Genomic DNA, 225,676 nt, shown 5'->3' with positions numbered 1-225,676 from the left:
CCGTCCTCCACGCGGCATGAGCGGATGTGTTTGACCGAGGTAGGGAGGTTGCTACCAGGCCACGGGCGCAAGGCGCAGTCCGAGTGGCCGACCGTGTGGAGCGCCACTCGGACCGCGCTGTCAGTCTTGCTGGAACCCTGCTTGGGTGTAGAGCGCGAGAGCCGCTGGGGAAGTGCCCTCGCCGATGCGCAGCGAGAGGGTGGCATCCCCGGCCCGCGCGCAGGCGTGCACCGCGGTGTCGAGCAGGGCTCGGCCGACGCCCATGCCTCGCACGTCGGGATGTACGAAAAGGTCGATGATGAAGGGTCCGTCCAGTTGGGGGTCCCAGATCGACTTATCTACCACCAGGATCGCACCAACGGGTCGGTTCTCGAAGGTGGCGACCCGGGTGAGGTCGTGGCGCAGGACGCCGAACTCGCCGGCGAAGGTGTCGTCCATCTCTTGCTGGGCGTCGCTCAGGCTGGTGGCCGCGACAGCGGGCGGGTATGCCGCGAGATAGGCGGTGGCTAGGGCGTCGCGATCAGACGTCTGGATGCCTCGGAGCTCGACGGCGTCGATGCCGCCGGGAGTGGTTGAGCAGGCGGTGAGTGAGAGGGTCATCAGGTCAGAGGGCATGGTTGTTCCGTTCGTGTCGATGGGCGTTGTTGATCTGTCATCAGGAACGGAACATGGGCCCATCGTAGGCAACGTTGACGGTGACGAGCTTCACGGAGAACTCATCGGTCGAAGACCTGGGTGTCGCATGGAGCATGTTGCCCGCCGACTTGGGAGGAACACTCGGAGCGGCAAAGTCGGATGGGTGGCCGACGTAGGGGTGGCTGCAACGATCGCGGCCGAGGTGTCACGGAGAAGGCTCGTCCTCAACGTGCTCTTCGGCCGTAGGCAAGAAGATGATCCCGCGCTCGAGATCTATCCCAGCAGCATGAGGGTCGTCCTCGGCCTCCGAACCGGGCAGCTGAGCCTCGATCCGCTTGCGATCCCGTTCTTCGGCCAGGTGCTTGTGGCCAGGGTTGAACAGCTCGATGAGGTCGTCCCAGCTCATGGCGCCACCCCTTCCTCGCCTGACCTTAGCGTCCGACGAACGAAAAGGAGGCCGCGCGCAGGAACATGCCACCGCGGCGGCCCGGGAGTGTTCGGCGGAACACCCCAGCGCAAGGCGGCAACCGACGGGCGGCATGACCGGATGCTTGTCGCTGGGCTACTCGCCGGTGATCTCGAAGCATGCGTCGTTGTGGGCCTGTAGACCCAGCCCTTGTCATAGTCGCGCCCCGCGGGGGTCAGTGGTCCCTGCTTGGGGATCACTTGTGGTGACTTCAAGCATCTCGCCTCACATCAGGCGGCGCGCCACCCGGACAGGCCGTTCAGCCGCGTACGCAGAACGTGACCTGGGCGTAACCCACGGGAGTGGCTCCGCGCAGCACACTGGACTCCACAGGGAGGTGCGGGGTGCGACGGACATGGTCAGCACGACGTGGGTGGCGAACACCTGGTCGGGTGGGGCCTGGGGCGCTTCTGTCGGGGATGCTGCTGGTGAGCGCCTGTGGGACGCAGACGGGGGCAGGGCCAGGGGCGTCAGAGGGAACCCCCGCCGTCACGACGGAGGGCATTGCCGGCTTCCCGGCGTGCGCCGACGTGCCCCAGTTTCGGGCCGACGAGTCGCTCTACCGGGACGAACCGGTCTACGGCAACGCAGACGAGCTGGTCCAGGACGTTCACGAGTGGGCGGCCGCGCAACCTGGATTCGTCGAGGTCGGGCTGGACCGGGAACGCAACGGGTGGGTCACGGTCTGGGTCAAGGACGCCGACGTCGAGGCCATGTCTGAGCAGATCGCCGAGCGCTGGCCCGGTGAGGGGATCGTGGTCGTGGAGGTGCCCTGGACCGTCGGCGAGCTGCAGTCGCTCGTCACCGAGGTCACTGCGGCCCTGGACCAGGCCGGCGTGCGCACCGGCGGGAGTGCGCTGATGCCGCATCATGGCGTGGCCGAGATCAGCCTGGGGGTGATCACGCCAGAAGCCGAGGAGGTCCTGGCCCGCTTCGTCGGGCGTCCCCTTTGCGTCGAAGGCATCCCCGCCGATGATGCACCTAAGGAAAAGGATCAGCCACTCGCTGGTGAGGGCTGGCGTCTGCTCGGGGAGGACGAGACGGGCGAGGCCTACCGCTCGGGGGTCGCGACGACGGATGCTCAACTGGACCAGTTGTGGGCGCTGGCCGGCCTCGAGGGCGAGCCCTCGACCGTTGACTGGGAAAGCGAGATCGCCGTGTGGTTCGGTGCGGTCTACGGAAGCGGGTGCCCGGTCCGGATGGAGGGCGTGATCGTCGAGGGCGACCTGCTGCACGCCGACCTGGTGGTCCCGAACGCGGTGTACGGCTGCAACGACGACGCCAACCCGCACGCGTTCGTCGTGGCGGTGGAGCGTCAGCTGCTGCCCGAAGGGCCCTTCCGGGTGCAGTTGGAGGCCCGCGATCCCTATCCCGGCACCGCGGAGGAGCGCACTGTCGTCGACGTCGACCTGTCCGCTCTCGGCAGCACCGCTACCGACGAGCAGCTGCACCTGGACCCGACGCTGCTCATACCTGCCGAGCCCCCGCTCGTCACGGACGGCGACGCGTTGCACGGTGACGAGGCGATGCGTTACCTCTACCGCGACGACCCGGGGTGCGAGGTCCCGACCCTCGGCCCGCTCGACGGCTCAGTCTGGCGGTTGGCCGACCGGGAGGCGCCCTGGGATGTGGAGAACGGCGAGGAGCTCACCCTTTACCCGCTCGGCGGAGAGGACGACCAGATCATCGCCTCCACGCAGCAGATGGACTGGATCTTCGCGCGGCTCCCCCAGGGCAGCACCTGCCCCTGAGTCCGTCGAGTGTCCACCTTCGGCCGGTGGCAGTTCCGGACCTCCCGGTCACCGCCGTAATAGCTGCAGCCATGCGTCAGTGCGGCAATAGCGGATGGGGGAGCTGCGGATTTGCTACACGTCGTCCGGACGCAGTCCCCAGTAGGGCGGTCGTCGGGTATCCCCGCGTAGGGCTATATTGCCTGCGATTCCGCATCGTCAAACCACGAGATCGTGAAGTTCGTCTCCTGCCCAGGTCTCCAGCCCAAGCCACTGACCAGGTGCGGCTGCTTGACATCCCAGCGCACTCGCCCGGAGCGCCTCATGCGAGAACTCGCACGGTGCGGTCTTCGCTCCTCAGTCGCACTCGCTGGTGCGCGCCCTCCGTCATAGCCACACGGGTCCAGCCCGGATCAGTCGCCAGAGGCGCGAGCAGGAGCATGGCCGCGGCTATGGAGGCCAACCGGTGCACCCGCGCTACTCTCTGTAGTGATTCAGTCTATGCCGCATTAGCACATTCGTCGTGCCAGACGGTCACGCCCGCCTTCGCTCCCCAGTTCTCCAGATCGCGATATAGGGCGAGCTCCCGAAAATTCCTACAGGCGTGCAGGGCCGCCTTGAGCAAAGTCTCCACAGTTCGCCCAGCCAAACTGGGGCCGCCCCTTTTGGCGACTGCGATGGCGACCAATTGGGCTATGTCATGGCCTCGGCATAGCCGACTGTCCCGGTCACCCAGGGGGGTCGAGAACGATTTCCTAAAATGACGATCGACGCACCGTTCACAGATGCTGTCCGGATGTGACCGCGCCGCAATGATTCCTGCCATCCAGTGCATGTCTACAAACGAATTCAGGGCATCTGGCGTGGGCGAGGCTCCGAAAGGCAGACCGGATAAAGAGAGTTTCCAATCACGGCGGACAGAATCGAGCCTGAGGCGCCCTACCGCAAAAGCGACCGCCGAAATGTCATCCACCATGCCGTCTACTTCTTCACGCGTGTACCTAGCGGGTGGAAAAAGAGGAGCCATGAACACAGCCCCGCCGGCAGGACCGAAGAAGGCGCACGCCTCGATGTCACCTTGGTCCGTCGAGAACACGTTATCGGGAAGCTTTGTCCCGAGGAACGCATCAACGTCTGCGTCCACCACAGCACAGATGCGCGTTAACGACTGGATGTTAGCCATAGTCGCTACGTTGATAGCCTTGATCCTATTGCCACATGCGATGCTCATCATCTCCTCAGGCTCGAGGTGTGCTTCGAAGACCTGAGAATCGTAGCCGCTCTCCGTCAGGAGAATCCCGCGCGCGTCTGCGCTACGATTTAGTAGGATCCAGGCAAAGATGTCATCAGAGGTTAGTTCTTCAAAAAGTTGCATGTATGCCTACGCAAAAAGTGAGGGGTCTGGCTCCAGCGCGATAGCCCGGTCCCACCACTTGTTTATAACCTGAGGCGAATGCGTGGCGATGATGAACTGCATGGGGACGACCTCAGCAATCGTTTCTAGGTCCGCTATAAATTGCTGTTGCCACACGACGTGAAGGGAGATTTCCGGTTCGTCGATGAGCACTAGACTCCCGGGCACTGTCTTGAACAAGAGGTTGTACGCAAGAACCAGTTCGTGCTGCTCACCACTGGAGAGTCCGTCCGGCGGGACTGCCCGGCCGGAAGCGGTCTTTATGGTGAAGCCTAGGTCTGGGTCGATCTGCATACCCTTGTAGAGAAACTTCGAATTGACGATATCGACGAACCGTTCCAGCCTTGCGAGCAGAGCGTCGAACGTTCGCAACTTCTTGTCCATATCCGCCAAGTAGGTCCAGAGCACCTTGCGCTCGAGAGGTTCTAGGACCCGATCAGGGAGCGGCAGTTCTTCAGCATTGTCAGCTAGGCCCACCCTAGACAGGGCGGCCCGCTTCTTCCTTTGGGTCTCGAATGCACTGCGTATTTCGGCATCCGTAACTGAGTCATCTAACGGTGTGTCAACCATAATGCGTCGCGGAAACGTTCGGTCGAGACGTGCTGCTGTTTTAGAGTTCTCGGCCAATGTGTCCTTGATGTTCTTGGCGAGATCCTCGCGATACTCTTGAACTGCGGGCCTATTCCTACGCTTGCCTCCTGGCTCCTCCGTTTCTGTTCCGACAACTAAGCGCTGCGTCTCAATCATGTGTGACGCAACGCCCTCGCAGTAGTTGCTGAGCCAGTCTGGAGGTGCCATCAGGTCCGGTCGTCGGTGCCGCAAGGCGGCGTACGCGTCTCGTTGACGATAGCGTGCCCTGTTGCGCTCGAGAGCATAAACATATTCTCGCTCGGCGGCTCGAGAGTATTCAAAAGCCAGTGTTTCCGCTTGAGCTGCGGACTCTCCCCTCAATCCGTATTCATTCTCGAATTCGCGCCTTGGGGACCACTCTTGCTTGATCTTATTGGGAGCGACGAGCGTAAAGTTTACATCAAGAGCGGCCAGCCATGCTTGCACGCGGTCTTCTTCGAAGGGAGGCCGCCCCTCTGGATCTCCAGCGTTCGCTACTATCAAGTGGTGATTGTCATCGAAAGTTAAGGTGGCTTCTTCGAAAGGAATGCGCGAAAGACTCCCCAACTCTAGCTGCAATGCCGAGTTGATAATATCTAGCACTTTCGTTTTTCCGATACCGTTTGGGCCATACAAGATTGTCACTGAAGAAGATCGAGAGAAATTGATGGTGTGGTCGAATTGACCTAGCAGACCGGTTACTCGGAACTTGGTCAGCTGGCGCATAAGGCTCCCTCTGTGGCGGTGATGGATGCACCCTACCTGCGGAGCCATGAGTTGTGGTCGAGCGGCACCGTCGACGAGCAAGGTACCTACTCTCCGTTGGTATCAGCCTCTTGTCGCGCAGAACCAAGGTCCGCTCATCGGCGGATGCGTGATGTCACGCGCGCCTGGGAAGGTCTGGCCGACCCTCCGTCTCCAAGCGCGGGGAGTGCTGTGACGCACCTCTGGGGTGCATCGTTTCGGTGGCCGCGAGGGAGGGGAAAGTGGCCAGCATGCTCGCGGCGATCGCAGCTTCCCGTAAGGGCACAAACGAACTCCCCGCTGACGGACGGCTGACCTCCCCGTACGGGGCCAGGGGACCGGCCGAACGGCCCTCAACGCGTGTCCCAGGGGTGATGACGGAACGCCAAAGTTGTGTTGTGAAGTGCGGACCGGGCTGGGCCGGTGCTGCTCAGCGGGTGTTGTTGAGGATGAGCCGGACGGCCTCCTCTGGTGCGTCCCATTGAGGGAAGTGCCCGCACCGCTCGAACCAGTGCAGCGCCGCGTCCGGGAAGGCCGCTAGGGCACGCGAGGCCTGCCGGGGCAGGGTCACCAGGTCGCGGCGACCCCAGCCGATGGTGGCCCGGCCCGGGAGGGTGCCTGCGGGGGCTCCTGCCTGCTTGGGGCCCTTGGTCAGGGCGTCCATGGCTGGGCCGGTCGCCGGCGCCTCTGCCAGCCCGCGCAGGTCCGGCAGCACCGTTTCGGCGGAGAGCGCCCAGGGTCTGGCGGAGAACTGCGCCAGCAACGCTGTTCGCGTGACCGGATTGCCCAGCAGGGTGGGCAGCACCTTGTACAGCGCGCCGACGAGCTTGATAGAGGGCCGTAGGGTGGCCCCGAAGACGGCGAGTTCGCGGTCGGTCCAGAAGCCGCCCGGATCCAGAGCGACGGTGTCTCCGCCAACCCCGCGACGCGCGAGCTCGAGCACTATCCGGCCACCCACGGACTGCCCGGCGGTGGAGACCTTCCCGAGCCCCTGCTCGTGGATGAACTCCGCGACCGCGTCGGTCAGGGTGGCGATCGAGACCTCGCCCGGCAGCGATGGGGTCTGGCCGAAGCCGGGCAGGTCGACGGCGATGACCTCGCGTCGCGCGGCCAACCCGTCCATGATCGGGGACCAGGAGCGTAGGCCCGCGCCGAGACCGTGTACGAGCAGCAATGGGCTGCCGCTGCCGCGCCGAACGTGATGCAACACCATGGGTTGAACTGTATGCGCGGTGATCCTCGGCGCACCCCGGTGCTTGGCTCTCGTCCAGGTGGGGTGCAACCGGTACGCGTCCGTCCCCACCAGAGTTTCAGGTCATCACCCGCGGATGGTTCGTCGGCAGCCGCGGTTGGGAGGACCGCAGGATGTCCATGAGGGGGCCTGTGAGACTTACCGAGTCCCGTCCGCGGGCTGGAGGGGTCACCGGACGTTGAGGTGACCGCCCTGGCCATGGTCAGACGCAGACGCGGGATGCCACCACTGATGCACGTATGTTGCACGACCCCGTCGACTGGCCCCTGTTACGTGCAATATCTGCAGGTCAGCGTGCTTCGCCTGGATGTCTTGTAAACAGGCACCCGTCGCAGGAACCGCCGCCAGCCCGGCCTGGGATGGCCAGGCTGCGGCGCTGTCTGGCTTTCCTAGCTCTCCTCCATGGGGCAGGAGCCGTCCGCCTCCAGGAAGTCGTCGGTGCACAGCGTGACCTCGGCGACCACCTCGAGCTCGTAGGGGCGCCCGGCGACCTCGTAGCTCACCCGGTAGCCCCCTCGAACCCACGTGCCGGGCTCTGTCGCCTCGAGCCCCATCACGAGGACGTAGCCGGTGAGAGGGACACCCCGCGCCTCCTGCGCCGCCTCGGGCTCCAGGACGGCACCTTCGGCAGGGACCAGTGGACCGACGGAACTGTGCGTGGGAGGGAACTGCGGCTCGAACTGGCGGTTCTCGGTGCGTTCGCCGCCGATCAGCGCATCGACCAGCTTTAGCTGGCGGGGGGTGTCGATGAGCTCGACCGAGGTGATGCGCGCCGGCTTGTCACCGTGGTTGGACAAGATCTGGAAGTAGTCGGTGACCGGCTCGCCGACGGTGACGGGAAAGCCGCCGTAGCCGTGGTCGTCGGGGGTGGGGATGGGCCCGTCGGTGGAGGCCATGCCGAGGCTGGTGCAACCCGTCAACGCGAGGACCATCAGGGCGGCGACAGCCCGAAGCCGCGTCATCAGGGTTCGGGCACCTTCTTGGGGTTGTGGTCTGCTCTTGCGTGGGCCCACGCCGCAAGTGTGGCGTGCTTTGACCGGAGGCGCTGTCACCGGCCCGGCGTGCCTCGGCCTGCTGGTCAGCGCCGAGGTCAGCTCACGTCCCGCAGAACGTCCGGTAGCGCCCGAAGTCCGCAGGCGCCGGCTCTGCATACCGCTCGAGGCCACGGCGTTCCTGGAACGGGTCGGTGACCGCGTCCACGAGCTGGGAGAACGGGCCGAGGTCCCCGTCGGTCCCGGCGGCGAGCGCCTCCTCGACCAGGTGGTTGCGGGGGATGTAGACGGGGTTGACCCGGTCCATCAGCTCGGCCTGCGGGTGCAGGTCGCGCCAGCGCCGGGCCCAGGCGTCGAAGCCGGCCAGGTTGACGAACATGCTGCGTGCCGGCTCGGGGTCCCCCTGGGCCGCCCGGCCGAGGGCGCGGAAGAAGGAGGTGTGGTCCACGCGGCTCTCCTGGAGCAGGGCGAGCAGCTCGGCGACCAGCGGGTCGAGGACCTCGTCGCCGACCGTGCCCGGCAGACCGAGCTTGGTCCTCATACCGGCCGACCAGGCTGCGCTGTATGACATGGCGAACCGCTCGAGCGAGCTCACCGCCAGCTCGACCGCCTGCTCCTCCTCGTGGTGCAGGAGGGGGAGCAGCGCCTCGGCGAGGCGGGCGAGGTTCCACTGCGCGACGGCCGGCTGGTTGCCGTAGGCATACCGCCCGCCCGTGTCGATCGAGCTGTAGACCGTCGCCGGGTCGTAGGCCTCCAGAAAAGCGCACGGGCCGTAGTCGATGGTCTCGCCGGAGATCGTCATGTTGTCCGTGTTCATCACCCCGTGGACGAACCCCACCAGCATCCACCGGGTGACGAGCTCGGCCTGGCTCGCGACCACGGCGTCGAGCAGCGCGAGGTAGGGGCTCCGCGCCTGGGCTGCGTCCGGGTGGTGGCGACCGATGGCGTGGTCGGCGAGGCGGCGCAGGAGGTCCACGTCGCCGGTGGCACGGGCGTACTGGAAGGTCCCCACGCGCAGGTGGCTCGACGCCACCCGCGTGAGGACCGCTCCGGGCAGGCGCGTCTCGCGCTGCACCGAGCGCCCGGTGGCCACCACGGCCAGCGAGCGCGTCGTCGGGATGCCCAGGGCGTGCATCGCCTCGCTGACGACATACTCCCGCAGCATCGGGGCGACGGCGGCCAGGCCGTCACCGCCGCGGGCGAAGGGTGTGCGACCCGAGCCCTTGAGGTGGACGTCCCGAGGACGCCCCGCCGCGTCGACGAGCTCGCCGAGCAGCAGCGCCCGCCCGTCGCCGAGCCTGGGGGAGTAGGCCCCGAACTGGTGCCCGGCGTAGGCCTGCGCCACCGGGGTGGCGCCGGCGGGGACCTGGTTCCCGACCAGCAGGCGCACGCCCTCGGGGGTGCGCAGCCACGAGGGGTCCAGGCCGAGCTCGACCGCCAGCGGCTCGTTGAGCGCCAGCAGCCGCGGGTCTGCGGCCTCGTCGGCCTGCCAGGGGACGGCCAGCTCCGCCAGCTCCTGGGCGAACTGGTCGTCGAAGGACACCACCGGACGAGACTCGACACTCACTCATTGAGCGTAGGTCAGGTCCCGTGAGCGGGCACAGCCGAGGCGACGGGTGACACGGCGTGCCCCGCGTCGGAGGAGAGGAACCTTCAGCTCGACGGGGTCGGCGCCGCTCAGAACTCGTAGCCCGCCCCGGCGCATGCCGTCCTGAACGCATGGTGGTCGCGGATGACCGGGACGCCGCGCAGCCCGCCGTCGGCGAGGAGCAGGGTCAGGGTGAGCAGGCCCATGACCGGCAGGGCGGTGCCGAGCCGCGCCGCCCTGGTGCGCATCCCCGTCACGCTGTCTCCCCGTCCCCGCTGCGTGCGGTGGTGAGCCCTCCCGCGGGCTCGTGGTCCGCACCCGCCGAGCCGCGGCTGGACGGCTCCTGCGCACCGGTGCGTTCTCGCGCGGTGAGGTAGAGCCGGTGCGCGGTGACGACGACGGCCAGCCAGGCCAGGCCCAACCCCCACGCCGCCACGACGTCGGTGAACCAGTGGTGGCCCAGGAACACCCGGCTCAGCCCCATCGCGAGCGCGAAGAGCGCCGCGACGACGACGGTCAGGACGCGGGCTCTGCCTGACCGCTGGCGCAGGAGGAGGAGGTAGGCCACGACCCCCGCGATGACCACCGCGTTGAGCGTGTGACCCGACGGGAACGAGGGCGAGTGCTCGAAGGGCGGGACGGCACTGCTCAGCGGAGGGCGGGCGCGTCCGACGAGGTCCTTGCCGGCGACGGTCATCAGCAACGAGCCGGTCCCCGCGGCGACGATGAGGATCACCGGAGTCCACGACCGCCGGCGCACGGCAAGCAGCGTCATGACCGACAGCGCCAGCACCGGCATGCCCACGACGCCGCCGACGTCGGTGAACGCGGTGACGGAGGAGTCCAGCCATCCCGACCGGAGGTCGACGCTGGCCTCGAGCAGCGGCTCGTCCAGCAGGGCCACGCCGTCGGCGTCGACGACGGCCTCGTAGGTCTCCGACGCCAGCCAGGTCATCAAGGCGGCGACGGACGCACCCAGGGCCAGGACGAGCACGAGCGTCTGCCGGGAGCCCAGCACCCGGCCGAGCTGCTCGGCGAGCCACGCCAGCCACCGACCCGGGCGGCTGGACCACCGGGTCAGGTCGCGGCCGCCGAGGTGGCGGTCCTCGGCCAGCTCGCCGCGCACCCCCTCGTCGACAGCGCGGCTCGCGCGACGTCCGTCCGTCGCTCCCATGGCTGCACCTTTCCCCTGCCGGCCTCACCGGGACGGGCCGCCCGGGCAGGGGCGACCCTGAAGGGGTGAGGGTCTGACAACCGTAGGGACCACACTGCCTCGTCGCGCGCCGGACGGTGCCCGGCACCGGCCGAGGGCTCCTCACGGAACCGCGACCCGAGGCTCCTCACGGAGAGGCGACCGGCACCCCGGGCTCGCGGTCGACCGTCGCCCTCCGGCTCCGGACCGCGAGCCAGGCCAGCACGAGCGCGCTCACCCCGCCGAGGGCCAGCATCACCAGGCCTGCGGTCCGCTGCGCGACGAGCGGGTTGTCGACCCAGGGGAGGGCGAGCCGGGAGTAGTAGCCGGGCTCCACCAGGACGGTGCTGGTCCGCAGCTGCAGCCCGAGCACGACGCAGGAGGCGACGAGGGGCAGCACCGCGAGCAGCCGGGCACCCAGGGGCTCCTCGGACTGCGCGCCCGGCCGCCCCAGCGCGACCGCGAGCAGCACACCGACCGCGGTCAGGTAGAGCAGCGCGATCACGCTCGCGACGTCGCTGGCCAGCAGCAGCCCCCGCACCGGCGGGAGGAGGGTGACCGTGAGGGCGGCCGCGGCGTGCGCACCGGCCACCAGGGGCCGGGTCAGCACGGCGACCACCGCGCTTTCGGCTGCCCGTTGCAGCCACTCGCGCGGCCCGACCGACCCGTCGTCGCGGACCGGCAGCGCCTGCAGCCCGAGGGTGACGGGCGCAGCGGCGACGTAGAGGACCGGCAGCACGGCGAGCACCAGGAGCAGCTGGGCACGGTGCGCGCCCAGCAGCACCGACCCGTAGACCGCCAGCCCTCCGCTGGTGACCCACGCGAGGCCCACGGCACCGACGACGGCAGCGAGGGTCCGGTGGCGCGGCCAGGCGACGCCGGCTGCCCGCACCCGGCGGACCCAGCGCAGGTAGACCACCAGCGACGAGCCGGCCAGCAGCAGGGTGACGGGCTCGAGTCGGAGCTCGGTCACGGCGCTGAGCACCGACGGCGCCGGGGGAGCGGCATACCCGGTGAGGGCCACCACCGAGTCGTCCACAGGTGCCTCGGAGTGCGGCGGCCGGGTGCGGGCGAGCGCCGAGGACATCCCCAGCACCGACGCCATCACCAGCACCTCGACAGCCGCCAGCCGGCGGAAGGCGCCGGGGCGCCCGCGCCGCAGCAGGGGCAGGGTATGGCGCCGGTGCAGGGCGCCGAACGACCCCAGCACCCCCAGCAGCACGACCTTGACGAGGAGCAGCCGCCCCCAGGCGGTGCCGAGGACCTCGGACGGTGCGTCGACGCGCACCGCGAGGCTGAAAACCCCGGAGAGGGCGAGGACCACGAAGGCCCAGGCCGCCACGGCGGAGTAACGACCGGCGAGCACGGACAGGTCGGGTGACTCTGCTGCGGCACCGTCGCGCAGCCGACGGCGCCGGGCGACCACGAGGACCAGCGCGGCCAGGCCCCCGACCCAGACGCACGCCGAGAGCGTGTGCAGCCACAGGCCCAGCACGGCGGCACCGTGGGCGGCCGTGCCGCCGGTGTGCCCCGTCCCGGCCAGCTGCAGGAGGGCGGCCGCGCAGAGCAGCTGCGCGACGAGGGTCTCGCCCGGCTGACGCGCCACGAGCGTCGCGACCGCGACCAGGGCGGTGAGGACCGTGGCGGCGACCAGCGTCCGGCCGGCGCCGAGGTCCAGGAACGCGCCGACCTGCTGCGCCGGCGCCGACAGGCGCGCCCCGCCCAGGACGTCCCGGAAGGTGAGGACCAGCTGGGCCGCCTGCAGCACGAACCACGTTCCCGCGGCCAGGCTCGCGACACGGCGCAGCGCCCCCCACAGCCCGGCCTGACCGGTGGGGGAGACCAGGGCCACGCACAGCACCAGCGCCCCGACGGTCAGCGCCGCCGCACCCCTGCCCAGCCCGGTGACGACGGGCAGGCCCCACCGCACGGCCGCGCCCGGGTCGCCCAGCGGAGGCGGTTCGGCGGCCCCGGTGGCCCACACGGCGACGGCGAGCGCGCTGACCAGGGCCAGCACGGCGGCTGGCGCACGTCCGTCCACGGCCCCTCCGCAGTGTCGAGCCGACCCGGGAGAGGCCGACCTGGACCTGAATCGTAGGGCGGTCCGCGCCGCCGGTCGAGAGCCTGGAGGACGGTCCTCCCGCGAGCGGGGCGCGGGCGAGGGCCGGACGCAAGGTTCGCGCAAGGCGCAGGCGCGAGAGTCGTGGGTGTCCTTCCAGTGACGAGCCCGTGACCTGCGAGTCACTGCCCAGGACGTTCATCCGCAGATGGTCTGAGCACGACAGGGGTAGATACATCATGGACATGACGCGACGGAGCGTCCTGACGGCCGCCGGCCTCAGCGCGCTGGGAGTCATGAGCTACACGGGGCTCACCCGCCCGCTCGGCAACGAGGTCCTGACCAAGTCCGCCAGCGGGCTGTCGGACCGCAACTTCCCCCGGGCCTTCCGCGCGGCCCTGCGGCCGCTGCCCACGCTGGCCCCCTACGAGGTCAGCTGGGACGAGGGCGTGCGCGTGGAGAGGTATGCCGTCTCGGCCAGGGTCGGCACGGCGCAGATCCTGCCGAACCTGCCGACGCCGGTCATCGGCTACAACGGCATGGTCCCCGGCCCCACCATCTCCGTCGAGCGCGGCACCCGCGTCCACCTGAGGGTGCGCAACAAGCTCTACGGCGTGCAGCACCCCGAGGGCCTGGAGCACTCGCACGAGAGCGGGCTGGTGCTCTCCACCCACCTGCACGGCCACGCCTCGCTGCCGGAGTTCGACGGTTACGCCGACGACCGCACCATCCCGGGTTTCTGCAAGGACTACGTCTACGAGAACGACCAGCCGGCGCGGACCATCTGGTACCACGACCACGCCACCCACCTGACGACCCGCAACGTCTACTCGGGCCTGGCGGCGCAGTACCACATCCGCGACGAGGTCGAGCGGGCGTTGCTGCCCCAGGGGGAGTACGACGTGCCCCTGACGCTCTCGGACATCATGTTCGAGGCCGACGGCCGCGCCCGCTTCGACGACAAGGACCACTCCGGCCTGTGGGGCGACGTCATCCTCGTCAACGGCCAGCCCTGGCCGGTGATGAACGTCAAGCGCCGCGTCTACCGCTTCCGGCTGCTCAACGGCTCGATCAGCCGCTCCTACCGGCCCTACCTCAGCACCGGCGACGCCGTGCACATGGTCGGCACCGACGGCGGCCTCATGCCCACCACGCAGGCGGTGACCACGTGGCGGCACGCGCCGGCCGAGCGCTACGAGTTCCTCGTCGACTTCAGCCGCTACGCCCCGGGCACCCAGGTGCGGCTGATGAACTCCTCCAACCCCAAGAACGTGGACTTCGACCACACCAACAAGATCATGGCCTTCCAGGTCACCGACGACCCGGTGGACACCTACGACCCGACCTGGCGGACCATCCCCACCACCCTCACCGGCAGCGACGTCATGAGCCTGACGCCGTCGCAGAGCGTGAAGACCCGCTACCTGCAGCTGAAGAAGAGCGACGTCACCAACGTCTGGAACATCAACGGGACGACCTGGCAGGACGTCATCGCCAGCGGCTACACCAAGGTCCTGGCCGACCCGGCCCTGCACGCGGTGGAGATGTGGGACCTGCACACCAGCTCCGGCGGGTGGTTCCACCCGCTGCACGTCCACCTGGTCGACTTCCAGATCGTCAGCCGCAACGGCCGGCCGCCGTTCGCCTACGAGCGCGGCCCCAAGGACGTCGCCTACGTGGGACCGGACGAGAAGGTGCGGGTGCTCATGCGCTTCGACCGGGCCGGCCGCTACATGGTCCACTGCCACAACCTTCCGCACGAGGACCACGACATGATGGGCCAGTTCCGGGTGGGTCTGGCCGCCGGCGCCCCCGACCCGCACGACCCGATCTCGGCGGCCAAGCCGTGGCTCGACACCTACCCGGAGGAGCTGTGAGCGCGGTCCTCGTGGCCGGGCGGGCGCGTCCGCCCGCCCGGGCCGGGGGGCACGCACGATCCACCGGTATGCGGTGGGCGCTGGGCTCGGTCCTCCTGCTGGCCGTCGTCCTCGCGGCGCGCACCTGGGTGGTGACGCCCTTCGAGGTGGTGTCCGACTCGATGGCGCCGACCCTCCCGGAGGGCTCCACGGTGCTGGTCGACCGCCTCACCCCGATCTGGGAGGACCCCGGCTACCAGGACCTCGTCCTCTTCGACAGCCCAGACGGCCCGGTCATCAAGCGGGTCGTGGGGCTCGAGGGCGACACCGTCCGCATCGAGGACGCGGTCCTGCACGTCGACGGCGAGCCGGTGCACGAGCCCTACGTCGACCTGCGGACCCTCGACGGGGTCTTCTTCGGACCCGTCGTCGTCGGCGAGGACGAGGTGTTCGTCCTCGGCGACAACCGGTTCGACTCGATCGACTCCAGGACCTACGGACCGGTCCCCCTGGAGGCGGTGCGAGGGCGGGTGATCGACCCCTGAGCACCGCCCGGTCCACCAGCACGCCATACCCAAGAACATCGCACGTCATCACTCGAAGGAGAGATCATGACCACCACCACGCTCCCGCAGGGCCGCCGGGGTCGGCACCTGCCCCCGCCGTCCCGGCACGCACGCCGCCGCCTCGTCTCCGTCGCGACCGCGACCGCGCTGCTGGCGACCGGCGCCGGCGTCGCCATCGCCGAGGTGACCAAGCCCAACCCCACCCAGCTCGCCGCGTTCGGCCCGATCAGCGGTGAGCACGGCTACCCGACCTGGTACGAGGACAGTACCGGCCTGCGGCTGCAGCAGTGCCTCGACATCGAGGACCCCTACTGCGACCCGGCGTTCCTGCGCGGGGAGATGCCCGACCCGGACGGGCCGGTCAGCTTCCCGGACAACTGGCCGCTGGAGTCCTTCTACTTCCTGGCCGGCGCGAGCCTGGACATGCCGGGCGGAGGCAGCGCCATCCTGACCAGCGGCCTGGAGGCGACGATGGCCAACGAGGGGACCGTGGACGGGGACCAGGTGGTCTTCGGCCGCCAGCGCTTCGACATCGACTTCCCCGGGCCGGGCACCTACGTGGTGACCCACCCCTACGGTGAGGACACCTTCACGGTGACGTCCACGGACTTCGAGGACTACCGCTACGTGGAGGACATCACCCCCGCGCCGGGCAACTTCGGCCTGGCTCTGCGGTCGCGGATCAACCCCTTCCTCGTCTCGACCGGAGGTCTGGTGACCACGGACAAGGGCACCTACGTCGGTGACCCGGGCACCCCGACCACCGTGACCGGCAGCCCCTACGACACCAACCTCTTCCAGGTCGAGCAGCTGCTCGACACCGGCGAGAGGGTCCTCGTGGCCTCGACCGACCAGTTCACCCTCATGGGCAAGGTGTCGACCAACTCCGGCATCGACCCGCAGGCGGCGACCCTCGTCGAGACCGCGGACGGCCGCTACCTCGACGTCTTCGCCACGACCGACGCCGGCAAGTCCATCAGCGTCTCCGGGTCGGGCCTGAGCAGGACCACCCTGGACGCCGACGGCGGCCGCTACTTCGGCCGGGTCCCGCTGGGGTCCACCACGCCCGGCACCGTCACCTTCACCAACGAGGGCGACGACCCGGTCGCCACCCGGTCGATGACGGTCACCGACGGTGTGACGATCACCGAGGCCACCTACGACACCGGCACCGACACGCTCACCGTCTCGGCGAGCTCGACCGACGAGGTCGACCCGCCGACGCTCACCCTCTCCGGGGCGGGCGACCCCGTCGCCCTCGTCGACGGGACCGTGACCATGCAGACGAGCGCTCCGCCGGCCACCGTCTCCGTCTCCTCCTCCGGCGGCGGCACGGACCAGGCCCCGGTGACCGTCGGCGGCGGCGCCGCCGGTGAGCGCGCGGCGACGATCGCAGCGATCTCCGGGCCCGTGCAGACCGTCGTGGGCGACGAGGTCACCCTGACCAGCGCCTCGCTCAACGCCGACAGCCTGCTGTGGGAGCAGACCGGCGGCACGGACGTCGGCGTCCACGGGGCGACGAACGAGGCTGTCACCTTCACGGCACCGGACGGGGGCGGGCTGCTGACGTTCCGGCTCACCGCGACCGGACCGGACGGCCAGACCAGCACGACCTCATCGTTCGGGATCGAGGTGCTGACCGAGCGCCCGCCGGCTCCCGAGCCGGTGGCCACCGCGACCGCGACGCCCACCTCCGCGGCCGTCGGGCAGACCGTGACGGTCTCCGGCACCGGGAGCCAGAACGCCGTGAGCCACTCCTGGACCCAGACCGCCGGCACCCCCGTCACCTTCGACGCGTCGGCACCGTCCTTCACCTTCGCGATGCCCTCCACCACCGAGGCCCTCGCCTTCGAGCTGACCGTGACCAACGCCGACGGCGTGACGGCCACCACCCGGGTGAGCGTCAGCCAGATCGCCGACGTGCTGACCGTCAGCTCGGCGCAGTACCGCGCCGACAAGGGCGAGTGGCGGGTCGCCGGGACGGCGTCGATCACCTCGGTCAACACCGTGCGGGTCTACCTGCGCAACGCCGACGGCAGCCGTGGCGCCCTCGTGGGCGAGAGCGTCGTCAGCGCCCCGGTGACCCCCGGCACCCCGGGTGACTGGACCGTGCGGGTCCGCGGCGGGGTCAGCCCGGGCACCGCCACCCAGGTGCTCGTCGAGTCCACCCGCGGAGGGTCGACGGTGGCAGCGATCCAGCGGCGCTAGCCGCTCGCAGCAGCCCGGGCCGGGAGGGACACCGCGCTCGCGAGCTGAAGGAGAGGGCCGTGGTCACACCCCTGGACCACGGCCCTCTCGGCTGCCCGCGCACCCCGGTCGCTCGCGCCGTGGCGTATCCCGCAGGGCAGAACTCGCTCTGCGACTTGAGGCCCAGATCTGTACGCGTGACGGCTGCGGGCTTTACGCTTTCTTTACCTCCGGTCGGGTAGCCCGGAGGAGGCAGAGGGGAGCCGCCATGACGGTGGTGCAGGTGCGGTTGTTCGGACCGACCAGGGTCGTCCCGGCAACGGGTGCGGAGGTCCGCCTGACGGGCAAGCACGGCCGCATCCTGGCCCTCCTGGCCCTGCAGCCGGGTCATCCGGTCGCCAAGGACCGGCTGGCCGAGACCCTGTGGGACAACGACCCTCCCCGCTCCTACCAGCAGACGCTCGACAGCGACGTGTGCGTGCTGCGACGCAGGGCGGGCCTGGGCCCGGGACGGTCCTCGGCGCTGGCGACGACACCGGCCGGCTACGTGCTCGACCCCGAGCGGGTCGGCGTGGACCTGGACACCGCCCGGACCCTCGCCGCCCGTGCCGAGGTCGAGCCCGCCACGACCGCGGTGCGCATCGCCTCCGCCGCGCTCGAGGTCGCCTCGGGCGCGCTGCTCGAGGACGAGCCCTACGCGCAGTGGGCGGAGGAGGCGCGGGCGGGCTGGAGCCGGACGGAGTACGGGCTGTGCCTGCGCACCTCTCGCGTCGCCCTCGTCGCCGGTGACCTGGCGCTGGGGGTCACCGCAGCCCGACGTGCCCTGGGCGTCCGTCCGGCGTCAGAGGAGGCCGCGGTCCAGCTGATGCGGGCCTACTGGTGGGCGGGCCGGCGCGCCGACGCGATCCGGGAGTTCCTGCAGCTGCAGGAGACCCTGCTGGAGGAGCTCGGCGAGCGGCCCGGGCCCGAGGCCCGCGAGCTCTACCTGACGATCCTGCGCGACGAGGGCCCCGAGGGTGAGGACGGCGTGGACGCCGAGCACCTGCGCCTGCTGCTGCAGCTGCTGCGCGGCGCCCTGGACCTCACGCCCGGCGTCCGCGCACCCGCCCTCGACACCGAGCTGGCGGCCGCCGCGTCCGCCGCGCTGTCCCGCTGGGGTCATGGCGGCAGGGCCGCAGCAGCGCGGGGCTAGCCGGCCGTGGACGGCGGGAGGCAGAGGGTGCTGCTGGTCGACGACCACCAGCTCGTCGTGCAGCTGCTCGCCACGGCGCTGTCTGCCGAGCCGGACCTGGAGTGCGTGGGCGTCGCCCACGACGCGGCGGCGGCCCTGGCGAAAGGGCGCGAGCTGGCCCCCGACGTGGTGGTGATGGACGTGCGCCTCGGTGACGGGGACGGCATCGCCGCAGCGCGGGAGCTGCTGGCTGAGCTGCCGCAGACCCGCGTCATCGTCCTCACCGCCTTCGCCGACCCGCGCCTCGTCCAACGTGCCGCTGCTGCCGGCGTCAGCGCGCTCGCCGCCAAGGACGGCCAGATCGACGGGCTGCTCCAGCTGATCCGGCAGTCCGTCCGCGGCTCGTTCGTCAGCGGGCACGGCATACCGCAGGTGCAGCAGCCCGAGCACCGCCTGGCGGCTGCCGGTCTCACCGCCGACGACGGCGCGGTGCTGCGGCTGCTGGCCGCCGGACTCGGGGAGGACGGTGTGGCCTCCGAGCTCGGCGTGGACCTGCGCCAGGCCCGCCGACAGGTGCAGGCCGTGCTCACGGCGCTGGGCGCCGCGACCGCCCAGGAGGCCGTGTCCACCGCGGTGGCGCGAGGTCTGCTGAGGGTCGGCCGATGGTGAGCGCCACCTCTCGCCCGGGCCCGCCGGAGCCGACGCGGTCCGAGAAGGAACGGTCCGTCGTCCGGCAGGCGATGACCCGCTTCCTGCTGCTGGGCGGCATCAGCCTGGTCGTGGTGGCGATGGTGACGGCCGTCATGGCCAACGCGGTGGCGCGTGCCGTGGCGACCCGGGAGGCCGAGGACCGCACGCTCACCTTCACGCGGGTGATCGCGGGCCCGGCCCTCGACGCCTCGACCATGGAGGACCTGGCGAGCAGCCCCCTGGTCCAGGCGCTGCGCAACCGCCTGCTGGACGACTCCATCAGCCACGCCGCGGTCTACGACCCCGACGGGACGGTCATCTGGTCGGCCGACCCCGCCGCGGTCGGCACGACCGAGCCTCTCTCGGCCGAGGTCCGAGCGCTCATCGGCACCACCGGCACGGTCTCCCACTTCTCCCGGGAGACCCACGCCGGCGGCGGGGAGGAGGACCTCGTCCTCGAGGTCTACGCCTCGGGGGTCGATGCCGACGGCCGGCCGTTCGTCATGGAGTGGTACTGGCCGACCTCCCACCTGCGGGAGAGCCAGGCACAGGTGATGAGGCTGCTGCTGCCGGCCACGCTCGGCTCGCTGCTGCTCTTCGCGCTGCTGATCCTGCCTCTGACGCTGTCCACGGCCCGACGGGTCGAGCGCGACCGGGCCCGGCTGACGCGGCACGCCCTCGACGCGTCGCGGCTCGAGCGCCGCAGGCTCAGCGAGGACCTGCACGACGGCGTGGTCCAGGACCTGTCCGGGATCGGCTACGTCCTGCCGATGCTGGGGCAGGCCCTGCCGGCGGAGTCGCAGGCGCAGCCGCTGCTGACCCAGATCCAGCAGACCATGCAGCGTGACATCGCGACCATCAGGGGCATGATCGCCGACATCCGGCCGGTCGACCTGCGCGGCGACGGCCTGCGCGAGGCGCTGGACGGCCTGGCCTCCCGGATGAGCGAGCGAGGCGTGGCGACGACCGCCCACCTGGACTGCGACGTCGAGTCGCTGAGCACGTCGGCGCGCGCGCTGGTCTACCGGGTCGCGCTCGAGGGCGCGCGCAACGTGCTGAAGCACAGCCACGCCGAGCACGCCCGGGTCGAGGTCGCGGGGCAGGACTCCCAGGTCCGGGTGCGGGTCTGGGACGACGGGGCCGGTTCCGGGCCGGACCGGAGCGTGCGCCAGCCCGACGAGGAGTCGGACCACCATTTCGGGCTGGCCCTCCTGGAGGAGGCCGTCTCCGACCTCGACGGCGGGCTGACGCTGGGGCGGGCCGCCGAGGGCGGCACCGAGCTCGTGGTGGTCTTCCGGCCCGACCGCGTCCTCGTCTGAAGGCACAAGGTCCACGCAAGGCCCCGCTGGCTAGGGTGAGGCATGGACGTCGACGTGGCTGCGCACCGCGACTGTGCTCCGCTGACGGGGCCCGCGGCCCGGGTCGTCGTCGTCGACGACCATCCGATGATCAGGATGGGGCTGAGCGCCGCGCTGGGGGCCGAGCCCGACGTGCAGGTGTGCGGGGAGGCCCCGGACGGCAGGGCAGGGGCCGTGGTGGTCCTGCGGGAGCGGCCCGACATCGTGCTCATGGACATCGCCATGCCCGTCATGAACGGCATCGAGGCGACCACGTGCATCGTCGCCGACTGGCCGCAGGCCAAGGTGGTGATGCTGACCGCCTTCGCCGACGAGCGCCTCGTGCGGGCCGCCCTGGCCGCCGGCGCCTTCGGGTTCGTGCTCAAGGACGCCGACCCCCGGTCGGTCGTGTGCGCGGTGCGCAGGGCCATGCGCGGCACCCCGCCCGTGTCGGTCGAGCTGACCGACCCGTCCTGAGCCTCCGGGCCCGACCGGCACCCAGCACGGGGGTCAGGGCCGAGCGAGCGCGCGCACGGCTCGCTCGATCACCGGGCGGGCGTCGAGGTCGGGGTCGACGGTGAGCCGGTGCAGCAGCAGGCCGTCGGCCAGCGCCATGAGGGCGCGGGCCGCCGGCACCGGGTCGGGCAGGCCGACGGTGACCACGATGTGGTCCATCCAGCGCTCGAACTCGTGACGCTGGAGGCGCAGGGGCGCGCCGAGCTCCGGGTCGTCGGCCAGCTCGAGGAAGAGGGCGTAGCGGGCCCGGGTGCGGGTGGCGAACGGCCCGGTCTGCAGCTCGACCACGGTGCTCAGGCCCTCGACCAGCTCCTCGACCGTCGAGATCTGCGGCATCGACGCCGGCTCCAGGTCCGCCCGCTCGCTCTCGGCGATCCAGTCGCAGACTCCCGCGAGCATGGCCCGGCGGGTGCGGAACCAGTTGGAGGTCGAGCCGGCCGGCAGCCCGGCCTGCTCGTCGACCCTGGCGTGGGTCAGGGCGCGGACGCCGCGGGCCCCGAGCAGTTGCACGGCAGCCGCGAGCGCACGCTCTTGCGTCGGTGCAGGCATGGACAACCCCCTCCGGCAGTTTTACTATGACCATAGTATCTGCACCTCCTGGAGGGGTCGCCATGACCACGCACGAGCCCCGGACCACCCCGCCCGTCGAGCCCACGACGTGGTCACCGCCGCTGCCGCCGGCCCCGGGCTTCGAGCACCACATCGTCGAGACGCCCGGTCTGCGGCAGCACGTCGCGACGATCGGCGAGGGGGAGCCGGTGCTGCTGCTGCACGGCTTCCCCGAGCACTGGTGGCAGTGGCACGCCGTGGCCCCGACGCTCGCCGCCCGGGGCTACCGCGCGATCTGCCCCGACCTGCGGGGCGCCGGGTGGACGGTGGCCGACGACCCTCGCGTCGAGCCTCATACCCGTCTGCACGACGTGATCGCCCTGCTGGACGCCCTCGGCGTCGAGCGCGCCCACGTGGTCTCCCACGACATGGGCACCATCACCGCCTTCCACCTGTCCTACGACCACCCCGAGCGGGTCCGCACCGCGGTCCAGCTGGCCGTGCCGCCGGCCTTCATGAGATACAGCCCGCGGATCACGTCCGGGTTCTTCCACCTGCCCCGGCTCGTCTGGCACCGCCCGCATGCCTCGCTGCGCCACGTCTTCTCCCCGCGCTACGTCGCCCGCCCGATGTCGCAGGCCACCGTCGAGGCGCACCTCGCTCCGATGGGCCGGCCCGAGGTCGACGCCGCGGTCCGCCCGCTGCTGCGCGGCCTCGTGGTGCCGGAGGCGCTGCAGATGGTGCGCGGCGCCTACCGGCGGCGCATGCTCACGGTGCCGACGCTCGTCGTCTACGGCAGGCAGGACCGGCCGTGGTCCCAGGACAACCTCGAGCGCATCTGCCGCCGCCCGGAGCGGTATGCCGACCGCCTCGAGTTCGCCTTCGTCGACGACGCGGCCCACTTCATCACCGACGACGCTCCGGCCGCCGTCAGCGAGCTGGCCCTGGACTGGTTCGAGCGCGCGGCCTGACCCGGGCCGGCGATGTATCAGCCGCGCCGCCCGGCCCTCTGAACAGGCACGTGATCTATGCCACACAGGGGGAGAAACCATGTCCAGCACCGCAGCACGTCCGACCACCACCGGCACCCTTCGCACGGCGGCCCACCACGTCCTCGACCAGGTCACCGCCGTGCTCGCGGCCCACAGCGTCACGGCGCTGCGGGTCAGCCTCGGCCTGGTCTTCCTGGCCTTCGCCTCGGCGAAGTTCGTCGCGGGGGCGAGCCCGGCCGAGGACCTCGCCGTCGCGACGGTCACCGAGCTGACCTTCGGGCTCGTCTCCGGCCCCGACGCCCTGCTGCTGACCGCGCTGACCGAGACCGTGATCGGGCTGACGCTGCTCACCGGGCGGTTCGTGCGCCTCGGGCTGCTGGTCCTGGCGGGCGCGATGGTGGGGATCATGTCGCCGCTGGTCCTCTTCCCCGAGCAGATGTGGTCCGACGGCGGGCCCACCCTGGCCGGGCAGTACGTCTTCAAGGACATCGTCCTGGTCGCCGGTGCGCTCGTCGTGACGGCGCACGCCCTCGGCGCACGGCTGCGGACCGACGACGACCGCTAGGGTCGGCCGTCCCCGTCGGCCCCGGTCTCGCCCCGGTTGCGCCTCGACAGTGCCAGGATCGAGGCATGGCCGGGGCCGTGCAGGACAGGGCTGGCGTGCCGGCGGGGATGCGGGCGCGGGTCGCCACGTTGGTCACCCGGCTCGCCGACCTGGGCGGGCGTGCGGACCAGTCCCGCGACGAGCGGCTGCGCGCCGGCACCCTGGTCCTGGCGTCCGTGCTCATCGCGCTGCTGGCGTTCGTCTGGGTCGGCACCTACCTGGCCTTCGGCCACCCCCGCTCCGCGGCCATCCCGGCGCTCTACCAGGTGGTGACCGCGGCGGGCCTGGTCGTGCTGGTGCGCACCCGTCGCTTCGAGCGCTTCCGTCGCTCCCAGCTGCTGACGATGCTCGTGCTGCCGGCCCTGCTCCAGGCCTCGCTGGGCGGGTTCGTCGCCTCCAGCGCCATGGTCCTGTGGGGGCTCTTCGTGCCGCTGGCGGCGCTCGCGCTCCTGGGGGTGCGGTCCTCGGTGGCCTGGCTCGTCGCCTACCTCGCCGAGGTCACGCTCCTGGCGGTGCTCGACCCCGTCCTCGTCGGGTATGCCGCGGGCCTGCCCCGCGGCGTGGTGACCGGGTTCTTCGTGCTCAACGTCTTCGGGGTCACGGTCAGCGCCTACGTGATGCTCGCCTACTTCGTGGAGCAGCGGGCACGCGCCCACCGCGCGCTGGAGACCGAGCGGGAGCGCTCCGAGCGGCTGCTGCTCAACGTGCTTCCGGCCCCGATCGCCGCCCGTCTCAAGACCACCACCGACATCATCGCCGACCGGCACGACAGCGTGAGCGTCCTCTTCGCCGACCTCGTGGGCTTCACCGAGCACGCCCGCGGCACGGCACCGGAGGACCTGGTGGCCCTCCTGGACCGGGTCTTCACCACCTTCGACCGACGCGTCGACGCCGAGGGGGCGGAGAAGATCAAGACCATCGGCGACGCCTACATGGTGGTCGCCGGCGCGCCGGAGGCGCGGGCGGGCCATGTGCAGGCCGTGGCCCGGCTGGCCCTGGCCATGCGCGAGGACATCGCGGCCGTCGCGGCGGCGACGGGGGAGGGCTGGCTGCGGGTCCGGATCGGGATCGACACCGGGCCTGTCGTGGCCGGGGTCATCGGGCGCCGCCGGTTCAGCTACGACCTGTGGGGCGACACGGTCAACACCGCGAGCCGGATGCAGTCCCTCGCAGAGCCGGGGCAGATCCAGGTCACCGCCCGCGCGGCGGAGCTCCTGCGCGGCGACTTCGAGGTGCGGCCCCGCGGCACGGTCGAGGTCAAGGGCAAGGGCCTGATGGAGACCTTCCTGCTCGAGGGGTGAGCCGACCTCAGACGCCGACCTGCTCCGCGGTCGCCCGGATCGAGGAGGCGCTGCGCCGCAGCTGCTCCTGCTCGGCGTCCGACATCGGCACCGAGAGCCGCTCGATCGCGCCACCGGCGCCGACCACGGTCGGGACCGACAGGCAGACCCCGTCCACGCCATACTCGCCCTCGAGCATCGTGGAGACCGGCAGGACCCGGCGCTCGTCGCGCAGGACCGACTCGACGATCTGGCAGCAGGCGAGGGCGACCGCGTAGTTGGTGGCGCCCTTGCCGGCGATGATGCGGTAGGCGGCGTTGACCACCTCGTCGGCGATCTGGGCCCGCGCCTGCTCGTCGAGCGCGCCGCCGTGCATGCGCGACCAGTCACGGATCGGCACACCGCCCAGGCTGGCCGAGCTCCACAGCGGGAACTCCGTGTCTCCGTGCTCGCCGACGACGTAGGCGTGCACGTTCTGCACCGCGACGCCGACCCGGGTGGCGATCGCGTGCCGCAGCCGGGAGGAGTCGAGCACCGTGCCCGAGCCGAAGAGCTGCTGCGGCGGCAGGCCGGTGAGGCGCAGCGCGGCGGTCGTCACGACGTCGACCGGGTTGGTCACCATGACGTAGACCGCGTCGGGGGCGACCTCGAGCAGGCGCGGCATGATGCTGCGGGTCAGCGCGACGGTGCTCGCGGCCAGGTCCATCCGGGTCTGGCCCGGCTTCTGCTTGGCGCCGGCGGTGACCACGACGACGCGTGCGCCACGGCATACCTCGACGTCGTCGCTGCCCTCGATCGAGCCCATCGGGGTGAAGGAGAGCCCGTGGCTGATGTCGAGCACCTCGGCCTCGAGCTTGCCCCGGTCGATGTCGTGCAGGGCGACCCGCCGGGCGCTGCCGCGGACCAGGGCGGTGTAGGCGATCGTGGCCCCGACGGCGCCCGCACCGACGACGGCGACGTCCGGGGGAGCGGGGACGGCAGGCTGGGTCATGGGGACAGTGTGGCCTACTCCCAGGTTCGCGGCCCTACAGTTGAGCGCGTGAACGAACGCTCGAGCACGCCCGAGGACCCACCCCGAGATAGGTCGCGCCGGCGCCGGAGGAAGGCATGACCGAAGCCGTCCTCCTGCTGCTGGCAGGTGTTGCGGTGATCCTGCTGATCATCGCGGCGAACGGCTACTTCGTGGCCCAGGAGTTCGCCTACATGTCGGTGGACCGCAACCGGCTCGCCTCCCGGGCCCGGGACGGCGACGCGGCGGCCGAGCGGGCGCTGAAGGTGACGAGGCGGACCTCGTTCATGCTCTCCGGCGCCCAGCTGGGCATCACCGTCACCGGTCTGCTCGTCGGGTATGTCGCCGAGCCGATGGTCGGCTCCGCCCTGGGCACCCTGCTGGGCGGGGCGGGGGTGCCCGAGTCGGTGAGCATCCTGGTCGGCACCGTGGGGGTGCTGGCCGTGGCCACCGTCGTGCAGATGCTCTTCGGCGAGCTCTACCCCAAGAACCTCGCGATCGCCAACGCCGAGCCGATGGCCCGGTGGATGGCCCGGTCCACCCTGGTCTACCTGGCGGTCTTCGGCTGGCTCATCGCCTTCTTCGACCGGTCGGCCAACCTGCTGCTGCGCCTGGTGCGCATCGAGCCGATCCACGACCTGGACACCAGCGCGACCGCGGAGGACCTAGAGCGCATCGTCGCCGACTCCCGCGACAGCGGCGACCTGCCGCTGGAGCTGTCGATGCTGCTGGACCGGATCCTGGACTTCCCCGACCAGGACGTCGAGCACGCCATGGTGCCCCGGGGTCGGGTCGACACGGTGCCGCCGGACATCACCGTGGCCGAGCTGCGTCAGCTTATGGCGCACGCGCACACGCGCTACCCCGTCATCGACGCCGAGGGCCAGCCCGTGGGGGTGGTGCAGCTGGGCGACATCCTGCGCCTGCCGGCGGACTCCGGCACGCCGATCGCCGAGATCATGCGGCGGCCGGTCATCGTCCCCACGCTGATGCCGCTGCCGACGGCCGTGGCCGAGCTGGACGAGGCCGGGGAGCAGCTGGCCTGCGTCGTGGACGAGTACGGCGGCTTCGCCGGGGTGCTGACGATGGAGGACCTGGCCGAGGAGCTCGTGGGGGAGATCACCGACGAGCACGACGACCAGATGCCCGAGCAGATCGTGGCCGGCGAGGACGACGAGTGGCGCATGGACGGCGACGTGCACGTCGACGAGGTCGAGCGCGCCCTGGGCCACCGGCTGCCCGAGGGTGACTACGAGACCGTCGCCGGGCTGCTCATCGCCGAGACCGGCGACCTGCCCGAGGTGGGCCAGGTGGTGACCGTGGAGCTGCCGCAGGACCCCTCCGAGCTGGTGTCGGACGAGCCGGTGCTGCGCAGCCTGGCCGTGGAGGTGCTCGAGGTCGAGCGGCACGTGCCGAGCGAGGTCCTGGTCAGGCTGGTCACCCGGCCGGCCGAGGAGGTCCGTGCCGATCTCGAGGAAGCGGACGGAACCCCCGGGGAGGAGCTGCGATGAGCGATCCCGTCGTCGTCACCCTGGTCACGGCCGTGCTGATCGTGGCCAGCGCCTTCTTCGTGATCATCGAGTTCGCGCTCCTGGGCGCACGCAGGCAGCGGCTGGAGCTGGAGGCGCCCTCGTCGCGCTCGGCCCGGTCGGCGCTGCGCGGCATGAACGAGCTGACGCTCATGCTCGCCGGGGCCCAGCTGGGCATCACCGCCGCCACCTTCGCCCTCGGGGCGGTCACCAAGCCGGCGCTGGACGCCTGGCTCGGGCCGGTGCTCTCCGACCTCGGCGCCCCCTCGTGGCTCGCGGGCGGCGCGTCCTTCGCGCTGTCGCTGCTCCTCGTGACCTTCCTGCACCTGGTCGTCGGCGAGATGGCGCCCAAGTCGTGGGCGATCGCCCACCCCGAGCGGGCGGCCAAGCTGGTCTCCCCGGCGGGCCGGGCGTTCGTCTGGGTGGTGCGGCCGCTGCTGCTGGGCATCAACACCCTCGCCAACCGGCTCGTCGCCGCCAGCGGCGTGACGCCCGTGGACCGCGCCGCGGTCGGCGGCCAGGACGCCGCCACCATCCGGGCGCTGGTGGAGCACTCTGCCGAGACCGGGGCGCTGGAGACCGACTTCCAGCGGCAGATCAACCGGGTCATCGACCTCGAGCGCCTCACCCTGGGCGACCTGGTGCCCGAGGACCAGCGGCCGGTGGCCGTGGGCGAGCGGGCTAGCGTCGCCGAGGTGCAGGAGGCCGCCTCGACCAGCGGCCACCTGCGCATCCTGCTGGCCGCCTCCGACGGCAGCGCCGCGGGCGTGGTGCACGTGCGCGACACGCTGGTGCACGACGGGCACCACCCGGTGCGCGAGCTGGCCAGGCCCGCGTTCGTGCTGCCCCCGGACACGCCCGTCTACGAGGCCCTGGCGCGCATGCGCGAGCACGGCGAGCAGCTCACCGTGGTGGCCGAGCCGGAGCGCACCCACGGAGTGGTCAGCGTCTCGGACATCATGCACCGCGTGCTGCCGAGCCAGGTGCTCGTCGACCCCGCCATCGACCCCGCCGACGCGGGCTGACGGCTGCGGCGCGGACCCCGTGTGCCGGGCCCGCGCCGCAGCGGTGCCTCAGCGGGCCCGCCGACCGGCCCTCAGGCGGTGCCGCGCCGCGCGACCGACACCGCCACGAACGCCGCCGCGGCCAGCGTGGTCAGGCAGCCGAAGGGCAGGGGCAGGCAGCACCCGCCGACCGTGACACGCGTGCTGCCGCGGGTCCAGGTGCGGGCCGGCAGGGGGCCCAGGCCGCCGCTGCTCGACCGCCACTGCCCGTCGCCCCGGCGCACCTCGTCGGCCCGCCGCTGGGCCTCCTCCTCGGCCCACGGGTCGGCCGGCTCGGCGCCCGGCGCCGCGTCCGGCCTGGGGACGTCGTCCGGTCCCGGCTGTCCTGGGTAGGTCATGAGCACCGATCCTGGCACCGCGGCGTGGCACCGGCACCGCGAACGGGCACGCGGAACATCGGCCCGCGCGTGCACGTCATACCCGGCATGAGGCTCGTCGCGCTGCTCTGTGCCCTCCCCGTCCTCGTCCTGGCCTCCTGCGGGGCGGTGGGCGGCGCCGGCGCCCCCGAGGTCGGCGGACGGACCTTCCTGAGCACCGCGGTGACCGAGGACGGCAACCCGCACCAGCTGGTCGACGGCAGCCGGGTCACGCTGGCCTTCGTCGACGGGCGTGTGCGGGCCGGCGCGGGCTGCAACACGATGAGCGGCGCCTACTCCCTCGACGGCGACGTGCTCGTCACCGAGGAGCTGGCCATGACCGAGATGGGCTGCCCGGGCCCGCTCATGGACCAGGACACCTGGCTCGCCGGCCTGCTCACCGGGCGGCCGGCGCTCGCGGTGCAGGGTGACGAGCTCACGCTGACCGCCGGCTCGACCGTGCTGACCCTCCTGGACCGGGAGGTCGCCGACCCGGACCGGCCGCTCGTGGGCACCACCTGGCGGGTGGACTCCCTCATCTCGGGCGACGCCGTCTCGAGCGTCCCGGCCGGGGCGGAGGCGACCCTGACCTTCGGCGAGGACGGCACCGTCTCCGTGTCGCCGGGGTGCAACCGGGGCAGCGGGAGCTACGAGCGGGGGGAGGGGACGGTCAGCGTCGGCCCGCTGGTCCTGACGCGGATGGCGTGCCAGGGCCCCCGCGGGGAGCTGGAGAGCGCCGTGCTCGAAGTCCTGGTCGCCGGTGAGCTGACCGCGCGGATCGAGGCGGCCAGCCTGACCCTGCAGGCGGGCGACGTCGGCCTCGGGCTGCGGGCCGACTGACCCCTGGCGACCCGACCTCACGGCCCCACGGGTGCGTCCGTCGGCCTACGCTGGCAGGCGTGACCCGACCGCCCACGCCCGCCCCGGTGCAGTGGCTGATGCAGCCGCCGTGGCTGCCCGCCCTGCGCGCGACCATCGGGGTCGCCGTCATCCTCAGCGCGGTGACCGTCCTCGCGCTCTCCTGGCCCTGGCGCAGCTGGGCGCTGCTCATCGCGCCCGTGTGGATGCTGTTCGGCGTCTTCCTCGTCTGGGCGAGCCGCTTCGAGCGCAGCGGCACCCGCCTCGAGGCCGACGCCCTCACGGTCGTCGAGGGGCGCCGGCCGCGGCGGCTGGAGCGCTCCGACATCCTCGACCTGCGCCCCGACGCGCCGCAGCGGGCCTGGCGGGTGCAGGCGGTGCTTCGCGACGGGGAGGTCGTCACCCTGCTGGGGGTGCCGCCCTCGGAGCTCGAGCGGCTCCGCCGCTGGCACACGGGGGTATGACGCGCGCGCGTCGGCGTGCTCGGTCCGTCTCACCCGCCATGTCCGTCACATCCGTCACGGCGTGCTCGCCCTCCGTCGGTCGACCTCGTCCAGCTGGGCGAGGTCGACCGACCCGACGCGAGCAGGACCCCGCCCTCGGCCCACCGAGGCGGGGCGCCTCGCCGTCGACGGGCGTCCGCCCTAGCGTTCGGGGATGGGGTCGAGCGGGCCGGTGCTGCGGGACGCGGAGCGGCGACGTGTCCGGGTGGTGCGGGCGGCCTGTGACGTGAGGGCCTCGTGACCGGCCAGGAGCGGCAGGTCCTGCACGTCATGCCCGCCTGGGTGCGTCGCCTCTACCTCGCCCTCGGTCTGGCCTACCTCGCGCTGGGCGCCGTCCGTGCGGTGCAGGAGCCCAGCGAGTGGCGCGGCTGGGTCAACCTCGCCCTCGCCGCGGTGTGGCTGCTCGGCGCCCGCGCGGTGAGCCTGGCGTGGGTCGTCACCCCGACCGGAGTCCTCCGCGAGCGGTTCACGGGAGGCCACGCCGAGGTGCCGTGGGCCGTGGTGGACCACGTGGGCCACGACGCGCAGGCGCCCGCCTTCCGCACGGGTGGGCAGCTGCGGCTCGCGGACGGCCGGGAGGTCACCTTCCGCAGGTGGTCCGACGACGGGGTGCGGCGTGCCCGGGCCTGGTGGGAGGCCGCCCGCGAGGGCGGTGCGGACGCGGACTAGCGGGGCGGCATCCGCAGCGCGCCGTCGAGGCGGATGACCTCGCCGTTGAGCAACGGGTTCTCGACGATGTGCGCGACCAGCGCGGCATACTCCTGCGGCCTGCCCAGCCGCGCAGGGTGCGGCACGAGCGCCTCGAGGGAGGACTTCACGTCCTCGCCCAGCCCGGCCATCATCGGCGTCTCGAAGATGCCGGGGGCGATCGTCATCACGCGGATCGCCTTGTCGGCCAGGTCGCGCGCGGCGGTGAGCGTCAGCCCGACCACACCGGCCTTGGACGAGGCGTACGCCGCCTGCCCGATCTGCCCGTCGAACGCCGCGACGCTCGCGGTCATGACGACGACGCCCCGGTCACCGTCCAGCGGCTCGTTGGCGGCCATCTGCTCGGCGGCCAGACGCAGCACGTTGAAGGTGCCGATGAGATTGATCTCCACCACGGTGCGGTAGGCGTCCAGGCCCAGCACGCCCCGGCGCGACAGGATGCGGCCCGGCGTCGCGACCCCGGCGCAGTTGACGACGACCCGCAGCTCACCCAGGCCCGCGGCCTGCTTGACGGCCGCCGCGACCTGCTCCTCGTCGCGCACGTCGCCACCGGCGAAGTGCGCGCGCTCGCCCAACGCGGCCGCGACCTCCTCGCCGCGGCCGCCCGGCAGGTCGACGAGCACGACCTGGGCCCCGGCCTCGAGGAGACGGCGGGCGGTCTGCTCGCCCAGGCCCGAGGCGCCGCCGGTGACGAGGGCGACGGTGGAGTCGGTGATCTGCATGCGTTCCTCCGGGTATGGGGTGGAGCTGGGGTGGATGGTGACGCGGCGGTGGGGGAGCGGCCGGGTCAGCGGTGGGCGGCCAGCACCTGGCGCGAGATGACCAGGCGCTGGATCTGGTTGGTGCCCTCGAAGATCTGGGTGACCTTCGCCTCGCGCATGAAGCGCTCGGCGGGGAAGTCGGTGGTGTAGCCGTAGCCGCCGAGCACCTGCACCGCGTCGGTGGTGACGCGCATCGCGGCGTCGGTGGCGACCAGCTTGGCGATGGAGGCCTCCTGCGTGTGCGGCTTGCCGGCGTCCTTGAGGCGGGCCGCGTGCAGGTAGGTCGCGCGGGAGCTGCCGACGGCGGCGGCCATGTCGGCGATCAGGAAGGCCAGGCCCTGGTTGTCGGCGATGGGCCGGCCGAACTGCTGCCGCTCCTGCGCGTAGGCGCTGGCCACCTCCAGCGCCCGCTGAGCCAGCCCGGTCGCGGCGGCGGCGATGCCCAGGCGGCCGGAGTCGAGGGCGGCGAGCGCGAGCTGCATACCCTGCCCCTCGGCACCGATCCTGTGCTCGGCGCCGAGGCGGGCGCCCTCGAAGAGGACCTCGCGCACGGTGGCGGCGCGCATACCCATCTTGCGCTCGGGCTCGCCGAAGCCGATGCCGGGCGTGTCAGCCGGGACGTGGAAGCAGGACAGGCCTCGTCCGCCGTCGTCGGAGGTGCGGGCGAAGAGGGTGTAGAAGTCGGCGTGGCCGGCGTGGCTGATCCAGGCCTTGGTGCCGGTGACGACGTAACCGTCACCGTCCCGTTCCGCGCGGGTGCGGATCGCGGCGACGTCGGAGCCGGCCTGGGGCTCGGAGAGGCAGTAGGCGCCGAGCTGGTCGCCCGAGAGCATGTCGCCCAGCCAGCGCTCCTGCTGCTCGGGGGTGCCGAAGCCGGCGAGCGGGAAGCAGGTCAGGGAGTGGACGGACACCCCGACCGCGACCGACATCCAGGCGCGGGCGATCTCCTCCACGACCTGCAGGTAGACCTCGTAGGGCTGGCCGCCGCCGCCCTGCTCCTCGGGGTAGGCCAGCGACAGCAGCCCCGCCTGGCCGAGCATCGTGAAGACCTCGCGGGGGAAGCGGGCCTGCGCCTCCGCCTCGTCGACCCGCGGCAGCAGCTGCTCGTCCGCGATCTCACGGACGAGCGCCAGCAGGTCCTCGGCCTCTTCGCTGGGGAGCACGCGTTGCACCATGCGGTGACGATATCCCCGGACGTGGCGTCACCTGCTAACCGTGCGCCGCCGCCACCGTCCTCGTCGCGTGGCTCCATGCCGCGCACGCGTGCGGTGCAGCCCGGCAGGCCCTACGTCGCGCGGGCCCGGTGCCGCAGCAGCAGGGCTCCCGACATCAGCACCAGCAGCCCGGTCATCACGTAGGCGCCCAGCGTCGGCGACGTGTCGCCGGCCAGGATGACCAGCCCCGCCAGCACCTGGACCACCCCGCCGACGAGGAACACCACCTCGCCGTAGAGATGCATGAACGTGAAGTAGTGCGCGCCCACGACCACCATGGCCAGGGGGAAGAACGCACCGGGCAGGACACCGGCGAGCAGCCACGCAGCCAGCAGCCCGGCCACCATCCCGAACGCCGACTGCATCGCCAGGCCCCGCATGGGGTGCCCGGCAGGCAGGTCCGCCCGGTCCCCCAGCACCCGGTTGCCGGCCATCGAGACCGCAGGGATGAGCACCCCGCCGAGGAAGAGCACGGCGGAGCCGACGCCCATGCCCATCCGGTCGGCCGACAGGCCGGCGGCCAGCCAGACCACGGCCGACACCACGGGCCCGATCCAGCCGCCGTGGTAGACCTCGCGCACGTCGGCCTGCGCGGCCGCGACGCCCGACCGCTGTCCCTCGGAACCGTTCACAGCCGCCTATTGTCCTCGGCCGCCGACCGGGGACGCCTCAGGCCGGGTAGACCTCGACCTCGGTCGCCTTGACGCCGGCCCAGAGCCGGGTCCCGACGGTCACGCCGAGCTGCGCCACGGCAGGCAGCGTCACCTCGGCGACCAGCTCCACGCCGGGCACCCCGTGCAGCCGCACCCGGGCCCGCTGCCCGGTGACCGTCACGGCGGCGACCTCCAGGTGCCACAGGTTGCGGGCCGAGGCCTCGGGCCGCTCGGTGAACAGCGTGACCGCGGCAGGGTTGACCGTCGCCAGCAGCTCGTCGCCGGGGCGGGCGTCCGCGGGCACCTCGGCGACCACGAGCTCCGCACCGCCCGCCAGGGCCAGCCGGGGCGGACCTCCGCCGGCGAGACGGCCGTGGACCAGGTTGAGCCCGACGACCCCCGCGACGTAGGGGGAGCGGGGCCGCGCGACGATCTCCGCCGGGGTGCCCGACTGCACGACCCGTCCGCCCTCGAGGAACAGCAGGTGGTCGGCCAGGGTGAGGGCGTCCAGCGGGTCGTGCGTCACCAGCACCGTCACCCCTGCGTAGTCACGGAGCCGGTGCGACAGGTCGGCCCGTGTCACCGACCGGGTCTGGGGGTCGAGCGCCGACAGTGGCTCGTCGAGCAGCAGCAGGGCGGGGTCGGTCGCCAGGGCGCGGGCCAGGGCCGCCCGCTGCGCCTGCCCCTGGGAGACCTGCGACGGCCTGCGCCCGGTCAGCTCGGCGAGCCCGACCCGGCCCAGCTCCTCGGCGGCGCGCGAGCGGGCGGCGGCACGCGGCATACCTCGTGACCGGGGACCGAAGGCCACGTTGTCGAGCAGCGTCAGGTGCGGGAACAGCAGCGGGTCGGCGAGCACCATCCCGACGCTGCGCGCCTCCGGCGGCAGGTGCGTGCGGGCGTCGGCCCAGGTCGTGCCCGCCACGCGCACGTGGCCGGACTCGAGGGTATGCAGTCCCGCCAGGGCCTTGAGCGCGGTCGTCTTGCCCGACCCGTTGGGGCCCAGGACCGCAGTGACGCCGTGCTCGCGGCGGAGCGCGACGTCCAGGTCGAAGCCGTCGAGGCGGACGGCGAGGGAGGCGTCCAGGGCGGTCATCGTAGCCACCGGCTCCGCAGCAGCCCGAGCACGAGCACGCTGACGGCCAGCATGACCAGCGACAGCGCGACCGCCGCGTCGGGGTCGCGCTCGAGCGCGGCGTAGACGCCGAGGGGAGCCGTCTGGGTGCGGCCCGGGAAGCTGCCCGCGAAGGTGATCGTCGCCCCGAACTCCCCGAGCGCCCGCGCCCACGCCAGGGCCGAGCCGGCCGCGATCCCCGGCAGGACCATGGGCACGACCACCGTGCGGAAGGTGCGCACGGGCCCGGCCCCCAGCGTCGCGGCGACCTCGTCGAAGCGGCGGTCCAGGCTGCGCATCGACCCCTCCACGGAGATGACGTAGAAGGGCATGGCCACGAAGATCTCGGCCATCACGACGGCAGCGGTGGTGAACGGCAGCGTGACGCCGAAGGCCTCCTCCAGCCAGCCGCCGAGCACCCCGCGCCGCCCCCAGGTCATCAGCAGCGCGACCCCGCCGACCACGGGCGGCAGGACCAGGGGGACGGTGACGAGGGCGCGGCCCCAGGCGGTCAGCGGGTGGTCGGAGCGGGCCAGCAGCCACGCGAGCGGGGTGCCGAGGGTCCAGACCACCACCATCGTGACCGCGGTCGTGACCGCCGACAGCCGCAGCGACTGGCCGACGACGGGCGCGGACAGGTGGGTGGCGAGGTCGGCCCAGTCCGCGCGCAGGAGCAGCGCCACGAGCGGCAGCACGATGAAGGCGACCCCGACCGCGGCGGGCGCGACGAGCGGGAGCCGCGTGCGGACCGCCCCCGGGGTGCGGGGACGGCGGCGGGCTCCCCGACCGGTCGTCGTCACGGCGCGACGAACCCGGCGTCGGCCAGGTGCTGCTGGCCGCGCGCGGACAGCACCTCGTCGATGAAGACGCGGGCCAGCGGGTTGTCCGAGACGGCCAGGATCGGGTAGCGGCTGACCACGTTGTCCTGAGGCGGGATCTCGACGGCCAGCACCCCGTCGGCGGCCGTCGCGACGTCGGTGTTGTAGACGACGCCGGCGTCCGCCTCGCCCAGCGAGACCTTGGCGAGGGTGGCGCGCACGTCCGGCTCGTAGGAGGAGATGGCCGGGCTGATGCCCAGCTGCGCGAAGAGGGTCTGCGCGGCGGCGCCGCACGGCGCCTCCGGCCGGCACACCACGAGGCGTATGCCGTCTCGCGCCAGGTCCTCCGGGCCCTCGATGCCGGCAGGGTTGTCGGCGGGCACGGCCAGGGCGAGGGTGTTGGTGGTGAAGACGACGGGTTCGCCGGCGCGGTTGCTCGCCTCCAGCAGCTCGAGCGGCTCCTGCCCGGCGAGCGCGACGACGTCGGCCGGCGCCCCCTCCTGCACCTGCTGGACGACGGTCGAGCTGGCCGCGAACGACAGCTCGACCCGCACCCCCTCGTGGTCCGACTCGAGGTCGGCGGCGACGAGCTCGAGGACGTCGGTGAGCGAGGCCGCCGCGAGGACGGTGACGGTCCGGGGCCCGGCCGGGTCGTCGTCGCCCGCCGCGCCGTCGTCCGCAGCGCCGCAGGCTGCCAGGAGCACGGCAGGCACCAGGGCGAGCGCCGCCGTCCGTGCGGTGGTGACCACGCGGCGGAGCGACCCCGACGTCATGCCCGTCTGCCGGTCACGACGGCGCACCGATCGTCACGTGCGTGGCCTTGACCGAGGCGACGACGACCGAGCCGGGCTCCAGCCCCAGCTCCTGCACCGCCTCGGTGGACAGCAGCGAGACCAGCCGGAACGGTCCGGCCTGCACGTCCACCTGCGACATCACGGTGTCGCTGACCACACACGTGACGATGCCGCGCATCTGGTTGCGCGCCGAGCTGGTGCCCAGGTCACCGACAGCAGCCGGGTGCGCCTGCTCCTGCGCCAGCGCCGCGACGTCCCGCCCCTGCACCACCGTGCGGCCGGCGTCGTCCCTGGTCGCCGGCAGGCGGCCGGCGTCGATCGCCCTGCGGACCGTGTCGGGGGAGACCCCCAGCAGTCCGGCCGCCTCGCTCACGCGCATCTGCGTCATAGATGCCAGCATAACCACGCAGATGCGTCGGGATGCCCGGGGCGGTCGTCGCAGGTGCGCAGACGCGGGCGAGCGCCCGGCGCCTGCGGCGCGGTTCAGCCGAACAGGTCGGCCACGCCCCGGCGCAGCGCGGTGACGTCCGTGTCGAGGGCGACCAGGTCGAGGTCGGGCAGCAGGCCGTCGAGGTCGCGGTTGCCCGAGAAGGCACCTCCCAGCACGCCGGCCTCCCGGGCGGTCGAGACCACCCGGTGCACGGCGGCCACCAGCTCGTCGTCGACCACCGAGGGACGCCCGAGGGACAGGGACAGGTCGTAGGGCCCCACGAACACCCCGTCGACCCCCGCGCACCCGGCGATGTCACGGACCGCGGCGAGCCCCTCGGCCGTCTCGACCATCGGGAGCAGCAGCGGCCGCTGCGGGCCGCCCACCATGACGCCGCGGGTCAGACCCGTGCTGCGACGGCCCTCCGGCGGCAGGCGGACGGCCGAGACCAGCGCCGCCGCTTCCTCGCCCGAGCCCACCCCGGGCACGATGACGCCGGCCACCCCGGTGTCGAGCACCCGGCCCAGGTGCGCCGGGTCCTGCGAGCCGGCCCGCGCCAGCACCGGGACCGGGCTGACGCGCAGCAGGCCGGGCAGGTCACGGACCTCCAGGACGCCGTGCTGCAGGTCGACGCCGAGCCACCCGACGCCGGTCAGCGGCAGCGCCTCCAGCGCGTCCGGCCCCAGCACGGTCAGCCACAGGCCGCGGGGCGAGGAGAAGGGAGTCATCGGTCCTCCGGTCGGGGGTGGTCGGGTGCCGGCCCGAGCTCGGGCCGCTTCGGTGCGCGGCCGTCGCCGGAGGACCGGCCCTGCAGCCGCCGCTGCACCCACGGGCCGGCGTACTCCCGCGCCCACTGCGCGTTGCCGCGGACGGACTCCAGGACCCCCGGGCCGGGCTGCGGCGGCAGCGGCAGGTGCCAGTCGGCCTCGTCGGGGTCGTGGCCCAGCGCGGTGTAGGCGGCCAGGGCCACCCGGCGGTGCCCCTCGGCCGTCATGTGGATCCGGTCCTCGGCCCACATCCGCCAGTCCTGCAGGAAGTCGCAGGCCCACTGGTTGAGCACGTAGCAGCCGTGCCGCTGGGCGATCGACCAGATGTGGGAGATGTAGACCCCGACCCGTCCCCGGGTGCGTCCGATGACCGGCGCGCCCACCGGGTCGGTCGGCGTGGCCATGAGGACGTCCGCCCCGGTGGCCCGGATCCGTGCGACGGCGCCGTCGAGGGTGGCCGCCAGCGCGTCCACGTCGGCCCGCGGCCGCAGGATGTCGTTGCCGCCGCCGACGATGCTGACCAGGTCGGGCTCCAGGGCGAGCGCGGCGTCCACCTGCGGGCCGGCGACGTCGGCCAGCTTGCGGCCGCGCACGGCCAGGTTGGCGTAGGAGAACTCCTCGGCGTGCGCCGCCAGCAGGGCGGCGAGCCGGTCGGCCCAGCCGACGTAGGCGTCGGGCTCGACGGGGTCGGGGTCGCTCATGCCCTCGGTGAAGGAGTCACCGATCGCGACGTAGCGGCCCCACGCCCGCGCCTGCGGGCGCACGCTGCCCGCGGCGCCGTGCACCAGGGCGCCGCGCACGCGCTCGCCGGCGCTCTCCATACCGGTCCCGTCCTGCGTCACGCCAGCCTCCAGTCGATCGGGTCCGCCCCCTGGCGGAGGAGCAGCTCGTTGGCGCGGCTGAAGGGCCGCGAGCCGAAGAAGCCGTTGCGCGCCGACAGCGGCGAGGGGTGCGCGCTCTCGATCCGCGGGACGTCGCCGAGCCGCGCGGCCAGGCTCCGCGCGTCGCGGCCCCACAGCACCGCCACCAGCGGACCGCCCCGGCGCACGAGCGTGTCGATGGCCAGCTCGGTCACCTCCTCCCAGCCGCGGCCGCGGTGGCTCGCCGGGGCGTTGGGGCGCACGGTGAGGACCCGGTTGAGCAGCATGACGCCGTGCTCGGCCCACGGGGTCAGGTCACCGGTGGTCGGCACCGGGTGCCCGAGGTCGTCGGCCAGCTCGGCGTAGATGTTCTGCAGGCTGCGCGGGACAGGGCGCACGTCGGGGGCGACCGAGAAGCTCAGGCCGACGGCGTGGCCAGGGGTGGGGTAGGGGTCCTGGCCGACGATGAGCACCCGCACCTCGTGCAGCGGCCGCTCGAAGACCCGGAGCACATGCTCGCCGGCGGGCAGGTAGCCTCGTCCGGCCCGGCTCTCCTCCCGCAGCCAGGCACCCAGCCGGGCGACCGTCTCCTCGGCGGGGGCGAGCGCCTCGGCCCAGGTCGGGTGCACGAGGTCCTTGAGCGGGGCGGGTCCGGGCACGCCACGAGGGTATGCGGTGCGCGTCCCGCGACGCGCACGGGGCAAATGACACGTCTGTAGTTCCGGTGCCCTAGACTGACGGCAGCCGATTGGACGAGTCGACGAGAGGGACGATTGATGGGTGCCGCCCCCCGGGTGCAGGTCGACGAGTCGACGTCCCTGTCCGAGCGCGACCGGCAGATCCTCGACTTCGAGCACCAGTGGTGGAAGTACGCCGGGTCCAAGGAGCAGGCCGTCAAGGACCTCTTCGACCTGAGCCCCACCCGCTACTACCAGCTGCTCAACCAGCTCATCGACAGCGAGGACGCGCTCGCCCACGACCCGATGCTCATCAAGCGTCTGCGTCGCCAGCGCGCCAGCCGCCAGCGCAGCCGCTCCGCGCGGCGGCTCGGGATCGAGCTGTAGAGGCCGGCGGGCCCCCACGAGTCACACCGACGCCCGGCGACCGCGAAGGCGCCGGGCGTTGCTGTGCGCGGCGGCACCGCATACCTCGCGCAGGTCGTCGTGCGGGTCGAGGGGTGCGTCGCTCCGGGCGTGAGTAACGTTCCTCCCGTGAAGACCGACGTCGAGATCGCCCAGGAAGCCACCCTCCGCCCGATCGGCGAGATCGCCGAGGGGCTCGGGCTGACCGCCGAGGACTACGAGCCCTACGGCCACACCAAGGCCAAGCTGTCGCTGGGCATCCTCGACCGGCTCGCCGACCGGCCCGACGGCAGGCTCATCCTGTGCACCGCGATCAACCCGACCGCGGCCGGCGAGGGCAAGACCACGACCAACGTGGGGCTGTCGATGGCGCTCAACGCGATCGGCAAGAAGGCGATGACCACCCTGCGCGAGCCGTCGCTGGGGCCGTCGTTCGGCATGAAGGGCGGGGCGGCCGGCGGCGGCTACGCCCAGGTGGTGCCGATGGAGGACATCAACCTGCACTTCACCGGCGACTTCCACGCCATCACCGCGGCGCACAACCTGCTTGCGGCGCTGCTCGACAACAGCATCCACCAGGGCAACCCGCTGAACATCAACCCCAAGCGGATCACCTGGCCGCGGGTGATGGACATGAACGACCGCGCCCTGCGCAACATCGTCATCGGCATGGGCAAGGTCGGCGACGGGGTCGTGCGCGAGTCCGGCTTCGAGATCACCGTGGCCAGCGAGATCATGGCCGCGCTGTGCCTGGCCACCAGCCTGGAGGACCTCAAGGAGCGCTTCGGGCGCATGATCGTGGGCTACACCTACGACAAGCAGCCGGTGACGGCCGCCGACCTGCAGGCCCCGGGCGCGATGGCGCTGCTGATGAAGGACGCGATCAAGCCCAACCTCGTGCAGACGCTGGAGAACACCCCGGCGATCATCCACGGCGGCCCGTTCGCCAACATCGCCCACGGCAACAACTCGATCATCGCGACCAGGACGGCCCTCAAGCTCGCCGACTACGTCGTGACCGAGGCCGGCTTCGGCGCCGACCTGGGCGCGGAGAAGTTCTTCGACATCGTCTGCCCCGCCGGCGGCCTGCGGCCCGACGCCGTCGTCGTCGTCGCCACCGTCCGGGCGCTCAAGCTCAACGGCGGCAAGGACAAGAAGGAGCTCGCCAACGAGGACCTGTTCGCCCTGGGCACCGGCATGGTCAACCTCGAGCAGCACCTGGAGAACCTCGCCAAGTTCGGCGTGCCCGCGCTCGTGGCGCTCAACCGCTTCCCCAGCGACACCGACGCCGAGCTGCGTCTGGTGCGGGAGCGGTGCGAGGCGCTCGGCGTGACGGTGGTGCTCTCGGAGGTCTTCACCAAGGGTGGCCAGGGTGGTGCCGACATGGCCCGGGCGGTCGTCGAGCTGGCCGAGCAGGAGAGCAGCTACAGCCCGCTCTACGACGTCGAGGAGCCCATGCACGCCAAGATCGAGACGATCGCGCGGGAGATCTACCGTGCGGACGGGGTCGACCTGTCGCCCGCGGCCGCCGCCCAGCTCGGCCAGATCAACGCCGACGGCTACGGCAACCTGCCGGTCTGCATGGCCAAGACGCAGTACTCCTTCTCCGACGACCCGACCCGCCTGGGGGCGCCCCGGGGCTTCCGGATCACCGTGCGCGAGCTCGTCGTCAACGCCGGCGCCGGGTTCGTGGTCGCCCTGACCGGGGACATCATGCGGATGCCCGGCCTGCCCAAGGTGCCGGCCGCCGTCGGGATGGACATCTCCGCCGACGGCACGATCACCGGCCTGTCCTGACCGCCCCCTCCCGCCCACCCACCCACCCGCCCCCTCCCGACCGACGACGTGGTGTGCACGCTCTCGGCGCGACCGACGACGTGGCGTGCACGCTTTCGGCGCGACCGACGACGTGATGTGGACGCTCTCGGCGCGACCGACGACGTGGTGTGCGCGCTCTCGGCGCGACCGACGACGTGGTGTGCACGCCGCCGGGCTCCGGCCCGGTCCCTTCCCGGGGCCGCTGACGGCATACCCGTCCACGGCACCTAGACTGGCGGACATGGTGGAGGTGACCTGGCGCCGCGTCGCGCCCGGGGTGTACGTCCGTCGCCACGAGGAGCTCAACCTCAACTGCGGCCTGGTCGTCGGTGACGACAGGGCGCTGGTGATCGACACCCGCAGCTACCACGAGCACGGTCTGGAGCTGCTCGCCGCGGTCCGCGAGGTGACCGACAAGGAGCTCGTGGTCGTCAACACCCATGCCCACTACGACCACTGCTTCGGCAACTCGGCCTTCCGCGACTCCCAGATCTACGCCCACGCCGGCGCGGTCGACGACCTGCTGCGCACGGGCGAGCACCAGCGCGAGCAGATCGTGGCCCACGTGCGGGCGACCGACCGCGAGCACATGGCCCGGATGATCGAGGCCACCGAGATCGTGCTGCCCTTCTACGTCATCGAGGACGACACGACCCTCGACCTGGGCGGCCGCACCGTCGAGCTCCTCTGGGCCGGACGCGCCCATACCGACCACGACCTGTCGGTCGCGGTGCCGGACGCGCACGTCGTCTTCGCCGGCGACCTCGTCGAGGAGGGGGCGGACCCGATGATGGAGGACGCCTTCCCCCAGGAGTGGGCGGCGACGCTCCGGGCGCTGACCGCCAAGCCGGCGGCCGAGCTGGCGGACGTCTGGGTGCCCGGCCACGGCGCCGTCGTGGACCGGGCCTTCGTGGAGGAGCAGACCGCCCAGCTGGCCCAGCTCGCCGAGCGCTTCACCGAGGTCATCGACGGTGGCCTGGCCGGCGTCGACGCCCTCCTCAGCGCCTGCCGGGGCCTGGGTTTTGAGGACCAGACGCTGCGCGACGCCGCCGTACGGGCGCTCGAGCTGCGCGCCTGACGGGGCACGCGCCGTCCTCGGTGCCGGGTATGGCGTGCACGCGACGTCGTCGGTGGGGCGTGGGGCGTGCATGCGACGTCGTCGGTGGGGAGCGGGTGTCGTCATTTGCACTCGGAGGGGTCGAGTGCTAATCATGGACCTAGCACTCTCGACTCGAGAGTGATAACACCTGACCGGCCCTGTCGAGGGTCGTGCGACGGGGCGACCTGAGCCCCCGAGCGCGGCTCGTCCGTCGCGGGCGACAGCCCGGTCGTCCGCCCATCACTGTGTGGAGGAAAAGACCACGATGGCCAAGACCATTGCTTTCGACGAGGAGGCCCGCCGCGGCCTCGAGCGGGGTATGAACACCCTCGCCGACGCCGTCAAGGTGACCCTCGGCCCCAAGGGCCGCAACGTCGTGCTCGAGAAGAAGTGGGGTGCGCCCACCATCACCAACGACGGTGTGAGCATCGCCAAGGAGATCGAGCTCGAGGACCCCTACGAGAAGATCGGCGCCGAGCTGGTCAAGGAGGTCGCCAAGAAGACCGACGACGTCGCCGGTGACGGCACGACCACCGCGACCGTCATCGCCCAGGCGATGGTGCGCGAGGGTCTGCGCAACGTCGCGGCCGGCGCCAACCCGATGGCCCTCAAGCGCGGCATCGAGGTCGCCGTCAAGGCGGTCAACGACGAGCTGCTGAGCCAGGCCAAGGAGGTCGAGACCAAGGAGCAGATCGCCCAGTCCGCGTCCATCTCCGCGGCCGACACCGAGATCGGCGAGATGATCGCCGAGGCCATGGACAAGGTCGGCAACGAGGGTGTCATCACCGTCGAGGAGTCCAACACCTTCGGCCTGGAGCTCGAGCTCACCGAGGGCATGCGCTTCGACAAGGGCTACATCAGCCCCTACTTCGTCACCGACACCGAGCGCATGGAGGCCGTGCTCGAGGACCCCTACGTCCTCGTCGTGAACTCCAAGATCTCCTCGGTCAAGGACCTGCTGCCGCTGCTGGAGAAGGTCATGCAGTCCGGCAAGCCGCTGGCGATCGTCGCCGAGGACGTCGAGGGCGAGGCCCTGGCGACCCTGGTCGTGAACAAGATCCGCGGCAACTTCAAGTCCGTCGCCGTCAAGGCCCCGGGCTTCGGTGACCGCCGCAAGGCCATGCTCGGCGACATCGCCATCCTCACCGGTGGCCAGGTCATCTCCGAGGAGGTCGGCCTCAAGCTCGAGACCGCCGAGCTGGACCTGCTGGGCAGCGCCCGCAAGGTCGTCGTCACCAAGGACGAGACCACCATCGTCGAGGGCGGCGGCGACGCCGACCAGATCGCCGGCCGGGTGGCCCAGATCCGCGCCGAGATCGACAACAGCGACTCCGACTACGACCGCGAGAAGCTGCAGGAGCGCCTGGCCAAGCTGGCCGGTGGCGTCGCCGTCATCAAGGCCGGCGCCGCGACCGAGGTCGAGCTCAAGGAGCGCAAGCACCGCATCGAGGACGCCGTCCGCAACGCCAAGGCTGCGGTCGAGGAGGGCATCGTCGCCGGCGGCGGCGTGGCCCTGATCCAGGCGTCCAAGGCCTTCGACGGTCTGAACCTGACCGGCGACGAGGCCACCGGCGCCAACATCGTCCGCGTCGCGGTCGAGGCTCCGCTCAAGCAGATCGCGATCAACGCGGGTCTCGAGGGCGGCGTCGTCGCGGAGAAGGTGCGCAACCTGACCCCCGGCGAGGGCCTCAACGCGGCCACCGGCGAGTACGGCGACATGCTGGCCTTCGGTGTGGCCGACCCGGTGAAGGTGACCCGCTCTGCGCTGCAGAACGCCGCCTCCATCGCGGCCCTGTTCCTCACCACCGAGGCCGTCATCGCCGACAAGCCGGAGAAGACCCCGGCGATGCCCGGCGGCGCCGACGGCGGCATGGGCGGCATGGACTTCTGACCTGACGGTCGGAGCACAGCGCGCCCGCGTTCCTCGCGGGCGGTCAACGCACCACGGGGCGGTCCCTTCCTCACGGGAGGGGCCGCCCCGTCGGCGTGCCGGGTCGGTCCTGGACCTCTCAGCCGGCGGTGAACCGCATCCGGTTGGTCTGCTCGACCTGCTCGTAGTCCTGCCCCGTCAGCCGCAGCGTCGAGGAGACCTGCTGCAGCGAGGCCGTCACCCGCTCCTCGGTCGCCTTCCAGTCCTGCATCACCGCCTGGAAACGGGCCGACGCCGAGCCCTGCCAGCAGTCCTGCAGGGCCACCAGCGTGGCCATCATCGCCCGCACCTCGGCCTCGATGGAGCCGGCGATGCGCTCGATGTCGCCGGAGGCGGCGGCGATGCGTGCGGTGTCGACCGCGAAGTGGTTGCTCATGGGTTCCCTCCCTGGTGCGGTGGTGGCGCTCCGGTGTCGCCCACCCGTGCCCCCGACCGTAGACACAGCACGCGGGGCCGCGCTGGCGCTGTCCACAGGGTCGTCGGGCACGGCATAGGGTCGTGCCCATGACCGGCCGCTCGATCGTGCTCTTCGCCCTCGCCGCCCTGCTCGAGATCGGCGGGGCGTGGCTGGTCTGGCAGGGCGTCAAGGAGCACCGGGGGTGGGTCTTCGTCGGGCTGGGCGTGGTCAGCCTCGGCCTCTACGGCGTCGTCGCCGCCCTCCAGCCCGACGCCAACTTCGGGCGGGTGCTGGCCGCCTACGGCGGCGTCTTCATCGTCGGCTCCCTGCTGTGGGGGATGGTGCTCGACGGCTTCCGGCCCGACCGCTGGGACGTCGCGGGCGCCCTGGTCTGCCTGGCCGGGGTGGCCCTCATCATGTACGCCCCCCGCGCCGTCGGCACATGACCATCTGGGTCGACACCCCGATCTGGCCGGCCCACGGCCGGCTGTGGTGCCACGTCATCAGCGACGTCTCCCTGGAGGAGCTGCACGCCTTCGCCCGCCGGGCCGGCATCCCGGAGCGCTCCTTCGAGGGCGACCACTACGACGTGCCGGCCGAGCGTCGCGACGCCGTCGTCGCTGCCGGTGCGGTGCCCACCACCGGGGGTGACCTCATCCGGCGCCTCGCCGACTCGGGTATGCGGTTCCGCAAGCGCCGCCGCGAGCGTCCCCTCGGCCGGCACCCGGACGGGCTCGCCTGGCTCGGTCTGCCGCACACCCTCGAGGTCGTGGCCTCCCCGCACGAGCCGCCGGCCGGCGCCGCCGCGGCCGTGGTGCTCGTCGGCGCCCGCGACCGCCGCGAGATGGTCCTGGTGCGCAGCGCCGGCCGCGAGGGCTGGGCGCCCCCCGGGGGCAAGCGCGAGCCGCGCGAGAGCGTGCGCGAGGCCGCCGTGCGCGAGGTCGAGGAGGAGACCGGCCTGCACCTGCACCCGGCCGGGCTGGCGCCCGTCGGCTACGAGCGGATCACGGTGGCCCAGGGGCACGGCCGCGGCACCTGGGTCGACGGCGTCAACCTGCTCGCGGTGCTGGCGGCGCGGCTGCCGGCCCGCGCGGACGTCCGCCCGCAGCTGGACGACGTCGTGGAGGCCCGCTGGGCGACCCGCTCGCTCGCCGAACGGCTGTGCGGCGAGGAGCCGTGGTGGCCGCTCGTGCACTGGTGGTGGGAGCACCACTGAGCGCCGCCGGGCACCCGGGGCCACGGCGGGACGGCTCACCCCCGCAGGTGCCTGAGCGCCTCCCGCCGCGACAGCCCGCTGAGCCCGTCGCCGAGCTCGTCCACGAGCTCCAGCACCCGCTCCGGGTCGGTCCGCGCGTGCTGGCGCAGCGCCCACCCGAGCGCCTTGCGCACGAAGAACTCGTCCCCGAAGGGCGACCCCGGCAGGTTGGCGCGCACGCACCGCTCCAGCAGCGCGGTGTCCGTGGCCTCCTTGTGCCCCAGCTGGGACAGGATGGCGGTCCGCCGCAGCCACAGGTCGTCCGCGACCGCCCACCCGTCCATCACCGGGGTGACGACCTCCCGGTGCGCCCGCAGCACCCCGCCCACCAGCCGGGTGGCGACGACGTCGACGAGGTCCCACCACGCCCCGGTCACCACCAGGTGCCGGTAGAGGTCGAGGACGGCGGGGCCCTGCCAGGGCCGGGCGGCGCGGTGCTCGGCCAGCGCCAGCGCGGCATACCTCTCCTCCCGGTGGGTCGCGTCGTCCCACAGCGCACGCACCGTCGCCTCCCACGTCTCCCGGTCGGCGGGCGGGTGCGCGCGCAGCAGGGGCCTGACGACCTGCCGCAGCCGCGGGGCCGTCACCCCGTGGAAGGGCATCGCGGACCTCATGTAGCGCTGCTGACCCGCTGCGCGCTGCGGGTCGCCGGCCGCGGCCAGCGCCTCGCGCACCGCGGCGACGAGCGCCGCGTCGGGCCGACCCGCAGCCACCCCTCAGCCCTGCTGACCCAGCTCGGCCAGCTCGCCGGCCAGGTTGGACCGGGCCCGCCCGGTCCAGGCCTCGTGGGCGTGCGCCGTGCGGTAGAGGCGCTCGCGCCGTGCGAACCCGGCCAGCACCCGCCCGCGCCCGGCGCGGAAGGCGTCGTCGGGGACGTGGGCGTACTCCTCGCGCACCTGCGCGCGGTAGGCGGCATACCTGTGCGCGGGGGCGGACAGGATCCACAGGTCCGCGTCGTGGACGGCCTCGAGCACCCGGGTATGCGGTGCGCCCGGGTCGGGCTCGTGCGCGGCGGTCATGAGCACCCCCGCCTCGACGGCGTCCACCAGCCGGTCGTCGACACCGAGGGCGTGGAGGTGGTCGCGGGCCATCGTCGCGCTGCGGTGCTCGTTGCTGCCGGCAGCGGCCCGCGGGTCGTAGTGGACGTCGTGGAACCACCCCACCGTGCGCGCCAGCAGGGCCTCACGGGCGTCGAGGGCCCCGGCCCCGGTGAGCTCGTCCAGGGCGGCCAGCACCTCGCCCAGGTGCTCCACGGTGTGGTAGCGCCGGTGCGCCTCGCCCCAGCCGCGCAGCAGCAGCGACCCCTCGCGCAGCCACAGGTCGCGGCCCGCCCGGGGCGCCAGCAGCTCGACGTCGTCGAGCCACCGGTCCAGCAGCGCCTCGCTCATCCGAGCCGCGCGCCCCGCCACAGGTCGACGCCGGAGTCGCGGGCGTGCTCGTCGACGACGGCCAGCTCCTCGGCGGTGAAGGTGATGCGGTCGAGGGCGCAGACGTTCTGCTCCAGCTGCTCGGGGCTGCTGGCGCCGATGAGCACCGAGCTCATCCGCTCGTCCCGCAGCGCCCACGCCAGGGCCATCTGCGCCAGGGTCTGGCCGCGCCCGGAGGCGATCTGGTCCAGGGCCCGCAGGTGCTCGACGGTCTCGTCGTTGATGAGGTCGGTGGACAGGCTCTTGCCCTGGGTGGCGCGCGAGCCCTCGGGGATGCCGTGCAGGTACTTGTCCGTCAGCATCCCCTGCGCCAGCGGCGAGAAGGCGATGCAGCCGGCGCCCACGTCGTCGAGGGTGTCGAGCAGCTGGTCCTGCTCCACCCAGCGGTTGAGCATGGAGTAGGACGGCTGGTGGATGAGCAGCGGCGTGCCGAGGTCGGCCAGCATCGTCGCGGCCCGGCGGGTGTCCTCGGCGGAGTAGGAGGAGATCCCGACGTAGAGCGCCCTGCCCGAGCGCACGATCGCGTCGAGGGCGCCCATCGTCTCCTCCAGCGGCGTCTCCGGGTCGGGCCGGTGGTGGTAGAAGATGTCGACGTAGTCCAGCCCCATCCGCCGCAGCGACTGGTCCAGGCTGGCCACGAGGTACTTGCGCGAGCCCCCGACCTGCCCGTAGGGACCGGGCCACATGTCCCAGCCGGCCTTGCTGGAGATCACCAGCTCGTCGCGCAGCCCGGCGAAGCTGCGGCGCAGGTGCCGGCCCATGTTCTCCTCGGCCGAGCCGTAGGGCGGGCCGTAGTTGTTGGCCAGGTCGAAGTGCGTGATCCCCAGGTCGAAGGCCCGCCGCAGCACCGCCTCCTGCTTCTCGAAGCTCACGTCGTCGCCGAAGTTGTGCCACAGGCCCAGGCTCACCGCGGGCAGCCGCAGGCCGGAGCGGCCCACCCTCCGGTAGTGCATCGAGTCGTAGCGCGTGGGGTCGGGCGTGTACGTCATACCCGCCAGTCTGGCCCACCCGCGCGGCTTGCGGGCACCCGGCCGGATCGGGTATGGCGCTCGCGCGCCCCCCGCCCCTAGGCTGCAGGCATGCCCGTGGACGACTGGGGTCTGCGTCCCCTCCTGCTGGCGGTCGAGACCGACCCCAGGCGGCTGGGGCGGACGGAGACCGAGCTCGCGCGCAGCTTCGCCGGGACCTACCGCGTGCGCGGCGAGGCCTCCGTGATCGACGCGCGCCGCCAGCTGGAGGGGGCGGCCCGGCGCGGCGAGCGGGTCGCGCTCATCCTCGTCGACGACCGGATCGGCGCCGAGGAGCGCGACGAGCTGCTCAACCTGGCCCGGACCGCCCACCCCGAGGCCCGGCGCGGCCTGCTGGTGGACTGGGGCGCGTGGGCCGACCAGGACGTGGCCCGCACGATCCTGCGCGGGACCGCGGTCGGTGACCTGCACTCCTACGTGCTGCGGCCCTGGACCGAGGGGGACGAGCTGTTCCACCGCACGATCGCCGAGATCGTCCAGGACTGGTCGCGCGCCGACCCCCGCAACAAGCGCGAGGTCGTCGTGGTGGCCGACCCGCACTCCGGGCGGGCCTTCGAGGTCAGCAACCTGCTCCAGCGCAACCGCGTGCCCTACGCCTTCCGCGACCGGTCCTCCCCGCAGGGGCAGCGGGTGCTCGAGGCCGCCGCACCCGAGCGCGAGGGAGAGGTGGTCGTGTGGATGCCGGCCATCGGCGGACCCACGCTCGTCGACCCCTCCGACACCGAGGTGCTGCGCGCCTGGGGGATCCCCACCGAGATCGACGGCCCCAAGCGCGACTTCGACCTGCTCGTCATCGGGGCCGGTCCCTCCGGCCTGGCCGCCGCGGTCTACGGCGCCTCCGAGGGGCTCTCGACGTTGGTGGTGGAGCGCGAGGCGATCGGGGGCCAGGCGGGCACCAGCTCGCTGATCCGCAACTACCTCGGCTTCTCCCGCGGGCTCAGCGGTGCCGAGCTGGCCCAGCGCGGCTACCAGCAGGCGTGGGTCTTCGGCGCCCACTTCGTGCTCACCCGCGAGGTGGAGAGCCTGGAGCGGGTCGGCGATGCCTTCCGGGCGACGGTCTCCGGGCAGGGCGCGGTCACCGCGCGCGCCGTGATCCTGGCCTGCGGGGTGGCCTACCGGCGGCTCGGGGTGCCCAGCGTGGAGGCCTTCACCGGCAAGGGGGTCTACTACGGCGCCAGCGTCTCGGCGGCGCACGCGCTCGCGGGCCTGGCGGCCGCGGTCGCCGGCGGCGGCAACTCCGCCGGCCAGGCGGTGCTGCAGCTGGCGCGCTACTGCACCGCGGTGCACCTGGTCGTGCGCGGGGCGCGGCTGGAGGAGACCATGTCGGCCTACCTCATCGAGGCCATCGCCGGTGAGCCGGTCATCTCCGTGCACCTGGCCAGCGACGTCACGGCCGCCACCGGCGACGGGCGCCTGGAGGGCCTGACCCTGACCGACCGCGGCACCGGGGCCACCCGCGACATCGAGGTCGACGGCTTCTTCGTCATGATCGGCGCCGAGCCGCACACCGACTGGCTGCCCGCCGAGGTCCGCCGCGACGAGCGCGGCTTCGTGCTCACCGGGACCGAGGCGGCTCACGACCTGTCCGACCTCAACCTGCACCCGCACGAGACGTCGGTGCCGGGCCTGTTCGCGGTCGGTGACGTCCGCGCCGGCTCGGTCAAGCGCGTCGCCTCCGCCGTGGGGGAGGGGTCGGTCGTGGTCTCCGAGGTGCACGTGCACCTGAGCACCCCGCACGGGTGAGAGCGGGACGGGTATGGAGCCGCGCAGGTCAGGCACCCTGGTCGCCGTCGCGGCTGCGCTCGTGCTCCCGCTGGCGGGACTGGCCCTGCTGGTCGCCCGGCCGGCGCTCGACCTGCGGTGGGAGCACCACCCGGCCCACTTCTGGCTGGTGCTGGGGTCAGCGGCGTTGTCGGCGGTGCTGGCCTACGCCACCGGCGACGCGGCGGCACGGCGCGGCGACGCCCGGCTGGCGCACGTGTCGCTGGCCTTCCTCTCCTCCGCCGGGTTCCTCGGGCTGCACGCCCTGGCGACCCCCGGTGTGCTGCTGGAGGGGTCCAACATCGGCTTCGCCGTCGCCACGCCGATCGGGGTGGCGCTCGGCTCGCTCTTCGCCCTGCGCTCGACCAGGGACGTCGCCGGGGACGGCGCTGTCGCCGAGGTCGCCCTCGCCCGCTGGCTGCGGTGGGGTCTGCTGGCGCTCATGCTCGCCTGGGCCGTGGTGTCGCTGGCCGGCCTGCCGCCCCTGGGCGGACCGCCGGCCGGGGCCGAGCGGCTGCCGCTGCTGGTCGCCGTCCCGGGCATCGTCCTCTACGTCCTGGCCGCATGGCACTACGCACGCCGGTGGCGCACCCGACGCGAGGGTGTGCTGCTGGCGGTCGCGGCCGCATACCTGCTCCTGGCCCAGTCCCTGGTGGCGATGGCGCTGGCCCGCAACTGGCAGCTGTCCTGGTGGGAGTGGCACGTGCTGCTGCTCGCCGCCTTCGCGCTCGTGGCCGTCGGCGCCCGGCGGTCGTGGCACGAGGAGCGCTTCGCCGCGCTCTACCTCGACGACACCTCCGCAGGGCGGCGCGAGGCCAGCGTGCTGTTCGCCGACCTGCAGGGCTTCACCGCCTTCTCCGAGAGCCAGGAGCCGGAGGAGGTGACCGCGATGCTCAACGACTACCTGTCGGTCGCCGTCCCGGCCGCGCTGCGCCACGGCGGCGACGTCGACCGGATCGTCGGCGACGCCGTCATGGTCACCTTCAACACCCGCGGCGACCAGCCCGACCACGCGGTCCGGGCGGTGCGCGCCGGGCTGGCGCTGCAGCGCGAGACGAGCGTCGTGGCGGGACGGCACCCGGGCTGGCCGCGCTTCCGCGTCGGCGTGAACACCGGCCCGGCGACCGTCAGCGTGCTGGGCACGCACGGCGGGCGCACGCACACCGTCATCGGCGACACGGTCAACACCGCGGCCCGGATCGAGGCGCAGGCACCGACAGGCGGTGTCGCAGTCGGCCCCGCCACGCTCGCGGCCCTGCCTCCGACGGCCCGGACCCGGCCGCTGGGGCGGCTGGAGCTCAAGGGCAAGACCGAGCCGGTCGAGACCCACCTGGTGCTGGGCCTCGACCGGGAGGAGCCTGACTGACCTGCGGCGGCCGGCAGCGGACCCGCTGCCTGTAGGCCCGCGGTCAGCCGTCGTCAGAGAAGCGGATCTCGACGCGCCGGTTCTGCTGCCGACCCTCGGGGTTGTCACGACCGTCCGGGTGGGTGTTCTCGGCGACCGGTTCGCTCGACCCCTTGCCGGAGGAGGTGAGGCGGCCCTCGTCGATCCCGTGCTCGACGAGGTAGTCGGCCACCGCCTCGGCGCGCTCCTCCGACAGCGGCTGGTTGACCTCGTCCGTGCCGAGGCCGTCGGTGTGGCCGATCACCTCGACCGGCGCGTCCGACTGCTCCAGCAGGGCCAGCACCGTGTCGAGGCTGCTGGCCGCCGTGGGCCGGAGCTCGGCGGAGTCGAAGTCGAACAGGAACCGGTCCGAGATCTGCATGACCTGGTCGTCGGCCTCGGTGGTCACACCGAGCGCCTCCTCCAGGGCCTCCGTCCCGGCCTCGGGCGGGTCGGTGTAGAACAGCGACACGGTGGACCGCGGCGCCTCCCAGACGGTGGAGACGGTGACGGTCGTCCGAGGCGCCTCGTAGCCCTCCGGCACGGGTGCCTCCTCGGAGGCAACGGCCACGACGGAGCCGACCACGCTCAGCCCCAGCGCGAGCGGGAGAGCCCGCGGGAAGCGGCTCATCGGCGACCCGCCAGTGGCGCGTCGAACATCACCTGCGACCAGCCGTCGCCGAAGATCTCGCTGAAGTCCAGCGTCAGTTTGGTGGCCTCGGCGTCCACCCGGCCGGCGAAGACGAGGACGGCGTCCACGCCCTCCCCCGGCTGCAGCCTCAGGGTCTGTCCGTCGCCGCCGGCCTGCACCTGGAAGGCGTAGGTCCGACCGCGGTCGTCGTAGAGACGCGGCGAGCTGGTGGTGGCGGACCCGTACCAGGTGTCGAGCTCGTCGTCGGCGTCGTTGACCAGGGTGATCTCGGCCTCGACGTAGTAGTCGTGGACCAGGACCCGGTGCACGGTGATCGTGAAGGCGGATTCTTCGGTGCTGACCGACATCGACTCACCCAGCTCGACGGTCTGCGCCTGGGCAGGCTCGACCGCGTTCGGGTCGGTGGTCGCCGCGGCCTGGCCGGCCGCATCGGCCGGCGCCGGGGTCGAGGTCTGGGGTGCAGCGCCGGAGGCAGCGGACGGCTGGTCCGACGCCTGCTCCTCGATGGGGTCCCCGCCCCCGCTGCAGGCCGAGAGGGCCAGGGCTGCGGCCAGGGTCAGGCCGGCGAGCCTGCCGGGTCGTGCGTGCATGTGTGAATCTCCTCGCGCGTCAGGACGTCCCAACCCCGTCAGGACCGGGGGCGTCAGGTCCGGGCGGGGGCGTGCGGGAGCGCAAGCGCGCGCCTCGGATCCCCCTCTTGCGGGCACTCACGTTACACAACCCACCGGGAGCGGCTGCACCGCCACCGGCGGCCGAGACTGCGTCAGCGCTTGGTCATGGACTCCGCCAGATCGGCGAGGGCGTCGGCGAGCTCCTCGCGGGCGTTGTGGGCCCCGTCGAGCAGGCCGCGCACGCCACCGCCGGCGGAGTGCCCCGCCGAGCCGACCGCGCCGGTGACGCCCGTGGCGACCGAGGTCGCCGCACCGGTCACACCGCCGGCCACGGCCTTGGCCGCGTGCTTGGTGCCGGAGAGGAAGGACTGGGTCGCCAGGGTCAGGCCGGCGCCCACGAGCCAGACGTCCTTGGCCAGGCCGGTGCCGTCGGCGGTCGGGCGCACGCCGTCGTCCTCGGTCATGCCCGGCGTCTTCAGGTACATGCCCGTCAGGCCGGCCCCGAACGCGGCGAGCGCGGTGCCCGCGACCGCGGAGGGGACTGTCGGCAGCAGCAGCAGCGCCCCCACGCCGATCTCGCCGTAGCCGAGCAGCTTGGTGAAGTCCTTGGCGCTCATGTCCTTGAACATCGGGTAGACGCTCGAGGCCCAGCCGTGCATCTGCTCCTGGCCCTCCTCGTCGGCCTTGAGCTTGTTCAGGCCCGAGTTGAGGATGAAGGCGCCGGTCGCGACGCGCAGCGGGACGTGCGTGGGGTGCATGGTCTCTCCTGTTCGTGGGGGGTCAGGCGGTCCGTGCCACCACGGTATGCCGTGCGCTCCCGCACGGCTACCCGGCCTCACCTGCGAGGGGACCGGGCAGCGGTCGGGCGTGCACCACCGTCAGCCCGCTCACCGCACGGGTCAGCACCACGTAGAGGCGGCGCAGCCCGCTGCGCCGGTCCGGCTCGGCCTCGGCGATCTGCGCCGGCTCGGTGACGACGACCTGGTCGAACTCCAGGCCCTTGGCCACGGTGGCGGGGACGAGGTGCACGGGCAGGATGCGCTCCTCGGCGTGCGAGCCGTCGAGCACCTCGTGCTCCACGGCGGCCGCCGTCAGGGCCGAGCCGACCCGGTCGACCCAGGCGTCGGGGACGATGACCCCGAGGGAGCCCTCGTGCGCCGCTGCCGCCCGGACCGCCTCGACGGTGCCGGCCACGGGGTCGCCGACCGCCAGCACGTCCAGCCGGCCCGGGTGGGAGCGCACCGACCGGGGTGCCCCGAGCCCGGGCGCCATGTGCGGGAGCAGGCGAGCCGCATACTCGATGACCGACGCGGGGACGCGGAAGCCGCGGTCGAGCACCTCCAGGTGGACGTCATCGCCGTCCAGGGCCTTGCCCAGGTGCTGCAGCGACTCCGCCCAGGAGCCGGTGGCCCACGGGGTGGTGCCCTGGGCGATGTCGCCCAGGACGGTCAGCGAGCCCGTGGAGGCACGACGACCGACGGCACGCAGCTGCATGGGCGAGAGGTCCTGGGCCTCGTCGAGGACCACGTGGCCCAGGCTGGGGGTGCGCTCGAGCAGGTCGGCCACCTCGTCGAGCAGGGCCAGGTCGGCGACGCTCCACCGCGCGCTGCGGGGCGCGCGCGGCCGGTCCCAGACCATCGCCCGCTGGTCGTCCTCCAGCCCCTCGCCGGCCGAGAGCAGCTCGGCGACCACGGCCTGCGGCGTGACCTCGGGCCAGACGGACCTGACGTAGGCCTTGACCGCGGCCGACCGCGCGACCGCGTCCTGCACCCGGTCGTCGGGGGAGTCGCCCGAGCGCTCCATCGCCACGAGCACCGCGTGGGCGAGGCGCTGGGGCAGCATCGCGCGGGCGGCGGCGTAGCGGACCCCGCGGACGCGCAGCTCGTCCAGGATGTCCTGCACCTCGTAGGCGGGCACCCGCCACCGGCGCGACCCGCGGGGCACCACCAGCGCCTCGGTCGCGGGCCGCACGTGCCCCCAGACGGCCTCGCGCAGCACGTCGGCCATCCGCGCCTCGCCCTTGAGCCGGGCCACGTCCGGGGCGTCGACGGCCCGGACCACCGCGTGCCCGACGAGCTCCTCGACGGTGGTGTGGCGCACGGTGACCTCGCCCAGCGAGGGCAGGACCGCGCCGACGTGCTCGAGGAAGGCCCGGTTGGGCCCGACGACCAGCACACCGCCCCGGGCCAGGCGCTCGCCGAAGGCGTAGAGCAGCCAGGCGGCGCGGTGCAGCCCGACCGCGGTCTTGCCGGTGCCGGGCGCGCCCTGGACGCAGATGGTCGTGGCGACGTCGGCGCGGACGATCTCGTCCTGCTCGGGCTGGATGGTGGCGACGATGTCGCGCATCGGGCCGATCCGGGGGCGCTCGATCTCGCGGGCAAGAATCTGGCTCTGGCCCTCCCCGTGGCCCTGCGCCCCGGGCGGGCCGCCCGCGGTCAGCAGCTCGTCCTCGAAGGCCGTCAGCCGCCCCTCCTCGACCCCGAAGCGCCGCCGCCGCTCCACGCCCATCGGCTCGGTCGGGCTCGCCCGGTAGAACGCGGTCGACACCCCCGCCCGCCAGTCGACGACGACGGGGTCGCCGTCCTCGTCGCTGACGTGCCGCCGGCCGATGTAGAGACGCTCGGGGGTGTCCGTGTCGATGCGGCCGAAGAAGAGCGTCGTGCGCGGGTCGTCCTGCAGGGCCCGAGCGCGCAGCCACAGGGTGCGCGCGAGCGACTCCCCGGCGATCGCGTCGCCGCCGTCGGCCTGCAGCGAGAGGGTGTGCTCGCGCATGCGGGCCAGCTCGGCGCGGGCGCGCTCGAGGTGCGCCTGCTCCAGGGCGAGCTCGGCGTCGGGGGTGATGGGCGGTGGAGAGGTGTGTGGAGAGGTATGGGGTGGGCTGGCGGGCACGACAGACCTCGGCTCCGGGAGTGGGGGAGGAGCGAGGTTACACCCTGGCGAGACGCTCGGGCCAGGGGTTCGACCACTCATGACCCGCTGCACTTGTTATAAAGAAACTAGAACTATACGATCGGGGCGTGCTCATCCGCATCGACACCCGCGCCACCGAGCCGATCTACACCCAGATCGCGCGCGAGGTCCGCCGTGCCCTCGCCGTGGGGGAGCTGAGCGGGGGCGACCGGCTGCCGGCCGCCCGCGAGCTGGCCCGCTCCCTGGACGTCAACATGCACACGGTGCTGCGCGCCTACGGGGACCTGCGCGACGAGGGCGTCATCGAGCTGCGGCGCGGTCGGGGAGCCGTCGTGGTCGACGTCCCCGCCCCGCCCGACGAGGTGAGCACCGCGGTCCGCGACCTGGTCGCCCTGGCCCGACGGCACGACATACCCCTGAGCGACCTGCACCACGCCCTGGACGCCCTCGACGGCGAAGGAGACCCCTGATGACCACCTCCCCGACCACCTCTCTCACCCCGCAGGAGCAGCGGGTGCGGCGCGCCCACGTGAGCGCCACCTCGGCGGTGCTGGCCGTGTGCGCGGCGGCCTACCTCGCCGTCGTCGCGCTCGTCGCCGGCGAGCTGCCCGGCCGCATCGCGGTCCACTTCGGCCTCGACGGCACGTCGGACGGCTGGCTCGGCCGCTCCGTCGCGCTGGTGAGCTTCGGCGTGTTCGCGGTCGGCCTGCCCGTGCTGCTCCTGGTGGTCTTCGCCGCCGGGCAGTGGTGGCGCGGCGCGTCGGCGCGGCTCACCTCGGCGCTGGTCACCGGCCTCGCCGCCGGCCTGGTGGCGCTCTTCGGGCACCTGCTGTGGTCGCAGCGCGGCCTGACCGACACGACCGACCTGCAGCTGGCTGCCTGGGCGGTCCTCTGGCCGCTCGCCGCCGCCCTGGGCGTGGGGCTGCTGACCGCCGCCGTTCTCCCGCCGGCCCTGCCGCAGCCCGACCCCGTCGCCGTCGAGCCGATCGAGATCACGCCGACCGACCGGGTGTCCTGGTTCGGCGACGTGCGCAGCTCGCAGGTGATGATCTGGGCGCTGCTCGGCAGCGTGATCGCGGTGGTGGCCGCCACGCTGGTGTCCGGCATCTGGTGGCTCTGGCTCGTCGTGCTCCTGATGCTGCTGCTCTTCCCGGCCACGACGATCTTCCGGGTGACCGTCGACCGCTCCGGGCTGACCTGGCGCTCCGCGCTCGGGGTGCCGCGCGGCCGCGTGCCGCTGGAGGACGTCACCGGGGTGAGCATCGTCGAGGTGCGGCCGGGAGACTTCGGCGGCTACGGCGTCCGGTCCGTGCCCGGCGCGACGGCGGTCGTCACCCGGTCAGGCCCGGCGCTGCAGGTGCAGCGGGGGGACCGGCGGTTCGTCATCACCCTCGACGAGCCGGTCGCGGCGGCCGGCGTCCTGGAGGGCCTGCGCCTGCGCGCCGGTCGCTGAGTCGGTCCGCGGAGACAAGGTTGTGCCGGACAGGCAGCCCCGGGAGCGGTGCATGTCCGGCACAACCTTGCCCGCACCGGGAGGCGCTGCCTGCCCGTAGCCGCTGCTGCCCGCAGCAGCCGCTAACTGCCGTGGGGCGCTGGCGTCCGGGAGCCGCCGCCGGCGCGAGGCCTTCCGACCTCAGGGGCGGAGCGCGCGCAGGGGCAGCGGCACCGGTCGGCGCCCGACGTGCCGCTGCAGCGCCAGCTCGTAGAAGCCGACCAGCGCCTCGGTGGCCGCGCGCCACGAGTGCTGCTCGGCGTCCTCACGGGCGGCAGCGCCCATCCGCTCGCGCAGCGACGGGTCGGCGACCAGCCGCTCGAGCCGGTCGGTCAGCGCGTCGGTGTCGCCGGGCGGCACCAGGAACCCGGTCCGCCCGTCGTCGATGACGAACGGGATCCCGCCGGCGTCGGCGCCCACGACCGGCACGCCGCTGGCCATCGACTCCAGGGCGACCAGCCCCAGCGTCTCCGTCGTCGAGGGAAAGGCAAAGACGTCCGCCGACGCGTACGCCGCGGCCAGGTCCGAACCACCGAGGTAGCCGGTGAACACGGTCGGCGTCCCGGCAAACATCTGCTGCAGCTCCTCCCGGCCGGGCCCCGAGCCGACGAGGGCGAGGCGCACGCCATACCCGCCGAGGCGGCGCAGCGGCTCGAGCAGCTGGTCCAGGTCCTTCTCCCGGGAGAGCCGCCCGACGTAGAGGACCAGCGGCGCCTGCGGGTGCCCGTCGGTGAGGCGGTGCCGCATGGCCTCCGTCGCGGCGCCCGGGTGGTAGGCGACGGTGTCGACCGCCTTGGGCCACAGGTCCACCTCGCGGATGCCGACCTCGCGCGCACGGTCGACCATCTGCTGGGACGTGCACAGGTTGACCTCGGCGAGGTTGTGCATCCCCGTGATCCAGCCCTGCGAGGGTGCGCGCAGGAGCGAGAGCCCGTTGCCCAGGCGCGTCGTGTACGACGGCACGTCGGTGTGGAAGGAGGCCAGCAGCGGCAGGTTGCGGCGCCGGGCAGACAGGACGCCGTAGGCGGCGAGCCACACCGGGTTGACCGCATGGACCACGTCGGGCCGGAAGTCGATCATCTCCCGCGCGATCCGCGGTGTGGGCAGGCCCACCATGATCTCGGGGTACCACGGCCGGAACGACACCGAGCGCACCTTCACGACGCGGTGCGGGCCGTAGCTCTGCGGCGGCTCACCGGGGGCGAAGACCAGTGCCTCGTGCCCCAGCTCGGTGAGCTGGTCCAGGGTGCGGGTGATCCGCGTGACGACCCCGTCGACCTTGGGCAGGAAGACCTCGGTGAACAGCGCGATGCGCACGAGCGGGTATGCCGTCCGCTCAGGCGCTCTGCTCGGCGGGGGCGGCCCGCGTCGTGCGCGAGGCGGGCACGCCGGGCTGCTGCTCCTTGGTCCACACCGAGGTGCACGGGATCTTCTCGAGGTCGGCGCGGTGGGCGTAGCGCCGGGCGACCTCCTCGACCTCGACGAGCAGGCCCTCCTCCAGCAGGGTCGGCCGCAGACCGAGGTCGAGGAAGGTGTCGTTGGTGACGTGCAGCTCGTTCTCCGCCGCCTCGTGGCGCGGGTTGGGCACCATCTCCACCGTGGCGCCGCTGATCCGCGCGACCAGCTCGGCCAGGTCACGGACCCGGTGGGTCTGGGTCATCTGGTTGAAGATCTTGACGCGGTCCCCCCGGGCGGGCGGGTGCTCCAGGGCGATCTGCACGCAGCGGACCATGTCGCGGATGTGGATGAACGCCCGGGTCTGGCCGCCGGTGCCGTGCACGGTCAGCGGGTAGCCGACCGCCGCCTGCATGAGGAAGCGGTTGAGCACCGTGCCGTAGTCGCCGTCGTAGTCGAAGCGGTTGATGAGCCGCTCGTCGCGTTCGGTCTGGTCGGTGTGCGTGCCCCAGATGATGCCCTGGTGCAGGTCGGTGATCCGCAGGGCGTCGTTCTTGGCGTAGTAGGCGAACAGCTGCTGGTCCAGGCACTTGGTCATGTGGTAGATCGAGCCCGGGTTGGTCGGGTAGAGCATCTGCACGCTCACCCGGTCACCGTCCGCCCCGCCCTCGGGGGTGACCTCCACGTCGAGGTAGCCCTCGGGGATCTTCATCCCGGCCGTGCCGTAGCCGTAGACGCCCATGGTGCCCAGGTGCACCAGGTGGGCGTCGAGCTCGGTCTCGACGAGCGCGCACAGGACGTTGTGCGTGGCGTTGGTGTTGTTGTCGACCGTGTAGCGCTTGTGGGCCGGCGACTTCATCGAGTAGGGCGCCGCGCGCTGCTCGGCGAAGTGGACCACCGCGTCCGGGCGCTCCCGCAGCAGCAGCGCGACCAGACCGTCGTAGTCCTGCGCGACGTCCAGCTCGGCGAACCCGAGCCGGTGGCCGGAGACCTCCTGCCACGCGGTGACGCGTTCCTCGATGCTCCTGATGGGCGTCAGCGAGGTGGCGCCGAGCTCCTCGTCGATGCTCCGGCGGGAGAGGTTGTCGACGATGACCACGTCGTGACCGAGGTCGGAGAGGTGGAGAGCCGCGGGCCAGCCGCAGAACCCGTCGCCACCCAGGACAGCGATCTTCACTTGGCAGAACTCCTTGCACGCGCCGAGGACGCCGCGGTCGGCGACGCCTGCGGCCAACCTACATCGGCGCGCGCCCGGGAGCCTTCCCGAGCCCCGTCACCTGCGGCTCTGCGCCGCGGCGACCTCAGGGCTGCTCGTCGGGCCGCGTGGCCAGCGTCACCGAGACGCGCTGCAGCTGCCCGTCGCGGACGAACTCCAGCTCGGCCTCGTCGCCGGTGCCGCGCTCGCGGACCTGCCCGACCAGAGCCAGGCTCGAGGGGACCTGCTCCCCGTCGATGCTGACGATGACGTCACCGTCCTGCAGGCCGGCCTCCGCCGCGGGTGAGCCGGGCTCGACCTGGGCCACCAGCGCGCCGGTGCGCAGGGCGTCCTCGGACTGCGCGGTGCCGTCGCCGAGCCCGACCCCCAGGAAGGCGTGCTCGGCGGTGCCGTCCTCGATGAGCTGGTCGGCGATGAGCCGGACCTTGCCGGCCGGGATGGCGAAGCCGATCCCGATCGAGCCCGCCTGCGACTGGCCGGGGGCGGGGATGGAGGCGATGGAGGAGTTGATGCCGACGAGCTCGCCGGCGGCGTTGACCAGGGCGCCGCCGGAGTTGCCGGGGTTGATCGCCGCCGAGGTCTGGATGGCGTTGGTGACGACCCGCTGGGCGGCGGCCGTGCCACCCCCGGCGGCACGGGTGGTCACGGGCCGGTCGAGGGCGCTGACGATGCCGGTCGTGACGGTGCCGGAGAGCCCGAGCGGGTTGCCGACGGCCATGACCGGGTCACCCACGGTCAGCTGCGTGTCGTCACCCACGGCGACGGGCGCCAGGTCGGCCGGCGGGCTGGCGAGGGAGAGGACGGCCAGGTCGCTGGAGGGGTCGGAGCCGGCGAGCGTGGCGTCGTAGCGGCGGCCGTCGGCCAGCACCACCTGCACGGCCTGCGCGCCCTCGACGACGTGGGCGTTGGTGATGACGTGCCCCTGGTCGTCCCAGACGACGCCGGAGCCGGCTCCCTGGCCGGCCTGGCCGGCCACCTCGATCGACACGACGCTGGGGCTGACCGCCTGCGCGACCCCGGCCCAGTCCTCGGCGGGCTCGAAGGAGACGGGGGTGCCGGTGGCGGTGTCGCCGTCGTCCGCCGGGGAGGCGCTCACGGGGGTCGACGGCTGGCCCTCGTCCGTCGTGCCCGCCCCGGTGCCGGTGACGACCGCCCAGGTCCCACCGGTGGCCAGGATGGCCGACAGCAGGCTGGCGATCCCGATGTCGGCCCAGCGGCTGCCCGGCCGGGACGGCGGGCGGGACTCGGGGCGGGGCTGCTGCTGCTCGGTCGGCGTCGTGGTCATGGCGTCACTGTCGCACCCCCGCGTGGAACGTTCCTGGCAGGTCGCTGGACGTCGGCTGGGTGCGCTGCCGGACCGGGATTTTCCGCCCGTGCGATCACGAACGGGTCTCGCCGAAGTGACAAAACCATAACGATCGGCATTTTGACCTGCATATTCGCGGGTCATCGATTGAGGCCTCGGCGCGGGTCTCGTTATGTTCGAGACATCCCGTGTAACCAGTCCAATCGGGGCGACGTGCTCCCCGCGGCGTGCTTTCCGCATGCGGTGCGAGAGGCATGTGCCTCGTCCAACCGAAAGGACCGTGGTCGCATCATGACCAAGTCACGCATCTCCCTCCTCGCGGCGTTCAGCGCCGCCGGCCTGGCGCTCACCGCCTGCGGTGACGGCGGCTCCGGCGAGGAGGCCGGATCCACCCTGGAGCGCGTCCAGGAGGAGGGCACCATCAAGGTCGCCTTCGCCGGCGAGATCCCTTACTCCTACGAGGAGGACGGCGAGCTCACCGGCGCCACGATCGCGCTCGACACCGAGATCTTCAACGCGATGGGCATCGAGAACGTCGAGGGCCAGCTCGTCGAGTGGGACGCGCTCATCCCCGGCCTGAACGCCGGCGAGTACGACGCCGTCTCCGCGGGTATGTCGATCCTGCCGGACCGCTGCGAGCGGGCCGCGTTCGCCGAGCCCACGATCATGTACACCAGCACGCTCATGGTGCCCGAGGGCAACCCCGAGGGCCTGAGCGACTTCGCCAGCATCGCGGACACCGACCTGACCCTGGCGGTGCAGTCCGGGGCCATCGAGCAGGGGTACGCCGACGACCTCGGGCTCGGCAACACGATGACGGTCAACTCCGCGCAGGACGGCATGGACGCGGTCAGCAGCGGCCGGGCGGACGCCTTCGCGCTGACCAACATCACCCTGTCCACCATGGCCGAGGACAACCCCGACGCCGGGGTGGAGACGACCGGCGGCTTCGTCGCCGAGGTCGACGGCGTCAAGCAGATCAGCGCCGGCTCGACCGTCTTCCGCCCGGAGGACACCGACCTGCTCGAGGCCTACAACGAGGAGCTCGCCAAGATCGTCGGCGACCAGGCGCGCTTCGAGGAGCTCGTCGGCGAGTTCGGGTTCACCGACGCCGAGCGTCCGCCGGAGGGCCTGACCGCCCAGATGCTCTGCGACAACGACCTGGAGGCCGCGAACGAGGCCGCCGACCAGGCCGGCGGCTGAGTCCCCGGTCCGTGGTCGAGTTCCTCACGGACCTCGGCACGGCCCTGCCGAGGCTGCTGGCGGAGGGTCTGCGCGACACCCTCCTGTCCTTCCTCGGCGGGGCCGTGCTGATGGTGCTCGTCGCCGTCGTGCTCGGCGTGTCGATGCACCAGGGGTCACGGTGGCTGCGCGTCGTCGCCCGGGTGGTCGTGGAGTTCTTCCGCGGCACCTCTCTCGTCGTGCAGCTGTTCTTCCTCTTCTACGTCCTGCCGTCGCTGACCGGTATGGACAGCCTGGGCGGCACCTGGACGGCCATCCTGGCCCTGGGGCTGAACTACGGCGCATACGGGGCCGAGGTGGTCCGGGGCTCCCTCAACGCCGTCCCGGCGGGGCAGTGGGAGACCGCGACCGCCCTGTCGATGCCGTGGCAGACCAAGATGCGCCGGGTCATCTGGCCGCAGGCCTGGGCGCTCATGCTCCCCGGCTTCAACAACCTGATGGTCATGCTCGTCAAGGGCACCGCCGTCGTGGGCCTGGTGCTGCTCAACGACCTGACCTTCGAGTCCGAGCAGGTCCGCCGGGAGGTGGGCACGTGGCCGGCCTTCCTGGCCGCGCTGCTGATCTACTTCGTGATCGCCTGGAGCGTCTCCCTCGTGCTGCGGCGTCTGGAGGCCCGCGCCCAGCGTCGGCTGGGGCTGGGCGACTTCGAGGTCCGCAAGGCCCGGCAGGACGCGGACCAGGTGATGGCCGGGGCGGCTGCCCCTGGCGGGTCGACGGGAACGAGGTGACGTAGATGTTCGAGACCGAGCTCTTCCTGGAGGCGCTGCCGATCCTCGTGGTGGCCTTCCTCAAGGTCACGCTCGTGGTCACCGTGGCCAGCTCGCTGCTGGCCGCCGTGCTGGGTCTGGTGTGGGCGATCGCCCTGCGCGAGCTGCCCGGTCCGCTGGCCCGTCCGCTGGCCTTCGTCCTGGACTTCATCCGGATGACGCCCCTGCCGGTCCACCTGCTGGTGATCTACTACGCCTTCACCGGGCTGAGCCCGATGACGGTGGGCATCCTCGTGTTCGGGGTGCACTACTCGACCTACATGGCGGAGTCCTACCGCGCCGGGATCGAGTCCATCCGCAAGGGGCAGTGGGAGGCCGCCAAGGCGCTGTCGCTGCCGCAGTCCCGGACCTGGCGTGCGGTGATCCTGCCCCAGGCGGTCCGCAACACGCTGCCCTCCCTGGGCAACTGGGCCATCGCGATGTTCAAGGACACCCCGTTCCTGATCTTCATCTCGGTCCCGGAGATGGTCACCCGCGCGCGCGAGTTCGGCGGGCAGAACTTCTCCTACATCGAGGCGATGTCCCTGGCCGGCCTGCTCTTCCTGCTGGCCAGCTATCCCACCGCGGTCCTCATGCAGAAGCTGGAGAAGAAACTTGCCTACTGACCCGGGCCACGACCCGACCACCGACGCCGGGACCTCCGGTGCCCAGCCGCGCGTCCGCTTCGAGGACGTCCGCAAGAAGTTCGGGCGCACCACCGTCCTGGAGGACCTCAACTTCACCGTCGAGCGAGGGGAGCGGGTGACTCTCATCGGGCCCTCCGGCTCGGGCAAGACGACGATCCTGCGGCTGCTCATGACGCTGGAGAAGCTCACCGGCGGCTACATCTGGGTGGACGGGGACCCGCTCACCCACGACCGCCGGGACGGCAAGCGGGTGGAGCTGCGTGCCAAGCAGGTCGCCGAGGTGCGCAAGCGCATCGGCATGGTCTTCCAGCAGTTCAACCTCTTCCCGAACATGTCGGTCGTGCAGAACATCACCGAGGCGCCCGTCCACGTGCTGGGGCAGACCCCCGACCAGGCGCGCGACCACGCGCTGGACCTGCTCGACAAGGTAGGTCTGCGCCACCGCGCCGACGCCCACCCCATGGAGCTGTCCGGCGGGCAGCAGCAGCGCGTCGCGATCGCCCGCGCGCTGGCCATGGACCCCGAGATCCTGCTGCTCGACGAGGTCACCTCGGCGCTCGACCCCGAGCTCGTCGGGGACGTCCTCGCCGTGCTCAAGGACGTGGCGGCCAGCACCGACATCACGATGCTCATCGTCACGCACGAGATGCAGTTCGCCCGGGACGTCTCCGACCGGGTGATGATGTTCGACGGCGGCAGGGTGCTCGAGGAGGCGCCTCCGGAGGAGATCTTCTCCAACCCCCGGCACGAGCGCACCCAGAAGTTCCTCGAGGCCGTCGTCTGAGCGGGGCCCCGGGAGGGCCCCGGGCTCAGCCGTCGTCGTCCAGGTCCCGCCCGTCGTCGACCGCGTCGCGGTCCGGCGCCCCGGGCAGCTCCATGCGGAAGGTGGCGCCGCCACCGGGCGTGGGCAGGTGCCGGACCGTGCCGCCGTGGCGCGCGACGATGGCCGAGGCGATCGGCAGTCCCAGGCCCGTGCCCCCGGAGGCGCGGCTGCGGGACTTGTCGGCGCGGTAGAACCGCTCGAAGACCCGCTGCGCGGCATCGTCGGACAGGCCCGCACCGTGGTCGCGCACCTCGACCACCACCCGGTCCGCAACCGTCCCCACCGCGACCTCCACCGGCGTGCCGGCCGGGGTGTGCGTCAGCGCGTTGGCCACGAGGTTGGTCAGGACCTGGCGCAGCGCACCGTCGTCGCCGACCACCACCGGCAGGGTGCCGCCCGGTGAGCCCTCGAGCGGCTGCAGGGCCACGTGCCGCTCCGGGGCCCGCACCCGGGCGTCCTGGACGACGTCGCTGGCGAGCACCGTCAGGTCGACGCGCGTGGGGGACAGGCTCGGCTCGGAGTCGAAGCGGGTGAGCGTCAGCAGGTCCTCCACGAGACGGGTCATCCGGCTCGCCTCGTCCTCGATCCGTCGCATGGCGCCGCCCACGTCGTCCGGCGCGACCGCGCCGAACCGGTAGAGCTCGGCATACCCCTTGACCGTGGCGAGCGGGGTGCGCAGCTCGTGGGAGGCGTCGGCGACGAAGTCGCGCATCCGCTGCTCGGAGGCCTCGCGCACGGAGAACGAGTGCTCGATCTGCGCGAGCATCCGGTTGATCGACTGCGACAGCGAGCCGACCTCGTCGTGGGCCGCCCGCGGCGGGACCCGGCGGGTCAGGTCGCCCGCGGCGATGGCGGCGGCCGTGTCCTCGATGCGCGTCAGCGGCCGGAAGGCCCGGCGCACGGCGAACCAGCCGAGGACCCCCACCAGCACCAAGGTCGTCAGCCCGATCGCGGCGATCAGCCCGACCAGCTGACGGACCGTGCTGTCGACGGTGTTCAGCGGCAGCCCGACCGCGATCGTGCCCGCGCTGCGCTCACCGTCGGTGATGCGCAGGGCCCGGACGCGCCACTCGCCGTCCCCGTCCTCGGCGTCGACCGTGAAGTTCGAGCCGATGCGGGGGTCGTCGACCGGGATGCGGTCGAGGTCGGGCCGGCTCTGCTCGAGGCGCTGGAAGGGGAAGACCAGGTCGCGCGCCGGCAGCTCCTCGCCGACGGGCGTGAAGATGACGTAGTAGGGGTTGGGCGGCACGAAGACCCGTCGCTCCAGCACCGACTCGTCGTTGGGCCCGAGCAGCTGGGTCACCGTGCTGCGGGCGAGCGGGTCCGCGTAGGCCTCGAGGTCACCGTCGACCCGGTCGACCAGGTAGCCGCGCAGCATGGTCATCGTCACGGACGTGGTGAGCAGGTAGGCGGCCAGCACGAGCAGCACCACCACCGCGACCAGACGCCTGGTCAGCGACATGTTGTGCAGCCACCGGTAGGCCCTGTCGCGCAGGCTGCCGGGAGGGGTCACGGAGGCTGCGTCGTCGGAGGAGATGGGGAACCGCTCAGTCGCGCGGGGCCCGCAGCACGTAACCCACGCCGCGCTTGGTGTGGATCAGCGGCTCGCCGACCACGTCGATCTTGCGACGCAGGTAGGAGATGTAGGACTCCACGATGTTCATCTCGCCGCGGAAGTCGTAGTCCCAGACGTGGTCGAGGATCTGGCTCTTGGACAGCACCCGGCCGGGGTTGAGCATGAGGTAGCGCAGCAGCTTGAACTCGGTGGGGGAGACCTCGATGACCTTGCCGGCGCGGCGCACCTCGTGGCTGTCCTCGTCGAGCTCGAGGTCCGCCACGCGCAGCAGGTGGTCGTCCTCCTCGTCGACGACCCGGGTGCGGCGCAACACCGCGCGGATGCGCGCGACGACCTCCTCCAGGCTGAACGGCTTGGTGACGTAGTCGTCGCCGCCGACCGTGAGCCCCTTGACCTTGTCGTCCAGGGAGTCCTTGGCCGTGAGGAAGAGGATCGGCATGTCGCGCCCGGCGTCGCGCAGCGTCCGGGTGATCTGGAAGCCGTCGATGTCGGGCAGCATGATGTCGAGGACGGCCAGGTCGATGTCGTGCCGGGCGGCCAGCTCCAGCGCCGTGCGTCCGTCCGGGGCGGCGTGCACCTCGAAGCCCGCGAACCGCAGGCTCGTCGTGAGCAGCTCGCGGATGTTGGTCTCGTCCTCGACCACCAGCAGGGTGGCCTCCGGCTCGCTGGGGCTGGCTGCACTCATACGTCCACTGTCCGCCTGTTGCCTGGGAGTCGGCTGGGTGGGCGCTGGGCGCGCGGGCCCCGGCCCGCCCACGAGGTGGGGGCCGGGGCCGCCGACGAGCCCGTCAGTCCGCGACGGTGTCCCAGCCGTAGTCGGGGTAGTCGAAGAAGTCGTCCCCGTCCAGGGTCTCGACCGTGCCGTCAGCCATGGCGGTGAGCATGGAGAGCACGCCGGTCTGGACGGCGGTCGTCATCATCCCCTTCATCTTCTGCCCGAAGGTGTTGGACTGGCCGCGCACCTCGAAGAGCACCGAGGCGGACCCGTTCAGCGCGAAGGCGGAACGGCCCTGCCCGGCGAACTCGCGGGACTCGAAGTGGACGTACCGGCCCACCCCCGCCAGCGGGGACTGGGCTCCGTAGGAGCCGGTGATGCCGTCCATCACCGACAGGGCGTAGCGACGCGACTTGTCCTGGTCGAGGAGCGGGTACTCCTCGAGGTAGGCGGCGCCGTCGTTGACCCCCAGGGGCGGGTAGTCCACGGTGACCGTGATCGGCTTGCCGTCCTGCGGCCCGCCGGTCGTGATCGAGCAGGGGCCCATGTGGTGCAGGTCGACCACGACGTCGACCTCGCCGAACTCCTCGTGCAGGTCGACGTAGAGGTCGCGCAGCCCCTGGGACTCGGCGTTGAGGTAGAAGCCCGGGTCCACGGTGTTGCCCGGCAGGTCGGCGGCCGTCGGCACGTAGTCCAGGTCGGGGTGGAAGTCGCGGTTGAGGTCGAAGCCCGCGCTGGACCGGGTGGTGCCGGAGCGGTAGTACCAGGCCGGCGGAGCGCCCTCGAGCTGGGGGTTCTGGGCCACGACGTCGTCCCAGGTGATGTCGTTGACGCGCTGGTTGAGCTCGAGCCCGTCGGGGTTGAGCATCGGCACGGCCACGAGCGTCACCTCGGACAGCAGCTGCTGGGTCGCCGCGTCACCTCGGGAGCCGAGCTGGTCGACGATGCGCAGCAGGGACTCCACGCCCGTGCGCTCGTTGCCGTGGATGGCGCCTGTGATGAGGGCGACCTTGTCACCGGTGCCGACGCGGGCAGCCATCACGTCCCGGCCCTGGAAGGTCGTGGCGATGCTGAACGCGTCGACCTTGCCCTGGCTGGTGCGCTCCATGCGCTCCAGCTCCGTGAGCAGCTGCGGGTAGCTGGTCCACCCGCCCACGGCGTCGTTCTGCGTCTTGCAGGTGCCGGAGGCGTGGCCGGGGTCGGCCGCCGAGGCCGTCGGGACGGTGGTCAGACCGGCGAGACCGACGCCCAGGACGGCGGTGGCGGTGACGGCGACCGAGCGGCGGCCGGTGGGTGCGGGACGTGACATGGAAGGGCTCCTCGACGATGAGTGAACGGCTGTACACCGACCCTAGGCAGGCATGGGTCAAGGCAGGGCAAGCGCTCGGTCAAGGTTCGTTCAAGACCCGGGGTCGCGCCGTGGACCCGTCCCGAGCCGGCCGGACCCCCTTGCGCGGCTGCTAGGATCCTGAGCCAACGACACGCGCTCCGGGGTCGGTGAAACTCCGAGCCGGCGGTGACAGTCCGCGACCCGACCGCAGCCAGCGGCCGGCTGACCCGGTGCAACTCCGGGACCGACGGTGAAAGTCCGGATGGGAGGCAGCGCGAGCGTCGACGGCCTGCCGCCGGCGTCGCGGACCTACGTGGTCCCGGCGACCTCACGCGTCAGACCCTGTCGCCGCCCCGTCTCCCACGCCCTCCGGGGTAGCACGACGAGACGGAGGATCCGGTGACGAGCACCGACGACTACCTGGACCGGGCGGTCGCCCGCGCCCTGCGGGGGCCGGCCCGCGACCGCAACCCGCGCGTGGGCTGCGTCCTGGTCGCCCCCGACGGCCAGGTCGTGGCCGAGGGCCACCACGCGGGCGCCGGCACGGCCCACGCCGAGGCCGCCGCGCTGGCCGCCGCCGGGGGGAGGGCGCGCGGCGCGACCGCATACGTGACGCTCGAGCCCTGCCACCACGTGGGCCGCACCGGCCCCTGCACCCGGGCCCTGCTCGAGGCGGGCGTCGCCCGGGTCGTGTATGCCGTGCCCGAGCCCACCCAGCGCGCGACCGGGGGAGCGGACTGGCTGCGCGGGCAGGGCCTGCCGGTCGAGCACGTCCCGCACGCCGGGGCCTACGCGCTGGTCGCGGACTGGGCGCGGGCCGCGGCCCTGGGACGCCCGCACGTCACGTGGAAGATCGCCGGCAGCCTCGACGGCCGGGTCGCCGCGGCCGACGGCACCAGCCGCTGGATCACCTCCCCGGAGGCCCGCGCCGACGCCCACACCCTGCGGGCGCAGGTCGACGCCGTCGTGGTCGGCACCGGCACCGCACTCGCCGACGACCCGGCGCTGACCGCCCGTGACACGGAGGGCCAGGAGCTGGCCGACCAGCCGCTGCGGGTCGTCGTGGGGCGCCGTGACCTGCCGCCGGGCTCGCGCCTGACGCAAGCTCCGTCGCCCGCCCTGCACCTGCGCACGCACGACCCCCACGAGGTGCTGCGCGCGCTGGCCCAGCACGACGCGCGGACCGTGCTGCTCGAGGGCGGCCCGACCCTGGGCGGGGCCTTCTGGGCCGCCGGCTGCGTCGACGAGCTGCTCGTCTACGTCGCGCCAGTGCTGCTGGGGGCCGGTCCGACCGGCGTCCCCGACCTGGGGATCACCACGATCGGTGACGCCGCGCGGCTGCGACTGGTCGACCTGGCCCGCGTCGGCCCGGACGTGCGCCTGCGACTGGTCCCGACGGCCCCCGCCGTCGACCCCGCCCCCGACCCCGCGCGCGAGCACACGCTCGTGCCCACCCCGTCCCCCCAGGAGGACTGACCATGTTCACCGGCATCGTCGAGGAGCTCGGCACCCTGACCGCCCGCACGGACGGCGAGGACGCGGAGTCGAGCGTGATCGAGGTCCACGCCCCGACCGTCGCGGCCGACGCCCGGCACGGTGACTCCATCGCCGTCGACGGCGTCTGCCTCACCGTCACCACCCGCACCGCCGACGGCTTCACCGCCGACGTCATGGCCGAGACGCTCGCCCGCTCGACCCTCGGCCGGCTGCGCCCGGGCGACGCGGTGAACCTCGAGCGCGCCATGCGCGCGCACGCCCGCTTCGGCGGCCACATCGTCCAGGGACACGTCGACGCGACCACCACGGTGCTCTCCCGCGAGCCGGGGGAGCGGTGGGAGGTGGTGACCTTCGCCCTGCCCCCGCAGCTGAGGCGCTACGTCGTGCTCAAGGGGTCGGTCGCCCTCGACGGTGTCTCCCTGACCGTGTCGGACCGCACCGACGACACCTTCTCGGTCAGCCTCATCCCCACGACCCTGGAGCTGACGACGCTGGGCGCCCGCCGCCCCGGCGACGAGGTCAACGTGGAGGTCGACGTGCTGGCCAAGTACGTCGAGTCGATGCTCGCCGACGGCCGGGTCGACCAGGAGGTGACGTCATGAGCTTCAGCACCGTGGCCGACGCGCTCGAGGCCCTGCGGGCCGGCCGCCCCGTCCTCGTGCTCGACGACGTCGACCGGGAGAACGAGGGTGACGTCATCCTCGCCGCGGAGACGCTGACGACGGCCTGGATGGGCTGGACCGTGCGGCACAGCTCCGGCTACGTGTGCGCGCCGCTGCCCGGCGACCTGGCGGACCGCCTCGAGCTGCCGCTCATGGTGGAGGACAACGAGGACCTGCTGCGCACGGCATACACGGTCACCGTGGACGCCGCGACCGGCGTCACCACCGGTATCAGCGCGGGTGACCGGGCCAGGACCCTGCGCCTGCTCGCCGAGCCGGGCACCACGGCCGGCGACCTGCGCCGGCCGGGCCACGTGGTCCCGCTGCGGGCCCGCGACGGGGGAGTGCTCGCCCGCCGCGGGCACACCGAGGCCGCCGTCGACCTGTGCCGCCTGGCCGGCCTGGCTCCCGTGGCGGCGATCGCCGAGCTCGTCGACGACGAGGGCGAGATGCTCCGCGGCCCGCAGGTGCTCGCCCTGGGTGCCGAGCACGACCTGCCCGTCATCACGATCGCCGACCTCGTGGCGCACCGGCTCGTGCACGACTCCGTCCGCCGGGAGGCGACCACCGTGCTGCCGACCGCGCACGGCGAGCTGCTCGTGCACGGCTACCGCGACCTGGTCACCGGTGCCGAGCACCTGGCGCTCGTCGGCCGTCCGGACCCCGGCCCGCAGCCCCTGGTCCGCCTGCACTCCGAGTGCCTGACCGGCGAGGCCCTGGGCTCGCGCCGCTGCGACTGCGGCCCGCAGCTCGACGACGCGCTGGCGCGGGTGGCCACCGAGGGCGGGGTCGTCGTCTACCTGCGCGGGCACGAGGGCAGGGGCGTCGGCCTGCTCGACAAGCTCCGCGCGTATGCGGTGCAGGACACCGGCCTGGACACGGTCGCCGCCCAGGAGGCGCTGGGGCTACCGGTGGACGCCCGCGACTACTCCGCCGGCGCCGCGATCCTGCACGACCTGGGGCTGGCGGGCCGCCCGCTGCGGCTGATCACCCACAACCCGGACAAGGCGGCGGCCCTGTCCGGCCTGGGCCTGACGGTCGCGGCGACCGAGCCCTCCCGCACGGCCCCGCCGCCGGAGTCGCACGCCTACCTGCGCACTAAGGCCGAGCAGCTCGGCCACGCGCCCCACGCCATACCCGCCACCACCCCGATGAGGAGCACCGCATGAGCAAGGCCGGAGCACCCACCCTGTCCGTCGACGCGGCCGGAGTGCGGGTGGCGGTCGTCGCCGCGTCCTGGCACGACGAGGTGATGGGCGGGCTGCTCGACGGCGCCCGGCGGGGGCTGGCCGAGGCCGGTGTCACGGACGTCACCGAGGTGCGCGTGCCCGGCAGCTTCGAGCTGCCGGTCGCCTGCGCCCGCCTCGCCCGGACCGGGGAGTATGACGCCCTCGTCGCCCTGGGCGTGGTCATCCGGGGCGGCACGCCGCACTTCGACTACGTGTGCTCGGCGGCGACCGACGGGCTGACCCGGGTGTCGGTCGACACCGGCATGCCGGTCGGCTTCGGCGTGCTGACCTGCGACGACGAGCAGCAGGCCCTGGACCGGGCCGGGCTCGAGGGCTCCTCGGAGGACAAGGGGCACGAGGCGGCGACGGCGGCGGTGGCCACGGTGCTGGCACTGCAGGGCGTGCTGACCGGGACGACGCCGACCGCGCCCGCCGGCCCCGGGGAGCTGCCGGTCGACGTGGACGGCCCGCTCAACCCGGCCTGAGGGATAGCCTCGGTCCGCATGACGCGGCGCGAGGAGGCAGAGGCCGGGGCCGACGACCAGGCACACCGGTCTCGGAGGGCGCGGGATCCGGTGACTGCTCGCCCAGTGCCCCACTTCGGGCGCCCTCCCCGTGGTGGACGCCGACCGAGGTGGGGCACTCGGCACCAGGGTGGTCCGGACGGGCCCAGCAGCTCTCCGCACGCCGCCGCCCGATGGGTGGCCGTCGCCCTGGCGCTCGCGGCCTGCGTGCTCATGATGGGCGTCATCGACCTGCTCACCCTGCCCGGCTGGGTCGACCAGCAGTACGAGTGGGAGGTGCCGCTCGAGGCGAGCTGGGGGGCGCTGTTCACCTTCCTCGTCGCCGGCGCCCACCTCTGGGTGGCCGTCCGCCCCCACACGCCGTGGCCCGCCTTCCTGCAGCTGGGCATCTGCGCCGTCAGCCTGCTCGCCGGCGCGGTCGCCGGCGCCGACTGGCGTCTCCTCCCGGTGGCGCTGGGGGTGGTCGTCTCGGCCCTGGTCCTGTGGTGGCTGCTCGGGCGGCCCCCTATCCCGTCCGGGCAGCGGCCGCAGGTGCGTCCGGACCTGCTGGCCGTCGCCGCGGCCGGGCTCCTGCTGTGGGTGCCCTATGCCGGGTTCGCCCTCGAGCGCTCCCGGGCGGGGGTGCTGGGCTCGGTGACCCAGGGGGTCGAGCACTGGCCGGTGCAGGGGGCGACCGGCCTCGCCCTCGTGCTCGGGTCCTTCGCCCTGGCCCTCTGGGCGACCGGTCGGCCGTTGCTGCGGGCGGCCGTCAGCCTCTCTGCGGTCTACATCGGCATGGCCGAGCTGGCCTACCCGGACCGCGAGGGGGCGATGGGCAGCGTGGTCTGGGGCACCGGCGTGACGCTGTGGGGCCTGCTCGTGGCCCTGCTCGCGGTCCCCCGGACCCGTGAGACGACAGATCTCACAGGTCTCACCCCGCCGCGGGAGCACGAGCGGTCGTCCTGACCGCGGGGACCCCGGGTCCAGCCCTCGCGCCGTGCCCTCGCGTCGCTGCCTACCCCGGCGGCTGGACCGTCAGCAACCGGCCCCAGTCCTCGTCGAGCAGGTCGGCGGGGGTGTCGACGACCGCGGCCGCCCCGGCGTCGAGGAGCTCCTGGTCGCCGAATCCGCCGGTGCGGACCGCGACGCAGGGCATGCCCAGCCTCGCCGCGGCGGCCACGTCGTAGGTGGTGTCACCGACCACGAGCGCGGACGTGCCGCCCGACTCCTCCAGCGACCTGGCCAGCAGGTCGGGGGCGGGCTTGGACTGCTCCACCTCGTCGCTGCTGGTCCGGGCCGCGAGCGTGCCCTCCGGCAGGTCGAGCTGGCCGAGCACGTGCTGGGTGAAGCGCTCCTTGCCGGAGGTCGCCAGCGTGACGGTCAGGCCGCGCCCCACGAGCGCGAGCACCAGCTCGCGGGCGCCGGGGAGCAGCCCCACCTCGGGCAGGAGCTCGTCATACTCCTCCTCCCACGCCTCGCGCAGGGTGTCGCCGTGCTCGCGCTCGACGTCCTCCCCGGCCACCTCGGCGACGAGCTTGTCACCGCCCATCCCGATCGTGCGGTGGATGCGCCACAGCGGCGGGTGCAGGTCGACGCGGGCGAAGGCGCGCGCCCAGGCGAGGGCGTGGTGGTAGGTCGAGTCGGCCAGCGTGCCGTCGACGTCGACGATGACGGTGTCGTGCCGGGCGGGTGAGGGCGACGTCATAGGCCCCATCCCACCTCAGCCCGCGGCAGGCGTCGCGTCGAGCGAGCCCAGGTCCTCGGCGTCGACGATGCGGTAGGCGTAGCCCTGCTCGGCGAGGAAACGCTGGCGGTGCGCGGCGAAGTCCGCGTCGACGGTGTCCCGCGCGACCGTGGTGTAGAAGTGCGCGGTGCGGCCGTCGCCCTTGGGCCGGAGCACGCGGCCCAGGCGCTGGGCCTCCTCCTGGCGGGAGCCGAAGGTGCCCGACACCTGGATCGCGACCGACGCCTCGGGCAGGTCGATGGAGAAGTTGGCGACCTTGCTCACCACCAGCAGGTCGATCTCGCCCTCGCGGAACTGGCGGAAGAGCTCCTGGCGCTGCGCCACCGAGGTCTCGCCGGTGATGAGCGGGGCGTCCAGCGACTCCGACAGCTGGGCCAGCTGGTCGAGGTACTGCCCGATGACCAGGGTCGGCTCACCGCGGTGCCGCTCGACGAGGGTGCGGACCACGTCGTCCTTGGCCGGCGCGCAGGCCGCGAAGCGGTAGCGCTCCTCCGGCTCGGCCACGGCATACGCCATCCGCATCGACTCGGGCAGCGTGACCCGGACCTCGACGCAGTCGGCCGGGGCGATGTAGCCCTGCGCCTCGATGTCCTTCCACGGGGCGTCGTAGCGCTTGGGGCCGATGAGGGAGAAGACCTCGGACTCCCGGCCGTCCTCGCGCACGAGCGTGGCGGTCAGGCCGAGACGGCGCCGCGCCTGCAGGTCGGCGGTCATCCGGAAGATCGGGGCCGGCAGCAGGTGCACCTCGTCGTAGACGACCAGGCCCCAGTCGCGGGCGTCGAGCAGGTCCAGGTGCGGGAAGACGCCCTTGCGCTTGGTCGTCAGCACCTGGTAGGTCGCGATGGTGACCGGGCGGATCTCCTTGCGGGCGCCGGAGTACTCCCCGATCTCGTCCTCGGTCAGGGACGTGCGCCGCAGCAGCTCCTCGCGCCACTGGCGTGCCGAGACGGTGTTGGTGACCAGGATGAGCGTCGTCGTCGAGCTGCGCGCCATGGCGCCCGCGCCGACCAGGGTCTTGCCCGCGCCGCACGGCAGGACCACGACCCCGGAGCCGCCGTCCCAGAAGCCGTCGACCGCCTGCTGCTGGTAGGGCCGCAGCGACCAGCCACCGCCGGAGGTGGTATCGAGGTCGATCGGGTGGGCCTCGCCGTCGACGTAGCCGGCGAGGTCCTCCGCCGGCCAGCCGACCTTGAGCAGCTCCTGCTTGAGGTGGCCCCGCTCCGACGGATGGACGGCGACCGTGTCGTCGTCGACCTTCTCGCCGGTCAGCGGCTTGATCTTCTTGTGCCGCAGCACCTCGGTGAGCACCGCGCGGTCGGTGGTGCGCAGCACGAGCCCGTGCTCGTCGTCCTTGTCCAGCGTCAGCCGCCCGTAGCGGGCCATCGTGTCGGCGACGTCGACCAGCAGCGCCTGCGGCACGGGGTAGCGGCTGTGCGTGATCAGGGCGTGCACGACCTGCTCGGCGTCGTGCCCGGCGGCACGCGCGTTCCACAGCCCCAGCGGCGTCACCCGGTAGGTGTGGATGTGCTCGGGGGCACGCTCGAGCTCGGCGAAGGGCGCGATGTCGCGCCGCGCCGCCTCGGCGTCGGGGTGGTCGACCTCGAGGAGCAGGGTCTTGTCGGACTGGACGATCAGGGGGCCGTTCATCGTGGGGTCAACGGTATGCCGTGGGCCGGACATTCCTCCGGCCGCGCGCCCCGGCCCCGTGCCCGGCTCGCGCGCGAGCGCCCCAGCGGGTAGAAGTGCATCGTGAGCGCACCCGAGCTGGACGTCGACCCCTGGCGCGTCACCGAGCCCGTCGTGGACGTCACCGCCGAACGGCTGGCGGTGTCGGAGACGCTGTTCTCCCTGGCCAACGGCTTCGTCGGGTTGCGGGGGACGCTGGAGGACGGCCGCCCCGTGCAGGAGCGCGGCACCTTCCTCTCGGGCGTCTTCGAGCACTACCCCCTGTCCTACCCCGAGCGCGGCTACGGCGACCCGCACGAGGGCCAGGCGATCGTGTCGGTGGCGGACGGCACGGTGGTCCGGCTCCTCGCGGACGGGACGGCGATGGACGTCGGGAGCGTGCATCCGCAGCGGCACACGCGCACCCTCGACCTGCGCACCGGCACCCTGGACCGCGAGGTGGAGTGGGTGCTGCCCTCGGGGACCACCCTGCAGGTGACGTCTCGACGGCTGGTCTCGCTGGCGGAGCGGTCGGTCTGCGCCCTGCGGTATGCCGTGCGCGCCGTCGACGGCCCGGCGCACCTGGTCCTGCGCTCGGACCTGGCGGGCCTGGTCGACCGGCCCTCCGTCACCAAGGGCGACCCCCGGGTCGAGGAGGCGCTCGCCGAGCCCTTCGAGGTGCTGCACCAGCGTTGCGGCGAGGACGGCGGGGCGATGGTGGCGCGCACGCGGTCCTCCGGCATCGTCGTCGCAGCCGCGGTCGGGCACCAGGTCCACGCCGACGGCGACGGTGCGCCCGAGGTGGGCACCGAGTCCCACGACCACAGCGTGCGCACGACCGTGACGGCATCCCTGGAGGCGGGGGAGGAGCTCGTCCTGACCAAGGTGCTGGGCTACGCCTGGCAGCGCGACGGCGACGCCGACGACGTCATGGACGCGGCCGAGGCCGCGGTCGTCTCCGGCCTGGACCGGGGCTGGGACGGTCTGGCGGCCGCGCAGCGCGAGGTCCTGGACGACTTCTGGCGCACCGCCGACGTCGAGGTGGACGGCGACGACAGCCTGGCGCTGCAGCAGGCGCTGCGCTACTGCCTGTTCCAGCTCTTCTGCTCCGCCGCGCTCATCAGCGACGCCCCCGTGGGGGCCAAGGGGCTGTCCGGCCTCGGCTACGACGGGCACACCTTCTGGGACATCGAGGGGTTCGTCGTGCCGGCGCTGACCCTGCTGCGCCCGGACGTGTCCGAGCGGCTGCTGCGCTGGCGCGCAGGCACCCTCGACGAGGCCCGCCACCGGGCCGACGTCCTCGACCTGCAGGGGGCGACCTTCGCCTGGCGCACCGTCGACGGTCATGAGTGCTCGCCCTACTGGCCGGCCAGCACCGCCGCGATGCACGTCAACGCCGACATCTGCCGGGCGTTCTGGCTGCACCGCAACGCGACCGGGGAGCCGTTCGCCGACCTTCGGCTCTTCGAGATCCTCGTCGAGACCGCCCGGCTGTGGATGTCGATGGGCCACCGCGACGACGACGGCGGCTGGCACCTGCTCGGCATGACCGGGCCGGACGAGTACACCGGCGTCGTCGACGACAACGTCTTCACCAACCTCATGGCCCGCCGCAACCTGCTGTGGGCCGCCGACGCCGCCGAGGACGAGACCGGGCTCGCCGGCGAGATGGGGGTGACGGCCGAGGAGGTCGCGGGGTGGCGCGACGCGGCGGCGTCGGTCCACGTGCCCTGGGACGAGGCGCGTCGCGTGCACCCGATGAACGAGTCGTTCACCACCTACCGCGAGTGGCGCTTCGCCGACCACCGCGACTCCTACCCGCTGCAGGAGCACCACCACTACGCCAAGATCTACCGCCGGCAGGTGCTCAAGCAGGCCGACCTCGTGCAGGCGCTGTGGTGGTGCCGTGAGGACTTCACCGACGAGGAGGTCGCCCGCGACCTCGACTACTACGAGGCGCGGACCGTGCGCGACTCCTCCCTCTCCGCGGCGGTCCAGGCGGTCGTGTGCGCCCAGGCGGGGCACCCCGACCTGGCGCTGCGCTACCTGCGGGAGGCGGCGATGGTCGACCTGCGCGACGTCCAGGGCGACACGGCCGACGGTCTGCACCTGGCCGCCGTGGCCGGGGCCTGGCTGGCCGTCGCGGCGGGGTTCGGCGGCCTCCGCGAGGACCGTGCGGACCTCGAGCTGGCGCCGGTGCTGCCGCAGGCCCTGGACCGGGTGGCGTTCCGCGTCACCTGGCGCGGCCGGCTGCTGCACGTCGAGACCACCCGCGACGGCACGACGGTCACGCTCCGGGGCGGCGAGGGGCCCGTGACCGTGGTCGTGGACGGCACCCCCGTGCAGGTGACCGCCGACCGACCTGCCCAGGTGCCCCTGCGAGCACCGACGCCGCTGCTGCCGGAGCCGACCCAGCCCATGGGGCGCGAGCCCACGACCTGACCGCACCCCCCGACCGGGGACGCGGTGCGCACGCTCCACCCCCGACCGGGGACGTGGCGCGCACGCTCCACCCCCGACCGGGGACGTGGTGTGCACGCGAAACGGGTGGCCGACGCCCGGGCCTCGGAGCACGATGGTCGGACCATGCGCGCAGAGGCCGGTCCTGTGCTCGTGCTCCTGGAGGGGCCGAGCGACGTCGCCGCGCTGGGGGCCGTGCTCGGGCGGTGCGCGCCGCGGGTGCCGCGCACGGCATACCGGCTGGTGGACATGGGCGGGGTCACCAACACCGCGGCGCACCTGCGCGCCGCCCGCGCCGACCGCCCTTCCTGGCCGGTGCTCGGGCTGTGCGACGAGGCGGAGTCGTGGGTGGTGGCCCGGGCGCTGCAGCAGCAGGGGGTCGAGGCCGGTGACGGGGCAGACCTCGCGCAGCACGGGTTCTTCGTGTGCCGCCGTGACCTGGAGGAGGAGCTGATCCGCGCCCTGGGGGTGGAGGGGTGCCTGCTGCTCCTCGAGCGGGCGGGGCTGGGGCACCGGTTCCGGTCGTTCAGCCGACAGCGGGTCTGGGCCGACCGGCCGGTGCGGGAGCGGCTGCACCGGTTCGCCGGTGTCGCGAGCGGGCGCAAGATCCTGCTCGCGCGGCAGATGGCCGCGGCGCTGCCCGCGGAGAGCGTCCCGCCCCCGCTCGCCGCCCTGGCCAGGAGCCTGCAGGAGCTCGCCGGCGAGCGGACCCGCTCCTGAGGCGGGGCTCCGGCCGGCGGCGGACGCGGCCCGGCGCACCGGTGGGGGAGGATGGGGCCATGACCACTCCAGGCCTGCCGATGACGGAGCCGATGCCGGGGATGCCCGAGCGCGTGACCATCTACGAGGTGGGCCCCCGCGACGGGCTGCAGAACGAGTTGGCCGTGGTCCCCGTGGACGTCAAGGCCGAGTTCGTCCGGCGGCTGCTGGCCGCGGGGCTGGAGACCGTCGAGCTGACCAGCTTCGTCCCGCAGAGGTGGGTGCCCCAGCTGGGCGACGCCGAGGAGCTGCTCGACCTGCTGGGCCCGGTCGGGACCGGGCAGCAGCGTCCGGTGCTGGTCCCCAACGAGCGCGGGCTGGACCGCGCCCTGGACAAGGGCGTCACCTCGGTCGCCGTCTTCGGCAGCGCCACCGAGACCTTCGCCCGCAAGAACCTCAACCGCTCGGTCGCCGAGTCGGTGGAGATGTTCGCCCCGGTCGTCAAGCGGGCGCTGGACGCCGGGGCCTGGGTGCGTGCCTACGTCTCGATGTGCTTCGGCGACCCGTGGGAGGGGCCGGTGCCGGTCGATCAGGTGGTCGACGTGTGCTCACGGCTCATGGACCTGGGCTGCGACCAGCTCTCCGTCGGCGACACCATCGGCGTCGGCACCCCGGGCCACGTCCTGCGCCTGCTGGACGCCCTCGACGACGCAGGCATCGGGCCCGACCAGGTCGGCGTCCACTTCCACGACACCTACGGCCAGGCGCTGTCGAACACCCTGACCGCGCTGCAGCGCGGTGTGACGGTGGTCGACGCCTCGACCGGGGGCCTGGGCGGGTGCCCCTACGCGCGGTCGGCGACCGGCAACCTCGCGACGGAGGACCTGGTGTGGGCGCTCGACGGTCTCGGGGTCGCGCACGGGGCAGACCTGCAGGCCCTGGTCGAGACCAGCGTGTGGATGGCCGGGCGGCTCGGCCGGCCCTCGCCCTCGCGCGTCGTGCGCGCCCTCGCCGGCGTCACAGGTGACGCGTGATCTCCGCCTCGGCCTCCAGGTCCGCCAGGATCGCGGTGATCGCCTCGTTCTCGCGCTCCTGGGCCAGCTGCTCGGCCAGCATCTCCTCGATGTCCTCGAACGCCGGCAGGCCGGCATCCTCGGCCGCGGCCGCACCCTCGCCGCCGGCCAGCTCGTCGTAGTAGGCCCGGACCTCCTCGTCGGTCGGCGGCTCCACGTCGCCGCGCTCCGCCACGACGCCGTCGATGACCACGAGCCGGGCGGCCTCCTCCCGCACCTGCTCCTCGTCGACGCCCTGCTCGGCGAGCAGGGTGAGGAACTCCTCGCTGGAACCGATGCCGCTCTGCTCGGCGATCGAGGCGATCTCGGCGTCGACCTGCTCCTCGTCGGCCTCCAGCCCCAGCCGCTCGCCCTCCTGGGCGATCAGCGCGTTGCTCACGAGCGAGTCGAGGACGGCGTCGCGGAGCGCGACCTCGGCCATCGCGGCGCCACCCTCCGGCGTCTGCTGGGCGGCGTCCCGCTGCTGCTCGAAGACCTCGACGAACTCGGCCTTGGCGATCGGCTCGCCGTTGACCTCCGCCACGGGGTCCGGCAGGGCCTCGACGTCGACGGTCGCCCCCGCGGCGTCCTCGCCCGCGGCACCGGTCGCCGCGGCCTCGTCGCCCGCCGTGGACGACGCGGCGTCGGAGGTCGAGGTGGACGTGCCGCCGGCGTCGGGCCCGGCGTCCTCGGTGGAGCAGGCACCGAGGACGAGGGCCCCGGCCAGCGTCAGGGCGCTGACGGCGCCGGAGGTCCTGCGGTCGGTGCCGGTGGTGGTCAGCAGTGTGCGTCGCATCGTCGCGACGCTATGAGGCCCGCCTGGGTGCCCGTCCCAGCCCGCACGCAGACTTCTCCCAGCAGGTCGGCCGAGGTCCGCCGCCCTCCGGCCCGGTGCGGATACGCTCACGAGTCATGACGGATCCCGGCGCGCGCCACCAGCCCGTCGCCGGCGAGAGCGCCGCCGGCGCGGGCCGTCGGTCGTGGGCCCGGTCGGCGCTGTCCCGGCTGCCCAAGCTGCTCGCCGCGCCGTGGGTCAGGCGCGGCTTCGTGATCCTCGCGGTGGGCGCCGCCGTCGTGGCGCTGGTGCTGCAGTGGGAGCCCGTCGTCCGGGCGCTCCACCGCGCGTCCTGGCCCCTGGTGCTCGTGGCGCTGGTGCTGTCCTTCGTGGGGGTGCTGCTGGCGGCCATGTCCTGGCGGTCGGTCTCCGCGGGGTTCGGGGCGCCGCTCGGTGTCCGCGACGCCGGCGTGGTCTACCTCGTGGGCCAGGTCGGCAAGTACATCCCCGGCGGCGTGTGGAACCTCGCCGCGTCCGCCGAGCTCGGCCACGACCGGGGCGTGGCCCGCCGCCGGACCGTCGGCAGCCTGCTCGTCGGGGCGCTGCTGTCCGCCGTGGTGGGCGGGGCCCTGGCCCTGCTGACGATGCCGGGCGTCGAGGGGACGCCGCTGGAGGGCCGCGGCTGGCTGGTCGTGCTCGCGCCGCTGTCCCTCGTGCTGGTCCTGCCCGTCGTCCTCGACCGGGTGCTGGCCACCATGCTGCGCGTCACCCGGCAGGAGCCCGTCGTCGAGCGCATCGACCTGCGGACCACCGCCGTCGCCTGCGCGTGGTCGGCGTTGTCCTGGGTCGCCTTCGGCGCGCTCGTGCTGGCCCTGGCGGTGGCGGTCGGGGCCGAGCCGGGTATGACGTCGCTGCGCCTGGCGGTCGGCGGCTACGCCGCGGCCTGGATCGTCGGCTCCGTCCTGTTCTTCCTGCCCGCCGGCGTCGGCGCGCGCGAGGCGGTCCTCGGGCTGGCCCTGTCCCCGGTGCTCGACCCCGGTGGCGTCCTCGTCGTGGTCCTGCTCTCCCGCGTCCTGGTCACCGCGGGCGACCTGGCCGGCGCCGGCGTGGCGCTCGCGGTCGCCAAGCGCCAGTCCCACGACCCTAGGGCAGTCTGAGGTCCCGGCGCCGGTAGCCCCACACCCCCAGCGCCATGAGCGCGGCGGCGGCGCCGGTGACGAGCAGGACCGCGGGCCAGTCCATCGGCTCGACGGGCAGCGCCGGGAGCGGGTCCCAGGGGGTCAGGCTGACCAGCCACCCCGGCAGGCCGAGCAGCGAGCCGACCCAGACGACGAAGAACGACCAGGCGATGACGACCCAGACCAGCCAGCCGAGCCGGGGCGCCCAGCCGTGCAGCAGCACCGCCAGTCCGACGACGAGGAGGCTGCCGGGTGCCAGCGCCAGCGCGGCGCCGACCGTGGAGCCGACCGGTCCGGCGTCGCCGCGGCTGACCGACTCAGGCACCGCCAGCAGCACCGCGAAGGCGACCAGCAGCACCAGGCTGCCGACCACCGCGACGGCGAGGTGGGACAGGGCCAGCCGCGTGCGCGGCACCGCGGTCGCCAGCAGCAGCTCGGCGTGACCGCGCTCCTCCTCGGCGCCGAGCCGCTCCCACAGCTGGGCCCCCACCACGGCCACCAGCACGGCCACCAGCCCCAGCAGCGCCACGAAGAAGGCGTCGACGAGCCGGTCGGTGCCCTGACCCAGCCGCTGCAGCACGACCGCCAGCTGGGGCACCTCCCGGACCATCTGGTCGAAGGTGCCCGACAGCGACCCCATCGCCAGCGCCAGGACCGCCAGCCCGGCCAGCCACCCCGCGACCACGCCGCGCTGCAGCCGCCAGGCCAGGCCGGTCGTCGACAGCAGCCCCGGGCGGGCGCGGTCCGGACCCGGCCGCACCGTCCACAGCCCCGAGCCGTGGTCCCGGCGTGACTCCAGCGCGAACGCCGCCGCCACGAGGAGCGCAGTCAGCGCCGCCGGCAGCAGGAGCACCACCCACCGCTCCCCGGCGTAGGGGCGGGCCAGGGCCATCCACTGCACCGGGGACAGCCAGGCCAGGCCGCGGGTCACCGAGTGCTGCGGGGCGGCGTCCGCGACGGCTCGGAGCAGGTATGCCGCGAGCAGCACCGCCAGGCCCAGGCCGCGGGCGGCCCGCGCGGAGGAGGTGAGCTGGGCGGTGAGGGCGCCGACGCCGACGAAGGAGGCGGCCACGAGCGCCACGCCGAGGCCGAGGGCGAGCGAGCCGACGACCGGCTCGCCGACCGCGCTCATCCCCGCGGTGACCACCAGCCCGAGCAGCGCGCAGGCGGCCAGGCCCACGACGACGGCGGCGGTGAGGGGGGCGTGCCGCCCGACGACGCCGGAGCGCAGCAGCTCGGTCCGCCCCGCCTCCTCGTCGGCGCGGGTGCCGCGCACCACGCCGAGCAGGCCCATCACCCCGGCGGCGGTGGCGACGAAGGTGCCGACCCGCCAGACCGTGAAGCCACCAGGGGTGGTCAGGTCGGTCGGTGGCCCGAGCATGGCCCGCATCGTGGGGTTGGCGGCCATGAGGTCCAGCGCCCCGTCACCGGCCAGGCCACCGACGAGCGTCTCGTAGGCGGCCGCCGTCGCCGGGACCATGGCCCCCAGGGCCAGGACCCAGGCCAGGTAGAACCACCGGTTGCGCCGCAGGGTCAGCCGGACGAGCGCGCCGAGGCCGTTCACGGCCGCGGCTCCCGCCCGCCGCCCCGGTCGTAGTGGCGCAGGAAGAGCTCCTCCAGCGTCGGCGGCGACGAGGCGAGCGAGCGGATCCCCAACGGGCTCAGGCGCGCCAGGACGTCACCGAGCGCCCCGTCGTCGACCTGGCAGGTCAGGCGGTGGCCGTCCAGCCGGGCGTCGTGCACGCCGGGCGCCGAGACGAGCTCGGTGGGCACCGGCACCGCCAGCTCGACGTCGAGCTGGGTGCGGGTCAGGTGCCGCAGCTCGCTCAGCGTGCCGGTCTCGACGGTGCGGCCGGCCCGGATGATCGAGACCCGGTCGCACAGGTGCTCCACCTCGGAGAGGATGTGGCTCGACAGCAGCACGGTCCGCCCGTCGGTGCTGCCGGCCCGCACCACCTCGCGGAACTGCGCCTCCATGAGCGGGTCCAGCCCCGAGGTCGGCTCGTCCAGGAGCAGCAGCTCCACGTCGGAGGCGAGCGCGGCGACGAGGGCGACCTTCTGCCGGTTGCCCTTGGAGTAGGTGGAGCTGCGCCGCCGGGGGTCGAGGTCGAAGCGCTCGACGAGCTCGGCCCGCCGGCGCTCGTCCAGGCCGCCGCGCAGGCGACCCAGCAGGTCGATGACCTCACCTCCGGTCAGCCCGGGCCACAGGGTGACGTCGCCCGGCACGTACGCCAGTCGCCGGTGCAGCTGCGCGGCGTCCGCCCACGGGTCGCCCCCGAGCACCCGTGCCGAGCCGCCGTCGGCGCGCAGCAGGCCGAGCAGGATCCGCAGGGTGGTGGACTTGCCCGCCCCGTTGGGGCCCAGGAAACCGTGGATCTCCCCCTGCTCGACCACCAGGTCCAGCCCGTCGAGGGCCACCGTGGAGCCGAACCGCTTGACCAGGCCGCGGATCTCGATGACGCCCACGTCCCGGAGCCTACGCCCGGCCCCGCCCCCGTGGGAGGATCCGGGAGGGGGACCGCATACCGTTGATCCCTCAAGCGTCCGCCCTGACCAGAGCACCTCCGCCCCCGACGACGAGGACAGGTAATGCACCACGGCATCGACCGAGCCCACATGGACCTCTCGGTCCGCCCCCAGGACGACCTCTTCGCCCACGCCAACGGCACCTGGCTGGCCACGGCGCAGATCCCCCAGGACCGGGCCCGCTACGGTGCCTTCGACATGCTGCGCGAGAACGCCGAGGCGGCCGTGCGCGAGCTCATCGAGCGTGCCGCCGAGCAGCAGCCCGAGCTGGACACGCCCGCCGGCAAGGTCGGGGCGCTCTACGCCAGCTTCATGGACACCGACCGCGTCGCCGCCGCGGGCCTGGCCCCCCTCGTCGAGCCGCTGCGGCGGGTCGCGGCCGTCGACACCCCCTCCGACGTCGTCCGGGTCGCCGGGCAGCAGGAGCGCGAGGGCGCCGACGGGCTGGTCCGGGTGTGGGTCACCGCCGACGCCGGCAGCCCCGAGGACTACATCGTCTACGTCCACCAGGGCGGGATCGGACTGCCCGACGAGGCCTACTACACCGCCGAGGAGCACGCGGCCGTCCGAGAGGCCTACCAGGGCTACCTGGGCCGGTTGCTCCAGCTCGCGGCGCCTGTCCTCGAGGAGGCCGGCCTCGACCTGGGCGCCGACGCGGTCGACCGGCTCTACGCCCTGGAGGAGCGCATCGCCGCCGCCCACTGGGACCGGGTGAGCGCGCGCGACGCGGTGCGGTCCTACACCCGCCTGACGCGGGCCGAGCTGGCGGGGCGGACGCCCGGCTGGGACTGGGACGCCTGGGCCGAGGGGCTCGGCGTGCCCGACACCGCCATGGCGCAGGTGGTCGCACGCCAGCCCGACGTGCTGACGGCGGTCGGGGCCGCCCTGGCCGACGTGCCGGTCGCGGACTGGCGCGCGTGGCTGGCGGTACGTCTGCTCGACGGCCTCGCGCCCTACCTGACGGACGACCTGGTCGAGGCGCACTTCGACTTCCACGGCCGCACGCTCAGCGGGACCCCGAGCAACAAGGAGCGGTGGAAGCGCGGCGTCGCGCTCGTCGAGGCGCTCCTCGGCGAGGCCGCCGGCCAGATGTATGTCGAGGCACACTTCCCGCCCGCCGCCCGCGAGCGGATGGCCGAGCTGGTCGCCAACGTCACCGAGGCCTTCCGGCAGCGGATCGGGCAGCTGGAGTGGATGGGGCAGCAGACCCAGGAGCGCGCGCTGGAGAAGCTGGCCGCCTTCCGCCCCAAGGTCGGCCACCCGCCGACCTTCCGCGACTACACCGCATACCGGCTCGACCCCGAGGACCTCGTGGGCAACGTGCGCCGGGGCGCGGCGTTCGAGACCGACCGACAGCTGGCCAAGGTCGGCGGGCCGATCGACCGCGACGAGTGGTTGATGACCCCGCAGACGGTCAACGCCTACTACCACCCGATGCTCAACGAGATCGTCTTCCCGGCCGCCATCCTGCAGCCGCCGTTCTTCGACGTGGAGGCCGACGACGCCGTCAACTACGGGGGGATCGGCGCGGTCATCGCGCACGAGATCGGTCACGGATTCGACGACCAGGGCAGCCGCTACGCCGGCGACGGGTCGCTGACCGACTGGTGGACCGAGGACGACCGGGCCCGCTTCGACGAGCGCGCCCAGCGGCTCGTCGAGCAGTTCAGCACCCTCTCCCCACGCGACATCCCCGGCGGCGAGGCCACGGTCAACGGCGGCCTGACCGTGGGCGAGAACATCGGCGACCTGTGCGGGCTGGAGCTGGCGCACCTGGCCTACACCATCGCCACCGGCGGTGAGGCGCCCGAGCTCGACGGGTGGACCGGTGAGCAGCGGTTCTTCCTGGGCTGGGCGTCGGTCTGGCGCACGGTCGCCCGCGAGGAGGAGGCCCGCCGGCTGTTGTCGGTCGACCCCCACGCCCCGGCCGACCTGCGCGCCAACACCGTGCGCAACGTCGACGCCTTCCACGAGGCGTTCGGCACGGGTGAGGGCGACGGCCTGTGGCTCGCGCCGAAGGACCGCGTCAGGGTCTTCTGACCGGGCGCCTCCGGGTCTGCGGAAGCGCCCGGAAATACCCATAGGGGTATGTGTGTTGACCCGGTCGACACCGTCCCGACCTCGGAGGAACCCCATGGCCACCGTCAACCTGACCGCCGACACCTTCTCGTCCGCCCTGTCCGACAACGACATCGTCCTCGTCGACTGGTGGGCCTCCTGGTGCGGCCCGTGCCGCATGTTCGCACCGGTCTTCGAGGCCGCCAGCAGCACGCACGACGACGTCGTCTTCGGCAAGGTCGACACCGAGGCCGAGCAGCAGCTCTCGGCCGCGGCGCAGATCACCTCGATCCCCACCCTGATGGCCTTCCGCGACGGCATCCTCGTCTTCGAGCAGGCCGGCGCGCTGCCCGCCTCGGGCCTGGAGCAGGTGATCCAGGCCGTGCGCGACCTCGACATGGACCAGATCCGCGCCCAGCTCGCCGAGCAGCAGGCGACCGCCTCCCAGCCCTGACCGGCCCCGCCGGAGGTCAGTCGGCCGTCCGCACCCTCGTCACCCGGTGGAGCAGGAAGGTCCGGGTGACGTCACCGTCGCCGACCGCGGCCCGCACCCGGCCCGCCTCCACCGCGACCGGCCGCACGAGGTGGGTGGAGACCCCGCCCACCTCGTCGGCATACCCGATCCAGACGGCGTCGCCGGACACCGCGGCCTCGCGCAGCACCGAGCTGATGACCATCGGGTCGGTCTGCGTCCCCGCCTCGTCCAGCCCCGAGGTGCGCGCGCCCTCGCCGCGGCGCATGAGCGCCACCACCTGGCGGGCGACGTCGTCGTCCACGCCGCTGACGTGGACCGGGGCGGGGGAGCGGGCCGTGGTGCGCCGCAGCGACGCCGTGGCCAGCTCGAGCCCGCCGTCACCGCCCTCGACCACCGGCCCGTACTGCTCCTCCCGCAGCAGGTCGAGCACGGTCGGGGCGGGCACCGGGGTGACGAGCACGGTGGGGGCGACCCTGCGCCACTGCAGCATGCCGAGGGCGCGGTCGTGCTCCACGCGGTCGAGCAGGGCGGCGTCGTCCGAGCGCAGGTAGGCCGCGCACGCACCGACCCGCGCCTGGCCGTGACGCCGTGCCACGTCCCGCACGAGGTAGTCCAGCGGCTGGGGGACACCGGTCCGCGACGCGGCCCCGAGCTCGGCGAGCAGCCGGTCGGCGGTCCAGCCCACGTCGAGGGCGCGGCGCACGCTGATCTCGCTGAACCGGTGCACCGTGGCCCCGCCCCGCGACTCCACGTCGCTCACGAGGTGCATGAGCGTGCGGACCGGGCCGTCGAGCCGGCCGGGCGCGATGGCGGTCAGGTCGGCCTGCAGGAGCACGTGGTCGACCGCGGGCGGCACCAGCGGCTCCATGAGCGCGGCGGCCCGTGCGACGGGGTCCTCGGCGTCCTGGGGGCTGTCGTCGCGGGCGACCACGGCGGCGCCGGGCCCCGAGAGCGCGCCGCGGGCGAGCACCCCGGCCCACTCGGCCTCGCGCAGCACGACGGCGAGCCCGACGCCGTGGTCCTCGCCGGAGCGGGCCGCCCGCAGCGGGTGGCGCCAGCGCAGCAGCGCGGCCAGCCCCTCCTCGGTGGGTGCCGCGCCGGCGGGCAGGGTGGCCAGGGCAGCCAGGGCGTCGTGGCGACGCAGCCGCGCCAGGGGGTATGACGTCTGCGTGGACAGGGCGTTGACGCGCCCGCCGTCACCGGGGCCGACCAGGCTCGGCGCCGAGGACATGGTCCACCAGGCCCGCGCGAGGGCGGCCCAGCGCCGGCCGGGGTCGTCGGCCAGCCAGTCGTCGGCGCGGGTGGTCGGCACCCAGGCAGGGTCCTCGGTGCTGCGGCGCTGCCCGTCGTCCAGCGCCAGCAGGCCGGCCGCGTGGGCGGTCTCGAGCAGCCAGGCGGTCTCGTCGGTGCCGATCTCCAGGTGGCTGGCCAGGCGCCCCAGGTCGCGGACCGACACCCCGCCGGTGCGCAGCGCCCGGGGCGGGCGCGCGCCCCACAGGTCGACCACCTCGGTGACGAGCACGACGAGGTCGGCGGCCCGGCCGCCCGCCGCGGCGTCCACCACGTCCGGGTCGAGGGCCGTGTGCTCGACCTCGGGCGCCTCGCTGGCCGAGTGCCGGTGCAGGCGGCCCCCGCGCAGCGCGAGCGCCACCTGGCGCGGCAGCTGCACGTGCGACTCGTCCACGCGGGCCAGCAGCCCGGCCTCCACCAGCGCCCGCCCGGCCTCGGCGACCGGTCCGGGGGCGGACGCGCCGTCGGCGGGCAGGCCGAGCGCGCCGACCGGCGGTCCCCAGGCCAGGGCGTCGAGCAGCTGGCGCTGCCGCGGCTCGAGGTCGGCCAGGAGCCCCCGCAGCTGCGGACCCTCGGGCACGCCGGGCAGGACGGGCCCCAGCCCGGCAGGGTCGCCGACCACGTCGGCGACGGGGCGCGCGGGCCGCATACCCTCCGGGGCGCGCCAGCACAGCGCGACCTCGCGCAGGTGCGCCACGAGCTCCTCGGCCCGGCGTCGCGAGGTGCCGAGCAGGGCGGCGACGTCGGCTCCCTGCGCGGGGGCGGCGACGACGACGGCCTCCAGCGCCTGCAGGTGCGCCAGGTCGAGGCCGTCGAGGGCCCGCTGGATGCTCGTGCGGGTCGTCGCGCGGGCCGCGAGAGCCGTGACGTCCGCCGGGGCCGGGCGAGCCAGGTCGGGGCGGCGCCGCAGCAGGCGTGCCAGCTCCTCGTCGTCGCGCGCCCGCAGGTCGTCGGCGAGCGACCTCGCGGACGTGCCGCGTCCGGCCCCGGCGCGTGCGGGCGTCACGTGAACAGGGCCTCGTAGACCCGCTCGAAGCGCTGGAACCGCTCGGTGTAGTAGGGCCGGCGGTTGTAGTCGGGCACCAGCGCCTTGCCGCGCTCGGGGCGGGCCCGGCGCACGTCGGGAGCCAGGCTCTCCAGCGCCAGCAGCGCGGTGCCGTGCAGGGTCGTCCGCTTGATCCGCACCGGGGTGACCGGGGTGCGCATGGCGTCGGCCATCACCTGGAGCAGCTCGGGGTGGTCGTTGGTCACGCTGCCGCCGGCGAAGAGCCGCTCGGGCTGCGGGGCGACCTCGCGCAGCTGGCTCGCGATGCGGGCGTAGGACAGCGCGATCCCCTCGACGACCCCGCGGTAGACCTCGACCGGGGCGGAGGCGGCCCCGACGCCGGTGATGACCGCGCGCGCCCCGGCGGCCCAGCCGGTGCTGCGCTCGCCGGTGAAGAAGGGCAGCACCAGGGGCGTCGTCTCGTGCGGCTCGGCGACGAGCGCGCTCGAGAGGTCCTCGGGCGCGACCTGGTCCACGGCGAGCGTGACGTCGGCCCACGCCAGCGCGCGCCCGACGTCGTTGAGCGCCCCGCCGACCAGGGCGCGGTCGTGCGAGACCCGGTAGCACCACAGGCCCTCGGGCAGCTCCTCGGGCATCTCCCGCACCAGGACGCGCAGCGCGCCCGACGTGGCGCACGAGGCTCCGATGCTCGTCTCGTCGTAGGCGCCCAGACCCACGTTGGCGGCCAGCCCGTCGGTGATGGGGGCGTACCACCGGGCGTCCTGCAGCACCGGCCAGCGCCTGGCGATCTTGGCGGCGCGGGCGGGCTGGACCTCGACGGGCTGGTCGAGGTGGTGCACCGGCGGCAGCTGGTCCGGGCGGATGCCGGCGATCTCCACCAGCTCGGGGTACCACTCGGCCGTGTGCCGGTCGACCATGCCGGTCCACGCCGCGGTGGAGGTGCCGGTCGCCAGCGTCCCGGTGAGCCGCAGCAGCACGTAGTCGCCCAGGGAGAGGTAGTGCGCCGCCTGCTCGACGACCTCCGGACGGGTGGCGGCGAGCCAGCGCAGCCGGGGCGGCCAGTAGCTGGCGTGCACCCGGGTGCCGGTGCGCTGCTGCAGCGCCTCGTCGTCGAGCTCCTCGCGCAGGGCGAGCACCTGCCGGCTGCAGCGGCTGTCGGCGTAGGTGAAGCAGGGGGTCAGCGGGGTGCCGTCGGCGTCGACGACCACCATCGAGGAGGCGAAGGTGTCCAGCGCCACACCGCCGACCGGGGTGCCCTCCAGGGCGGCGGTCAGCGTGTCCAGCACGGTCTTGACCTCGTCGACCACCTGCTCGGCGTCGATCTCGGAGGTGCCGTCGGAGCCGGTCGTGAACGAGTGCGGGACCTTGGCGCGGCGCCCGACCGGGCGGCCGTGGGCGTCGTAGACGGCGCCGCGGGTGGCGGTGGAGCCCACGTCGACCGCGAGCACCAGCGGTGGGACGGCGTCCTTGAGCTCGATGTCGAAGGCAGAGGCCATAGGCGACCACTCTACGGGCGCGGCGGCGGTGGCCGTGCCCCCGGACGCACCCGCCCCGGGCACGTCGGACATGTCCCGTCCGGGCCGGTCGGCCGGCGTGGCAGGATCGGCCCGTGCACCCCTCGACCGCCCTGGCCGCCGTGCTCGTCGACGAGCTGGTGCGCGGCGGGGTCCGCGAGGCGGTGCTGTGTCCCGGCTCCCGCTCGGCGCCGCTGGCCTACGCGCTGGAGGAGGCCGACCGGGCCGGCCGGCTGCGGCTCCACGTGCGCGTGGACGAGCGCTCGGCCGCCTTCCTGGCCCTGGGTATGGCGCGCGCGTCCGGCCTGCCCGTCCCGGTCGTCACCACCTCCGGCACCGCCGTGGCCAACCTGCACCCGGCCGTCCTCGAGGCGCACCACAGCGGCATACCCCTGGTCGTGCTGTCCGCCGACCGCCCCGCCGAGCTGCGCGGCACCGGTGCCAACCAGACCACGGTGCAGCCGGGCATCTTCGCCGGGGCCGTGCGGTGGGAGGCGGACCTGCCCGCCCCCGGGTCGGTCACGACCGCCGCCAACGCGCACTGGCGCACGACGGTGTGCCGAGCGCTCCTGGCCTCGTGCGGCTGGCCGTCCGCGCCCGCCGGGCCGGTGCACCTCAACGTCTCGCTGCGCGACCCCCTGGCCCCCGACCTGGCGAGCCTGCGGTCCGCTCCTGCCGGGCGTGAGGGTGGCCGGCCGTGGACCGATGTCACCCCGTCGGCGCGACGCGTGCCACCGACCCTCGCCGCGGGGGAGCGGACGGTCGTGCTGCTCGGTGACCTGCCGGAGCCTCAGCTGACCCGGCGCGCCCTCGACTGGGCGCAGGAGGCCGGCTGGCCGGTGCTGGCCGAGCCGTTCGGCGTGCTGCCCGGGGGCGCGCACGTCGTGCCGCACGGCGTGCTGGTGGCCACGCGCGTCGCGGGCGCCGACGATCCTGCGTGGGCGGCGCTGCGGCCCGACCGGGTCGTGGTGGTGGGGCGGCTGACGCTCTTCCGCGAGCTCGCAGCCCTGTCCCGCCTGCCGGGGGTCCGGGTCGAGCAGGTGTCGGCCGTGCCGTCCTGGACCGACCCCGGCCACGTGGTGCACCAGGTGCACCCCGACGACGTGCTGTGGGAGCCGCCCCCGCGCGCACCGGCTGCCGGGTCGTGGGTCGCCTCGTGGGTCGCCGCCGGGCGGTCGCTCACGCCGCTCGTGCGCGAGGCCGTGGGCCTGGACGGGCCCTGCGCCCCGGTCACCGGTCCGGCCGTCGCCGGGGTCGTCGCCACCCACCTCGCGGCGGAGGACCTGCTCGTCCTCGGCTCCAGCAACGCACCGCGCGACCTGGCACTGGTGCTCGACCCGGGCCGGACGCAGCCGTGCCGGGTGGTCGCCAACCGCGGTCTGGCCGGCATCGACGGCATGGTGTCCACGGCTGTCGGTGCAGCCCTGTGCCAGGGGTCGGGGCGCACGGTGGCCCTGCTCGGCGACCTGACCTTCCTGCACGACACCAACGGGCTGCTCGTCGGCCCGGCCGAGCCGCGCCCCGAGCTCACGGTCGTGGTCGTCAACGACGACGGCGGAGGGATCTTCTCGACCCTGGAGTACGGGGAGGCGGCCAGGTCGGCGACCGACGTGGCGGCGGCGGCCACCGAGCGCGTCTTCGGCACGCCCCACGGCACCGACCTGGCCGCCCTGTGCGCCGCGCACCGGGTGCCGCACACCCGTGCCGGGTCGCTGCGGGAGCTGGCGGACGCGCTCGCGGAGCCGGCGCGCGGCATACGCGTGGTGGAGGTGCCGGTCGACCGTGCCGGCCACCGTCCCCTGCGCGACCGGCTGCGCTGACCGCCCGCATCCCCGCCGCGCGCCGCAGGTGCCGTCCGGTGCCGGGGAAGCTCCCCGGGCACCGGACGTCTTCCCGGGCACGGGACCGTCTCACCACGGACCTGGCGCCCGCAGCGCCGCCTCAGAAGCCGATCGCGCCGTAGGGCTCGGTGTCGGCCCGCATCGCGCGGGACAGCTGCCGCACCGCGCCCGGGGTGTGTTCGGTGCCACCGAGCGTGGGGACCTGGGAGGCCAGCGACCGGCCACCGCCGTAGGCGGCGCCGAGGAGCGCGACGGGGACCGTCAGGTCGGGCACCTCGTCGGTGGACGCGCAGGTGGCCCGGCCGTCGGTGTCGACGGCCAGCCGCCAACGACCGGCGTTCCACGGGCACAGGGCGTCCTCGACCTCCAGCACCACGTCGCACGCGGCGGCGTAGCCCCGCTCGGTCAGGGCGCGCGGCACGTCGACCAGACGCAGCCAGAGGGAGTCGTAGGCGCGCAGGTCCACCGAGCGCGGCCCGCCCGCCCACCACATGACCGGGTCGTCGACCGAGCGGCTCCACAGGGTGACCTTGCTCGTGAGGTCGAAGCTCACCAGCCGCCGCACGAGCGCCAGCAGCGTCGGGTCGTCGGCGGCGGCCAGCTCCACGACCTGGACCGTGCCCTGCGGCGTGGCGTCGTCCCACTTGCTCTCCCGGCGCAGCGCGGCATACCCCGTGAGCCGTCCGTCCCGGCGCGCGAGCAGCAGGCGGCGCTTCTCCTTCTCCCCGCGGGCCTTGGGGTAGTCCCGCCACCAGGTCAGGGCCATGGCGTCGGGCCGCGTCACCGCGCCGAGGGTCGTCGCCGCGCTGGCCAGGTGCGCCTCGTGCAGCGCGGCCATGCCCTGCTCGGTCGGCAGCGTGACCATGTGCAGCTGCACCCCGTCGGCCGCCTCCGCCACCGCCGGGGGCGCTGTGAGCTCGGCCCCGCGGCCGAGCGTGAGCTTGACGTCCAGGCTCGAGCAGCCGTAGCCGAAGCGCCCGTAGATCGCGGCCTCCGAGGCGTGCAGCCCCGCGACGGCGCACTCGGCGCGGTCGTGGACGCGGTGCAGGTGGTCCTTCATCAGGCGGGTCAGCAGGCCCTTGCGCCGGTGGTCCGGGTGGATCCCGACCCACGTCAGGCCGTCGATCGGCACCCGGGTCAGCGTGTCGCGCGGCCCCGGCACGGTGACCGCCATGTCGTAGGCGCTGTAGATGCCGACCAGCGGCGGGCGGTCGGTGGGGGCCTCGCCGGGGAGCGGCTCACCGGTGCGCTCCAGCGCACGGGCGTGGCGCAGGTCGAGGTGGTCGCGCAGGTCCTCCGGCGTCTGGCCGGGCACCACCTCGAACCAGACGGTGTCGTCCAGGTCCTTGATGCGCGGGTAGTCCTCAGGCGTCAGGTCGATGAGTCTCGGGTCGTCGGTCACGGGCACAGTCTCGTGCCCGCCCGTGGGCGCGTGCCACCCATTTCGGCGCCACGGCATACCCTTGCCGACTGACCTGACCCGTGCGCCCCCAGGAGGACCCGTGCCGCAGCCGCCGGCCGTGCACACCACCGACCCGCGCCCCGGGTCCGTCGTGGCGGTCCTGGTCGTCTTCGCCGCCGCCGGGCTGGCGATGGGCCAGGCCCTGGCGCGGGTCCCGGCGCTGCGGGACGCGATCGGCGCCGACAAGGCCGAGCTCGGCCTCGCGCTCATGGGGATGGGGCTGGGCTCGCTGCTGGCGATGCCGTTCACCGGACGGCTGGTGGACCGGTTCGGCAGCCGGAGGGTCGTGTCGGCCTGCGTCGTGCTGGCCTGCACCGGGTATGCCGCGCTGTCGGTCGTGCCCTCCGTGCCGGCGCTCATGCTCACGCTGACGGCCACCGGCACCGCCGTGGGCGTCTGGGACGTGGGGATGAACATCCAGGCCACGCACGTCGAGCGGCGGCGCGGCCGGTCGTGGATGCCCTACTTCCACGCCGCCTTCTCCGCGGGCGCCGTCCTGGGCGCCGGGACCGGCGCGCTCGCGGCGTGGCAGGGGGTGGGGCTGGTCCAGCTGCCCGTCGTGGCGGCGGCCACCGCCCTCGTGGCGCTCGTCGCCGCCGTCCGCTTCGTGCCGGAGCACCACGAGGACGCCGGGGAGCAGCCTGCGCCGACCGGCGAGGCCGCTGCCGCGGGCGCTGCGCCGACCGGCGAGGCCGATGCCGGCGCTGGCGAGGGCGCTCCCACCGCCTCCGCCCGGCGACGGCTCACCGGCGCCGAGCTGCTGATCGGGCTGGTGTGCCTCTCGGCCGCCCTGGGGGAGGGGGCGGCCAACGACTGGCTGGCGCTGCTGCTGGTCGACGTCCACGGGGCGCCGGAGGCCTACGGCGCGCTGGTGCTGACGGGGTTCAACGTCACGATGACCGTCGGGCGCCTGGTGGGCGGGCCGTTCATCGACCGCTTCGGCCGGGCCGCGCTCGTCCGCGGCGGTGGGCTGCTGGCGGCCGTCGGGATCGTCACGGTCGCCATGGCGCCGAGCCTGGCGGCCGCCATGGTCGGCGGGCTGCTCTGGGGGCTGGGCGTCTCGGCCGTCTTCCCGGCCGCGATGTCGGCGGCCGGGGAGGTCCCCGGGCGCGGCAACCGTGCCATCACCGTCGTCTCGACGATCGCCTACGGGGCGTTCCTCTTCGGCGGGCCGAGCATCGGGGTGCTCGCCGAGGCCGTCGGCCTGGACCGGGCGCTGCTGCTGGTGGTGGCCTTCCTGCTGGTGATGTCTGCGCTGGCACCGGTGATGCGGGAGCGCAGGTCCGCGCGTCAGCCCGCGGTGGCGATCCAGTAGCGACGCTTCGCCGGGCGTCCCGGGCCGACCGGCACCACGTCCTCGAGCACGCCGCCGTTGGCCTCGATGGTCCGTGCCGACGCCACGTTGTCGTCGTCGCAGGTCACCAGCACCCGGTCGACCCCCAGGGCCGCCAGCCGCACGACGGACTGGCGGAGCATCTCCGTGGCGTGCCCGCGCCGTCGGTGGGCGCGCCCCACGGCATACCCGACGTGCCCGCCCTCGGCCAGCAGGAAGGCGTTGAGCCGGTGGCGGACCGAGACCCGGCCGACGACGACACCGTCGACCTCGGCCACGAGGAAGTCGGCCGGCACCCGACCCTCCGGCAGCCCCACGCCGGAGGCCTCCCGCTCCACCTGCGCGAGCACCTCCGGCCACGAGCCGTCGGCCAGGACCACCTCGAAGCCCTCGGGGGCGAGCTCCTCGTGCAGCGCCCGCAGGGCGGGCTCGTCCTCGGTCGTCGGGGGTCGCAGCACGAGAGGCATGGACGACATCCTGACCCAGCCGCGGCCGCCGCGTCAGGCGGTTATCGGGTCGCCAGCCCCAGCGCGTGCCGCATCGCGGTCAGCTTGACCTCGGTCTCGGCCAGCTCGGCGTGCGGGTCGGAGGCGGCGACGATGCCCCCACCGGCGAAGATCCGCATCGAGCGCCGGTCGGCGGCGAGCTCGCCGCAGCGCAGGGCGATGCCCCAGTCGCCGTCGCCGTCGCCGTCCACCCAGCCCACCGGCCCGGCGTAGCGCCCCCGGTCCATCCCCTCGAGCTCGGCGATGACGCCGTCGGCGACGTGCGTCGGCGTGCCGCAGACCGCGGCGGAGGGGTGCAGCGCCGCGGCCAGCCGCAGCGACGTGGCGCCGCTGCGCATCTGCCCGGTGAGGTCGGTGGCCAGGTGGTAGACGTCCGGCAGCTCCAGGACGTAGGGCGCCGCCGGCACCTGCAGGTCGGAGCAGTGAGGATCGAGGGCGTCGGCGACGGACCGCACGGCGTAGGCGTGCTCCTCCAGGTCCTTGACGCTGCTGACCAGGCGCAGCCGGGGGTCCACCGGGTGCGCCGTGCTGCCGTCGCCCTGCGGCGCGTCGGGTATGGAGTGCGCGCCCCGGCGGATGGTGCCGGCCAGGACCCGGGAGCGCACCCGGCCGCCCTGCAGGCGGACGAGCATCTCGGGCGTCGCGCCGAGCAGGCCGTCGACCGCGAAGGTCCAGGTGGCCGCATACCTGCGCTGGAGCCGCTCGAGCACCGGCGCGACGCGGACGATGCCGCCGTCGCGGTGGCGCACGGTGACGTCGCGGGCCAGCACGACCTTGTCGACCGCTCCCGAGCCGATCCGGTCGATGGCGCGGGCGACGACCTGCGGCCAGCGGTCGGCGGGGACGGTGCCCTCGCTCTCGACGACCGGGTCCAGCTCCTGCAGACGAGGGTTGCTGCGCGCCAGCATCCGGGCCGGGTGGGCGGCCGGCCACGGCTCCTCGTCGAGGACCACGTGCGTGACCCACGCCTGCCCGTCCCGCCGGCCGATGACGACCCGGGGGACCGTGAGCACGCTGGTGTCGCAGGAGTCGGCGGCGTAGGCGAAGGAGCCGAACGCGACCAGCCCGCTGCCGGCGACCCTCACCTCGTCCTCGACCTCGGCCAGCGCGCGCAGCCGGTCCCACCAGTCCTCGGCGTCGGCGAAGCGCCGCGACCCGGTCGTGCGCACCACGGCGGCGCGGCCCCAGCCGACCATGCCGTCACCCTCGCGCAGCCAGGTCACCACCTCGCGGGGGTCGACCTCGTCGGGGACGCGGGTCAGCAGGTCACCGGTGACGTCCACGGGGACGCTGCGGACGCGCAGGCGGGACGGGGGCGGAAGCGACGGCACAGCGGACCACTGTAGGCCGGTCTGGAAGGATGGTGAGCATGAGCCCGTCGCGCGCCAGCCTGGAGAAGAAGCCGCGCGAGGTCGCCGAGATGTTCGACGACGTCGCGCGGCGCTACGACCTGACCAACGCCGTGCTCACCGGCGGCATCGACCACCTGTGGCGCCGGGCGGTCGCGCGGGCGGTCGACGCGCGGCCGGGGGAGCGGGTGCTGGACATCGCGGCCGGCACCGGGACCTCCAGCGAGCCCTACGCCGACCGGGGGGTGCAGGTCGTCCCGGCGGACTTCTCGCTGGGCATGCTGCGCGAGGGCTACCGCCGGCGGCCCGACCTGCCCTTCACGGCGGCCGACGCGATGTCGCTGCCCTTCGCCGACGGCTCCTTCGACGTGGTGACGATCAGCTTCGGGCTGCGCAACGTCGCGGACGTCGACGCGGCGCTGCGGGACTTCCGCCGGGTCGTGCGGCCCGGCGGACGGCTGGTCGTGTGCGAGTTCTCCCAGCCGGTCGTGCCGGTGCTGTCCACCGTCTACGACAAGGTCGTGCTCAACGCGCTGCCCGCGGTGGCCCGCCGGGTCAGCTCCAACCCCGAGTCCTACGTCTACCTGACCGAGACCATCCGCGCCTGGCCCGCGCAGCGCCGGCTGGCCGAGCGCATCCGCTCGGCCGGCTGGGAGCAGGTCCGCTGGCGCAACCTCACCGGCGGCATCGCCGCCGTCCACCACGCGACCGCACCGCAGCGGCCGGCGACACTGAGCTAGCGGACCGGGCGCGCCGCGCAGGCACGGCCGGGCACGAGCCAGGCAGGGACAGGAGGCGACATGGAGGTCGAGCTCGCGGAGGTCCGGGACTTCCTGGCGGCCCACCCGCCCTTCGACAGCCTGCCCGGCGAGGTGCTCGACGACCTGCCCTCCCGCTGCACGCTGCGCTACGCCCGCCGCGGCAGCCTCGTGCTGCGCGCCGGCCTGACCAACGACCGGCTGTTCGTCGTCCGCTCGGGGGCCGTGGACATCACCGACGGCCACCGCCTCGTCGACCGGGTCGGCTCCGGAGGATCCTTCGGGATGTCCGCCCTCATCGAGCACGCCCCGACCCGGTATGACGTGACCGCCCGCGAGGACACGCTGCTCATCACGATCCCGCAGGAGGACGTCGACCAGCTGATCTCCTCCCACCCGACCGTCGCCGTGCACTTCGCGGCGACGCACCACGACCGGATCCGCACGGCCCTGGGCCAGCTGCAGCAGCCCGAGCGGGGGTCGGCGGTGTTCCGCACCTCGGTGCGCGACCTGCTGCGCGTGCCGCCGGTGATGGCGCCCCCCGACGTCACCATCACCCAGGCCGCGCGGGCGATGGCCGACGCGGGGGTGTCCTCGCTGCTGGTCATGGAGGACGACCGGCTCGTCGGCATCCTGACCGACCGTGACCTGCGTCGCCGGGTGCTCGCGGCCGAGGTGCCCCCCGACCGGCCGGTGCGCGAGGTGATGACCGGGCGGCCGGTCACGGTGCGCGCCGGCGCGCTGGCCCTGGAGGTCATGCTGGAGATGACCGGCCGCAACATCCACCACCTGCCGGTGGTCGACGAGGACGGCAGCGTGGTCGGCCTGGTCACGACCACCGACCTGGTCCGGCTCGAGCGGTCCAACCCGGTCTACCTGGTCACCGACCTCGCCCGGCAGACCGACGTCGACGGGGTGGTCCGCCTCGCCTACCGCATCCCGCGCATCGTCGACCAGCTCGTCAGCGAGGACGCCAGCGCCCAGGACATCGGCCGGGTGACCGCGGCCCTCACCGACGCCATCACCGTGCGCCTGATGCAGCTGGCCGAGGCCGAGCTCGGTCCGCCGCCGGGCTCCTACTGCTGGGTCGCGCTGGGGTCGGCGGCCCGGGAGGAGCAGGCCCTGGGCGGCGACCAGGACAACGCGATCGTGCTCGCCGACGACGCCGACCCGGCCGACCCGTGGTGGGGGCGGTTCGCCGAGCGCGTGGTCTCCGGGCTGGAGGCCTGCGGCCGCGAGCGCTGCCCCGGTGACGTCATGGCCACCAACCCGACGTGGCGCAAGACCGTGCGCGACTGGCGGGTGCAGTTCGCCCGGTGGTCGCACGAGCCGGAGCCGGACGCGGTGCTGTGGGCCGCGATCTTCTACGACATGCGGGCGGTGCACGGCGACACCGCGCTCGTGGACGGCCTGCGCGAGGAGGTGGTCGCCCTCGGCTCGCGCTCGGAGCTCCTGCTGGCCTACCTCACGGGGCAGGCCGCGCGGCACCGGCCACCGATCGGCTTCTTCCGCGGCTTCGTGCTCGAGGACGCCGGCGAGCACCGCGACACCCTCGACATCAAGCGCGGGATCTCGGCCGTCGTCCAGATCGCCCGCGTGCACGCCCTGCGCGCCGGGTCGCTCGCGCTGTCCACCAGCGAGCGCCTGGCCGCGGCCCGTGCCCGCGGGGTGCTCTCGCCCGAGGCCACCACCGACCTGACCGACGCCTTCGAGCTGCTGTCCTACCTGCGGCTGCGGCACCAGGCCGCCCAGGCCCGCGACGGCCTGCCGCCGGACAACCACATCGACCCGGCACGTCTGGGCAGCCTCGACCGTCGCCACCTGCGCGACGCCTTCCAGATCGTGCGCACGGCCCAGCACTGGCTCAGCACCCGACTGCCCCCGGTGCCCTGACGTGGCCCTGCGAGACCTGCTGCGGCGGCCCGTCCCGCCCGGCCCGCTGGCGGACGTCGCGGACGCGCCGACCTTCCCCCGGGACACCCCGCTGGCCGAGGTCGAGCTGCTCGCCCTGGACCTGGAGACCTCGGGCCTGGACCCGCGCAGCCACGAGCTGCTCTCCTTCGGACTCGTCCCGGTCCGGGGTATGGAGATCCCGCTCGCCGGGGCGCGCCACCTGCGGGTGCGCCCGCGCGGTGACGTGGGCGACTCCGCCGTCGTCCACGGCCTCACCGACGACGTCCTGGCGCAGGCGCCCCCGCTGCCGGAGGTGCTGCCGGAGGTGCTCCATACCCTCGTGGCACCCGGTCCGCGGCGCCGCGTGCTGCTGGCCCACTTCGCCCAGGTCGAGACCACCTTCCTCCGGGCCGCCTGCCGCAGCGTCTACGGTGCCGGGGTCCGCCTGCAGGTCGTCGACACCCTCGAGGTCGAGCGCCGCCTGCTGCGCTCCGAGCCGCACGAGCTCACCCGGGGTTTCTTCCGGCTGGACGCCTGCCGACGCCGGCACCACCTGCCGCGCTACCGGGCGCACTCCGCCCTGACCGACGCGGTGGCCTGCGCCGAGCTCTTCCTGGCCCAGTGCGCCCGGCTCGAGGAGCGCCGCGGCCGGCCGCTCCTCCTCGACGACGTGCTCCGGCCGTGACACGGTGGGTGCGCGTGGTACGGCTCCCCTTCGCGGGTGCCGTGGGTGCCGGGCGCACCGTCGTGCGGTCCTGTCGTGTCACACCGGTCGCCCGGACGACGCCCGTGACACGACGGCAGGGCACGACCGTCCGGATGGATGCGGATTGGGCACCATCGTGTGACCTAATCCGACGAAGGAGGGCCTGCCCTGGGGCGGCCGGAGGGGCGACCTAGACTGACCGAGTTCGTGAAAGTTGGCACAAGCGAGGCGCAGACAACGTGAGTGGACAGGTCGAGACGGCCGAGGTGATCGTGGTCGGGGCGGGCCCCGGCGGCTCCGCGACCGCCGCCTACCTCGCCCAGCACGGGGTCGACGTCCTGCTGCTGGAGAAGAGCTCCTTCCCCCGCGACAAGGTCTGCGGGGACGGCCTGACGCCCCGCGCGGTGCGCGAGCTCATCCACCTGGGCGTGTCCACCCGGCAGGAGGACGGCTGGCACCGCACCAAGGGCCTGCGGATCCTCGGCGGCGGCGTGCGCATGGAGCTCGACTGGCCCGGCAGCGCGACCTTCCCGCCCTACGGCCTGGTCCGCACGCGGATGGACCTCGACGAGATCCTGGCCCGGCACGCCGAGTCGCGCGGGGCCCGCCTCCACGAGCGGATGAACGTGCACGAGCCGATCCTCGACCACCGCGGCCACATCTGCGGCGTCACGGCCAAGGTCATGGGGGAGAACAACCGCCCCACCGGCGAGACCCGGGAGTTCCGCGCCCCCGTCGTGGTGGCCGCTGACGGCAACTCCAGCCGCCTGTCCCTGTCGATGGAGCGGCCCAAGCGCGACGACCGCCCGATGGGCGTGGCCGTGCGCACCTACTACCAGACCCCCCGCCACGACGACGACTACCTCGAGTCGTGGCTGGAGCTGTGGACCAAGGGCGACGACGGGGAGGACGTGCTGATGCCGGGCTACGGCTGGCTCTTCCCGCTCGGCGACGGCACGGCCAACGTCGGTCTGGGCATCCTGGACACGGCCGAGGCGTTCGGGACCTTCGACTACCGCGACGTGATGAAGCGCTGGGTCGCCGCGATGCCGCAGGAGTGGGGGATCAGCGAGGAGACCCAGCTCGCCCCCATCCGGGGCGCGGCGCTGCCGATGTGCTTCAACCGCCAGCCGCTCTACGACCGGGGGCTGCTGCTCGCCGGTGACGCCGGCGGCATGGTCAACCCGTTCAACGGCGAGGGCATCGCCGAGGCGATGGAGTCGGGCCGCCACTCCGCCGAGATCATCGCCACCGCGCTGCGGCGCTCGACGCCCGGCGAGCGGGAGGCGGTGCTGCAGTCCTACCCGGCCGTGATGAAGGACGCGCTCGGCGGCTACTACACGCTGGGCCGCCACTTCGCCACGCTCATCGGCAAGCCCGAGATCATGCGCCTGGCCGTGCGCTACGGGCTGCCCCGCAAGTCGCTCATGCGCCTGCTGCTCAAGATCATGGCCAACCTCCCGCAGGAGCGCGGCGGCGGCCTCGACGACCGCGTCATCAACGCGCTGAGCCGGATGACCCCTGCCGCATGATGGCCGTCCCGACCACTAGGCTGGGTCCTCGTCCGACCCCTGACCCCGAGTGCACGACGCCGAGCACCTCCCGAAAGGAGTCCTGGCTCTGATGGACTACCACCCGTATCTGCCGGTTCTCTTCTTCCTGTTCTTCGGCGTCCTCTTCGCGTTCGGGTCCGTCTTCGGCGGCGGGCTGCTGGGCAGGGCCCAGTACAACCGGGCCAAGGCCGAGGCCTACGAGTGCGGGATCCAGCCCACGCCCCAGGCCGAGGGTGGCCGGGTGCCGATCAAGTTCTACCTGACGGCGATGCTCTTCATCGTCTTCGACGTCGAGGTGCTCTTCCTCTACCCGTTCGCGGTCGCCTTCGACCAGGTCGGGCTCTTCTCGCTGCTGGCCATGGTGCTCTTCCTGGTCGTCGTCTCGGTGCCGTTCGTCTACGAGTGGAGCCGGGGCGGCCTGGAGTGGGACTGACCAGCGGGTATGACGTAGTGCCGGTCCTGTCGGGAGACTCCCGGGCCGGCGGAAGGATGGTTGAGACAGATGGGTCTTGAGGACAAGATTCCTGGCGGGATCATGCTCACCACGGTCGAGGGCCTGGTCGGGCAGCTGCGCCAGCAGTCGGTCTGGCCGGTCACGTTCGGGCTGGCGTGCTGCGCCATCGAGATGATGGCCGTCGGCACGCCCGACTACGACATCGCCCGCTTCGGGATGGAGCGCTTCGCCGCGACCCCGCGCCAGGCGGACCTGATGATCGTCGCCGGCCGCGTGTCGCAGAAGATGGCGCCGGTCGTGCGCCAGGTCTACGACCAGATGCCCAACACCAAGTGGGTCATCTCCATGGGCGTGTGCGCCAGCTCCGGCGGCATGTTCAACAACTACGCGATCGTCCAGGGCGTGGACCACATCGTCCCGGTCGACATCTACCTGCCCGGCTGTCCGCCGCGCCCCGAGATGCTGCTCAACGCGGTCCTGGAGCTGCAGCGCCAGATCCGCGAGTTCAAGTTCTCGGTCAACCGCGAGGAGGCCGCGCGCGCCGCCGAGGCCGCGGCGATGAACGCCGTGCCCACGCACCAGATGAAGGGGCTGCTCGCGTGACGTCCACCGGACCTGCCACCCCCGACAAGACGCCCCCGGCGCAGACCACGACGCGCGACGAGGGCACCCAGCCGCCGGAGACCGCGGACCAGAAGGTCGACACCACCCACGCCCAGGAGACCGGCGCGGGCTCGGTGCCGGCGGAGTACGGCCGCCCCGGCGAGCCGGTGGCCGTCGCCCACAAGAGCGGCATGTTCGGCTCGTCCCTGGGCAACGACACCTCCGGCTTCGGCGGGCTCCAGGTGCCCGTGCTCTACCCCGGTGCTGCCGAGCGGCCCTACGGCAGCTACTTCGACGAGGTCGTCGACGCCCTCGAGGACGCGGCCCCCGCGGCGTTCGAGGCGGGCGTGGCCCAGGTCGTCGTCGACCGCGGCGAGCTGACCCTCGTCGTGCGCCGCGAGCAGCTGCGCGAGCTGCTGCGCCCGCTGCGCGACGACGCCCGGCTGCGCTTCGAGCTGACCTCGGGGGTCTCCGGTGTGCACTGGCCGGAGCAGACCGGTGCCGAGCTGCACGCCGTCTACCACTTCGTCTCGGTCACCCACGGTTCGCGCCGGGTCCGTTTCGAGGTCACCTGCCCCGACGAGGACCCCCGCATCCCGTCCATCGTCGACATCTACCCGGGTATCGACTGGCACGAGCGCGAGACCTACGACATGTTCGGGATCGTCTTCGAGGGTCACCCCGGCCTGACGCGCATCCTCATGCCGGACGACTGGCCCGGCCACCCCCAGCGCAAGGACTACCCGCTCGGCGGCATCCCGGTGGAGTACAAGGGCGCCACCATCCCCGCCCCCGACCAGCGGAGGAGCTACACGTGAGCACCGACGGCACCATGACCGACCCCTACGGGCAGACCACCACCGACGACCGCGCCGACGAGGCGCCGGTCTACACCGTCGGCGGCGGGGGAGACTGGGACGAGCTGGCGGCCGAGGTCTCGGCCCTCGGCGCCGAGCGCATCGTGGTCAACATGGGCCCCCAGCACCCCTCCACGCACGGCGTGCTGCGCCTGGTGCTCGAGCTGGACGGCGAGACCGTGCGCGAGGCCCGCGCCGGCATCGGCTTCCTGCATACCGGCATCGAGAAGAACATGGAGTACCGCACCTGGACGCAGGGCACCACGTTCTGCACCCGGATGGACTACCTGACGCCGATCTTCAACGAGGCCGCCTACTGCCTCGGGGTCGAGAAGCTGCTCGGCATCACCGACCAGATCCCCCAGCGCGCCAACGACATCCGCGTGCTGATGATGGAGCTGAACCGCATCGGCTCCCACCTCATCTGCCTGGCCACCGGCGGCATGGAGCTCGGCGCGACGACGATCATGACGATCGGCTTCCGCGAGCGCGAGCGCATCCTGCGCTTCTTCGAGGCCGTCACCGGCCTGCGGATGAACCACGCCTACGTGCGCCCCGGCGGTGTCGCCCAGGACGTGCTGCCCGAGCACCTCGACCTGCTCGAGGCCGAGCTGCCCGCCCTGCGCAAGGGCATCCACGAGATGGAGCTGCTCCTGCTGGAGAACCCCGTCTTCAAGGGCCGGACCGTCGACGTCGGCTACCTGTCGCTGTCGGGCTGCATGGCGCTGGGGGTCACCGGCCCGATCCTGCGCTCGACCGGGCTCCCGCACGACCTGCGCAAGTCCGACCCCTACTGCGGCTACGAGACCTACGACTTCGACGTCGTCACCCGCCGGGACGCCGACGCCTACAGCCGGGTCGTCATCCGCTTCGACGAGATGTGGCAGTCGCTGCGGATCGCCGAGCAGGCCGTCGAGCGCCTCCGGGCCAGCCACGGCGAGCCGGTCATGGTCGCCGACCGCAAGATCGCCTGGCCCGCCCAGCTGTCCGTCGGGGCCGACGGCCAGGGCAACAGCCTGGACCACATCCGCGAGATCATGGGCGAGTCCATGGAGGGGCTCATCCACCACTTCAAGCTGGTGACCGAAGGCTTCCGGGTGCCGCCCGGCCAGGCCTACGCCGCCATCGAGTCGCCCAAGGGCGAGCTCGGCGTGCACGTGGTCTCCGACGGGGGCACCCGTCCCTGGCGCGCGCACTTCCGCGACCCCAGCTTCCACAACCTGCAGGCGGCCTCGGCGCTGGCGGAGGGCGGCCTCGTCGCCGACGTCATCGTCGCCGTGGCCTCGATCGACCCCGTGATGGGAGGCGTTGACCGGTGACGGTGGCACACAACACCCAGGGAGACGGCGTGGACCGCCACGAGACGATGTTCGCGGAGTCCCCGCTGCACCCCCAGGCCCCGCTGCAGGCCTCGGAGGAGCCCTACGCCGCGGACGTGCTGGAGCAGCTGGAGGCCGACGCGGCCGCCATCGTGGCGCGCTACCCGCAGAAGCGCTCGGCGCTGCTGCCGATGCTGCACCTGGTCCAGTCCGTCGACGGCTACATCACCGGCCGGGGCGTGCACTTCTGCGCCGAGCAGCTGGAGCTGACGACCGCCGAGGTCAGCGGCGTGGCGACCTTCTACACCCAGTACAAGCGCCACCCCAACGGCGACTACAGCGTGGGGGTGTGCACCAACACGCTGTGCGCCATCATGGGCGGCGACCAGATCTTCGACGAGCTCAGCGACCACCTCGGGGTCGGGCACGACGAGACGACCGAGGACGGCAAGATCACCCTCGAGCGCCTCGAGTGCAACGCCGCCTGCGACTTCGCCCCCGTGATGATGGTCAACTGGGAGTTCTTCGACAACCAGACCCCGGAGTCCAGCAAGCAGGTGGTCGACCGGCTGCGCGCCGGCGAGCAGGTCGCGCCCACGCGCGGCGCCTCGCGGGTGTGCACCTTCAAGCACGTCTCGCGCGTGCTCGCCGGGTTCCCCGACGGTCTCGCGGACGAGGGCGTCGGCGCGGGCGAGGCGTCGCTGCGCGGCACGCTGCTGGCCCGCGAGCAGGGTTGGACCGCACCCGCCGACGGGCGGACCCCGCCGGCGACCGACACCGAGGCCACCCCCCAGGCCCAGGGCGGCGGTGTCGAGCGCGGCGGCTACGGCTCCGTCAACGCCCCCGGCAACGAGCCCGACGACCTGCCCGAGACGAAGGAGGACGGACAGTGAGCACCCAGCTGACCCCGATCCTGACGAAGTTCTGGGACCACCCGCAGTCCTGGACCCTCGCCACCTACGAGGACAACGAGGGCTACCAGGCGCTGCGCCAGGCGCTGGACACCCCGGCCGCGGACCTCGTCCAGGCGGCCAAGGACTCCGGCCTGCGCGGTCGTGGTGGCGCGGGCTTCCCCACGGGTATGAAGTGGGGCTTCCTGCCCCCGCCGGACGGCGGCCCCCGCTACCTCGTCGTCAACGCCGACGAGTCCGAGCCGGGCACCTGCAAGGACATCCCGCTGCTCATGGCCGCGCCCCACTTCCTCGTCGAGGGCATGGTCATCACCAGCTACGCGATCGGCTGCAACCACGCCTTCATCTACCTGCGCGGGGAGGTCGTGCACGTCTACCGCCGCCTGATGCGGGCGGTGGAGGAGGCCTACGCGGCCGGCTACCTGGGCAAGAACATCATGGGCTCCGGCTTCGACCTGGACATCACCGTGCACGCCGGTGCCGGCGCCTACATCTGCGGCGAGGAGACCGCCCTGCTCGACTCGCTCGAGGGGCGCCGGGGCCAGCCGCGGCTCAAGCCGCCGTTCCCGGCGGTCGCCGGCCTCTACGCGCGGCCCACGGTGGTCAACAACGTCGAGTCGATCGCCTCCATCCCGCCCATCGTGCTGCACGGGGCCGAGTGGTTCTCCGACATGGGCACCGAGAAGTCCACCGGCTTCGGCATCTTCAGCCTGTCCGGGCACGTCAACCGCCCCGGCCAGTACGAGGCGCCGCTGGGCATCACGCTGCGCGAGCTGATCGACATGGCCGGCGGGATGCGGAACGGCAACAGGCTGAAGTTCTGGACCCCGGGCGGCTCCTCCACCCCGCTGTTCACCGACGCCCACCTCGACGTGCCGCTCGACTTCGAGTCGGTGGCCAAGGAGGGTTCGATGCTCGGCACCCGCGCCCTGCAGATCTTCGACGAGACCACCTCGGTGGTCCACGCCGTGTCGCGCTGGACCGACTTCTACGCCCACGAGTCCTGCGGCAAGTGCACCCCCTGCCGCGAGGGCACCTACTGGCTCAAGCAGATCATGAAGCGCCTCGAGGACGGCAAGGGCCTGCCCGGGGACATCGAGAAGCTCGACGACATCTGCGACAACATCCTCGGCCGGGCCTTCTGCGCGCTCGGGGACGGTGCGACCAGCCCGATCACCTCCGCGATCCAGTACTTCCGCGAGGAGTTCGAGGCCGGCATGCACACCCCGTGGTTCGAGCTGTTCCCGCCCGAGCGCTCGACGCTGTTCGCGAAGGAGACGCTGCCCGCATGACCGTCAACACCTCTCCCGCCGCCGGCGGCAACGCCGTCACCGAGGGCGGCGACGCGCAGATCCCGGACGAGCCGGACGTCACGAAGATCACGCTGACCATCGACGACGTCGAGGTCACCGTGCCGGAGGGCACCCTGGTCATCCGCGCGGCCGAGACCGTGGGGATCCAGATCCCGCGGTTCTGCGACCACCCGCTGCTGGACCCGGTCGGCGCCTGCCGTCAGTGCCTGGTCGACGTCGCCATGCCGGACCGCGAGGGCAACGTCAAGCCGATGCCCAAGCCGCAGGCCTCCTGCACCATGGTCGCGACGCAGGGCATGGTGGTGAACACCCAGCACACCAGCCCCGTCGCCGACAAGGCCCAGCACGGCGTCATGGAGCTGCTGCTCATCAACCACCCGCTGGACTGCCCCGTCTGCGACAAGGGCGGCGAGTGCCCCCTGCAGAACCAGGCCCTGTCCAACGGCCGCCCCACCTCCCGGTTCGACGACGTCAAGCGCACCTTCGCCAAGCCGGTCAACATCTCCAGCCAGGTGCTGCTCGACCGCGAGCGCTGCATCCTGTGCGCCCGCTGCACCCGGTTCTCCGACCAGATCGCCGGCGACCCGTTCATCGCGCTCATCGAGCGCGGCGCGCTGCAGCAGGTCGGCATCTACGAGGAGAAGCCCTTCGAGAGCTACTTCTCCGGCAACACCGTGCAGATCTGCCCGGTGGGCGCGCTGACCGGTGCCGCCTACCGCTTCCGCTCCCGCCCCTTCGACCTGGTCTCCACGCCCAGCGTGTGCGAGCACTGCGCCTCGGGCTGCTCGATGCGCACCGACCACCGCCGCGGCTCCGTGCTGCGCCGGATGGCCCTGGAGGACCCGCAGGTCAACGAGGAGTGGAACTGCGACAAGGGTCGCTGGGCCTTCACCTACCCCACGCTGCCGGACCGCCTCCGTGACCCCGTGGTCCGCGAGGCCGACGGCGGCTACGCCGTCGTGCCGTGGCGCCGCGCCTACCAGGAGGCGGCCCGTGGGCTCGAGGCCGCCAAGGCGGCCGGGGGAGTCGGCGTGCTCGTCGGCGGCCGCGTCACGGTCGAGGACGCCTACGCCTACTCCAAGCTGGCGCGCGTCGCCCTCGGCACCAACGACGTCGACCACCGTGCCCGCCCGCACAGCGCGGAGGAGGCGGAGTTCCTGGCCGCCCACGTCGTCGGCATGCGCGAGGTCAGCTACGAGAGCCTCGAGCGGGCCACCTCCGTCCTCCTCGTCGGCCTGGAGCCGGAGGAGGAGAGCCCGATCGTCTTCCTGCGGCTGCGCAAGGCCATGCGCCGCAACAAGACGCAGGTGTATGCCGTCGCGCCGTTCGCCACCCGTGGTCTGACCAAGATGGGCGGGACGCTGCTGGCCTCCGCCCCGGGCACCGAGGCAGAGGTGCTGCAGGCCCTCGGCGAGCGGGTGGCCAGCGGCGCCGCGCCGTCCACCGACGGCCCGGCCGTGCCCGTCCAGGGCAGTGACGCCGGGGCCAACGAGTACCACACGGCCGCCGACACGCTCGGCGCGACCTCCGTGATCCTCGTCGGCGAGCGCCTGGCCACCGTGCCGGGCGCGCTGTCGGCCGCCGCCGCCCTGGCCGAGGCCAGCGGTGCCGCCCTGGCGTGGGTGCCGCGCCGCGCCGGCGAGCGGGGCGCCGTCGAGGTCGGTGCGCTGCCCAACCTGCTGCCCGGCGGCCGCCCCGTCGCCGACGAGGCCGCCCGTTCCGAGCTGGCCCACCGCTGGGCCGGCGACGCCGGCCTGCCGGCCGCGCCCGGACGGGACACCACCGCCATGCTCGAGGCAGCCGCGCGCGGCGAGCTGGCCGCCCTGGTCGTCGGTGGCGTCCAGATCGACGACCTGCCCGACCCGGTGCTGGCGCGCGAGGCCCTCGCCCGGGCCTTCGTGGTCTCCCTGGAGCTGCGCGAGACGGACGTGCACGAGTATGCCGACGTGATCCTGCCGGTCGCCCCGCAGCAGGAGAAGGCCGGTGCCTACGCCGACTGGGAGGGGCGCCTGCGCCCGTTCGAGCAGGCGCTGGCCTCCGACGCCGACCCGGACCACGTGGTCCTGGACCGCCTCGCGGACGCCATGGGCGTGCGCCTGGGCACCGCGACCGTCGCCGCGGTCCGGCGGGAGATCACCGACCTGGGGTCGTCCGCGACCCGGGCGGCCTCCCCGCAGGTCACCCCGGCCGGTCCCGCGTCCCCCGGCCCCGGCCAGGCGGTGCTGGCGACCTGGCACCACCTGCTGGACGCGGGCTCGATGCAGGACGGCGAGCCGTTCCTGGCCGGGACCGCCGCGCGCCCGGTGGCCCGGGTCTCGGCCGCCACCGCCGCCTCGCTCGGGGTCGCGGACGGCGACCTCGTCGGCGTCTCGACCGACCGTGGTCGTATCGTCCTGCCGGCGGAGGTCACGGCCATGCACGACGGTGTCGTCTGGGTCCCGACCAACTCCGTGGGGTCGGCGGTCCGCGCCACCCTCGGCGTCGACGCCGGAGCTGTCGTCACGATCACCCGAGGTGAGGCATGAGCTACGCCCTGACCGCATACCCCGAGCTGGTGGCGGCCGCCCCCGCGCTGGTCACCAACGACCTGCCGGTCGCCGACTTCAGCGACACCCCGATCTGGCTGTCGTTCGTCAAGGCGGCCCTGCTGTTCGTCTACCTGATGATCTCGATGGTGCTCGTCATCTGGTTCGAGCGCCGGGTCATCGGCCGGATGCAGCAGCGACCCGGGCCCAACCGGCTGGGTCCGCTCGGGCTGCTGCAGACCCTCGCGGACGGCATCAAGCTGTTCCTCAAGGAGGACATCACCCCCAAGAACGCCGACAAGGTGATGTATGTCGCCGCACCGCTCATCGTGGCGTGCCTGGCGTTCGTCTCCTTCGCGATCATCCCGCTCGGCGGTGACGTGCGGATGTTCGGCCACACCACGCCGCTGCAGCTGACCGACACCCCGGTCGCGGTGCTCCTGGTGCTGGCCGTGGCGGGTGTCGGGGCCTACGGCTTCGTGCTGGCGGGCTGGTCCTCGGGCTCGACGTACCCGCTGCTGGGTGGCCTGCGCTCGACCGCCCAGGTGATCTCCTACGAGATCGCCATGGGCCTGTCGCTGGTCGCGGTCTTCCTCTACGCCGGCTCCATGTCCACCAGCCAGATCGTCGCGGCCCAGTCGCAGACCTGGTTCCTGGGAATCCCCTCGTGGTACGTCGTGCCGCTGTTCTTCAGCTTCGTCGTCTACGTCATCACGATGGTGGGGGAGACCAACCGCCTGCCGTTCGACCTCGCCGAGGGCGAGGGCGAGCTCGGTGGTGGCTTCCACACCGAGTACTCCTCGATGAAGTTCGCGATGTTCTTCCTCGGCGAGTACATCAACATGTTCACCGTGGCGGCGCTGGCGACCACGCTGTTCCTGGGCGGGTTCCACGCACCCTGGCCGCTGAACCTCATCGGCGACGGCATGCTCAGCGAGGGCTGGTGGGGCCTGCTGTGGTTCACCCTCAAGATGTGGTTCTTCCTGTGGGTGTTCGTCTGGCTGCGGGGCTCGCTGCCGCGCGTGCGCTACGACCAGTTCATGAACCTGGGCTGGAAGCTGCTCATCCCGCTGTCCCTCGTCTGGGTCGTCGCGGTGATGATGATCCGCGCGGCCCAGGAGGGCTACTTCGGCGACGGCCGCTGGACCACCGTGGCCACGCTGGTGATCATCGGCGTCTTCGTCCTGCTCGGCATCTTCCTGTGGGACCGCCGGGCCCAGATGCGCCAGGCCGAACGCGAGGAGCAGATGGCGGTGCCGCCGGAGGTGGACCCCTTCGCCGACGGCTACCCGGTGCCGCCGCTGCCCGGGCAGAAGCTGGTCGAGCCGCGCCGCGGGGTGGGGCCGGCCGAGCCGGTCGCCGCCCGCTCGCAGGCCGACCAGACCGACACCGACACGGAGGAGCGCCGTGGCTGACCAGACCGACCCGACCACCCCGAGCCGCCGCGAGCCGGCACCGGCTCCGGCCCGTCCGGACAGCGACCGCGCCGGCGGCAGGAAGGAGCCCGGGCTGCTCGAGCAGCTCTTCGCTCCCGTCGCCGGCTTCGGGGTCACCTTCGCCACCCAGTTCCGCAAGGTGGCGACCACGGAGTACCCCGAGAAGAAGCGCCCGACCGCCGCCCGTTTCCACGGCCGCCACCAGCTCAACCGTCACCCCGACGGCCTGGAGAAGTGCGTCGGCTGCGAGCTGTGCGCCTGGGCCTGCCCCGCCGACGCCATCTACGTCGAGGGCGCCGACAACATCGAGGGTGCCCGCTTCTCGCCAGGCGAGCGCTACGGCCGCGTGTACCAGATCAACTACCTGCGCTGCATCTTCTGCGGCCTGTGCATCGAGGCGTGCCCGACGCGGGCCCTGACGATGACCAACGAGTACGAGCTGACGGACAACCGCCGGGCCCCGCTGATCTACGAGAAGCACCAGCTGCTCGCGCCGCTGGGCCAGGACATGGTCGCGCCGCCGTTCCCGATGGCCGAGGGCATGGAGGAGCGCGACTACTACCGCGGCCAGGTCACCGGCCCGACGCAGGAGCAGAAGGACTACGTCGCCGACCGCGACGCCCGCACCGACGGGCGTGAGGGTCGCACCACCGAGGAGGTCCCCCGATGACCCCGACCCCAGGGGCCGAGCTGCTCGGCGGCGGGGAGTCCGTCGTCTTCTGGGTCCTGGCCGTCCTCACCGTGCTGGGCGCGATGGGCCTGCTCTTCGCCCGCAAGGCGGTGCACGCCGCGATGGCCATGGCGATGACCATGGTCGGCCTCGGCGTCGTCTACATCGTCCAGGACGCCGAGTTCGTCGGCATCATCCAGATCTTCGTCTACTCCGGCGCCGTGATGATGCTCTTCCTCTTCGTCGTCATGCTCGTCGGCATCGGCGCCTCCGACGCCAGGGTCGAGACGCTCAGGGGCCAGCGCTTCTGGGCGTTCCTTCTGGGCGCCGGCTTCGCGGCCGCCGCCGTCTTCGGCCTCACCCGCGTGGAGTGGCCGGCCGCCGTCGGCCTGGCCCAGGCGCAGGCCGAGGGCCCGGTGACCGCGCTCGCCCGCGAGATCTTCGAGCGTCAGGTGCTGCCGTTCGAGGTGCTCGGCGCCCTGCTCGTCATCGCCGTGATGGGCGCGATGGCTCTCGCGCACCGCGAGCGGCTGCTGCCGCGCCGCACCCAGCGTGAGGCCTCGCAGGAGAAGATGCGCTCCGGGCAGTGGCTGGCCGGCAAGCCCAACCCGGGCGTCTACGCCCGGCACAACGCCGCCGACACGCCCGCCCTCGCCCCCGACGGCACGCCGGTGGAGGAGTCCGTCCCGCGGGTGCTCGTGGCCCGCGGCCAGGTGGCCTCCCCGGACATCTACCGCCTGCAGGACCCGCGTGAGCAGGTGGCGACCCAGGAGCCGGAGCAGGTGGACACCCCGCCGACCACGACCACCGACCTCACGCAGACCCAGGAGGTCGATCGCTGATGGGGCTCGAGGCCTACATCTACCTGTCGGTGGTGCTGTTCACCATCGGCACCATCACGGTGCTGGTGCGCCGCAACACGATCATCGTGTTCATGGGCATCGAGCTCATGCTCAACGCCTGCAACCTGGCCCTGGTCACCTTCGCGCGCATGCACGGCACCGTCGACGGGCAGGTCTACGCCCTGTTCGTCATGGTCGTGGCCGCCGCCGAGGTCGTGGTCGGGCTGGCGATCATCATGTCCATCTTCCGTGCGCGCCGGTCGGCCTCCGTCGACGACGCCAACCTGCTGAAGCTGTAAGGAGCGAGCTGAAGTGTCTGTGTTCGAACTGACGCGCCTCGTCAGCGTCGCCCCTGCCGCGGCCGTCGAGCCCGCCGCCTACACCCCCGTCGACGGGGGTGTGGCCCAGGTCGGCTGGCTGATGATCGCCCTGCCGCTGCTCGGCGCCGCGGTCCTGCTCTTCGGCGGCCGCCGCACCGACGCGTGGGGCCCGGTCGTGGCCACGGTCCTGTCCTGGGCCTCCTTCGTCGTCGGCGTGCTGGTCATCCTGCAGCTGCGCGGCCAGGGGGCCGACGAGCGAGCCCTGCAGCTGACGATGTGGGACTGGGTCTCCGCCGGGGAGCTGGACCTGTCCGCCGGGCTCCTGATGGACCCGCTGTCGCTGACCTTCGTCATGCTCATCACCTTCGTCGGGTCCCTGATCCACGTCTACTCGCTGGGCTACATGGAGCACGACCCGGACAAGCGCCGGTTCTTCGGCTACCTCAACCTGTTCGTGGCCGCGATGCTGCTGCTGGTGCTGGCCGACTCCTACATGCTGCTGTTCGTCGGCTGGGAGGGCGTCGGCCTGGCGTCCTACCTGCTCATCGGCTTCTGGAACCACAACCCCGCCTACGCCACGGCCGCCAACAAGGCGTTCATCGTCAACCGGGTCGGTGACTTCGGGATGATCCTGGCGATGGCGCTGATGTTCGCCACCTTCGGTGCGCTCGACTACGCCACCGTCCACGGCGCGGCCTCCGGCGCCGGAGAGCTGACGCTGACGATGCTGGGCCTGCTGCTGCTCCTGGGCGCCTGCGCCAAGTCGGCGCAGTTCCCGCTGCAGAGCTGGCTGGGCGACGCGATGGCCGGCCCCACGCCGGTGTCCGCGCTGATCCACGCCGCGACCATGGTCACCGCCGGTGTCTACCTGGTGGCCCGGTCCCAGCACATCTTCAACCTGACCCCCGACGCCCAGCTGGCGGTCGTGGTGGTCGGGGCGATCACGCTGGTCTACGGGGCCGTGGTCGGCTGCGCCAAGGACGACATCAAGAAGGCGCTGGCCGCCTCGACCATGTCCCAGATCGGCTACATGATGCTGGCCGTCGGCCTGGGGCCGATCGGCTACACCTTCGCGATCTTCCACCTGGTGACGCACGGCTTCTTCAAGGCCGGCATGTTCCTCGGGGCCGGGTCGGTGATGCACGCCATGCGCGACCGGGTCGACATGCGCCGCTTCGGCTCGTTGTCGGGCCGCCTCAAGGTCACCTGGCTCACCTTCGCCGCCGGCTGGGCCGCCATCATCGGCGTGCCGCTGCTGTCCGGCTGGTGGAGCAAGGACCTCATCATCGAGGCAGCCTTCGTCGGCGAGGGCTGGCGCCCCTGGGTCTTCGGCCTGGCGACGCTGATCACCGCCGGCATCACGGCCTTCTACATGTCGCGGCTGTTCTTCATGACCTTCCACGGCAAGGCCCGCTGGGAGGACGACATCGACCCGCACGAGGCTCCGTTGGTCATGACCGTGCCGATGATGGTGCTGGCCGTGGGCTCCCTGGGCCTGGGTGCCCTGCTGTGGCCGACCGGCGTGCTGGACGCCTGGCTGGAGCCGGTCTTCGGCCACGCCGAGCACCACGAGCCGGTTATCCCGATCATCGCCATCCAGGTCGCGGTCTTCGTCCTCATGCTGGCCGGCGTCGCGCTCGCCTGGTTCCGCTACGGCCGGGAGGAGGTGCCGGTGACGGCCCCTCGGGGCAGCTTCGCCACCCGCGCCGCCCGCCGCGACCTGTTCCAGGACGACGTCAACGAGGCCTTCTTCCGCGCCCCCGGCGCCGCCCTGGTCGACACCATGGTCGAGACCGACCGCGAGGTCGTCGACGGCGGTCTGACCGGCGGGACGACCGGTGGCCTGACCGGCGCGGCGGGCGTGCTCCGCCGTGCCCAGAACGGGTTCGTCCGTTCCTATGCCCTGACGATGCTGCTCGGCGTCGTCGCCATCCTCGGTGCTGTGTGGGTGATGCAGTGATGAACTTTCCCTGGTTGACCACGCTGCTGGTGCTGCCGCTCGTCGGCGCCCTGGTGGTGGCGCTGCTGCCGCGGGCGAGCACCGCGGTGCGCCCGGTCGCGCTCGGCTTCTCCCTGGCCACCCTGGCCGTCGGGCTGGGCGCCCTGACCCAGTACCGGACCGGCTCCTCCGAGCAGTTCCAGCTCACCGAGGTGCACTCCTGGATCCCGCAGTTCGGGGTGTCCTACGCGCTCGGCGTCGACGGCATCTCGCTGACGATGATCCTGCTGGGCCTCGTCCTGGTCCCGGTGTGCATCCTGGCCGCCTGGAACGACGTCCCCGTGGACGGGCGCCGCCAGCACGTCTACTTCTCGCTGATGCTGACGCTGCTGGCCGCGATGGTGGGTGTGTTCGCCGCCATCGACGTGTTCCTGTTCTACGTCTTCTTCGAGGCCATGCTCATCCCGGTCTACTTCCTCATCGGGATGTTCGGCGGCGCCCGCCGCTGGAAGGCGGCCACGACCTTCCTGCTGTACTCCCTGGTCGGCGGGCTGATCATGCTCGTCGCGGTCATCGGCGTCTACCTCGCCGGTCCGCGCGGGACGGACGGGTTCCTGGTGACCAACCTGACCGGGCTGGACCTGTCGGTCTCGGCCGGCCGCTGGCTGTTCCTCGGCTTCTTCATCGCCTTCGCGATCAAGGCGCCGATGTGGCCGGTGCACACCTGGCTGCCGCTGGCCGCCGAGCAGGCGCGGCCGACGACGTCGGTGCTGCTGATCGGTGTCCTGGACAAGGTCGGCACCTACGGCATGATCCGGTTCTGCCTGGCCCTCTTCCCGGAGGCCAGCCAGTGGGCGACCCCGGTGATCCTGGCCCTGGCACTGATCTCGATGGTCGTCGGCGCCCTGCTGGCGATCGGGCAGAACGACATGCTGCGCCTGATCTCCTACACCTCGGTCAGCCACTTCGGCTTCATCGTCATGGGCATCTTCGCCTTCACCACGGTGGGCGGCTCGGGCGCGACCCTCTACATGATCAACCACGGCTTCACCACCGCCGGGCTGTTCCTCGTGGCCGGCATGCTCATCGCCCGCCACGGCTCGCGGGACATCCGCGACTACGGCGGCTGGCAGCGGGTCACCCCGCTCATCGCCGGCGTCCTGCTCTTCTCGGCGATGTCCGGGCTGGCGCTGCCCGGGCTGAACTCCTTCGTCAGCGAGTTCATGGTCGTCGTGGGCGTCTACCAGCGCTACACCTGGCTGGGCGTCCTGGCTGCCACCGGGGTCGTGCTCGCGGCGCTGTACATGCTGCTCATGTACCAGCGCATCGCGACCGGACCCAGGCCGGTGATGGCCGACGTGCCCGACATGACCGGGCGCGAGAAGCTCGTCGTCGCGCCGATCCTCGCCGCCTTCCTGCTCCTGGGGTTCTTCCCCAAGCCGGTGCTGGACGTGCTGGAGCCCGCGGTGCAGCAGTCGCTGCAGCACGTGGGGGCCACCGATCCCGCCCCGGCCGTCGACACCGCTACCGCTGAGGGGAGTGGCCGCTGATGACGGACCAGTTCGTCGCGCCCGCCATCGACTACATCGGGCTGCTGCCCCTGATCATCGTGCTCGTCGGGGCCCTCGCCGGGGTCATGGTCGAGGGCTTCGCCGGCCGCCGCACCAGGTATGCCGTGCAGCTGCCGCTCTCGGTGGCCACGCTCGTGGTGGCCTTCGTGGCCCTGGTCGTCCTCGGGCCCCGCAACCAGGGTCTGACCGCCGCCGACACCCTGGCTCTCGACGGACCCGCGCTGGTGCTGCAGGGGCTGCTGCTCCTGCTGTCCCTGCTGGGCCTGCTCGTCATGGCCGAGCGCCTCGGGGCGCAGCAGCCGGACGCGTTCACCCAGGCCGGGGCCGCGACGCCCGGGTCCCCGGAGGAGTCCTACGCGGTGCGTCACGGCGCCACCATGACCGAGGTCTTCCCGCTGGCCCTGCTGTCGGTCGCGGGCATGATGCTCTTCGTCTCCGCCAACGACCTGCTGCTGCTGTTCATCGCGCTCGAGGTGCTCTCGCTGCCGCTGTACGTCCTGACCGGCCTGGCGCGCCGCCGCCGTCTGCTGTCCCAGGAGGCCGCGCTGAAGTACTTCCTGCTCGGCTCCTTCAGCTCGGCGTTCTTCCTCTTCGGCGCGGTGCTGCTCTACGGCTACGCCGGGTCCATGCGCTTCGGCGACATCGCCGCGGCGGTCAGCGCCAACGTCGGCATGGACGGGCTGCTCGTCCCGGGCATCCTGCTCGTCGCCGTCGGCCTGCTGTTCAAGGTCGGCGCGGTGCCCTTCCACATGTGGACCCCCGACGTCTACCAGGGCGCGCCCACCCCGGTCACCGGCTTCATGGCGGCCTGCACGAAGGTCGCCGCCTTCGGCGCGATGCTGCGCGTGCTCTACGTGGCCGTCGAGGGCGCCCGGCTGGAGTGGCAGCCGGTCATCGCCGCCGTGGCGGCGCTGACGATGGTGGTGGGCGCCGTGCTCGCCATCGTGCAGACCGACGTCAAGCGGATCCTGGCCTACTCCTCCATCGCCCACGCCGGGTTCGTGCTGGTCGGCCTGATCTCCCTGGACCAGGCAGGCGTCTCCAGCACGATGTTCTACCTGGCGGCCTACGGCTTCATGACCATCCCGGCGTTCGCGATCGTCTTCCTGGTCCGCTCGGCCGGCACCGAGGCCACGCAGGTCGGGCAGTGGGCCGGCCTGGGCCGGCGCTCCCCGTGGGTGGCGGTGGCCTTCACCTTCCTCATGCTGGCGTTCACGGGTATCCCGCTGACGTCCGGCTTCACCGGCAAGTTCGCGGTCTTCTCGGCAGCGATCAGCCAGGGCTGGGCGTGGTTGGCCGTGATCGGCGTGCTCGCCAGCGCGGTGACCGCCTACATCTACTTCAAGCTCGTCGTGGTCATGTGGCTCGGCGACGACGCGACCGGAGACACCGCGGTGGTCACCCCGTCCCTGCTCACGACCTTCGCCATCGTCGCCGGCGTGGCCGTCACCCTGGCGCTGGGCGTCATGCCCTCGCCGCTGCTCGACCTGGCGCAGAGCACCGCCACCTTCCTGCGGTGACGGCGCCCGTCAGCCCCGCGGTGCCCGTCGCGTCCATCCCGGGCGTCGACGACGCGCTGCAGGCGCGGGTCGCCGACGGCATGACCGCGGTCGCGGCCCGGATGCTGGAGGTCGTCGACCACCACGACCCCTTCATCGCCGAGGCCTCGGGGCACCTGGCCGCCGCCGGCGGCAAGCGCTTCCGGCCGTTGCTGACCCTCCTGGCCAGCGAGGTCGGCTCCGGCTGGAACGACCGGGTGGTCGACGCCGCGGTCGGGGTCGAGCTGACCCACCTCGCGTCGCTCTACCACGACGACGTCATGGACGAGGCCGACCTGCGGCGCGGCGTGGACAGCGCCAACGCCCGCTACGGCAACGCCACGGCCATCCTCATCGGTGACCTGCTCTTCGGCACCGCGTCCTCGGTCGTCGCCGGGCTGGGCGCAGAGGCGGTCCGCATCCAGGCCGAGACGTTCGTGCGCCTGTGCGCGGGGCAGATCCGCGACGACCGGCAGACGCTGGACGCGGCGCCCGCGTCCGCCGCCCTGGCCGGTGACGCAGACGACCCGGCGGCGGTCACGGCATACCTGCAGATCCTGGCGGACAAGACCGGTGCCCTGATCGCCACCTCCGCGCGCTACGGCGCGATGTTCGGGGGGTGCGACGCGGCGACGGTGCGCACGCTGACCGACTACGCCGAACGGCTCGGCGTCGTCTTTCAGCTGGCCGACGACCTCCTCGACGTCGCCTCGCAGGCCGACACCTCCGGCAAGACCCCGGGGACCGACCTGCGCGAGGGCAAGGCCACCCTGCCGGTGCTCTACGCCCGCACCTCCACCGACCCCGCCGACGCCCGGTTGCTCGAGCTGACCCGCGGCCCGATCGAGGACCCCGACGACCTGGCCGAGGCGCTGGAGCTGCTGCGCGGCCACCGCGCGATGGGCCAGGCCCGGGCGCACGCCGCGCGCGTGGCCGACGAGGCCCGGGTGCTGCTCGACGGACTCGACCCCACCCCGGCCGTCGACGCCCTGCGCGCCCTGGTCGACGGTGTCGCCGAGCGCTCCGTCTGAGGGAGACTGGGCAGATGGACGCGCAGCACGACCGCATCAGGGTCTACCTGCTCGACGACCACGAGCTCGTCCGGCGGGGTCTGCACGACCTGCTGTCGGCCGAACCCGACCTGCAGATCGTGGGGGAGTCCGGCAGCGCGGTCCGGGCCACCCGCGAGATCGTCGACCTCGCCCCGGACGTCGCGGTGCTCGACGGCCGGCTGCCCGACGGGTCGGGGATCGAGGTATGCCGTGACGTGCGGGCCGCCAACCCCCAGATCCGTGCCCTGATCCTCACCAGCTACGACGACGACGAGGCGCTGTTCGCGGCGATCATGGCCGGGGCGGACGGCTACGTGCTCAAGCAGATCGCCGGCACCGACCTCGTCGACGGCATCCGCAGCATCGCCTCCGGCCGCTCCCTCATCGACCCCACGCTGGTGACCAAGGTGATGGACCGGCTGCGCCGCGGCGACCCCCAGGCCGACAAGCTGGCGCTGCTCACCGAGCAGGAACGACGCATCCTCGAGCTCATCGCCGAGGGGATGACCAACCGGCAGATCGCCCAGACGCTGTTCCTGGCGGAGAAGACCGTGAAGAACTACGTGACCAGCGTGCTGTCCAAGCTGGGGCTGGAGCGACGCACACAGGCTGCCGTGCTCGGGGCCAAGCTGTTCGACAAGTAGTCACGCACGGGGGCTTCGCCCCCCGTGAGCCCCCCATACTGCCTGGAGCTCGCTCCGCTCGCGCGACCTCTGGGTTCCGCCGAAGCAGGCTCCTGCGTCGCGCTTCGGCGGGCTCTCTCCGCGAGCGGTGCGCCCGCGCGGCGCGTGCTCCTACGTAGCGTAGGACGAAGGTCCCTCCGGAGTCCGGACCTCGTGCTCTACTACGGCTTGTCGGAATTTGGGAACCTTGAGTCAGCCAAGAAAAACACCACTGACCAAGGAGCTGGCTGACATGACCACCACGACCCGCAAGAGCGCCACCGTCGACACGACGAGCCTGCCCGTCGTCCACCCCGAGCGGCACGCCCTGCCCAGCGCGGCCGGCTACGCCCTCGGTGTCCTGCGCATCGCCTTCGGGTTCACCTTCCTGTGGGCCTTCGTCGACAAGCTGTTCGGCCTCGGCTTCGCCACCCCGGCAGAGCGTGCGGTCGTCAACGGCGGCTCGCCCACGACCGGATACCTCTCCGGCGTCGAGGGCCCGTTCGCCGGCATGTTCAACGCGATGGCCGGCAACGCCGTCATCGACGTCCTCTTCATGGCCGGTCTGCTGGGCATCGGTCTCACCCTCGTCCTCGGTGCCGGCGCCCGCATCGGCGCCCTGGCCGGAGTCGCGATGTACGCCTTCATGTACCTGGCCTCCCTGCCGACCGTCACCAACCCCTTCCTGGACGACCACCTCACCGGCGCCGTCGTGATGATCGTCATCGCCACCGTCCCGGCGGCGTGGAGCTACCTGGGCCTGGGTGGCTGGTGGGCACGGATCGCCCCGAAGTGGCTGCGCTGAGCGCCCGCTGACCGCGGAGGTCTAGACGGGCACGGACCACCGCAGCACGGTGCCGTGGGGCTCTCCCCGAGAGAGCTCCACGGCACCGCCGTGCTCGGCGGCGCGTGCGCGCACGTTGCCCAGGCCGCTCTCGACCGCGTCGGCGCCGATGCCGACGCCGTCGTCGCGCACGACCACCGAGAGCTGCTCGGCGGTCGCCTCCACCTCCACGGTCACCGAGCCCGCCCCGGCGTGCCTGGCCACGTTGGAGAGAGCCTCGCGCACGACCATGAGCACCTGGGTCTGCACCTCGTCGTCGGTCACGGCGTCGAGCGGACCGACGAGGTGCACCACGGGCGCGAAGCCCAGGGTGGGGGCGTAGGACTCGATGAGCTGGCGCAGGTCGGCGCGGAAGCTGCCGGCGCCGGCCCGGTGGCGCAGCTCGAAGATGGTCGCCCGGATGTCGCGGATGGTCTGGTCGAGCTCGCCCACCGCACCCTCGAGCCGCTCCACCACCTCCGGGTTCACCGCCCGGCGGCTGGCTCCCTGCAGGGTCAGCCCGACGGCGAAGAGCCGCTGGATGACCAGGTCGTGCAGGTCGCGGGCGATGCGGTCACGGTCCTGCAGCAGGGTGAGAAGGTCGTGCTCCCGCTCGCCCTGCTCGCGGTCGAGGATGACGGAGGCGTGCAGGGCGAGCGCGCTGAGCACGTCGCGCACCTGCTGCTGGGACACCCCGCGGGAGGGTTTCCAGCGGTGGACCGCCAGGACGACGACCTCCCCGGCGCGGGTGTCCACGGGCACCAGGCTCGTGCAGACCCGACGGTCGCTGCTGAGCTGGTCGCCCGCGGGCGTCGCCGACCAGTGGTGGGCGACGCCGGCGGCCATCACCTCGGTGAGGTCGGGGGCGAGGTCGGCCAGCACGGCTCCGGCGTCGTCGCCGCTGGCGGCGAGCACACGGTGCGCGCCCTCGGAGCGGGTGCCCACGAGCGCCACGGCCTCGGCCGAGGTCAGCTCGAGGACCCGCTGGGCGAGCAGCGGGAGGGTCACCTCGAGGTCGACCTGCTCCACGAGCGTGCGGTTGAGCTCCCACACCGTCTGGGTCACGCGCTCGTGCAGCTCGCTGACCCGGCGCTGCCGGAGGGTCTCGATGCGGGGGCCCATGGCGACCGCGATCCCGCGGACGACCGCACGCTCGCGGGGGCCCGGCGGCCGCGGCCACCGGGCCAGGTGGAGGGTGCCGAACTCCTGGCCACCGACGCGGATCTGGCCGCGCAGCACCGGCCCGCCCTCGCTGTCCTCGGGGCGCCCCTCCAGCAGGGAGACCGCCAGCGGGTCGTCCTCGTGCACCCCCTCGGTCAGGACCTGGGCCAGCCAGCCGGGGCGCGTGTCGTCGTCGATGGCCAGGAGGCCGGCGTCGGCCCCGGTCAGGGTGCGGGCGAGGCGCAGGCCGCGCCGCATCACCTCTCCGGCGTCGTCGTGCTCGCCGAGCTCCTCGACGGCGCGGAGGATCGCCAGGGTCTCCTCCGCCATCGGCGTGGGGTCTGTGGTGTCCATCGACCGCCCACGCTAGCCGACCGCCGGTGACGAACCGCGCGGCGCGGCGCACCGCATACCCTGGTGCCTCCCATCCCGACCCGCGGAAGGCCCCGATGAACTCCCGCCGCGCCCTCGCCGGGCTCCTGGCCATCCTGCCGCTCGCGGCGCTGCTCCTCGTCGTCGTGGTGCTGCCGCCGCCCCCGCGGGTGCCGACCCACTGGGCGGGCGCGCGCCCCGACGGGTGGACCGCGGGGCCGGCGTTCGTCTCGGGGGTGCTGACGGTCACGGTCCTGTGCGCGGTCGCGGCCGCGGCGATGGCCGTGCTGCAGCGCGCCGTTCCGCAGGCGTGGTCACGTTGGGTGGTCGCGACCACCGCGGCCGTGGGCTGGGGCGCCGTCGTGCTGTATGCCGTGACCGTGTGGCGCACCGGGGTCGACGGCCCGGAGCGGGTGGGGGCCGGCTGGGCACTGCTCGCGGTGGCGGCTGCCCTGGGGGCCGGCGCGGCCGCGTATGCCGTGCACGCGCGACGGGTGCCGGCACCGGAGGAGCTGCGGGAGCAGATCCCCGAGCGTGCCCGGGTGCAGCCGGTCCGGGGGCGGGCGGTCCGGCCCGTCGACGCCTGGGCCACCGAGATCTCCTCCACCACGCTGCGGGTCATCGGCTGGGGGTTGCTCGTCGTCTTCGCCGTGGTGAGCGTGCTCACCCTGGTCACCGGCGAGAGCCTGGCCCTCGTCGCCCTGGTCGTGCTGGTCGTGGGCGGCGCGGCAGGGCTGGCCCTGGCCTGGTCGGCGGTGCGGGTGCGCGTCGACGCCGAGGGCCTGTCCGTGCGCTCGCAGGTGCTGCCGCTGCAGCTCGCCCGGGTCCCGTCCGAGGGCGTCGCCGGCGTCGAGGTGCTCGACCTCGACCCGATGCAGTGGGGCGGGATCGGCCTGCGCGCCCTGCCCGAGCGGACGGCCTACATCGTGGACGGCGGGCCGGGGATCGTGGTCTGGAAGCGGGACGGGCGCCGGCTCGCGCTGCAGGTCACCGAGGGTGACGCTGCGGCGCGGGCCGGCGCCCGGGCGTTGCTGCAGGCGGCCGGTCAGCGGCTGGGGGAGAGCTCGGGCTCGTCCTCCTCCTGAGAGCCCGGCGCGCTGTCGTGGCCTCCCGCGGACGGGGTGTCGTCGCCGGTGCGGCCGAGCGCGCGCTCGAGCCGGGCACCCTCGACGTCGACGTCGGGCAGGATGCGGTCCAGCCACCGGGGCAGCCACCAGGCCTTCTCGCCCAGCAGCGACATCACGGCGGGCGTCAGCGTCATCCGGACCAGGAAGGCGTCCACGAGGACGCCGACGGCCAGGCCGAGGCCGATCGGCCGGACCATCGCCAGGTGGGCCCAGACGAACCCGGCGAACACCGAGATCATGATGATCGCGGCGGCTGTGACGACCCTGGCGCTGTGGTTGAAGCCGGTGACCACCGCGGTCCGGGCGTCCCGGCCGTGCACGCGCTCCTCGCGCATCGAGGACACCAGGAAGACCTGGTAGTCCATCGCCAGCCCGAACAGGATCCCGATGAGCAGGATCGGCAGGAACGACAGGATCGGTCCCGGCTCATGGACGTCGAAGACGGGTGAGAGGTGCCCGAGCTGGTAGACGGCCACGACCGCGCCGAAGGCGGCGACGATGCTCAGCAGGAAACCTCCGGTCGCCAGCAGCGGGATGACGACCGAGCGGAAGACCAGCAGCAGCAGGACCAGCGACAGGCCCACGACCACGAGCAGGTAGAGCGGCAGCGCGTCGGCCAGCTGGCCCGAGACGTCGATGTTGGCCACGGTCTGGCCGGTGAGCCCGATGCTCGCCCCGTGGTCCTGGCCGATCCGGTCGACGGCGCCGGAGAGCCGGTCGACGAGCGCCTCCGTCGACGCCTCGGCAGGTCCGCCCTCGGGCACGACCTGGAAGGCGAGCACGTCACGGTCGTCGCTGACGCCGGCCGGCAGGACGCGCACGACGCCCTCGACGGCGGCGAGCTCCTCGGCGATGTCCGCCTGGGCCTCCAGCAGCGCGGTCTCTCCCTCGCCCACGGGCGTGCCCAGCTCGGCGACGGCCACGATCGGCCCGTTGGTGCCGGCCCCGAAGGCCTCCCGGACGGTGTCGTAGGTGAGGTAGGCCGACGACCCGGCCGGCTCCGAGCTGCCGTCCGGGAGCCCGAGCCGCAGCTGGCTGGTCGGGTAGCCGAGCGCGGCGACCACGGCGACCACGCCGAGGACCGCCAGCCAGGGCCGACGCTGGACCACGGCTGCCCACCCGCGGTGCGTGTCCGCCTCCCGGACGTCCTGCTCGTGCGTCTCGTGGTCGTCCCCGGCGGCGAGGCTGGCGCGCGCCTTCCGGGGCAGCACCCGCGGGCCCAGCAGCGCCAGCAGCGCCGGGGTCAGCGTGATGGCCACGAGCACGGCGATGGCCACGGTCGCGGCGGCGACCAGGCCCATGGTGCCCAGGAAGGGGATGCCGGTGAGGGTGAGCGCGGCGAGGGCGATGATGACCGTCAGGCCGGCGAAGGTGACGGCGTTGCCGGACGTGCCGACGGCCAGCGCGATCGACTCGCGCACGGGCATCCGGTGACGCAGCTGCTGGCGGTGGCGGTTGATGAGGAACAGCGAGTAGTCGATGCCCACGGCCAGGCCCAGCATGAGCGCCAGGGCGGGGGTGATCGACTGCATGTCCACCCACTGGGACAGGGCCACCGCGCCGGTGAGGCCGACGCCGACGCCGACGAGGGCCATCAGCAGGGGCAGGCCGGCCGCGAGCACCGAGCCGAGCATGACGAGCAGCACGAGCGCCGCGACGACCAGGCCGATGACCTCACCGGGGCCCAGCAGCGTGGACAGGTCGTCGGTGATCTCCTTGGAGTAGGTGACGGTCACCCCGGCGTCGGCGAGGTCCCCGCCGACCGCCTGGATGGCCTCGGTCGTCTCCGGCGGGATGAGCCCGCCCGCGTCCTGGACCGACAGCTGGGTCATCGCGACCGTGCGGTCCTCGGTCACCAGCCGGAAGCCCTGGGTCAGGTCCGCCAGTCGCTGGCCGGCGGCCAGGTCGGCCTCGCCCTGCTCCAGCTCGGCGCGGCCGTCGGCGAGCTCCTGCTCGCCCTCGGCGATCTGCTCCTCGGCGGCCTCGAGCTGGGTACGGCTCTCCTCCAGCTGCGCCTCTCCGGCCGCGAGCTCGGCGGCGCCGGCGTCCAGCTCGGCCCGGCTGGCGTCCAGCTGGGCCTGGCCTGCGGCCAGCTGCTGGCGACCGTCCTCGATCTGTGCCTGCCCGGCGGCGATCTCCGCGCGCGCCTGCTCCGCCTGAGCGGGCGGGACCAGACCGGCGGCCACTCCCGCCTCCAGCTCCTGCAGCTGGGCGTCGAGCTGCGCCGCGGCCGCGTCCAGCTGCTGCGCCTGGGCGTCCAGCTCGGCCTGCCCGGCGTCGAGCTGCGCGCGGCCCTCCTCCAGCTGGGTGCGTGAGTCGGCGAGCTGCTGCTCACCCTCCTCCAGCTGGGCGCGCCCGTCGGCGAGCTCCTGGCGGCCGGACTCCAGGTCGGCCTCGCCCTGCTCGAGCTCGGCGCGGCCCTCCTCGAGCTGCTGCCTGCCCTCGGCGAGCTGCTCCTGGGAGGAGTCGACCTGGGCCTGGGCCTCGAAGGGGTCGGTGGCCGTGACGTCCGGCAGGTCGTTCCAGCGCTCGACGGCGTCGGCGACCGCCTCCTCCTGCTCGGGGGTGAAGGGCTGGTCGCTGCGGAAGGCGATCGTGCCGGTGGTGCCGGCGGCCTCGGGGATCTCCTCCTGGAGGGTCTCCAGCACCGCCTCGAAGCGGCTGCCGGGGATGGAGAACTCGTTGGACAGCGGCTTGGCGAGCGTCAGCATGCCCGTGACGGTCAGCGCCAGCAGGGCGGCCCAGGCGACGATGACGCGCCAGGGGTGGCGTGCGCACCAGCGTCCGAGGCGGTGCAGGAGGGTGGCCACGAGGGGTCCTTTCGGTCGTGCAGGTCGAGGATGTCTCCGGCAGGCCGACGCCGGCTCGCCGGGAGGGTGCGGGGGTCGGGCGGCGGCGGTGCGCTCAGGTGGGTGCCCAGCCGGCGGAGGCGTAGGCCAGCGCCCGGTCGAGCTCGGTGTGGAAGGCGGTGACCGCGGTCTCGTCGACGGGCGCCTGGGGGTCACGGCCGGCGATCCAGGTCTGCTCGGCAGCGGCGAAGCAGCTCATGATGGTGCTGGCCAGCGTGGCGACGTAGAGCTCGTCGGTGCCCGCAGGCAGCCGCCGGGTCAGCTCGCTCTCGAGCCAGGCGCCCCGGTCGGCCCAGATCGAGCGCTCCAGCGCCAGCAGCGAGTCGCTGGCGCCCTGGTCGGCGGCGTGCAGGTTGAGCACCGCGAGCCAGTCGAGGAGCTCGACCGGCAGGCTGACGGAGCTCAGCAGCGTGCGCACGCTCTCGATCGGCGGGGTGCCGCCGGCGAGGGCGCCGAGGGCGTCGGCCAGACGCTCGGTGTGGCTGCCGATGATCTCCGACAGCAGCCCGGCCACCCCGGGGAAGTAGTTGAAGAACGTGCGGCGGGAGATGCCCGCGGCCTCGGCGATCTGGTCGACGGTGACCTGGTCGACCGGCCGCTGGGCGACGAGCCCGCGGAGCGCGGTGACGATCGCCTCACGGGTCCGGGCCTTGTTGAGCTCGCGCCGCCCGAGCGCGCTCGTCCCTGTCACCCTCCCAGGGTAGGGACGAAGGTGCACGCCGTGCAAATCTGCACGAGGTGCAAGGAGGGGGGTCGGCGGCATACCCCTCACCCGGAGATCGCGCGTGCACGACCGCCCCACCGGAGTGGGTGGTGCACGTCCGGAGGGGGTATGGCGTGCACGGCGCACTCACGCAGGTGGCGTGTGCCCACGTCCGGAGGGGTATGGCGTGCACGGCGCACTCACGCGGGTGGCGTGTGCCCACGTCCGGCAGGCGCGGCTCGACCGTGTCAGGGGCAGCGGGGCTGCTGGCCGAGGGACTCGTCCACGACGCTCTCGCCGTCGTGCGGTTCCACCGGGCCGGCAGGGGTTGCCCCGGCGTCGTCGTCCGGTTCCGGCACGGCCGGCGGAGCGGTCGACGAAGGGACCGGCGCGAGCGGCGCTCCCGCCGCGGCTGCCGGGGCGGTCGAGGGTGCAGCTGCAGCTGCGGCTGCCCGGGCGCGGCGTCCGTCCCGTCGGGTGCGGTGCACGGCACCCAGCATGTCGACGGTGAGCACCGCGAGCGCGAGCCAGACCATGGCGAAGCCGACCCAGCGGGAGACCGGCACGTGCTCACCCATGACCAGCACGCCGATGAGCAGCTGCAGGAACGGCGTGAGGAACTGCAGCAGCCCGATCGTGGACAGCGGCACCCGCGAGGCCGCGGCGGCGAACAGCAGCAGGGGCACGGCCGTGGCGACCCCGGTGGAGACCAGCAGCAGCGTGTGCCCGGTGCCGTGACCCATGAACGTCGTCTCGTCGCGACCGGCGAGCCAGACCAGGATGGCGACGGCCACCGGCAGGATGACCAGAGACTCCCCGGCCAGCGAGCGCAGCGCCGACAGGGAGATGCCCAGCCGGTTCTTGAGCAGGCTGTAGCTGGCGAAGCTGAACGCCAGCGCCAGGGAGATCCACGGCGGCCGCCCGTAGTCGACGGTGAGGTAGACGGCGGCGACCGTGCCGATGCCCACGGCCACCCACTGCAGGCGGCGCAGCCGCTCGCGCAGCACGACGACGCCGAGGGCCACCGTCACCAGCGGGTTGAGGAAGTAGCCGAGGGCGGCCTCGGTGACGTGCCCGCTGAGCACGGCGTAGGTGTAGATGCCCCAGTTGGTGGCGATGAGCACCCCGGCACCGGCGACGCCGGCGAGGCGCCGTGGCCGGCGGGCGAGGTCGAGCAGCCAGCGCAGGTCGCGCAGGACCACCAGGACGATCGCGCAGAGCAGCAGCGTCCAGATGATCCGGTGGGCGACGATCTCCCACGGTCCGGCCGGCCGGAGGGTGGCGAAGTAGAGGGGGAAGGCGCCCCAGATCAGGTAGGCGAGGAAGCCGTAGAGCGTGCCCTGCTGCCGCCGCTGCTCCTCGCTCACTCCACCAGGGTCCGCTCACCCTCGTGGACGAGGGCGTCGCCCGCGGCCGGGATGGGGCCCTCGGTGGTCTCGCCCTCCAGGGTCTGCTCGGCCTCACCGGCCCGCGTGCCGTGCACGGTCCACGTGTCCGGGCCGTGCAGCAGCGCGGCCAGCGACTCCTCGCGCTCGGCCGGGGTGCTCGGCGCGTCCGTGCCGGCGGCGGCCCGCACCTGGGCGCGGACACCGTCGTCGTAGGTCGGGCGCTGCACCTGGCGGAAGATGCCCATCGGCACGTGCTGCATGGTCGGGTCGTCCAGCCGCGACAGCGCGAACGCGGTCGAGGGGTCGGCCTCGGCCGGGTCGTGGACGACGACCCGCGCCGGGTCGGCCTGCTCCTGCGGGACGACGGTCATGCGGCCGTGCTCGTCGCGGACGACGACGTGGTCAGCTCCGACGTGGACCGGCTCGCCGGCGCGCAGGTGCGCGATCCGGGCGGTCGCCTCGTCCTTGTCCTTGAGCAGCTGGAAGGCGCCGTCGTTGAAGATCGGGCAGTTCTGGTAGATCTCCACCAGCGCGGTGCCGCGGTGGGCCGCGGCGGCGCGCAGCACCTCCGTCAGGTGCGCGCGGTCGGAGTCCATCGTGCGCGCGACGAAGGTGGCCTCGGCGCCGATGGCCAGCGACACCGGGTTGAACGGGTGGTCCACCGACCCGGACGGGGTCGACTTCGTGACCGCACCCACGTCGGAGGTGGGGGAGTACTGGCCCTTGGTCAGCCCGTAGATCTTGTTGTTGAACAGCAGGATCGTCAGGTTGACGTTGCGGCGCATCGCGTGGATGAGGTGGTTGCCGCCGATCGAGAGCGCGTCGCCGTCACCGGTGACGACCCACACCGACAGGTCCTCGCGCGCGGTCGCCAGCCCGGTGGCGATCGCGGGGGCACGGCCGTGGATGGAGTGCATCCCGTAGGTGTCGAGGTAGTAGGGGAAGCGGCTGGAGCAGCCGATGCCGGAGACGAACACGATGTTCTCCCGGCGCAGCCCCAGCTCGGGCAGGAACCCCTGGACCGCGGCGAGCACGGCGTAGTCGCCGCAGCCGGGGCACCAGCGCACCTCCTGGTCGGAGGTGAAGTCCTTCTTGGTCAGCGCCGTGCCCTCGGCCAGGGTCGGGACACCGGTCGTCCCGTGGGTGGGCAGTCCCAGGTCCGTGCTCATGCGCGTGCCCCCATCGTCGTGTCGGAGACCTCCAGGAGGTGGCTGTGGATCACCTCGGCGAGCTCGGCCGCGGTGAACGGCAGGCCCCGCACCGCGGTGTGGCTGCGGACGTCGACCAGGTAGCGGCCGCGCAGCAGCAGGGCGAGCTGGCCCAGGTTCATCTCGGGCAGCACCACGCGCTCGTAGCGACGCAGCACCTCGCCGAGGTTGCTGGGGAAGGGGTGCAGGTGGCGCAGGTGCGCCCGGGCCACCTTGGCCCCGCTGGTGCGCGCCAGGCGGGTGGCCGCGGCGATCGGGCCGTAGGTCGACCCCCAGCCGAGCACGAGCAGCCGGGCGTCGCCGTCGGGGTCGTCCACCGTCAGGTCGGGTATGGAGTCCGCGATACGGTCGATCTTCGCCTGCCGCAGCCGGACCATCGTGTCGTGGTTGGTCGGGTCGTACGAGATGTGGCCGGTCACGTCGGCCTTCTCGATGCCGCCGATGCGGTGCTCCAGACCGGGGGTGCCGGGGACCGCCCACGGCCGGGCCAGGGTCAGCTCGTCGCGCAGGAAGGGGTGGAAGACCGGCTCGCCCTTCTCGTCCGTGGCGTTGGGCTCGGTGGCGTGCTCGACGGTCAGGTCGGGCAGGTCGCGCACGGACGGGACCGCCCACGGCTCGGAGCCGTTGCCGAGGTAGCCGTCGGAGAGCAGGATGACCGGGGTGCGGTAGGTGGTCGCGATGCGCACCGCCTCCATCGCCGAGGTGAAGCAGTCGCTGGGGGACTGGGCGGCCACGACCGCCACCGGCGACTCGCCGTTGCGGCCGTACATCGCCTGCAGCAGGTCGGCCTGCTCGGTCTTGGTCGGCAGGCCGGTCGAGGGGCCGCCGCGCTGGATGTCGATCACGACCAGCGGCAGCTCGGTGGAGACGGCCAGGCCGATGGTCTCGCTCTTGAGCGCCAGGCCCGGGCCCGAGGTGGTCGTGACCCCGAGCGCGCCGCCGAAGGAGGCGCCGAGCGCCATGCCCACCGCGGCGATCTCGTCCTCGGCCTGCAGCGTGGTGACGCCCTGCCCCTTCAGCGCCGACAGCTGGTGCAGGATGTCCGACGCCGGCGTGATCGGGTAGGAGCCGAGCACCAGCGGCAGGCCGGAGCGCTCGGCCGCGGCGACGAGGCCGAGCGCCATCGCCTGGTTGCCGGTGATCGTGCGGTAGGTGCCCGCCGGCATCGGCGCGGGGGCCACCTCGTAGCGGACCGCGAACCCCTCCGTCGTCTCCCCGTAGGCGTGCCCGGCGCGCAGCGCGACGAGGTTGGCCTCCAGGATCTGCGGGGCCTTGGCGAACTTCGCCCGCAGGAACGCCTCGGTGCCGGCGGTGTCGCGGGAGTAGAGCCAGGACAGCAGGCCCAGGGCCAGCATGTTCTTGGCCCGCTCCTTCTCCTTGCGCGTCAGGTCGAACTCCGCCAGCGCCTCGACGGTCATGCTCGTCAGCGGCAGCGCGTGGACGTGGTAGCCGGCCTGGGCGAGCGACCCGTCCTCCAGCGGGCTCACGGCATACCCGACCTTGGCCAGGTTGCGCTTGGTGAACTCGTCGGCGTTGGCGATGACCGTCGCGCCCCGGGGCAGGTCGGCCAGGTTGGCCTTCAGCGCCGCCGGGTTCATCGCGACGAGCACGTCCGGGGCGTCGCCCGGGGTGGCGATGTCGTGGTTGGCGAAGTGCAGCTGAAAGCTGGAAACGCCCGGCAGCGTGCCCTGGGGGGCCCGGATCTCCGCCGGGAAGTTGGGCAGGGTCGACAGGTCGTTGCCGAGCGAGGCGGTGTCCGAGGTGAAACGGTCACCGGTCAGCTGCATCCCGTCGCCGGAGTCCCCGGCGAAGCGGATGACCACCCGGTCGAGCTGGGTCAGGGGAGTCGAGGACATATCACGCATTAGCCTACGCCTCCGTAGCCTTATTGACTAAATCCCTCTAACGTGACGTCAACCACCTCCGGACGGCGCCCTGCCGCGGCCTCCGGGGCCGCCTCGCCGCTCAGCCGTGCCGGATGCAGCGGGTGGCCCAGGGCCGCGCCTCCAGCCGGTCCTGCGCGATCTGAGCGCCGCACACCTCGCAGGTGCCGTAGGTGCCGTCGTCGAGCCGGGAGGAGGCGGTCCGCACCTGGTCGAGCAGGCCCTGCAGCTTGTCGTGGGCGGTCACGGCGGTCAGCCGGTCCACCGCCATGGCCGTGCCGTCACCGACCCGCTTGCCGAACGAGATGCTGCCCTGCTCCTGCATGGGCCGGCTCAGCTGGTCCATCTGCTCCACGATCTCGGCCTCCTTGGCCCGGAGCGTCTCCCTCACCTCTGTCATGGTCCCAGGCTCCCACCAGCTCCGACGCCCCACCAGCCCGGCCACCGCGCCGCGCTCACCCCCGCAGCGCGCGCTGGGCGGCGAGGACGTCCTCGACCGTTCCGTCCTGGATCGCCCGCACGAGCCCGTCGACCGCGTCCTCGATCTGGTCGTACATGCGCACGTAGGCCTCCCGCGGCATGCCCCACGGGTCAGGGACGTCGCGCACCGCGGCGTCCGCGTCGCTGGCGAAGGCGCCGAGACGGACGACCTTCGCCGCGTCCTGGGGGGTGCGCGCCAGCGCGAGCACGTCGGCCTCGTTGGAGGCGTCCATGACCACGACGAGGTCCACCTCGTCGAAGTGATCGGCCGCGAGCTGCAGCGCCACCGAGGTGAAGGTGTAACCGCGGCCCTCGCCCTCCTCCCGCGAGACGGGATGCGGCTGGCTGCCGACGTGGTAGTCGGCCGTGCCGGCGGAGGTGACGGTCACGTCCGTGAGGCCGGCCTCCTCGAGCCGGCGGGCGAGCACGGCCTCGGCGGCGGGGGAGCGGCAGATGTTGCCCAGGCAGACGGTCATGATGCGCATGTCCCGAGTCTGTCAGGTGGACCCGGGCCACCCGCCCTTGCGGAGGGCCGTGTCCACCTGCCGCAGGAACGGCTCCGGGTCCAGGACCAGCGCGACGGCCGGGACCTCCAGCGCCGTCCGGTCCCCGACAGCGTGGTCGTTGCGTCTCAGCGCGTCGGAGACGGTCGCCAGCGCCTCGTAGTGCTGCACGCCGTTGACCTCGACGACGACGCCGTATGCGGTGAAGCGCACGTCGAGGTAGGTGCGCCCGCGTCGTGTGCGGACGAGTGCCTGGCGGTCCGGCTCGGGCCACCCGCCTCGCGGCCGAGCAGGGCGAGGTCGATCTTCGAGAGCGCCTGGGCGCCGTCCGCGACCAGCGGGACGAGCCGGGCGAGCACCCTGCGCCGTGGGCAGCGCCCGGTGGCTCCCCAGGCGCCCAGCAGACGGCCGGGATCCACGAGCCGCTGCTGCACCGTCATGGCGAGCAGGGTGGCGGCGGCGCGGTCGCTCCTCGCCCACATCGCCGCGCGCAGCGTCGCGACCTCACGGGACGTCCGCGGGACTCCCGCCGTCACCACGGTGCCGCGGTCGCGCAGCACGTGGACCCGGACCCCGGTGACCTCGCGGTGCCGCGCGCGCGCCGGGACCACTTCTGCAGTCCCCAGGCCTGAAGGGCTGAGACACCGTCGAGGCAGGCGTCACCACCCACCTCCCACACAGCACGTCGCCAGCGGGCTCACTCGTTGACCGGCCGGTCCCCCATGACGCTGACCGTCCGCAGACCCACCTTGTGCCACCGACCGGCCCTCACCTCGGCACGGACCTCCTCGTAGGTGAGGCCGATGTCCCTGAGCTGCCTCATGCTCACCACCCCGTCCTGGTCGTCAGCCAGCTCGGCACGGACCCGCCGGCGACGCTCCGCGCCGCGGATCCGGCGCGCCCGCAGGTGGCTGCCGAAGGGTGACGCGGAGGGCTCGGCGGACATGGGTGACAGCCTGCCCGACCCGCTCGGCCCGCCTGACGGTCCTTGTGGACAACCCGCGTCCGGCACTGTCGGTCCTGCACCTGCCGGGGCGATAGGGCGACGAGCGCAGGACCGAGAGGTGCGGGACGGTGCCCCGGGCAGGCTCCTGACAGGATGGGCGCCATGTCCGCCACCGGCACCCCGTCCCGGACGACGCACGACGGCCGTCCGGCGCTCACCAAGCGGCTGCGGGACGCCCCGCCGCTGTTCTTCGAGCGTGAGGCCGCGGGGCTGCGGGCGCTCGCCGCGGCCGGCGCCCGCGTCCCGGAGGTCCTGGCCGTCGACGGCACCAGCATCACGGTCAGCTGGGTCGAGCAGGGTCACGAGCGCACGCCCGCCTCGGAGGAGCGGTTCGGCCGCGAGCTGGCGGACCTGCACCGGACCACCGGCGAGCGCTACGGCTCCGTCGACGGCGAGCCCACTGCATACCTGGGGGCCTGCCCCGTCGACCTGACGCCGACCGACACCTGGCACGAGTCCTGGGTCGGCCGGCGCGTGGTCCCGCTCGCCCGCCGGGCCGCCGACGAGGGCCGTCTCGACCCGGCGACCGCGGTGCTCGCCGAGGACCTGGACGCCGCGCGCCTCGGGCCGCCCGAGCCCCCGACCCTCGTGCACGGCGACCTGTGGGGCGGCAACCGGCTCCTGGACCCGCAGGGCCGCAGCTGGCTCATCGACCCGTGCGCCCACTACGGCCACCGGGAGGTCGACCTGGCGATGATGCAGCTCTTCGGCGGCTTCAGCGGCCGGGTGTTCGCCGCCTACGTCCGGGAGCACCCGCTGGCCGACGGCTGGGAGCAGCGGATCCCGGCCTACCAGACGGTGCCGCTGCTGGTGCACGCGCTGCTCTTCGGCGGCGGCTACGGCGTGCAGGCGGGCGACGCGCTGCGGGCGGCGGTCCGGTGACCGGGCCCCGGGCGCCGCGCACGGACGCCGAGGTCCCGGCCTACCTCGCGGGCCTCGGCGTGCCGGGGCTGGCCGACGTGCACGTGCACTTCCACCCCGACCGGCTCATGGAGCGCATCTGGGCCTACTTCGACGAGGGCGAGCGGCACTACGGGATGCCCTGGCCCATCCACTACCGGACCGGGGCGGAGGAGCGCCTGCGGACCCTGGCCGAGCTGGGGGTGCACGACGTCCCCGCGCTCACCTACGCCCACCGGCCGGGGATGGCCGCCTCGCTCAACGCCTGGTGCCGGGAGTTCGCCGACGCCCACCCGCAGGTGCTGCGCTGCGCGACCCTCTACCCGGAGGAGGGCGTGACGGACTACGTCGCGCAGGCCGTCCGCGACGGCGTGCAGCTGGTCAAGGTGCACGTCACGGTCAGCGACCTGGCCCCGGACGACGAGCGGCTCGGGCAGGCCTGGGGGCTGCTGGCGCGGGCGGGGGTGCCGGTCGTCATCCACGCCGGGCACGGCCCGCGGGAGGGGCGCTTCAGCGGGCCCGAGCGCGTGGCGCGGGTGCTGGCGGACCACCCGGACCTGACCCTGGTCGTGGCGCACATGGGGATGCCGGACTACGACGCGTTCGCCGACCTGGTCGAGGCGCACGAGAGAGTCCACCTCGACACCACGATGGTCGGCACCGACTTCATGGAGCGGGTCGCTCCCGTGCCGGCCCGCTTCCTCGGCCGCCTCGCCGAGCTGCGCCCCCGGGTGCTGCTGGGCACCGACTTCCCCAACATCCCCTACCCCTACGCCCACCAGCTCGAGGCGCTGCACCGCTGGGGTCTGGGGGAGGACTGGCTGCGGGACGTGCTGTGGCACAACGGGCGCCGGCTGCTCGGGCTGGACGCATCCGTGCCGCCGTCCGGTGGTGCGCCGGTGCGGGGCTGACCGTCAGGGACCCTCGAGCACCTCGCGCAGCCGCGCGGCGAACTCCCGCGGCCGGCCCGGCCACGGCCCGTCCTCGGCGGCGAAGCCGCCGTGGTGGCTGGGGAAGACGACCGCCTCCTGGCCCAGCAGCGCGGCGGTGGCGCGGGCGGTCCGGGCGGTGAGCGTGTCCCCGGTCTCCTCGCCGACGGCCAGCACGACCCGGGTCGGCGCCGCGGCCAGCGCCTCGACGTCGGGACGGTAGTCGGTGACCTCCGCTGACCGGTCGCTGAGCAGCGGGTCGTCACGGGAGCCGTCGTCCTCGGTCGGCAGGCCCAGCTGTGCAGGGTCCGGGGCCGGCGTGCGCAGGTAGTCCTCGGTGAACTCGCCCTGCCACATGGTCATCGCGACGAACGCCGCCATCCCGTGTCCCCAGCCGTGCCGGGCGTAGACGTCCTGCACCGCCTCACCCGCCCGCCGTGCCAGGTCGGCGTCCGGCAGCACGCCCACGAGCGGGGGCTCGTGGGCGACCAGCGTGACGACGTCCTGCGGGTATGCCGTCACGAGCGCGAGCCCGGTGACCGCACCACCGCTGCTGGCGAAGACCTCCACCGGCCCGACGCCCAGCTCGGTGATGACCGCGTGCAGGTCCTCGGCCTGCACCGTCGGGGACGCGGTGAGCGAACCGTCGCTGCGGGTGCTGCGACCGACGCCGCGCGGGTCGTAGGTGACGACCGTGCGCTCGGGCAGCTGCGCCGCCAGCGCGGCGAAGCCGCCGGCGTCCATCGGCTGGCCCACCATGAGCAGGGGCGGGCGTCCGTCGTCGGGCGGGAGGGGGCCGTGGACGTCGTAGACGACCGAGGCGCCGTCGGTGGCGAGGGTGCGGGTGGTGACCATGACCTGCAGACCCCGGCCGGGGCGCGGACTCATCGGTGGGCTCGGCAGCGGGCGTGAGAGGGCGCGCCGGGCGTAGGGTCGGCAGTGTCCACCACGGCGGTGGACGAGCCTCGGCGAGGAGTCCCGTGTGAAGATCGGCGTCCCCACGGAAGTCAAGAACCACGAGTACCGGGTCGCGCTGACGCCCGTCGGTGCCCACGAGCTGACCGAGCGCGGGCACGAGGTGCTCGTCCAGGCCGGCGCGGGCCTGGGCTCGCAGATCCCGGACGAGGAGTTCGTCGCCGCAGGTGCCCGGGTCGTCGACACCGCGACCGCGGCCGACGACGTGTGGGGCGAGGCCGACCTGGTGCTCAAGGTCAAGGAGCCCCGGCCCGAGGAGTACTCCCGGATGCGCGAGGGGCTGACGCTGTTCACCTTCCTGCACCTGGCCGCCGACGCCACGCTGACCCGGGAGCTGGTGGACCGCCGGGTGACCGGCATCGCCTACGAGACCGTGCAGCTGCCCTCCGGGGCGCTGCCCCTGCTCTACCCGATGTCGGAGGTCGCCGGCTGCCTGGCCCCGCAGGTCGGGGCGCACGCGCTCATGCGCGCGCACGGCGGTCGAGGCGTGCTCATGGGCGGCGTGGGCGGGGTCGCCAACGCCAGGGTCGTCATCATCGGCGCCGGCGTCGCCGGGCAGAACGCCGCCAACATCGCGCTCGGGATGGGTGCCGACGTCACCCTGCTCGACACCGACCTGGACAAGCTGCGCATGTCCTTCTGGCGCTACAACAACCGGGTGCACGGCCTGGCGTCGTCGCGGCTGGCGATCCAGCAGCAGGTGATGGAGGCCGACCTCGTCATCGGCGCGGTGCTGGTGCCCGGGGCGCGGGCGCCCAAGCTGGTGAGCAACGACCTCGTCGCCCGGATGAAGCCCGGCTCGGTCCTGGTCGACATCGCCGTCGACCAGGGCGGCTGCTTCGAGGACTCGCGGCCGACCACCCACGCGGAACCGACCTACGAGGTGCACGGCTCGACGTTCTACTGCGTCTCCAACATGCCCGGCGCCGTCCCCAACACCTCGACCTACGCCCTGACCAACGCGACCCTGCCCTACGTCACGGCGCTCGCCGACAAGGGGTGGCAGCAGGCCTGCCGCGACGACCGGAGCCTGGCCCTGGGCCTCAACACGCACGCCGGGCAGCTGACCAACGGCCCGGTCGGGGAGGCGGTCGGCCTGGGGTCGGTCACCGTCGAGTCGGTGCTCGGCCGGTGACCCTGGCCGGTCAGCCCCGCCGCGGCGTCGGGGTGAAGGCGACCGGGTAGCGGATGGCGCCGGTGTTGCCGGACACCGGCAGCCACTCGCCCGGTCCGTCGGCGCGGGCGTCCGGCATGCGTGCGGCGAGGACCGGCAGCGCCACGGCCATGTCCATGCGCGCGACCCAGTGGCCCAGGCAGTGGTGCACGCCGCCGCCGAAGCCCATGTGCGCGGGGTGCTCGACCGTGATGTCGAAGGAGGGGTCCGGCTGGGCCCGGGGGTCGGTCCCGGCGGCGTGGGAGAGCACCTGCACGATGTCGCCCTCGCGGAGCTCGAGACCGTCGCCCAGGTCGACGTCCTCGAGCGCCTCGCGGGTGATCCAGGTGACCGTCGGGTTGACCCGCATGACCTCCTCGACCGCGTTGCGGCCCAGGTCGGGCCGCTGCGCCAGCAGCCGCCACTGGTCGGGGGAGGCGAGCAGGGTCTGCACGGCCAGGCCGATCTGGTTGCGGGTGGTCTCCATGCCGGCGAAGACGAGGAAGACCAGCGCCACCGACAGCTCCTCGGCGGACAGGCGCCCCTCCTGCTGGGAGCGCACGAGGTCGGAGACGAGGTCGTCGCGCGGGGCGGCGGTGCGGTCGCGGACGACCTCGTCGCAGTAGCCGTAGAGCCCCTCCAGCGCCCGCTCGATCCGCGGCAGGTCCTCCTTGACCCGCACCCCGAAGCTCTTGCCGAGGTCGTCGGCCCAGTGCGCGACCTGTGCCCACTCGCCCTCGGGCAGGCCGATGAGCCGGCACAGCACGCGGGAGGCGTAGGGCTCGGCGAACTCGCCGATCAGCTCGACCGTCCCGCGCTCGCTGAAGGCGTCCACCAGCTCGTGCGCCAGCTCGGTGAAGCCCGGCACCATCGGCGTGACGGCCCCCTGCTTGAAGGCCGGGTTGAGCAGCCGGCGCAGGCGCAGGTGGTCGGCACCCTCGAGCGAGAGCAGCACCTTCTGCCACCAGTCGCTGAACATCCCGGAGGTGATGCCGTTCTGCGCCGGCCACCGCGCGTTGCCCTGCCGGAAGCGTCGGTCCTTGAGCAGGGCGGTCACCTCGGCGTGACGCAGCACCGCGTAGCCGTAGCTGGTGCGGGCCCAGAAGGACTCCTCGCGCGCCCGGCGCACCTCGGCCGAGGTCACGTCGAAGGCGGGGTCGGCGAGGTCGAGGAAGCGGGTGCCGGTCTGCATGACCAGATGCTAGGAGGGCAGGTATGCCGCGGGGGCGGTGGGTGCACCCCACCGGCCCCGCGGCCACGTCATACCCGCTCAGGAGCGGGCGGAGATCACCGTGCCGGAGTAGGTCTCCTCGATGAACTGCGCGACCTCCTCGGAGGCGAGCAGCTCGGCCAGGGTGGCGACCCGGGGGTCGGTCTCGTCGCCCGCGCGGACCACGAGCAGGTTGGCGTAGGGGTTGCCCTCCGGCGACTCCGCCGCGATGGCGTCCTCGGCCGGCGACAGGTCGGCCTCGATGGCGTAGTTGCCGTTGATCACGGCGGCGTCGACGTCGGGCAGGCTGCGCGGCAGCTGGGCGGCCTCGATCTCGACGAACTCGAGGTCGCGGGGGTTCTCCTCCACGTCCAGGACGGTGGCGGAGGCCTCGCCGGTGTCGGCCAGGGTGATCAGGCCCTGGTCGGCGAGCAGCTGGAGCGCGCGGGCGCCGTTGGTCGGGTCGTTGGGGATGGCGACCTGGGCGCCGTCGGCGATCTCCTCGACGGAGCCGACGGAGTCGGAGTAGAGGCCCAGCGGCTCGAGGTGCACCGGGGCGACGGCCTCGAAGTCGTAGCCCGCCGCGGCCTCCTGCTCGGCGAGGTAGGGCTCGTGCTGGAAGTAGTTGGCGTCGAGCGAGCCGTCCGCGAGCGCGACGTTGGGCTGGACGTAGTCGGTGAACTCGACGAGCTCGATGTCGATGCCCGCGTCGGCGGCGAGCTCCTCGTCGACGAACTCCAGGATCTCGGCGTGGGGGACGGGGGAGACGCCGACCTTGAGCGGGCCGCTCCCGGCGGCGGAGGAGGAGTCGGCCTCGGCGTCGCCGCCGCAGGCGGTGAGCACGAGCGCGCCGGAGGCGAGGAGGGCGGTGAGGGCAAGGGTGTTGCGCACGGTGATGTGTCCTTCGTGTGTTCGGTAGACGGTGAGAGGTCAGAAGGCGGCGACGACCGCGCCGTCGTAGGTCTCGTCGATGTAGGCGCGGACCTCCTCGGAGGTGAGCAGCTCCAGCAGCTGCTGCAGGCGCGGGTCCTCCTCCTCGCCGGCGCGGACGACGAGCTGGTTGGCGTAGGTCGTGTCGCTGGTGTCCTCGGCGACGAGCGCGTCCTCCTGGGGCGACAGGTCGGCGTCGAGGGCGTAGTTGCCGGGCACCGCGGCCACGTCGACGTCACCGAGGCTGCGCGGCAGCTGGGCGGCCTCGACCTCCTCGAACTGCAGGTCCTTGACGTTGTCGGTGATGTCGAGCAGCGTCGGCACGGCGGCCTCGGGGTCCTCCAGGACGATCAGGCCCTCCTGCGCCAGCAGCTTGAGCCCGCGCGAGCCGTTGACCGGGTCGTTGGGGATGGCGACGGTCGCGCCCGGGGGCAGGTCGGCGAGGTCGTCCGCCGTCTGCGAGTACAGACCCATCGGCTGGAAGCTGATGGTCGCCAGCCCGGTGAAGTCGTAGCCCGCCTGCTCCTCCTGGTCGGCCAGGAAGACACCGTGCTGGTAGTAGTTGGCGTCCACGTCACCCTGGTCGAGCGCGGCGTTGGGCTGGACGTAGTCGGTGAACTCGACGATCTCGAGGTCCAGGCCGGCGTCGGCGGCGAGCTCCTCGTCGACGAACTGCAGGATGTCGGCGTGGGGGACCGGCGTGACGGCGACCCGCAGCGGGCCGGACGTGTCGTCGGAGCCGGCACCGGAGGAGCTGCCGCAGGCGGTGAGCGCCAGCGTGGCGGCGAGCGCGGTGGAGGCCAGGGTCAGGGGGCGGGGGGCGGGGAAGAAGGACATGACGGTGCCTTTCGAGGGCGGGGGGAGGACAGGGGAGGTATGCGGTGCGATGCGGTGCGTGCTCAGCGGTGCGCGAGCCGGCGGGCCAGGCGGTCGCCGGCCGACTGCAGCAGCTGCACCATGACCAGCAGCACGACCACGGTGGCGACGGTCACCGCCGTGTCGAAGCGCTGGTAGCCGTAGCGGATCGCGAAGTCGCCCAGACCGCCGCCGCCGATGGCACCGGCCATCGCGGAGTAGGAGATGAGTGCGATGAGGGTGACGGTCGCCGCGGCGACCAGGCCCGGTCGGGCCTCGGGCAGCAGCACCGTGCGCACGATCTGCCGGGTGCTGGCACCCATGGCGCGGGCGGCCTCGACCTTGCCGGGGTGGACCTCGCGCAGCGAGGCCTCGACCAGCCGGGCGAGGAAGGGCACGGCGGCGATGGTCAGCGGCACGATGGTGGCCGTCGAGCCGATCGTGGTGCCGGTGACGAGCCGGGTGACCGGCGCGACCAGCACGAGCAGCACGATGAAGGGCACCGAGCGGCCCATGTTGACGAACGCCCCGACGACGCCGTTGACGACCCGCTGGGGCTTCAGCCCGTCGGGTGCGGTGAGCAGCAGCAGCACACCCAGCGGGATGCCGAGCCCGACGGCGAGCACCATCGAGACCGAGACCATGTAGCCGGTCTCGACGGTCGCCTGCCACAGGGCAGGTCCGATGCGGTCCCAGTCGATCATCAGGCCACCGCCTCCTCGAGCGCGCGCAGCGCCCGGTCGTCGAGATCGTGCGTGTCCTCGCTGCCGGGGTCGCGCCCGCCGGGATCGGCCGCGGCGAGGAACTCCAGGGCCGGTCGCACCTGCTCCGGGGCGCCGTCGAGGCGCAGCTGCAGCCGCCCGAAGCGCTGGTCGCCCAGCGTCTCGACCGAGCCCGCCACCACGGCGACCTGCACGTCATACCTGCGGATCAGCTCGGTGAGCACCGCGTCGTGGCCGGCGCCGCCGACGGTGACCTCGACGACCGGCTCGCCCACGGGCGCCTGCGGGTGCGGCAGCAGCCGGGTGGCCAGGGGCGAGAGCGGCCGGCGCACGACGTCGGAGAGGGCGCCGGCGTCGACCACGCGGCCGGCCTCGAGCAGCGTGACGTGGTCGCAGGCGCGCTTGACCACGTCCATCTCGTGGGTGATCAGGACCGTGGTGAGGTCGAGCTCGTCGGTGAGGTCGCGCAGCAGGGTGAGCACGGACGCGGTGGAGACCGGGTCGAGTGCCGAGGTGGCCTCGTCGCAGAGCAGCACCCGGGGTCGGGGGGCCAGGGCGCGGGCGATCGCCACCCGCTGGCGCTGGCCACCGGAGAGCTGGGCGGGGTGGGACCCGAGCTTGTCGCCGAGGCCGACCCGCTGCAGCAGCTCGGTGGCCCGGGCACGGCGCTCGGCGCGCCCGACGCCGGCGAGCTCCAGCGGCAGCTCGACGTTGGCCAGCGCGGTGCGTGAGTCCAGCAGGTTGAACTGCTGGAAGATCATGCCGATCCCGCGCCGCGCGCTGTTGAGCTGCCCGGCGCTCAGGGCCGTGAGCTCGACCCCGTCGACCGTGACGGTCCCCCTGGTCGGGCGCTCGAGCAGGTTGACGATGCGCGCGAGGGTGGACTTGCCGGAGCCGGAGGGGCCGACGACGCCCATGACCTGGCCGCGCTCGACGGTCAGGCTGACGTCGTCGAGGGCGGTGACGGCCGGCCGCCGGCGGGTGCCGGGGAAGGTCTTGCCGATGTTCGTGAGGGTGATCACGTGAGGTTCCTTCGCAGGGGAGCAGCCGGCGCCGGCGCGCGAGCAGGGCTCGGCGGCGCCGGAGCACCGGGCGGGGTGGTGTCGAGGGTGCGGGTGCCTGTGCGCCGGAGGGGCGCAGAGCACGCGGGGCTGGAGGGAGGGACGCTCCGGGCGGCGACGGTCAGTGGCGCATGCCCGCGGGAACACCGGTGACCCGGGTCCCTGGCGTCATGCGCATTCGTCGGCCGGTCATGGCGTCCTCTCACCTGCAGCGGGGGCTTGGTTGCGTTGTCAACCATAGGTGCCGGCGGCGGCAGGCTCCAAACGGACAGTCGAACGATCCGCCGCTCGTCCGGGTGTGCGGCACGCCACGACCGAAGGCCCTACGCAGAGCAGACAGTGTCGCCGGCGTTCCTTCGTCCGGTGCGCCTGCGGATGGACTGCTTCGCCAGCCGCGGCCGGAGCGCGGTGTGACGCACCTCATACCCGCACCGATCCTGCGGGCGGGATCGAGCCTGGGCCATGATGGCGAGCATGGGCCCGGCCCGCACGCCTGCCTACGAGGCCGCGGTGCGCTCCGCGAGGGAGTCGTACGCCGCGCTGCCCCCGGGTGCGCCGGTGCGGCTGGCGAAGCGGACGTCGAACCTCTTCCGCCGGCGCGACCAGACCGACGCACCGCGACTCGACCTCGGGGCCTGCGCCGGGGTCTTCGACCTCGACGCCGCCGCCGGGCGCGCCCTCGTCGGCGGACTGACCACCTACGAGCAGCTGGTCGACGAGCTGCTGCCGCACGGCTGCGTGCCGCTGGTCGTCCCGCAGCTGCGCACGATCACGATCGGCGGCGCCGTCGTCGGCCTGGGCATCGAGTCGACCTCCTTCCGCAGCGGGCTCCCGCACGAGTCGGTCGTGGAGATGGACGTGCTGACCGGGTCCGGCGAGGTGGTGACCGCGACCCCGGACGGCGAGCACGCGGACCTCTTCCGGGCCATGCCCAACTCCTACGGATCGCTCGGCTACGTCCTGGGGCTCGTGGTGGAGCTGGAGCGGGCCGGTCCGTGGGTGCTCCTCGAGCACCACCGCTTCACCGACCTCGACGCCCTGGTGGGCACGGTGCGCGCGGTGATGGACACGCGGGAGCACGACGGTCGCCCCGTCGACTTCCTGGACGGGGTGGTCTTCTCCGCGGACGAGGCCTACCTGACGCTCGGGCGCTGGTCGGCGTCCACCGGGGGGACGGCACCCAGCGACTACACGGGCGCCGAGCCCTACTACCGCTCGATCCAGCACCGCCGCCGCGACGTGCTGAGCGCGCACGACTACCTGTGGCGCTGGGACACCGACTGGTTCTGGTGCTCGCGGGCGTTCGGCGCCCAGCAGCCGCTGGTGCGTGCGCTGTGGCCGCGCCGGCTCCTGCGCAGCGACGTCTACTGGCGGATCATGGCCTTCGAGCAGCGCCGCGGCTGGTATGCCGCGCTGCAGCGCCGGCGGGGACGGCCGCCGCAGGAGCGCGTGGTCCAGGACGTCGAGATCCCGCTGCACCGGACCGCGGACTTCCTGCGCTGGTTCCTGCGGGAGGTCCCGATCGAGCCGGTGTGGCTGTGCCCGGTCCGGCTGCGCGCGACCGGGGTGGCGCCCGGCGCGTCCTCCCCCTGGCCGCTCTACCCGATGCGGGCCGGGGAGGACTACGTCAACGTCGGCTTCTGGTCGGCCGTCGACATCCCCCCGGGCGGGCGCTACGGCGACACCAACCGCGCGGTGGAGGAGAAGGTGGGCGCGCTGGGTGGGCACAAGGGCCTGTACTCCGAGGCCTTCTACGACGAGGCGACGTTCCGCGACCTCTACGGCGGGGAGCAGCTGGACACGGCGAGGGCCCGCTACGACCCCGGTGGGCGCCTGCCCACCCTGTACGAGAAGACGGTGAGGTCGAGATGACGGCACGCAGCGTGGCGCAGACCGTCCACCACGTGCTCGGGGAGCCGACGACCGTGGGGGTCGTGGCCCACGACGGGTCGACGGCGGGCAACCTCGACGGGCGGGTCATGCGGCTGCACACCCCGCGGGCGATCGGCTACATCGCGAGCCATCCCGGGCAGGTCGGCTTCGCCCGCGCCTACCTGCAGGGGGACCTGTCGATCGACGGGATGGACGAGGCCTACCCCTACGAGGAGCTGCGGCTCATGGACGGCTTCGACGTGCGGCTGCCCCCGCTGCGCGAGCTGCCCGACCTGGTGCGGGTCGTGCGCGAGTCCGGGGTCAGCCTCACCGCGCTGCCGCCGCTGCCGGAGCTGGAGACCCCGAGCGAGGTGCGCAGGCTGGCGCACGGCATCCGGCACGGGCGCCGCCGCGACGCCGAGGCGATCCGGCACCACTACGACGTGTCCAACCGCTTCTACGAGATGCTGCTGGGCCCCTCGATGACCTACACCTGCGCGGTCTACCCGCGGCCGGACGCCACCCTCGAGGAGGCGCAGGAGGCCAAGTACGAGCTGGTCTGCCGCAAGCTCGGCCTGCGCCCGGGGATGCGGCTGCTCGACGTGGGGTGCGGCTGGGGCGGCATGGTGCGGCACGCCGTCCGGCACCACGGCGTCACCGCGCTGGGGGTCACCCTCTCCCGTGCCCAGGCGACCTGGGCGCAGGAGCGGATCGCGGCCGAGGGGCTGGGGGGCGCCGAGGTCCGGCACGCCGACTACCGCGACGTGACCGAGCGGGGGTTCGACGCCGTCTCCTCCATCGGGCTGACCGAGCACATCGGGGTGCGCCGCTACCGCTCCTACTTCACCTTCCTGCGCGACCGGCTCCGGGACGGCGGCCGGCTGCTGAACCACTGCATCACCTGGCGCAGCCCCGACCACGTGCCGATGCGCCGCGGCGACTTCGTGGCGCGCTACGTCTTCCCCGACGGCGAGCTCGCCGCCTCGGGCCGCATCGTCACCGAGATGGAGCGGGTCGGCCTCGAGGTGCAGCACCACGAGAACCTGCGCCAGCACTACGCCCGCACCTGCGCCGCCTGGTGCGAGAACCTCTCGGCCTCCTGGCAGGAGTGCGTCGCCGAGGCAGGCCTGCCCACCGCCCGGGTCTGGGGCCTCTACCTGGCCGGGTCACGCCTCAACTTCGAGCGCGGCTCCATCCAGCTGCACCAGGTGCTGGCGACGCGGACCAGCGCGGAGGGAGAGTCCGGCTACCCCCTGCGGCCGGACTTCGGCTGAGGGTGCCCGCGTCGCTGCCCGGCGCGCGGCACCGGCGGCTAGGGTGAGGGGCGATGGATGGGTATCTCGTCGTCGCGGCCGTCGTCCTGGCCGGTGTGGCCCTCGTGGCCGCCGCCATGGGCGCGCGGCGCCTGCTCGCGCCCTCCGACCCCGTGGCCGGCAAGCTGACGACCTACGAGTCCGGGGTCGACCCGGTCGGCGAGGGCTGGCAGCAGGGCAGCGTGCGCTACCTCGTCTTCACCCTGCTCTACGTCATCTTCGCCGTCGACGCCGTCTACCTCTTCCCCTGGGCGCTGGTCGTGCGCACCGACCTCGGCGTGGCCTCCCTGGTCGAGATGGCCATCTTCATCGGCGTGCTGGTCGTGGCGCTGCTGCACGTGTGGCGCCGCGGCCTGCTGAGGTGGTGGTGAGGTGAGCAGCCCGCACGAGCAGCGTCATACCCCGGGGGCGACCACCTTGCCGGCGCCCCGCGTCGGTGCCCCGGTGGAGCGGGCGCCGCGGGCCGTGCAGGTCGTCCTCAACTGGGGCCGCAAGTACTCCCTGTGGGTGTTCAACTTCGGACTGGCCTGCTGCGCCATCGAGTTCATCAGCGCCTCGATGGCCCGGCACGACTTCATCCGACTCGGGGTCATCCCCTTCGCCCCCGGGCCGCGGCAGTCTGACCTGATGGTGGTCTCGGGCACGGTGACCGACAAGATGGCCCCGGCGATCCGGCGCCTCTACGAGCAGATGCCCGAGCCCAAGTACGTCATCTCCTTCGGCGCCTGCTCCAACTCCGGTGGCCCCTACTGGGACTCCTACTCGGTGACCAAGGGCGTCGACCAGCTCATCCCCGTCGACGTCTATGTGCCGGGCTGCCCGCCGCGCCCGGAGGCGCTGCTCGCGGGCATCGTGCGGCTGCAGGAGCAGATCGCCGCCGAGACGCCCGGACGGGCCCGGGCGCGGCACGGGTCGAGGTGTGCCGACCGGCCGGTGTCGGCGGGGGAGGTCACCCGGGGACTGGTGGCGCCACCCGGCTGAGAGCCTCCTCCCCGGCCTCAGGCCGCGAGCGTGCCCGCGAAGATCTGCCAGGCGAGGGCGGACTTGGCCGTCAGGCTCAGCGTGATGTAGAGCCGTTCGCCGAGCAGGTAGTCGCGGAACCGGCCGACGGGACGGTACTGGAGCCACTGCACGAGGGCGAAGACGTTGAAGAAGAGGAACAGCGAGACGATGATCCCGTAGACGAAGCCGGGCGGCTCGGCGCCGGACGTCGACCCCGGGGCCACGGTGTAGACCACGATGCCCACCCAGGGGACGGCTCCCGCGAGGCAGCCGAAGACGAACGGCAGCCAGCCGCCGTCCCCCGGCCGGTGGTAGCGCTCCTGGAGCCAGCCGAAGAGGATCATGGAGGCGTTGACGCCGAAGAGTCCCAGCAGCGCGACCACGTCGGAGATGCCGACCAGCTGGGCGATGAGCACGATCATCAACGAGCTCGACAGCGAGTACTCCACCCAGCGGAAGTAGTTGTGGCCCCGACGCAGGCCGGCGCGGTAGCGCGCGAAGGATGGCGGGGAGGCGACGAGGGCGTGGAAGAACGCCGACAGCGCCAGGAAGGCCGCGACCGCCAGGGGGATCGACACGTCCCACAGCGTCACCGGCTCGCCCGGCGGGCTGCCGGGCGGCCCCGCGAGATAGCTGCCGGTGACCGGCAGCGTGAAGTCGGTCGCGAGCGCCACCACCGCCACGGCCTGCGCCGCGTGCACCACGGCCGCCACGACGTTGTAGCGACGCAGGCCGGTGAACCGGGCGTCGTCGGTCCGGGTGCTGTCCACGGCGCTCCCTCGGTGGGGTGGTCACGGGGGCTGCCGCACCCGTGGGTCTGAAGCCTAGGCCCTCACCGCCGGCCCGACGGGTCCGGCGCGTCGTAGGCTGACGGCATGAGCGTGCCCAGCGTCGAGGAGCGTCGCGTCGAGCCGGGGGAGTGGGTCGCTGCGGTGCGCGCGGCGCGCGGGGAGGGTTACGGCTACTTCGACTGGCTCTCCGCCGTGGACGAGACCGACAGCACCGACGAGCACGGGGCGGGACTGGAGGTCGTCTGCCACCTGATGGACGTGCGTCACGGCCCGCGGACCCCCGTGCGCCGGCTGCTGCTGCGCACCCGGGTGCCGGAGGGTCGGTCGCTGGGGTCGGTCACCGGCGTCTTCGCCGGCGCCGGCTGGCACGAGCGGGAGACGCACGAGATGTTCGGGCTCCGGCTCGAGGGCTTCGACGACGGCACGGGTCTGGGGCTGCGCCCGCTGCTCCTGCCGGAGGGCTTCGAGGGCACGCCCCTGCGCAAGTCCTTCCAGCTGGCCTCCCGTGCCTCCAAGGCCTGGCCCGGCGCCAAGGAGCCGGGCGAGGGCGAGGGGTCGGCCACCAGGCGGGCTCCGTCACGCCGCCGTCTGCTGCCCCCGGGGGTCCCCGACCCGTCGTGGGGGCCGCGATGAACGCCGGCCGGCCCCGGATCGAGGCGACGTCGGTGTCCATCAGCACCGACCGTCCGCGCGAGCTCGCCCGGTTCTACGCCGAGCTGCTCGGGGTGGAGGTCGCCGACGAGGAGGGTCCGCGGGAGGGCGAGCCGCCCGAGGCCGGCTGGGCCCAGCTGCGCCCCGCCGAGGGGCGGCTGCGGATGACCGTCAACCTGGAGTGGGACCCCTCCTTCGAGGCCCCGACCTGGCCCAGCACGCCGGGGACGCAGCAGCCCCAGGCCCACCTCGACCTGTGGGTCGACGACCTCGACCAGGCGGAGGCGTGGGCCGTCGAGCTCGGCGCGCGGCGGCACGGTGTCCAGCCCCAGGACGGGGTGCGGGTCATGCTGGACCCGCACGGCCACCCCTTCTGCTTCTTCACCTCCTGAGCAGGGCACCGCGCGCTGCCCGGGCAGCGGGCGGCGGACGTCCGCGTCTCAGGGGTGGCGGACGGTGACGTCGCCCAGGCCCGTGCGCGCCTTCACGCTCAGGTAGGGCTGGCCCTCCGCCGGTGCCCCGACCGGCTCGACGTCCTTGCGGACCGAGCCCAGACCCGCGTTGAGGTCGAGCCAGACCGGCTCGCCCCGCGGGACGAGGACCGTCACGTCACCGGCCCCCGTGCGGCACTCGCAGCCGCCCGAGAGCAGCTCGAGCCGCACGTCGCCGGCGCCCGTCACCGCAGACACGGCGCCACCGCTGCTGGCGAGCACGGTGACGTCGCCCGCGCCGGTGCGGGCGTGCAGCGCTCCCTCGGAGCTGTCGACGGTGACGCCGCCCGTGCCGGTCGTGGCCGTCCCGCCGGTGCACGCGCCGACCCGGACGTCCCCGGCGCCCGTGGAGCACTCGAGCCGCAGGCAGCGCTCGACGCGGACGGAGCCCGCGCCGGTCCGGACCCTGGCGTCGCCGGCGGTGCCCTCCACCCTGACGTCGCCGAACTTCGTGGACAGGTCGTCGGGGGTACCCGACGGGACCTCCACCTCGACGGCGACGGCCACGCCGGCTCCCCCGATGGTGATCGGGCCCAGCCGGAAGCCGCCCCCGTCGCCGGCGGTGTCGAGGTGCGGCACGTCGACGACGAGCGTGCCGTTCTCGACCGAGACGGTCGCCGCGGCCAGGTCGACGTCGGCCCGGGGCGTCAGCAGAACGCGTGCCGCGCCCCCGTGCTCGCCGGGGGCGCCGTCGACCGGTGCGGGGCGGTGCGTCACGGTGACGTCGCCCCGGTGGTTGCGGACGCGGACGGCGGTGACACCGCTCAGCTCGTGGGTGGTGGGGACGATCTCGGTGGTCATGGTCGCTCTCTCCTGTCGGGTGGGTCGGTCTGGTGCGGATGCCGGGACGGGCGGTGCGGGGGCGCGGGGCCGGTCAGGCCCAGCCGGTGTGTCGGCGGGAGCCGGGCACGGACGCCCGCGCCCGGCGGCCGTCGGTCGTGGCGCGGCGGACGGCCTGGACCAGCCAGGTGTTGAGCGACTGCTCGGCCCGCTCGGCGAGCTCCTCGGCCCGGGTCTTGAGCTGCTCGGGCAGGCGCAGGGTGATGCGGACGGTGCCGCCGGGGTCGACGCCGGACCGGTCCTCGGGTCCGGCGGGTGGAGCCGCCGGGTCGTGCTGCCCGTCGCCACCGTGCGTCTCCAGGGCCGCGGTGCGCGTCACGGTCACCAGCGGCTCGTGCCCGGCGATCGTCACGGTGACGACCGCGTCGTCGAGCTGGGTGTTGATCTGTGCCGCCGTGTCGGAGACCGCCCGGACCAGCGCCATCCGGAGACCCGGCTCGATGGCGGACGCGAGCCGGTGGGCGAGGTCGCGGGTGGAGTCGTCGGCCAGCGCGGTCGCCCGGTCGAGGTCGGCGGCCACGGCGTCGAGGTAGGGGTGCAGATCCATGACGTCACTATGACACCACTGTGACGTCATACGCAAGAGACGGCCGGAACGGGCCGGGCGCGGCGCGGGGGGAGCGGCGGGTCGTCGTCCTTGGTTAGTGTGGCGATGATGCTGACCGAGCTTCCCCTCCTCGTGGAGGTCGTGCTGAAGGCCGCGGTGGTCCTCGCGGTCTTCCTCACCATGCCCTTGGCGCTCGGTCAGCTGGAGCACAAGCTCATGGGGCACATGCAGGGTCGGCTCGGCCCGATGGAGGCAGGTCCGCACGGGATCCTCCAGCTGGTCGCCGACGGCATCAAGTTCGTCCAGAAGGAGGACGTCACCCCGACGGCCGCCGACCGGCCCGTCTTCCGGCTCGCCCCCGCGGTGGCGCTCGTGCCCTACCTCGTCGCGCTCGCGGCCATCCCCTTCAGCGCCGCGTGGGTGGCGGCGGACGTGCCCGCCTCCCTGCTCCTCGTGCTCGCGGCCACCAGCGTCGGTGTCATCGGCACGTTGATGGCCGGCTGGGGCAGCGGCAACAAGTACTCCCTCATCGGCGGCATGCGGGCCGGTGCCCAGCTGGTCTCCTACGAGCTGCCGATGGTGCTGTCCGCGGCCTCGGTCGCCATGGCGGCCGGGACTCTGTCCCTCACGGGCATCGTGCAGGCGTGGTCGTGGTGGTGGCTGCTGTGGCAGGCGCCGGCGGCCGCCGTGTTCCTCGTGGCGAGCGTGGCCGAGCTGCAGCGCACGCCCTTCGACGCCCCGATCGCCGACGCCGAGATCGTCTTCGGCCCGCTCACCGAGTACACCGGGCTGCGGTTCGCCTTCTTCCTCCTGGCCGAGTACGCCGGGATGGTGGTCATGGCGCTGCTGTTCACCGTGCTCTTCCTCGGCGGCTGGCGCGGCCCGTGGGGCGACGTGGGCGCCGTCGGCGCGCTGTGGACCGTGATCAAGGCCACTGCCGTAGGGTCGCTGTTCCTGTGGTTCCGCGTCGCGTGGCCGCGCGTGCGCGAGGACCAGCTGCAGCGCCTGGCGTGGCTGGTGCTGCTTCCCGTCGCGCTGCTCCAGCTCGCGATCACCGGTGTAGGAGTGGTGGTGATGTCATGAAGGGCCTGTTCACCGGTCTGCGGACGACGGCCAAGGTGCTCGCCCGCGGCGCGCACACGCAGCAGTACCCGCACGAGCAGCCCGAGCTGCCGGAGCGTTCCCGCGGGGTGATCGCGCTGCTGGAGGAGAACTGCACCTCCTGCATGCTGTGCGCCCGCGAGTGCCCGGACTGGTGCATCTACATCGACTCCCACAAGGAGACCGTGCCGCCGGAGACCGAGGGAGGGCGCGCCCGGCAGAAGAACGTCCTCGACCGCTTCGAGATCGACTACTCGCTGTGCATGTACTGCGGCATCTGCATCGAGGTGTGCCCCTTCGACGCGCTCTTCTGGGCCCCCGACTTCGCCTACGCCGAGGGCGACATCCGCAACCTGCTGCACGACAAGGAGCGGCTGGGCACCTGGATGGAGCGGGTGCCCGAGTCGGCCTGGCCCGAGGGCTACCAGGGGTATGCCGTCAGGCGGGGGGCTCCGTCCCCCGACCACCCCCCGAGGACGGCCGAGACGCGGGAACCCGTCGACGTCGGACCCGAGGCGCCGAAGCCGCAGGTGGGGCAGGAGTGAGCGGACTCGACGTGCTGTTCCTCGCCGTCGGCCTGCTCACCGCGGGCTCGGCGCTGCTCGCCGTGCTCTCCCGGCAGGTCCTCCACGCGGCACTGTGGCTGGTGGTGACCCTGGCCGGGCTGGCCGGCTGCTACCTCGTGCTGGGGGCCGAGCTCGTGGGCCTGGTGCAGCTGCTCGTCTACGTCGGCGCGGTGGTCGTGCTCATCCTCTTCGCCCTCATGCTGACCCGCAGCGGTGGCGTGCCGGTGGTCACCGGCCGCGGGCAGCGGGGCGGGGCGGCCCTCGTCGGTGCGGGCACCACGATCCTGCTCGGCGGCACGCTGGTCGCCGGCAGCGGCTGGCGCGCGGTCGAGGTGGCCGGCCCGACGAACACCGAGGTGGCCGAGGGTGTCCTGGGCGTCTACGTCTGGCCCTTCGAGCTGCTCTCGGCGCTCCTGCTCCTGGCCCTGGTCGCGGCTGTCGCGATCGCCCGCGCGCCCGTCGGTGGGCAGGACGACGCGAGCCACCGGCCCGGGCCGGCGCCCCGCGCCCTGGCGGCGCAGGGGGAGGACGCATGATCCGGCCCGCGCTGCCCTACCTGCTGGTGGCGGTCCTGGCCGGGCTCGGCGTCTACGGGATCCTCGCCCGCCGGCACGCCGTGCTCGTCCTCGTCGGCGTCGAGCTCCTCCTGGGGGCCGCCGGGCTCCTGCTGGTCACCGTCGGCCAGACCGGGGGCGGGGACGCGCACGCGAGCGCCCAGGTCCTCACGCTGTTCGTCATCACCATCGCCGCCGCGGAGGTCGTCGTCGCACTGGCCGTCGTCCTCGCCCTCTACCGCGCGAGGGGCCACCTCGACCTCGCCGCCGACCTCGACCCGCGCGGCCGGCCCGACGCCTCCGTGCCCGGGCCCGGCCACCTGCCCGACGGGGAGGCCGCGCGGTGAGCGTCGTCGACCTGCCCGACCTGCCCGACCTCGACTGGTCCGACCTGCAGCTGCCGCCCCCGCCCGACCTGCCGACGATCGACATACCCGGCCTGTCCGTGCCCGACTTCTGGGGCTCGCCCATGCAGTGGGTGGTCCTGGTCCCGGCGCTCGCCGCGCTGGCGGGCATCACCCTGAGCGTGCGCTCCAACCGGCTGGCCGCGTGGATCGCCGTCGGCGGCGGGCTCCTGACGTTCGCCTCCGCCGTGTGGCAGCTGCGCGTGGTGGCGGCGGTCGACGGACGGCACTCCTCCGGCTCGGTCGGGGCGCTGCCGTTCGGCGAGCTGGACGTGCCCCTCGGGCTGGCGACCTCCTGGCCGCTGGCCCTGGTCGCGGTGACGGTGGCCGCCGTCGCGCTCATCGTGCAGGTCTACGCGCGCTGGTACCTCTGGTACGACCCGCGCTACCCCGTCTTCGCCGCCACCGTGTCGGTGTTCACCGCGGCGATGCTGCTCACGGTGCATGCCGACGACGTCCTGCTGATCATCGTGGGCTGGGAGGTGATGGGTTGGTGCTCCTACCTGCTCATCGGCCACCACTCGGCCAAGGCCTCCGCCCGGCGCGCGGCCACCAAGGCGCTGGTGGTGACGCGCACGGCCGACATCGGCTTCGTCCTCGGCATGCTCCTGCTGGCCGCGGGAGCGGGCACGACCTCGGTCGCGGCGATCGTCGACCACTGGTGGGCGGCCGGTGCGGGCCCGGGCCTGACGGTGGCCCTCGTGCTGGTCATCGTCGGGGTGGCCGGCAAGTCCGCCCTCTTTCCCTTCCAGGACTGGCTCCCCGACGCCATGGAGGGCCCCACGCCCGCCTCGGCCCTGATCCACGCGGCGACCATGGTGGCCGCCGGCACCGTCGTGCTGACCCACCTCTTCGAGATCCTCACGCTCTCGGGCACCGCTCGGCTGGTGCTGGCCGTCCTGGCCACCGTCACGATGCTGGGTGCCGCCGCGATGGCCTTCGCCCAGGCGGACCTGAAGCGTCTGCTCGCCTGGTCGACGGTGAGCCAGGTGGCCCTGATGCTGGCCGCGCTGGCGGCCGCGACCCCGCAGACGGGGCCGGACGCCGCCGCGCAGCACCTCATCGCCCACGCGTGGTTCAAGGCGCTGCTCTTCCTGGCCGCCGGCTGGCTCGCCGTCCTCGTCGGCGGCACCGCGATGAACGCCGTCGCCTCGGGCACCCGGCGCTACCGGGTGCTGCGGCGCCGTTTCGCCTGGGGACTGCTGGCCCTGGCCGGTGTGCCGCCCTTCGTCGGGTTCTTCTCCAAGGAGCTGATCCTGGGCACCGCCGAGACCGCGGCGGTGGGCAACGGCGGGCTGGCCTCGGTCATCGTGCTGTCGGCGGTCGGGGCCTCCGCCCCGCTCACCGCCGCCTACTGCATGCGGGCCTGGCTGGTCCTGGACCGGCCCACGGAGCGCGAGCAGCACGCCGCGGCCTTCGACTCAGGACCGGTGGAGCGCATCGACGACTTCTTCGACGAGCCCCAGGTCGTCCACGAGGCCGAGGGGCTGGAGCGTGCCGAGGCGGCGATCAGCAGCTCGGCCCGCCTCGGGACGACCCTGCTGGCCCTGATGACCGTCCTCGGCAGCCTCGTCATGCTCCTGCCCGTCTGGCGCAACGACGTCCACCTCGACCTGCAGCTGCTCGTCGCGACGCTGCTGCTGATGGTCGTCGCCGCCCTGGCCGTGGCGCTGGCGGCCCGCGGGGTGCGCACCCGGGACGCCGCCGCGCGCGTGCCCGCCCGGGTCAGCCTGGCGGCCGAGCGCGGTCTCGGCTTCGACTACGCCTACCGGCTGCTCGTGGCCACCCCGGTGGTGGCCCTGGCACGGGGCGTGACCTGGTTCGACCGCGAGGTGCTGGACGCCTGGGTCCGTGGTGCCGGGGCCGGCTCCCGCCTCGCCGGGCGTGCCGGTGAGCTGCTGACCCCCCGCCGTGCCACGCCCGCGCTGGCGCTCGTGCTCGGTGGGGTCCTGGTCCTGGCCGCCCTGGGGGTGGTGAGCCGGTGACCGGCTCCCTGCGCGACGCCGGCGCCCAGGCGGTGGACCTCGTCCCCGACCTGGGCCCCGCCTGGATCGTGCTGGCCCTCGCGCCGCTGCTGCTGGCTGCGGTGGTGCTCCTCACCGCCGGGCGGTGGCCCACGGCCCCCGGTCACCGCAGCATCCGGCTGCTGTCGGTGACCGCGGCGCTCGCCTCCGCCGTCGGCGTCGCCGGCGCCGCGCTGCACCGGCCGGAGGTCGCCGAGCCCTGGATCCCCGGCCTGGGTGTCTGGCTGCGGCTGGGCGCGGACGGCCTCAGCGTCCCGCTGCTGCTGCTCACCTCGGTGGTGGGGGTCGTCGCGGTCGCACTGCACCTGCACGTGCCGGAGCGGCACCGGGCGGCCCCGCCGGGGGAGGAGGGGCTGGAGACCACCTCCCCCATCCCGGTGCTGCGCAGCACCGACGTGCCGGGCCTGGCGACCTACCACGCCTGCCTGCTGCTGGTCGTCCTCGGTGCGCTCGTGGCCTTCCTGGCCGGCGACGCCATCCTCTTCTTCGTCGGCTTCGAGCTGGTGCTGGTGCCGATGTGGGTGCTCGTCGCCCGCTACGGCGACCCCGGCAGCGACCGGGACGGCGCCGCCGTGCGCTTCCTCATGGTCACGGTCGTCGGCTCGACGCTCATGCTGGTGGGCCTGCTCGCCGTCGCCACCGCGACCGGCACCACCGACCTGTCGGTATGGGCCTCGCTGCGGGGGGAGGGCATCGACCGTCCCACCCAGATCGCGGTCGCGGCCGTCCTGCTGGCCGGCCTGGCGCTCAAGGTGCCCGTCTTCCCGCTCCACACCTGGCTCCCCTGGGTGCACGCGACGGCGCCGACCGCGGGGTCGGTGCTGCTGGCGGCCGTCCTGCTCAAGCTCGGCACCTACGGGATGGTGCGACTGGTGATGCCTGTCGTCCCTGAGGGGTTCGCGTTCTGGGCGCCGCTGCTGGGCGGACTGGCCGTGGCCGGCATCCTGTGGGCCTCCCTGGCCTGCCTGGTCGAGCGCGACCTCAAGCGGCTCATCGCCTGGTCCTCGATCGCCCACCTGGGCTTCGTCGTCCTCGGCCTGGCGACGGGCACGCAGACGGGGCTGCAGGCCGCGCTCTTCGGCAACGTCGCGCACGGGCTCATCTCGGCCCTGCTGTTCGTGGTCGTCGGCGGGCTCAAGCACCGGTGGGGCAGCGCCGACCTCGCCGTCGCCCGCGCCGCGCTGCGCGAGGCCACCCCCTCCCTCGGTGCCGCGCTCGTCCTCGGCATGGCGGCCTCGATGGGGCTGCCCGGGCTCGCGGGCTTCTGGGGCGAGGTGGGTGCCATCTACGCCGCCTGGTCCCCGGCCGAGGACCGCCCCGGCGGCTGGTTCGGTCTGTATGCGGTGCTCGCGGCCGTCGGCGGCGCGCTCACCGTGGCCTACAGCGCCCGGGTGCTGCGCGAGGTGTGGTCCGGTGACCGGCTGGAGCCGCGCATTCCCGACGCCGTGCGCACCGAGCGCTACGCGCTGCGTCTGCTCGGCGCGCTCATCCTCGTCCTGGGCGTCCTGCCGGTGCTGCTGCTGACCGTCACCGCCCCCGTGACCGCGGCGGTGATCGGCCGATGACCCTCCAGCTCAACCTCGTCGCGACGCTGCCGGTGCTCGCCCCGCTGCTGGCCGCGGTCCTCGTGCTGCTCCTGGACGCAGCCGTCCCCGGCCACCGCTGGCCGCACCTGCTCGTCGCGGGCGCCGGGCTCGCCGCGGGCGCCGCGGGAGCGGTCCCCGGGCTGCTGCAGACGACCGGGGACGCGCGGGCAGCGTTCTGCCTGCCGTCCGGGGAGTGTCTCTACGCCGCCGACCGGCTCACCTCGACCCTGCAGCTCGCCGGCCTGCTGGCCGCCGGCGTGGTGCTCGTGCTGGCGTGGCGCGACTGGAGCGCGCCCTCGGCCACCGGCAGGGCGGCGGTCGTCGCCGCCCTGGTGCTCGGGGCCACCGGCGGCGTGGTCGCCGTGCCCGCGGCGCAGGACCTCGGCAGCCTGCTCGTCGCGCTCGAGCTGGCCACCCTGCCCACCGTCGGCCTCGTGGTGCTGACCGACGACGCATGGTCGGGAGAGCGCCGCGCCCGCGCGGTGGAGGGCGCCACCGCGCTGCTGATGACCTCGCTGGTCTCCTTCGGGCTGGTGGCGCTGGGCGCCGCCCTCTGGGTCGCCGCCACCGGCACGGCACTGCTGGAGCTGCCGACCTCGCGCGACCCCGCGCTGCTGCTGCTGGCGTCGGTGTTCGTCCTCGCCGGCCTGGCGTTCAAGCTCTCGGCCGTGCCCTTCCACGCCTGGACACCCGTAACCTACACGGCCGCCTCCCTGCCGGTCACGGCCTACCTGTCCACGGTCTCCAAGGTTGCGGCCCTGGGGGCCGTGGTGGTCCTGGTGCGGGCGCTCGGCGCGGTGGACGGGACCACCCTGCTCGCCCTGGCGCTGCTGGCCGCGCTGTCGATGACCGTCGGCAACCTCGTGGCGCTCGTCCAGACCGACACGGTGCGCCTGCTCGCCTGGTCGACCGTCGCGCAGGCCGGCTGGGTGCTCCTGCCGCTGGCCTCGCTGTCGTCCCGGGCGGTGCACGCGGCAGGGTCCTACCTCGTGGTCTACGTCCTCGGCACGCTGCTGGCCTTCACCGTCGTGGTCGCCGTGGCCGACGCGCACGGTGCCGGCGCTAGCCGGTCCGGGTCGGCCCTCGCCGGCACCTCGCTTGAGGCCCACCGGGGCCTGCTGCGCAGCCACCCCCTGCTCGCGCTCCCGCTGGCGCTGGCCCTGCTGACCCTGGCCGGCCTGCCACCCGCCGTCGTCGGGCTCGTGGCCAAGGTGGTCGCGCTGCGTCCGGTGGCGGGCGACGGCACCTGGTGGCTGGCTGTCGTCGCGGCGGTCAACGTGGCGCTGGGCATCGCCGTCTACCTGCGCTGGCTGTCCCGGCTGCTGGCCCAGGCCCCGCCCGTGCCGTCCTCGCTGCGGCAGACCGCGCCTGCGCGGGCAGCGTCGGTCGGCGCGGGGCGTGCACCCGACGAGACCGACGAGCCCGGGGAGAGCGGGGAGCCCGGGGAGAGCGGGGAGCCCGGGGAGGACCTCCGGGCCGGTGCGCCCGAGGGGCCGCCCGAGCGTGGACCCCGCACCCCCGTCCGGGTCTGGGCCCTCGTGGCGGTGCTGACGCTGCTCGTCGTGGTCTGGAGCATCGCCCCGGTCGGCGTGGTCTGAGCCGTGGGCGGGCCACCGTCCGGCGCCGCCCGGAACAACCGCACCGACCCGCGTCGTTCGACCTGACATGCACAGGCACTTCAACGGGCTGAAGACGACGCTGCTCTTCGGGGCGATCTGGGCCCTGTTCCTCGGGCTCGGCGCGGTGGTCGGCGGCGGGAGGTTCATCTGGCTCTTCGCCCTGCTCGGCCTGGGCACGACGTTCTACAGCTACTGGAACTCCGACAAGCTGGCGATCCGCGCGATGCGGGCCGTCCCCGTGACCCGGGAGCAGCAGCCGGCGATGTACCGCATCGTCGAGGAGCTCTCCGAGCGCGCCGGCAAGCCGATGCCACGGCTCTACGTCAGCCCCACCGCGGCCCCCAACGCGTTCGCGACGGGCCGCAACCCGCAGAACGCCGCGGTCTGCTGCACCGAGGGCATCCTGCACCTGCTCGACGAGCGCGAGCTGCGCGGCGTGCTCGGCCACGAGCTCATGCACGTCTACAACCGGGACATCCTCACCAGCTCGGTCGCCGCCGGGGTCGCGGGCGTCATCACCTCCGTGGCCCAGATGATGCTCTTCTTCGGCGGCGCCAGCCGGGGCAACGGCGGCAACCCGCTGGCGATGCTGGCGATGGCGCTGCTGGCCCCGTTCGCGGCCACCGTCATCCAGCTGGCGATCAGCCGGACCCGCGAGTTCGACGCCGACGAGGACGGTGCGGCGCTGACCGGTGACCCGCTGGCCCTGGCGTCGGCGCTGCGCAAGCTCGAGGTCGGCACCGCGCGGGCCCCGCTCGCGCCCGAGCCGCGCGTGGTCAACGCGAGCCACATGATGATCGCCAACCCCTTCAGGGCCAAGGACGTGCGGTCGATGTTCGCCACCCACCCGCCGATGGAGCGGCGGATCGCGCGCCTCGAGGGGATGGCGCAGCGCAACCAGCCCGGCATCGAGCGGTTCTGACCCCCCGCGGTCGGCTCAGCCGGCCCTCCCCGGCTCGCCGCGCTCGCTGACGGCCGGGGGCCGGTCGCCGCGAATGGTCGCCACCATGTCGACGACCCTGCGGGTGGCCAGCACGTCGTGGGCGCGGAAGACCGTGGTCCCCAGCCAGGCCGCCACCGCGGTCGCGGCCAGGGTGCCCTCCAGCCGCTCGTCCGGGAGCAGGTCGAGGGTCTCCCCGACGAAGTCCTTGCGCGAGAGCGCCTGGAGCACCGGGTAGCCGAGCGCCGCGACGTCGGCCGTGTGCCGGAGGGTGACCAGCGAGTGCCGGGTCGTCTTGCCGAAGTCGAGGGTGGGGTCGACCAGGATCCGCTCCGGCGGGACGCCGGCCGCCTGCGCGACGCGGGCTCCCGACGCCAGCACGCGCAGCACGTCCCGCACGACCGCGAGCTCGTCGTCGCCCCGCTCGTCGGCGTACCGCATACCGACCGGGTCAGTGCGGGGAGGCAGCCCGCCGGTGTGCGAGCAGACGACGCCGGCGCCGATGCGTGCCGCGACCCGGACCAGCTCCGGGTCGTGGCCGGCCCAGGTGTCGTTGACCAGGTCGACGACGCCCCCGGCCGCGAGCGCGACCTCGCTGCGCCAGGTGTCCAGGGACAGCACGAGGCGGGGGTATGCGGCACGCGCCGCCTCCAGGAAGGGCACCACCCGGTCCACCTCCTGGGCGGGGGAGACGTGCTCGCCCTCGGCGCCGGCCCGCACGCCGCCCACGTCCACGATGTCGGCGCCGGCCCCGACCGCGGCGTGCAGCGCCTCCATGGCGTCCTCGAGGGCGGCGTGCCGGTTGCCGGCCCAGAACGAGTCGCTGGTGCGGTTGATGATCGCCATGACCGCCGGTCGGGAGGCGTCGAAGGTGCGGCCCCGCAGCACGAGGGCCGGGGTGCGTGGCAGCCCCACCGGCCGGGGGAGCGGGTCGGTCGTCATGACTGGCATGCTGCCACCGCTGCTGACCTGCTGACGCCCCGGGCGGGTGCCCGGGGCGTCGGCGGTCAGGACGGGTCGGTGCTCACTCGCCCCAGCTCTGCCACTCGATGGCCTCGTCGGCCAGGGCCAGGACCGCGTAGTGCATGCCGTCGTCGGTGGTGAGCTTCCAGGTCGGCACCTCCAGCGGGCCGCTGGTCTGCGCCCACATCGAGCCGGTGGTCAGCTCGGCACCGGTGACGACCTTCTCCTTGAGCAGCATGGGGATCTTCATGCCGGGCTCGATCTTCACCGGCTCGGGCATCTCCATCTCGAAGCCGGGCTCCACCGGCATGGTCGCGGCCTCGGTCTCGACCGGGACCATGTCCTCGGCGAGGGTGACGCCGTACTCCATCCCGAACTCCCGCTGGCCGTAGCGCTCGACGGCCTCCACCGCAGAGATGAGCGGGTAGTCGCCGAGCGAGGTCATCTCTCCGATCGTGCCGTAGGCGCTCACCACGCCCTCGGGGCCGACCTGGGCGGTGACCATGAGGTGACCCTGCGGCTGGCCCTCCGGCCATCCCTCGACCATGACCTGGTTGACCGTCTCGTCCTGGTACTCCGGCACCCGCAGCGTGTAGCCCGACAGGTCCAGGCCGGTGGTCGCCAGGAAGTCCTCCGCCGCGGCCAGCGCCTGCTGCTCGCTGGGCGCCGCGCCCGAGACGTCCTCGCAGCGGGACGCGTCCGGGAAGGGCACGTCCGGCCCGAACGAGGCCGCCCACTCCTGCCTGACCCGCTCCAGCTCCTGCTCGGGGATGCCGGAGTAGCTGTCCTTGCACCAGGGGCTGGCGAACATGTCCTCGTAGCTGAAGGTCAGGCCGCTGCCGCCGTCGAGGTTGGCGCTGAGCATCCGACCGCCGGCGACGTCGTAGAGCGCGTCCCCGGGGAACCAGCCGGTGCCGTCCTCGCCGTCCTGGGCCGCGCGGACGCCCTCGAAGCCGATCCGCTCGGCCCAGGCGTCCAGGAACACGTCCGGGTCCTCGTCGGAGACGACCGCGCGCACCTCGCCGGTGCCGCGCTCGGAGGGCAGGTCCGGGCCGGGGGTGAGCCGCACGGGGCCGGGGTCCCAGGGCTGGGAGTCACCGCCCATGGCGGTGCTCTCCCCGGCGAACCCCGCGTCCGAGTCCGAGCTGGCGATCAGGCCGTCCGGGCCGGCGCTCGCCCAGGCCCCGTCGTCGCGCGCGGCCTCATCGGAGTCGGGCTGGCCGGCGACGAGCTGTCCACCGCCGTCGGGAGCCTGCTGGGCACCGATGGCGTAGCCGCCGGCCCCGAAGCCGAAGGCGGCCACCGCGGCCGCGGCGATCCACGGGGCGCGCAGGCCCTGGCCGCGGAAGGGGTCGTCGTGGAGCAGGGTGGCGCTGTCGGAGCCCTGGCTGGCGGGGGCCTTGTGGGCGATGCGCTGGCGCAGCGAGTGCAGGTCGGGGTGCGAGCCCGTGGCCGGGTCGCTGGCGCGAAGCCGGGCCAGTGCCTCGTCGGTGTCGTGGTCGACCATCGTGGTTCTCCTTGCTCAGTCGTGTCAGGGAAGTCGTCGGGGGTGGGCCCTCGTGGGGGTCGACGCCTCAGTGGTCCTCGTCCCAGGCCTCGCGGAGGCGGGCCCTGGCGCGGGAGAGGGCGGCGGCCGCCCCTCCGCGGGTCAGGCCCAGCGCCGCGGCCATGCCCTCGCCGTCCAGACCCTCCCAGGCGTGGAGCATCAGGACGGTGCGGTCCCGTGCGCTCAGCCGCGCCAGGGCACGCCGGACCTCGTCGTCGGCCATCACCAGCTCGGCCGGGTCCACGCTGCGGGCGGTCTGCCCCTCCTCCTGCGCCGAGTAGTCGGACACGAGCGTCAGGGTGGGCTTGCGGCGGTGGTTGGCGAGCACGTAGGAGGCGGTCTTGTAGAGCCAGGGCAGCTCGAAGCCCTCCGGGATCTTCTCCCGGCGCCGCCAGGCCGTGGCGAAGACCTCGGCCGTGAGGTCCTCGACGTCGACGTGGCTGGCCCGCCGGACGAAGTAACGGTGGACGGACGTGGCGTGCTGGGCGAAGAAGCCGTCGAACCACGGGGCGTCCCGCAGCAGCGTCCCGGGCACCGACCCTGCGTCGGCACCCCCCTCACCCGCGAGGCGTAGCGCCATGTGGTCCCTCCTGCCGGTCGTTGGCGGCGGCGCCCCTGCTGGGGCGCCGACATCCTCACTATGTCGCTCCGGTCCCACCTGTTGCATCGGCCGCAGGGAGGACGGGGCAGGGGCCGCTCTCCGGACCGGGACGCGTCGGGGATGCAGAACGGCCGGCCGCGCCCACAGGGGCGCCGACCGGCCGTCTATCGCTGGTGGCAGGTGCAGGATTCGAACCTGCGTAGGCATACGCCGACGGATTTACAGTCCGCTTCCATTGGCCGCTCGGACAACCTGCCAGTGCGCGCAGCGGGGCGCGCGGATGAAAGGATAACAGCCTCACCGAGCAGGTCCGAACCGCACACAGGAGGTATGCCGCATGGCCGACTCGTCCTTCGACATCGTCAGCAAGGTCGACCATCAGGAGGTCGCCAACGCCGTCAACCAGGCCGCCAAGGAGATCAGTCAGCGCTACGACTTCAAGAACGTCGGCGCCAGCGTCGAGCTGACGGGCGAGGTCATCAAGATGGCCGCCAGCAGCGAGGAGCGCTGCAAGGCGGTGCTCGACGTGCTGCAGACCAAGCTGGTCAAGCGCGGCGTCTCCCTCAAGCACCTCGACTACAGCAACGACGGCGAGCCGCGGATCTCGGGCAAGGAGTACCGCCTCGAGGCGGCGCTGAAGTCCGGCATCTCCAGCGAGAACGCCAAGAAGATCTCCAAGATCATCCGCGAGGAGGGGCCCAAGGGCGTCAAGCCGACCATCCAGGGCGAGGAGCTGCGGGTGACGTCCAAGTCGCGCGACGACCTGCAGGAGGTCCAGCGCCTGCTCAAGGGCAAGGACCTGGACGTGGCCCTGCAGTTCACCAACTACCGCTGAGGTGGCGTCGACGCCCGCCGGGGAGCGGACCGACCAGCGGCGGCTGCCCACCCGCCCCGAGCGGATGGGTGGGCTGCCGTTCACGCGCCTGCACACGCGCACCCTGCTCGGCGCGGGCACCGGGTGGGCCCTGGACGCGATGGACGTGGGCCTTATCTCCTTCGTCGGTCTCGCGATCGCCACGTCCTGGGGCCTGTCGCCGACCGAGCAGTCCTGGCTGCTGTCGATCGGCTTCGTCGGGATGGCGATCGGCGCGACCTTCGGCGGGCTCCTGGCCGACCGCTACGGGCGCCGCACGGTCTTCGCCGTCACCCTGCTCGTCTACGGCCTGGCGACCGGGGCCTCGGCGCTGGCCACCGGCCTGGCGGCGCTGCTGGTCCTGCGCTTCCTGGTCGGCATCGGCCTGGGGGCCGAGCTGCCCGTGGCCTCCACGCTGGTCAGCGAGCTGTCGCCCACGCGGATCCGCGGCCGGATGGTCGTCGCGCTCGAGTCGTTCTGGGCGGTCGGGTGGGTCCTGGCCGCGCTCATCGGCTTCTTCGTCGTCCCCCGCTTCGAGGAGGGCTGGCGCTGGGCCTTCGCCATCGGCCTGGTCCCGGCGCTGTGGGCGGTGGTCATCCGGTGGGGGCTGCCCGAGTCGCCGTTGTTCCTGGAGCGGCGGGGCCGCGTCGAGGAGGCCGAGGCGGTGGTCCGCCGGTTCGAGGCGTCCGCGGGGGTCGAGCCGCAGCCGAGCCGCCCCGTCGCCGCGGCCGCCCCGCGCACGCCGGGCCAGCTGTGGTCCCCGGCCTACCGTCGCCGCACCGCGGGCATCTGGCTGGTGTGGTTCTGCGTCAACTTCTCCTACTACGGGGCGTTCATCTGGCTGCCCAGCCTGCTCTACGCCCAGGGCTACGACCTGGTGCGCTCCTTCGGCTACACGCTGGTCATCACCCTCGCCCAGCTCCCCGGGTATGCCGTGGCCGCCTTCCTCGTCGAGGTCTGGGGCCGGCGCGTGACGCTGGCGACCTTCCTGCTCGGCTCGGCCGCCTCGGCAGGGCTCTTCGGGCTGGCGGACGGCACCGGGCAGGTGCTCGCCGCCGGCATGGCGCTGTCCTTCTTCAACCTCGGTGCCTGGGGTGCCCTCTATGCCGTCACCCCGGAGATCTACCCCACGACGATCCGCGGCGCGGGCGCGGGCGCCGCCGCCGGCTTCGGGCGGATCGCCTCCGTCGTGGCGCCGCTGTCGGTGCCGGTCGTGCTCGGCTGGTGGGGCGACGCAGGCCTCTTCGCGATCTTCGGGGCGACCTTCGCCCTCGGTGCGCTCGCGGCATACCTGCTGTTGCCCGAGCAGGCCGGCGACGCGCTCGACGTGAGCTGATCCGCGCCCCCGGAGATGGCGCATACTTTTGCGCGACCCCGCATGACTACGCGTAGTGGCCGTGCGGCCCTGCCCCGCCTCACCCCTAGGATGACCGCATGACGCAGCTGACCACCAACCAGGACTTCATCGACCTCGAGGACAAGGTCGCCGCCCACAACTACAGCCCGCTGCCGGTCGTGGTCGAGCACGCCGAGGGCATCTGGGTCACCGACGTGGAGGGCAACCGCTACCTCGACGCGCTGTCGGGCTACTCCGCCCTCAACTTCGGCCACCGCCACCCGGCGCTGGTGCAGGCGGCCAAGGACCAGCTGGACCGGTCGACGCTGACCAGCCGCGCCTTCCACAACGACCAGCTGGGCCCGTTCTGCCAGGCGCTGTCCGAGCTCGTCGGCAAGGACATGATCCTGCCGATGAACACCGGCGCCGAGGCGGTCGAGACCGCGCTGAAGATCGCCCGCAAGTGGGGCTACCTCGTCAAGGGCGTCCAGGCCGAGCGGGCCAAGATCATCGTCATGGACGGCAACTTCCACGGCCGCACCACGACGATCATCTCCTTCTCCGACGACCCCGAGGCCCGCGACCACTACGGCCCCTACACCCAGGGCTTCGAGTCGGTGCCCTACGGCGACCTGGCCGCCGTCGAGGCCGCGATCGACGACGACACCGTCGCGGTGCTCGTCGAGCCGATCCAGGGCGAGCAGGGCGTGAAGATCCCCAAGGAGGGCTTCCTGCCCGGCCTGCGCGAGCTGTGCACCCGCACGAACGTGCTGATGATCGCCGACGAGATCCAGGCCGGCCTGGGCCGCGTCGGCACCACCCTGGCCTGCCAGTACGAGGACGTCGAGGCCGACATCTACACCCTGGGCAAGGCGCTCGGCGGCGGCATCGTGCCGGTCTCGGCCGTCGCCGCCGACACGGCGGTCATGGAGGTCATCACCCCCGGCACCCACGGCTCGACGTTCGGCGGCAACCCGCTGGCCGCAGCTGTCGGCAAGGCGGTCTGCGACCTGCTCGCCACCGGTGAGCACCAGCAGAACGCCGCCGCCCTCGAGGGCCAGTTCCGCGAGTCCCTGGAGGCGCTCATCGGCAAGGGCGTGCAGGAGGTCCGCGTCCGCGGCCTGTGGGCCGGCATCGACATCGACCCCGACCTGCTCAGCGGCAAGGAGGCCTGCAAGCGGCTGGCCAGGAAGGGCGTCCTGGCCAAGGACACCCACGGCTCGACGATCCGCCTGGCCCCGCCGCTGACCATCACCGCAGAGGAGCTGAAGGTCATCACCGACGCCCTCACCGAGGTCGTCACCGAGGCCGCCGGGGGCTGAGCCCCTGCGGTCAGGGGTCGGCCGGGCCGGCTGCCTCGTGCAGCCGGCCCGCCAGCTCCCGCACCCTGTCCCGCAGCTCGGGCGGGTCGAGCACCTCGAAGGGCACCCCCAGCCACAGCGTCTCGATCGCCAGGTAGTCCAGCGTCTCCGCGCCGGTCTCCAGCTCGCAGGTGCCGTCGCCCAGGTCGGTCAGGGCGCCGGCGTTCTGCGGGACCCTGCCCGCCACGTCGTCCAGCGGCGCGTGGAGCCGCAGCCGTGCGACATACCTGTAGGGGGAGCGCAGCACGGACTGGCGGACGTACTCCACCGGGTCCGGCGCCGGGCGCGGTGTGAAGCGAAACGTCGTCGCGTGGACGGTGTCGGCGTCGACGCGGTCGAGGCGGAACGAGCGCCAGTCGTCCTTGCCGCTGTCGTGCGCGAGCAGGTACCAGCGCCGACCCATCGTCACGACCCGGTAGGGCTCCACGCGCCTGGTGGTCCGCCCGCCGGCCCGGTCGCGGTAGGCGAAGTCCAGCAGCACCCGGTCGCGGCAGGCACGGGCGACGGTGCTGAGCAGGGCCGCCGCGACCGGCACGGAGACGCCCTCGACGGCCACCACGGCCTGGCTGATCGCCTCGACCTCACCGCGCAGCGAGGCCGGCAGGACCTGGTCGAGCTTGGCCAGCGCGCGCAGCGCCGACTCCTCGACACCGGTCACCGAGCCGCCCGCCGCCACCCGCAGGCTCACCGTGACCGCGACGGCCTCGTCGGGGTCCAGCAGCAGCGGCGGCAGCTTGCCCCCGGCGCCCAGCTGGTAGCCCCCGCCCAGGCCGGTGCTGGCCCGCACCGGGTAGCCCAGCCGGCGCAGCCGGTCGACGTCGCGGCGCACGCTGCGGGTGGTGACGCCGAGCCGCTCCGCCAGCTCCTCGCCCGTCCACATGGCCCTGGCCTGCAGGAGCCCGAGCAGCTGCAGGACGCGCGCCGTGGGATCGCTCATGCCCCTACCCTGCCACCGGGTCGCGGACCGTTGCTGTCCGCATTCCCCGGCAGGCTCGGGGTATGACGCACTCCTCACCCGACCAGGTCACCTCCCGCGACGCCTCGGCCCGCCCCACCCATGTCGTCCTCGTCCCCGGCTTCTGGCTGGGCGCCTGGGCCTGGGACGACGTCCTCCCGCACCTGCGCGAGCGGGGCCTGACCGCGACGGCGCTCACCCTCCCCGGCCTCGAGCCCGACCACCCCGACCGGGGGGCGGTCACGCTCGAGGACCACGTCCGCGCGGTCGAGGACGCGGTCGCGACGGCGCCCGAGGGCTCGCGCGTCGTGCTGGTGGCCCACAGCGGTGCGGCCGCGCCCGCCACCGTGGCCCTGGACCGCCACGTCGACCAGGTCGCCCACGTGGTGTGGGTCGACACCGCGCCCGCGGGCGAGGGGTTCGCGATGGACGCCGGGTTCGACGGGGACGACCACCCCGTGACGGCGCAGTGGGACGACGAGCTGGCGCAGGGCTCCATGCGCGGGCTGACCGACGAGCAGCTGCGCACCTTCCGCCACCGGGCGGTGCCGCAGCCCGGCGCGGCGCTGCGTGAGCCGGTGTCGCTCTCGGACGACCGCCGGCACGACGTGCCGATGACCCTCGTGGCCACGTCCTGGTCCAGCGAGGACTACCGTGCCTGGGCCGAGGAGGGCGGCAACTTCCTGGCGGCGCTGCCGGACTACCGCGACCTCACCATGATCGACCTGCCGACGGGGCACTGGCCGATGTGGAGCGAGCCGCGGCGGCTGGCCGAGGTCATCGCCGACGCCGCCCTGGCCTGACGGGGGCGCCCGGTCCCGTGGGAGTGCCGACATGCTCGACAGTCCCACGGGACCGTGGGACGCCGCGGTCAGTCCGGCAGGACGGCAGCGACGCGGGTGAGGGTGTCCTGGACGCCGCGGAAACCCTCGTTGGGCACGAACACGTCCTCCCCGAAGTCGACGTCCGGGTCGTCCGCGGTGCCACCCACCCCGTCCGGGCCGGCGCCGTAGAGCAGCGGGAAGTTGCCGCCCTGGTCCATCAGGTTGAGCACGTCGTTGAACTGGTCGACGTGCCAGTCGCCGAAGAAGTGGCCCGCCTCGTGGCTGGTCACGTTGCCGATGGCCTGGCCGACGAAGCCGACCCTGTCGCTCTGCGGCGCGAGGTAGAAGTTGAGCGAGGCGTCGCCGAAGACGTCGGGGTCGCTGCTGAGGACGTCGAGCAGCACCAGGGCCGTCTCCTCCTGGTCGAAGTTGCCCGGGTCGATGGACTGCGCGATGCCGATGGTGTCGACACCCGACTCCGCGATCGTGCCCCCGACGACGACCCTGCTGACGTTGTCCTGCCCGAAGGGGTCGCGGTGCTGGAGGCTGTTGCGGATCCGGATCTCCACGTCCTCGTCCAGGCCGCTGCGCCGCAGGTCGCGCTCGAGGTTCTCCCGCACGGTCGCGACGATCTCGCGCACGAGGGGCTTGTAGTCCGCCTGCGACAGTCCCCAGTCGTCGAGGAAGGAGGTGAGCGGGCTCAGCTGGCGCACGCCCGGCCCGCCCCAGATCGCGGTGTTGACCCGTGCGCCGTCGAAGTCGAGGAACAGCGTCTGCTCGCGCCGTTGTCCCTCGAGCCCGGGGCGGTAGACCTCGGCCGTCAGGTCGTAGGCGCCTCCCGTGCCGCGCACGGCGACGTAGTGACGGCCGTCCACGTCCGCGACGTGGTCGTTGACGGCGTTGCCCCCACCCGGCAGGGGCGAGGCCAACGGGTAGATGAAGCTCGCGTCCTGCTCCGAGCCGTGCACGAGCGTGCCGTCCGGTTCGAGGACGTCCAGGACGGTCGCGCTCCCGGAGACCGACAGGCCGAGGACGTCGCCCTCCTCGAGGTCGACGGCGAACACGTCGGTGTCCTGCTCGACCTGGGTGATGCTCAGCTCGTAGGGCCCCTCCGACCCCGCCCCGTCACCGCTGGCGCTGTCGAAGGGGTCGAGCGGGAAGGTGGGGAACCCGGCGACGAACGCGTAGTACGTCCCGTCGGCGGGGACCCCGAGCGTGAGGCGGCTGTCGAGGCCCTCCGCGGTGTCGTCGTTGAAGCCCACCAGCTGTCCCTCCGCGTCGAAGAGCAGCAGCATGGGGTCGAGGTCCCCCTCGGGGGTGACGATGTCGACGGTCAGCACCTGCCCGGCCAGCCCCGAGACCGCGTAGGCGTCGAGGTCGCCCGTGCCGGTGCCGGCAGAGCCGTGCGGTCCGTCGCCCACGGTCCCGGTCGTGGTGACCGCGCTGACCGTCTCACCGACACCGGTGTCCCGGGCGAGCGGGATGGACCCGTCGTCCTCGGCGTTCGGCGGCAGGACGGCGACCTCACCCTCCGTCGACGCCAGCCAGCCCAGGACCTGCGCCGCGGCGCTCTCCCGACGGTCGGTGCCCAGTCCGCGGACCCGCTCTGCGGTGGCCAGGGTGTCGTTGCCCCCGCGGACACCCTCCGCCTCGAGCTCCTGGTAGACCAGCGGGCCGCGTGGCTGGCGGCCCTGCTGCTGCGCCTCGAAGGTGGTGACCGTGCTCTGGCGCTGCAGCGACCGGACGTGGGCCTGCGCGGCCATGTATGCCGTCCAGGCCCCGTAGTCCGCGGTCTGCCCGCCGTCGGGCAGCAGGGCGAGGTAGGGGTTGGGGCCCTGGGGCCGCTGCACCTTCGAGGCGACCTTCTCGGCCGTGGCCTCGGTCGGGGCGGGTGCGCCGTCCTCGGGGGTGCCGGCCGGGGCTGCGACGGCGGGTGGCAGGGCGCTGGCGGCCAGCACCCCGGAGACGGACAGCGCGACGAGGTATGACGTTCGCATGGTTCCTCCCGGTCCCCGTGCCCCGGGTCTGGACGACCACGAGGTCACGAGTTGACGGTAGACCTGCGTGCGTCCCGGCCGGTACCCCCTTCCGGCGTGGCGGGTCAGTCCGCCGAGCCGGGCGTCCAGCGCTCGGGCTCGGTCAGCATCGCCGAGCCCAGCCACGCCTCGGGCACACCCATGCCCTCGACGAGCTCGACGGCCACCGGCCGCAGCTCCCCGCAGAGCTTGTTGACCTGCGCGGTGACCGCCTTGGCGCGGGCGGCGGACATCCGGTTGTGCGCCTGGAACCAGCCGGAGTCGGCCTCGATCGAGTTGAGCGCGTAGAGGGTGCACAGCCGCTCGAGGGCGTCGCGGACCTCCCCCTCCTCCAGGGCGTCGATGCCGGCCACGAACGCCTCGAGCACGACGCGGTCCATGTGGGTCCGGGCGGCGAGCAGCACGTGGTCCTGGGCGTTGTTGAAGGCCTCGAAGGCGTCGCCGTCCTTGGCCTTGCGCAACCGGTTGGCCAGGGTCTCCAGCACGTGCTTCTCCCGGTCGGCGAACATCGACAGGTGCCAGCCGCGCTCCAGCAGCGTCTCGTCCTCGGAGCGGCGGGCCGCGGCCGCCACGAGACGGTCCACCAGGGGACGGACCGCGGTCGCCTCGACGAACTGGCCCCCGATCGAGCGCGCCGCGAACTGCACCATGCCCCGCATGTCGAGGTCGCCCCACGTCTCCTTGTACCCGGTGAGCAGGCCCTTGGCCACCAGCTGCAGCAGGACGGTGTTGTCGCCCTCGAAGGTGGCGAAGACGTCGGCGTCCTGGCGCAGCACCGTCAGGCCGTTCTCCGCCATGTACCCGGCGCCGCCGCACGCCTCGCGGCAGACCTGGTTGGTGTCGTTGGCGAACCGGGTGATCACGGCCTTGAGGCCGGCGGCACGGGTCTCCAGCTCGCGCTGGGCGACCTGGTCCTTCTCCGGCGCCTCGTGCAGCTCCTGGAGGCGCTCGACGATCTCGTTGAGGGCGAACATGTGGGCGTAGGACGTCGCGATCGCCGGCAGCAGCTTGCGCTGGTGGGCCAGGTAGTCCAGCAGCACCACCTCGCCCTGGCGGTCCGGGGCCCCGAACTGGCGCCGGCGCACGGCATACCGGGTCGCGACGGACAGCGCCTTGCGCGCCGAGACCGCCGCGCCCGCGGCCACGCAGATCCGTCCCCGGACCAGCGTGCCCAGCATGGTGAAGAAGCGCTTGTTGTCGTTCTCGATGTCGGAGACGTAGGCGCCGGAGTCGTCGATCCCGCCGTAGCGGTCGAGCAGCATCGAGCGCGGCACCCGCACCTGCTCGAAGCGGATGGTGCCGTTGTCGACGCCGAGCAGCCCGCCCTTGGAGCCGTTGTCGCCGAGCGTCACGCCCGGCAGCGCGGCGCCGGCCTCGTCGCGCAGCGGCACGAGCACGACGTGCACGCCGTGGGAGGTGCCGTCCACGACGAGCTGGCCGTAGACGGTGGCGATGTGCGCGTCCTCGGCCGCGGCCCCGATGTAGGTCTTGACCGACGACGGCGTGGGGGAGTGGACCACCAGCTCGTCGCTGTCCCGGTCGTAGGTGATGGTCGTCTCCAGCGAGGCGACGTCGGAGCCGTGCCCGAACTCCGTCATGGCGTAGCAGCCGACCTGCTCCAACGAGAGGTTGGCGGGGATGAAGCGCTCGTGGTGCCAGGTGCTGCCCAGGGCGGTGACGGCGCCGCCGTAGAGGCCGAAGTGGACCCCGGACTTCACGGTGAGCGACAGGTCGCCGTGGGCCGTCATCTCGAAGTCGATGCACGAGCGGCCCGGGTCGTCCAGGCCGCCCTGCGCGACCGGGAAACCGCTGCCCGCCATGCCGAGCCCGACGAGGCGGCGCAGGGCCTGGCGGGTCCACTCGCGGGCCTCCGGCATGGACAGGGAGGGGTCGCGCACCATCAGGTCGGCGGGCACGCTCGCCCGCGCCAGGTCGCGGACGGGGCCGTAGCGGCCCCCGGTGGCGTGCCGCAGGCCCTCGCCGAGGTCGGTGATCTGCTCCCTCGTCGCCACCTGGGTGGCGGCCTCGGTCGCCGCGGCGGGCAGCGGCACGTCCGTCTGGACGGCGGGGGAGTGGGTCGGGCTCTGGGTGGTCATCGTCGTCCTCCGGAGGGTGCGGTGGGCTGTGCTGGTGCAGGTATGGCGTCGGGGCGGGAGAGGGCGGGGCGGATCAGCGCGACCACGGCCCCGGTGACCTCGTCGGCGCCGAGGTGCGGCCGGCCGTCGGCGCGGCTGGCCAGCCAGGTGTCGGAGACGTTGCGGACCATGCCGACGATGCCGTGCGCCCACACCGGGGCCAGCAGGTCGGCGTCGGCGCCGACGCCTCGGAGGTGGTCGCGCAGGGCGTCGGTGAGCTGGTCGGCGATGCGGTCGGTGATGCGGTGTACCGGGTCGCCGGCGTCCCCCTCCGGGGTCTCCAGCGGCCGGGTCACCACGAACCGGTAGATCTCCGGGTCGCGCTCGACGAGGCCGAGGTAGGAGCGGACCATCTGGCCGATGCGCTCCACCACGTCCCCGCCGCCCGACCCCGCCTGCGACAGGTCCGCCAGGATCGTCTCGTCGACGGCCGCCACGACGGCGCGGTAGAGACCCGCCCGGTCCCCGAGGTGCCGGTAGAGCACGGTCTTGCTGGTGGCCGCCTCGGCCGCGATCTCGTCCATGCCGACGCCCGCGCCGTGCCGGCGGATCGCGCGCAGCGCCGCCTCGACGAGCTGGCGGCGCCGCTGGGTGCGGTGCGCCTCCCAGCGCATGTCGCGGCCGTCGCGCACGGCTCCGGTCGTGCCGGTCAGCGGTGAGGCGGGCGTCATGCCGGACAGGGTACCGCGTACGAGCCGTATCGGCTACAGTCGGTACCGGATACCTCCCGACCGTCGCCGCCGGGCGCCGGGCACACCCCTAGGAGCCTCGCTTGTCCGACCAGACCACTTCGCCGACATCCCGCGACGCCGTCGTCGTCGGCGGCAACCGGATCCCCTTCGGCAAGGCCGGCGGGGCGTATGCCGCCGCGTCCAACCAGGCCATGCTCACCGCCGCCCTCGACGGCCTGGTGGCCCGCTTCGGGCTGGCCGGCCAGCAGGTCGGTGAGGTGGCGGCGGGCGCGGTGCTCAAGCACTCCCGCGACTTCAACCTCACGCGCGAGTCCGTCCTGGGATCGGCGCTGGCACCCACCACCCCCGCCTACGACCTGCAGCAGGCCTGCGGCACCGGCCTGGAGACGGTCATCCAGGTCGCCAACAAGATCAGGCTGGGCCAGCTCGACTCCGGCATCGCCGGCGGCGTCGACTCCGCGAGCGACGCGCCGATCGCCGTCGGCGAGGGCCTGCGCAAGGCGCTGATCCGCGCCAACGCCGCGAGGACGCCGATGCAGCGCGTCAAGGCGCTCGCCGGCATCCGCCCCGGCGACCTGGCGCCCGAGTCCCCCCGCAACGCCGAGCCCCGCACCGGCCTGTCGATGGGCGAGCACCAGGCGCGCACCGCCAAGGAGTGGGGGATCACCCGCGAGGCGCAGGACGAGCTGGCCGCCGCGAGCCACCACAACCTTGCCCGCGCCTGGGACTCCGGCTTCTTCGACGACCTCGCCACCGGCTTCCTGACGCTCTCCCGGGACCAGGGCCTGCGGCCCGACACGTCCGTGGAGAAGCTGGCCACGCTGTCGCCGGTCTTCGGCAAGGGCGAGGGCGCGACCATGACGGCGGGCAACTCCACGCCGCTCTCCGACGGGGCGGCCCTGGTGCTGCTGGGCAGCCGGGAGTGGGCGGCCGAGCGCAACCTGCCCGTGCTGGCCCGCTTCGTCGACGCCGAGGTCGCCGCGGTCGACTACGTCTCCGGCGACGAGGGCCTGCTCATGGCCCCGGCGTATGCCGTCCCCCGCCTGCTGGAGCGCCAGGGCCTGGCGCTGCAGGACTTCGACCTCTACGAGATCCACGAGGCGTTCGCCTCCACCGTGCTCGCCACCCTCGCGGCGTGGGAGTCCGAGGAGTTCTGTCGCGACCGGCTCGGGCTGGACGCCCCGCTCGGCGCCGTCGACCGCAGCCGGCTCAACGTCCACGGTTCCTCGCTGGCGGCGGGCCACCCCTTCGCCGCCACCGGCGGGCGGATCGTGGCCACGATGGCCAAGCTGCTCGCCGAGGAGGGCCCGGGCAGCCGTGGCCTCGTCTCGATCTGTGCCGCCGGCGGCCAGGGCGTCGTCGCGATCCTGGAAGGGTGCTGACCATGGCCGACCTCATGCAGATGCTGACCACCAACCCGCTGGCCAAGCAGCTCGGCGTCCCGCAGGCGGCCAGGCTGCGGCGCGGCCGCGAGCTGCCCACGGGTGCCGTCGTCGTCGGTTCGGCCGGCGGCTCACCCTCGCTCGTGCGCCGCACGCTGGAGCTGCTCGGGCTGCCGGTCGAGGAGGCCCTGGTCGACACCCCGCACACCCGGGTGAGCCAGACCGACGACGAGGGCCGGACGCGCGAGGTGCCCGCCCCCTACCCCGGCACGGTCGGCGCGGTCGTCGTCGACGCGACCGCGGCCACCGCCGTCGCCGACCTGGAGGACCTGCGTGGTGTCCTGCGCCCGGCCCTCAGGGCGCTGGAGGGCTCCGGCCGCGTCGTCGTGGTGGGCCTGGAGCCCGACACCGCCGGTGGACCGACAGCGGTGGCGGTCCAGCAGGGGATCGAGGGCGTCGTGCGCAGCGTCGGCAAGGAGCTGCGCAAGGGCGCCACCGCCAACCTCGTGCGGGTGGACCTGCTCACCGACGCCCCGACCACGCCGACCGACCTGGCCTCGACGCTGTCCTTCCTGCTGGAGGGGCGGTCGGCCTACGTCTCCGGCCAGGTATTGCACGTCGGTCACGCCGAGGAGGGCAGGGTCACGGAGGTCACCTCCGCCCGCCCCTTCGAGGGGCAGGTCGTCGTGGTGACCGGTGCCGGGCGCGGGATCGGGGCCAGCATCGCCGAGGTCTACGCCCGGGACGGGGCGGCCGTCGTGGCGGTCGACGTCCCGGCCGGCGGGCAGGGCCTGGCCCAGGTCGCCAACCGCATCGGCGGGACGGCCCTGCAGCTCGACATCACCGCGCCCGACGCCGGGCGACGCATCGCCGCGCACGTGGCGCAGCGCTTCGGCGACGGCGCCCGGATCCACACGGTCGTGCACAACGCCGGCATCACCCGCGACAAGCTGCTCGTCAACCTCGACGAGGAGCGGTGGGGCAGCGTGCTGGAGGTCAACCTGGCCGCGCAGATCCGGATCAACGACGTGCTGCTCGACCCCGAGCTGCCCGGCGGGCTCGACGACGGCGGACGCATCGTCGGTGTCTCCTCGACGACCGGTTTCGCCGGCAACCGCGGGCAGACGAACTACGCGGCCTCCAAGGCGGGGGTCATCGGGCTGGTCCGCGCCATGGCCGCCGAGCCGCGGCTGACCGCGCGGGGCATCACGGTCAACGCCGTCGCGCCCGGGGTCATCGCCACCGAGATGTGGGGCAAGGTGCCGTTCCTGACCCGCACGATGGGCGAGCGGCTCAACAGCCTGCAGCAGGCGGGCACGCCCCTCGACGTGGCCGAGGCGATCTGCTACCTGAGCTCTCCGGCCAGCGCCGCAGTCACCGGGCGGACGCTGCGGGTCTGCGGCCAGCTGATGATGGGGGCCTGAGCATGGGCGCACCCCCACCGGCCGCCGGCCGGCCCGCCGCCACCGACCTCGACGTCCGGCTGCTCGCCTCCGCCCCCTCGGTCGCGCGGTCCTTCGTCACCGGGCTGGCCACCTCGGCGGGACGCCCCGGTGCCCGGGGGAGCCTGCCCGACCGGCGGCTGGTGCTCACCGGCGTCGCGCAGGACGTGCGGCGGCTGGCCGACTACGGCGAGGTCACCGGATCGGTCCTCTCCGACCGGCTGCCGGCCACGTGGCTGCACGTGCTCACCTTCCCGCTGCAGGTCGCGCTCATGGCCGGCCGCGACTTCCCGTTCCCGATGATGGGGCTGGTGCACGTCGCCAACACGATGACGCTGCACCGGCCCGTCACGGTGGGGGAGGAGCTCACGCTCAGCTCGTGGGCGGAGCGCCTGGCCCCGCACCGCAAGGGGCACACCGTCGACCTCGTCGGCGAGGCGAGGGTGGATGACGAGGTCGTCTGGGAGGGCCGAAGCACCTACCTCGCCCGCGGGAAGGGCGACGGCACCGCGCCCCCGCCCGGGGGGCGCGAGGACGACATACCGCGGACCGAGCTGGCCACCTGGCGCCTGCCGGCCGACCTGGGTCGCCGCTACGCCCGGGTGGCGGGCGACGCCAACCCGATCCACCTCGGGGCGCTGCCGGCGAAGGCCCTCGGCTTCCCCCGGGCGATCGCCCACGGCATGTGGACGCACGCGCGCGCGCTCGCCGCCGTCGAGCCCCGCCTCCCGGAGCGCTACGTGGTCGACGCGCAGTTCGTCAAGGCGATCCTGCTGCCCTCGACGGTGGTGCTGCGCGGCGGCGTGCGGGACGGCTCCGGCGCCCTCGCCGTCACCTCCCGCGACGGCAGCCGGATCCACCTGTCGATGCAGGTCAGAAGCGGTTGACCGACCCTGGCGACGGTGCCGGTCAGGCCGTTTTGGAGGTGTCCGGCACCGTCGTGTAAGGTTGCTTCTCGCTGCCCGCGGGTCCGCACCGGATGCGTGGGGTCACAGCCCGCCCCTATAGCTCAGTCGGTAGAGCGTCTCCATGGTAAGGAGAAGGTCAACGGTTCGATTCCGTTTGGGGGCTCTGGCAGGCTGGCCCGCACGGGTCGCCTCCCGAGGCGGGATAGCTCAGCTGGTTAGAGCGCACGACTCATAATCGTGAGGTCGCGGGATCGAGCCCCGCTCCCGCTACCGAGAACATCCCGCACGAACCAGACACCACCTTTCGAGAGCAGGTTGCCCCATGGCTGGCAAGTCCCAGGACGTCCGTCCGAAGATCACCCTGGCGTGCACGGAGTGCAAGGAGCGCAACTACATCACCAAGAAGAACCGTCGGAACAACCCCGACCGGCTCGAGATGGCGAAGTTCTGCCCGCGCTGCGGCAAGCACACCGCGCACCGCGAGACCCGCTGACAGCAGTCAGCTCCACGAGGCCGTCACCCGCACCGGGTGGCGGCCTTCGTCGTCGTCGGGGTATGCCGTGCGCCGCCGGGGACGCGCACGGTCGGCCGGGACGGGCGCACCGACCCGGTTAGGCTGGCGCGCATGGCCCTCAACCCCGACTACGCCGGCCGTGAGTACCCGCCGGCCGGCCCGTTCACGGTCAGCCGCGAGGAGATCACCAGCTTCGCCGACGCGATCGGCTCGACCGGCGAGGCCCACCGCGACCCGCAGGCCGCGCAGGCGCTCGGCTATCCCGACGTCGTCGCCCCACCGACCTTCGCGGTGCGCCTTGCCCAGCAGTGCGAGGCCCAGCTGGTGCAGGACCCGGCCGCGGGCATCGACTTCTCCCGGGTCGTGCACGGCGAGGAGGGCTTCACCCACCACCGGCCGATCGTCGCCGGCGACGTCCTCACGGGAGTGCTGCACGTGGACCGGGTCCGCGAGGCGGGCGGCCACGGCATGGTCACCACGCGCGTGGAGCTGGCCGACGACGACGGGCAGCCGGTCACCACCGTCACCTCCACCATCGTCGTGCGGGGGGAGAGCTGATGAGCGGGCAGACCACCGGCACCGCGGCCCTGAGCCAGACGGTCACGGTCGACCGGGCCCGCCTCGTCGACTACGCCGACGCGTCCGGCGACCAGAACCCCATCCACCAGGACGCCGAGGTCGCCCGCTCCGTGGGGCTGGACGACGTCATCGCGCACGGCATGTGGACGATGGGGGCGGCCATGGACGTCGTTACGGCCTACGTCGGGGGCGACCCCGGACGGATCCTGTCGTGCACCACCAAGTTCACCGGCATGGTCGTCGTCCCGGAGGGAGGGACCGTCGAGGTGCTCGTGGAGGGGACGGTGCGGAAGGTGGACGAGGAGGCCGGCACCCAGACCCTCGAGCTCACCGTCACCAGCGGCGGTCAGAAGGTCCTCGGGCGCTGCCAGGCCGTGGTCCGCCTGTGACCCGGCCGCTGGCCGAGCTGACCACGATGCGGGTCGGCGGGCCGCCCCGGAGGCTCGTCACCGCCACGACCGAGGACGAGCTGATCGAGGCGGTGCGCGAGGCCGACGAGGCGGGCGAGCCGCTGCTCGTCGTGGGCGGCGGGTCCAACCTGCTGGTGTCCGACGAGGGTTTCCCGGGCACGGTCGTGCTCGTCCGGACCACCGGCATCGAGGTGCCGCACGACAGCGCCTGCGGGGGAGTGACCGCGACGGTCGCCGCCGGGGAGGTCTGGGACGACGTCGTCGCCCACGCCGTCGAGCACGGCTGGTCCGGCATCGAGGCGCTCTCCGGCATCCCCGGGGCCACCGGTGCCACTCCGGTGCAGAACGTCGGTGCCTACGGGCAGGAGGTCGCCCAGACGATCTCGCGGGTGCGGGTCTGGGACCGTGCCGAGGCCCGCGTGCGCACGATGTTCGCCACAGACCTGCGGTTCTCCTACCGGCACTCGGTGCTCAAGGAGTCGATGCTCGGCCCCGACGCGCCCGCCGGCGCGGTGACACCACGCTACGTGGTGCTCTCGGTCACCTTCTCGCTGCGACCGACCGAGCTCTCCCAGCCGATCGGGTATGCGGCGCTCGCCTCCGGCCTGGGCGTCGAGCTCGGTGCCAGGGTCCCGCTGCGCGAGGCCCGCGAGGCGGTGCTGGAGCAGCGGCGGCAGCGCGGCATGGTGCTGGACGCGCCGGACAACGACACCTGGAGCTGCGGCTCGTTCTTCACCAACCCGATCCTGACCCGGGAGCAGATGGCGTCGCTGCGGGACCGGGCGGCGGCGAGGCTGGGCGTCGAGGGCCCGGTGCCGCCGGAGTTCCCCGCCGAGGACGGCTCCTTCGTCAAGACCTCCGCCGCCTGGCTGATCGACAGGGCCGGCTTCGGCAAGGGCTACGCGACCCGTGACGGCCGGCCCGCGGGGTTGTCCACGAAGCACACGCTCGCGCTCACCAACCGCGGGTCTGCCCGCGCCGGAGACGTCCTCGCCCTGGCACGGGAGATCCGTGACGGCGTCGAGGACGCGTTCGGCGTCCGGCTGGTCAACGAGCCGGTGCTGGTCGGTCTGGAGCTCTGAGCGGCGGAACCCTCCACACCCCCGGCGCGTCATCTCGGCATGAGGCTCAGCACTCGCGCCTGGCACGCCGCTCTCGTCGGCGCACTGCTGGCTGTCTCCGGATGCGGGGCGACGACGGCGAATCCGCCGGGAGCCGGGCCGTCGCAGGGCTCGTCGGACCACGTTGACGGCCCGGTCGTGGTCGAGCCGGGCGAGAAGCTCGTGGCCCACGGTCTGCTGATGCAGTCGGCGCCGGACCGGCCGGTGGAGATCTGCGTCGGTGGCGTCGCGGAGTCCCTCCCGCCGCAGTGCGGCGGGCCGGTGCTCGAGGGCGACTTCTCCTGGGACGACGTGGCGCCGCAGCGCTCGGGTGGCGTCACCTGGACCGACACGGCGTGGTGGGCCGTCGGTACCTACGACCCCGGCGGGGGAGGCGACCAGGGCTCCTTCACCCTCTCTCGGCCCGTCTCGGCCGACCCGCCCGAGGGGTATGCCGTGCCCAGTCCCGGCGACGTCTCGTTCGAGCAGCTCTGCGAGGACCCCTATATCGACGGCGACCGGTCGGCGTCCGGGGACCTCGGCGCGCAGGAGCGCGTGGCGGTCGCCCTCGACGGGCTGGACGGCTACGTGACCTCCTGGGTGTCCGACGGCTCGAGCCTGTTCAACGTGGTGGTCACCTCCGACCCGGAGGCGGCGTTCGCCCAGCTGCGGACGGTCTGGAAGGGCGGCCTGTGCGTCGAGCAGCTGGACCTGCCGACCCAGGCCGCGATGCGCGCCGCCCAGGAAGCGCTCAGCGACCGCTTCGCGGAGCTGCGCCTGCTCTCCGCAGGGGCAGGCGGGGTCTCCGGCCGGCTCGAGGTGGAGGTGGTCGTCACCGACCGTGCCACCGTCGACGCGGTGCTGGAGACGGTCGCGCCGTGGCTCGACCCGCAGGACGTGACCATCACCGCGGCGCTGCGACCGCTGGCCGGGGACTGACCTCCGGGACGAGCCGCATGGCCCGAATCGGGCCCCCAGGTCCTAGTAGGGCCAGCGCGGCCCCTCGCCCTCCTCGTAGGGTCGTGGCTCCTTGCCGTAGCGCGTGCCCTCCGGCGGGATGAACCCCTCGGCGGTCCACGCCGGTTGCGGGCCGAGCCCCCTACCGCCCAGGACCTCGTGGTAGTGCCACCACAGCGGTCCCCGGACGCTCCGGCGCACCTGGCGGTGGGCCGGGAAACGGCTGCCGCGACGGGTCCGCGCCTCCAGGTCCGTGAGGTCCCACCCGATCGCAGGTGGTGCTTGGTCGGTGCGGACAACGGCGAGCCCGAACCCTGTCCCCTCCAGGAGCTGCATCACAGCGTCGAGACGCAGCCCGCCGGCATCCACCTCGGCCCGGACAAGGACATCTCTGCTCAGCCGCCGCTTGCGGGCGTACGCCCGCTGGCTCTCCCCGCGTTCCCGTCGGTGTGCTCGTAGGGCCAGCCCGACATCTCGCCGCGCCCCCGCTAGGCCGCTCCTCTTTCCCATCCGCCGAGCATCCGGGGCGGTGCGGCTCGGTGCCACGGCTGGCAGCACGGCTGTGGACAAGCCGTGAGTCCGAGGGGACGTGTGGACGGCTACAGGTGACATTGGCGTGCTCCGTACACCAACCGACCCCGTGGCACACAGGGTGCACCAGCCGACCCTTTGATGCAGGTGGTGCACCAGCCGACCCTTTGGTGCAGGTGGTGCACCAGCCGACCCTTTGGTGCAGGTGGTGCACCAATGTCACGTGAGGCGCGTGTATCCCCGCCCTAGACGGCGTCCCGGGCCGAGCACACCGCCCCGCTGACCGCGGAACGGTCGACGGTCATGGCGCGCTGGGGCTCCCCGAGCCACTCATCGACGCCCTGCAGCAGCCGCGCCCGCACGTCGGGCGGTGCCTGGGATCCTTCGATCGAGCCGCGGGCCAGCTGGGCGAGCGCGGCGTCGTCGAGACCGTGGGCCTCACGTGCGAGGGAGTACTGGTCGACGAGGCGGCTGCCGAAGAGCAACGGGTCGTCGGCGCCGAGGGCCACCAGGGCACCCGCGGCGAGCAGGCGGGGCAGCGGCACCTCGGCCGCGGAGCCGTAGACGCCCAGCGCGACGTTGCTGGTCGGGCAGACCTCCAGGACGACCTGCTCCTCGACCACCCGGCGCAGGACCTCTGGGTCCTCCACCGACCGCACGCCGTGTCCCAACCGGTCGGGGGCGAGGTGCTCGAGGGCGACCTCGACGTGGTCGGCGCCCAGGAGCTCACCGGCGTGGGGGACGCTCGCCAGACCGGCCCGCCGGGCGATCCGGAAGGCGGCCGCGAAGTCCTCGGTCATGCCTCGGCGCTCGTCGTTGCTCAGACCGAACCCCACCACCGACCCCGCCCCGACGCCGGCGTGCCGGGCGGCGAGCCGGGCCAGGGTCCGCGCGTCCAGCGGATGGCGCATCCGGCTCGCGGCGACGACCACGGCCACCTGGGTGCCCGTGTCGGCGCTCGCGGCGCGGGCCTCGTCGAGCACGATCTCGATCGCGGGCGTGATGCCGCCCACGAACGGGGCGTATGAGGTCGGGTCGACCTGGATCTCGAGCCAGCGAGACCCCTCCGCCGCGTCGTCCTCGGCGGCCTCCCGCACGATCCGTCGCATGTCCGCCTCGTCCCGCACGCAGGCCCGTGCCGCGTCGTAGAGTCGCTGGAACCGGAACCAGCCCCGCTCGTCCCGGGCACTCAGCTCGGGCGGCCACTGCGTCGTCAGGGCGGGGGGCAGCCGCAGGCCATGCTTGTCCGCGAGCTCACGCAGCGTCGTGATGCGCATGGAGCCGGTGAAGTGCAGGTGCAGGTGGGCCTTCGGCAGCGTGTGCAGGGCACGACCGGTCACGTTGGAGGCGGGTGAGGAGGGGGCGGTCATGGTGCCTCCATGTATATCCCGCGCCGGCTGACCCCCGCGCGACACGGGGGCCTGCACCCCAGCCAAAGCCCAGCACCGCTCACTAGGGTGATCGGTCATGGGGGTGATCCAGACAGAGGCGCTGACGAAACGCTACGGCAGCAGCAGCGGCGTCGCCGCCCTCGACGGCCTCACCATCGACGTCGACGCGGGGGTGACCGGGCTCGTCGGTGCGAACGGTGCCGGCAAGTCCACCCTCATCAAAATCCTGCTGGGGCTGCTCAGCCCGACCTCCGGCGACGCACGTGTCCTGGGGCACGACATCCGCACCGAGGGTGAGGCGATCCGCACCGCGGTCGGCTACATGCCCGAGCACGACTGCCTGCCGCCGGACATGCGCGCGATCGACTTCGTGGTGCACATGGGGCAGGTCTCCGGCCTGCCTGCGGCGGCCGCCCGCGAGCGCGCCGCAGACGTCCTGCGCCACGTGGGGCTGGCCGAGGAGCGCTACCGGCTCATGGGCGGCTACTCGACCGGGATGAAGCAGCGCGCCAAGCTCGCCCAGGCGCTGGTGCACGACCCTGCGCTGATCATGCTCGACGAGCCCACCAACGGTCTCGACCCTGCGGCGCGTGACGACATGCTGGCGCTGGTGCGCAGGATCGGCCACGACTTCGGGATCCCCGTGCTCGTCACCTCCCACCTGCTCGGCGAGCTGGAGCGCATCAGCGACCACGTCGTCGTCCTGGACTCCGGCCACCTGCTCCGCTCCGAGGCGACCCAGTCCTTCCTGGGCGACACGGGGGTGGTCCTCGTCGAGGTCATCGGCGACGCGGCGCCGGACGGCACGCCGGCACAGGCCCGCATGGGCGAGGCGCTCGCCGCCCGCGGTGTGAGCTGCCGGGCCCGGGGGGCGCTGATCGAGATCGACCCCGACCGCCGCGACGGCATACCCGAGGAGCAGGCGGCCGCCGTGCACGACGCCCTGCGGGACCTCGTGCGCGACACCGCGGCCGACCTGGGCCTGGGCCTGGTCCGGGTGCAGCCGCAGACCGGCCGGCTCGAGGACGTCTTCCGCGAGGAGGCAGCCCGATGACCACCGAGGACCGCGCCGGTGTCATCCACGACATCGGCTACCGCCCCTACCGCGGGCCCCGGGTGAGCAGGTGGGGCATCATCACCGGCCTGCTGCGGCACGGTGCCCTGTCCACCTTCGGCTTCGGCAGGTCGGGCAAGGCCAAGGTGCTGCCCTTCGCCCTGCTGGTCATGGCGCTCGTGCCGGCCATCGTCTTCGTGGGCATCATCAGCTTCCTCGGGCTGGACTCGGAGCTGCTCAACTATGCGGGCTACCAGCAGGTGACATCGCTGTTCGTCATCATGTTCGTCGCCGCGCAGGCGCCCGTGCTGTTCACCCGCGACCTTCGCTCGGGCGTCATCAGCCTCTACCTCGCCCGGCCGCTCGGCCCGGCCACCTTCGCGCTCGTGCGCTGGGCCTCGCTGGTGGCGGCCATCCTCGCCTTCGTCGTCACCCCGCTGGTCATCATGTTCGTCGGTGGTCTCGCGGCCGGCACGGACGTGGGCGAGGAGCTGCCGCGCTGGCTGGTGGCGATGGGCGGCGCCGTCCTGCTCGCGGTCCTGCTCGCCACCGTCGGAGCCGTCGTGTCCAGCCTCACGACGCGCCGCGGGCTGGCGATCGGCGGGTCGATCGTGGTCCTGCTCTTCGGCCTCGGCGTCACCGCGGTGCTGCAGGAGGTCGGCAACGAGCAGGGCCAGGAGACCGCCGCCACCTGGCTGGGACTGCTCTCGCCCTTCGTGCTCGTCGACGCCGTCCAGCACGGCCTGGGTGAGGCCACCACCTCCTTCGAGGCTCCGCCGGACGACGCGGCGACCGCCGCCGGCATGCTGCTCGTCGCGCTGACCGCAGCCGCCGTCGGGCTGCTCCTGCTCGTCCGCCGCTACCGGGGCAAGGGGTCACGATGACCGAGCTCGTCCTCGACCGCGTCAGCCGCTGGTACGGCAACGTCGTCGCCGTCAACGACGTCACGATGACCATCGGCCCCGGTGTCACCGGCCTCCTCGGTCCCAACGGTGCCGGCAAGTCGACGCTCATCTCGATGATGTCCGGCTTCCTCGCACCCTCCGCCGGCACCGTCCGGCTCGACGGGGAGGACGTGTGGAGCAACGTGGCGACCTACTCCCGCCTGGGGCTCGTCCCCGAGCGGGAGGTCAGCTTCGCCTACCTGACCGGACGTCAGTTCGTGCAGGCCAACGCCGAGCTGCACAAGCTGCGCGACCCCCGGGCTGCCACCCAGCGCGCGCTCGAGGAGGTCGACCTCGTCGAGGCCGCGGACCGGGCCATCAGCACCTACTCCAAGGGGATGCGCCAGCGTGCCAAGCTGGCCAGCGCGCTGGTGCACGAGCCGGAGGTGCTGCTGCTCGACGAGCCGTTCAACGGGGTCGACCCGCGGCAGCGGATGCACCTGATGGACCTGCTGACCCGGATGGGGGAGCAGGGCCGCACCGTGCTCTTCTCCAGCCACATCCTCGAGGAGGTCGAGCACATCGCCCGGCACGTCGAGGTCGTCGTCTCCGGGCGGCACGCGGCCAGCGGCGACTTCGGCGCGATCCGCCGGCTGATGACCGACCGGCCCACCCACTACACGGTGCGCAGCAGCGACGACCGTCGCCTGGCCGCCGCCCTCATGGGCCAGCCCAGCGTGCGCGGGGTCAGCCTGCAGGCACCGGCCGGCGGCAGTGAGGTGCACGTCGAGGTCACCGACATGGGAGCCTTCGCCCGCGCCCTGCCCACGCTCGCACGCGGGGCCGGCATCACCGTCCGTGAGCTCACCCCCACCGACGAGTCGCTCGAGTCGGTCTTCACCTACCTGGTGCAGTCATGAACCCCACCATCAGCCGTCTGGCCCTGCGCGGCCTCGTCGGCCAGCGCCGCGGCCTGGTCCTCGTCGCCCTCCCCGCGCTGCTGGTGCTGCTCGCCGCCGTCGTGCGGATGCTCACCGGCGAGCCGGTCAGCGCGCGGCTCATCCTCGTCGAGGTCGGCCTGGCGGTCGTCGTGCCGCTGGTCGCGCTGCTCGCCGCCAACGGTGTGCTCGGCCCGGAGATCGACGACGGATCCGTGGTCTACCTGTTGTCGACCCCCGTCTCCCGGTATGTCGTGGCCGCCTCCAAGTGGCTCACGGCCGCCGGGGTGTCGGTCGTCCTGAGCTCGGGTGGCCTGGCCGGGGCGGCCCTGGCCGGCGGGGTGAGCAGCCGCTGGGTGCTCGGCTCCGCGGCGGCCGGGGCGATCGGGGCCGTGCTCTACACCGCGCTGTTCACGCTCATGTCCGCCGCCACCCGCCACGGGATGATCGCCGGCCTGGTCTACGCGCTGATCCTGGAGCGGGCGATGGGCTCGCTGCTGACCGGCATCCGCTACGTCTCGGTCCAGTCCTTCACGCAGCGGCTCACCGAGCCGGTCGCCGACATCGACCTGCCGGTGGCCGACCTGGGCCTGGGGTATGCCGTCGTCGCGGCCGTCGTCGTGCTGGTCGTCGGGGTCGGTGCCGCCGGCTGGCGGCTGCAGCGCTTCCAGCTCAAGGGCGACGAGTAGCGGCACGCGATCACCGACACCTCTCTGAACTGCGGATTGAATATCTATGCGTTTGACCGCATACACTGCTCCTCATGTCCAAGGTCTTGACGAGCATCCCTGTCGGTGAACGCGTCGGGATCGCCTTTTCGGGCGGTCTCGACACCTCCGTGGCGGTCGCCTGGATGCGAGAGAAGGGCGCCGTGCCCTGCACCTACACGGCCCACATCGGTCAGTACGACGAGTCCGACATCGACGGCGTCCCGGGGCGCGCGCAGGAGTACGGCGCCGAGGTCGCCCGGCTGGTCGACTGCCGGCCGGCGCTGGTCGAGGAGGGGCTGGTCGCCCTCGCGTGCGGCGCCTTCCACATCCGTTCCGGGGGGCGGACCTACTTCAACACCACCCCGCTGGGCCGTGCCGTGACCGGCACCATGCTCATCCAGGCGATGAAGGCCGACGGCGTCCACATCTGGGGCGACGGGTCGACCTACAAGGGCAACGACATCGAGCGGTTCTACCGCTACGGCCTGCTCGCCAACCCCCAGCTGCGCATCTACAAGCCGTGGCTGGACGAGGCGTTCGTGCACGAGCTGGGCGGCCGCGACGAGATGAGCCAGTGGCTCTCCGAGCGCGACCTGCCCTACAGGGCCAGCAAGGAGAAGGCCTACTCCACCGACGCCAACATCTGGGGCGCGACGCACGAGGCCAAGGCGCTGGAGCACCTCGACACGGGGATGGAGATCGTCGAGCCGATCATGGGGGTGCGGTTCTGGGACCCGCAGGTCCAGATCGAGCCCGAGGACGTGACGGTCACCTTCCGCGACGGCCGGCCTGTCGCGATCAACGGTGACGACCTCGGCGGTGACCCGGTCGCCCTGGTCATGAAGGCCAACGAGATCGGTGGCCGGCACGGTCTGGGCATGGCCGACCAGATCGAGAACCGCATCATCGAGGCCAAGTCGCGCGGCATCTACGAGGCGCCGGGCATGGCCCTGCTGCACATCGTCTACGAGCGGCTGGTCAACGCCATCCACAACGAGGACACGATCGCGGCCTACCACGAGCAGGGGCGGGCGCTGGGCCGGCTGATGTACGAGGGCCGCTGGCTCGACCCGCAGGCGCTGATGATCCGGGAGTCCCTGCAGCGTTGGGTCGCCTCGGCCGTCACCGGGTCGGTGACGGTGCGGCTGCGCCGTGGTGAGGACTACTCGATCGTCGACACCTCCGGCGACAGCTTCTCCTACCACCCGGACAAGCTGTCGATGGAGCGGGTGGCCAACGCGGCCTTCGGCCCGACGGACCGGATCGGTCAGCTGACGATGCGCAACCTCGACATCGCCGACTCGCGCGCCCGCCTGGAGCAGTACGTCGCGATGGGGCTGCTCGGCAACGGCGACGCCGCCGGGGTCTCCGCCCTGGGGATGGCCACGACCAAGCTCGTCGGGCACCTCGAGGCCGGCGGCGCGGAGTCGATCGCCGGCGGCGTGGGGCCGACCGACGAGGAGGAGGAGGCCCTCGACTGGGCCGCGATGGAGTTCGGCACCGACTGACCTCCACCGGAGCCGGTGACGACGAAAGTCGCCCGGTGCGGGGGAAGCTTCCCCTGCACCGGGCGACTTTCACTGCGTCGTGTCGGTCTCGGCTCAGCGGGCCTCACCCAGGAGCGACTGGATGCGGCCCACGCCCTCCGTCAGGTTGTCGTCGCCCAGGGCGTAGGACAGCCGCAGGTAACCGCTGGGGCCGAACGCCTCGCCCGGCACCACCGCCACCTCGACCTCGTCCAGGATGAGCGCGGCCAGCTCGGCGGAGGTCTGCGGCCGGCGGCCACGGATCTCCTTGCCGAGGACGCCCTCGACCGAGGGGTAGGCGTAGAAGGCCCCCTGCGGCACGGGGCAGCGCACGCCGTCGATCGCGTTCAGCATCTCGACCATGGTGCGGCGGCGCCGGTCGAAGGCGGTGCGCATCTCCTCGACGGCGTCCAGCGACCCGTTGAGCGCCGCGACGGCCGCGCGCTGGGAGACGTTGGCGACGTTGGAGGTCGCGTGGCTCTGCAGGTTCGTCGCCGCCTTGATCACGTCCTTGGGGCCGACCATCCAGCCCACCCGCCAGCCGGTCATCGCATAGGTCTTGGCCACCCCGTTGAGCACGACGCAGGTGTCGGCGAGCTCGGGGACCACGACCGGCATCGAGGGGGCCTGCGCGCCGTCGTAGAGCAGGTGCTCGTAGATCTCGTCGGTCACCACCCAGATCCCGTGCTCCAGCGCCCAGCGGCCGATCGCCTCGACCTGCTCCGGCGGGTAGACGGCCCCGGTCGGGTTGGAGGGGGAGCAGAAGAGCAGCACCTTGGTGCGGTCGGTGCGTGCCGCCTCGAGCTGGTCCACGGTCACCAGGTATGACGCGTCGGCCCCGGCGAACACCTCGACCGGCCTCCCGCCGGCCAGCCGGATCGCCTCGGGGTAGGTGGTCCAGTAGGGCGTGGGGAGGATGACCTCGTCACCGGGGTCGAGCAGCGCGGCGAAGGTGTTGTAGACCGCCTGCTTGCCACCGTTGGTGACGAGCACCTGGGCCGGCTCCACGGCATACCCGGAGTCGCGCTGCGTCTTGGCGACGACGGCGGCCTTGAGGTCCGGCAGCCCGCCGGCGGGGGAGTAGCGGTGGTTGACCGGGTCGGCGGCCGCTGCCACGGCGGCCTCCACGATGTACCCGGGTGTGGGAAAGTCGGGCTCTCCGGCGCCGAAGCCGATGACCGGGCGCCCCTCGGCCTTCAGCGCCTTGGCCTTCGCGTCGACGGCCAGGGTGGCGGACTCGGCGATGGAGCCGATGCGCCGGGAGATACGGGTGCGGGTCTGGTCGCTCACGCGGACCATCTTTGCACCTGCGTCGGGGCTCACGTAGACTGCCTGTTCGGGTGTTCGCACCGTGCGCAAGCCTGCCCCCAACGCAGACGGAGCACGGAGCAGAGGCACAGGGCACCCGGTGAAGGGCATTAGCTCAATTGGTAGAGCACCGGTCTCCAAAACCGGCGGTTGGGGGTTCGAGTCCCTCATGCCCTGCGCGAACGACCACGGCGCCGCCGGCGCGACGGTCGTGACCACATACCCGCTCGAGGAAGGCAACCCGTGGCGAATCCGGCCCACGACACCGAGGGTGTCGCCCGTAGCCAGCCCGGCTCCGGTCAGCCGCCCCGTCCGGCGAGCTTCGTCGAGCAGGTCCTGGCCGAGCTGCGCAAGGTTGTCCAGCCCACGCGGCAGGAGCTGATCACCTACACCGTGGTCGTCTTCGTGTTCGTGTGCGCGGTGATGGGCTACGTGTTCGGCCTGGACCAGATCTTCCGGTGGTTGATGGGTCTCGTCTTCGGGAACTGACCTCCACCGCGAGCACACCACGGTGCGTGAGGCACCGAGCCAGACCATCAGGAAGTAGGGCATGTCCGACCAGACCCATGAGTTCGACGAGCGCCACGGCGCCGCCGACCCCTCCGTCGAGGAGTCGAACGAGTCCGACCTGTCCGTCGCGGAGGCCGACCTCGAGGCGGCCGAGCGCTTCGACGGTGACGCCGGCTCCGACCCTGTCGAGGACGAGGTCTACGGCGAGGACGACGTGCGCGTCGAGCCGGCCGAGGCCCTGGCTGACGACGACGCGGAGGAGGACGCCCCCGCCGAGGAGACGGTCACCGACCCTCTCGAGGAGTTCAAGACCGTCCTGCGCGGCAAGTACGGCGACTGGTTCGTCATCCACTCCTACGCGGGCTACGAGAACCGGGTCAAGCACAACCTGGAGACCCGGATCACCAGCCTCAACATGGAGGACTACATCTTCGAGGTGGAGGTCCCCATGGAGGAGGTCACGGAGATCAAGAACGGCCAGCGCAAGCTGGTCCGCCGCGTCCGGATGCCCGGCTACGTCCTCGTCCGCATGGAGCTGACCGACGAGTCCTGGGGGGCCGTGCGCCACACGCCGGGCGTCACCGGCTTCGTCGGCAACGCCCACCAGCCGGTGCCGCTGAGCATCGACGAGGTCGTCAGCATGCTCGCCCCGACCTTCGAGACGCCGGCCGCAACCCCCGCCGCGCGCAGCGCCGGCGGTGGCGAGGGCCAGGCGCCCGCCGCGCAGCCGCAGGTCGACTTCGAGGTCGGCGAGTCGGTCACCGTCATGGAGGGCCCGTTCGAGACCCTGCCCGCCACGATCTCCGAGATCATCCCCGAGAGCCACAAGCTCAAGGTGCTGGTCTCGATCTTCGGCCGCGAGACCCCCGTCGAGCTGTCGTTCAACCAGGTCGCCAAGATCTAGTCGGTCGGGGGGCTCCGCTTCGCTCTGCCCCCCGACTGCCCCCCGCAACGGGGCTCCGCCCCGAGGGCGGCGCTGCACGCCGGGGGAGCGGGCTCGCGCCCGCGCAACTCCATACCTCCCCAGGACTGCCGTCCTGGGGGATGCAACCGGGTCATCGCCCACGGCGTCGGCCCACAACGAGAAGGAAGAGGCACCATGCCCCCCAAGAAGAAGGTCTCCGGCTTCATCAAGCTGCAGATCCAGGCCGGTGCGGCCACGCCCGCGCCCCCCGTCGGCCCCGCGCTGGGTCAGCACGGCGTCAACATCATGGAGTTCGTCAAGGCCTACAACGCCGCGACGGAGTCCCAGCGTGGCAACGTCATCCCGGTCGAGATCACGGTCTACGAGGACCGCTCGTTCACCTTCATCACCAAGACCCCGCCGGCCGCCGAGCTGATCAAGAAGGCCGCCGGTGTCCCGAAGGGCTCGGGCGAGCCGCACAAGACCAAGGTCGCGACGCTCACCGACGCCCAGCTCACCGAGATCGCCGAGATGAAGATGCAGGACCTCAACGCGAACGACGTCGAGATGGCCAAGCGCATCATCGCCGGCACCGCTCGCTCGATGGGCATCACCGTCGAGTGACGACACGCACCACCGGGTATGCCGTCCGCCTGCGGGCGGACGGCACGGCCGGTCGGGGTGGCCGGAGCCCACGCACCCGCGCGGAGAACGGCATACCCCACCTGTGGCAGGGCCTGCGCCGGCCCGTCCGACCACAGCTCCACCATCACCACGAGGAGTAGACATGAAGCGCAGCAAGGCTTACAGGGCCGCCGCCGAGAAGATCGAGGACGACAAGCTCTACACCCCGGTCGAGGCTGTGCGCCTGGCCCGGGAGACCGCGACCACCAAGTACGACGCGACCATCGAGGTCGCCCTGCGTCTGGGCGTCGACCCGCGCAAGGCCGACCAGCTGGTCCGGGGCACCGTCAACCTGCCCAACGGCACCGGCAAGACCGCCCGCGTCGTCGTGCTGGCCAACGGCGACAAGGCCGAGGCCGCCCGCGAGGCCGGGGCCGACTGGGTCGGCTCCGACGACCTGATCGAGAGGATCGGCGGCGGCTGGACCGACTTCGACGCCGTCGTCGCCACCCCCGACCTCATGGGCAAGGTCGGCCGGCTGGGCAAGGTGCTGGGCCCCCGCGGCCTCATGCCGAACCCCAAGACCGGCACCGTCACGATGGACACCGCCAAGGCCGTGACCGACATCAAGGGCGGCAAGATCGAGTTCCGCGTCGACAAGCACAGCAACCTGCACTTCATCATCGGCAAGGCCTCCTTCGACGAGGCCGCGCTGGTGGAGAACTACGGTGCCGCCATCGACGAGGTCCTGCGTCTGAAGCCGTCGGCCTCCAAGGGCCGGTACGTCACCAAGGCGACCATGGCCACCACGATGGGGCCGGGCATCCCGCTCGACCCCTCGCGCGTGGGCAGCGTGGCGGCCGCCGACGCGGAGTGACCTGCACCTGACGGCCGGCGCGGAGCGAGCGCTTCCTGACCGGCGTCCGACGCCCCCGACGACCACTGGTCGCCGGGGGCGTCGCCGTGTCCGGCCCCACGATGCGTCGCCGGTCCTCGCCAGATCGCGCGTGGAGGTCACAGATGCTGTCGACGGAGGCTCGCGCGGGGGAAGCTTCCCCGGCACAGGGCGCCAACCCCGGCGCGGGGCAGCTGCCGCGCTCACAGGGCGGGGCAGCGCTCCACCGTCAGCCCGTCCCGGCCGGTCACCGTGCGCGCGTGCCGCATCGAGGACAGCACCGCCTCCTCCACCACGTCGGCCACGGCGCAGAACCAGGGCCGGAGCCAGTCCCCGTCGCGCCGGTGCCGCGGCGTCGCCGTCGACCACGCCAGGACGAGCTCCCCGGAGCCGTGGTCGGTGAGGACCCCGGTGCGGGCCAGGCCGTTCTGCGCGCGGCGGGCCAGGCGTCCGAGCTGGCGGGCGTCCAGGGGCGCGTCGGTGGCCAGCAGCACGATGACCGACCCGTCGGCGGGCCGGGTGACGCCGGCCGGACGCTCGGCCACCGGCCGACCGTGCACCACCAGGTCCTCGGGGCGGCCCATGTTGGTCAGGACCAGGCAGCCGAGCGTGCCGGCCCGGGCTCCGTCGACGACCCGGGCCGAGGCCGTCCCGACACCGCCCTTCCAGCCGAACGCGACCATGCCGTGACCCGCGCCCACGGCCCCCTCCTGCACGGGCGCGCCGTCGGAGGAGGCCTCTGCCCGGCGGACCGCCTCCGTCACGTGCTCCGGGCGGACCGCCAGGGCCCGCAGGTCGTTGAGGCGCCCGTCGTTGCACTCCAGCACGACCGGGTTGACGGTGCGCGGCCGCCCGACGTCGGGGGAGCGGGCGAGCACCGACCGCACCACGCCCTCGTGCGCGGCGCCGACGGCAAGGGTGTTCGTCAGGATCACCGGCGTCTCGATCTCCCCCAGCTCGACGACCTGGGTCAGCCCGACCGGCTTGCCGAAACCGTTGACCACGTGCGCCGCCGCGACCACCGGGTGCTCCAGCAGGTCCCGGCGGTGGGGGAGGACGCAGGTGACGCCGGTGCGGACGCCCTCGCCGGGGCCGTCGAGCGTGACGTGCCCGAGCCGGACCCCGCTGACGTCGGTGATGCCCATGGGTGGGACCCTAGACGCCCGGCCCCGTGGATTTGGGGCAGGCGCGGGTATGCCGTAGCCTTGTCGCATACCCAATGACCGCCGGTCGTCGGCGTGCCCTGGTGCCACGAGCCCCAGGAAGCGTCGGCCGAAGGTTCCCACGACGGGGCGACCAGCGCAGGTGAGATGCGAGCCGCTGCGGCGCCGGAGACGATCCGGCGCGAGCAGAGAACGGAGCCCCGTGCGCCTGCGCCGGGGCTCTTGTCGTGTCTACCCGGGGGTAGCCGGCACCACGTGACGAAGGAGGCCAGTATGGCGACGCCCGAGAAGGCTGCAGCCATTGCCGAGCTCACGGAGAAGTTCCGTAGCTCCGGCGCGGCCGTGCTCACGGAGTACCGCGGACTGACGGTGAGCCAGCTCACCCAGCTGCGGGGCTCCATGCGCGAGCACGCCACCTACGCCGTGGTGAAGAACACGCTGACCAAGCGGGCAGCTGCCGAGGCCGGGATCGACGGCCTCGACGAGCACCTGGTGGGTCCCACGGCCATCGCCTTCGTCACCGGTGACCCGGTCGAGGCGGCCAAGGGCCTGCGTGACTTCGCCAAGGCCAACCCGGCCCTGGTCATCAAGGCGGGTGTTCTCGACGGCAAGCCGTTGAGCCCCGAGGAGATCACCAAGCTCGCGGACCTCGAGTCCCGCGAGGTCCTGCTGGCCAAGCTCGCCGGCGCCATGAAGGCGAACCTGAGCAAGGCCGTCTACCTCTTCGCCGCTCCGCTGTCGCAGACCGCCAGGGTCGTCGACGCGCTGCGCGCGAAGGTGGAGGAGCAGGGCGGTTCCGCCCCCGTGGCCGAGGCACCCGCCGACGCCGCACCGGCCGAGGCTGCCGCCGAGGCCACCCCTGACGCCGCCGAGGGTGGCGACGACAGCTGACCGTCCGGGTGCCTCGCACCCGACGGCCGGCACAACCCCGACACGCCACTCACGGCAAGAAGTAGAAAGGACGCCACCATGGCGAAGCTGAGCACCGAGGAGCTCCTTGACCAGTTCAAGGAGATGACCCTGATCGAGCTGTCCGAGTTCGTCAAGGCCTTCGAGGACACCTTCGAGGTCACCGCCGCCGCCCCGGTCGCCGTCGCGGCCGCCGGTGCGCCGGCCGCCGGCGGCGGCGACGCCGCCGCCGAGGAGGAGCAGGACGAGTTCGACGTCATCCTCGAGTCGGCCGGTGACAAGAAGATCCAGGTCATCAAGGAGGTCCGCGCGCTGACCTCCCTCGGCCTGAAGGAGGCCAAGGACCTCGTCGACGGCGCTCCCAAGCCGGTCCTGGAGAAGGTCGACAAGGACGCCGCCAACAAGGCCAAGGAGCAGCTCGAGGGCGCTGGCGCCACCGTCACGCTCAAGTGAGCCCGTCCGGGCCGTGCACCGCGCGGCCCGGACTCTCCTCGCCACGGGCGGGGTCGCACCGGCACAGCTGGTCGCGGCCCCGCCCGCGGTGCGTTTCGGGGCGTCGCGGCAGGTCCGCTTGACGCGGGGGCCCGAAAGGCGCACAGTATCTGCGAACAGAACAGTTCCCACGGCAGTGGCGGTCCACGGACCACGGGCTTGCGGCCCGGAGGAGGACCAGGCACCCGACGTGGGGCGCGGTCGAGCGGGTTGGACTTGGGGGCGCGCGATGTGTATGCTGTCGCTTTGCGCTGCCCTGCACCTGCTCCCGCTCACCGCTGAACGTTGACGCGCACGTCACCCCCGCCGGCCGACGTGATCTTGACCCCGCGACTTCGTGCTGCACCCGAGGCAGGCGCTGGTGGTCGCCCGAACTAGCCGCCCAACAGGCCCGTGGAAGGACCAATCCTTGGCTGCCTCGCGCACTGCGAAGAAGACTGTGTCCACCGCTCGTACGGCTTCCGGCCGTCTGAGCTTTGCAAAGATCAGGGAGCCCCTCGAGGTACCCGACCTCCTCGCCCTCCAGACCGAGAGCTTCGACTGGCTCCTCGGCAACGAGGCCTGGCAGGCGCGCGTCGCCGCGGCCCAGGCCGAGGGACGCAACGACATCCCCACCACCTCCGGTCTGGAGGAGATCTTCGAGGAGATCTCCCCGATCGAGGACTTCTCCGGCTCCATGTCGCTGAGCTTCCGCGACCACCGGTTCGAGGAGCAGAAGTACTCCGTCGAGGAGTGCCAGGAGAAGGACATGACCTACTCCGCGCCGCTCTTCGTCACGGCGGAGTTCATCAACAACTCCACCGGTGAGATCAAGAGCCAGACGGTCTTCATGGGCGACTTCCCGCTCATGACCCCGCGCGGCACCTTCATCGTCAACGGCACCGAGCGCGTCGTCGTCTCGCAGCTGGTCCGTTCCCCCGGCGTCTACTTCGAGCGCTCCCTCGACAAGACCTCCGACAAGGACATCTTCTCGGCCAAGGTCATCCCCAGCCGCGGTGCGTGGCTGGAGTTCGAGATCGACAAGCGCGACCAGGTCGGCGTGCGCGTGGACCGCAAGCGCAAGCAGAGCGTCACGGTGCTGCTCAAGGCCCTCGGCTGGAGCGAGGCGCAGATCCTCGAGGAGTTCGGCGACTACGAGTCGATCCGCGCGACCCTGGAGAAGGACCACACGGCCGGCCAGGACGAGGCGCTGCTGGACATCTACCGCAAGCTGCGCCCGGGCGAACCGCCCACCAAGGAGGCCGCGCAGACGCTGCTCGACAACCTCTACTTCAACCCCAAGCGCTACGACCTGGCGAAGGTCGGCCGCTACAAGATCAACAAGAAGCTGGGGCTGCAGGCGCCGCTGGAGGAGTCCGTCCTCGGTATCGACGACGTCGTGGCGACGATCAAGTACCTTGTCGCGCTGCACGCCGGCCAGGACAACCTGGACATGGCGGCCGGCCCGACGCTGGTCGAGGTCGACGACATCGACCACTTCGGCAACCGTCGTCTGCGCAGCGTCGGCGAGCTCATCCAGAACCAGGTCCGCACCGGCCTGTCCCGCATGGAGCGTGTCGTCCGCGAGCGCATGACCACGCAGGACGTCGAGGCGATCACGCCGCAGACGCTGATCAACATCCGGCCGGTCGTCGCCTCCATCAAGGAGTTCTTCGGCACCAGCCAGCTGTCGCAGTTCATGGACCAGAACAACCCGCTGTCCGGGCTGACGCACAAGCGTCGTCTGTCCGCGCTGGGCCCGGGCGGTCTGTCCCGTGACCGCGCCGGCATGGAGGTCCGTGACGTCCACCCCTCGCACTACGGCCGCATGTGCCCGATCGAGACCCCCGAGGGTCCCAACATCGGTCTGATCGGCTCGCTGGCCTCCTACGGCCGGATCAACCCGTTCGGCTTCGTCGAGACCCCCTACCGCCGCGTGCGCGACGGCAAGGTCACCGACGAGGTGGACTACCTGTCCGCCGACGAGGAGGACCGCTTCGTCATCGCCCAGGCCAACGCGAGCCTGGCCGACGACGGCACCTTCCTCGACGAGCGCGTGCTGGTGCGGGCCCGTGACGGCGAGGCCGTCGACGTGCCGGCCGGTGACGTGGACTACATGGACGTCTCCGCCCGCCAGATGGTGTCGGCGGCGACCGCGATGATCCCCTTCCTCGAGCACGACGACGCCAACCGTGCGCTCATGGGCGCCAACATGCAGCGTCAGGCCGTGCCGCTGGTGCGCGCCGAGGCGCCGCTGGTCGGCACCGGTATGGAGCACCGCGCCGCCCTCGACTCCGGTGACGTCGTGCGCGCCACCAAGGCGGGCGTCGTGCAGGAGGTCTCGGCCGACCTGGTCACCGTCGCCAACGACGACGGCACCTACATCTCCTACAAGATCGACAAGTTCACCCGCTCCAACCAGGGCAACTGCTACAACCAGCAGGTCCGGGTCGACACCGGTCAGCGTGTCGAGGAGGGTCAGCTCATCGCCGACGGTCCCGCCACCGACGGTGGCGAGATGGCGCTGGGGCGCAACCTGCTGGTGGCGTTCATGCCGTGGGAGGGCTACAACTACGAGGACGCGATCATCCTCTCCCAGCGGATCGTGCAGGACGACGTCCTGTCCTCGATCCACATCGAGGAGCACGAGATCGACGCCCGCGACACCAAGCTGGGCCCGGAGGAGATCACGCGGGACATCCCGAACGTCTCCGACGAGGTGCTGGCCGACCTGGACGAGCGCGGCATCATCCGCATCGGTGCCGAGGTCCGCGACGGCGACCTGCTCGTCGGCAAGGTCACGCCCAAGGGCGAGACCGAGCTGACCCCGGAGGAGCGCCTGCTGCGCGCGATCTTCGGCGAGAAGGCGCGTGAGGTCCGCGACACCTCGATGAAGGTGCCGCACGGTGAGACCGGCACGGTCATCGGCGTCAAGGTCTTCGACCGCGAGGACGGCGACGAGCTGCCCCCGGGCGTCAACCAGCTGGTCCGGGTCTACGTCGCCAACAAGCGCAAGATCACCGACGGTGACAAGCTCGCCGGCCGCCACGGCAACAAGGGAGTCATCTCCCGGATCCTGCCCGTGGAGGACATGCCCTTCCTCGAGGACGGCACCCCGGTCGACGTCATCCTCAACCCGCTGGGCGTGCCCGGCCGGATGAACATCGGCCAGATCCTCGAGCTGCACCTGGGCTGGGTCGCCTCCCGCGGCTGGAAGATCGACGGCGAGCCGGAGTGGGCCGAGCTCATCCCCTCCGACGCCCGCGAGGCCACCCCGGGCACCCGCGTGGCCAGCCCGGTGTTCGACGGTGCGCGCGAGGAGGAGATCTCCGGTCTGCTCGACTCGACGACCCCGACGCGTGACGGCCAGCGGCTCATCGGCAGCTCGGGCAAGACCAAGCTGTTCGACGGCCGCTCCGGCGAGCCGTTCCCGGACGAGATCTCGGTCGGCTACATGTACATCCTCAAGCTGCACCACCTCGTGGACGACAAGATCCACGCCCGCAGCACCGGCCCCTACTCGATGATCACCCAGCAGCCGCTCGGTGGTAAGGCGCAGTTCGGTGGCCAGCGCTTCGGTGAGATGGAGGTCTGGGCGCTGGAGGCCTACGGCGCCGCCTACGCGCTGCAGGAGCTGCTGACGATCAAGTCCGACGACGTCACCGGACGCGTGAAGGTCTACGAGTCGATCGTCAAGGGCGACAACGTCCCCGAGCCCGGCATCCCCGAGTCCTTCAAGGTGCTCATCAAGGAGATGCAGTCGCTGTGCCTGAACGTCGAGGTGCTCTCCTCCGACGGCACGCACATCGACCTGCGCGAGTCGGACACCGAGGTGTTCCGCGCGGCCGAGGAGCTGGGCATCGACCTGTCGCGCCGCGAGCCCAGCTCGGTCGAAGAGGTCTAGTCGGGGGGGGGCGCGCTGAGCGCCTGCTCCCGAAACGTCAGGTCGCCGGGCGGAGCCCGACCGCCCCGCCCGGCGACCACCTCCTAACTCAACTTTTCACTGCATACCGAGGAAAAGGAAGCACACAGTGCTGGACGTCAACTTCTTTGACGAGCTGCGTATCGGCCTGGCCACCGCGGAGGACATCCGCGCCTGGAGCCACGGCGAGGTCAAGAAGCCCGAGACCATCAACTACCGCACCCTGAAGCCGGAGAAGGACGGGCTCTTCTGCGAGAAGATCTTCGGCCCCACCCGGGACTGGGAGTGCTACTGCGGCAAGTACAAGCGCGTCCGCTTCAAGGGGATCATCTGCGAGCGCTGCGGCGTCGAGGTGACCCGCGCCGGCGTGCGCCGCGAGCGGATGGGCCACATCGAGCTCGCCGCCCCCGTCACCCACATCTGGTACTTCAAGGGCGTCCCGTCGCGCCTGGGCTACCTGCTCGACCTCGCCCCGAAGGACCTGGAGAAGGTCATCTACTTCGCGGCCTACATGATCACGCACGTCGACGAGGAGCAGCGGCACGCCGACCTGCCCTCGCTCGAGGCGCAGATCCAGACCGAGAAGAAGCAGCTGGAGAACCGCCGCGACTCCGACGTGGAGGAGCGGGCCAAGAAGCTCGAGGCCGACCTGGCCGAGCTGGAGGCCGAGGGGGCCAAGGCTGACGCCCGGCGCAAGGTCAAGGACGGCGCCGAGCGGGAGATGAACCAGATCCGCCGCCGCGCCGACCAGCAGATCGAGCGCCTCGAGCAGGTCTGGGACCGCTTCAAGAACCTCAAGGTCCAGGACCTGGAGGGCGACGAGATCCTCTACCGCGAGATGCGTGACCGGTTCGGCATGTACTTCGAGGGTGGCATGGGTGCGGCCGCCCTGCAGAAGCGTCTGCAGAGCTTCGACCTGGACGCCGAGAACGAGTCGCTGCGCGAGATCATCGCCACCGGCAAGGGCCAGCGCAAGACCCGCGCGATCAAGCGCCTCAAGGTCGTCACCAGCTTCCAGCAGACCAAGAACGAGCCGGCCGGCATGGTGCTCGACGCCGTCCCGGTCATCCCGCCGGACCTGCGTCCGATGGTCCAGCTGGACGGTGGCCGCTTCGCGACCTCCGACCTCAACGACCTCTACCGCCGCGTCATCAACCGCAACAACCGCCTCAAGCGGCTGCTGGACCTCGGCGCGCCCGAGATCATCGTCAACAACGAGAAGCGGATGCTGCAGGAGGCCGTGGACTCGCTGTTCGACAACGGCCGTCGTGGCCGTGCGGTGACCGGTCCGGGCAACCGCCCGCTGAAGTCGCTGTCCGACATGCTCAAGGGCAAGCAGGGCCGGTTCCGCCAGAACCTGCTCGGCAAGCGCGTCGACTACTCCGGCCGTTCGGTCATCGTCGTCGGCCCGCAGCTGCGCCTGCACCAGTGCGGTCTGCCCAAGCAGATGGCGCTGGAGCTGTTCAAGCCGTTCGTGATGAAGCGCCTGGTCGACCTCGACCACGCGCAGAACATCAAGTCCGCCAAGCGGATGGTCGAGCGCGGCCGGTCCGTGGTGTGGGACGTGCTCGAGGAGGTCATCACCGACCACCCCGTGCTGCTCAACCGCGCGCCCACCCTGCACCGGCTGGGCATCCAGGCCTTCGAGCCCCAGCTGGTCGAGGGCAAGGCGATCCAGATCCACCCGCTGGTCTGCACCGCCTTCAACGCCGACTTCGACGGCGACCAGATGGCCGTGCACCTGCCGCTGTCCGCGGAGGCGCAGGCCGAGGCCCGGATCCTGATGCTCTCGAGCAACAACATCCTCAAGCCGGCGGACGGCCGCCCGGTCACCATGCCCACCCAGGACATGGTCATCGGCCTGTTCCACCTGACCTCCGAGTCGCCCCTGGGCTCGGGCAGCGCCGACGTGCTGACCGACGAGGACGGCAACACCCACCTGCGCTCGTTCACGAGCGTCGCCGAGGCCCAGATGGCCTTCGACGCCGGCCAGATCGCCCTGGGCACCCCGATCCGCCTGCGGCTGACCAGCACCGCCCCGCCGCTGGGCTTCGAGCTGGCCGAGGACGCGGTCGTGGCGCAGGACGGGGTCGTGGCCTCCTTCGAGGTCGAGACCACCCTGGGCCGGGCGATCTTCAACGACGCCCTGCCGCCGAACTACCCCTACGTCAACGACGTGGTGGAGAAGAAGCGGCTGTCCGGCATCGTCAACGACCTGGCCGAGCGCTACACCAAGGTCCAGGTCGCGGCCAGCCTCGACTCGCTCAAGGACATCGGCTACCACTGGGCGACCCGCTCGGGCACCACGGTGGCGGTCTCGGACGTGCAGACCCCGGCCCGCAAGGCCGAGATCCTCTCCGGCTACGAGGCCAAGGCGAGCAAGGTCCAGCTGCAGTACGAGCGTGGTCTGATCACCGACGACGAGCGTCGCCAGGAGCTCGTCGAGATCTGGACGCAGGCGACCAACGAGGTCGCCAAGGAGCTCGAGACCACGATGCCCAAGGACAACACCATCTACCGGATGGTGACCTCGGGTGCGCGTGGTAACTGGTTCCAGCTGCGCCAGATCGCCGGCATGCGCGGCCTGATGGCCAACCCCAAGGGTGAGATCATCCCGCGCCCGATCAAGTCGAACTTCCGCGAGGGCCTGTCGGTCCTGGAGTTCTTCATCTCCACGCACGGCGCCCGCAAGGGTCTGGCGGACACCGCCCTGCGGACCGCCGACTCGGGCTACCTGACCCGTCGCCTGGTCGACGTCTCCCAGGACGTCATCATCCGCGAGAACGACTGCGGCACCGACCGTGGCTTCGTCATGCCGATCGCGGTGCGCCTGGAGAGCGGCGGGCTGCGGCCGCACGACGACGTCGAGACCTCGGTCTACGCCCGCACCCTCGTCGAGGACGTCACCGGGCCGGACGGGGAGGTGCTCGCCGAGGGCGGCATGGACCTGGGCGACGTGGTGATCGGACGCCTCGTGGCGGCCGGCATCGAGTCGGTCAAGGTCCGCTCGGTCCTGACCTGCGAGTCGCTGGTCGGCACGTGCGCGAAGTGCTACGGCCGCTCCCTGGCCACCGGCAAGCTCGTCGACATCGGTGAGGCCGTCGGCATCATCGCGGCCCAGTCGATCGGCGAGCCCGGCACGCAGCTGACGATGCGGACCTTCCACACCGGTGGTGTGGCCGGTGACGACATCACGCAGGGTCTGCCCCGTGTGGTCGAGCTCTTCGAGGCCCGCACGCCCAAGGCGGTCGCCCCGATCGCCGAGGCCAGCGGCCGCATCGAGATCGAGGACACCGACAAGGCCCGCCGCCTGCTGCTCACGCCGGACGACGGCTCGGACGAGCACGCCTACCCGGTCAGCAAGCGCTCGCGCCTGCTGGTCACCGACGGCCAGCACGTGGAGGTCGGCACCCAGCTCGTCTCGGGCGCCATCGACCCCAAGCAGGTGCTGCGCATCCTGGGCCCGCGTGCCACCCAGCAGCACCTGGTGGACGAGGTCCAGAACGTCTACCGCCAGCAGGGTGTGTCGATCCACGACAAGCACATCGAGGTCATCGTGCGGCAGATGCTGCGCCGGATCACGATCATCGAGGCGGCTGACGCCGAGCTGCTCCCGGGCACGCTCGTCGAGCGCGGCCGCTTCGAGACCGAGAACCGTCGCGTCGTCTCCGAGGGCGGGCGCCCGGCCTCGGGCCGTCCCGAGCTCATGGGCATCACCAAGGCCTCGCTGGCGACCGACTCCTGGCTCTCCGCGGCCTCCTTCCAGGAGACCACCCGCGTCCTCACCGAGGCCGCGATGGAGGCCAAGAGCGACCCGCTGCTCGGCCTGAAGGAGAACGTCATCCTGGGCAAGCTGATCCCGGCCGGTACGGGCCTGACCCGGTACCGCAACCTCACGGTCGAGCCGACCGAGGAGGCCAAGGCCGAGGCCTACGCCGTGCCCGTGTACGACGACTTCGACTACGCCGGCGCGTTCGGGCAGGGCACCGGAGAGGCTGTCCGCCTGGAGGACCTGCCGATGGACGAGCGCTACTGACGCATCCGGCCGGGCCGCAGGGTCCGGCCGCGTGACCACCGCCAGGGGCGGGTATGCCGTGCACACGGCATACCCGCCCCTGGCGCGTCGGGCGGCGGCGACTGCCGTCGTCGCGCGGGCGGCCCCTCCGCCGTGATTTGGCCGGGACCACGGCCTGCCGGTAGTCTGGAGAGCCGTGTGTGGGCTAGGTCCCGCATGCTCGCGGTCGGTCCGCCGACCGCGACCCCACCTCTCGCCGGGCAGTCCGCCCGGCCCACCCCGTGCAGGCTCATCATGCATCACGGGCAGGCCGGCCGGGAAGTGCAGGGGAGAGCAGCGTGTCCCAGCCCCTCGCGGGGTCGTGGCGCGCGTAAGCCAAGGAGCGGGAGACCGGCGCGAGCCGGGGGACCGCACGACCACTCGACTGACGGAGAATCAGTGCCCACGATCAACCAGCTCGTCCGCAAGGGCCGGCAGGACAAGGTCAAGAAGACCAACTCCCCAGCCCTCAAGGGCAACCCGCAGCGCCGCGGCGTCTGCACCCGCGTCTACACCACCACCCCGAAGAAGCCGAACTCCGCCCTGCGCAAGGTCGCCCGTGTGCGTCTGACCAGCGGCGTCGAGGTCACGGCCTACATCCCGGGCGTCGGCCACAACCTGCAGGAGCACTCGATCGTGCTCGTCCGCGGCGGCCGCGTGAAGGACCTTCCCGGTGTCCGCTACAAGATCATCCGCGGGTCCCTGGACACCCAGGGTGTCAAGGGTCGCAACCAGTCCCGCTCCCGCTACGGCGCCAAGAAGGAGAAGAAGTAATGCCTCGTAAGGGCCCCGCTCCCAAGCGCCCGCTGATCCAGGACCCGGTCTACGGCAGCCAGCTGGTCACCCAGCTCGTCAACAAGATCCTCGTGGACGGCAAGAAGTCGACCGCCGAGCGCATCGTCTACGGCGCCCTCGAGGGCTGCCGTGCCAAGACCGGCACCGACCCCGTGCAGACGCTCAAGCGCGCGCTGGACAACGTCAAGCCGGCCCTCGAGGTCAAGTCCCGCCGTGTCGGCGGTGCGACCTACCAGGTGCCGATCGAGGTCAAGCCCAACCGCTCGACCACGCTCGCCCTGCGCTGGCTGGTCGGCTACTCGCGCCAGCGTCGTGAGAAGACCATGACCGAGCGGCTCATGAACGAGATCCTCGACGCCAGCAACGGCCTGGGCGCCGCGGTGAAGCGCCGTGAGGACACCCACAAGATGGCCGACGCCAACAAGGCGTTCGCGCACTACCGCTGGTGACCGAGGGGCGGGCCCGGGCGCAGGTATGCGGTGCACGGCACCGCAGCGCCCGCCCGGGCCGCCCCCGCCGGCCTCACGGCACACCTGACTTCTAAGCAGACCAAGCAGAGAGAGAGACCGTGGCACAGGACGTCCTGACGGACCTGAGGAAGGTCCGCAACATCGGCATCATGGCGCACATCGATGCCGGCAAGACGACGACCACCGAGCGCATCCTGTTCTACACGGGTGTCAAGCACAAGATGGGTGAGACGCATGACGGTGCGTCGACCACCGACTGGATGGAGCAGGAGAAGGAGCGGGGGATCACCATCACCTCCGCCGCCGTCACCAGCTTCTGGAAGGGCACCCAGATCAACCTGATCGACACCCCCGGGCACGTGGACTTCACCGTCGAGGTGGAGCGCAACCTGCGCGTCCTCGACGGCGCGGTCGCCGTGTTCGACGGCAAGGAGGGTGTCGAGCCCCAGTCCGAGACGGTGTGGCGCCAGGCTGACAAGTACGGCGTCCCGCGCATGTGCTTCATCAACAAGATGGACAAGATGGGCGCGGACTTCTACTTCTCCGTGCAGACGATGGTGGACCGCCTCGGCGCCACCCCGCTGGTCATGCAGCTGCCGATCGGCTCGGAGTCCGACTTCGTCGGCATGGTCGACCTGGTCACCATGAAGGCCCTGGTGTGGCCCAAGGAGACCGCGCTGGGCGAGGACTACGAGACGGTCGAGATCCCGGCGGACCTGCAGGAGAAGGCGGAGGAGTACCGCAACACCCTCGTCGAGAAGGTCGCCGAGTCCGACGAGGAGCTGCTGGAGAAGTACCTCGGCGGCGAGGAGCTGACCGAGGAGGAGATCCACGCCGGTGTGCGTGCGCTCACCCTGGCCGGCGAGGTCAACCCGGTCTTCTGCGGCACGGCGTTCAAGAACAAGGGCGTCCAGCCCCTGCTCGACGCGGTCGTGGCCTACCTGCCCTCCCCGCTGGACCTGCCCCCGACCGAGGGTCACAAGCCCGGCGACGAGGAGACGGTCATCACCCGTAGCCCGGACGCCCAGGAGCCGTTCGCGGCGCTGGCGTTCAAGATCGCCACGCACCCCTTCTTCGGCACCCTGACCTACATCCGGGTCTACTCCGGCGAGATCACCGCGGGCCAGCCCGTGATGAACGCCACCAAGGGACGCAAGGAGCGGCTGGGCAAGCTGTTCCAGATGCACGCCAACAAGGAGAACCCGGTCGAGAAGGTCTCCGCAGGCCACATCTACGCGGTCATCGGCCTGAAGGACACGACCACGGGTGACACGCTCTGCGACATGAGCGAGCAGATCATCCTCGAGTCGATGACCTTCCCCGAGCCGGTCATCCACGTGGCCATCGAGCCCAAGACCAAGGGCGACCAGGAGAAGCTGGGCACCGCGATCCAGAAGCTGGCGCAGGAGGACCCGACCTTCACCGTCCGCCTGGACGAGGAGACCGGCCAGACCGTCATCGGCGGCATGGGCGAGCTCCACCTCGACATCCTCGTGGACCGGATGAAGCGCGAGTTCAAGGTCGAGGCCAACGTGGGCGCCCCGCAGGTCGCCTACCGCGAGACCCTGCGCCGCAAGGTGGAGAAGTTCGACTACACCCACAAGAAGCAGACGGGCGGGTCGGGGCAGTTCGCCAAGATCCAGATCAGCCTGGAGCCGATGGACACCGCCGAGGGCGAGCTCTACACCTTCGAGAACGTGGTCACCGGTGGCCGCGTGCCCAAGGAGTACATCCCCTCGGTCGACCAGGGCATCCAGGACGCGATGAACCTGGGCATCCTGGCCGGCTACCCGGTCGTCGGCGTCAAGGCCACGCTGCTGGACGGCGCCTACCACGACGTCGACTCCTCGGAGATGGCGTTCAAGATCGCCGGCTCGATGGCCTTCAAGGAGGCCGCCCGCAAGGCCGACCCGGCCCTGCTCGAGCCGATGATGGCCGTCGAGGTCCGCACGCCCGAGGACTACATGGGCGACGTCATCGGCGACCTCAACAGCCGTCGTGGCCAGATCCAGGCCATGGAGGACATCGCGGGCGCCAAGATCGTCCGGGCCGTGGTGCCCCTGTCCGAGATGTTCGGGTACGTTGGCGACCTGCGGTCCAAGACGCAGGGTCGCGCCAACTACACCATGCAGTTTGACTCCTACGCCGAGGTTCCGCGGAACGTGGCCGAGGAGATCATCAAGAAGGTCCGCGGCGAGTGAGCTGAACTCACTCCGCCCCGCGGAGTGATGGACCCGAGCAGCACCATCCATCAACACCCCCGTAGTGTCGTGCCGGCACCCAGCCGGTGACGATCGCACAACACAGTCCAACAGGAGGACACCAGTGGCTAAGGCCAAGTTCGAGCGGAGCAAGCCGCACGTCAACATCGGCACCATCGGTCACATCGACCATGGCAAGACGACGCTGACCGCTGCCATCTCCAAGGTCCTGCACGACAAGTACCCGGACCTCAACGAGGCGTCGCCCTTCGACAGCATCGACAAGGCTCCGGAGGAGCGCCAGCGCGGCATCACGATCTCGATCGCGCACATCGAGTACCAGACGGAGAAGCGTCACTACGCGCACGTCGACTGCCCGGGTCACGCCGACTACGTCAAGAACATGATCACCGGCGCGGCGCAGATGGACGGTGCGATCCTCGTCGTCGCCGCCACCGACGGCCCGATGCCGCAGACCAAGGAGCACGTCCTCCTGGCGCGCCAGGTCGGCGTCCCCTACATCGTCGTCGCGCTGAACAAGTCGGACATGGTCGACGACGAGGAGATCATGGAGCTCGTCGAGATGGAGGTCCGCGAGCTGCTGTCCTCCTACGAGTTCCCGGGCGACGACCTGCCGGTCGTGCGCGTCTCCGCGCTCAAGGCCCTCGAGGGCGAGCAGAAGTGGGTCGACTCCGTCCTGGAGCTCATGGACACCGTGGACGAGTACATCCCCGAGCCCGTCCGCGACCTGGACAAGCCGTTCATGATGCCGGTCGAGGACGTCTTCACGATCACCGGTCGTGGCACGGTCGTCACCGGCCGCATCGAGCGCGGTGTGCTCAAGGTCAACGAGGAGATCGAGATCGTGGGCATCCGCGAGCAGTCCTCCAAGACCACCGTCACCGGCATCGAGATGTTCCGCAAGCTCCTCGACGAGGGTCGCGCGGGTGAGAACGTCGGTCTGCTGCTGCGTGGCACCAAGCGCGAGGACGTCGAGCGCGGCCAGGTCATCGTCAAGCCGGGCTCGATCACCCCGCACACCGAGTTCGAGGCCCAGGCCTACATCCTGTCCAAGGACGAGGGTGGCCGGCACACCCCGTTCTACGACAACTACCGCCCGCAGTTCTACTTCCGTACCACGGACGTGACCGGCGTCGTGCACCTCCCCGAGGGCACCGAGATGGTCATGCCGGGCGACAACACCGACATGCGCGTCGAGCTGATCCAGCCGATCGCCATGGAGGACGGCCTCATGTTCAACATCCGTGAGGGTGGCCGCACCGTCGGCGCCGGCCGCGTCACCAAGATCCTCAAGTGATCTAGACGTCTCCGGCCGGCAGGGCCCCCGTCACCTCCTCGCGAGGTGGCGGGGGCCCTGCCGCGTCGCGTCCTGGGCCGGGACGTCGCGACGGTGCCGCTCGCCGGGCGGGCCCCCCGCAGCGGCAGCGGCGGCGGTAGGCTCAGGACCGCAGGGGCGGCCGCGCAGGGGCCGCCGCAGCCCAAGGAGGGGCCATGCCCGACATCGACCCGGCGCTGAGCGGGACCTGGGTGTTCGACCCGGGCCACACGCGGGTGGGGTTCTCGGCGCGACATGCGATGGTCACGACCGTGCGGGGCACGTTCACCGACGTCTCGGGCGTGATCGTCCTGGACGCCGGCGACCTTGCGTCCTCCTCGGTCGAGGTCCGCCTGTCCGCGGCGAGCATCACCACCAACAACGCCCAGCGGGACGAGCACCTGCGCAGCCCCGACTTCTTCGACGTCGAGACCTACCCCGACATCACCTTCCGCTCCTCGACGGTCGACGAGGTCGACCAGGACAGCTTCATGGTGGTGGGGGACCTGACCATCCGTGACGTGACCAGGCAGGTCGCCATCCCGATCGCGCTGCTGGGGGTGCAGCGCGACCAGCTGGGCAACCTGCGTGCCGGGTTCGAGGCCACCCGGCGGCTGGACCGGCGCGACTTCGGGCTGCACTGGAACATGCCCCTGGACGCCGGCGGCCTGCTCATCTCGGAGAAGGTGACCCTCGAGTTCGAGATCTCGGCGATCAAGCAGGAGGCCTGAGGCCGGGTCCCGCCGGGGGAGCGGGAGGGGGTCCTGGCCCCGATTTGGGTGGCTCGCCCGTTCCGTGGCACACTAGGCAGGTTGCTTGACGCGTGGCGCGCACCCATGTGCGCGTCACCAGCCGTCCAGCACGCGCCGACGACTGCGCCGAGATGCACCATTGTGCGCTGGTCGGGGGTGCGGGCGATGGCAGCGCAAGCCCCGGCTGCAGCCGGGCGTCGGACAGCCCTGTGAGCACGATCCTGACACGGGGCACCCACGCGGACAGGGCGACACGCCCGACCTCGGGGGTCGGCGAGATGCCAGCTGCAGACGGCCATGAATGTTCAGTAGGACGACGAGAGAGAGTCAGACAAGCGATGGCGGGACAGAAGATCCGCATCCGGCTTAAGTCGTACGACCACGAGGTCATCGACAGCTCGGCGCGAAAGATCGTTGACACGGTGACCCGTGCCGGCGCCACCGTGGTCGGCCCGGTGCCGCTCCCGACGGAGAAGAACGTCTTCTGCGTCATCCGGTCGCCTCACAAGTACAAGGACAGCCGCGAGCACTTCGAGATGCGCACGCACAAGCGCCTCATCGACATCGTCGACCCGACCCCCAAGGCGGTCGACTCGTTGATGCGTCTCGACCTGCCGGCGGACGTCAACATCGAGATCAAGCTGTAAGGACCGGTACCGACCAATGACTGCTACCACCACGCGCAGCGTCAAGGGTGTCCTCGGCGAGAAGCTCGGCATGACCCAGGTCTGGGACGCTGACAACCGCCTGGTCCCCGTGACCGTGATCAAGGCCGACCCCAACGTGGTCACCCAGGTCCGCAACGCGGAGACGGACGGCTACGACGCGGTGCAGATCGCCTTCGGGGCGATCGACCCGCGCAAGGTCACCAAGCCGCTCAAGGGCCATTTCGAGAAGGCCGGCGTCACGCCGCGCCGCCACCTCGTCGAGCTCCGCACCGCCGACGCGGCCGAGTACCAGCTCGGCCAGGAGGTCACTGTGGAGACCTTCGAGGGCGGCCAGACCGTCGACGTCACCGGCACCACCAAGGGCAAGGGCTTCGCCGGCGTCATGAAGCGTCACAACTTCGCCGGCGTCTCCGCCTCCCACGGTGCGCACCGCAACCACCGCAAGCCGGGCTCGATCGGTGGCTGCGCCACCCCGGGCCGCGTCTTCAAGGGCCTGCGCATGGCCGGCCGCATGGGCGGCGTGCGACAGACCACCCTGAACCTGACCATCCACGCCGTGGACGCCGACAAGGGTCTGCTGCTGATCAAGGGTGCCGTCCCCGGCCCCCGCGGCGGCGTCGTCCTGGTCCGCACGGCTGCCAAGGGGGCGTGAACGAGATGACGACTGTCACCATCACCAAGCCGACCGGCGGTGACGCCGGCACCGTGGAGCTGCCCGCCGACCTGTTCGACGTGCAGACCAACGTGCCGCTGATCCACCAGGTCGTCGTGGCGCAGCTGGCCGCGGCCCGTCAGGGCACGCACTCCACCAAGACCCGCGGCGAGGTCCGCGGCGGTGGCGCCAAGCCCTACCGCCAGAAGGGCACCGGCCGCGCCCGTCAGGGCTCGACCCGCGCCCCGCAGTTCGCCGGCGGTGGCACGGTCCACGGCCCGCAGCCGCGGAGCTACGCCCAGCGCACGCCCAAGAAGATGAAGGCCGCCGCCCTGCGCGGTGCCCTCTCCGACCGGGCGCGCCACGGCCGCATCCACGTGCTGACCGCCGTGGTCGAGGGCGACGCCCCGTCCACCAAGACCGCCTGGAACGCGCTCACCGCGCTGACCGAGCGTCCGAACCTGCTCGTGGTCATCGACCGGGCCGACGAGATCGGGCTGCGCAGCCTGCGCAACCTGTCCGCGGTCCACGTGCTGTTCGCCGACCAGCTCAACACCTACGACGTGCTGTGCGCCGACGACGTGGTCTTCACCCAGGCCGCCCTCGAGGCGTACGTGACGCGCGCGACCGGGAGCACCGGCACCACCGAGGAGGTCACCCAGTGAGCACCCCCGCTCTCAACAAGGACCCGCGCGACATCCTGCTGTCGCCGGTCGTCTCCGAGAAGTCCTACGCGCTGCTGGACCAGGGCAAGTACACCTTCCTGGTCGACCCGCGCGCCAACAAGTCCGAGATCAAGAAGGCCGTGGAGAACATCTTCGGCGTCAAGGTCGAGTCGGTCCACACCATGAACCGCCAGGGCAAGTCCCGCCGCACGCGGTTCGGGACGGGCCGCCGCAAGGACACCAAGCGCGCGATCGTGACGCTCCGGGAAGGCTCCATCGACATCTTCGGCACGCTGTAGAGCGCCGGAGAGGTCGAGGACGAGAACTTTAAGGACTGCAAACCAACATGGCTATCCGTAAGTACAAGCCGACGACGCCGGGCCGCCGCGGCTCCAGCGTGGCGGACTTCGTCGAGGTGACCCGAACCACCCCGGAGAAGTCGCTGGTCCGGCCGCTGAGCAAGACCGGTGGGCGTAACGCCTCCGGTCGGATCACCACCCGCCACATCGGCGGCGGGCACAAGCGCGCCTACCGTGTGATCGACTTCCGTCGCGCCGACAAGGACGGCGTGAACGCGAAGGTCGCACACATCGAGTACGACCCCAACCGCACCGCCCGCATCGCGCTGCTGCACTACACCGACGGCGAGAAGCGCTACATCATCGCGCCGAACAAGCTGCGCCAGGGCGACGTGATCGAGAACGGCCCGTCCGCGGACATCAAGCCCGGCAACAACCTGCCGCTGCGCAACATCCCGGTGGGTACCGTCGTGCACTGCATCGAGCTGCGCCCGGGCGGCGGGGCCAAGATCGCCCGCTCCGCCGGCACCCGTGTCCAGCTGGTCGCCAAGGAGGGCAAGATGGCGCAGCTGCGCATGCCCTCCGGCGAGATCCGCAACGTCGACGCGCGCTGCCGCGCGACGGTCGGCGAGGTCGGCAACGCCGAGCAGAGCAACATCAACTGGGGCAAGGCCGGCCGTATGCGGTGGAAGGGCAAGCGCCCGACCGTCCGCGGTGTCGTCATGAACCCGGTCGACCACCCGCACGGTGGTGGCGAGGGCAAGACCTCCGGTGGCCGTCACCCGGTCAGCCCGTGGGGCCAGCCCGAGGGCCGCACCCGTAAGCCCAACAAGCCCAGCGACAAGCTCATCGTGCGTCGTCGCCGGACCGGCAAGAAGCGCTAAGCAGGGAGTTAACGAGACATGCCTCGCAGCCTGAAGAAGGGCCCGTTCATCGACGACCACCTCGCCAAGAAGGTGGACGCCCAGAACGAGGCCGGTACCAAGAACGTCATCAAGACCTGGTCCCGCCGGTCGATGATCTCCCCCGACATGCTCGGCCACACGCTGGCCGTGCACGACGGCCGCAAGCACGTCCCGGTCTTCGTGACCGAGTCGATGGTCGGCCACAAGCTCGGTGAGTTCGCTCCGACCCGCACGTTCAAGGGTCACGAGAAGGACGACAAGAAGGGCCGGCGTCGATGAGCACGACCATCAACGAAGGAAGCACCATGGAAGCCAAGGCGCAGGCCCGGTTCGTCCGGGTGACGCCCATGAAGGCACGCCGTGTCGTGGACCTGATCCGCGGCAAGCGCGTCCCGGAGGCGGTCGCGCTCATGCGGTTCGCGCCGCAGAGCGCCAGCGAGCCGGTGCTCAAGGTCCTCAACAGCGCCGTCGCCAACGCCCGGTTCTCGGCCGACCAGACCGGCACCGCGTTCGACGAGACCGCGCTCGTGGTCTCCGCCGCCTACGTGGACGAGGGCCCGACCATGAAGCGGTTCCGGCCGCGCGCCCAGGGCCGCGCCAGCCGCATCAACAAGCGGACGTCGCACATCACCGTCAAGGTGAGCGCCGTGCCGACGACCACCAAGGGAGGTGCCCGCTGATGGGGCAGAAGATCAACCCGAACGGCTACCGCCTGGGCATCACCACCGACCACCGCAGCCGCTGGTTCGCCGACTCGACCAAGCCGGGTCAGCGCTACCGCGACTACGTGAAGGAGGACGTCGCGATCCGCAACCTGCTCTCGCAGGGCATGGACCGCGCCGGCATCTCCAAGGTCGAGATCGAGCGCACCCGTGACCGTGTGCGCGTGGACATCCACACCGCCCGCCCGGGCATCGTCATCGGCCGCCGCGGCGCCGAGGCCGACCGCATCCGCGGGGAGCTGGAGAAGCTCACCGGCAAGCAGGTTCAGCTGAACATCCTCGAGGTCAAGAACCCCGAGGTCGACGCCCAGCTGGTCGCCCAGGGCATCGCCGAGCAGCTCGCCGCGCGCGTGACCTTCCGTCGCGCGATGCGCAAGGGTATGCAGTCGGCGCTGCGCGCCGGGGCCAAGGGCATCCGGATCCAGTGCTCCGGCCGCCTCGGCGGTGCGGAGATGTCCCGCTCGGAGTTCTACCGCGAGGGCCGCGTGCCGCTGCACACCCTCCGCGCGAACATCGACTACGGCTTCTACGAGGCCCGGACCACCTTCGGCCGCATCGGCGTGAAGGTCTGGATCTACAAGGGCGACCTGACCGCCAAGGAGCTGGCCCGCGAGGAGGCCGCCGCCGGCGACCGCGGACCGCGTGGTGACCGCCGTCGTGGCGACCGCGGTGACCGTGGCCCCCGTGGTGACCGTGGCGACCGCCGTGGTGGTGGCCGTGGCCCCCGCCGCGACGACGCCCCGTCCGGCGCGCCCGCCGCGACGGAGCCCGCCGAGTCCTCGGTGAGCGCTGCTCCGGCCGACGCCGCCCCCGCTACCACCGAGGGAGAGCAGTCCTGATGTTGATTCCCCGTCGAGTCAAGCACCGCAAGCAGCACCACCCGGGGCGCAGCGGCAAGGCCAAGGGCGGCACCACCGTCGCCTTCGGCGACTACGGCATCCAGGCCCTGGAGCCGGCCTACGTCACGAACCGGCAGATCGAGTCCGCCCGTATCGCGATGACCCGGTACATCAAGCGTGGCGGGAAGGTGTGGATCAACATCTACCCGGACCGCCCGCTGACCAAGAAGCCCGCCGAGACCCGCATGGGCTCGGGCAAGGGCTCGCCGGAGTGGTGGATCGCCAACGTCAAGCCGGGGCGAGTTCTCTTCGAGCTCTCCGGCGTGTCGGAGGACGTCGCCCGCGAGGCGATGCGCCTGGCGATGCACAAGCTGCCCATGAAGACCCGCTTCGTCTCCCGTGAGGGTGGTGACATCTGATGGCGATTGGTTCTGCGAACCTGACCCCCGAGCAGCTCCGCGGCCTCGAGGACGGCCCGCTGGCCGACGCCCTGGCCGAGGCCAAGAAGGAACTGTTCAACCTGCGGTTCCAGTCCGCGACCGGCCAGCTGGAGAGCCACGGCCGCCTGCGTGCCGTCCGCAAGGACATCGCACGCATCTACACCGAGATGCGCGAGCGCGAGCTCGGCATCGGCCGCGAGGCCGCACAGAGCGAGGAGAAGGTGGGCTGATGAGCGAGAACACCCAGAGCACCGCGACCACCACCGAGGCGCACGAGCCGACCGAGTCCGCGCTGGGCCACGGCGGTGACCGCAACTACCGCAAGGCCCGCCAGGGCTACGTGGTCAGCGACAAGATGGACAAGACCGTCGTGGTCGTCGTCGAGGACCGCGTCAAGCACGCGCTCTACGGCAAGGTCCTGCGCAAGAGCCACAAGGTCAAGGCGCACGACGAGGGCAACACCGCCGGCGTCGGCGACCGCGTCCTGATCATGGAGACCCGCCCGCTCAGCGCCACCAAGCGCTGGCGCGTGGTGGAGATCCTCGAGAAGGCCAAGTAACACTTTCCCGGGGGGCTTTCGGCCCCCCGGGTACCCCACGCAGAACACATTTCGACGTTCGGCCAGGCTCGGCCCCGCAGCAGGCGGGGCGAGAACCAGCTGACACCTAGGAGAACGAACAGTGATCCAGCAGGAGTCGCGACTTCGCGTCGCCGACAACACCGGTGCCAAGGAGATCCTGTGCATCCGCGTGCTCGGTGGCTCCGGTCGCCGCTACGCGGGCATCGGGGACACCATCGTGGCCACCGTCAAGGACGCCATCCCCGGCGGCAACGTCAAGAAGGGCGACGTCGTCAAGGCGGTCATCGTGCGCACCCGCAAGGAGCGTCGTCGTCCCGACGGCAGCTACATCCGCTTCGACGAGAACGCGGCGGTCATCCTCAAGAACGACGGTGACCCCCGGGGCACCCGCATCTTCGGCCCGGTGGGCCGCGAGCTGCGCGACAAGAAGTTCATGAAGATCGTCTCGCTCGCGCCGGAGGTGATCTGAGCCATGGCAAAGATGAAGATCAAGAAGAACGACCTCGTGCAGGTCATCGCGGGTAAGGACAAGGGCCTGCAGGGCCGCGTCATCGCCGTCTACACGGAGACCGACCGGGTCCTGGTCGAGGGCGTCAACCGCATCACCAAGCACACCCGCGCCGGCGGCGACCGCGGCGTCAACACCGGTGGCATCCAGGTCCAGGAGGCCCCCATCCACGTGTCCAACGTGATGGTGGTCGACCCCGAGACCAAGACGCCGACCCGGGTGAAGACGCGCGTCGAGACCGAGGAGCGCGAGGGTCGGACCAAGACGGTGCGCACCCGTGTCGCGGTGCGCTCGGGTAAGGACCTGTGAGCCTCATGACTGAGACGATGAACGAGACCGCGGAGACGGGCGTGCGCGCCACCCCGCGGATGAAGCAGCGCTACGCCGACGAGATCAAGCCGGCCCTCCTGGAGGAGTTCGGCTACGCCAACACCATGCAGGTGCCCGGTCTGGTCAAGATCGTGGTCAACATGGGTGTCGGTGAGGCGGCTCGCGACAGCAAGCTGATCGAGGGCGCGATCCGCGACCTGGCCACGATCACCGGGCAGAAGCCCGCGGTGACCAAGGCCCGCAAGTCGATCGCGCAGTTCAAGCTGCGCGAGGGTATGCCGATCGGCGCGCACGTCACGCTGCGCGGCGACCGCATGTGGGAGTTCCTGGACCGGCTGCTCGCGCTGGCGCTGCCGCGCATCCGCGACTTCCGTGGTCTCTCGCCCCGTCAGTTCGACGGGAACGGCAACTACACCTTCGGCCTCAACGAGCAGTCGATGTTCCACGAGATCGACCAGGACAGGATCGACCGTGTCCGCGGGATGGACATCACGGTCGTGACCACCGCCACCAACGACGACGAGGGTCGGGCGCTGCTCAAGCGCCTGGGCTTCCCGTTCAAGGAGAACTGACGCATGGCCAAGACCGCGCTGATCAACAAGGCCAACCGCAAGCCGAAGTTCGCCGTGCGCGCCTACACCCGCTGCCAGCGGTGCGGCCGCCCGCACTCGGTCTACCGCAAGTTCGGCCTGTGCCGGATCTGCCTGCGCGAGCTGGCGCACCGGGGCGAGCTGCCCGGCGTGACCAAGTCCAGCTGGTGACCCGGGCAGCCGCCCGGGCACGCTAAGCCACAAGTACAGACCACTTTCCACCTGGAACATCGAAGGTCGGTCCCCGAAGGGGGAGACGGCGCTGCCGTCGCCCCGCCCGGGGAACGAAACCGCGATGAGAAAGGGCACGAAGCCCCATGACCATGACCGACCCGATCGCGGACATGCTGACCCGGATCCGGAACGCCAACTCGGCGCACAAGGACCAGGTCGCCATGCCGTACTCAAAGCTCAAGGCCAACATCGCCGACATCCTCAAGTCCGAGGGCTACATCGCCTCCTGGACCTCCGAGGACGCCGAGGTTGGCAGGACGCTGCTCATCGACCTGAAGTACGGCCCCAACCGCGAGCGTTCCATCGCCGGTGTGCGCCGTGTCTCCAAGCCGGGTCTGCGCGTCTACGCGAAGTCCACCAACCTGCCCCGCGTGCTGGGCGGCCTGGGCGTGGCGATCATCTCCACGTCCTCCGGCCTGCTCACCGACCGTCAGGCCGCCGAGAAGGGTGTAGGCGGGGAAGTCCTCGCCTACGTCTGGTGATCCGAGGAAAGTACGAAAGGAGAACGTAGAAGATGTCTCGTATCGGACGACTTCCCATCACCATCCCCACAGGCGTCGACGTGACCATCGACGGCGCCACCGTGACCGTGAAGGGTCCCAAGGGCCAGCTCGCGCTCGACGTGGCCGAGCCGATCACGGTCGAGGCGGCCGAGGACGGTTCGCTGCAGGTCTCGCGACCTGACGACGAGCGCGAGTCGCGCTCGCGGCACGGCCTGACCCGCAGCCTGATCGCCAACATGGTCGAGGGCGTGACCAACGGCTACACCAAGAAGCTGGAGATCCACGGCACGGGTTACCGCGTCGTGGCCAAGGGCACCGACCTCGAGTTCGCCCTCGGCTACTCGCACCCGATCACGATCAAGGCCCCGGAGGGCATCACCTTCCAGGTCGAGAACCCCACGCGGTTCTCGGTCTCGGGCATCGACAAGCAGCAGGTCGGCGAGATCGCTGCCAACATCCGCAAGCTGCGCAAGCCGGACCCGTACAAGGGCAAGGGCGTGCGCTACGAGGGTGAGCACATCCGCCGCAAGGTCGGAAAGGCTGGTAAGTAAGCCATGGCACAGATCGTCAAGCGCGCCCGGAGCAAGACCGCGGCCAAGAACCGCCGTCACCTGCGCCTGCGCAAGAAGGTCACCGGCACCGGTGAGCGTCCCCGCATCGTGGTGAACCGCTCCTCGCGTCACGTCTTCGTCCAGCTGGTCGACGACACCCAGAGCAGGACCATCGCCTCGGCGTCCACCATGGAGGCCGACCTGCGCTCGCTCGACGGTGACAAGACCGCCAAGGCCCGTCGCGTCGGCGAGCTCCTCGCCGAGCGAGCCAAGGCCCTGGGGGTCGACGCGGCCGTCTTCGACCGGGGTGGCAACCGCTACGCCGGCCGGGTCGCGGCGATCGCCGACGGCGCCCGCGAGGGCGGACTGTCCCTGTGACCACCCCGACCAACGGAAAGAGGAACTGACCATGGCTGGTGATTTCCAGCGCCGCGGCTCCGGCGACAGCAACACCGCCGGTGACGCCCGCGACAACCGTCGGGGCGGCCGCGACAACCGTGACCGCGACAACCGCGGCCGCGGCTCCCGCGAGGACGACCGCAACCAGTACCTGGAGCGCGTCGTCACCATCAACCGCGTCGCCAAGGTCGTCAAGGGCGGCCGCCGCTTCAGCTTCACCGCGCTCGTCGTGGTGGGCGACGGTGACGGCACCGTGGGCGTCGGCTACGGCAAGGCGAAGGAGGTGCCGGCCGCGATCTCCAAGGGGGTCGAGGAGGCCAAGAAGAACTTCTTCCGCGTCCCCCGCATCGCCGGCACCATCCCGCACCCGGTCCAGGGTGAGGACGCCGCCGGCGTCGTCATGCTCAAGCCGGCCAGCGCCGGTACCGGTGTCATCGCCGGTGGTCCGGTGCGCGCCGTGCTGGAGTGCGCGGGCATCCACGACGTGCTGAGCAAGTCGCTCGGCTCGGACAACGCGATCAACATCGTGCACGCCACCGTCGCGGCCCTCAAGGGCCTGGAGCAGCCCGAGGCCGTCGCGGCCCGGCGCGGCAAGTCCGTCGAGGACGTCGCCCCGGCCGCCATGCTGCGGGCCCGCGCCGCCGCGCGTGCCGAGAAGGCAGGTGCATGATGACCCGTCTGAAGGTGACCCAGGTCAAGTCGACCGTGGGGACCAAGCACATGCACCGCGAGACGGTGCGCAGCCTGGGCCTGAAGCGGATCGGCGACACCGTGATCAAGGAGGACCGCCCGGAGTTCCGTGGCATGGTCCGCACGGTCGCCCACCTGGTGACCGTCGAGGAGGTTGACTGACCATGAGCGAGCGCGACACCAAGGCGCTGAAGGTCCACCACCTGCGTCCCGCCCCGGGGGCCAAGACCGCCAAGACCCGCGTGGGTCGCGGTGAGGGCTCCAAGGGCAAGAGCGCCGGTCGCGGCACCAAGGGCACCAAGGCCCGCTACCAGGTGCCGGAGACCTTCGAGGGTGGGCAGACCCCGATGCACATGCGGCTGCCCAAGCTGCGGGGGTTCAAGAACCCGTTCAAGACCACCTACCAGGTCGTGAACCTCGACCAGCTGGGGGTGCTGTTCCCCGAGGGCGGCACCGTCACCGTCGAGGACCTGGTGGCCCGGGGCGCCGTCCGCAAGAACCAGCCCGTCAAGGTGCTGGGCCAGGGCGACATCGCGGTCAAGGTCGACGTCACCGCCACGAAGTTCTCGGCCTCCGCCAAGGAGAAGATCGAGGCTGCGGGCGGGTCCGTCACCGAGGCCTGAGCCACCAGGCCGCCACCGTATGCCGTGAGGCCCTGGGTCGCGCACCGCGACCCGGGGCCTCACGTCGTCCGTCGTTCCGTACGCAGTGCGGCGAGTGTTATCGTCGTCTGCGATCAAGCCCGCTCCCCGGCGCCGACATCTCGCAGCTCGTGAGCGGGCGGCGGGGGACCACAGGAGGACCACCGAATGCTCTCCGCCTTCGTGCGTGCGTTCAAGACGCCGGATCTTCGCCGCAAGATCCTCTTCACGCTCGGCATCATGGCGATCTACCGGCTCGGCACGCACGTCCCGAGCCCCGGGATCGACTACGGGCTGGTCCAGCAGTGCCAGCAGTTCGCGACCCAGGCCGGCAGCGTCCTGGGGATGGCCAACCTCTTCTCCGGCGGCGCGATGATGCAGCTGTCGGTCTTCGCCCTCGGGATCATGCCCTACATCACGGCTGCCATCATCGTGCAGCTGCTGACGGTGGTCATCCCGCGCTTCGAGGAGCTGAAGAAGGAGGGGCAGGCGGGTCAGACCAAGATGACCCAGTACACCCGCTACCTGACGATCGGGCTGGCGGTGCTGCAGGCCTCGACGCTCGTGGTCATCGCCCGTGAGCCGGCGCGCCTGTTCGGCGGCACCTGCACGACGATCATGCCCGACGACGGCGTCGGCACCCTCGTGCTGATGGTCCTGACCATGACGGCGGGCACCGGCCTGATCATGTGGCTGGGGGAGCTCATCACCGAGAAGGGCATCGGCAACGGCATGTCGCTGCTGATCTTCGTCTCGATCGCGGCGACCTTCCCCTCCTCGCTGTCGGTGATCTACCAGCAGTCGGTCACCACGTTCGTCATCGTCATGCTGCTCGGCCTGGCGATCATGACGGCGGTCGTCTACGTGGAGCAGTCCAGCCGCCGCATCCCGGTGCAGTACGCCAAGCGGATGGTCGGGCGCCGGCAGTACGGCGGGACCTCGACCTACATCCCGCTCAAGCTCAACATGGCCAACGTCATCCCGATCATCTTCGCCAGCTCGATCCTGATGCTGCCGCAGCTCATCGCCAACTTCAACCGGCCGGTCGACCCGACGCAGCAGCCCGAGGGATGGGTGACCTTCATCGACCGTTACCTGTCGATGGGCATGTCCGGGCAGGGCACGCACTGGGTCTACATGCTGCTCTACACGGCGATGATCATCTTCTTCACGTTCTTCTACGTGTCGGTGACGTTCAACCCGACCGAGGTGGCCGACAACATGAAGCGCTACGGCGGCTTCATCCCCGGCATCAGGGCCGGTCGGCCCACGGCCGAGTACCTCGAGTACGTGATCAACCGGATCACCACCCCGGGCGCGCTCTACCTCGCGGTGCTCTCGCTCATCCCGCTCATCGCGTTCAACATGCTGCAGGTGACCGACTTCCCGCTGGGCGGGGCCTCCATCCTCATCATCGTGGGCGTCGGTCTGCAGACGGTGAAGCAGATCGAGTCCCAGCTCCAGCAGCACGACTACGAAGGGTTCCTCCGCTGATGCGCCTGATCATGCTCGGTCCCCCCGGTGCCGGAAAGGGCACCCAGGCCGCCCTCGTCTCGCAGGCCCACGGCATCCCGGCGATCTCGACGGGCGACATCTTCCGCGCCAACATCGCCGGGCAGACCCCGCTGGGGCTGCAGGTCAAGGAGATCACCGCCTCGGGCGGCTACGTGCCCGACGAGATCACCAACGCGATCGTGGCCGAAAGGCTGGCCGAGGACGACGCGGCCCAGGGTTTCCTGCTCGACGGCTACCCCCGCACGACCGGGCAGGTCGAGGCGCTGGACACGATGCTCGCCGGGTCGGGCCACGCTCTCGACGCGGTGGTCGAGCTGACCGTCGACACCGACGAGGTCGTCTCCCGTCTGCTGGCCCGCGCGGTGGAGCAGGGACGCGCCGACGACACCGAGGACGTCATCCGCGAGCGGATGCGCATCTACGCCGAGGAGACCGCCCCGCTGGCGGCGGTCTACCGGGAGCGGGGCCTGCTCACCCAGGTCGACGGCATGGGCTCGGTGCAGGACGTCACCGCCCGGATCGAGGCCGCGCTCTCCCGGGCCTCCCGCGCCTGAGCGCCATACCACCGCAGACCTGATGTCGTTGTTCCGGCGCCGTGCGCGCATCGAGTCCAAGACCGCAGACGAGCTGCGCGCCATGCGCGGGGCCGGGCTGGTCGTCGCCGACACCCTGGCCCTGGCGCGCGAGCGCGCCGTCGCAGGCGTCTCGACCCGGGAGCTGGACGGCCTCGCCGAGGAGGCGATCCGCTCCGCCGGGGCCCTGCCCAGCTTTCTCGGCTACCACGGGTTCACCGGCAGCCTGTGCATCTCCGTCAACGACGAGGTGGTGCACGGGGTGCCGGGGGACCGGGTGCTGCAGGACGGCGACCTGGTCTCCATCGACTGCGGGGCGATCCTCGACGGCTGGCACGGGGACGCGGCGATCACGCTGGTCGTCGGCGGTCGTGACCGGGCCTCGGCCGCCGACCTGGCCCTCATGGACGACACCGAGACCTCTCTGTGGGACGGGCTCGCGGCCCTGCGTGCGGGGCAGCGCCTGTATGCCGTGGGCGACGCGGTCGAGGCCTCGCTCGAGGAGGCGCTGGAGCGCCGGCGCGCGGAGGGCAGCGTGCTGGACTACGGGATCCTGGAGGACTACGTCGGCCACGGCATCGGCCGGGAGATGCACATGGACCCCAGCGTGCCCAACTACGCGATCGGCTCCGCCGGCCCCACGGTGCCCTCGGGTGCCACCTTCGCCGTCGAGCCGATGGTCACCCTCGGCACGATCGACACGCGCACCCTCGACGACGACTGGACCGTGGTCACCACCGACGGCAGCCGTGCGGCCCACTGGGAGCACACCGTCGCCGTCACCGACGCGGGCCTGTGGGTGCTGACGGCTCACGACGGGGGAGCGGCCGAGCTCGCGGCCCGCGGCGCCCCGTTCGCCCCCCTTCCCGGCTGAGCGGATTGGCCTTTGCCCTGCCACGTCCCGTAGCATGGTGCGTCGGCCCTGTCGGGGCCGATGCAGTGAAGTCACGCGAAAAGTGGAGGACATGGCGAAGAAGGACGGCGTCATCGAGATCGAGGGCACGGTTGTCGAGGCCCTCCCGAACGCAAACTTCCGGGTCGAGCTGACCAACGGTCACGTTGTGCTGGCTCACATCTCCGGGAAGATGCGTCAGCACTACATCCGGATCCTCCCCGAGGACCGGGTTGTCGTGGAGCTCAGCCCGTACGACCTGACTCGCGGCCGGATCGTCTTCCGCTACCGCTGACCCCACCGGGCCCCCTGTGTCGAAGGGGGTCCGTCACTGTGCCCAGCAAGTCCATCCCAGATCCTTTGAAAGCAGGCAGGCCATGAAGGTTCAGCCGAGCGTGAAGAAGATCTGCGACAAGTGCAAGGTGATCCGCCGCAACGGTCGGGTCATGGTGATCTGCGAGAACCTGCGCCACAAGCAGCGCCAGGGCTGAGCAGAGAGCGACCGCACGCGCCGCAGGCTTCTCGCGAGCAGCGAGCAGCGCACCCAGCGCGACACAACTCCATACGCACGACCATGAAGAAGCAGCACCCGACCCCCGTCGACACGGGACGTCACCCCCGGCAGCGAGAGCCGGGGACCGCGGGCGAAGGCCCACCAGAAGATGCGGACCGGTGCTGCACCAGACTCTCGCAAGACCCAAGGAGCACTGCCACATGGCACGACTCATCGGTGTCGACCTGCCGCGCGACAAGCGCGTCGAGGTCGCTCTCACCTACATCTTCGGCGTGGGCCGCACCCGCGCCGAGCAGACGCTGGAGGCGACGGGTGTCGACCCGTCCGTCCGCGTCAAGGACCTGACGGAGGAGCAGCTGGTCGCTCTGCGTGACCACCTCGAGGGCAGCTACCGCCTCGAGGGTGACCTGCGCCGTGAGGTGGCCGCCGACATCCGCCGCAAGGTCGAGATCGGCAGCTACCAGGGCCTGCGGCACCGCCGTGGGCTGCCGGTGCACGGTCAGCGCACGAAGACCAACGCGCGCACCCGCAAGGGACCCAAGCGCACCGTCGCCGGCAAGAAGAAGGCCGGCAAGTAATCACGGTCGGGGGCGCTGCCCCCGACTACCCCCGCATCTGTGCTCACCTTCCCCAGGACAACCCACCTCGCTCGGTGGTCCGGGGCCAAGGCACCGGCCTTCGGCCGTCACGACACAGACCTGCGGACACCAGATTTCTTGCTCTTCCGCTAGGAGAAACCACATGCCCCCCAAGAGCCGTCAGGCTGCCGGCGCGCGCAAGGTGCGCCGCAAGGAGAAGAAGAACGTCGCCTTCGGGCAGGCTCACATCAAGAGCACGTTCAGCAACACCATCATCTCGATCACCGACCCCACCGGTGCCGTCATCGCCTGGTCCTCCTCGGGCCAGGTCGGGTTCAAGGGCTCGCGCAAGTCGACGCCCTACGCCGCGCAGATGGCCGCCGAGGCCGCTGCTCGTCGTGCCATGGACCACGGCATGCGCAAGGTCGACGTCTTCGTCAAGGGCCCGGGCTCGGGCCGGGAGACGGCGATCCGTTCGCTGACCGCCGCAGGCCTCGAGGTCGGCGCGATCTCCGACGTGACGCCCCAGGCGCACAACGGGGTCCGTCCGCCCAAGAAGCGTCGTAACTGAGCACCGGAAGGTAGGGAGAGAGAAACATGGCCCGTTACACCGGCCCCATCACCAAGAAGTCCCGCCGGCTCAAGGTCGACCTCGTCGGCGGCGACAAGAACTTCGACCTGCGTCCGTTCCCCCCGGGGCAGCACGGCCGTCGCCGTTCGCAGGAGAAGGAGTACCTGACCCAGCTGCAGGAGAAGCAGAAGGCCCGCTTCACCTACGGCGTCATGGAGAAGCAGTTCCGCCGCTACTACGCCGAGGCGGCCCGCCGCCCCGGCAAGACGGGCGCGAACCTGCTGATCATCCTGGAGTCGCGTCTCGACAACGTCGTCTACCGTGCCGGCCTGGCCCGTACCCGCCGCGCCGCCCGCCAGCTGGTGACCCACGGTCACTTCCTGGTCAACGGCCAGCGCGTCGACGTGCCGTCCTACCGCGTCTCGCAGTACGACATCATCGAGATCCGCCCGCAGTCGGTCGAGACCTTCCCCTTCCAGCTCGCCCGCGAGACCTTCGGCGACCGCCCGGTCCCGGCCTGGATGAAGGTCGTGCCCGGCTCGCTGAAGATCCTCATCCACCAGCTGCCGACGCGTGAGCAGATCGACACGATCCTCACCGAGCAGCTGATCGTCGAGCTCTACTCGAAGAACTGATCGCCGGGGGCTCTGCCCCCAGACCCCCACGGCCAGGGGTTCGCCTCGTGCGCGAGCTCCTGGCTGTCCGGGGGCACCAGCACGCCGTACGGACAGAGGTATGGCGTGCGACCGGCCGGGAGGCCGGTCCCATCACTGGGCGTCATATAGCGGTCGCCCATGGAAAGGAAAGAAAACAGTGCTCATCGCACAGCGTCCCGTCCTCTCCGAGGAGGTCGTGGCCGACAACCGCTCCCGGTTCGTCATCGAGCCGCTCGAGCCGGGCTTCGGCTACACCCTCGGCAACTCCCTGCGCCGGACCCTGCTCTCGAGCATCCCCGGCGCCTCGCTGACCAGCATCCGCATCGACGGCGTGCTGCACGAGTTCTCCACCATCCCGGGGGTGAAGGAGGACGTCACCGAGATCATCCTCAACCTCAAGAGCCTGGTCGTCTCCAGCGAGCACGACGAGCCCGTCGTGATGTACCTGCGCAAGCAGGGGGCCGGCGCGGTCACCGCGGCGGACATCGCGCCGCCGGCAGGCGTGGAGATCCACAACCCCGACCTGCACCTGGCCACGCTGAACGACTCGGGCAAGATCGAGATGGAGATGACCGTCGAGCGCGGTCGCGGCTACGTCTCGGCCTCCCAGAACAAGTTCGGCGACCAGGAGATCGGCCGGATCCCGGTCGACTCCATCTACTCGCCCGTGCTGGCCGTGACCTACAAGGTCGAGGCGACCCGTGTGGAGCAGCGCACCGACTTCGACCGCCTCGTGGTCGACGTGGAGACCAAGAACTCGGTCACCCCGCGTGACGCCATGGCCTCGGCCGGCAAGACGCTGGTCGAGCTGTTCGGCCTGGCCCGCGAGCTCAACGTCGAGGCCGAGGGCATCGAGATCGGGCCGTCCAACGGTGACGGCGCGCTCGCCTCCGACCTGGCGCTGCCGATCGAGGAGCTGGACCTGACGGTGCGCTCCTACAACTGCCTCAAGCGCGAGGGCATCCACACCGTCGGTGAGCTCGTGGGTCGCAGCGAGGCCGACCTGCTGGACATCCGCAACTTCGGTGCCAAGTCCATCGACGAGGTCAAGGACAAGCTGGCCGAGATGAACCTCGCGCTCAAGGACAGCCCGCCCGGGTTCGAGGGCGCGGCGAGCTACGAGGACGGGTCCTACGACGACGAGGGCGACGCCGCGTTCGTCGAGGACGAGCAGTACTGATATCTACTTCACGCGAGGAGTCATCTAAATGCCTGCACCCAAGAAGGGCCCGCGCCTCGGCGGCGGTCCGGCGCACGAGCGTCTGATCCTGTCTAACCTGGCGACCGCCCTCTTCGAGCACGACCGCATCACCACCACCGAGGCCAAGGCCAAGCGCCTGCGCCCGTTGGCCGAGCGCCTGGTCACCTTCGCCAAGCGCGGCGACCTGCACAACCGCCGCCGCGTCCTGGCCACCGTCCGGGACAAGGGGGTCGTGCACCGCCTCTTCACCGAGATCGCGCCCGACATGGCCGACCGCGAGGGCGGCTACACGCGCATCACCAAGATCGCGCCGCGCAAGGGCGACAACGCCCCCATGGCCGTGATCGAGCTCGTCCGCGAGCCGGTGGCCAAGAAGGCCGTCGTCACCCAGGCCGAGGGCGCCACCAAGCGCGCGGCCAAGGGCCGCAAGGCGTCCGAGGCCCCGATCACGGACGCCGAGCTGGCGGCCGAGGAGCCCACCACCACCGACGAGGCGGAGGTCGACCAGACCCAGGCCGAGGTGGAGGCCGCCGACGCTGCCGCCGAGCAGGGCGCCGACGTCGCGGCCGCGGGCGAGGTGACCGAGGTCGAGGACAACGAGACCGCCGAGGACACCACCGAGGCCGCGATGGTCTCCGGCGGGGCCGACGACGCGGACGAGGACGACAACACCTCGAAGTGAGCCGGGGCGTCCCCGGACGCCGCGCCCGACGAAGGCCGCTCTCCCCGACGGGGAGAGCGGCCTTTGCCGTGCACCGGAACGCCCGAACCGGGGTGGCGCCCCTGGCGGCCGCCCTCAGGGCAGGATGGACGGGTGCGTATCAGGATCGACCTCGCCTACGACGGGACGGACTTCTCCGGCTGGGCCCGCCAGCCGGGTCTGCGCACCGTCGAGGAGACGCTCTCGGCCGCGCTCGGCACCGTCCTGCGCACGGACCCTCCTCGGCTGACCGTGGGCGGACGCACCGACGCGGGTGTCCACGCCAGGGGGTCGGTCTGCCACCTGGACGTCGAGCCCGAGGTATGGGGTGCGGTGCCGGGCCGCTCCGACCGCCCCCCGGGGGTGGCGCTCGTGAGCCGGCTGCGGGGAGTCCTGCCCGCCGACGTCGTCGTCCGGGCCGCGGTCCCGGTCCCGGACGTCTTCGACGCGCGCTTCTCCGCGCTGCGCCGCAGGTACACCTACCGCGTCTGCGACCAGCCCCACCTCCTCGACCCGCTTCGGCGCCGCGACACGGTGGTCTGGCGCCGCCCCCTGGACGTGGGGTCCATGGACGCTGCCGCCTCCTCCCTGACCGGGCTGCACGACTTCGCCGCGTTCTGCCGGCCCCGAGCGGGCGCGACGACGGTGCGGACGCTGCTGGCCTACGGGTGGCGGCGGGAGGCCGACGGGACCCTTGTCGGCGTGGTGGAGGCCGACGCCTTCTGCCACAGCATGGTCAGGGCACTCGTGGGGGCCGTGGTGCCCGTGGGGGAGGGTCGACGTCCGGTCGGGTGGCCGGGCCAGGTGCTGCAGGCCCGGCACCGCGACCCCGGGGTGCAGGTGATGGCCGCGCACGGGCTGTGCCTGGAGGAGATCGTCTACCCCCAGGGGGAACGGGCGCTCGCAGCCCGGGACGCGGAGAGCCGTGCCGTGCGCCGGCTCGAGACCTGAGGCTAGGTTGGGGCCATGCTCGCCGCCTACGCCGCCACCGTCTCCGCCGAGGACCCGCTGTCCGGGCTCGTGGTCGGTGAGCGCCCAGCACCGCAGGAGCGCGAGGGGTGGACGGTGCTGCCCGTCGTCGCGGCCGGGCTCAACCACCACGACCTGTGGTCGCTGCGCGGGGTGGGGCTGCCGGAGGACCGGCTGCCCATGACCCTGGGCTGCGACGCCGTGGCCCGGCACCCAGAGCTGGGTGAGGTCGTGGTTCTTCCGGTCGTCGCCGGGACCCCTGGGTGGAGAGACGACATCACCCTCGACCCGCGCCGGTCCCTGCTCTCCGAGCTGCACCAGGGAACCCTGGCCCAGCAGGTCGTCGTGCCGGACGGTCACTGGGTCCCTCGGCCCGGCCACCTCAGCGCGGTCGAGGCCGCGGCGCTGTCGACGAGCTGGCTGACCGCCTACCGGATGCTCTTCCGCAACGCCGACGTACGCCCGGGGGACACGGTGCTCGTGCAGGGCGCCGGCGGGGGAGTGGCCACGGCACTGATCCAGCTCGGGGTGGCCGCCGGGCTGACCGTCTGGGTGACGAGCCGGGACGAGACCAAGCGGTCCCGCGCCGAGGGACTGGGCGCGGAGCGTTCCTTCGAGCCGGGCGCGCGGCTGCCCGCCCGGGTGGACGCTGTGCTGGAGAGCGTCGGCGCAGCCACCTGGTCGCACTCCGTCAACGCGCTGCGCCCCGGCGGCACCATCGTCATCTGCGGCGCCACCTCGGGTGACGCCCCGGCCAGGGCCGAGCTGACCAAGATCTTCTTCAGGCAGCTGCGCGTGGTGGGGTCCACGATGGGCACCCTGGCCGAGCTGCGCCAGCTGTGCCGCTTCGTGTCCAGCACGGGGCTGCGCCCCGAGATCGACAGCACCTACCCCCTTGAGCGCACGCGCGACGCCCTCCACCGGATGCAGAGCGGGGAGCTGGTCGGCAAGATCGGCATCACCGTCGAGGCCGGGGCCGGCTGAGGGGCGGCGCGCCGCCGCCGGGCAGCGGGCAGAAGGCTGTGACCTGCGCAGACAGGCTCGCTGGCGCCGCCGGCGGACCCGGGCCCGGAGCCGATTTGGACTCCACGTCCGCAGGGGCGTATAGTTCTTCTTCGCTGCCCCGCAGTTGCGGGAAGCGCACCAGCGAATCCTCGCGAAGCCCCCACGACCCGGTCCGGACACGGATTTGGAAGGCGGGCAGAGCATCGGGTAGGCTGGAGAGGTTGCCCCGGACGGGAAGCCACTGAAGGTGGCGGAACGGCGGTGTGCGTCCGATCCTTGAGAACTCAACAGCGTGTCAGATTATTGATGCCATAGTTTATTTTGTTTACTGCCGCGTCGTGCCGCCCCCGGTG

The 225,676-nt window shown here is 72.5% G+C and carries 224 protein-coding genes, 4 tRNA genes and 1 riboswitch; of the genes, 150 read left to right on the top strand and 78 right to left on the bottom strand.

The window, feature by feature from the left end; translation table 11 throughout:
* Positions 1–120 precede the first annotated feature (120 nt).
* Together K330_RS0101130 and K330_RS0101125 are read right to left on the bottom strand one after the other, a co-directional pair.
* Positions 121–615 (bottom strand): GNAT family N-acetyltransferase, encoded by a 495-nt coding sequence (locus K330_RS0101130; RefSeq protein ID WP_022920021.1) that lies wholly within the window; start codon positions 613–615, stop codon positions 121–123.
* 226 nt (positions 616–841) lie between these two features.
* A complete protein-coding gene (locus K330_RS0101125) occupies positions 842–1,042 on the bottom strand; it encodes a DUF6191 domain-containing protein (protein WP_022920020.1) in 201 nt (66 codons plus the stop codon).
* Between the two features lie 590 nt (positions 1,043–1,632).
* Here K330_RS0101125 and K330_RS0101120 point away from each other — a divergent pair.
* Positions 1,633–2,853, top strand: coding sequence for a hypothetical protein (locus tag K330_RS0101120; protein ID WP_156875634.1), 1,221 nt, complete (start codon positions 1,633–1,635; stop codon positions 2,851–2,853).
* Between the two features lie 478 nt (positions 2,854–3,331).
* Here K330_RS0101120 and K330_RS23485 read toward each other — a convergent pair whose 3' ends face one another.
* From K330_RS23485 to K330_RS18295, 8 genes are all read right to left on the bottom strand, one after another.
* A complete protein-coding gene (locus tag K330_RS23485; protein WP_156875633.1) occupies positions 3,332–4,066 on the bottom strand; it encodes a hypothetical protein in 735 nt (244 codons plus the stop codon).
* A 147-nt stretch (positions 4,067–4,213) separates the two neighbouring features.
* A complete protein-coding gene (locus K330_RS23060; protein WP_169448438.1) occupies positions 4,214–5,581 on the bottom strand; it encodes an AAA family ATPase in 1,368 nt (455 codons plus the stop codon).
* A gap of 448 nt (positions 5,582–6,029) precedes the next feature.
* A complete protein-coding gene (locus K330_RS0101110; RefSeq protein WP_022920017.1) occupies positions 6,030–6,812 on the bottom strand; it encodes an alpha/beta fold hydrolase in 783 nt (260 codons plus the stop codon).
* Between the two features lie 428 nt (positions 6,813–7,240).
* Positions 7,241–7,813: a hypothetical protein gene (locus K330_RS0101105; RefSeq protein WP_040657528.1), complete on the bottom strand. Its 573-nt coding sequence runs from the start codon at positions 7,811–7,813 to the stop codon at positions 7,241–7,243.
* A 133-nt stretch (positions 7,814–7,946) separates the two neighbouring features.
* Entirely contained in the window at positions 7,947–9,410 is a 1,464-nt protein-coding gene (locus K330_RS0101100) for a protein adenylyltransferase SelO (protein WP_029202175.1), read from the bottom strand.
* A gap of 110 nt (positions 9,411–9,520) precedes the next feature.
* A complete protein-coding gene (locus tag K330_RS23480) occupies positions 9,521–9,679 on the bottom strand; it encodes a hypothetical protein (protein ID WP_156875631.1) in 159 nt (52 codons plus the stop codon).
* Between the two features lie 5 nt (positions 9,680–9,684).
* Positions 9,685–10,605, bottom strand: coding sequence for a phosphatase PAP2 family protein (locus tag K330_RS18300; protein WP_022920013.1), 921 nt, complete (start codon positions 10,603–10,605; stop codon positions 9,685–9,687).
* A gap of 166 nt (positions 10,606–10,771) precedes the next feature.
* On the bottom strand, positions 10,772–12,664 hold the full coding sequence (locus K330_RS18295) for a bifunctional copper resistance protein CopD/cytochrome c oxidase assembly protein (protein WP_051145403.1): 1,893 nt from the start codon (positions 12,662–12,664) through the stop codon (positions 10,772–10,774).
* 263 nt (positions 12,665–12,927) lie between these two features.
* On the opposite strand from K330_RS18295, the gene K330_RS18290 reads away from it, so the two are divergent.
* The 7 genes from K330_RS18290 (at position 12,928) to K330_RS18280 (ending at position 20,966) form a co-directional block, all read left to right on the top strand.
* Entirely contained in the window at positions 12,928–14,559 is a 1,632-nt protein-coding gene (locus tag K330_RS18290; protein WP_229665845.1) for a multicopper oxidase family protein, read from the top strand.
* A gap of 68 nt (positions 14,560–14,627) precedes the next feature.
* Positions 14,628–15,083 (top strand): signal peptidase I, encoded by a 456-nt coding sequence (lepB, locus tag K330_RS0101075; protein WP_022920010.1) that lies wholly within the window; start codon positions 14,628–14,630, stop codon positions 15,081–15,083.
* A gap of 66 nt (positions 15,084–15,149) precedes the next feature.
* Positions 15,150–17,312, top strand: a complete 2,163-nt coding sequence (locus K330_RS0101070; RefSeq protein ID WP_022920009.1) for a PKD domain-containing protein — start codon at positions 15,150–15,152, stop codon at positions 17,310–17,312.
* Positions 17,313–17,559: 247 nt separating this feature from the next.
* A complete protein-coding gene (locus tag K330_RS22320; protein ID WP_022920008.1) occupies positions 17,560–18,483 on the top strand; it encodes an AfsR/SARP family transcriptional regulator in 924 nt (307 codons plus the stop codon).
* Positions 18,484–18,510: 27 nt separating this feature from the next.
* Positions 18,511–19,131 (top strand): response regulator transcription factor, encoded by a 621-nt coding sequence (locus K330_RS0101060; protein ID WP_022920007.1) that lies wholly within the window; start codon positions 18,511–18,513, stop codon positions 19,129–19,131.
* Positions 19,128–20,471, top strand: a complete 1,344-nt coding sequence (locus tag K330_RS0101055; RefSeq protein WP_156875630.1) for a sensor histidine kinase — start codon at positions 19,128–19,130, stop codon at positions 20,469–20,471. Before K330_RS0101060 ends, K330_RS0101055 begins: the two co-directional genes overlap by 4 nt.
* Positions 20,472–20,513: 42 nt before the next feature.
* Complete coding sequence (locus K330_RS18280) at positions 20,514–20,966, top strand: response regulator (RefSeq protein ID WP_051145402.1); 453 nt, start codon at positions 20,514–20,516, stop codon at positions 20,964–20,966.
* A gap of 33 nt (positions 20,967–20,999) precedes the next feature.
* Here the strand turns inward: K330_RS18280 and K330_RS0101045 are convergent, their stop codons facing one another.
* Positions 21,000–21,554, bottom strand: a complete 555-nt coding sequence (locus K330_RS0101045; RefSeq protein ID WP_022920005.1) for a TetR/AcrR family transcriptional regulator — start codon at positions 21,552–21,554, stop codon at positions 21,000–21,002.
* Between the two features lie 62 nt (positions 21,555–21,616).
* Here K330_RS0101045 and K330_RS0101040 point away from each other — a divergent pair, with 62 nt between their 5' ends.
* The 3 genes from K330_RS0101040 (at position 21,617) to K330_RS18270 (ending at position 24,451) form a co-directional block, all read left to right on the top strand.
* Positions 21,617–22,525: an alpha/beta fold hydrolase gene (locus K330_RS0101040; RefSeq protein WP_022920004.1), complete on the top strand. Its 909-nt coding sequence runs from the start codon at positions 21,617–21,619 to the stop codon at positions 22,523–22,525.
* Between the two features lie 79 nt (positions 22,526–22,604).
* Positions 22,605–23,111 (top strand): DoxX family protein, encoded by a 507-nt coding sequence (locus K330_RS18275; RefSeq protein WP_022920003.1) that lies wholly within the window; start codon positions 22,605–22,607, stop codon positions 23,109–23,111.
* Between the two features lie 65 nt (positions 23,112–23,176).
* On the top strand, positions 23,177–24,451 hold the full coding sequence (locus K330_RS18270) for an adenylate/guanylate cyclase domain-containing protein (protein WP_022920002.1): 1,275 nt from the start codon (positions 23,177–23,179) through the stop codon (positions 24,449–24,451).
* A 7-nt stretch (positions 24,452–24,458) separates the two neighbouring features.
* Here the strand turns inward: K330_RS18270 and K330_RS0101025 are convergent, their stop codons facing one another.
* Entirely contained in the window at positions 24,459–25,421 is a 963-nt protein-coding gene (locus K330_RS0101025; RefSeq protein WP_022920001.1) for an L-lactate dehydrogenase, read from the bottom strand.
* A gap of 116 nt (positions 25,422–25,537) precedes the next feature.
* On the opposite strand from K330_RS0101025, the gene K330_RS0101020 reads away from it, so the two are divergent.
* Together K330_RS0101020 and K330_RS18265 are read left to right on the top strand one after the other, a co-directional pair.
* A complete protein-coding gene (locus K330_RS0101020) occupies positions 25,538–26,950 on the top strand; it encodes a hemolysin family protein (protein WP_022920000.1) in 1,413 nt (470 codons plus the stop codon).
* A complete protein-coding gene (locus K330_RS18265) occupies positions 26,947–27,993 on the top strand; it encodes a CNNM domain-containing protein (protein ID WP_022919999.1) in 1,047 nt (348 codons plus the stop codon). The genes K330_RS0101020 and K330_RS18265 overlap by 4 nt, the downstream gene beginning before the upstream one ends.
* Positions 27,994–28,064: 71 nt before the next feature.
* Here K330_RS18265 and K330_RS0101010 read toward each other — a convergent pair whose 3' ends face one another.
* Positions 28,065–28,370 carry a hypothetical protein gene (locus tag K330_RS0101010; protein WP_022919998.1) on the bottom strand — a complete coding sequence of 102 codons (306 nt, stop codon included), beginning with the start codon at positions 28,368–28,370 and terminating at the stop codon, positions 28,065–28,067.
* Positions 28,371–28,457: 87 nt separating this feature from the next.
* Here K330_RS0101010 and K330_RS0101005 point away from each other — a divergent pair, with 87 nt between their 5' ends.
* The 3 genes from K330_RS0101005 (at position 28,458) to K330_RS0100995 (ending at position 30,418) form a co-directional block, all read left to right on the top strand.
* Positions 28,458–29,228 carry an META domain-containing protein gene (locus K330_RS0101005; RefSeq protein WP_022919997.1) on the top strand — a complete coding sequence of 257 codons (771 nt, stop codon included), beginning with the start codon at positions 28,458–28,460 and terminating at the stop codon, positions 29,226–29,228.
* A gap of 59 nt (positions 29,229–29,287) precedes the next feature.
* Entirely contained in the window at positions 29,288–29,710 is a 423-nt protein-coding gene (locus K330_RS0101000) for a PH domain-containing protein (RefSeq protein WP_029202172.1), read from the top strand.
* Positions 29,711–29,986: 276 nt separating this feature from the next.
* Positions 29,987–30,418, top strand: a complete 432-nt coding sequence (locus tag K330_RS0100995; RefSeq protein ID WP_022919995.1) for a hypothetical protein — start codon at positions 29,987–29,989, stop codon at positions 30,416–30,418.
* Here the strand turns inward: K330_RS0100995 and K330_RS0100990 are convergent.
* From K330_RS0100990 to K330_RS0100945, 10 genes are all read right to left on the bottom strand, one after another.
* Entirely contained in the window at positions 30,415–31,179 is a 765-nt protein-coding gene (locus tag K330_RS0100990; RefSeq protein ID WP_022919994.1) for an SDR family NAD(P)-dependent oxidoreductase, read from the bottom strand. The two genes, K330_RS0100995 and K330_RS0100990, sit on opposite strands and share 4 nt — an antisense overlap.
* Positions 31,180–31,244: 65 nt before the next feature.
* Positions 31,245–32,393: an acyl-CoA dehydrogenase family protein gene (locus K330_RS0100985; protein ID WP_022919993.1), complete on the bottom strand. Its 1,149-nt coding sequence runs from the start codon at positions 32,391–32,393 to the stop codon at positions 31,245–31,247.
* Positions 32,394–32,503: 110 nt separating this feature from the next.
* Positions 32,504–33,064: a DUF7010 family protein gene (locus tag K330_RS0100980; protein WP_022919992.1), complete on the bottom strand. Its 561-nt coding sequence runs from the start codon at positions 33,062–33,064 to the stop codon at positions 32,504–32,506.
* A 37-nt stretch (positions 33,065–33,101) separates the two neighbouring features.
* On the bottom strand, positions 33,102–34,178 hold the full coding sequence (locus K330_RS0100975; RefSeq protein WP_022919991.1) for an ABC transporter ATP-binding protein: 1,077 nt from the start codon (positions 34,176–34,178) through the stop codon (positions 33,102–33,104).
* The gene (locus K330_RS0100970; protein ID WP_022919990.1) at positions 34,175–34,996 is read right to left on the bottom strand and encodes an ABC transporter permease; all 822 of its coding nucleotides are present in this window, start codon (positions 34,994–34,996) and stop codon (positions 34,175–34,177) included. The genes K330_RS0100975 and K330_RS0100970 overlap by 4 nt, the downstream gene beginning before the upstream one ends.
* Positions 34,993–35,787 (bottom strand): molybdate ABC transporter substrate-binding protein, encoded by a 795-nt coding sequence (gene modA, locus K330_RS0100965; RefSeq protein ID WP_029202170.1) that lies wholly within the window; start codon positions 35,785–35,787, stop codon positions 34,993–34,995. Before modA ends, K330_RS0100970 begins: the two co-directional genes overlap by 4 nt.
* A 13-nt stretch (positions 35,788–35,800) precedes the next feature.
* A complete protein-coding gene (locus tag K330_RS0100960; protein WP_022919988.1) occupies positions 35,801–36,196 on the bottom strand; it encodes a TOBE domain-containing protein in 396 nt (131 codons plus the stop codon).
* A 95-nt stretch (positions 36,197–36,291) separates the two neighbouring features.
* On the bottom strand, positions 36,292–36,966 hold the full coding sequence (locus K330_RS22315; RefSeq protein ID WP_022919987.1) for an HpcH/HpaI aldolase family protein: 675 nt from the start codon (positions 36,964–36,966) through the stop codon (positions 36,292–36,294).
* On the bottom strand, positions 36,963–37,847 hold the full coding sequence (locus K330_RS18255; protein ID WP_268238304.1) for an SGNH/GDSL hydrolase family protein: 885 nt from the start codon (positions 37,845–37,847) through the stop codon (positions 36,963–36,965). Before K330_RS18255 ends, K330_RS22315 begins: the two co-directional genes overlap by 4 nt.
* Complete coding sequence (locus K330_RS0100945) at positions 37,844–38,524, bottom strand: uracil-DNA glycosylase (RefSeq protein ID WP_022919985.1); 681 nt, start codon at positions 38,522–38,524, stop codon at positions 37,844–37,846. The genes K330_RS18255 and K330_RS0100945 overlap by 4 nt, the downstream gene beginning before the upstream one ends.
* Positions 38,525–38,641: 117 nt before the next feature.
* Between K330_RS0100945 and K330_RS0100940 the strand changes: the two genes are divergently transcribed.
* From K330_RS0100940 to groL, 4 genes are all read left to right on the top strand, one after another.
* Positions 38,642–38,929, top strand: coding sequence for a DUF3263 domain-containing protein (locus tag K330_RS0100940; protein WP_022919984.1), 288 nt, complete (start codon positions 38,642–38,644; stop codon positions 38,927–38,929).
* Positions 38,930–39,076: 147 nt separating this feature from the next.
* The gene (locus K330_RS0100935; RefSeq protein ID WP_022919983.1) at positions 39,077–40,744 is read left to right on the top strand and encodes a formate--tetrahydrofolate ligase; all 1,668 of its coding nucleotides are present in this window, start codon (positions 39,077–39,079) and stop codon (positions 40,742–40,744) included.
* A 262-nt stretch (positions 40,745–41,006) separates the two neighbouring features.
* A complete protein-coding gene (locus K330_RS18250) occupies positions 41,007–41,843 on the top strand; it encodes an MBL fold metallo-hydrolase (protein ID WP_022919982.1) in 837 nt (278 codons plus the stop codon).
* A 286-nt stretch (positions 41,844–42,129) separates the two neighbouring features.
* Positions 42,130–43,755 (top strand): chaperonin GroEL, encoded by a 1,626-nt coding sequence (gene groL / locus K330_RS0100925; protein ID WP_022919981.1) that lies wholly within the window; start codon positions 42,130–42,132, stop codon positions 43,753–43,755.
* A gap of 118 nt (positions 43,756–43,873) precedes the next feature.
* Here the strand turns inward: groL and K330_RS0100920 are convergent, their stop codons facing one another.
* Positions 43,874–44,170, bottom strand: coding sequence for a WXG100 family type VII secretion target (locus tag K330_RS0100920; protein ID WP_022919980.1), 297 nt, complete (start codon positions 44,168–44,170; stop codon positions 43,874–43,876).
* 128 nt (positions 44,171–44,298) lie between these two features.
* On the opposite strand from K330_RS0100920, the gene K330_RS0100915 reads away from it, so the two are divergent.
* A complete protein-coding gene (locus K330_RS0100915) occupies positions 44,299–44,637 on the top strand; it encodes a YnfA family protein (protein ID WP_022919979.1) in 339 nt (112 codons plus the stop codon).
* Positions 44,634–45,407: a DUF4031 domain-containing protein gene (locus K330_RS23055; protein ID WP_022919978.1), complete on the top strand. Its 774-nt coding sequence runs from the start codon at positions 44,634–44,636 to the stop codon at positions 45,405–45,407. Before K330_RS0100915 ends, K330_RS23055 begins: the two co-directional genes overlap by 4 nt.
* 35 nt (positions 45,408–45,442) lie before the next feature.
* On the opposite strand, the gene K330_RS0100905 is transcribed toward K330_RS23055, so the two are convergent.
* Genes K330_RS0100905 through mgrA form a run of 3 tightly spaced genes read right to left on the bottom strand, consistent with a single transcriptional unit; the run spans position 45,443 to position 47,862 of the window.
* Entirely contained in the window at positions 45,443–46,159 is a 717-nt protein-coding gene (locus K330_RS0100905; RefSeq protein WP_029202169.1) for a DNA alkylation repair protein, read from the bottom strand.
* A gap of 3 nt (positions 46,160–46,162) precedes the next feature.
* Positions 46,163–46,834 carry an HD domain-containing protein gene (locus K330_RS18240; RefSeq protein ID WP_156875629.1) on the bottom strand — a complete coding sequence of 224 codons (672 nt, stop codon included), beginning with the start codon at positions 46,832–46,834 and terminating at the stop codon, positions 46,163–46,165.
* Entirely contained in the window at positions 46,831–47,862 is a 1,032-nt protein-coding gene (mgrA, locus tag K330_RS0100895) for an L-glyceraldehyde 3-phosphate reductase (RefSeq protein ID WP_022919977.1), read from the bottom strand. Before mgrA ends, K330_RS18240 begins: the two co-directional genes overlap by 4 nt.
* Before the next feature lie 90 nt (positions 47,863–47,952).
* Here mgrA and K330_RS0100890 point away from each other — a divergent pair, with 90 nt between their 5' ends.
* The gene (locus K330_RS0100890; RefSeq protein WP_022919976.1) at positions 47,953–49,644 is read left to right on the top strand and encodes an NAD(P)/FAD-dependent oxidoreductase; all 1,692 of its coding nucleotides are present in this window, start codon (positions 47,953–47,955) and stop codon (positions 49,642–49,644) included.
* A 13-nt stretch (positions 49,645–49,657) separates the two neighbouring features.
* Complete coding sequence (locus tag K330_RS22310) at positions 49,658–51,028, top strand: adenylate/guanylate cyclase domain-containing protein (protein ID WP_022919975.1); 1,371 nt, start codon at positions 49,658–49,660, stop codon at positions 51,026–51,028.
* Positions 51,029–51,071: 43 nt separating this feature from the next.
* On the opposite strand, the gene K330_RS22305 is transcribed toward K330_RS22310, so the two are convergent.
* From K330_RS22305 to K330_RS0100865, 4 genes are all read right to left on the bottom strand, one after another.
* Positions 51,072–51,677, bottom strand: a complete 606-nt coding sequence (locus K330_RS22305; protein ID WP_022919974.1) for an OmpA family protein — start codon at positions 51,675–51,677, stop codon at positions 51,072–51,074.
* Positions 51,674–52,288 carry a DUF4352 domain-containing protein gene (locus K330_RS0100875; RefSeq protein WP_022919973.1) on the bottom strand — a complete coding sequence of 205 codons (615 nt, stop codon included), beginning with the start codon at positions 52,286–52,288 and terminating at the stop codon, positions 51,674–51,676. Before K330_RS0100875 ends, K330_RS22305 begins: the two co-directional genes overlap by 4 nt.
* Positions 52,289–52,461: 173 nt before the next feature.
* The gene (locus K330_RS24580; protein WP_022919972.1) at positions 52,462–53,067 is read right to left on the bottom strand and encodes a hypothetical protein; all 606 of its coding nucleotides are present in this window, start codon (positions 53,065–53,067) and stop codon (positions 52,462–52,464) included.
* A gap of 67 nt (positions 53,068–53,134) precedes the next feature.
* Positions 53,135–55,198 carry a HelD family protein gene (locus K330_RS0100865; RefSeq protein ID WP_022919971.1) on the bottom strand — a complete coding sequence of 688 codons (2,064 nt, stop codon included), beginning with the start codon at positions 55,196–55,198 and terminating at the stop codon, positions 53,135–53,137.
* A gap of 128 nt (positions 55,199–55,326) precedes the next feature.
* Between K330_RS0100865 and K330_RS0100860 the strand changes: the two genes are divergently transcribed.
* Together K330_RS0100860 and K330_RS0100855 are read left to right on the top strand one after the other, a co-directional pair.
* Entirely contained in the window at positions 55,327–55,689 is a 363-nt protein-coding gene (locus tag K330_RS0100860) for a GntR family transcriptional regulator (protein WP_022919970.1), read from the top strand.
* On the top strand, positions 55,689–56,672 hold the full coding sequence (locus K330_RS0100855) for a DUF1648 domain-containing protein (RefSeq protein WP_022919969.1): 984 nt from the start codon (positions 55,689–55,691) through the stop codon (positions 56,670–56,672). Before K330_RS0100860 ends, K330_RS0100855 begins: the two co-directional genes overlap by 1 nt.
* 180 nt (positions 56,673–56,852) lie before the next feature.
* Here K330_RS0100855 and K330_RS18220 read toward each other — a convergent pair whose 3' ends face one another.
* The 3 genes from K330_RS18220 to K330_RS18215 form a co-directional block, all read right to left on the bottom strand.
* The gene (locus tag K330_RS18220; protein WP_022919968.1) at positions 56,853–58,028 is read right to left on the bottom strand and encodes a glycosyltransferase; all 1,176 of its coding nucleotides are present in this window, start codon (positions 58,026–58,028) and stop codon (positions 56,853–56,855) included.
* Positions 58,029–58,047: 19 nt separating this feature from the next.
* On the bottom strand, positions 58,048–59,283 hold the full coding sequence (locus tag K330_RS0100845; RefSeq protein ID WP_022919967.1) for an NAD-dependent epimerase/dehydratase family protein: 1,236 nt from the start codon (positions 59,281–59,283) through the stop codon (positions 58,048–58,050).
* Positions 59,284–59,407: 124 nt separating this feature from the next.
* On the bottom strand, positions 59,408–60,607 hold the full coding sequence (locus tag K330_RS18215; RefSeq protein WP_022919966.1) for a S1C family serine protease: 1,200 nt from the start codon (positions 60,605–60,607) through the stop codon (positions 59,408–59,410).
* Between the two features lie 312 nt (positions 60,608–60,919).
* Between K330_RS18215 and K330_RS18210 the strand changes: the two genes are divergently transcribed.
* From K330_RS18210 to ehuA, 4 genes are read left to right on the top strand one after another with little or no spacing between them, the layout of a single operon-like run.
* Positions 60,920–61,831: a transporter substrate-binding domain-containing protein gene (locus K330_RS18210; protein ID WP_022919965.1), complete on the top strand. Its 912-nt coding sequence runs from the start codon at positions 60,920–60,922 to the stop codon at positions 61,829–61,831.
* An 11-nt stretch (positions 61,832–61,842) separates the two neighbouring features.
* Entirely contained in the window at positions 61,843–62,598 is a 756-nt protein-coding gene (locus K330_RS0100825; RefSeq protein ID WP_022919964.1) for an amino acid ABC transporter permease, read from the top strand.
* Between the two features lie 5 nt (positions 62,599–62,603).
* On the top strand, positions 62,604–63,242 hold the full coding sequence (locus K330_RS0100820; RefSeq protein ID WP_022919963.1) for an amino acid ABC transporter permease: 639 nt from the start codon (positions 62,604–62,606) through the stop codon (positions 63,240–63,242).
* On the top strand, positions 63,232–64,047 hold the full coding sequence (gene ehuA, locus K330_RS18205) for an ectoine/hydroxyectoine ABC transporter ATP-binding protein EhuA (protein ID WP_022919962.1): 816 nt from the start codon (positions 63,232–63,234) through the stop codon (positions 64,045–64,047). Before K330_RS0100820 ends, ehuA begins: the two co-directional genes overlap by 11 nt.
* Before the next feature lie 25 nt (positions 64,048–64,072).
* On the opposite strand, the gene K330_RS18200 is transcribed toward ehuA, so the two are convergent.
* The 3 genes from K330_RS18200 to K330_RS0100800 all read right to left on the bottom strand — a co-directional run bounded on the left by K330_RS18200 (position 64,073) and on the right by K330_RS0100800 (position 67,686).
* Positions 64,073–65,599, bottom strand: a complete 1,527-nt coding sequence (locus tag K330_RS18200; protein WP_022919961.1) for a sensor histidine kinase — start codon at positions 65,597–65,599, stop codon at positions 64,073–64,075.
* Between the two features lie 34 nt (positions 65,600–65,633).
* The gene (locus tag K330_RS0100805; RefSeq protein ID WP_022919960.1) at positions 65,634–66,347 is read right to left on the bottom strand and encodes a response regulator transcription factor; all 714 of its coding nucleotides are present in this window, start codon (positions 66,345–66,347) and stop codon (positions 65,634–65,636) included.
* 103 nt (positions 66,348–66,450) lie between these two features.
* Positions 66,451–67,686 carry a M14 family zinc carboxypeptidase gene (locus K330_RS0100800; protein WP_022919959.1) on the bottom strand — a complete coding sequence of 412 codons (1,236 nt, stop codon included), beginning with the start codon at positions 67,684–67,686 and terminating at the stop codon, positions 66,451–66,453.
* 172 nt (positions 67,687–67,858) lie between these two features.
* Positions 67,859–67,985: riboswitch (FMN riboswitch) on the top strand.
* A gap of 121 nt (positions 67,986–68,106) precedes the next feature.
* On the opposite strand from K330_RS0100800, the gene ribD reads away from it, so the two are divergent.
* The 5 genes from ribD to K330_RS0100775 all read left to right on the top strand — a co-directional run bounded on the left by ribD (position 68,107) and on the right by K330_RS0100775 (position 72,564).
* The gene (gene ribD / locus K330_RS0100795) at positions 68,107–69,183 is read left to right on the top strand and encodes a bifunctional diaminohydroxyphosphoribosylaminopyrimidine deaminase/5-amino-6-(5-phosphoribosylamino)uracil reductase RibD (RefSeq protein WP_022919958.1); all 1,077 of its coding nucleotides are present in this window, start codon (positions 68,107–68,109) and stop codon (positions 69,181–69,183) included.
* 2 nt (positions 69,184–69,185) lie between these two features.
* Positions 69,186–69,806, top strand: coding sequence for a riboflavin synthase (locus K330_RS0100790; protein ID WP_022919957.1), 621 nt, complete (start codon positions 69,186–69,188; stop codon positions 69,804–69,806).
* Positions 69,803–71,035 carry a 3,4-dihydroxy-2-butanone-4-phosphate synthase gene (gene ribB / locus K330_RS0100785; RefSeq protein ID WP_022919956.1) on the top strand — a complete coding sequence of 411 codons (1,233 nt, stop codon included), beginning with the start codon at positions 69,803–69,805 and terminating at the stop codon, positions 71,033–71,035. The genes K330_RS0100790 and ribB overlap by 4 nt, the downstream gene beginning before the upstream one ends.
* Complete coding sequence (gene ribH / locus K330_RS18195; RefSeq protein WP_022919955.1) at positions 71,032–71,580, top strand: 6,7-dimethyl-8-ribityllumazine synthase; 549 nt, start codon at positions 71,032–71,034, stop codon at positions 71,578–71,580. The genes ribB and ribH overlap by 4 nt, the downstream gene beginning before the upstream one ends.
* Positions 71,581–71,796: 216 nt before the next feature.
* Positions 71,797–72,564: a hypothetical protein gene (locus tag K330_RS0100775; protein WP_022919954.1), complete on the top strand. Its 768-nt coding sequence runs from the start codon at positions 71,797–71,799 to the stop codon at positions 72,562–72,564.
* Between the two features lie 49 nt (positions 72,565–72,613).
* On the opposite strand, the gene K330_RS18190 is transcribed toward K330_RS0100775, so the two are convergent.
* Together K330_RS18190 and K330_RS0100765 are read right to left on the bottom strand one after the other, a co-directional pair.
* Positions 72,614–73,303, bottom strand: coding sequence for an HAD family hydrolase (locus K330_RS18190; protein ID WP_022919953.1), 690 nt, complete (start codon positions 73,301–73,303; stop codon positions 72,614–72,616).
* A gap of 15 nt (positions 73,304–73,318) precedes the next feature.
* Positions 73,319–74,989: a DNA repair helicase XPB gene (locus K330_RS0100765; RefSeq protein WP_022919952.1), complete on the bottom strand. Its 1,671-nt coding sequence runs from the start codon at positions 74,987–74,989 to the stop codon at positions 73,319–73,321.
* A gap of 102 nt (positions 74,990–75,091) precedes the next feature.
* On the opposite strand from K330_RS0100765, the gene K330_RS0100760 reads away from it, so the two are divergent.
* The 3 genes from K330_RS0100760 to K330_RS0100750 all read left to right on the top strand — a co-directional run bounded on the left by K330_RS0100760 (position 75,092) and on the right by K330_RS0100750 (position 79,200).
* Positions 75,092–77,449, top strand: coding sequence for a glycoside hydrolase family 65 protein (locus K330_RS0100760; protein ID WP_022919951.1), 2,358 nt, complete (start codon positions 75,092–75,094; stop codon positions 77,447–77,449).
* 144 nt (positions 77,450–77,593) lie between these two features.
* On the top strand, positions 77,594–78,187 hold the full coding sequence (locus tag K330_RS0100755; RefSeq protein ID WP_029202167.1) for a hypothetical protein: 594 nt from the start codon (positions 77,594–77,596) through the stop codon (positions 78,185–78,187).
* A 59-nt stretch (positions 78,188–78,246) separates the two neighbouring features.
* Complete coding sequence (locus K330_RS0100750; RefSeq protein ID WP_040657527.1) at positions 78,247–79,200, top strand: hydroxymethylglutaryl-CoA lyase; 954 nt, start codon at positions 78,247–78,249, stop codon at positions 79,198–79,200.
* On the opposite strand, the gene K330_RS0100745 is transcribed toward K330_RS0100750, so the two are convergent.
* Positions 79,184–80,014 carry a SurA N-terminal domain-containing protein gene (locus K330_RS0100745; protein WP_022919948.1) on the bottom strand — a complete coding sequence of 277 codons (831 nt, stop codon included), beginning with the start codon at positions 80,012–80,014 and terminating at the stop codon, positions 79,184–79,186. The two genes, K330_RS0100750 and K330_RS0100745, sit on opposite strands and share 17 nt — an antisense overlap.
* 116 nt (positions 80,015–80,130) lie before the next feature.
* Between K330_RS0100745 and K330_RS18185 the strand changes: the two genes are divergently transcribed.
* On the top strand, positions 80,131–81,150 hold the full coding sequence (locus tag K330_RS18185; protein WP_022919947.1) for a lysylphosphatidylglycerol synthase domain-containing protein: 1,020 nt from the start codon (positions 80,131–80,133) through the stop codon (positions 81,148–81,150).
* Here K330_RS18185 and K330_RS18180 read toward each other — a convergent pair.
* Together K330_RS18180 and K330_RS0100730 are read right to left on the bottom strand one after the other, a co-directional pair.
* A complete protein-coding gene (locus tag K330_RS18180; RefSeq protein WP_022919946.1) occupies positions 81,137–82,735 on the bottom strand; it encodes an ABC transporter permease in 1,599 nt (532 codons plus the stop codon). The genes K330_RS18185 and K330_RS18180 overlap by 14 nt on opposite strands.
* Positions 82,732–83,637 (bottom strand): ABC transporter ATP-binding protein, encoded by a 906-nt coding sequence (locus K330_RS0100730; RefSeq protein ID WP_022919945.1) that lies wholly within the window; start codon positions 83,635–83,637, stop codon positions 82,732–82,734. Before K330_RS0100730 ends, K330_RS18180 begins: the two co-directional genes overlap by 4 nt.
* Positions 83,638–83,787: 150 nt before the next feature.
* On the opposite strand from K330_RS0100730, the gene K330_RS0100725 reads away from it, so the two are divergent.
* Together K330_RS0100725 and trxA are read left to right on the top strand one after the other, a co-directional pair.
* Positions 83,788–85,737: a M13 family metallopeptidase gene (locus K330_RS0100725; RefSeq protein ID WP_272944666.1), complete on the top strand. Its 1,950-nt coding sequence runs from the start codon at positions 83,788–83,790 to the stop codon at positions 85,735–85,737.
* Between the two features lie 94 nt (positions 85,738–85,831).
* Complete coding sequence (trxA, locus tag K330_RS0100720; protein ID WP_022919943.1) at positions 85,832–86,209, top strand: thioredoxin; 378 nt, start codon at positions 85,832–85,834, stop codon at positions 86,207–86,209.
* A 16-nt stretch (positions 86,210–86,225) separates the two neighbouring features.
* Here the strand turns inward: trxA and K330_RS0100715 are convergent, their stop codons facing one another.
* Both K330_RS0100715 and K330_RS0100710 read right to left on the bottom strand, forming a co-directional pair.
* Entirely contained in the window at positions 86,226–88,526 is a 2,301-nt protein-coding gene (locus tag K330_RS0100715; protein ID WP_022919942.1) for a helicase-associated domain-containing protein, read from the bottom strand.
* Positions 88,523–90,022, bottom strand: coding sequence for a gluconokinase (locus K330_RS0100710; RefSeq protein ID WP_022919941.1), 1,500 nt, complete (start codon positions 90,020–90,022; stop codon positions 88,523–88,525). The genes K330_RS0100715 and K330_RS0100710 overlap by 4 nt, the downstream gene beginning before the upstream one ends.
* 113 nt (positions 90,023–90,135) lie before the next feature.
* Here K330_RS0100710 and menD point away from each other — a divergent pair, with 113 nt between their 5' ends.
* Positions 90,136–91,860 carry a 2-succinyl-5-enolpyruvyl-6-hydroxy-3-cyclohexene-1-carboxylic-acid synthase gene (gene menD, locus K330_RS0100705; protein WP_022919940.1) on the top strand — a complete coding sequence of 575 codons (1,725 nt, stop codon included), beginning with the start codon at positions 90,136–90,138 and terminating at the stop codon, positions 91,858–91,860.
* A 121-nt stretch (positions 91,861–91,981) separates the two neighbouring features.
* Here menD and K330_RS18175 read toward each other — a convergent pair whose 3' ends face one another.
* Positions 91,982–93,283 carry a GNAT family N-acetyltransferase gene (locus K330_RS18175; protein WP_022919939.1) on the bottom strand — a complete coding sequence of 434 codons (1,302 nt, stop codon included), beginning with the start codon at positions 93,281–93,283 and terminating at the stop codon, positions 91,982–91,984.
* Positions 93,284–93,383: 100 nt separating this feature from the next.
* Here K330_RS18175 and K330_RS18170 point away from each other — a divergent pair, with 100 nt between their 5' ends.
* A complete protein-coding gene (locus K330_RS18170; protein ID WP_022919938.1) occupies positions 93,384–94,658 on the top strand; it encodes an MFS transporter in 1,275 nt (424 codons plus the stop codon).
* On the opposite strand, the gene K330_RS0100690 is transcribed toward K330_RS18170, so the two are convergent.
* Together K330_RS0100690 and K330_RS0100685 are read right to left on the bottom strand one after the other, a co-directional pair.
* Positions 94,634–95,143, bottom strand: a complete 510-nt coding sequence (locus K330_RS0100690) for a GNAT family N-acetyltransferase (protein WP_022919937.1) — start codon at positions 95,141–95,143, stop codon at positions 94,634–94,636. The two genes, K330_RS18170 and K330_RS0100690, sit on opposite strands and share 25 nt — an antisense overlap.
* Before the next feature lie 41 nt (positions 95,144–95,184).
* Positions 95,185–96,513 carry an isochorismate synthase gene (locus K330_RS0100685; RefSeq protein ID WP_022919936.1) on the bottom strand — a complete coding sequence of 443 codons (1,329 nt, stop codon included), beginning with the start codon at positions 96,511–96,513 and terminating at the stop codon, positions 95,185–95,187.
* 38 nt (positions 96,514–96,551) lie between these two features.
* Between K330_RS0100685 and K330_RS0100680 the strand changes: the two genes are divergently transcribed.
* The 21 genes from K330_RS0100680 (at position 96,552) to K330_RS18155 (ending at position 120,258) form a co-directional block, all read left to right on the top strand.
* Positions 96,552–97,271 (top strand): demethylmenaquinone methyltransferase, encoded by a 720-nt coding sequence (locus K330_RS0100680; protein WP_022919935.1) that lies wholly within the window; start codon positions 96,552–96,554, stop codon positions 97,269–97,271.
* Between the two features lie 60 nt (positions 97,272–97,331).
* On the top strand, positions 97,332–99,182 hold the full coding sequence (locus tag K330_RS0100675; protein ID WP_022919934.1) for a DUF294 nucleotidyltransferase-like domain-containing protein: 1,851 nt from the start codon (positions 97,332–97,334) through the stop codon (positions 99,180–99,182).
* A 1-nt stretch (position 99,183) separates the two neighbouring features.
* Positions 99,184–99,867, top strand: a complete 684-nt coding sequence (locus K330_RS0100670; protein WP_022919933.1) for an exonuclease domain-containing protein — start codon at positions 99,184–99,186, stop codon at positions 99,865–99,867.
* 260 nt (positions 99,868–100,127) lie between these two features.
* A complete protein-coding gene (locus K330_RS0100665) occupies positions 100,128–101,420 on the top strand; it encodes a geranylgeranyl reductase family protein (protein ID WP_022919932.1) in 1,293 nt (430 codons plus the stop codon).
* A 91-nt stretch (positions 101,421–101,511) separates the two neighbouring features.
* Positions 101,512–101,874, top strand: coding sequence for an NADH-quinone oxidoreductase subunit A (locus K330_RS0100660; RefSeq protein WP_022919931.1), 363 nt, complete (start codon positions 101,512–101,514; stop codon positions 101,872–101,874).
* 69 nt (positions 101,875–101,943) lie between these two features.
* Entirely contained in the window at positions 101,944–102,498 is a 555-nt protein-coding gene (locus K330_RS0100655; RefSeq protein ID WP_022919930.1) for a NuoB/complex I 20 kDa subunit family protein, read from the top strand.
* Complete coding sequence (locus K330_RS0100650) at positions 102,495–103,316, top strand: NADH-quinone oxidoreductase subunit C (protein ID WP_022919929.1); 822 nt, start codon at positions 102,495–102,497, stop codon at positions 103,314–103,316. The genes K330_RS0100655 and K330_RS0100650 overlap by 4 nt, the downstream gene beginning before the upstream one ends.
* A gap of 14 nt (positions 103,317–103,330) precedes the next feature.
* A complete protein-coding gene (locus K330_RS0100645; protein ID WP_029202165.1) occupies positions 103,331–104,674 on the top strand; it encodes an NADH-quinone oxidoreductase subunit D in 1,344 nt (447 codons plus the stop codon).
* A gap of 47 nt (positions 104,675–104,721) precedes the next feature.
* Positions 104,722–105,567, top strand: a complete 846-nt coding sequence (nuoE, locus tag K330_RS0100640) for an NADH-quinone oxidoreductase subunit NuoE (RefSeq protein ID WP_051145409.1) — start codon at positions 104,722–104,724, stop codon at positions 105,565–105,567.
* The gene (gene nuoF, locus K330_RS0100635) at positions 105,564–106,877 is read left to right on the top strand and encodes an NADH-quinone oxidoreductase subunit NuoF (RefSeq protein ID WP_022919926.1); all 1,314 of its coding nucleotides are present in this window, start codon (positions 105,564–105,566) and stop codon (positions 106,875–106,877) included. Before nuoE ends, nuoF begins: the two co-directional genes overlap by 4 nt.
* Positions 106,874–109,423 (top strand): NADH-quinone oxidoreductase subunit G, encoded by a 2,550-nt coding sequence (locus K330_RS0100630; RefSeq protein WP_022919925.1) that lies wholly within the window; start codon positions 106,874–106,876, stop codon positions 109,421–109,423. Before nuoF ends, K330_RS0100630 begins: the two co-directional genes overlap by 4 nt.
* Positions 109,420–110,838, top strand: a complete 1,419-nt coding sequence (nuoH, locus tag K330_RS0100625; RefSeq protein ID WP_022919924.1) for an NADH-quinone oxidoreductase subunit NuoH — start codon at positions 109,420–109,422, stop codon at positions 110,836–110,838. The genes K330_RS0100630 and nuoH (K330_RS0100625) overlap by 4 nt, the downstream gene beginning before the upstream one ends.
* Entirely contained in the window at positions 110,831–111,529 is a 699-nt protein-coding gene (gene nuoI, locus K330_RS18165) for an NADH-quinone oxidoreductase subunit NuoI (protein WP_022919923.1), read from the top strand. The genes nuoH (K330_RS0100625) and nuoI overlap by 8 nt, the downstream gene beginning before the upstream one ends.
* A complete protein-coding gene (locus tag K330_RS18160) occupies positions 111,526–112,371 on the top strand; it encodes an NADH-quinone oxidoreductase subunit J (RefSeq protein WP_022919922.1) in 846 nt (281 codons plus the stop codon). The genes nuoI and K330_RS18160 overlap by 4 nt, the downstream gene beginning before the upstream one ends.
* Positions 112,371–112,670 carry an NADH-quinone oxidoreductase subunit NuoK gene (nuoK, locus tag K330_RS0100610; protein ID WP_022919921.1) on the top strand — a complete coding sequence of 100 codons (300 nt, stop codon included), beginning with the start codon at positions 112,371–112,373 and terminating at the stop codon, positions 112,668–112,670. Before K330_RS18160 ends, nuoK (K330_RS0100610) begins: the two co-directional genes overlap by 1 nt.
* A gap of 121 nt (positions 112,671–112,791) precedes the next feature.
* A complete protein-coding gene (gene nuoL / locus K330_RS0100605; RefSeq protein WP_084616998.1) occupies positions 112,792–114,651 on the top strand; it encodes an NADH-quinone oxidoreductase subunit L in 1,860 nt (619 codons plus the stop codon).
* Positions 114,651–116,180 (top strand): NADH-quinone oxidoreductase subunit M, encoded by a 1,530-nt coding sequence (locus K330_RS0100600; RefSeq protein WP_022919919.1) that lies wholly within the window; start codon positions 114,651–114,653, stop codon positions 116,178–116,180. Before nuoL ends, K330_RS0100600 begins: the two co-directional genes overlap by 1 nt.
* On the top strand, positions 116,180–117,721 hold the full coding sequence (gene nuoN, locus K330_RS0100595; protein ID WP_022919918.1) for an NADH-quinone oxidoreductase subunit NuoN: 1,542 nt from the start codon (positions 116,180–116,182) through the stop codon (positions 117,719–117,721). Before K330_RS0100600 ends, nuoN begins: the two co-directional genes overlap by 1 nt.
* A complete protein-coding gene (locus K330_RS0100590) occupies positions 117,718–118,770 on the top strand; it encodes a polyprenyl synthetase family protein (protein ID WP_022919917.1) in 1,053 nt (350 codons plus the stop codon). Before nuoN ends, K330_RS0100590 begins: the two co-directional genes overlap by 4 nt.
* Before the next feature lie 14 nt (positions 118,771–118,784).
* Entirely contained in the window at positions 118,785–119,435 is a 651-nt protein-coding gene (locus K330_RS0100585) for a response regulator (RefSeq protein WP_022919916.1), read from the top strand.
* A gap of 271 nt (positions 119,436–119,706) precedes the next feature.
* Entirely contained in the window at positions 119,707–120,258 is a 552-nt protein-coding gene (locus tag K330_RS18155; RefSeq protein WP_040657526.1) for a hypothetical protein, read from the top strand.
* Positions 120,259–120,279: 21 nt separating this feature from the next.
* Here K330_RS18155 and K330_RS24420 read toward each other — a convergent pair whose 3' ends face one another.
* Complete coding sequence (locus tag K330_RS24420) at positions 120,280–121,791, bottom strand: sensor histidine kinase (RefSeq protein ID WP_156875627.1); 1,512 nt, start codon at positions 121,789–121,791, stop codon at positions 120,280–120,282.
* A gap of 26 nt (positions 121,792–121,817) precedes the next feature.
* Between K330_RS24420 and K330_RS0100570 the strand changes: the two genes are divergently transcribed.
* Positions 121,818–122,894: a hypothetical protein gene (locus tag K330_RS0100570; RefSeq protein ID WP_156875626.1), complete on the top strand. Its 1,077-nt coding sequence runs from the start codon at positions 121,818–121,820 to the stop codon at positions 122,892–122,894.
* Here K330_RS0100570 and K330_RS0100565 read toward each other — a convergent pair.
* From K330_RS0100565 to K330_RS0100530, 8 genes are all read right to left on the bottom strand, one after another.
* Positions 122,855–125,746, bottom strand: a complete 2,892-nt coding sequence (locus tag K330_RS0100565; protein ID WP_022919912.1) for an MMPL family transporter — start codon at positions 125,744–125,746, stop codon at positions 122,855–122,857. The two genes, K330_RS0100570 and K330_RS0100565, sit on opposite strands and share 40 nt — an antisense overlap.
* A 94-nt stretch (positions 125,747–125,840) precedes the next feature.
* Entirely contained in the window at positions 125,841–126,476 is a 636-nt protein-coding gene (locus K330_RS23980; protein ID WP_029202161.1) for a TetR/AcrR family transcriptional regulator, read from the bottom strand.
* Positions 126,477–126,736: 260 nt separating this feature from the next.
* Positions 126,737–127,855 carry an EamA family transporter RarD gene (rarD, locus tag K330_RS18145; protein WP_022919910.1) on the bottom strand — a complete coding sequence of 373 codons (1,119 nt, stop codon included), beginning with the start codon at positions 127,853–127,855 and terminating at the stop codon, positions 126,737–126,739.
* Complete coding sequence (locus tag K330_RS0100550; RefSeq protein WP_022919909.1) at positions 127,852–129,045, bottom strand: 2-oxoacid:ferredoxin oxidoreductase subunit beta; 1,194 nt, start codon at positions 129,043–129,045, stop codon at positions 127,852–127,854. The genes rarD and K330_RS0100550 overlap by 4 nt, the downstream gene beginning before the upstream one ends.
* A complete protein-coding gene (locus tag K330_RS18140) occupies positions 129,042–130,940 on the bottom strand; it encodes a 2-oxoacid:acceptor oxidoreductase subunit alpha (protein WP_022919908.1) in 1,899 nt (632 codons plus the stop codon). The genes K330_RS0100550 and K330_RS18140 overlap by 4 nt, the downstream gene beginning before the upstream one ends.
* Positions 130,941–131,049: 109 nt before the next feature.
* Complete coding sequence (locus K330_RS18135) at positions 131,050–131,367, bottom strand: TraR/DksA family transcriptional regulator (RefSeq protein WP_022919907.1); 318 nt, start codon at positions 131,365–131,367, stop codon at positions 131,050–131,052.
* A gap of 55 nt (positions 131,368–131,422) precedes the next feature.
* Positions 131,423–131,932, bottom strand: coding sequence for a low molecular weight protein-tyrosine-phosphatase (locus K330_RS0100535; protein ID WP_022919906.1), 510 nt, complete (start codon positions 131,930–131,932; stop codon positions 131,423–131,425).
* A gap of 12 nt (positions 131,933–131,944) precedes the next feature.
* Positions 131,945–132,163 (bottom strand): hypothetical protein, encoded by a 219-nt coding sequence (locus K330_RS0100530; protein ID WP_022919905.1) that lies wholly within the window; start codon positions 132,161–132,163, stop codon positions 131,945–131,947.
* Positions 132,164–132,198: 35 nt separating this feature from the next.
* Here K330_RS0100530 and K330_RS23475 point away from each other — a divergent pair, with 35 nt between their 5' ends.
* The gene (locus K330_RS23475; RefSeq protein WP_156875625.1) at positions 132,199–132,582 is read left to right on the top strand and encodes a hypothetical protein; all 384 of its coding nucleotides are present in this window, start codon (positions 132,199–132,201) and stop codon (positions 132,580–132,582) included.
* Between the two features lie 65 nt (positions 132,583–132,647).
* Here K330_RS23475 and K330_RS0100525 read toward each other — a convergent pair whose 3' ends face one another.
* Positions 132,648–132,896: a hypothetical protein gene (locus K330_RS0100525; RefSeq protein WP_022919904.1), complete on the bottom strand. Its 249-nt coding sequence runs from the start codon at positions 132,894–132,896 to the stop codon at positions 132,648–132,650.
* Between the two features lie 162 nt (positions 132,897–133,058).
* Between K330_RS0100525 and K330_RS0100520 the strand changes: the two genes are divergently transcribed.
* Both K330_RS0100520 and K330_RS0100515 read left to right on the top strand, forming a co-directional pair.
* Positions 133,059–133,838 (top strand): fructosamine kinase family protein, encoded by a 780-nt coding sequence (locus K330_RS0100520; protein ID WP_022919903.1) that lies wholly within the window; start codon positions 133,059–133,061, stop codon positions 133,836–133,838.
* Complete coding sequence (locus K330_RS0100515; RefSeq protein WP_022919902.1) at positions 133,835–134,767, top strand: amidohydrolase family protein; 933 nt, start codon at positions 133,835–133,837, stop codon at positions 134,765–134,767. Before K330_RS0100520 ends, K330_RS0100515 begins: the two co-directional genes overlap by 4 nt.
* 3 nt (positions 134,768–134,770) lie before the next feature.
* Here the strand turns inward: K330_RS0100515 and K330_RS0100510 are convergent, their stop codons facing one another.
* Positions 134,771–135,673 carry an alpha/beta fold hydrolase gene (locus K330_RS0100510; protein WP_229665844.1) on the bottom strand — a complete coding sequence of 301 codons (903 nt, stop codon included), beginning with the start codon at positions 135,671–135,673 and terminating at the stop codon, positions 134,771–134,773.
* A gap of 94 nt (positions 135,674–135,767) precedes the next feature.
* Here K330_RS0100510 and ald point away from each other — a divergent pair, with 94 nt between their 5' ends.
* Positions 135,768–136,895 carry an alanine dehydrogenase gene (gene ald, locus K330_RS0100505; protein ID WP_022919900.1) on the top strand — a complete coding sequence of 376 codons (1,128 nt, stop codon included), beginning with the start codon at positions 135,768–135,770 and terminating at the stop codon, positions 136,893–136,895.
* 10 nt (positions 136,896–136,905) lie between these two features.
* On the opposite strand, the gene K330_RS0100500 is transcribed toward ald, so the two are convergent.
* The 5 genes from K330_RS0100500 to K330_RS18125 all read right to left on the bottom strand — a co-directional run bounded on the left by K330_RS0100500 (position 136,906) and on the right by K330_RS18125 (position 141,652).
* On the bottom strand, positions 136,906–138,105 hold the full coding sequence (locus K330_RS0100500; protein WP_022919899.1) for a cytochrome P450: 1,200 nt from the start codon (positions 138,103–138,105) through the stop codon (positions 136,906–136,908).
* A 78-nt stretch (positions 138,106–138,183) separates the two neighbouring features.
* The gene (locus K330_RS0100495) at positions 138,184–139,014 is read right to left on the bottom strand and encodes a MetQ/NlpA family ABC transporter substrate-binding protein (protein ID WP_022919898.1); all 831 of its coding nucleotides are present in this window, start codon (positions 139,012–139,014) and stop codon (positions 138,184–138,186) included.
* 39 nt (positions 139,015–139,053) lie between these two features.
* On the bottom strand, positions 139,054–139,890 hold the full coding sequence (locus K330_RS0100490) for a MetQ/NlpA family ABC transporter substrate-binding protein (RefSeq protein WP_022919897.1): 837 nt from the start codon (positions 139,888–139,890) through the stop codon (positions 139,054–139,056).
* A 62-nt stretch (positions 139,891–139,952) separates the two neighbouring features.
* Positions 139,953–140,612 (bottom strand): methionine ABC transporter permease, encoded by a 660-nt coding sequence (locus K330_RS0100485; protein WP_022919896.1) that lies wholly within the window; start codon positions 140,610–140,612, stop codon positions 139,953–139,955.
* Complete coding sequence (locus K330_RS18125) at positions 140,612–141,652, bottom strand: methionine ABC transporter ATP-binding protein (RefSeq protein ID WP_022919895.1); 1,041 nt, start codon at positions 141,650–141,652, stop codon at positions 140,612–140,614. Before K330_RS18125 ends, K330_RS0100485 begins: the two co-directional genes overlap by 1 nt.
* A gap of 513 nt (positions 141,653–142,165) precedes the next feature.
* On the opposite strand from K330_RS18125, the gene K330_RS0100475 reads away from it, so the two are divergent.
* From K330_RS0100475 to K330_RS0100460, 4 genes are read left to right on the top strand one after another with little or no spacing between them, the layout of a single operon-like run.
* Positions 142,166–143,563, top strand: a complete 1,398-nt coding sequence (locus tag K330_RS0100475; protein WP_022919894.1) for an FAD-binding oxidoreductase — start codon at positions 142,166–142,168, stop codon at positions 143,561–143,563.
* A complete protein-coding gene (locus tag K330_RS0100470; RefSeq protein WP_022919893.1) occupies positions 143,560–144,837 on the top strand; it encodes a class I SAM-dependent methyltransferase in 1,278 nt (425 codons plus the stop codon). The genes K330_RS0100475 and K330_RS0100470 overlap by 4 nt, the downstream gene beginning before the upstream one ends.
* A gap of 53 nt (positions 144,838–144,890) precedes the next feature.
* Positions 144,891–145,247: an NADH-quinone oxidoreductase subunit A gene (locus K330_RS0100465; RefSeq protein ID WP_022919892.1), complete on the top strand. Its 357-nt coding sequence runs from the start codon at positions 144,891–144,893 to the stop codon at positions 145,245–145,247.
* Position 145,248: 1 nt separating this feature from the next.
* Positions 145,249–145,857 carry an NADH-quinone oxidoreductase subunit B gene (locus tag K330_RS0100460; protein WP_022919891.1) on the top strand — a complete coding sequence of 203 codons (609 nt, stop codon included), beginning with the start codon at positions 145,249–145,251 and terminating at the stop codon, positions 145,855–145,857.
* 17 nt (positions 145,858–145,874) lie between these two features.
* Here the strand turns inward: K330_RS0100460 and heR are convergent, their stop codons facing one another.
* Positions 145,875–146,648 carry a heliorhodopsin HeR gene (gene heR, locus K330_RS0100455; RefSeq protein WP_022919890.1) on the bottom strand — a complete coding sequence of 258 codons (774 nt, stop codon included), beginning with the start codon at positions 146,646–146,648 and terminating at the stop codon, positions 145,875–145,877.
* Positions 146,649–146,753: 105 nt separating this feature from the next.
* On the opposite strand from heR, the gene K330_RS0100450 reads away from it, so the two are divergent.
* The gene (locus K330_RS0100450; protein ID WP_022919889.1) at positions 146,754–147,302 is read left to right on the top strand and encodes an NADH-quinone oxidoreductase subunit C; all 549 of its coding nucleotides are present in this window, start codon (positions 146,754–146,756) and stop codon (positions 147,300–147,302) included.
* A complete protein-coding gene (locus K330_RS0100445) occupies positions 147,299–147,712 on the top strand; it encodes a VOC family protein (RefSeq protein ID WP_029202155.1) in 414 nt (137 codons plus the stop codon). The genes K330_RS0100450 and K330_RS0100445 overlap by 4 nt, the downstream gene beginning before the upstream one ends.
* Before the next feature lie 48 nt (positions 147,713–147,760).
* Here the strand turns inward: K330_RS0100445 and K330_RS22300 are convergent, their stop codons facing one another.
* Positions 147,761–148,612 carry a DUF4097 family beta strand repeat-containing protein gene (locus K330_RS22300; RefSeq protein WP_022919887.1) on the bottom strand — a complete coding sequence of 284 codons (852 nt, stop codon included), beginning with the start codon at positions 148,610–148,612 and terminating at the stop codon, positions 147,761–147,763.
* 73 nt (positions 148,613–148,685) lie between these two features.
* Positions 148,686–149,198: a toxin-antitoxin system HicB family antitoxin gene (locus K330_RS18115; RefSeq protein ID WP_051145400.1), complete on the bottom strand. Its 513-nt coding sequence runs from the start codon at positions 149,196–149,198 to the stop codon at positions 148,686–148,688.
* A gap of 108 nt (positions 149,199–149,306) precedes the next feature.
* On the opposite strand from K330_RS18115, the gene nuoH (K330_RS0100430) reads away from it, so the two are divergent.
* From nuoH (K330_RS0100430) to htpX, 8 genes are all read left to right on the top strand, one after another.
* Positions 149,307–150,281, top strand: coding sequence for an NADH-quinone oxidoreductase subunit NuoH (gene nuoH, locus K330_RS0100430; protein WP_029202154.1), 975 nt, complete (start codon positions 149,307–149,309; stop codon positions 150,279–150,281).
* Complete coding sequence (locus tag K330_RS18110; RefSeq protein ID WP_022919884.1) at positions 150,278–150,844, top strand: NuoI/complex I 23 kDa subunit family protein; 567 nt, start codon at positions 150,278–150,280, stop codon at positions 150,842–150,844. The genes nuoH (K330_RS0100430) and K330_RS18110 overlap by 4 nt, the downstream gene beginning before the upstream one ends.
* Positions 150,841–151,401, top strand: coding sequence for an NADH-quinone oxidoreductase subunit J family protein (locus K330_RS0100420; RefSeq protein ID WP_022919883.1), 561 nt, complete (start codon positions 150,841–150,843; stop codon positions 151,399–151,401). Before K330_RS18110 ends, K330_RS0100420 begins: the two co-directional genes overlap by 4 nt.
* Positions 151,398–151,766, top strand: a complete 369-nt coding sequence (nuoK, locus tag K330_RS18105) for an NADH-quinone oxidoreductase subunit NuoK (protein ID WP_022919882.1) — start codon at positions 151,398–151,400, stop codon at positions 151,764–151,766. The genes K330_RS0100420 and nuoK (K330_RS18105) overlap by 4 nt, the downstream gene beginning before the upstream one ends.
* Positions 151,763–153,808, top strand: a complete 2,046-nt coding sequence (locus K330_RS0100410; RefSeq protein WP_022919881.1) for an NADH-quinone oxidoreductase subunit 5 family protein — start codon at positions 151,763–151,765, stop codon at positions 153,806–153,808. Before nuoK (K330_RS18105) ends, K330_RS0100410 begins: the two co-directional genes overlap by 4 nt.
* The gene (locus K330_RS0100405) at positions 153,805–155,412 is read left to right on the top strand and encodes a complex I subunit 4 family protein (RefSeq protein WP_022919880.1); all 1,608 of its coding nucleotides are present in this window, start codon (positions 153,805–153,807) and stop codon (positions 155,410–155,412) included. The genes K330_RS0100410 and K330_RS0100405 overlap by 4 nt, the downstream gene beginning before the upstream one ends.
* Positions 155,409–157,031: an NADH-quinone oxidoreductase subunit N gene (locus tag K330_RS22295; RefSeq protein WP_022919879.1), complete on the top strand. Its 1,623-nt coding sequence runs from the start codon at positions 155,409–155,411 to the stop codon at positions 157,029–157,031. Before K330_RS0100405 ends, K330_RS22295 begins: the two co-directional genes overlap by 4 nt.
* Before the next feature lie 67 nt (positions 157,032–157,098).
* Positions 157,099–157,974: a zinc metalloprotease HtpX gene (gene htpX / locus K330_RS0100395; protein WP_022919878.1), complete on the top strand. Its 876-nt coding sequence runs from the start codon at positions 157,099–157,101 to the stop codon at positions 157,972–157,974.
* 15 nt (positions 157,975–157,989) lie between these two features.
* On the opposite strand, the gene folP is transcribed toward htpX, so the two are convergent.
* The 4 genes from folP to K330_RS0100375 all read right to left on the bottom strand — a co-directional run bounded on the left by folP (position 157,990) and on the right by K330_RS0100375 (position 161,359).
* Positions 157,990–158,934 carry a dihydropteroate synthase gene (gene folP / locus K330_RS0100390; protein WP_022919877.1) on the bottom strand — a complete coding sequence of 315 codons (945 nt, stop codon included), beginning with the start codon at positions 158,932–158,934 and terminating at the stop codon, positions 157,990–157,992.
* 82 nt (positions 158,935–159,016) lie between these two features.
* Positions 159,017–160,462 (bottom strand): hypothetical protein, encoded by a 1,446-nt coding sequence (locus K330_RS0100385; protein ID WP_022919876.1) that lies wholly within the window; start codon positions 160,460–160,462, stop codon positions 159,017–159,019.
* A 67-nt stretch (positions 160,463–160,529) separates the two neighbouring features.
* Entirely contained in the window at positions 160,530–161,081 is a 552-nt protein-coding gene (locus K330_RS0100380; RefSeq protein WP_022919875.1) for an RNA polymerase sigma factor, read from the bottom strand.
* A 192-nt stretch (positions 161,082–161,273) separates the two neighbouring features.
* Positions 161,274–161,359 (bottom strand) — tRNA-Tyr (locus K330_RS0100375).
* A gap of 80 nt (positions 161,360–161,439) precedes the next feature.
* Here K330_RS0100375 and K330_RS0100370 point away from each other — a divergent pair.
* The 3 genes from K330_RS0100370 to rocD all read left to right on the top strand — a co-directional run bounded on the left by K330_RS0100370 (position 161,440) and on the right by rocD (position 164,613).
* Positions 161,440–161,937, top strand: coding sequence for a YajQ family cyclic di-GMP-binding protein (locus K330_RS0100370; RefSeq protein ID WP_022919874.1), 498 nt, complete (start codon positions 161,440–161,442; stop codon positions 161,935–161,937).
* A gap of 64 nt (positions 161,938–162,001) precedes the next feature.
* On the top strand, positions 162,002–163,291 hold the full coding sequence (locus K330_RS0100365) for an MFS transporter (RefSeq protein ID WP_084616995.1): 1,290 nt from the start codon (positions 162,002–162,004) through the stop codon (positions 163,289–163,291).
* A 98-nt stretch (positions 163,292–163,389) separates the two neighbouring features.
* Positions 163,390–164,613 carry an ornithine--oxo-acid transaminase gene (gene rocD, locus K330_RS0100360; protein ID WP_022919872.1) on the top strand — a complete coding sequence of 408 codons (1,224 nt, stop codon included), beginning with the start codon at positions 163,390–163,392 and terminating at the stop codon, positions 164,611–164,613.
* 10 nt (positions 164,614–164,623) lie between these two features.
* Here rocD and K330_RS0100355 read toward each other — a convergent pair whose 3' ends face one another.
* A complete protein-coding gene (locus tag K330_RS0100355; RefSeq protein WP_022919871.1) occupies positions 164,624–165,589 on the bottom strand; it encodes a helix-turn-helix transcriptional regulator in 966 nt (321 codons plus the stop codon).
* Between the two features lie 62 nt (positions 165,590–165,651).
* On the opposite strand from K330_RS0100355, the gene K330_RS0100350 reads away from it, so the two are divergent.
* Positions 165,652–166,410: an alpha/beta fold hydrolase gene (locus tag K330_RS0100350; RefSeq protein WP_022919870.1), complete on the top strand. Its 759-nt coding sequence runs from the start codon at positions 165,652–165,654 to the stop codon at positions 166,408–166,410.
* A gap of 68 nt (positions 166,411–166,478) precedes the next feature.
* On the opposite strand, the gene K330_RS18095 is transcribed toward K330_RS0100350, so the two are convergent.
* The 3 genes from K330_RS18095 to K330_RS18090 all read right to left on the bottom strand — a co-directional run bounded on the left by K330_RS18095 (position 166,479) and on the right by K330_RS18090 (position 171,273).
* On the bottom strand, positions 166,479–168,428 hold the full coding sequence (locus K330_RS18095; protein WP_022919869.1) for a DVUA0089 family protein: 1,950 nt from the start codon (positions 168,426–168,428) through the stop codon (positions 166,479–166,481).
* Positions 168,429–168,532: 104 nt separating this feature from the next.
* The gene (locus K330_RS0100340; protein WP_022919868.1) at positions 168,533–170,563 is read right to left on the bottom strand and encodes an acyl-CoA dehydrogenase family protein; all 2,031 of its coding nucleotides are present in this window, start codon (positions 170,561–170,563) and stop codon (positions 168,533–168,535) included.
* Positions 170,560–171,273, bottom strand: coding sequence for a TetR/AcrR family transcriptional regulator (locus K330_RS18090; RefSeq protein ID WP_022919867.1), 714 nt, complete (start codon positions 171,271–171,273; stop codon positions 170,560–170,562). Before K330_RS18090 ends, K330_RS0100340 begins: the two co-directional genes overlap by 4 nt.
* 101 nt (positions 171,274–171,374) lie before the next feature.
* Here K330_RS18090 and K330_RS0100330 point away from each other — a divergent pair, with 101 nt between their 5' ends.
* The 10 genes from K330_RS0100330 to K330_RS23470 all read left to right on the top strand — a co-directional run bounded on the left by K330_RS0100330 (position 171,375) and on the right by K330_RS23470 (position 178,568).
* Positions 171,375–172,676, top strand: coding sequence for an acetyl-CoA C-acetyltransferase (locus tag K330_RS0100330; RefSeq protein ID WP_022919866.1), 1,302 nt, complete (start codon positions 171,375–171,377; stop codon positions 172,674–172,676).
* Positions 172,677–172,678: 2 nt separating this feature from the next.
* Positions 172,679–174,100 carry a 3-oxoacyl-ACP reductase gene (locus K330_RS0100325; protein WP_029202148.1) on the top strand — a complete coding sequence of 474 codons (1,422 nt, stop codon included), beginning with the start codon at positions 172,679–172,681 and terminating at the stop codon, positions 174,098–174,100.
* Positions 174,101–174,102: 2 nt separating this feature from the next.
* Positions 174,103–175,005 carry a MaoC/PaaZ C-terminal domain-containing protein gene (locus K330_RS0100320; RefSeq protein ID WP_022919864.1) on the top strand — a complete coding sequence of 301 codons (903 nt, stop codon included), beginning with the start codon at positions 174,103–174,105 and terminating at the stop codon, positions 175,003–175,005.
* Positions 175,006–175,116: 111 nt separating this feature from the next.
* Positions 175,117–175,189: transfer RNA gene (locus K330_RS0100315), tRNA-Thr, on the top strand.
* 33 nt (positions 175,190–175,222) lie between these two features.
* Positions 175,223–175,296: transfer RNA gene (locus K330_RS0100310), tRNA-Met, on the top strand.
* Between the two features lie 52 nt (positions 175,297–175,348).
* Positions 175,349–175,519, top strand: coding sequence for a 50S ribosomal protein L33 (gene rpmG / locus K330_RS0100305; protein WP_022919863.1), 171 nt, complete (start codon positions 175,349–175,351; stop codon positions 175,517–175,519).
* A 132-nt stretch (positions 175,520–175,651) separates the two neighbouring features.
* Positions 175,652–176,098 (top strand): FAS1-like dehydratase domain-containing protein, encoded by a 447-nt coding sequence (locus K330_RS0100300; RefSeq protein WP_029202147.1) that lies wholly within the window; start codon positions 175,652–175,654, stop codon positions 176,096–176,098.
* Positions 176,098–176,508 (top strand): MaoC/PaaZ C-terminal domain-containing protein, encoded by a 411-nt coding sequence (locus tag K330_RS0100295; protein ID WP_022919861.1) that lies wholly within the window; start codon positions 176,098–176,100, stop codon positions 176,506–176,508. The genes K330_RS0100300 and K330_RS0100295 overlap by 1 nt, the downstream gene beginning before the upstream one ends.
* A complete protein-coding gene (locus K330_RS0100290; RefSeq protein WP_022919860.1) occupies positions 176,505–177,611 on the top strand; it encodes a UDP-N-acetylmuramate dehydrogenase in 1,107 nt (368 codons plus the stop codon). The genes K330_RS0100295 and K330_RS0100290 overlap by 4 nt, the downstream gene beginning before the upstream one ends.
* Positions 177,612–177,650: 39 nt before the next feature.
* Positions 177,651–178,568 carry a hypothetical protein gene (locus tag K330_RS23470; RefSeq protein ID WP_156875624.1) on the top strand — a complete coding sequence of 306 codons (918 nt, stop codon included), beginning with the start codon at positions 177,651–177,653 and terminating at the stop codon, positions 178,566–178,568.
* 42 nt (positions 178,569–178,610) lie between these two features.
* On the opposite strand, the gene K330_RS0100280 is transcribed toward K330_RS23470, so the two are convergent.
* Positions 178,611–178,925, bottom strand: coding sequence for a hypothetical protein (locus tag K330_RS0100280; RefSeq protein WP_156875623.1), 315 nt, complete (start codon positions 178,923–178,925; stop codon positions 178,611–178,613).
* A gap of 437 nt (positions 178,926–179,362) precedes the next feature.
* Positions 179,363–180,487 (bottom strand): adenosine deaminase, encoded by a 1,125-nt coding sequence (locus tag K330_RS18085; RefSeq protein WP_022919857.1) that lies wholly within the window; start codon positions 180,485–180,487, stop codon positions 179,363–179,365.
* 97 nt (positions 180,488–180,584) lie between these two features.
* Between K330_RS18085 and K330_RS0100270 the strand changes: the two genes are divergently transcribed.
* From K330_RS0100270 to argG, 5 genes are all read left to right on the top strand, one after another.
* Positions 180,585–181,562, top strand: a complete 978-nt coding sequence (locus K330_RS0100270) for an ABC transporter ATP-binding protein (protein WP_022919856.1) — start codon at positions 180,585–180,587, stop codon at positions 181,560–181,562.
* Entirely contained in the window at positions 181,559–182,446 is an 888-nt protein-coding gene (locus tag K330_RS0100265) for an ABC transporter permease (RefSeq protein ID WP_022919855.1), read from the top strand. Before K330_RS0100270 ends, K330_RS0100265 begins: the two co-directional genes overlap by 4 nt.
* Entirely contained in the window at positions 182,443–183,366 is a 924-nt protein-coding gene (locus K330_RS0100260; RefSeq protein WP_022919854.1) for an ABC transporter ATP-binding protein, read from the top strand. Before K330_RS0100265 ends, K330_RS0100260 begins: the two co-directional genes overlap by 4 nt.
* Positions 183,363–184,073 (top strand): membrane protein, encoded by a 711-nt coding sequence (locus K330_RS0100255; protein WP_022919853.1) that lies wholly within the window; start codon positions 183,363–183,365, stop codon positions 184,071–184,073. The genes K330_RS0100260 and K330_RS0100255 overlap by 4 nt, the downstream gene beginning before the upstream one ends.
* 74 nt (positions 184,074–184,147) lie before the next feature.
* Positions 184,148–185,602 (top strand): argininosuccinate synthase, encoded by a 1,455-nt coding sequence (gene argG, locus K330_RS0100250; RefSeq protein ID WP_022919852.1) that lies wholly within the window; start codon positions 184,148–184,150, stop codon positions 185,600–185,602.
* Positions 185,603–185,695: 93 nt separating this feature from the next.
* On the opposite strand, the gene K330_RS0100245 is transcribed toward argG, so the two are convergent.
* The gene (locus K330_RS0100245) at positions 185,696–186,910 is read right to left on the bottom strand and encodes a pyridoxal phosphate-dependent aminotransferase (protein WP_029202144.1); all 1,215 of its coding nucleotides are present in this window, start codon (positions 186,908–186,910) and stop codon (positions 185,696–185,698) included.
* A gap of 122 nt (positions 186,911–187,032) precedes the next feature.
* Between K330_RS0100245 and K330_RS0100240 the strand changes: the two genes are divergently transcribed.
* From K330_RS0100240 to rplA, 6 genes are all read left to right on the top strand, one after another.
* Positions 187,033–187,105 (top strand) — tRNA-Trp (locus K330_RS0100240).
* 66 nt (positions 187,106–187,171) lie between these two features.
* Positions 187,172–187,417, top strand: a complete 246-nt coding sequence (gene secE / locus K330_RS18080) for a preprotein translocase subunit SecE (protein WP_022919850.1) — start codon at positions 187,172–187,174, stop codon at positions 187,415–187,417.
* Positions 187,418–187,478: 61 nt separating this feature from the next.
* A complete protein-coding gene (nusG, locus tag K330_RS0100230; RefSeq protein WP_022919849.1) occupies positions 187,479–188,342 on the top strand; it encodes a transcription termination/antitermination protein NusG in 864 nt (287 codons plus the stop codon).
* Positions 188,343–188,537: 195 nt separating this feature from the next.
* On the top strand, positions 188,538–188,966 hold the full coding sequence (gene rplK, locus K330_RS0100225; protein WP_022919848.1) for a 50S ribosomal protein L11: 429 nt from the start codon (positions 188,538–188,540) through the stop codon (positions 188,964–188,966).
* Positions 188,963–189,127 carry a hypothetical protein gene (locus tag K330_RS23465; RefSeq protein WP_156875622.1) on the top strand — a complete coding sequence of 55 codons (165 nt, stop codon included), beginning with the start codon at positions 188,963–188,965 and terminating at the stop codon, positions 189,125–189,127. Before rplK ends, K330_RS23465 begins: the two co-directional genes overlap by 4 nt.
* 2 nt (positions 189,128–189,129) lie before the next feature.
* Positions 189,130–189,843: a 50S ribosomal protein L1 gene (gene rplA, locus K330_RS0100220; RefSeq protein WP_022919847.1), complete on the top strand. Its 714-nt coding sequence runs from the start codon at positions 189,130–189,132 to the stop codon at positions 189,841–189,843.
* A gap of 221 nt (positions 189,844–190,064) precedes the next feature.
* Here the strand turns inward: rplA and K330_RS0100215 are convergent, their stop codons facing one another.
* The gene (locus K330_RS0100215) at positions 190,065–191,006 is read right to left on the bottom strand and encodes a P1 family peptidase (RefSeq protein WP_022919846.1); all 942 of its coding nucleotides are present in this window, start codon (positions 191,004–191,006) and stop codon (positions 190,065–190,067) included.
* Between the two features lie 291 nt (positions 191,007–191,297).
* Here K330_RS0100215 and rplJ point away from each other — a divergent pair, with 291 nt between their 5' ends.
* From rplJ to K330_RS0100005, 42 genes are all read left to right on the top strand, one after another.
* Entirely contained in the window at positions 191,298–191,915 is a 618-nt protein-coding gene (rplJ, locus tag K330_RS0100210) for a 50S ribosomal protein L10 (RefSeq protein WP_022919845.1), read from the top strand.
* Between the two features lie 78 nt (positions 191,916–191,993).
* Positions 191,994–192,386, top strand: coding sequence for a 50S ribosomal protein L7/L12 (gene rplL, locus K330_RS0100205; protein WP_022919844.1), 393 nt, complete (start codon positions 191,994–191,996; stop codon positions 192,384–192,386).
* Positions 192,387–192,834: 448 nt separating this feature from the next.
* Complete coding sequence (gene rpoB, locus K330_RS0100200; RefSeq protein WP_029202142.1) at positions 192,835–196,308, top strand: DNA-directed RNA polymerase subunit beta; 3,474 nt, start codon at positions 192,835–192,837, stop codon at positions 196,306–196,308.
* A 127-nt stretch (positions 196,309–196,435) separates the two neighbouring features.
* Positions 196,436–200,362: a DNA-directed RNA polymerase subunit beta' gene (locus K330_RS0100195; protein WP_022919842.1), complete on the top strand. Its 3,927-nt coding sequence runs from the start codon at positions 196,436–196,438 to the stop codon at positions 200,360–200,362.
* 417 nt (positions 200,363–200,779) lie between these two features.
* Complete coding sequence (gene rpsL / locus K330_RS0100190) at positions 200,780–201,154, top strand: 30S ribosomal protein S12 (protein WP_010148679.1); 375 nt, start codon at positions 200,780–200,782, stop codon at positions 201,152–201,154.
* Entirely contained in the window at positions 201,154–201,624 is a 471-nt protein-coding gene (rpsG, locus tag K330_RS0100185) for a 30S ribosomal protein S7 (RefSeq protein WP_022919841.1), read from the top strand. The genes rpsL and rpsG overlap by 1 nt, the downstream gene beginning before the upstream one ends.
* 119 nt (positions 201,625–201,743) lie before the next feature.
* Positions 201,744–203,846, top strand: a complete 2,103-nt coding sequence (fusA, locus tag K330_RS0100180) for an elongation factor G (RefSeq protein WP_022919840.1) — start codon at positions 201,744–201,746, stop codon at positions 203,844–203,846.
* A gap of 124 nt (positions 203,847–203,970) precedes the next feature.
* Positions 203,971–205,164, top strand: coding sequence for an elongation factor Tu (gene tuf, locus K330_RS0100175; protein ID WP_022919839.1), 1,194 nt, complete (start codon positions 203,971–203,973; stop codon positions 205,162–205,164).
* Positions 205,165–205,358: 194 nt separating this feature from the next.
* Entirely contained in the window at positions 205,359–205,913 is a 555-nt protein-coding gene (locus K330_RS0100170) for a YceI family protein (RefSeq protein ID WP_022919838.1), read from the top strand.
* Positions 205,914–206,272: 359 nt separating this feature from the next.
* Positions 206,273–206,581: a 30S ribosomal protein S10 gene (gene rpsJ / locus K330_RS0100165; RefSeq protein ID WP_006946210.1), complete on the top strand. Its 309-nt coding sequence runs from the start codon at positions 206,273–206,275 to the stop codon at positions 206,579–206,581.
* A 16-nt stretch (positions 206,582–206,597) separates the two neighbouring features.
* Positions 206,598–207,254: a 50S ribosomal protein L3 gene (gene rplC, locus K330_RS0100160; RefSeq protein ID WP_022919837.1), complete on the top strand. Its 657-nt coding sequence runs from the start codon at positions 206,598–206,600 to the stop codon at positions 207,252–207,254.
* Between the two features lie 5 nt (positions 207,255–207,259).
* Positions 207,260–207,919 carry a 50S ribosomal protein L4 gene (gene rplD, locus K330_RS0100155; protein ID WP_029202141.1) on the top strand — a complete coding sequence of 220 codons (660 nt, stop codon included), beginning with the start codon at positions 207,260–207,262 and terminating at the stop codon, positions 207,917–207,919.
* On the top strand, positions 207,916–208,218 hold the full coding sequence (gene rplW / locus K330_RS0100150; protein WP_022919835.1) for a 50S ribosomal protein L23: 303 nt from the start codon (positions 207,916–207,918) through the stop codon (positions 208,216–208,218). Before rplD ends, rplW begins: the two co-directional genes overlap by 4 nt.
* A gap of 47 nt (positions 208,219–208,265) precedes the next feature.
* On the top strand, positions 208,266–209,102 hold the full coding sequence (gene rplB / locus K330_RS0100145) for a 50S ribosomal protein L2 (RefSeq protein ID WP_022919834.1): 837 nt from the start codon (positions 208,266–208,268) through the stop codon (positions 209,100–209,102).
* Positions 209,103–209,120: 18 nt separating this feature from the next.
* Positions 209,121–209,402, top strand: coding sequence for a 30S ribosomal protein S19 (gene rpsS / locus K330_RS0100140; protein ID WP_022919833.1), 282 nt, complete (start codon positions 209,121–209,123; stop codon positions 209,400–209,402).
* 26 nt (positions 209,403–209,428) lie between these two features.
* Positions 209,429–209,803, top strand: a complete 375-nt coding sequence (gene rplV, locus K330_RS0100135; protein ID WP_040657530.1) for a 50S ribosomal protein L22 — start codon at positions 209,429–209,431, stop codon at positions 209,801–209,803.
* Positions 209,803–210,684: a 30S ribosomal protein S3 gene (rpsC, locus tag K330_RS0100130; protein ID WP_022919831.1), complete on the top strand. Its 882-nt coding sequence runs from the start codon at positions 209,803–209,805 to the stop codon at positions 210,682–210,684. The genes rplV and rpsC overlap by 1 nt, the downstream gene beginning before the upstream one ends.
* Positions 210,684–211,103 carry a 50S ribosomal protein L16 gene (gene rplP / locus K330_RS0100125; RefSeq protein WP_022919830.1) on the top strand — a complete coding sequence of 140 codons (420 nt, stop codon included), beginning with the start codon at positions 210,684–210,686 and terminating at the stop codon, positions 211,101–211,103. Before rpsC ends, rplP begins: the two co-directional genes overlap by 1 nt.
* A complete protein-coding gene (gene rpmC / locus K330_RS0100120) occupies positions 211,103–211,354 on the top strand; it encodes a 50S ribosomal protein L29 (protein WP_022919829.1) in 252 nt (83 codons plus the stop codon). Before rplP ends, rpmC begins: the two co-directional genes overlap by 1 nt.
* The gene (rpsQ, locus tag K330_RS24415; RefSeq protein ID WP_022919828.1) at positions 211,354–211,683 is read left to right on the top strand and encodes a 30S ribosomal protein S17; all 330 of its coding nucleotides are present in this window, start codon (positions 211,354–211,356) and stop codon (positions 211,681–211,683) included. The genes rpmC and rpsQ overlap by 1 nt, the downstream gene beginning before the upstream one ends.
* A gap of 121 nt (positions 211,684–211,804) precedes the next feature.
* A complete protein-coding gene (gene rplN, locus K330_RS0100110) occupies positions 211,805–212,173 on the top strand; it encodes a 50S ribosomal protein L14 (RefSeq protein WP_022919827.1) in 369 nt (122 codons plus the stop codon).
* 3 nt (positions 212,174–212,176) lie between these two features.
* On the top strand, positions 212,177–212,521 hold the full coding sequence (gene rplX, locus K330_RS0100105) for a 50S ribosomal protein L24 (RefSeq protein WP_022919826.1): 345 nt from the start codon (positions 212,177–212,179) through the stop codon (positions 212,519–212,521).
* A 5-nt stretch (positions 212,522–212,526) separates the two neighbouring features.
* Positions 212,527–213,114: a 50S ribosomal protein L5 gene (gene rplE, locus K330_RS0100100; RefSeq protein WP_229665842.1), complete on the top strand. Its 588-nt coding sequence runs from the start codon at positions 212,527–212,529 to the stop codon at positions 213,112–213,114.
* A gap of 3 nt (positions 213,115–213,117) precedes the next feature.
* Positions 213,118–213,303, top strand: coding sequence for a type Z 30S ribosomal protein S14 (locus K330_RS0100095; protein WP_022919824.1), 186 nt, complete (start codon positions 213,118–213,120; stop codon positions 213,301–213,303).
* Between the two features lie 146 nt (positions 213,304–213,449).
* Positions 213,450–213,848, top strand: a complete 399-nt coding sequence (rpsH, locus tag K330_RS0100090; protein WP_022919823.1) for a 30S ribosomal protein S8 — start codon at positions 213,450–213,452, stop codon at positions 213,846–213,848.
* Between the two features lie 32 nt (positions 213,849–213,880).
* Positions 213,881–214,420: a 50S ribosomal protein L6 gene (gene rplF / locus K330_RS0100085; protein WP_022919822.1), complete on the top strand. Its 540-nt coding sequence runs from the start codon at positions 213,881–213,883 to the stop codon at positions 214,418–214,420.
* A gap of 3 nt (positions 214,421–214,423) precedes the next feature.
* Positions 214,424–214,798 (top strand): 50S ribosomal protein L18, encoded by a 375-nt coding sequence (rplR, locus tag K330_RS0100080; RefSeq protein WP_022919821.1) that lies wholly within the window; start codon positions 214,424–214,426, stop codon positions 214,796–214,798.
* Positions 214,799–214,829: 31 nt separating this feature from the next.
* Complete coding sequence (gene rpsE, locus K330_RS0100075) at positions 214,830–215,489, top strand: 30S ribosomal protein S5 (protein WP_022919820.1); 660 nt, start codon at positions 214,830–214,832, stop codon at positions 215,487–215,489.
* Positions 215,489–215,671: a 50S ribosomal protein L30 gene (rpmD, locus tag K330_RS0100070; protein WP_022919819.1), complete on the top strand. Its 183-nt coding sequence runs from the start codon at positions 215,489–215,491 to the stop codon at positions 215,669–215,671. The genes rpsE and rpmD overlap by 1 nt, the downstream gene beginning before the upstream one ends.
* A gap of 2 nt (positions 215,672–215,673) precedes the next feature.
* Complete coding sequence (gene rplO / locus K330_RS0100065; protein ID WP_022919818.1) at positions 215,674–216,132, top strand: 50S ribosomal protein L15; 459 nt, start codon at positions 215,674–215,676, stop codon at positions 216,130–216,132.
* A gap of 186 nt (positions 216,133–216,318) precedes the next feature.
* Entirely contained in the window at positions 216,319–217,644 is a 1,326-nt protein-coding gene (gene secY, locus K330_RS0100060) for a preprotein translocase subunit SecY (protein WP_022919817.1), read from the top strand.
* The gene (locus K330_RS0100055; RefSeq protein ID WP_022919816.1) at positions 217,644–218,219 is read left to right on the top strand and encodes an adenylate kinase; all 576 of its coding nucleotides are present in this window, start codon (positions 217,644–217,646) and stop codon (positions 218,217–218,219) included. Before secY ends, K330_RS0100055 begins: the two co-directional genes overlap by 1 nt.
* Before the next feature lie 22 nt (positions 218,220–218,241).
* Positions 218,242–219,111, top strand: coding sequence for a type I methionyl aminopeptidase (gene map, locus K330_RS0100050; protein ID WP_022919815.1), 870 nt, complete (start codon positions 218,242–218,244; stop codon positions 219,109–219,111).
* Positions 219,112–219,202: 91 nt separating this feature from the next.
* Positions 219,203–219,424, top strand: a complete 222-nt coding sequence (gene infA, locus K330_RS0100045; protein ID WP_022925313.1) for a translation initiation factor IF-1 — start codon at positions 219,203–219,205, stop codon at positions 219,422–219,424.
* An 82-nt stretch (positions 219,425–219,506) separates the two neighbouring features.
* Positions 219,507–219,620, top strand: a complete 114-nt coding sequence (rpmJ, locus tag K330_RS0100040; RefSeq protein WP_006592630.1) for a 50S ribosomal protein L36 — start codon at positions 219,507–219,509, stop codon at positions 219,618–219,620.
* A gap of 223 nt (positions 219,621–219,843) precedes the next feature.
* Positions 219,844–220,221 carry a 30S ribosomal protein S13 gene (gene rpsM, locus K330_RS0100035; RefSeq protein ID WP_022919812.1) on the top strand — a complete coding sequence of 126 codons (378 nt, stop codon included), beginning with the start codon at positions 219,844–219,846 and terminating at the stop codon, positions 220,219–220,221.
* A gap of 163 nt (positions 220,222–220,384) precedes the next feature.
* On the top strand, positions 220,385–220,792 hold the full coding sequence (gene rpsK, locus K330_RS0100030) for a 30S ribosomal protein S11 (RefSeq protein ID WP_022919811.1): 408 nt from the start codon (positions 220,385–220,387) through the stop codon (positions 220,790–220,792).
* A 26-nt stretch (positions 220,793–220,818) separates the two neighbouring features.
* On the top strand, positions 220,819–221,427 hold the full coding sequence (gene rpsD, locus K330_RS0100025; RefSeq protein WP_022919810.1) for a 30S ribosomal protein S4: 609 nt from the start codon (positions 220,819–220,821) through the stop codon (positions 221,425–221,427).
* A 178-nt stretch (positions 221,428–221,605) separates the two neighbouring features.
* Entirely contained in the window at positions 221,606–222,628 is a 1,023-nt protein-coding gene (locus tag K330_RS0100020; RefSeq protein ID WP_022919809.1) for a DNA-directed RNA polymerase subunit alpha, read from the top strand.
* Positions 222,629–222,656: 28 nt separating this feature from the next.
* On the top strand, positions 222,657–223,331 hold the full coding sequence (rplQ, locus tag K330_RS18075) for a 50S ribosomal protein L17 (protein WP_022919808.1): 675 nt from the start codon (positions 222,657–222,659) through the stop codon (positions 223,329–223,331).
* A gap of 132 nt (positions 223,332–223,463) precedes the next feature.
* The gene (locus K330_RS0100010; RefSeq protein ID WP_022919807.1) at positions 223,464–224,300 is read left to right on the top strand and encodes a tRNA pseudouridine synthase A; all 837 of its coding nucleotides are present in this window, start codon (positions 223,464–223,466) and stop codon (positions 224,298–224,300) included.
* A 15-nt stretch (positions 224,301–224,315) separates the two neighbouring features.
* Positions 224,316–225,302 carry a zinc-binding dehydrogenase gene (locus K330_RS0100005; RefSeq protein ID WP_022919806.1) on the top strand — a complete coding sequence of 329 codons (987 nt, stop codon included), beginning with the start codon at positions 224,316–224,318 and terminating at the stop codon, positions 225,300–225,302.
* Positions 225,303–225,676 lie beyond the last annotated feature (374 nt).

Origin of the sequence: Ornithinimicrobium pekingense DSM 21552 (assembly GCF_000421185.1) — a bacterium.
GTDB classification, from domain to species: domain Bacteria; phylum Actinomycetota; class Actinomycetes; order Actinomycetales; family Dermatophilaceae; genus Ornithinicoccus; species Ornithinicoccus pekingensis.
Note: the sequence above shows the minus strand (reverse complement) of the source record. Positions and strands in the feature narration are given on the sequence as shown.

Coding starts and splice junctions, on each gene's coding strand:
- K330_RS18215 (WP_022919966.1), bottom strand. CDS start 60,607: ATGACCACGACGCCGACCGAGCAGCAGCAGCCCCGCCCCGAGTCCCGC.
- nuoL (WP_084616998.1), top strand. CDS start 112,792: ATGATCGCCCTGCCGCTGCTCGGCGCCGCGGTCCTGCTCTTCGGCGGC.
- K330_RS18210 (WP_022919965.1), top strand. CDS start 60,920: ATGACCAAGTCACGCATCTCCCTCCTCGCGGCGTTCAGCGCCGCCGGC.
- K330_RS18185 (WP_022919947.1), top strand. CDS start 80,131: ATGACGGATCCCGGCGCGCGCCACCAGCCCGTCGCCGGCGAGAGCGCC.
- K330_RS0100475 (WP_022919894.1), top strand. CDS start 142,166: ATGGGCCCGGCCCGCACGCCTGCCTACGAGGCCGCGGTGCGCTCCGCG.
- nuoK (WP_022919882.1), top strand. CDS start 151,398: ATGATCCGGCCCGCGCTGCCCTACCTGCTGGTGGCGGTCCTGGCCGGG.
- rpsG (WP_022919841.1), top strand. CDS start 201,154: ATGCCTCGTAAGGGCCCCGCTCCCAAGCGCCCGCTGATCCAGGACCCG.
- K330_RS22315 (WP_022919987.1), bottom strand. CDS start 36,966: ATGACTCCCTTCTCCTCGCCCCGCGGCCTGTGGCTGACCGTGCTGGGG.
- rpsE (WP_022919820.1), top strand. CDS start 214,830: ATGGCTGGTGATTTCCAGCGCCGCGGCTCCGGCGACAGCAACACCGCC.
- K330_RS0100365 (WP_084616995.1), top strand. CDS start 162,002: ATGGGTGGGCTGCCGTTCACGCGCCTGCACACGCGCACCCTGCTCGGC.
- rocD (WP_022919872.1), top strand. CDS start 163,390: ATGACGCAGCTGACCACCAACCAGGACTTCATCGACCTCGAGGACAAG.
- K330_RS0100675 (WP_022919934.1), top strand. CDS start 97,332: ATGGAGGTCGAGCTCGCGGAGGTCCGGGACTTCCTGGCGGCCCACCCG.
- K330_RS0100745 (WP_022919948.1), bottom strand. CDS start 80,014: ATGCGACGCACACTGCTGACCACCACCGGCACCGACCGCAGGACCTCC.
- K330_RS0100370 (WP_022919874.1), top strand. CDS start 161,440: ATGGCCGACTCGTCCTTCGACATCGTCAGCAAGGTCGACCATCAGGAG.
- K330_RS0100215 (WP_022919846.1), bottom strand. CDS start 191,006: ATGGGCATCACCGACGTCAGCGGGGTCCGGCTCGGGCACGTCACGCTC.
- rpmJ (WP_006592630.1), top strand. CDS start 219,507: ATGAAGGTTCAGCCGAGCGTGAAGAAGATCTGCGACAAGTGCAAGGTG.
- K330_RS0100325 (WP_029202148.1), top strand. CDS start 172,679: ATGGCCGACCTCATGCAGATGCTGACCACCAACCCGCTGGCCAAGCAG.
- K330_RS0100385 (WP_022919876.1), bottom strand. CDS start 160,462: ATGGTCGACCACGACACCGACGAGGCACTGGCCCGGCTTCGCGCCAGC.
- K330_RS0100300 (WP_029202147.1), top strand. CDS start 175,652: ATGGCCCTCAACCCCGACTACGCCGGCCGTGAGTACCCGCCGGCCGGC.
- rplK (WP_022919848.1), top strand. CDS start 188,538: ATGCCCCCCAAGAAGAAGGTCTCCGGCTTCATCAAGCTGCAGATCCAG.
- K330_RS0100600 (WP_022919919.1), top strand. CDS start 114,651: ATGAACTTTCCCTGGTTGACCACGCTGCTGGTGCTGCCGCTCGTCGGC.
- K330_RS0100915 (WP_022919979.1), top strand. CDS start 44,299: ATGACCGGCCGCTCGATCGTGCTCTTCGCCCTCGCCGCCCTGCTCGAG.
- K330_RS0100585 (WP_022919916.1), top strand. CDS start 118,785: ATGGACGCGCAGCACGACCGCATCAGGGTCTACCTGCTCGACGACCAC.
- rpsJ (WP_006946210.1), top strand. CDS start 206,273: ATGGCGGGACAGAAGATCCGCATCCGGCTTAAGTCGTACGACCACGAG.
- K330_RS18085 (WP_022919857.1), bottom strand. CDS start 180,487: ATGACCGCCCCCTCCTCACCCGCCTCCAACGTGACCGGTCGTGCCCTG.
- K330_RS0101025 (WP_022920001.1), bottom strand. CDS start 25,421: ATGACCCAGCCTGCCGTCCCCGCTCCCCCGGACGTCGCCGTCGTCGGT.
- K330_RS0100340 (WP_022919868.1), bottom strand. CDS start 170,563: ATGACCACCCAGAGCCCGACCCACTCCCCCGCCGTCCAGACGGACGTG.
- K330_RS0100270 (WP_022919856.1), top strand. CDS start 180,585: ATGGGGGTGATCCAGACAGAGGCGCTGACGAAACGCTACGGCAGCAGC.
- modA (WP_029202170.1), bottom strand. CDS start 35,787: ATGACGTCGGGGTCGCTCCGCCGCGTGGTCACCACCGCACGGACGGCG.
- K330_RS23485 (WP_156875633.1), bottom strand. CDS start 4,066: ATGATGAGCATCGCATGTGGCAATAGGATCAAGGCTATCAACGTAGCG.
- K330_RS0100170 (WP_022919838.1), top strand. CDS start 205,359: ATGCCCGACATCGACCCGGCGCTGAGCGGGACCTGGGTGTTCGACCCG.
- K330_RS0100800 (WP_022919959.1), bottom strand. CDS start 67,686: ATGTCACGTCCCGCACCCACCGGCCGCCGCTCGGTCGCCGTCACCGCC.
- K330_RS0100445 (WP_029202155.1), top strand. CDS start 147,299: ATGAACGCCGGCCGGCCCCGGATCGAGGCGACGTCGGTGTCCATCAGC.
- rpsK (WP_022919811.1), top strand. CDS start 220,385: ATGCCCCCCAAGAGCCGTCAGGCTGCCGGCGCGCGCAAGGTGCGCCGC.
- nuoH (WP_029202154.1), top strand. CDS start 149,307: ATGCTGACCGAGCTTCCCCTCCTCGTGGAGGTCGTGCTGAAGGCCGCG.
- K330_RS0100550 (WP_022919909.1), bottom strand. CDS start 129,045: ATGAGCACGGACCTGGGACTGCCCACCCACGGGACGACCGGTGTCCCG.
- K330_RS0100660 (WP_022919931.1), top strand. CDS start 101,512: ATGGACTACCACCCGTATCTGCCGGTTCTCTTCTTCCTGTTCTTCGGC.
- infA (WP_022925313.1), top strand. CDS start 219,203: ATGGCGAAGAAGGACGGCGTCATCGAGATCGAGGGCACGGTTGTCGAG.
- K330_RS0100690 (WP_022919937.1), bottom strand. CDS start 95,143: ATGCCTCTCGTGCTGCGACCCCCGACGACCGAGGACGAGCCCGCCCTG.
- K330_RS18115 (WP_051145400.1), bottom strand. CDS start 149,198: ATGGATCTGCACCCCTACCTCGACGCCGTGGCCGCCGACCTCGACCGG.
- rplA (WP_022919847.1), top strand. CDS start 189,130: ATGAAGCGCAGCAAGGCTTACAGGGCCGCCGCCGAGAAGATCGAGGAC.
- K330_RS0100500 (WP_022919899.1), bottom strand. CDS start 138,105: ATGCAGACCGGCACCCGCTTCCTCGACCTCGCCGACCCCGCCTTCGAC.
- K330_RS0100095 (WP_022919824.1), top strand. CDS start 213,118: ATGGCCAAGACCGCGCTGATCAACAAGGCCAACCGCAAGCCGAAGTTC.
- K330_RS0100465 (WP_022919892.1), top strand. CDS start 144,891: ATGGATGGGTATCTCGTCGTCGCGGCCGTCGTCCTGGCCGGTGTGGCC.
- K330_RS0100490 (WP_022919897.1), bottom strand. CDS start 139,890: ATGTCCTTCTTCCCCGCCCCCCGCCCCCTGACCCTGGCCTCCACCGCG.
- K330_RS0101110 (WP_022920017.1), bottom strand. CDS start 6,812: ATGGTGTTGCATCACGTTCGGCGCGGCAGCGGCAGCCCATTGCTGCTC.
- K330_RS18270 (WP_022920002.1), top strand. CDS start 23,177: ATGGCCGGGGCCGTGCAGGACAGGGCTGGCGTGCCGGCGGGGATGCGG.
- K330_RS0100890 (WP_022919976.1), top strand. CDS start 47,953: ATGCCCGTGGACGACTGGGGTCTGCGTCCCCTCCTGCTGGCGGTCGAG.
- K330_RS0100920 (WP_022919980.1), bottom strand. CDS start 44,170: ATGAGCAACCACTTCGCGGTCGACACCGCACGCATCGCCGCCGCCTCC.
- K330_RS23470 (WP_156875624.1), top strand. CDS start 177,651: ATGAGGCTCAGCACTCGCGCCTGGCACGCCGCTCTCGTCGGCGCACTG.
- K330_RS18275 (WP_022920003.1), top strand. CDS start 22,605: ATGTCCAGCACCGCAGCACGTCCGACCACCACCGGCACCCTTCGCACG.
- rpmC (WP_022919829.1), top strand. CDS start 211,103: ATGGCGATTGGTTCTGCGAACCTGACCCCCGAGCAGCTCCGCGGCCTC.
- K330_RS0100755 (WP_029202167.1), top strand. CDS start 77,594: ATGCGCGCAGAGGCCGGTCCTGTGCTCGTGCTCCTGGAGGGGCCGAGC.
- K330_RS0100855 (WP_022919969.1), top strand. CDS start 55,689: ATGACCACCTCCCCGACCACCTCTCTCACCCCGCAGGAGCAGCGGGTG.
- rplB (WP_022919834.1), top strand. CDS start 208,266: ATGGCTATCCGTAAGTACAAGCCGACGACGCCGGGCCGCCGCGGCTCC.
- rplL (WP_022919844.1), top strand. CDS start 191,994: ATGGCGAAGCTGAGCACCGAGGAGCTCCTTGACCAGTTCAAGGAGATG.
- K330_RS0101020 (WP_022920000.1), top strand. CDS start 25,538: ATGACCGAAGCCGTCCTCCTGCTGCTGGCAGGTGTTGCGGTGATCCTG.
- K330_RS0100805 (WP_022919960.1), bottom strand. CDS start 66,347: ATGAGTGCAGCCAGCCCCAGCGAGCCGGAGGCCACCCTGCTGGTGGTC.
- argG (WP_022919852.1), top strand. CDS start 184,148: ATGTCCAAGGTCTTGACGAGCATCCCTGTCGGTGAACGCGTCGGGATC.
- K330_RS18280 (WP_051145402.1), top strand. CDS start 20,514: ATGGACGTCGACGTGGCTGCGCACCGCGACTGTGCTCCGCTGACGGGG.
- K330_RS0100350 (WP_022919870.1), top strand. CDS start 165,652: ATGACGCACTCCTCACCCGACCAGGTCACCTCCCGCGACGCCTCGGCC.
- K330_RS0100680 (WP_022919935.1), top strand. CDS start 96,552: ATGAGCCCGTCGCGCGCCAGCCTGGAGAAGAAGCCGCGCGAGGTCGCC.
- folP (WP_022919877.1), bottom strand. CDS start 158,934: ATGACGACCGACCCGCTCCCCCGGCCGGTGGGGCTGCCACGCACCCCG.
- K330_RS0100265 (WP_022919855.1), top strand. CDS start 181,559: ATGACCACCGAGGACCGCGCCGGTGTCATCCACGACATCGGCTACCGC.
- K330_RS18290 (WP_229665845.1), top strand. CDS start 12,928: ATGACGCGACGGAGCGTCCTGACGGCCGCCGGCCTCAGCGCGCTGGGA.
- rplX (WP_022919826.1), top strand. CDS start 212,177: ATGGCAAAGATGAAGATCAAGAAGAACGACCTCGTGCAGGTCATCGCG.
- K330_RS0101010 (WP_022919998.1), bottom strand. CDS start 28,370: ATGACCTACCCAGGACAGCCGGGACCGGACGACGTCCCCAGGCCGGAC.
- K330_RS0100645 (WP_029202165.1), top strand. CDS start 103,331: ATGACCGACCCCTACGGGCAGACCACCACCGACGACCGCGCCGACGAG.
- K330_RS0100975 (WP_022919991.1), bottom strand. CDS start 34,178: ATGACCGCCCTGGACGCCTCCCTCGCCGTCCGCCTCGACGGCTTCGAC.
- K330_RS18250 (WP_022919982.1), top strand. CDS start 41,007: ATGGTGGAGGTGACCTGGCGCCGCGTCGCGCCCGGGGTGTACGTCCGT.
- htpX (WP_022919878.1), top strand. CDS start 157,099: ATGCACAGGCACTTCAACGGGCTGAAGACGACGCTGCTCTTCGGGGCG.
- rpsD (WP_022919810.1), top strand. CDS start 220,819: ATGGCCCGTTACACCGGCCCCATCACCAAGAAGTCCCGCCGGCTCAAG.
- rpsH (WP_022919823.1), top strand. CDS start 213,450: ATGACCATGACCGACCCGATCGCGGACATGCTGACCCGGATCCGGAAC.
- K330_RS0100005 (WP_022919806.1), top strand. CDS start 224,316: ATGCTCGCCGCCTACGCCGCCACCGTCTCCGCCGAGGACCCGCTGTCC.
- rplJ (WP_022919845.1), top strand. CDS start 191,298: ATGGCGACGCCCGAGAAGGCTGCAGCCATTGCCGAGCTCACGGAGAAG.
- mgrA (WP_022919977.1), bottom strand. CDS start 47,862: ATGACGTACACGCCCGACCCCACGCGCTACGACTCGATGCACTACCGG.
- K330_RS18300 (WP_022920013.1), bottom strand. CDS start 10,605: ATGGGAGCGACGGACGGACGTCGCGCGAGCCGCGCTGTCGACGAGGGG.
- ribB (WP_022919956.1), top strand. CDS start 69,803: ATGAGCTTCAGCACCGTGGCCGACGCGCTCGAGGCCCTGCGGGCCGGC.
- rplQ (WP_022919808.1), top strand. CDS start 222,657: ATGCCTGCACCCAAGAAGGGCCCGCGCCTCGGCGGCGGTCCGGCGCAC.
- rplE (WP_229665842.1), top strand. CDS start 212,527: ATGACTGAGACGATGAACGAGACCGCGGAGACGGGCGTGCGCGCCACC.
- K330_RS18240 (WP_156875629.1), bottom strand. CDS start 46,834: ATGAGCGAGGCGCTGCTGGACCGGTGGCTCGACGACGTCGAGCTGCTG.
- K330_RS0100765 (WP_022919952.1), bottom strand. CDS start 74,989: ATGAACGGCCCCCTGATCGTCCAGTCCGACAAGACCCTGCTCCTCGAG.
- K330_RS22320 (WP_022920008.1), top strand. CDS start 17,560: ATGACGGTGGTGCAGGTGCGGTTGTTCGGACCGACCAGGGTCGTCCCG.
- K330_RS0100295 (WP_022919861.1), top strand. CDS start 176,098: ATGAGCGGGCAGACCACCGGCACCGCGGCCCTGAGCCAGACGGTCACG.
- rpmG (WP_022919863.1), top strand. CDS start 175,349: ATGGCTGGCAAGTCCCAGGACGTCCGTCCGAAGATCACCCTGGCGTGC.
- rpsC (WP_022919831.1), top strand. CDS start 209,803: ATGGGGCAGAAGATCAACCCGAACGGCTACCGCCTGGGCATCACCACC.
- K330_RS0100790 (WP_022919957.1), top strand. CDS start 69,186: ATGTTCACCGGCATCGTCGAGGAGCTCGGCACCCTGACCGCCCGCACG.
- K330_RS0100055 (WP_022919816.1), top strand. CDS start 217,644: ATGCGCCTGATCATGCTCGGTCCCCCCGGTGCCGGAAAGGGCACCCAG.
- K330_RS0100655 (WP_022919930.1), top strand. CDS start 101,944: ATGGGTCTTGAGGACAAGATTCCTGGCGGGATCATGCTCACCACGGTC.
- lepB (WP_022920010.1), top strand. CDS start 14,628: ATGCGGTGGGCGCTGGGCTCGGTCCTCCTGCTGGCCGTCGTCCTCGCG.
- K330_RS24420 (WP_156875627.1), bottom strand. CDS start 121,791: ATGGACACCACAGACCCCACGCCGATGGCGGAGGAGACCCTGGCGATC.
- nusG (WP_022919849.1), top strand. CDS start 187,479: ATGTCCGACCAGACCCATGAGTTCGACGAGCGCCACGGCGCCGCCGAC.
- K330_RS0101070 (WP_022920009.1), top strand. CDS start 15,150: ATGACCACCACCACGCTCCCGCAGGGCCGCCGGGGTCGGCACCTGCCC.
- K330_RS0100380 (WP_022919875.1), bottom strand. CDS start 161,081: ATGGCGCTACGCCTCGCGGGTGAGGGGGGTGCCGACGCAGGGTCGGTG.
- K330_RS0101130 (WP_022920021.1), bottom strand. CDS start 615: ATGCCCTCTGACCTGATGACCCTCTCACTCACCGCCTGCTCAACCACT.
- K330_RS0100985 (WP_022919993.1), bottom strand. CDS start 32,393: ATGGTGCAACGCGTGCTCCCCAGCGAAGAGGCCGAGGACCTGCTGGCG.
- K330_RS0100355 (WP_022919871.1), bottom strand. CDS start 165,589: ATGAGCGATCCCACGGCGCGCGTCCTGCAGCTGCTCGGGCTCCTGCAG.
- K330_RS0100710 (WP_022919941.1), bottom strand. CDS start 90,022: ATGGCCTCTGCCTTCGACATCGAGCTCAAGGACGCCGTCCCACCGCTG.
- rplF (WP_022919822.1), top strand. CDS start 213,881: ATGTCTCGTATCGGACGACTTCCCATCACCATCCCCACAGGCGTCGAC.
- nuoN (WP_022919918.1), top strand. CDS start 116,180: ATGACGGACCAGTTCGTCGCGCCCGCCATCGACTACATCGGGCTGCTG.
- K330_RS0101045 (WP_022920005.1), bottom strand. CDS start 21,554: ATGCCTGCACCGACGCAAGAGCGTGCGCTCGCGGCTGCCGTGCAACTG.
- K330_RS18140 (WP_022919908.1), bottom strand. CDS start 130,940: ATGTCCTCGACTCCCCTGACCCAGCTCGACCGGGTGGTCATCCGCTTC.
- K330_RS18095 (WP_022919869.1), bottom strand. CDS start 168,428: ATGCGAACGTCATACCTCGTCGCGCTGTCCGTCTCCGGGGTGCTGGCC.
- groL (WP_022919981.1), top strand. CDS start 42,130: ATGGCCAAGACCATTGCTTTCGACGAGGAGGCCCGCCGCGGCCTCGAG.
- K330_RS0100940 (WP_022919984.1), top strand. CDS start 38,642: ATGGGTGCCGCCCCCCGGGTGCAGGTCGACGAGTCGACGTCCCTGTCC.
- K330_RS0100535 (WP_022919906.1), bottom strand. CDS start 131,932: ATGCGCATCATGACCGTCTGCCTGGGCAACATCTGCCGCTCCCCCGCC.
- rplR (WP_022919821.1), top strand. CDS start 214,424: ATGGCACAGATCGTCAAGCGCGCCCGGAGCAAGACCGCGGCCAAGAAC.
- nuoE (WP_051145409.1), top strand. CDS start 104,722: ATGTTCGCGGAGTCCCCGCTGCACCCCCAGGCCCCGCTGCAGGCCTCG.
- K330_RS0101125 (WP_022920020.1), bottom strand. CDS start 1,042: ATGAGCTGGGACGACCTCATCGAGCTGTTCAACCCTGGCCACAAGCAC.
- K330_RS0100630 (WP_022919925.1), top strand. CDS start 106,874: ATGACCGTCAACACCTCTCCCGCCGCCGGCGGCAACGCCGTCACCGAG.
- K330_RS0100520 (WP_022919903.1), top strand. CDS start 133,059: ATGTCCGCCACCGGCACCCCGTCCCGGACGACGCACGACGGCCGTCCG.
- secY (WP_022919817.1), top strand. CDS start 216,319: ATGCTCTCCGCCTTCGTGCGTGCGTTCAAGACGCCGGATCTTCGCCGC.
- K330_RS0100820 (WP_022919963.1), top strand. CDS start 62,604: ATGTTCGAGACCGAGCTCTTCCTGGAGGCGCTGCCGATCCTCGTGGTG.
- K330_RS18110 (WP_022919884.1), top strand. CDS start 150,278: ATGAAGGGCCTGTTCACCGGTCTGCGGACGACGGCCAAGGTGCTCGCC.
- rpsQ (WP_022919828.1), top strand. CDS start 211,354: ATGAGCGAGAACACCCAGAGCACCGCGACCACCACCGAGGCGCACGAG.
- rpsS (WP_022919833.1), top strand. CDS start 209,121: ATGCCTCGCAGCCTGAAGAAGGGCCCGTTCATCGACGACCACCTCGCC.
- rpmD (WP_022919819.1), top strand. CDS start 215,489: ATGACCCGTCTGAAGGTGACCCAGGTCAAGTCGACCGTGGGGACCAAG.
- K330_RS18265 (WP_022919999.1), top strand. CDS start 26,947: ATGAGCGATCCCGTCGTCGTCACCCTGGTCACGGCCGTGCTGATCGTG.
- K330_RS23060 (WP_169448438.1), bottom strand. CDS start 5,581: ATGCGCCAGCTGACCAAGTTCCGAGTAACCGGTCTGCTAGGTCAATTC.
- K330_RS0100255 (WP_022919853.1), top strand. CDS start 183,363: ATGAACCCCACCATCAGCCGTCTGGCCCTGCGCGGCCTCGTCGGCCAG.
- rplP (WP_022919830.1), top strand. CDS start 210,684: ATGTTGATTCCCCGTCGAGTCAAGCACCGCAAGCAGCACCACCCGGGG.
- rpsM (WP_022919812.1), top strand. CDS start 219,844: ATGGCACGACTCATCGGTGTCGACCTGCCGCGCGACAAGCGCGTCGAG.
- K330_RS0100960 (WP_022919988.1), bottom strand. CDS start 36,196: ATGACGCAGATGCGCGTGAGCGAGGCGGCCGGACTGCTGGGGGTCTCC.
- nuoH (WP_022919924.1), top strand. CDS start 109,420: ATGAGCTACGCCCTGACCGCATACCCCGAGCTGGTGGCGGCCGCCCCC.
- K330_RS22295 (WP_022919879.1), top strand. CDS start 155,409: ATGACCCTCCAGCTCAACCTCGTCGCGACGCTGCCGGTGCTCGCCCCG.
- map (WP_022919815.1), top strand. CDS start 218,242: ATGTCGTTGTTCCGGCGCCGTGCGCGCATCGAGTCCAAGACCGCAGAC.
- K330_RS0101005 (WP_022919997.1), top strand. CDS start 28,458: ATGAGGCTCGTCGCGCTGCTCTGTGCCCTCCCCGTCCTCGTCCTGGCC.
- K330_RS0100510 (WP_229665844.1), bottom strand. CDS start 135,673: ATGAGTCCGCGCCCCGGCCGGGGTCTGCAGGTCATGGTCACCACCCGC.
- K330_RS0100470 (WP_022919893.1), top strand. CDS start 143,560: ATGACGGCACGCAGCGTGGCGCAGACCGTCCACCACGTGCTCGGGGAG.
- K330_RS0100485 (WP_022919896.1), bottom strand. CDS start 140,612: ATGATCGACTGGGACCGCATCGGACCTGCCCTGTGGCAGGCGACCGTC.
- K330_RS0100260 (WP_022919854.1), top strand. CDS start 182,443: ATGACCGAGCTCGTCCTCGACCGCGTCAGCCGCTGGTACGGCAACGTC.
- K330_RS18160 (WP_022919922.1), top strand. CDS start 111,526: ATGACCCCGACCCCAGGGGCCGAGCTGCTCGGCGGCGGGGAGTCCGTC.
- K330_RS0101105 (WP_040657528.1), bottom strand. CDS start 7,813: ATGACGCGGCTTCGGGCTGTCGCCGCCCTGATGGTCCTCGCGTTGACG.
- K330_RS18190 (WP_022919953.1), bottom strand. CDS start 73,303: ATGACGTCGCCCTCACCCGCCCGGCACGACACCGTCATCGTCGACGTC.
- K330_RS24580 (WP_022919972.1), bottom strand. CDS start 53,067: ATGCACCCCACGCACGTCCCGCTGCGCGTCGCGACCGGCGCCTTCATC.
- rplC (WP_022919837.1), top strand. CDS start 206,598: ATGACTGCTACCACCACGCGCAGCGTCAAGGGTGTCCTCGGCGAGAAG.
- K330_RS0100750 (WP_040657527.1), top strand. CDS start 78,247: ATGACCACTCCAGGCCTGCCGATGACGGAGCCGATGCCGGGGATGCCC.
- rplD (WP_029202141.1), top strand. CDS start 207,260: ATGACGACTGTCACCATCACCAAGCCGACCGGCGGTGACGCCGGCACC.
- rplV (WP_040657530.1), top strand. CDS start 209,429: ATGGAAGCCAAGGCGCAGGCCCGGTTCGTCCGGGTGACGCCCATGAAG.
- K330_RS18155 (WP_040657526.1), top strand. CDS start 119,707: ATGACCACCACGACCCGCAAGAGCGCCACCGTCGACACGACGAGCCTG.
- K330_RS0100525 (WP_022919904.1), bottom strand. CDS start 132,896: ATGTCCGCCGAGCCCTCCGCGTCACCCTTCGGCAGCCACCTGCGGGCG.
- K330_RS0100990 (WP_022919994.1), bottom strand. CDS start 31,179: ATGCAGATCACCGACTCCACCGTCGCCCTCGTCACCGGCGGCGCCTCG.
- ribH (WP_022919955.1), top strand. CDS start 71,032: ATGAGCAAGGCCGGAGCACCCACCCTGTCCGTCGACGCGGCCGGAGTG.
- K330_RS0100725 (WP_272944666.1), top strand. CDS start 83,788: ATGGACCTCTCGGTCCGCCCCCAGGACGACCTCTTCGCCCACGCCAAC.
- K330_RS22310 (WP_022919975.1), top strand. CDS start 49,658: ATGGAGCCGCGCAGGTCAGGCACCCTGGTCGCCGTCGCGGCTGCGCTC.
- K330_RS23055 (WP_022919978.1), top strand. CDS start 44,634: ATGACCATCTGGGTCGACACCCCGATCTGGCCGGCCCACGGCCGGCTG.
- trxA (WP_022919943.1), top strand. CDS start 85,832: ATGGCCACCGTCAACCTGACCGCCGACACCTTCTCGTCCGCCCTGTCC.
- K330_RS22305 (WP_022919974.1), bottom strand. CDS start 51,677: ATGAGCCGCTTCCCGCGGGCTCTCCCGCTCGCGCTGGGGCTGAGCGTG.
- K330_RS0100450 (WP_022919889.1), top strand. CDS start 146,754: ATGAGCGTGCCCAGCGTCGAGGAGCGTCGCGTCGAGCCGGGGGAGTGG.
- K330_RS0100320 (WP_022919864.1), top strand. CDS start 174,103: ATGGGCGCACCCCCACCGGCCGCCGGCCGGCCCGCCGCCACCGACCTC.
- rplO (WP_022919818.1), top strand. CDS start 215,674: ATGAGCGAGCGCGACACCAAGGCGCTGAAGGTCCACCACCTGCGTCCC.
- K330_RS0101040 (WP_022920004.1), top strand. CDS start 21,617: ATGACCACGCACGAGCCCCGGACCACCCCGCCCGTCGAGCCCACGACG.
- K330_RS0100875 (WP_022919973.1), bottom strand. CDS start 52,288: ATGCACGCACGACCCGGCAGGCTCGCCGGCCTGACCCTGGCCGCAGCC.
- K330_RS23480 (WP_156875631.1), bottom strand. CDS start 9,679: ATGCGCACCAGGGCGGCGCGGCTCGGCACCGCCCTGCCGGTCATGGGC.
- nuoK (WP_022919921.1), top strand. CDS start 112,371: ATGGGGCTCGAGGCCTACATCTACCTGTCGGTGGTGCTGTTCACCATC.
- K330_RS22300 (WP_022919887.1), bottom strand. CDS start 148,612: ATGACCACCGAGATCGTCCCCACCACCCACGAGCTGAGCGGTGTCACC.
- K330_RS18090 (WP_022919867.1), bottom strand. CDS start 171,273: ATGACGCCCGCCTCACCGCTGACCGGCACGACCGGAGCCGTGCGCGAC.
- K330_RS18135 (WP_022919907.1), bottom strand. CDS start 131,367: ATGACAGAGGTGAGGGAGACGCTCCGGGCCAAGGAGGCCGAGATCGTG.